Origin of the sequence: Sphingobacterium sp. UBA7038, assembly GCF_002494055.1 — a bacterium.
Taxonomy (GTDB): Bacteria; Bacteroidota; Bacteroidia; order Sphingobacteriales; family Sphingobacteriaceae; genus Sphingobacterium; species Sphingobacterium multivorum.
Genome location: NZ_DLAV01000039.1, coordinates 246,231 through 476,916, shown reverse-complemented (window position 1 = coordinate 476,916; position 230,686 = coordinate 246,231). Strand labels below are relative to the sequence as shown.

The 230,686-nt window shown below is 40.8% G+C and carries 186 protein-coding genes, 2 tRNA genes and 2 pseudogenes (1 of these 190 running past the window's edge); 75 read left to right on the top strand and 115 right to left on the bottom strand.

The features are described from left to right. Positions 1-200, top strand: partial view of a hypothetical protein gene (locus tag B3H30_RS23590; protein WP_070568592.1) — the 3' portion only. Its footprint begins 103 nt before the window's first position; the window shows 200 of its 303 coding nt (coding positions 104-303); the start codon falls outside the window, past its left edge; it ends in the stop codon at positions 198-200. A 318-nt stretch (positions 201-518) separates the two neighbouring features. Here the strand turns inward: B3H30_RS23590 and B3H30_RS23585 are convergent, their stop codons facing one another. Next, positions 519-977, bottom strand: a complete 459-nt coding sequence (locus B3H30_RS23585; protein ID WP_070568595.1) for a hypothetical protein — start codon at positions 975-977, stop codon at positions 519-521. 615 nt (positions 978-1,592) lie between these two features. Between B3H30_RS23585 and B3H30_RS23580 the strand changes: the two genes are divergently transcribed. Beyond that, positions 1,593-1,991: a DEAD/DEAH box helicase family protein gene (locus B3H30_RS23580; protein WP_070568598.1), complete on the top strand. Its 399-nt coding sequence runs from the start codon at positions 1,593-1,595 to the stop codon at positions 1,989-1,991. Positions 1,992-2,085: 94 nt separating this feature from the next. Here the strand turns inward: B3H30_RS23580 and B3H30_RS23575 are convergent, their stop codons facing one another. Continuing rightward, positions 2,086-2,658: a glutathione peroxidase gene (locus tag B3H30_RS23575; protein WP_115049519.1), complete on the bottom strand. Its 573-nt coding sequence runs from the start codon at positions 2,656-2,658 to the stop codon at positions 2,086-2,088. 342 nt (positions 2,659-3,000) lie between these two features. Continuing rightward, the gene (locus B3H30_RS23570) at positions 3,001-4,290 is read right to left on the bottom strand and encodes a glycoside hydrolase family 71/99-like protein (protein ID WP_070568815.1); all 1,290 of its coding nucleotides are present in this window, start codon (positions 4,288-4,290) and stop codon (positions 3,001-3,003) included. A gap of 483 nt (positions 4,291-4,773) precedes the next feature. Between B3H30_RS23570 and B3H30_RS23565 the strand changes: the two genes are divergently transcribed. The 4 genes from B3H30_RS23565 (at position 4,774) to B3H30_RS23550 (ending at position 9,525) form a co-directional block, all read left to right on the top strand. Then, positions 4,774-5,595 (top strand): ATP-binding protein, encoded by an 822-nt coding sequence (locus B3H30_RS23565; RefSeq protein WP_286709496.1) that lies wholly within the window; start codon positions 4,774-4,776, stop codon positions 5,593-5,595. A 24-nt stretch (positions 5,596-5,619) separates the two neighbouring features. After that, positions 5,620-7,362: an ABC transporter ATP-binding protein gene (locus tag B3H30_RS23560; protein ID WP_286709497.1), complete on the top strand. Its 1,743-nt coding sequence runs from the start codon at positions 5,620-5,622 to the stop codon at positions 7,360-7,362. Further along, positions 7,362-9,167 (top strand): ABC transporter ATP-binding protein, encoded by a 1,806-nt coding sequence (locus tag B3H30_RS23555; protein WP_286709498.1) that lies wholly within the window; start codon positions 7,362-7,364, stop codon positions 9,165-9,167. The genes B3H30_RS23560 and B3H30_RS23555 overlap by 1 nt, the downstream gene beginning before the upstream one ends. Positions 9,168-9,363: 196 nt before the next feature. Further along, complete coding sequence (locus tag B3H30_RS23550; RefSeq protein WP_115048126.1) at positions 9,364-9,525, top strand: NAD-dependent epimerase/dehydratase family protein; 162 nt, start codon at positions 9,364-9,366, stop codon at positions 9,523-9,525. A 205-nt stretch (positions 9,526-9,730) separates the two neighbouring features. Here the strand turns inward: B3H30_RS23550 and B3H30_RS23545 are convergent, their stop codons facing one another. The 14 genes from B3H30_RS23545 to B3H30_RS23480 form a co-directional block, all read right to left on the bottom strand. Further along, positions 9,731-10,084 carry a YtxH domain-containing protein gene (locus B3H30_RS23545; protein WP_115048125.1) on the bottom strand — a complete coding sequence of 118 codons (354 nt, stop codon included), beginning with the start codon at positions 10,082-10,084 and terminating at the stop codon, positions 9,731-9,733. Between the two features lie 194 nt (positions 10,085-10,278). Next, positions 10,279-10,794 (bottom strand): hypothetical protein, encoded by a 516-nt coding sequence (locus tag B3H30_RS23540; protein ID WP_286834900.1) that lies wholly within the window; start codon positions 10,792-10,794, stop codon positions 10,279-10,281. A gap of 259 nt (positions 10,795-11,053) precedes the next feature. After that, a complete protein-coding gene (locus tag B3H30_RS23535) occupies positions 11,054-11,920 on the bottom strand; it encodes an AraC family transcriptional regulator (protein WP_232475753.1) in 867 nt (288 codons plus the stop codon). 132 nt (positions 11,921-12,052) lie between these two features. Then, positions 12,053-13,933, bottom strand: a complete 1,881-nt coding sequence (locus B3H30_RS23530) for an MGH1-like glycoside hydrolase domain-containing protein (protein WP_286834899.1) — start codon at positions 13,931-13,933, stop codon at positions 12,053-12,055. Between the two features lie 465 nt (positions 13,934-14,398). Then, entirely contained in the window at positions 14,399-14,662 is a 264-nt protein-coding gene (locus B3H30_RS23525) for a hypothetical protein (RefSeq protein ID WP_286834898.1), read from the bottom strand. A 25-nt stretch (positions 14,663-14,687) separates the two neighbouring features. Next, positions 14,688-14,942, bottom strand: coding sequence for a hypothetical protein (locus B3H30_RS23520; protein ID WP_075992102.1), 255 nt, complete (start codon positions 14,940-14,942; stop codon positions 14,688-14,690). A gap of 17 nt (positions 14,943-14,959) precedes the next feature. Beyond that, a complete protein-coding gene (locus tag B3H30_RS23515; protein WP_286834897.1) occupies positions 14,960-16,384 on the bottom strand; it encodes an efflux transporter outer membrane subunit in 1,425 nt (474 codons plus the stop codon). A gap of 12 nt (positions 16,385-16,396) precedes the next feature. After that, complete coding sequence (locus tag B3H30_RS23510; RefSeq protein ID WP_286834896.1) at positions 16,397-19,537, bottom strand: efflux RND transporter permease subunit; 3,141 nt, start codon at positions 19,535-19,537, stop codon at positions 16,397-16,399. 14 nt (positions 19,538-19,551) lie between these two features. Then, positions 19,552-20,691, bottom strand: a complete 1,140-nt coding sequence (locus B3H30_RS23505) for an efflux RND transporter periplasmic adaptor subunit (RefSeq protein WP_286834895.1) — start codon at positions 20,689-20,691, stop codon at positions 19,552-19,554. Between the two features lie 277 nt (positions 20,692-20,968). Beyond that, positions 20,969-21,880, bottom strand: coding sequence for a helix-turn-helix domain-containing protein (locus tag B3H30_RS23500; protein WP_286834894.1), 912 nt, complete (start codon positions 21,878-21,880; stop codon positions 20,969-20,971). A 602-nt stretch (positions 21,881-22,482) separates the two neighbouring features. After that, complete coding sequence (locus B3H30_RS23495) at positions 22,483-24,423, bottom strand: family 43 glycosylhydrolase (RefSeq protein WP_286834893.1); 1,941 nt, start codon at positions 24,421-24,423, stop codon at positions 22,483-22,485. A 255-nt stretch (positions 24,424-24,678) separates the two neighbouring features. Beyond that, positions 24,679-25,104, bottom strand: coding sequence for a hypothetical protein (locus B3H30_RS23490; RefSeq protein WP_286834892.1), 426 nt, complete (start codon positions 25,102-25,104; stop codon positions 24,679-24,681). A gap of 1 nt (position 25,105) precedes the next feature. Then, positions 25,106-25,450 (bottom strand): GIY-YIG nuclease family protein, encoded by a 345-nt coding sequence (locus tag B3H30_RS23485; RefSeq protein ID WP_075992095.1) that lies wholly within the window; start codon positions 25,448-25,450, stop codon positions 25,106-25,108. Between the two features lie 17 nt (positions 25,451-25,467). Beyond that, positions 25,468-25,884, bottom strand: a complete 417-nt coding sequence (locus B3H30_RS23480) for a MarR family winged helix-turn-helix transcriptional regulator (protein ID WP_088161148.1) — start codon at positions 25,882-25,884, stop codon at positions 25,468-25,470. A gap of 407 nt (positions 25,885-26,291) precedes the next feature. Between B3H30_RS23480 and B3H30_RS23475 the strand changes: the two are divergent. After that, positions 26,292-26,444: pseudogene (locus tag B3H30_RS23475) on the top strand (DUF3667 domain-containing protein); the annotation flags it as partial. 51 nt (positions 26,445-26,495) lie between these two features. Next, the gene (locus tag B3H30_RS23470; protein ID WP_286834891.1) at positions 26,496-26,918 is read left to right on the top strand and encodes a hypothetical protein; all 423 of its coding nucleotides are present in this window, start codon (positions 26,496-26,498) and stop codon (positions 26,916-26,918) included. 90 nt (positions 26,919-27,008) lie between these two features. Here the strand turns inward: B3H30_RS23470 and B3H30_RS23465 are convergent, their stop codons facing one another. From B3H30_RS23465 to B3H30_RS23455, 3 genes are all read right to left on the bottom strand, one after another. Beyond that, positions 27,009-28,475 carry a sigma 54-interacting transcriptional regulator gene (locus tag B3H30_RS23465; protein WP_286834890.1) on the bottom strand — a complete coding sequence of 489 codons (1,467 nt, stop codon included), beginning with the start codon at positions 28,473-28,475 and terminating at the stop codon, positions 27,009-27,011. 6 nt (positions 28,476-28,481) lie between these two features. Continuing rightward, entirely contained in the window at positions 28,482-29,603 is a 1,122-nt protein-coding gene (locus B3H30_RS23460; protein ID WP_286834889.1) for a vWA domain-containing protein, read from the bottom strand. A gap of 274 nt (positions 29,604-29,877) precedes the next feature. Continuing rightward, positions 29,878-31,965, bottom strand: coding sequence for a DUF7594 domain-containing protein (locus B3H30_RS23455; protein ID WP_286834888.1), 2,088 nt, complete (start codon positions 31,963-31,965; stop codon positions 29,878-29,880). A 260-nt stretch (positions 31,966-32,225) separates the two neighbouring features. Between B3H30_RS23455 and B3H30_RS23450 the strand changes: the two genes are divergently transcribed. Then, positions 32,226-32,642, top strand: coding sequence for a DUF1801 domain-containing protein (locus B3H30_RS23450; RefSeq protein WP_145327401.1), 417 nt, complete (start codon positions 32,226-32,228; stop codon positions 32,640-32,642). A gap of 27 nt (positions 32,643-32,669) precedes the next feature. Here the strand turns inward: B3H30_RS23450 and B3H30_RS23445 are convergent, their stop codons facing one another. After that, complete coding sequence (locus tag B3H30_RS23445; RefSeq protein ID WP_286834887.1) at positions 32,670-33,482, bottom strand: class I SAM-dependent methyltransferase; 813 nt, start codon at positions 33,480-33,482, stop codon at positions 32,670-32,672. 216 nt (positions 33,483-33,698) lie between these two features. Between B3H30_RS23445 and B3H30_RS23440 the strand changes: the two genes are divergently transcribed. The 4 genes from B3H30_RS23440 (at position 33,699) to B3H30_RS23425 (ending at position 38,574) form a co-directional block, all read left to right on the top strand. Continuing rightward, positions 33,699-34,523, top strand: coding sequence for a helix-turn-helix domain-containing protein (locus tag B3H30_RS23440; RefSeq protein WP_286834886.1), 825 nt, complete (start codon positions 33,699-33,701; stop codon positions 34,521-34,523). 74 nt (positions 34,524-34,597) lie between these two features. Beyond that, complete coding sequence (locus tag B3H30_RS23435) at positions 34,598-35,902, top strand: serine hydrolase domain-containing protein (protein ID WP_286834885.1); 1,305 nt, start codon at positions 34,598-34,600, stop codon at positions 35,900-35,902. Between the two features lie 129 nt (positions 35,903-36,031). Continuing rightward, positions 36,032-37,333: a hypothetical protein gene (locus tag B3H30_RS23430; protein ID WP_286834884.1), complete on the top strand. Its 1,302-nt coding sequence runs from the start codon at positions 36,032-36,034 to the stop codon at positions 37,331-37,333. 182 nt (positions 37,334-37,515) lie between these two features. Then, positions 37,516-38,574 carry an alpha/beta hydrolase gene (locus B3H30_RS23425; RefSeq protein ID WP_075992083.1) on the top strand — a complete coding sequence of 353 codons (1,059 nt, stop codon included), beginning with the start codon at positions 37,516-37,518 and terminating at the stop codon, positions 38,572-38,574. A 265-nt stretch (positions 38,575-38,839) separates the two neighbouring features. Here the strand turns inward: B3H30_RS23425 and B3H30_RS23420 are convergent, their stop codons facing one another. The 9 genes from B3H30_RS23420 to B3H30_RS23380 form a co-directional block, all read right to left on the bottom strand. Beyond that, positions 38,840-39,340 carry a 4'-phosphopantetheinyl transferase family protein gene (locus B3H30_RS23420; RefSeq protein WP_286834883.1) on the bottom strand — a complete coding sequence of 167 codons (501 nt, stop codon included), beginning with the start codon at positions 39,338-39,340 and terminating at the stop codon, positions 38,840-38,842. Continuing rightward, positions 39,337-39,591, bottom strand: a complete 255-nt coding sequence (locus B3H30_RS23415; protein WP_075992081.1) for an acyl carrier protein — start codon at positions 39,589-39,591, stop codon at positions 39,337-39,339. The genes B3H30_RS23420 and B3H30_RS23415 overlap by 4 nt, the downstream gene beginning before the upstream one ends. 4 nt (positions 39,592-39,595) lie before the next feature. Beyond that, positions 39,596-40,867, bottom strand: coding sequence for a beta-ketoacyl-[acyl-carrier-protein] synthase family protein (locus B3H30_RS23410; RefSeq protein WP_088161137.1), 1,272 nt, complete (start codon positions 40,865-40,867; stop codon positions 39,596-39,598). Then, on the bottom strand, positions 40,864-41,304 hold the full coding sequence (locus B3H30_RS23405) for a 3-hydroxyacyl-ACP dehydratase FabZ family protein (protein WP_232475751.1): 441 nt from the start codon (positions 41,302-41,304) through the stop codon (positions 40,864-40,866). The genes B3H30_RS23410 and B3H30_RS23405 overlap by 4 nt, the downstream gene beginning before the upstream one ends. A 14-nt stretch (positions 41,305-41,318) precedes the next feature. Next, complete coding sequence (locus B3H30_RS23400; protein ID WP_286834882.1) at positions 41,319-42,371, bottom strand: type III polyketide synthase; 1,053 nt, start codon at positions 42,369-42,371, stop codon at positions 41,319-41,321. After that, the gene (locus B3H30_RS23395) at positions 42,368-43,081 is read right to left on the bottom strand and encodes a methyltransferase domain-containing protein (RefSeq protein WP_286834881.1); all 714 of its coding nucleotides are present in this window, start codon (positions 43,079-43,081) and stop codon (positions 42,368-42,370) included. Before B3H30_RS23395 ends, B3H30_RS23400 begins: the two co-directional genes overlap by 4 nt. Then, complete coding sequence (locus B3H30_RS23390) at positions 43,072-44,205, bottom strand: NAD(P)/FAD-dependent oxidoreductase (RefSeq protein ID WP_286834880.1); 1,134 nt, start codon at positions 44,203-44,205, stop codon at positions 43,072-43,074. Before B3H30_RS23390 ends, B3H30_RS23395 begins: the two co-directional genes overlap by 10 nt. A 297-nt stretch (positions 44,206-44,502) precedes the next feature. Beyond that, positions 44,503-46,149, bottom strand: coding sequence for a carboxylesterase/lipase family protein (locus B3H30_RS23385; RefSeq protein ID WP_286834879.1), 1,647 nt, complete (start codon positions 46,147-46,149; stop codon positions 44,503-44,505). 148 nt (positions 46,150-46,297) lie between these two features. Beyond that, complete coding sequence (locus tag B3H30_RS23380) at positions 46,298-46,930, bottom strand: hypothetical protein (protein ID WP_120334616.1); 633 nt, start codon at positions 46,928-46,930, stop codon at positions 46,298-46,300. Positions 46,931-47,143: 213 nt separating this feature from the next. Here B3H30_RS23380 and B3H30_RS23375 point away from each other — a divergent pair, with 213 nt between their 5' ends. From B3H30_RS23375 to B3H30_RS23350, 5 genes and pseudogenes are all read left to right on the top strand, one after another. Further along, positions 47,144-47,464, top strand: coding sequence for an ArsR/SmtB family transcription factor (locus tag B3H30_RS23375; protein ID WP_286834878.1), 321 nt, complete (start codon positions 47,144-47,146; stop codon positions 47,462-47,464). A gap of 1 nt (position 47,465) precedes the next feature. Continuing rightward, positions 47,466-47,930, top strand: a complete 465-nt coding sequence (locus tag B3H30_RS23370; RefSeq protein ID WP_286834877.1) for an SRPBCC family protein — start codon at positions 47,466-47,468, stop codon at positions 47,928-47,930. An 8-nt stretch (positions 47,931-47,938) separates the two neighbouring features. Next, positions 47,939-48,523 carry a YdeI/OmpD-associated family protein gene (locus B3H30_RS23365; RefSeq protein ID WP_286834876.1) on the top strand — a complete coding sequence of 195 codons (585 nt, stop codon included), beginning with the start codon at positions 47,939-47,941 and terminating at the stop codon, positions 48,521-48,523. A 152-nt stretch (positions 48,524-48,675) separates the two neighbouring features. After that, positions 48,676-50,234 (top strand): annotated as a pseudogene (locus B3H30_RS23355) (sulfatase family protein). A gap of 13 nt (positions 50,235-50,247) precedes the next feature. After that, a complete protein-coding gene (locus B3H30_RS23350; RefSeq protein ID WP_286834874.1) occupies positions 50,248-51,711 on the top strand; it encodes a sulfatase family protein in 1,464 nt (487 codons plus the stop codon). Positions 51,712-51,769: 58 nt separating this feature from the next. Here the strand turns inward: B3H30_RS23350 and B3H30_RS23345 are convergent, their stop codons facing one another. The 4 genes from B3H30_RS23345 to B3H30_RS23330 all read right to left on the bottom strand — a co-directional run bounded on the left by B3H30_RS23345 (position 51,770) and on the right by B3H30_RS23330 (position 54,248). Beyond that, entirely contained in the window at positions 51,770-52,519 is a 750-nt protein-coding gene (locus B3H30_RS23345) for an SDR family NAD(P)-dependent oxidoreductase (RefSeq protein WP_075992070.1), read from the bottom strand. A 109-nt stretch (positions 52,520-52,628) separates the two neighbouring features. Then, positions 52,629-53,312, bottom strand: a complete 684-nt coding sequence (locus B3H30_RS23340; RefSeq protein ID WP_286834873.1) for a hypothetical protein — start codon at positions 53,310-53,312, stop codon at positions 52,629-52,631. Positions 53,313-53,419: 107 nt separating this feature from the next. Then, positions 53,420-53,944, bottom strand: coding sequence for a hypothetical protein (locus B3H30_RS23335; protein ID WP_286709504.1), 525 nt, complete (start codon positions 53,942-53,944; stop codon positions 53,420-53,422). A gap of 4 nt (positions 53,945-53,948) precedes the next feature. Then, positions 53,949-54,248 (bottom strand): hypothetical protein, encoded by a 300-nt coding sequence (locus B3H30_RS23330; protein WP_153848806.1) that lies wholly within the window; start codon positions 54,246-54,248, stop codon positions 53,949-53,951. Positions 54,249-54,384: 136 nt separating this feature from the next. Between B3H30_RS23330 and mazG the strand changes: the two genes are divergently transcribed. The 4 genes from mazG to kdsB all read left to right on the top strand — a co-directional run bounded on the left by mazG (position 54,385) and on the right by kdsB (position 57,733). Next, entirely contained in the window at positions 54,385-55,197 is an 813-nt protein-coding gene (mazG, locus tag B3H30_RS23325) for a nucleoside triphosphate pyrophosphohydrolase (protein WP_286834872.1), read from the top strand. 75 nt (positions 55,198-55,272) lie between these two features. Continuing rightward, entirely contained in the window at positions 55,273-56,271 is a 999-nt protein-coding gene (gene trpS / locus B3H30_RS23320) for a tryptophan--tRNA ligase (protein WP_088161124.1), read from the top strand. Between the two features lie 12 nt (positions 56,272-56,283). Beyond that, a complete protein-coding gene (locus B3H30_RS23315; RefSeq protein WP_075992064.1) occupies positions 56,284-56,901 on the top strand; it encodes a deoxynucleoside kinase in 618 nt (205 codons plus the stop codon). An 88-nt stretch (positions 56,902-56,989) separates the two neighbouring features. Then, a complete protein-coding gene (gene kdsB, locus B3H30_RS23310; protein WP_286709506.1) occupies positions 56,990-57,733 on the top strand; it encodes a 3-deoxy-manno-octulosonate cytidylyltransferase in 744 nt (247 codons plus the stop codon). A 6-nt stretch (positions 57,734-57,739) separates the two neighbouring features. Here kdsB and B3H30_RS23305 read toward each other — a convergent pair whose 3' ends face one another. From B3H30_RS23305 to B3H30_RS23295, 3 genes are read right to left on the bottom strand one after another with little or no spacing between them, the layout of a single operon-like run. Next, positions 57,740-58,645: an aldo/keto reductase gene (locus tag B3H30_RS23305; protein ID WP_286709507.1), complete on the bottom strand. Its 906-nt coding sequence runs from the start codon at positions 58,643-58,645 to the stop codon at positions 57,740-57,742. Then, positions 58,632-59,363 (bottom strand): FKBP-type peptidyl-prolyl cis-trans isomerase, encoded by a 732-nt coding sequence (locus tag B3H30_RS23300; RefSeq protein ID WP_286709508.1) that lies wholly within the window; start codon positions 59,361-59,363, stop codon positions 58,632-58,634. Before B3H30_RS23300 ends, B3H30_RS23305 begins: the two co-directional genes overlap by 14 nt. 6 nt (positions 59,364-59,369) lie before the next feature. Further along, entirely contained in the window at positions 59,370-60,356 is a 987-nt protein-coding gene (locus B3H30_RS23295; RefSeq protein ID WP_088161122.1) for a glycosyltransferase family protein, read from the bottom strand. 219 nt (positions 60,357-60,575) lie between these two features. Between B3H30_RS23295 and B3H30_RS23290 the strand changes: the two genes are divergently transcribed. Next, positions 60,576-61,487, top strand: a complete 912-nt coding sequence (locus tag B3H30_RS23290) for a zinc dependent phospholipase C family protein (RefSeq protein WP_286709509.1) — start codon at positions 60,576-60,578, stop codon at positions 61,485-61,487. A 101-nt stretch (positions 61,488-61,588) separates the two neighbouring features. Next, complete coding sequence (locus tag B3H30_RS23285) at positions 61,589-63,475, top strand: TonB-dependent receptor plug domain-containing protein (RefSeq protein WP_286709510.1); 1,887 nt, start codon at positions 61,589-61,591, stop codon at positions 63,473-63,475. Between the two features lie 154 nt (positions 63,476-63,629). Here the strand turns inward: B3H30_RS23285 and B3H30_RS23280 are convergent, their stop codons facing one another. From B3H30_RS23280 to B3H30_RS23270, 3 genes are all read right to left on the bottom strand, one after another. Next, positions 63,630-64,346, bottom strand: a complete 717-nt coding sequence (locus B3H30_RS23280) for a ThuA domain-containing protein (protein ID WP_145327423.1) — start codon at positions 64,344-64,346, stop codon at positions 63,630-63,632. A gap of 121 nt (positions 64,347-64,467) precedes the next feature. Continuing rightward, positions 64,468-65,535, bottom strand: coding sequence for a 3-dehydroquinate synthase (gene aroB, locus B3H30_RS23275; RefSeq protein WP_088161118.1), 1,068 nt, complete (start codon positions 65,533-65,535; stop codon positions 64,468-64,470). 50 nt (positions 65,536-65,585) lie between these two features. Further along, on the bottom strand, positions 65,586-65,792 hold the full coding sequence (locus B3H30_RS23270; protein WP_088161117.1) for an RNA-binding S4 domain-containing protein: 207 nt from the start codon (positions 65,790-65,792) through the stop codon (positions 65,586-65,588). Between the two features lie 95 nt (positions 65,793-65,887). Here B3H30_RS23270 and B3H30_RS23265 point away from each other — a divergent pair, with 95 nt between their 5' ends. The 3 genes from B3H30_RS23265 to xpt all read left to right on the top strand — a co-directional run bounded on the left by B3H30_RS23265 (position 65,888) and on the right by xpt (position 69,754). Continuing rightward, positions 65,888-67,081: a proline dehydrogenase family protein gene (locus B3H30_RS23265; RefSeq protein WP_286834871.1), complete on the top strand. Its 1,194-nt coding sequence runs from the start codon at positions 65,888-65,890 to the stop codon at positions 67,079-67,081. Positions 67,082-67,346: 265 nt separating this feature from the next. Then, on the top strand, positions 67,347-69,125 hold the full coding sequence (locus B3H30_RS23260; protein WP_145327424.1) for an AMP-dependent synthetase/ligase: 1,779 nt from the start codon (positions 67,347-67,349) through the stop codon (positions 69,123-69,125). A gap of 53 nt (positions 69,126-69,178) precedes the next feature. Next, positions 69,179-69,754 carry a xanthine phosphoribosyltransferase gene (xpt, locus tag B3H30_RS23255; RefSeq protein WP_088161115.1) on the top strand — a complete coding sequence of 192 codons (576 nt, stop codon included), beginning with the start codon at positions 69,179-69,181 and terminating at the stop codon, positions 69,752-69,754. A 67-nt stretch (positions 69,755-69,821) separates the two neighbouring features. On the opposite strand, the gene B3H30_RS23250 is transcribed toward xpt, so the two are convergent. After that, on the bottom strand, positions 69,822-70,307 hold the full coding sequence (locus B3H30_RS23250; protein WP_120334634.1) for a hypothetical protein: 486 nt from the start codon (positions 70,305-70,307) through the stop codon (positions 69,822-69,824). A gap of 177 nt (positions 70,308-70,484) precedes the next feature. Between B3H30_RS23250 and mnmE the strand changes: the two genes are divergently transcribed. Together mnmE and B3H30_RS24945 are read left to right on the top strand one after the other, a co-directional pair. Beyond that, the gene (gene mnmE / locus B3H30_RS23245) at positions 70,485-71,864 is read left to right on the top strand and encodes a tRNA uridine-5-carboxymethylaminomethyl(34) synthesis GTPase MnmE (protein ID WP_120334635.1); all 1,380 of its coding nucleotides are present in this window, start codon (positions 70,485-70,487) and stop codon (positions 71,862-71,864) included. Between the two features lie 267 nt (positions 71,865-72,131). Beyond that, entirely contained in the window at positions 72,132-72,638 is a 507-nt protein-coding gene (locus B3H30_RS24945; protein WP_414712772.1) for a type II CAAX prenyl endopeptidase Rce1 family protein, read from the top strand. Here the strand turns inward: B3H30_RS24945 and B3H30_RS23240 are convergent. The 8 genes from B3H30_RS23240 to B3H30_RS23205 form a co-directional block, all read right to left on the bottom strand. After that, positions 72,550-73,305, bottom strand: a complete 756-nt coding sequence (locus B3H30_RS23240) for a copper resistance protein NlpE (RefSeq protein WP_145327425.1) — start codon at positions 73,303-73,305, stop codon at positions 72,550-72,552. The two genes, B3H30_RS24945 and B3H30_RS23240, sit on opposite strands and share 89 nt — an antisense overlap. Before the next feature lie 556 nt (positions 73,306-73,861). Further along, complete coding sequence (locus tag B3H30_RS23235) at positions 73,862-76,306, bottom strand: glycoside hydrolase family 2 TIM barrel-domain containing protein (RefSeq protein WP_158638804.1); 2,445 nt, start codon at positions 76,304-76,306, stop codon at positions 73,862-73,864. A gap of 4 nt (positions 76,307-76,310) precedes the next feature. After that, positions 76,311-77,246, bottom strand: coding sequence for a hypothetical protein (locus B3H30_RS23230; RefSeq protein ID WP_286709514.1), 936 nt, complete (start codon positions 77,244-77,246; stop codon positions 76,311-76,313). Between the two features lie 49 nt (positions 77,247-77,295). Beyond that, on the bottom strand, positions 77,296-78,924 hold the full coding sequence (locus tag B3H30_RS23225) for a RagB/SusD family nutrient uptake outer membrane protein (RefSeq protein WP_145327428.1): 1,629 nt from the start codon (positions 78,922-78,924) through the stop codon (positions 77,296-77,298). A 12-nt stretch (positions 78,925-78,936) separates the two neighbouring features. Beyond that, on the bottom strand, positions 78,937-82,074 hold the full coding sequence (locus B3H30_RS23220; RefSeq protein ID WP_286834870.1) for a SusC/RagA family TonB-linked outer membrane protein: 3,138 nt from the start codon (positions 82,072-82,074) through the stop codon (positions 78,937-78,939). Between the two features lie 27 nt (positions 82,075-82,101). Further along, the gene (locus B3H30_RS23215; protein ID WP_286709516.1) at positions 82,102-84,966 is read right to left on the bottom strand and encodes a TIM-barrel domain-containing protein; all 2,865 of its coding nucleotides are present in this window, start codon (positions 84,964-84,966) and stop codon (positions 82,102-82,104) included. A 182-nt stretch (positions 84,967-85,148) separates the two neighbouring features. Beyond that, positions 85,149-89,159 (bottom strand): hybrid sensor histidine kinase/response regulator transcription factor, encoded by a 4,011-nt coding sequence (locus B3H30_RS23210; protein WP_286709517.1) that lies wholly within the window; start codon positions 89,157-89,159, stop codon positions 85,149-85,151. A gap of 544 nt (positions 89,160-89,703) precedes the next feature. Continuing rightward, the gene (locus B3H30_RS23205; RefSeq protein ID WP_286709518.1) at positions 89,704-90,294 is read right to left on the bottom strand and encodes a YdeI/OmpD-associated family protein; all 591 of its coding nucleotides are present in this window, start codon (positions 90,292-90,294) and stop codon (positions 89,704-89,706) included. 641 nt (positions 90,295-90,935) lie between these two features. Between B3H30_RS23205 and B3H30_RS23200 the strand changes: the two genes are divergently transcribed. Further along, positions 90,936-91,865, top strand: coding sequence for a metallophosphoesterase (locus B3H30_RS23200; RefSeq protein ID WP_286709519.1), 930 nt, complete (start codon positions 90,936-90,938; stop codon positions 91,863-91,865). Positions 91,866-91,975: 110 nt separating this feature from the next. Here B3H30_RS23200 and B3H30_RS23195 read toward each other — a convergent pair whose 3' ends face one another. The 5 genes from B3H30_RS23195 to B3H30_RS23175 form a co-directional block, all read right to left on the bottom strand. Beyond that, positions 91,976-93,745: a RagB/SusD family nutrient uptake outer membrane protein gene (locus tag B3H30_RS23195; RefSeq protein WP_120334650.1), complete on the bottom strand. Its 1,770-nt coding sequence runs from the start codon at positions 93,743-93,745 to the stop codon at positions 91,976-91,978. An 11-nt stretch (positions 93,746-93,756) separates the two neighbouring features. Further along, positions 93,757-97,002 (bottom strand): SusC/RagA family TonB-linked outer membrane protein, encoded by a 3,246-nt coding sequence (locus tag B3H30_RS23190; RefSeq protein WP_286834869.1) that lies wholly within the window; start codon positions 97,000-97,002, stop codon positions 93,757-93,759. A gap of 379 nt (positions 97,003-97,381) precedes the next feature. Then, on the bottom strand, positions 97,382-98,158 hold the full coding sequence (locus B3H30_RS23185) for a phosphatase PAP2 family protein (RefSeq protein ID WP_286709522.1): 777 nt from the start codon (positions 98,156-98,158) through the stop codon (positions 97,382-97,384). Between the two features lie 217 nt (positions 98,159-98,375). Beyond that, positions 98,376-99,647 carry a glucose-1-phosphate adenylyltransferase gene (locus B3H30_RS23180; protein ID WP_145327434.1) on the bottom strand — a complete coding sequence of 424 codons (1,272 nt, stop codon included), beginning with the start codon at positions 99,645-99,647 and terminating at the stop codon, positions 98,376-98,378. A gap of 251 nt (positions 99,648-99,898) precedes the next feature. Further along, a complete protein-coding gene (locus B3H30_RS23175; protein ID WP_075992038.1) occupies positions 99,899-100,357 on the bottom strand; it encodes a hypothetical protein in 459 nt (152 codons plus the stop codon). A 253-nt stretch (positions 100,358-100,610) separates the two neighbouring features. On the opposite strand from B3H30_RS23175, the gene B3H30_RS23170 reads away from it, so the two are divergent. Then, positions 100,611-101,201, top strand: a complete 591-nt coding sequence (locus B3H30_RS23170; protein WP_286709523.1) for a methyltransferase domain-containing protein — start codon at positions 100,611-100,613, stop codon at positions 101,199-101,201. 1 nt (position 101,202) lies between these two features. On the opposite strand, the gene B3H30_RS23165 is transcribed toward B3H30_RS23170, so the two are convergent. Beyond that, positions 101,203-102,735 carry a SulP family inorganic anion transporter gene (locus tag B3H30_RS23165; protein ID WP_286709524.1) on the bottom strand — a complete coding sequence of 511 codons (1,533 nt, stop codon included), beginning with the start codon at positions 102,733-102,735 and terminating at the stop codon, positions 101,203-101,205. 101 nt (positions 102,736-102,836) lie between these two features. Between B3H30_RS23165 and B3H30_RS23160 the strand changes: the two genes are divergently transcribed. Further along, complete coding sequence (locus B3H30_RS23160; protein ID WP_145327438.1) at positions 102,837-104,369, top strand: DUF3943 domain-containing protein; 1,533 nt, start codon at positions 102,837-102,839, stop codon at positions 104,367-104,369. A 41-nt stretch (positions 104,370-104,410) separates the two neighbouring features. Here the strand turns inward: B3H30_RS23160 and B3H30_RS23155 are convergent, their stop codons facing one another. Beyond that, positions 104,411-105,859 carry a L,D-transpeptidase family protein gene (locus B3H30_RS23155; protein WP_145327439.1) on the bottom strand — a complete coding sequence of 483 codons (1,449 nt, stop codon included), beginning with the start codon at positions 105,857-105,859 and terminating at the stop codon, positions 104,411-104,413. A gap of 114 nt (positions 105,860-105,973) precedes the next feature. Next, entirely contained in the window at positions 105,974-106,984 is a 1,011-nt protein-coding gene (gene fbp, locus B3H30_RS23150; RefSeq protein WP_145327440.1) for a class 1 fructose-bisphosphatase, read from the bottom strand. A gap of 269 nt (positions 106,985-107,253) precedes the next feature. Between fbp and B3H30_RS23145 the strand changes: the two genes are divergently transcribed. The 4 genes from B3H30_RS23145 to B3H30_RS23130 all read left to right on the top strand — a co-directional run bounded on the left by B3H30_RS23145 (position 107,254) and on the right by B3H30_RS23130 (position 111,044). Then, a complete protein-coding gene (locus B3H30_RS23145; protein WP_145327441.1) occupies positions 107,254-107,487 on the top strand; it encodes a hypothetical protein in 234 nt (77 codons plus the stop codon). Positions 107,488-107,745: 258 nt separating this feature from the next. Continuing rightward, positions 107,746-110,496 (top strand): heavy metal translocating P-type ATPase, encoded by a 2,751-nt coding sequence (locus B3H30_RS23140; RefSeq protein ID WP_286709525.1) that lies wholly within the window; start codon positions 107,746-107,748, stop codon positions 110,494-110,496. Between the two features lie 55 nt (positions 110,497-110,551). Continuing rightward, a complete protein-coding gene (locus tag B3H30_RS23135) occupies positions 110,552-110,830 on the top strand; it encodes a lipopolysaccharide assembly protein LapA domain-containing protein (RefSeq protein ID WP_145327443.1) in 279 nt (92 codons plus the stop codon). Positions 110,831-110,971: 141 nt separating this feature from the next. Then, positions 110,972-111,044 (top strand) — tRNA-Lys (locus B3H30_RS23130). A gap of 365 nt (positions 111,045-111,409) precedes the next feature. Here the strand turns inward: B3H30_RS23130 and B3H30_RS23125 are convergent. Both B3H30_RS23125 and B3H30_RS23120 read right to left on the bottom strand, forming a co-directional pair. After that, positions 111,410-111,622: a hypothetical protein gene (locus B3H30_RS23125; protein ID WP_145327444.1), complete on the bottom strand. Its 213-nt coding sequence runs from the start codon at positions 111,620-111,622 to the stop codon at positions 111,410-111,412. Further along, entirely contained in the window at positions 111,612-112,451 is an 840-nt protein-coding gene (locus tag B3H30_RS23120; RefSeq protein ID WP_145327445.1) for a class I SAM-dependent methyltransferase, read from the bottom strand. Before B3H30_RS23120 ends, B3H30_RS23125 begins: the two co-directional genes overlap by 11 nt. A gap of 355 nt (positions 112,452-112,806) precedes the next feature. Here B3H30_RS23120 and B3H30_RS23115 point away from each other — a divergent pair, with 355 nt between their 5' ends. The 4 genes from B3H30_RS23115 to B3H30_RS23100 all read left to right on the top strand — a co-directional run bounded on the left by B3H30_RS23115 (position 112,807) and on the right by B3H30_RS23100 (position 116,023). Further along, the gene (locus tag B3H30_RS23115; RefSeq protein ID WP_145327446.1) at positions 112,807-113,583 is read left to right on the top strand and encodes a hypothetical protein; all 777 of its coding nucleotides are present in this window, start codon (positions 112,807-112,809) and stop codon (positions 113,581-113,583) included. A 112-nt stretch (positions 113,584-113,695) separates the two neighbouring features. Beyond that, entirely contained in the window at positions 113,696-114,271 is a 576-nt protein-coding gene (locus tag B3H30_RS23110; protein WP_167512257.1) for a Crp/Fnr family transcriptional regulator, read from the top strand. Between the two features lie 74 nt (positions 114,272-114,345). Then, complete coding sequence (locus tag B3H30_RS23105) at positions 114,346-115,164, top strand: alpha/beta hydrolase (RefSeq protein ID WP_088161086.1); 819 nt, start codon at positions 114,346-114,348, stop codon at positions 115,162-115,164. Next, positions 115,151-116,023, top strand: coding sequence for an EamA family transporter (locus B3H30_RS23100; protein WP_088161085.1), 873 nt, complete (start codon positions 115,151-115,153; stop codon positions 116,021-116,023). The genes B3H30_RS23105 and B3H30_RS23100 overlap by 14 nt, the downstream gene beginning before the upstream one ends. On the opposite strand, the gene B3H30_RS23095 is transcribed toward B3H30_RS23100, so the two are convergent. Continuing rightward, on the bottom strand, positions 116,004-116,429 hold the full coding sequence (locus B3H30_RS23095) for a hypothetical protein (protein ID WP_088161084.1): 426 nt from the start codon (positions 116,427-116,429) through the stop codon (positions 116,004-116,006). The genes B3H30_RS23100 and B3H30_RS23095 overlap by 20 nt on opposite strands. Before the next feature lie 370 nt (positions 116,430-116,799). Here B3H30_RS23095 and B3H30_RS23090 point away from each other — a divergent pair, with 370 nt between their 5' ends. The 7 genes from B3H30_RS23090 (at position 116,800) to B3H30_RS23060 (ending at position 128,385) form a co-directional block, all read left to right on the top strand. Continuing rightward, entirely contained in the window at positions 116,800-117,975 is a 1,176-nt protein-coding gene (locus B3H30_RS23090) for a FecR family protein (RefSeq protein ID WP_145327448.1), read from the top strand. A 223-nt stretch (positions 117,976-118,198) separates the two neighbouring features. Next, positions 118,199-121,588 carry a SusC/RagA family TonB-linked outer membrane protein gene (locus tag B3H30_RS23085; RefSeq protein ID WP_286834868.1) on the top strand — a complete coding sequence of 1,130 codons (3,390 nt, stop codon included), beginning with the start codon at positions 118,199-118,201 and terminating at the stop codon, positions 121,586-121,588. Positions 121,589-121,605: 17 nt separating this feature from the next. Next, on the top strand, positions 121,606-123,261 hold the full coding sequence (locus B3H30_RS23080) for a RagB/SusD family nutrient uptake outer membrane protein (RefSeq protein ID WP_088161081.1): 1,656 nt from the start codon (positions 121,606-121,608) through the stop codon (positions 123,259-123,261). A gap of 55 nt (positions 123,262-123,316) precedes the next feature. Further along, positions 123,317-124,840 (top strand): sulfatase-like hydrolase/transferase, encoded by a 1,524-nt coding sequence (locus B3H30_RS23075; protein WP_088161080.1) that lies wholly within the window; start codon positions 123,317-123,319, stop codon positions 124,838-124,840. Further along, on the top strand, positions 124,837-126,327 hold the full coding sequence (locus tag B3H30_RS23070) for an arylsulfatase (RefSeq protein ID WP_286834867.1): 1,491 nt from the start codon (positions 124,837-124,839) through the stop codon (positions 126,325-126,327). Before B3H30_RS23075 ends, B3H30_RS23070 begins: the two co-directional genes overlap by 4 nt. A gap of 199 nt (positions 126,328-126,526) precedes the next feature. Continuing rightward, positions 126,527-127,120 carry an RNA polymerase sigma factor gene (locus B3H30_RS23065; RefSeq protein WP_145327450.1) on the top strand — a complete coding sequence of 198 codons (594 nt, stop codon included), beginning with the start codon at positions 126,527-126,529 and terminating at the stop codon, positions 127,118-127,120. Between the two features lie 674 nt (positions 127,121-127,794). Further along, the gene (locus tag B3H30_RS23060) at positions 127,795-128,385 is read left to right on the top strand and encodes a riboflavin synthase (protein ID WP_145327451.1); all 591 of its coding nucleotides are present in this window, start codon (positions 127,795-127,797) and stop codon (positions 128,383-128,385) included. 91 nt (positions 128,386-128,476) lie between these two features. Here the strand turns inward: B3H30_RS23060 and B3H30_RS23055 are convergent, their stop codons facing one another. Both B3H30_RS23055 and B3H30_RS23050 read right to left on the bottom strand, forming a co-directional pair. Further along, entirely contained in the window at positions 128,477-130,276 is a 1,800-nt protein-coding gene (locus tag B3H30_RS23055; RefSeq protein WP_075992018.1) for a chloride channel protein, read from the bottom strand. A gap of 6 nt (positions 130,277-130,282) precedes the next feature. Beyond that, complete coding sequence (locus B3H30_RS23050) at positions 130,283-131,221, bottom strand: hydrogen peroxide-inducible genes activator (RefSeq protein ID WP_120334676.1); 939 nt, start codon at positions 131,219-131,221, stop codon at positions 130,283-130,285. 226 nt (positions 131,222-131,447) lie between these two features. Between B3H30_RS23050 and B3H30_RS23045 the strand changes: the two genes are divergently transcribed. Further along, positions 131,448-133,610, top strand: a complete 2,163-nt coding sequence (locus tag B3H30_RS23045) for a S46 family peptidase (protein ID WP_145327452.1) — start codon at positions 131,448-131,450, stop codon at positions 133,608-133,610. Positions 133,611-133,774: 164 nt separating this feature from the next. Here the strand turns inward: B3H30_RS23045 and B3H30_RS23040 are convergent, their stop codons facing one another. Then, entirely contained in the window at positions 133,775-134,953 is a 1,179-nt protein-coding gene (locus B3H30_RS23040) for a MalY/PatB family protein (protein ID WP_145327453.1), read from the bottom strand. A 181-nt stretch (positions 134,954-135,134) separates the two neighbouring features. Between B3H30_RS23040 and B3H30_RS23035 the strand changes: the two genes are divergently transcribed. Continuing rightward, entirely contained in the window at positions 135,135-135,518 is a 384-nt protein-coding gene (locus B3H30_RS23035) for a diacylglycerol kinase (protein WP_145327454.1), read from the top strand. Here B3H30_RS23035 and B3H30_RS23030 read toward each other — a convergent pair. Further along, positions 135,501-135,989: a hypothetical protein gene (locus tag B3H30_RS23030; protein ID WP_145327455.1), complete on the bottom strand. Its 489-nt coding sequence runs from the start codon at positions 135,987-135,989 to the stop codon at positions 135,501-135,503. The genes B3H30_RS23035 and B3H30_RS23030 overlap by 18 nt on opposite strands. A gap of 265 nt (positions 135,990-136,254) precedes the next feature. On the opposite strand from B3H30_RS23030, the gene B3H30_RS23025 reads away from it, so the two are divergent. Next, a complete protein-coding gene (locus tag B3H30_RS23025; protein ID WP_075992013.1) occupies positions 136,255-136,443 on the top strand; it encodes a hypothetical protein in 189 nt (62 codons plus the stop codon). Between the two features lie 155 nt (positions 136,444-136,598). Here B3H30_RS23025 and B3H30_RS23020 read toward each other — a convergent pair whose 3' ends face one another. The 9 genes from B3H30_RS23020 to B3H30_RS22980 all read right to left on the bottom strand — a co-directional run bounded on the left by B3H30_RS23020 (position 136,599) and on the right by B3H30_RS22980 (position 150,036). Further along, positions 136,599-138,332 carry a thiamine pyrophosphate-dependent enzyme gene (locus B3H30_RS23020; RefSeq protein ID WP_120334681.1) on the bottom strand — a complete coding sequence of 578 codons (1,734 nt, stop codon included), beginning with the start codon at positions 138,330-138,332 and terminating at the stop codon, positions 136,599-136,601. 301 nt (positions 138,333-138,633) lie between these two features. After that, on the bottom strand, positions 138,634-140,415 hold the full coding sequence (locus B3H30_RS23015; RefSeq protein WP_208734136.1) for a DUF4091 domain-containing protein: 1,782 nt from the start codon (positions 140,413-140,415) through the stop codon (positions 138,634-138,636). A 129-nt stretch (positions 140,416-140,544) separates the two neighbouring features. After that, on the bottom strand, positions 140,545-141,327 hold the full coding sequence (locus tag B3H30_RS23010) for a zinc-dependent peptidase (protein WP_286834866.1): 783 nt from the start codon (positions 141,325-141,327) through the stop codon (positions 140,545-140,547). A gap of 1 nt (position 141,328) precedes the next feature. Beyond that, positions 141,329-142,099, bottom strand: a complete 771-nt coding sequence (locus tag B3H30_RS23005; RefSeq protein ID WP_286834865.1) for a hypothetical protein — start codon at positions 142,097-142,099, stop codon at positions 141,329-141,331. Positions 142,100-142,254: 155 nt separating this feature from the next. Beyond that, positions 142,255-143,538, bottom strand: coding sequence for a glucose-1-phosphate adenylyltransferase (locus B3H30_RS23000; protein WP_070569746.1), 1,284 nt, complete (start codon positions 143,536-143,538; stop codon positions 142,255-142,257). 6 nt (positions 143,539-143,544) lie between these two features. Continuing rightward, entirely contained in the window at positions 143,545-144,957 is a 1,413-nt protein-coding gene (locus B3H30_RS22995) for a glycogen synthase (protein ID WP_070569744.1), read from the bottom strand. A 35-nt stretch (positions 144,958-144,992) separates the two neighbouring features. Next, entirely contained in the window at positions 144,993-146,951 is a 1,959-nt protein-coding gene (gene glgB / locus B3H30_RS22990; protein ID WP_070569742.1) for a 1,4-alpha-glucan branching protein GlgB, read from the bottom strand. Positions 146,952-146,954: 3 nt separating this feature from the next. Beyond that, entirely contained in the window at positions 146,955-149,414 is a 2,460-nt protein-coding gene (locus tag B3H30_RS22985; RefSeq protein ID WP_070569740.1) for a glycoside hydrolase family 31 protein, read from the bottom strand. 148 nt (positions 149,415-149,562) lie between these two features. Then, positions 149,563-150,036: a Dps family protein gene (locus tag B3H30_RS22980; RefSeq protein ID WP_070569738.1), complete on the bottom strand. Its 474-nt coding sequence runs from the start codon at positions 150,034-150,036 to the stop codon at positions 149,563-149,565. A gap of 336 nt (positions 150,037-150,372) precedes the next feature. Between B3H30_RS22980 and B3H30_RS22975 the strand changes: the two genes are divergently transcribed. Further along, positions 150,373-152,052, top strand: coding sequence for an RluA family pseudouridine synthase (locus B3H30_RS22975; RefSeq protein ID WP_286834864.1), 1,680 nt, complete (start codon positions 150,373-150,375; stop codon positions 152,050-152,052). Positions 152,053-152,428: 376 nt separating this feature from the next. Continuing rightward, positions 152,429-154,951 carry a DUF5686 and carboxypeptidase-like regulatory domain-containing protein gene (locus B3H30_RS22970; RefSeq protein ID WP_139145086.1) on the top strand — a complete coding sequence of 841 codons (2,523 nt, stop codon included), beginning with the start codon at positions 152,429-152,431 and terminating at the stop codon, positions 154,949-154,951. A 395-nt stretch (positions 154,952-155,346) separates the two neighbouring features. On the opposite strand, the gene B3H30_RS22965 is transcribed toward B3H30_RS22970, so the two are convergent. Both B3H30_RS22965 and B3H30_RS22960 read right to left on the bottom strand, forming a co-directional pair. Next, complete coding sequence (locus B3H30_RS22965; RefSeq protein WP_070569731.1) at positions 155,347-157,029, bottom strand: protein-disulfide reductase DsbD family protein; 1,683 nt, start codon at positions 157,027-157,029, stop codon at positions 155,347-155,349. A 99-nt stretch (positions 157,030-157,128) separates the two neighbouring features. Further along, positions 157,129-158,196, bottom strand: a complete 1,068-nt coding sequence (locus tag B3H30_RS22960; RefSeq protein ID WP_070569729.1) for a PLP-dependent cysteine synthase family protein — start codon at positions 158,194-158,196, stop codon at positions 157,129-157,131. Positions 158,197-158,356: 160 nt separating this feature from the next. Here B3H30_RS22960 and B3H30_RS22955 point away from each other — a divergent pair, with 160 nt between their 5' ends. Next, entirely contained in the window at positions 158,357-158,815 is a 459-nt protein-coding gene (locus B3H30_RS22955; protein WP_046675839.1) for an Lrp/AsnC family transcriptional regulator, read from the top strand. Positions 158,816-158,892: 77 nt separating this feature from the next. Here the strand turns inward: B3H30_RS22955 and B3H30_RS22950 are convergent, their stop codons facing one another. The 3 genes from B3H30_RS22950 to yihA all read right to left on the bottom strand — a co-directional run bounded on the left by B3H30_RS22950 (position 158,893) and on the right by yihA (position 162,151). Continuing rightward, the gene (locus B3H30_RS22950) at positions 158,893-160,569 is read right to left on the bottom strand and encodes a PNGase F N-terminal domain-containing protein (protein ID WP_070569727.1); all 1,677 of its coding nucleotides are present in this window, start codon (positions 160,567-160,569) and stop codon (positions 158,893-158,895) included. Between the two features lie 80 nt (positions 160,570-160,649). Beyond that, positions 160,650-161,504: a UbiA-like polyprenyltransferase gene (locus B3H30_RS22945; RefSeq protein WP_070569725.1), complete on the bottom strand. Its 855-nt coding sequence runs from the start codon at positions 161,502-161,504 to the stop codon at positions 160,650-160,652. 17 nt (positions 161,505-161,521) lie between these two features. Then, positions 161,522-162,151, bottom strand: a complete 630-nt coding sequence (gene yihA / locus B3H30_RS22940) for a ribosome biogenesis GTP-binding protein YihA/YsxC (protein ID WP_046676372.1) — start codon at positions 162,149-162,151, stop codon at positions 161,522-161,524. A gap of 413 nt (positions 162,152-162,564) precedes the next feature. Here yihA and B3H30_RS22935 point away from each other — a divergent pair, with 413 nt between their 5' ends. Together B3H30_RS22935 and B3H30_RS22930 are read left to right on the top strand one after the other, a co-directional pair. Further along, positions 162,565-163,500 carry an ABC transporter ATP-binding protein gene (locus B3H30_RS22935; protein ID WP_070569720.1) on the top strand — a complete coding sequence of 312 codons (936 nt, stop codon included), beginning with the start codon at positions 162,565-162,567 and terminating at the stop codon, positions 163,498-163,500. Further along, positions 163,493-164,818: an ABC transporter permease gene (locus B3H30_RS22930; RefSeq protein ID WP_046675835.1), complete on the top strand. Its 1,326-nt coding sequence runs from the start codon at positions 163,493-163,495 to the stop codon at positions 164,816-164,818. The genes B3H30_RS22935 and B3H30_RS22930 overlap by 8 nt, the downstream gene beginning before the upstream one ends. A gap of 164 nt (positions 164,819-164,982) precedes the next feature. On the opposite strand, the gene B3H30_RS22925 is transcribed toward B3H30_RS22930, so the two are convergent. Continuing rightward, a complete protein-coding gene (locus B3H30_RS22925) occupies positions 164,983-165,510 on the bottom strand; it encodes an Mpo1-like protein (RefSeq protein WP_046675834.1) in 528 nt (175 codons plus the stop codon). A 141-nt stretch (positions 165,511-165,651) separates the two neighbouring features. Between B3H30_RS22925 and B3H30_RS22920 the strand changes: the two genes are divergently transcribed. Further along, positions 165,652-166,302: an HAD-IA family hydrolase gene (locus B3H30_RS22920; protein ID WP_286834863.1), complete on the top strand. Its 651-nt coding sequence runs from the start codon at positions 165,652-165,654 to the stop codon at positions 166,300-166,302. A gap of 335 nt (positions 166,303-166,637) precedes the next feature. Here B3H30_RS22920 and rny read toward each other — a convergent pair whose 3' ends face one another. The 5 genes from rny to B3H30_RS22895 form a co-directional block, all read right to left on the bottom strand. Continuing rightward, positions 166,638-168,191 carry a ribonuclease Y gene (rny, locus tag B3H30_RS22915; protein ID WP_070569714.1) on the bottom strand — a complete coding sequence of 518 codons (1,554 nt, stop codon included), beginning with the start codon at positions 168,189-168,191 and terminating at the stop codon, positions 166,638-166,640. A gap of 348 nt (positions 168,192-168,539) precedes the next feature. Further along, positions 168,540-168,830: a cell division protein ZapA gene (locus B3H30_RS22910; protein ID WP_046675831.1), complete on the bottom strand. Its 291-nt coding sequence runs from the start codon at positions 168,828-168,830 to the stop codon at positions 168,540-168,542. Positions 168,831-168,884: 54 nt separating this feature from the next. Continuing rightward, positions 168,885-169,190 (bottom strand): hypothetical protein, encoded by a 306-nt coding sequence (locus B3H30_RS22905; protein WP_046675830.1) that lies wholly within the window; start codon positions 169,188-169,190, stop codon positions 168,885-168,887. Positions 169,191-169,230: 40 nt separating this feature from the next. Continuing rightward, a complete protein-coding gene (gene pheT / locus B3H30_RS22900) occupies positions 169,231-171,627 on the bottom strand; it encodes a phenylalanine--tRNA ligase subunit beta (RefSeq protein WP_070569976.1) in 2,397 nt (798 codons plus the stop codon). A 219-nt stretch (positions 171,628-171,846) separates the two neighbouring features. Beyond that, the gene (locus B3H30_RS22895) at positions 171,847-172,191 is read right to left on the bottom strand and encodes a hypothetical protein (protein ID WP_139145085.1); all 345 of its coding nucleotides are present in this window, start codon (positions 172,189-172,191) and stop codon (positions 171,847-171,849) included. Positions 172,192-172,341: 150 nt separating this feature from the next. Here B3H30_RS22895 and purL point away from each other — a divergent pair, with 150 nt between their 5' ends. Next, positions 172,342-176,073 (top strand): phosphoribosylformylglycinamidine synthase, encoded by a 3,732-nt coding sequence (gene purL / locus B3H30_RS22890; RefSeq protein WP_070569710.1) that lies wholly within the window; start codon positions 172,342-172,344, stop codon positions 176,071-176,073. A gap of 37 nt (positions 176,074-176,110) precedes the next feature. On the opposite strand, the gene B3H30_RS22885 is transcribed toward purL, so the two are convergent. Then, entirely contained in the window at positions 176,111-176,557 is a 447-nt protein-coding gene (locus tag B3H30_RS22885; RefSeq protein ID WP_070569708.1) for a DoxX family protein, read from the bottom strand. Positions 176,558-176,787: 230 nt separating this feature from the next. Beyond that, the gene (locus B3H30_RS22880) at positions 176,788-177,702 is read right to left on the bottom strand and encodes an AEC family transporter (RefSeq protein WP_070569706.1); all 915 of its coding nucleotides are present in this window, start codon (positions 177,700-177,702) and stop codon (positions 176,788-176,790) included. 108 nt (positions 177,703-177,810) lie between these two features. Between B3H30_RS22880 and B3H30_RS22875 the strand changes: the two genes are divergently transcribed. Then, positions 177,811-178,641, top strand: a complete 831-nt coding sequence (locus B3H30_RS22875) for a helix-turn-helix domain-containing protein (RefSeq protein WP_159332891.1) — start codon at positions 177,811-177,813, stop codon at positions 178,639-178,641. Between the two features lie 54 nt (positions 178,642-178,695). On the opposite strand, the gene B3H30_RS22870 is transcribed toward B3H30_RS22875, so the two are convergent. From B3H30_RS22870 to B3H30_RS22815, 12 genes are all read right to left on the bottom strand, one after another. Beyond that, positions 178,696-181,095, bottom strand: coding sequence for a mechanosensitive ion channel family protein (locus B3H30_RS22870; protein ID WP_070569701.1), 2,400 nt, complete (start codon positions 181,093-181,095; stop codon positions 178,696-178,698). Between the two features lie 64 nt (positions 181,096-181,159). Next, entirely contained in the window at positions 181,160-182,563 is a 1,404-nt protein-coding gene (locus B3H30_RS22865; RefSeq protein ID WP_070569699.1) for a radical SAM protein, read from the bottom strand. A gap of 11 nt (positions 182,564-182,574) precedes the next feature. Then, the gene (locus B3H30_RS22860) at positions 182,575-182,814 is read right to left on the bottom strand and encodes a hypothetical protein (RefSeq protein WP_070569697.1); all 240 of its coding nucleotides are present in this window, start codon (positions 182,812-182,814) and stop codon (positions 182,575-182,577) included. Between the two features lie 5 nt (positions 182,815-182,819). Further along, complete coding sequence (locus tag B3H30_RS22855) at positions 182,820-183,578, bottom strand: prolipoprotein diacylglyceryl transferase (protein WP_070569694.1); 759 nt, start codon at positions 183,576-183,578, stop codon at positions 182,820-182,822. A 137-nt stretch (positions 183,579-183,715) separates the two neighbouring features. Beyond that, positions 183,716-184,876 carry a diaminopimelate decarboxylase gene (gene lysA, locus B3H30_RS22850; RefSeq protein WP_070569692.1) on the bottom strand — a complete coding sequence of 387 codons (1,161 nt, stop codon included), beginning with the start codon at positions 184,874-184,876 and terminating at the stop codon, positions 183,716-183,718. A gap of 15 nt (positions 184,877-184,891) precedes the next feature. Continuing rightward, positions 184,892-186,205 (bottom strand): aspartate kinase, encoded by a 1,314-nt coding sequence (locus B3H30_RS22845; RefSeq protein ID WP_046675821.1) that lies wholly within the window; start codon positions 186,203-186,205, stop codon positions 184,892-184,894. Positions 186,206-186,329: 124 nt separating this feature from the next. Beyond that, positions 186,330-187,277 (bottom strand): D-2-hydroxyacid dehydrogenase, encoded by a 948-nt coding sequence (locus tag B3H30_RS22840; protein WP_070569689.1) that lies wholly within the window; start codon positions 187,275-187,277, stop codon positions 186,330-186,332. 144 nt (positions 187,278-187,421) lie between these two features. Continuing rightward, on the bottom strand, positions 187,422-188,492 hold the full coding sequence (gene serC / locus B3H30_RS22835) for a 3-phosphoserine/phosphohydroxythreonine transaminase (RefSeq protein ID WP_070569687.1): 1,071 nt from the start codon (positions 188,490-188,492) through the stop codon (positions 187,422-187,424). Positions 188,493-188,678: 186 nt separating this feature from the next. After that, complete coding sequence (locus B3H30_RS22830; RefSeq protein ID WP_070569685.1) at positions 188,679-188,936, bottom strand: hypothetical protein; 258 nt, start codon at positions 188,934-188,936, stop codon at positions 188,679-188,681. A gap of 55 nt (positions 188,937-188,991) precedes the next feature. After that, entirely contained in the window at positions 188,992-190,254 is a 1,263-nt protein-coding gene (icd, locus tag B3H30_RS22825; RefSeq protein WP_070569683.1) for an NADP-dependent isocitrate dehydrogenase, read from the bottom strand. 25 nt (positions 190,255-190,279) lie between these two features. Further along, entirely contained in the window at positions 190,280-192,403 is a 2,124-nt protein-coding gene (locus B3H30_RS22820) for a cation:proton antiporter (protein WP_070569680.1), read from the bottom strand. 115 nt (positions 192,404-192,518) lie between these two features. Continuing rightward, a complete protein-coding gene (locus B3H30_RS22815; protein ID WP_070569678.1) occupies positions 192,519-193,736 on the bottom strand; it encodes an ABC transporter permease in 1,218 nt (405 codons plus the stop codon). Positions 193,737-193,887: 151 nt separating this feature from the next. On the opposite strand from B3H30_RS22815, the gene fmt reads away from it, so the two are divergent. Beyond that, positions 193,888-194,805, top strand: a complete 918-nt coding sequence (gene fmt, locus B3H30_RS22810; RefSeq protein ID WP_286834862.1) for a methionyl-tRNA formyltransferase — start codon at positions 193,888-193,890, stop codon at positions 194,803-194,805. Here fmt and B3H30_RS22805 read toward each other — a convergent pair. Further along, a complete protein-coding gene (locus tag B3H30_RS22805) occupies positions 194,802-195,023 on the bottom strand; it encodes a helix-turn-helix domain-containing protein (protein WP_046675813.1) in 222 nt (73 codons plus the stop codon). The genes fmt and B3H30_RS22805 overlap by 4 nt on opposite strands. 390 nt (positions 195,024-195,413) lie before the next feature. Between B3H30_RS22805 and B3H30_RS22800 the strand changes: the two genes are divergently transcribed. Beyond that, positions 195,414-196,274 carry a sigma-70 family RNA polymerase sigma factor gene (locus B3H30_RS22800; protein ID WP_028068906.1) on the top strand — a complete coding sequence of 287 codons (861 nt, stop codon included), beginning with the start codon at positions 195,414-195,416 and terminating at the stop codon, positions 196,272-196,274. Between the two features lie 130 nt (positions 196,275-196,404). Here the strand turns inward: B3H30_RS22800 and B3H30_RS22795 are convergent, their stop codons facing one another. Further along, the gene (locus tag B3H30_RS22795; RefSeq protein ID WP_070569674.1) at positions 196,405-199,260 is read right to left on the bottom strand and encodes a M16 family metallopeptidase; all 2,856 of its coding nucleotides are present in this window, start codon (positions 199,258-199,260) and stop codon (positions 196,405-196,407) included. A gap of 244 nt (positions 199,261-199,504) precedes the next feature. Between B3H30_RS22795 and xerD the strand changes: the two genes are divergently transcribed. After that, positions 199,505-200,407, top strand: coding sequence for a site-specific tyrosine recombinase XerD (gene xerD, locus B3H30_RS22790; RefSeq protein WP_070569672.1), 903 nt, complete (start codon positions 199,505-199,507; stop codon positions 200,405-200,407). A gap of 278 nt (positions 200,408-200,685) precedes the next feature. Further along, a tRNA-Arg gene (locus B3H30_RS22785) sits at positions 200,686-200,757 on the top strand. A gap of 45 nt (positions 200,758-200,802) precedes the next feature. On the opposite strand, the gene B3H30_RS22780 is transcribed toward B3H30_RS22785, so the two are convergent. From B3H30_RS22780 to B3H30_RS22770, 3 genes are all read right to left on the bottom strand, one after another. After that, entirely contained in the window at positions 200,803-201,882 is a 1,080-nt protein-coding gene (locus tag B3H30_RS22780; protein WP_070569670.1) for a hypothetical protein, read from the bottom strand. Next, positions 201,869-202,486, bottom strand: coding sequence for a nicotinamide riboside transporter PnuC (gene pnuC / locus B3H30_RS22775; RefSeq protein ID WP_070569668.1), 618 nt, complete (start codon positions 202,484-202,486; stop codon positions 201,869-201,871). Before pnuC ends, B3H30_RS22780 begins: the two co-directional genes overlap by 14 nt. Before the next feature lie 215 nt (positions 202,487-202,701). After that, positions 202,702-204,201, bottom strand: coding sequence for a malate:quinone oxidoreductase (locus B3H30_RS22770; RefSeq protein WP_286834861.1), 1,500 nt, complete (start codon positions 204,199-204,201; stop codon positions 202,702-202,704). 513 nt (positions 204,202-204,714) lie between these two features. On the opposite strand from B3H30_RS22770, the gene fabG reads away from it, so the two are divergent. Continuing rightward, positions 204,715-205,458: a 3-oxoacyl-[acyl-carrier-protein] reductase gene (gene fabG, locus B3H30_RS22765; RefSeq protein WP_046675808.1), complete on the top strand. Its 744-nt coding sequence runs from the start codon at positions 204,715-204,717 to the stop codon at positions 205,456-205,458. 274 nt (positions 205,459-205,732) lie between these two features. Further along, positions 205,733-206,713, top strand: a complete 981-nt coding sequence (locus B3H30_RS22760) for an acyl transferase (protein WP_070569664.1) — start codon at positions 205,733-205,735, stop codon at positions 206,711-206,713. Positions 206,714-206,862: 149 nt separating this feature from the next. Here the strand turns inward: B3H30_RS22760 and ypfJ are convergent, their stop codons facing one another. Then, a complete protein-coding gene (gene ypfJ / locus B3H30_RS22755) occupies positions 206,863-207,732 on the bottom strand; it encodes a KPN_02809 family neutral zinc metallopeptidase (protein WP_070569662.1) in 870 nt (289 codons plus the stop codon). A gap of 279 nt (positions 207,733-208,011) precedes the next feature. On the opposite strand from ypfJ, the gene B3H30_RS22750 reads away from it, so the two are divergent. After that, on the top strand, positions 208,012-208,593 hold the full coding sequence (locus B3H30_RS22750) for a PhnA domain-containing protein (protein ID WP_046675805.1): 582 nt from the start codon (positions 208,012-208,014) through the stop codon (positions 208,591-208,593). A gap of 85 nt (positions 208,594-208,678) precedes the next feature. Here the strand turns inward: B3H30_RS22750 and B3H30_RS22745 are convergent, their stop codons facing one another. Both B3H30_RS22745 and B3H30_RS22740 read right to left on the bottom strand, forming a co-directional pair. Continuing rightward, positions 208,679-209,605 (bottom strand): polysaccharide deacetylase family protein, encoded by a 927-nt coding sequence (locus B3H30_RS22745; RefSeq protein WP_070569659.1) that lies wholly within the window; start codon positions 209,603-209,605, stop codon positions 208,679-208,681. Between the two features lie 268 nt (positions 209,606-209,873). Next, on the bottom strand, positions 209,874-210,437 hold the full coding sequence (locus B3H30_RS22740; protein ID WP_070569657.1) for a hypothetical protein: 564 nt from the start codon (positions 210,435-210,437) through the stop codon (positions 209,874-209,876). A 209-nt stretch (positions 210,438-210,646) separates the two neighbouring features. On the opposite strand from B3H30_RS22740, the gene B3H30_RS22735 reads away from it, so the two are divergent. After that, positions 210,647-211,222 (top strand): NADPH-dependent FMN reductase, encoded by a 576-nt coding sequence (locus B3H30_RS22735; protein WP_070569655.1) that lies wholly within the window; start codon positions 210,647-210,649, stop codon positions 211,220-211,222. A gap of 33 nt (positions 211,223-211,255) precedes the next feature. On the opposite strand, the gene B3H30_RS22730 is transcribed toward B3H30_RS22735, so the two are convergent. Together B3H30_RS22730 and B3H30_RS22725 are read right to left on the bottom strand one after the other, a co-directional pair. Further along, positions 211,256-212,122, bottom strand: coding sequence for an aminotransferase class IV (locus B3H30_RS22730; protein WP_046675801.1), 867 nt, complete (start codon positions 212,120-212,122; stop codon positions 211,256-211,258). Positions 212,123-212,141: 19 nt separating this feature from the next. After that, complete coding sequence (locus tag B3H30_RS22725; protein ID WP_046675800.1) at positions 212,142-213,188, bottom strand: RluA family pseudouridine synthase; 1,047 nt, start codon at positions 213,186-213,188, stop codon at positions 212,142-212,144. Between the two features lie 18 nt (positions 213,189-213,206). Here B3H30_RS22725 and B3H30_RS22720 point away from each other — a divergent pair, with 18 nt between their 5' ends. The 7 genes from B3H30_RS22720 (at position 213,207) to B3H30_RS22690 (ending at position 219,964) form a co-directional block, all read left to right on the top strand. Beyond that, the gene (locus B3H30_RS22720; protein WP_053003927.1) at positions 213,207-214,154 is read left to right on the top strand and encodes a 1-aminocyclopropane-1-carboxylate deaminase/D-cysteine desulfhydrase; all 948 of its coding nucleotides are present in this window, start codon (positions 213,207-213,209) and stop codon (positions 214,152-214,154) included. A 188-nt stretch (positions 214,155-214,342) separates the two neighbouring features. Continuing rightward, on the top strand, positions 214,343-214,906 hold the full coding sequence (locus B3H30_RS22715; RefSeq protein WP_046675799.1) for an NADPH-dependent FMN reductase: 564 nt from the start codon (positions 214,343-214,345) through the stop codon (positions 214,904-214,906). 78 nt (positions 214,907-214,984) lie between these two features. Continuing rightward, entirely contained in the window at positions 214,985-215,563 is a 579-nt protein-coding gene (locus B3H30_RS22710; protein WP_070569652.1) for a DJ-1/PfpI family protein, read from the top strand. A gap of 10 nt (positions 215,564-215,573) precedes the next feature. Beyond that, positions 215,574-215,951, top strand: a complete 378-nt coding sequence (locus B3H30_RS22705; protein ID WP_070569650.1) for a hypothetical protein — start codon at positions 215,574-215,576, stop codon at positions 215,949-215,951. A gap of 245 nt (positions 215,952-216,196) precedes the next feature. Then, complete coding sequence (gene ppk1 / locus B3H30_RS22700) at positions 216,197-218,266, top strand: polyphosphate kinase 1 (protein ID WP_046675796.1); 2,070 nt, start codon at positions 216,197-216,199, stop codon at positions 218,264-218,266. A gap of 124 nt (positions 218,267-218,390) precedes the next feature. Continuing rightward, the gene (locus B3H30_RS22695; protein ID WP_201303506.1) at positions 218,391-219,071 is read left to right on the top strand and encodes a M15 family metallopeptidase; all 681 of its coding nucleotides are present in this window, start codon (positions 218,391-218,393) and stop codon (positions 219,069-219,071) included. A 2-nt stretch (positions 219,072-219,073) separates the two neighbouring features. Continuing rightward, complete coding sequence (locus tag B3H30_RS22690) at positions 219,074-219,964, top strand: helix-turn-helix domain-containing protein (RefSeq protein ID WP_070569648.1); 891 nt, start codon at positions 219,074-219,076, stop codon at positions 219,962-219,964. Here the strand turns inward: B3H30_RS22690 and B3H30_RS22685 are convergent. The 6 genes from B3H30_RS22685 to B3H30_RS22660 form a co-directional block, all read right to left on the bottom strand. Continuing rightward, a complete protein-coding gene (locus B3H30_RS22685; RefSeq protein WP_070569646.1) occupies positions 219,947-220,654 on the bottom strand; it encodes an HAD family hydrolase in 708 nt (235 codons plus the stop codon). The two genes, B3H30_RS22690 and B3H30_RS22685, sit on opposite strands and share 18 nt — an antisense overlap. Position 220,655: 1 nt before the next feature. Beyond that, complete coding sequence (locus tag B3H30_RS22680) at positions 220,656-221,645, bottom strand: lysylphosphatidylglycerol synthase transmembrane domain-containing protein (RefSeq protein ID WP_070569644.1); 990 nt, start codon at positions 221,643-221,645, stop codon at positions 220,656-220,658. Next, positions 221,638-222,588 carry a CDP-alcohol phosphatidyltransferase family protein gene (locus B3H30_RS22675; RefSeq protein ID WP_070569641.1) on the bottom strand — a complete coding sequence of 317 codons (951 nt, stop codon included), beginning with the start codon at positions 222,586-222,588 and terminating at the stop codon, positions 221,638-221,640. The genes B3H30_RS22680 and B3H30_RS22675 overlap by 8 nt, the downstream gene beginning before the upstream one ends. Further along, on the bottom strand, positions 222,569-223,453 hold the full coding sequence (locus B3H30_RS22670) for a hypothetical protein (protein ID WP_231585333.1): 885 nt from the start codon (positions 223,451-223,453) through the stop codon (positions 222,569-222,571). The genes B3H30_RS22675 and B3H30_RS22670 overlap by 20 nt, the downstream gene beginning before the upstream one ends. Positions 223,454-223,466: 13 nt before the next feature. Then, entirely contained in the window at positions 223,467-224,192 is a 726-nt protein-coding gene (locus B3H30_RS22665) for a nucleotidyltransferase family protein (protein ID WP_236560164.1), read from the bottom strand. Positions 224,193-224,359: 167 nt separating this feature from the next. Further along, the gene (locus tag B3H30_RS22660) at positions 224,360-225,688 is read right to left on the bottom strand and encodes an inositol-3-phosphate synthase (protein WP_070569637.1); all 1,329 of its coding nucleotides are present in this window, start codon (positions 225,686-225,688) and stop codon (positions 224,360-224,362) included. Positions 225,689-226,325: 637 nt separating this feature from the next. On the opposite strand from B3H30_RS22660, the gene B3H30_RS22655 reads away from it, so the two are divergent. Beyond that, positions 226,326-228,185: a CocE/NonD family hydrolase gene (locus tag B3H30_RS22655; RefSeq protein ID WP_070569635.1), complete on the top strand. Its 1,860-nt coding sequence runs from the start codon at positions 226,326-226,328 to the stop codon at positions 228,183-228,185. Positions 228,186-228,269: 84 nt separating this feature from the next. On the opposite strand, the gene B3H30_RS22650 is transcribed toward B3H30_RS22655, so the two are convergent. Next, positions 228,270-229,481, bottom strand: coding sequence for a CynX/NimT family MFS transporter (locus B3H30_RS22650; RefSeq protein WP_201303505.1), 1,212 nt, complete (start codon positions 229,479-229,481; stop codon positions 228,270-228,272). 104 nt (positions 229,482-229,585) lie between these two features. Between B3H30_RS22650 and B3H30_RS22645 the strand changes: the two genes are divergently transcribed. After that, complete coding sequence (locus B3H30_RS22645) at positions 229,586-230,380, top strand: AraC family transcriptional regulator (protein WP_070569631.1); 795 nt, start codon at positions 229,586-229,588, stop codon at positions 230,378-230,380. The last annotated feature ends 306 nt before the right edge of the window (positions 230,381-230,686 follow it).

Here is a 230,686-nt window from a genome sequence, read left to right as displayed (position 1 = left end):
GTTTGTGGCTGGTCGCCTGGGCTGTTGGATTCATGTTTGTTGGTTCAGCCTACCTAAATGACTTTTTTAATAACGGAACTAAGGGATTGGGATTTGATCGTCTATTTACGATAGTCTGGTTAGCCGGTTGGACCATTGTCGGTTTATTTGTTATTAAAACCTTATTGTGGTATTTAATTGGCAAAGAAATCATCTTGTAAGACCGTGAGCAGATCAGTATTGCCAGAAAAAATGATATATTCTTCAGGGACAAGGCATTTGATCTACGCGAAGTAAAGCATTTTCATGTTGAGGAAGAACCTCTTGAGTTCATTTTTTTAAGCCGCAGGAATGATTTATCACCGTTTTAAAAATAGAGGTACTATTCGATTTGAATATGGTTTTAAAACAATAAAGTTCGCGAATGATATGGATCAAGCTGAAGCAAATCACATCTTAGAAACATTCAGATCATCGGGTTATCTGAACTCAGCCAATTTTGATTAAAGAACTAGTGCGACCAACGACAACAACGCGATTTATTGCTGAACTTTCGGGTCAGCCTGCTGTTTTTCGATTATTTTCCGGAACAGGATAAATTCTAAGATGGTGCTGGCTAGATAAATAACGGAGAACAGAAGCAGCATTTTTAACGGGTCAAGAACCATATGATATCTATAAAATCCAACCAAAATATAAATGATCAGTAAGATCAGGCAAACAGCCGGTATTCCCGAAAATGTCAAAAACGATAATCCTTTATTACGGCGAATTTTTTCGATATGATTTAGAAAAAATAGTAAGGAACATAAAATCACCGCGAAAAGATAAATTGTTGAAAAACCCAAATTGACAATAATATCCAGAATAACGATGATTGTCTCGAGAAATCCCGTAGCAGCCGTATCCGTCTCTGCGATAACAAGTCGGTACAGTATAAATAGCGCGACACTTATCAATACATTAACCAACCAAAATCTGAATATAATTTTTCCCATATTACTTCGTATTTTACAATTGCTGTTGCTGATTTCTTGGTTTTATGAATAATATAACCGAGATAACGTTTTGTTTATGCATTGACAACTCCTTCAAGTACGCTTACAAAGATATCAAATTATTTTCTGGCACTGATACACGAATATAAAGTCAATCTCGGCGAATAGTAATTATTATGCCATCTAATAAGCCTAACAGCAGACAAAACGGAGCCAAAATCCACCCTGCTTATTTTCAACTTTTAATTAACCACCTGCTGAAATTCAGGGCTTAAAAAGAGCCCATTTTTGGAGGCTATACAGATCAAGCACAGATGAAGCACATGCTAAGCACAGATAAAGCACGGATATAGCACTGTTCGGGTACAAGGGGTTAGTGCCTTGAAAGTGCTTTAAACGCACTATGAAAGTATCTCTATCGTGGATAAAATGGTTGTTTTTTTCCCTCGGCGAGCATATACAATATTTAACTTAAAGAAAACATAGTCTCCATATCGTCGCCTAAATTCGAGGTCAATAGAGGTAATTTCACAAGCCTCTCCAACAAATCGTAATTTCAACTAAATTGGTATATTGCGCTGCAATATGGTGTAAATTTTAAATTATCCGAATCTATTGACTGAGTACCCTAAAGCAATTAAATTCAAATATCCATGGCGTAAATACCAATTACGGGTACTTGAAGAATTACAGGAGCATCTTAAAGATGGTCATTTACATGTGGTGGCACCTCCCGGCTCAGGTAAGACGGTCCTGGGGCTTGAAGTTGCTATACGCATCAATAAACCAACGCTAATTCTCGCACCGACACGTGCAATCCGTAACCAATGGATACAACGGTTTTGTGAACTTTTTCTTCAATCGGATACCGTGCAGTGGGAAGCACATGTAGGGAATTGTGAATTAATTTTTACCCAAACAATTGCTGGTAGAAAATTGATCTTAAAAGCGCGGGTGAAATCATTGGCTGCGCAGCTGGATGAAAAAGTACTGCAGGTAAGCAAGTGGCGGTGAAGAAATAAGTTAAAAAAGAATTTCTCCCATTCTGCAGCCAGCCACTACCGCGGACTTTCAACTGTTTAAAGAAAGTTGAATGAACGCTGTCTAACTAATCGATCAGCGCTACAATTGCTGGATCTTCGGGATCTGTTTTTGGAGGAAAATGCTTGATAAGCCTGCCGTTTTCATCGATCAGATATTTCTGAAAATTCCACAGGACAGCAGAACTTTCTACGCCGTTCAAGCTTCTATTTGTTAACCACTGATAAATAGGCGCTTGCCGCTTTCCTTTAACATCAATCTTTGCTGCCATCGGAAAAGTTACGCCGTAATTCCGTTGACAAAAAGCAGCTATTTCGGCATCTTTACCAGGTTCTTGGTCTAAAAAATCATTTGATGGAAAACCTACAATGACCAACTTATCACTAAATCTTTTATACAAGCGTTCGAGTCCCTCGTACTGTGGTGTAAATCCACATTTAGAAGCGGTGTTTACAACAAGTATCTTTTTACCTTTAAACTGCGCAAAATCGATGGACGAGCCATCCAACCCCTTCACTTTAAAATCATATAGCGTAGCTGACTTCAAGGCCATATCTACTTTAACATTACCATTGGTGAATAAATAATAGGCTACACCTGCTGCGATTACCGCCACGATGAATAAAATTATAAAGAGCATTTTTTTTATTTTTTTTTGAAACATGACAATCTATAGCTACACGAAACCACCCCAACATCGTCTGAATTTAGGTCGATGAATACCCTTGGACCTAGGACCAAGGATGGTACATGACAACCTTGCCGACCAACGCTGTACAAGACAAAACGTATGCTGCGAAGTTTTATAAACGGTAAGCGCAACGTTCATCATAGATTAAAGTTACTAAAGAAAGTCTGAATTGAAAATGAAAAGTGCTTTTCTGATCGGATAATAAAACCCTATAAAAAACCGAATCTTCATAACGAAGATTCGGCCGCACTATTAAACTATATAAACCAATTGTGTTCGTTAAAAGTTGACTTATTGTGGGGAGGTTGGTCTATTTGGGTTCAGCGGTATCTGTCCCTTTAGCATCTTTCCACCGTCCATTGTGATCCGGAGATAGTAATCCGAAGAACAAGCAGTCCCATCTTCATCCATGGATTTAATCCCCAGCCCAACCGGAACATCCTGTTGGGTTGCAGCAGTCTTCGCGATCTGATTGGATTCGTTGTACTCATCAAACATAGACACATACATACTCTTGACACCGAGCGAAGTCAGATTATAGAATTGTCGCCACATAAAATCACCATGTTTTCTTTGCCCCTCCTGCAGTGAGCCCGGCAATACACAGGGCTGATAGTCTATGTTATTTAAATTACAAAACTGTAGATCAGCATTTTGGATATGCTGTGCATAATGATCCACGTCTGCAATGGTTCCGATACGTCCTACCATCCAAGGCGACAACATATCAAATGCTTTGTAAACGTCGATGTAGCCCTGCCTCGAATCTCCCCCTGCTTGTGCCAGCCTCCAATGTGTTGGCGTGCCGCCCACGACATAACAGCCTTGGTCGCGAAACCACTGGATCACATCCAGACAGACGGCCGCCGACCAGGGATGGTTGTTGTCATTAAAACCAAATCCCCAAATACCGACCACAGGCTTGCCATTCTGTTTGGCATAGGCTGGAGACTGAGTATATTGTTTCATTAGATTTAGCCAATCATTTTTTATCTCAGCCTGCATATTAACCCAGGCCGACACATCATACATGATATAAAATTTGACACCGTGTTGCTCGGCGGCAGTTTTAACTTTAGCGGTAATGGCATTGCGAATGGGACCTTCTATCCCTGTGGGATTAAATCGCTGCAATGCCGCCGTGTGGATACCATAATCCTTCATCCATTTAACCTGGACATTGACTGTCCGATCGTCAAATGAAGAAAACAAAGACGCAGGTGAACCATTGCCCAACGCCGGTAAATTGCTGTTGTATTTTTTTTGGTATTCACTATTGTCGGGCCAAGAAGGAATATGGAAATTACCCTGGGACGGCGTCTGTTGCCAGGCCTCGGTCCAGTGCCACCAATGTGTTCCCATGGGAGAATTGTCGCCAGCGCAGGAAAACCAGCCCTGGTATCCCACAGTAATCTGGCCAACAACATCGCCTGTCGCGGAAACTCCATTATTGCCATTTGCCTTTTTGGCCTCCTCTTTCGGGAGCGGTTGCTCCATCATCTTTTCGCTCTTCGAACAGGACGCCAGCAAAGTTGCCAACAAGAAGACCGCACATAATTTTGTTTGCTTTTTAATACTCATAATCAAGTGATTTTTTTTATAAATGGTTGAAACTGGTTTATACATATTGGTTTATTTCAATGCTGGTGCCCATACTGCTTCGCTGTTTTGAAAGGCCAAAAATTTTATTGGGCTTATTCTCGAAATCAAAGTTATGAGGTACCATTAATGAACTATTAACAAGAAATTAATAGCTTCTATAAATGGGTATGAAACGAAAAATTATTTATAAATATATTGGTGGGCCTAAAGCAATTTTGCCGTATATTGAAAAGAAATATTACAGCAATTTATCTATAAAGAAGTATTGATCTAAGCGATCTGATGGGGTTTTCTTTCGAAAAAGAAAACAATACGATCTAAATGCTGTATATTAAAGGAGCTCAATGGTCGGTTTTTTTGACTACAACTATTTATTCTTTAACAGAAGACCAAAAGTTCATTTGAGTAGTCGTTTTTTAACTCGAATAAATTAAACTAATATAAACACCAATCCGATTTTCTATGAAAATTACGTTAACATTAACCCTTATCATGTTTGTACAAGTCCTGTTTGGACAGAAGTCTTTAACGCCTCAATGGCAATCGGACACTACCCTAAGATCTCCAGAGTCCGTTTGGGTAGATGCCAAAAACAAAGTACTCTATGTTTCAAATACGATTGCCTTCGAACCTAACACAACGGCATTCATTAGTAAACTGGATATGGACGGAAAATTTATCAAAAAAGATTGGGTGACAGGATTAAATGCTGTTTTGGGCTTAGGAATCTACAAAAACCGGCTCTATGCAGCGGAAGCATTCGCTAAATCGATTGCCGTCATCGATATAGATAAAGCAAGCATCGTTAAAAGAATTACCATCGATGGTGCTGAGCTGCTCAATGACATTACAGTTGACTCAAAGGGTATTGTTTATGTGAGTGATACGCGACTTGGAAAAGTATATCGCATTGAAAATGACACCCCTATGCTATATGCCGAAAATCTCAAAGGTGCAAACGGACTGCTGGCTTTCGGCAAAGACTTGTATGTGTTATCGGATGGTGCTCTTGTTAAGATAGATCAGGATAAAAATACCACTGTAATATTGAAAGGTATGGAAGGTGGATTGGACGGTGTCGTACAAATTAAACCCAACGAATTTGTAATTTCGGGCTGGCAAGGACTGATCTATCATGTCAAACCTGACGGCTCCAATACGGTATTGCTTGATACACGGGACAAGAAGATAAATGCTGCCGATATCGGTTACGACAAATCTTCGGGTATGCTTTATGTGCCTACCGTTAGGAGTAACAGCGTTCAGGCATACAAACTGGACTAAATGATTTAATGGATATACAAGTAGATGAAGCTTTCCACGTTTACCCCTTATACCAAGTCATTTAGAAAGGCTTTTTTGATTATTCCCTTTTTCGTTGTAATTGATGTGTTTTGCGAAATTGTACAACCTCGTCTAATGTCTATTATTGTCGATGACGGAATCTTGCATAAAGATATCAACTACATTTTGAAAATTGGATTGGCCATGATCGGGTTAGCCATCGTTGCCATCGTTGCCAATTTGTGCAACATCTATTACTCTGCACATGCATCTGTGGGTTTTGCGACGAATCTCCGGACTGCCCTGTTTCGAAAAATACAATCTTTTGCTTTTGCGGATACCGATTATTTCAGTTCGGCGTCGCTTACTACGCGGCTCACCAACGACACCAATATGATGCAGCAAGTCATGATGATGTGCTTGCGTATGCTCCTAAGGGCACCCCTTATGATGGTTTTTGCCATTATCTTTGCGGTTTCTATAAATAAGGATCTGTCGATCGTAATGGCCATTGCGTTGCCTATATTAGCCTTAAGCATTTTCATATTATTACGCAAAGGGCTCCCCTTTTTTATCAAGATGCAGCAGGCGGTCGATCGTGTCAATAGTGTTGTGCAGGAAAATCTACTCAATGTGCGGGTGGTAAAAGCTTTTGTCCGCCAGGATTTTGATAAAAAGAAATTCGACAAAGTCAATTTCGACTTGATGGATGTTGCGACCAAAGCTTCAAGCATCGTTGTCCTTATTATGCCTGTTATGCAATTGGTGATGGGCTTGTCGCTTGTTGCCGTGACCTGGTTTGGCGGACAGAAAGTAATGACCGGAACGCTTGCGCTTGGTGGACTGATGTCCTTTCTAAGTTATATCACGCAGATCCTTATTTCTTTGATGTTGCTCTCATTGACTTTCATGATGATTTCAAGGGCAATCGCTTCGGGTGATAGAATTGAAGAAGTTTTAGAGAAACAGCCTTCCTTATCGGATACGGTGGAAGGTCTCCAAAACAGATACGCTATCACAGCAGGACGGATCGCCTTTCAGCAAGTCACTTTTCGGTACAACAAACAAAGTGAGAAACCCAACCTCGACAACATTAGCTTCGACGTGAAGCCTGCGAGTACCTTAGCTATCATAGGTGGCACAGGTTCCGGAAAGAGCACGTTGGTACAATTAATCCCACGACTGTATGATGTGTCAGAAGGTAGCGTGTTGGTCGATGGCATCGATGTCAGAAATTACCAACTACAGGAACTGCGCAGCGAGATTGCGATTGTCTTGCAGCAAAATCAACTTTTTTCAGGAACTATTTTAGAAAATCTCAAATGGGGAAATGAGCAGGCAACGGATGAGGATATTTATGCTGCTGCCAGGACTGCCTGTGCAGACGATTTTATACGCTCCTTCCCCACCGGATATCACACGCTACTAGGACAAGGGGGCGTCAATGTTTCGGGAGGACAAAAACAACGCATATGTATTGCCAGGGCTTTATTGAAGAAACCTAAAATCTTAATTATGGACGACAGTACAAGTGCTGTGGACATCGACACCGACCGAAAAATACGTGAAGGTTTAAAAAATTATCTGCAGGATACCACACAATTGATTATTGCACAGCGTATTTCAAGCGTCATGCACGCCGACCAGATATTGGTCATGGAAGAAGGCCGCATTGTCGGTTCCGGATCACACGAGATACTTCTGCAAACAAATACCATCTATCAGGAAATTTATCAGTCCCAACACCTGCAAAAAGAAGAAGCCTAATGAGTACCTCAAACAAATCCATCCCCGTGAGTTTACCCGGCCCCGGAAGTTCAAGACGCATTAAAAATGAAAAGCCCCAACAGGGATTTAGGGCTTTATGGCGATTGATGCGCTACCTGTCTTTGCAACGGCTGATGCTTCTGCTGATTTTAATTTCACTTTTGCTGGGAACTGCGGGAACACTAGCGGGCAACTACCTTTTACGGCCTGCAATCAACAATTATGTACTTAAAAAAGATATTGTTGGTCTAGGACATATCGCCCTCGTCATGATCGGAATTTATATCGCTACAGGAATCTTCAACATGTTGCAATACCGGCTGACCATAAAAGTTGCACAGAAAACGATTTCCAACCTCCGAAATGAGCTGTTCGACCGCATGCAGTACCTACCTTTGCAGTTTTACGATACCCATCAACATGGTGATCTGATGAGTCGCTTCACCAATGACATGGATACCGTAAGCGACGTCCTAAATAATAGCATTACACAACTTTTAATCAGCTCAATTACCTTGTTGGGGACACTCGCCCTCATGCTGTATATCAGCCCTATCCTATCTATTATTGCATTGATCATGATCCCCCTTATGTTATATCTGGCGAAACTGATCATCAACAAAAGCAAGCGTTTTTTTGCCGCCAACCAAGCTGCACTCGGCAATGCCAATGGCTATGTAGAGGAAATGATCAGCGGACAAAAAGTGGTGAAGGTCTTCGGGCACGAAAACGCCGCCATCGAACAATTTGAACAGCTTAATCAAGTGCTCCGGGAAAAAGCAACAAAGGCACAGTTTTATTCTGGCATGATGATGCCTTTGATGGCGAATATGAGCACCATTAACTACGCGCTGACTACCATCGCAGGTGGTATTCTAGTGATCACACGTGGATTCGATTTAGGGGGATTAACTGCATTTTTACAGTATGCACGGCAATTTGGACGGCCTGTCAATGAGATTTCCAGTCAATACAATAGCCTACAGGCAGCGTTGGCGGGCGCAGAACGTATTTTTGCCGTTATTGACACGGCTCCTGAAAGTGAAACCGTCGATCCGCAGCCAATGCCGGCACCGGTGCAGGGCCAAGTGACACTATCGCATGTAAATTTTGGTTATGTACCGGAAAAACAGGTTTTATTTGATATCGACATCGACGTAAAACCAGGTCAAAAGATCGCTTTTGTGGGTGAAACTGGTGCTGGCAAGTCGACAATTATCAATTTGCTGCCTCGCTTCTACCCTTTGCTATCCGGGGATATTCTGTTAGATAAGACATCGATTTTTAAGCTGGACCGCAATGAACTGCGTAAAAAACTATCTATTGTATTTCAGGACACCCATTTGTTTACCGATACGGTTATGGAAAACATCCGGTATGGCCGGCTCAGCGCAACAGATGATGAAGTGATAGCGGCAGCGAAGCTTGCCGCAGCGGATAGCTTTATCATGCAATTGCCACAAGGGTATAAAACCGAATTGACCAATGATGGAGCCAATCTGAGTCAGGGACAACGGCAGTTAATTAACATCGCCCGGGCAACTATTGCCAATACGCCAATCTTAATATTGGATGAAGCGACCAGCTCGATCGATACACGAACTGAAATCGCTATTCAGGAAGGTATTGACCGGTTAATGCAAAACAAAACAAGCTTCGTCATTGCCCATAGACTCTCGACCATCAAGAATGCCGACGTCATCTGTCTGATCGAAAAAGGGAGAATCGCCGAGTTCGGTTCGCATACAGAATTGCTAAAGCAAAAAGGTAAATACTATCGTTTGTATATGGGACAGTTCGACTGATCATCCCGAAGCTTTAACACCCTGCTTATTTCGTGAATACTGTATTTATTTCTTGGCAGAAGATCTTTTTTGAAAAGTACGGCGGCTTGCAAAATGCGAGATCATCGATTTTCTGAAAGATGGCTACAACACTCTGACATTTGGATACATCTGCCGTCAACTTTACACAGAACTTTGTCTCAAGAAAAAAAAGATTATGAAAGTATTTATAACTGGAGCTTCGGGCTTCATAGGTTCAGCAGTTGTTCAAGAAATGATCGATGCGGGACATCAAGTATCTGGTTTAGCACGCTCAGAAAAATCAGCAGAAATAATCACCAATTTAGGTGCTCAGGTAATCCGTGGCGATCTTGTTTAAAACAAAAACCAAACTTTCGCCCCTGGAATTTCGAGCGGGCTTTCACTAAGTTAGTGAAAGCTAACCGTGACCATCGAATGGCCGTTGGATTCAGTAAAACGGTCCATCTAGGTATGGACATTATAATTTTAGGGGCGGAGATCAAAAAATAAACAGCAGACCAAGCAATAGCTATTATCCGGTCTGCTGTTTGAAACAACAAAGATTATTTTCCTTTTTGATCTTTAATTGTATCTTTAATCGCTTTAGTTTCTTCGGCGGTCTTTTCACTTATTTGATCTTTATACTTATCAAATTCATTTGAGACCTTATCAGCCACATGGCCTGCTGTTTCGCTAATCGAGGATGACACATGATCATACTCTTCTTTCACTTTATCGGCTACTTCTTCGAATGTGTGTTTTGCCTGTTCATTGAGGTCTCTTGTTTTTTCCTTGATTTTTTTCCGCGTTTTTTTTCCACTATTCGGTGCCACTAATAGACCGACCAATGTACCAACTGCTGCTCCCGCCACCATTGCGAGAAGTAATCCCGTTGAATTATTTTTTCCATTGCACATCTTTAAATTCTTTAGACAATCGTAATTAAGCATATATTTCAAAATGATTATGTTGTTAAACTTCTACAAGACCAAACAAAAAAAGCAAAAGATTAGTTTGTCATATTTTAAATAGTGTACAACTAGATTACAGCATCACATGAATCGAAAAGCGCTAAAGATGATCGTTCGGGAACGGCCCGGATCAAATAGATCTACTGGATTCGATTTTTTAGTTCTGACCCCAATTCAGTGTTAATTTTCTTTTGTTTGAAGTATTGAAAAATGACCGCAATAATAAAAAGCACAAAAAGGAAAAGAAGAGTCTGTCCAATAATTGGATCATTTATATCCGTTGCCAAGGGACGTCCGACTGGAACTCTGGTAAAGATCTCATTAACAGCAGGCACCAGCGACAAGAAAAAACTGAATGACCATAGAAAATTCTCAAAATACCGGGCCTTCGTCCTACTTTTCTTTGTTGCGTGCAGCCAATAGGCCACCGTGACAAGAACCAAGATGAAGAGTGAAAAAACATGCCCGGCATTGAAGCCACCCTGTTTCGAAATTCCTAATGCCGTAAGAGAAGTGATGGCTGTCGCATAAAAATATAACTTCCCCGATAATACTTTAAGATTGATCTTGCCATAGCTGATAAAACCTAATACAGCGCCTAAAAGTGCTGTAAGACCAATAACTGTGTGGAAAACTCCTAAACCTGATAAATTCATTTTTTCTATTTTTAACGTTGATAATTTCAAAAAAATGTTCCTGTAATGTAAGGTCGTTGTCAGGCTTTCACGGCACAATCCATGGAATAACAACCCTTTAATGGAACACTACAAAGTTGCAATAGAATAAGAAAAATGGTTTTTTGATTTGGTTCAAAGATTTGATATTTTAGTTCAAATAACAGGACTACAATCTTATTGGAGAAAACTTGGTCCCCTCGATAAAAATGGAATACCATATACAAATGACCATTGGTTTTTAGTTGCTTTTAAGCTGTCGACGATAATTTGTTGGCGATATGTGGTATTTGTCACTAAAACTCTTTGTAAATGTTGCGAGGTCGTTAAATCCACAGTTAAAGGCAATTTCGGAAACACGCTGATTGGAAACCAAAAGGAGCTCTGCCGCCTTTTCGAGCTTCTTATTTTTGATGTAGCTGGCAGGTGTATCATGATATAATTTGGCAAACTCTCTTTTAAATGAAGAAACACTCAGATTATTCTGTTCCGCAAGCTGCTCAATGGTCAATTGAGAAAAGAGATTGGCTTCAATGATCTGTTTAAACGAATAGGTACTTGAAGAAAAAAGCTGTGATAATATCACCCGTATGACCGACGCGTTTCTCGTTTGGGACAGGAGCAATATAATTTCTTTTAATTTGAGCACCAGTATATCTTCATTGATCAATGAAGGATTTTCAAAATAGAACAGCAAGCCTTCCACATATTTCTGGATCAGGAAATCATTGTCAATTTTTTCTTTTGATTGGTTTGAAATGATATTTTCGGGTTCAAGCAGCAACGAGGGTAACTCTCTATCGTAAACTTTCTTCAAGGTATCTGGATAAAAAGTGACGATTAACAGCTGACAATCTTGCGTTGGATTCACATCTTGGATTCGCTTTCCAGAATTAATACAATTCAGCAATAAGGAATAATGCTTCACAATAGTTAGCTCTTCGTCATTTGCTTGGTATTGCATCTCCCCTTCCAGCACATAGAGGAAGCAAGCCTGTTCCGCTACTGGAAATTCAAATGTAAATGGTGCCTTCAAAGCAATTTTTTGCATCATCGGTCTTCCAAATAGCTCATATTTTTTGTAATCATTTACCATTGTGCCGCTCAATTTCTCAAATTTAACGATTGAGTTCCGTATAATTAAAATGACGGTTGTGCAATAGAGTCTTATTTTCTAAATTTCCGTTAAAATAAATTCATCCAATCGATGTATTTTAAATTGGTTAAACACCTGTTGATATTAGTCTAAATTTACGTCTATTTTGACACCAAGATTCTTGCAGCTTGCCTTTAAAACATGATCTACCCAAATGCATAACATAGACTGTTTTCCTGGTTTGTTTTGATCCCAGTCTTCTTTCCAGACAATGTCGATAGTTTTCCCGTGATAGTCTAAGTTTCCGAGGTAAAAATAATCCATTTTGCCCGCAGGTATCAGTGGCTGAAGTTGAAAGCTGTTGTGATGGGTAGCCTTAAAGCCAATGAGATCTGCTATGATCATGTCAGGATAGGTTGAATGAAAATAATCATTCTGCCCACCAAATTGCTCGCCGTCACTTGGTATATACCATTCACCGATATTTGGGTGGGTATAACCGTGAAGTCGGGTAAGCTTCATAATTTGTTCGTAAAGGGTCTCTTTGTCCTGCGCAGTGATTTGATTCTTATAATTTCTTAAATAGTTGCTGTATGCTTTATAGACGACCGAGTTTTGAAAAGGCCATCCTCTGCCGTTCCAGGCATAAGCCTGCTCATTGTAATAGGGGTGTTGCCTTTCGGCCGTGGTCATTCCTTTGTGGTTATTGAAACCTTTTTCAGAAGTAAACATCGCCCAAGCTACTTCATACTTTTTATTGTCCTCAGGCGGTATCATATTGAAATACCAGGGGGTATAACCAACGGATTCCCGCACCCGCGCTTCGTAATCCCGTACACCATACGCATTGTCACCGGCAGTCAAGGTATTAAAAAAACCATCATCTGAATTCCAAAGTGTCCGGAGAAATTTCTGCTGTATTTCCTGGCTTCTGACCTTATAGTAATCTGCTTTCACCTTATTCGTAATCGAAGGATGTTGTTGCTGTTCCAGTCTATAGAGATTGTACAATGCGTTGGTATTTCCAAAGGAATAACTTCCAACGGATGGGCGCACCAAATAAAAATCAGGATAACCTTTGGTAAAGGCTAATGGAAAGTCCTTCGCTGCAGTCGTATTTGCTGCCTTGTCTGTCGTTCCCCAACCTAAATAGAGATCTCTCCATGTACTATCGGTATAAATAGCATAAGGTCCTTTACTTTCAATTAAGCCAAGTACCGCCGAAAGGCTGAATTCCATACCATCGTACAGATCCAGAATTTTGTACATGCCGTCGGTCTTCGCATTTGGATTTTTTACAGTGAATAGGCTATCCAAAAGGTGCTGATGGGTCTCCATTGCGGGAAGCATCTTTTGCGTCCAGGCCTGATCGGGATGAATTTTTAAAAATGATTCAATACCATCGACCATCCAGCTGGAAAAATGAACACTTTCGGGCCTGCTCAAATGGGTCAAAAAATTACCGTTTTCCCGTTGATTTATTTTGGAAGCTGATCCAAGCATAAAATATTCGGCATAAGATCGAAGGTATTTTGGATCACGAAGCCAACGTACATCGTAAAACTGATGCGCTGTTGGGCAGGTAATCGCTCCACTCAAGGATCCCCAGGCGGGATACCCGAAAAATTCTGTTATAACCCAATATTTCTTTGAATCATGTGGATCGTAATAATCCCGAAGATGCTTGCTGATCATCCACCAACGATAATTATACACGCGACTTAGGGTATCGTTGGAACTCTCAAAATACGGAATGTTATTGACCAAAAATTCTTTGTTGTTGGATTCGTCAAAAGCACCGTCCGATTTTGGCCGGTGCTCGTAAGCATTGAACTCCTTTATATTGTCTGTTAGGTTATTTTTTGCCACTTCCTTTAAACGATCAAGTTCATGGCGATATATCGACTCCTGCTTACCCGAAAAACCTCGATTACTCGAACAGGAAAAAAGAGCACCTAGAACCAAAAAGGCTGTGCTGCTTAAAACAATAGATTTTAGAAAAACGGAGCGATGTTGTCTTTTCATGTGGCTATATGGAATAGAACGAATTTATAGTTGATCTGCTATAACTTAAAAATTAGTATTAACGTCCATCCGAAGGAATCAACAGGAGATTGATCGGCTTTCATCGCAGTAATTTTCTACAGGGCAATTCTTGATGAAGTTAAACACAAGATCTAATCCAAAGCAATAACAAACAAAGGACTAATCAACAGAATTTTTATGACAATTCAGCATGGTGGAACAAATCGGCGTAAAATTGATACAATGTATCATATTGTACCAATTTGAGCTCATACTTTATCGTTCAAAATAGATAACAATACATGTAAATCTGCCCCCCTTAAAAAGTCTTTAGCAGCAATCCAGCCATCAGCTTGATAGTATAAGCAATGAATTGGGTTGGACAAGCATAAAAATGGAGTGCATCTACGCAAAAAAGCCCGACAAGTTGTCGGGCTTTCCATGAAATTAAGGGTAATATTTTGATCAGACGATGATCGGAATATCGACATTTCCGTTGGAAACGTCTGAATTGAGTAGCTGGGTCACGATTCCTTTTTGCACAAGAAGGAGTAGAATCAAATCGCTGACCCTGCCTTTAGTCTTCACGAACAAATAAGTTAAATGATCGTCCAGATAAATCGCAGTAAATAAAATTCCGGGAACCCTTAGGTTCAGGTAATCCAAAACTTCTTTCTTCTTCGTCAGTACCGTATTACTGATCGAAAATGTATGTACAAAATGGCTCATCTTATTTTTTTATTATTCTCTTCAATTAAAAAAACCTAAATTCGATTGAATCCTGTATGTCTGCCCTGCTATGGCAGACATACCGATAAAGTTCATCTAGCCGATCGATGATCATGACTGATTTGTCCATATTTTCAAGTTGAAGTGCCAGATGATCTAAAAAATCCAAATTTGCATCGACGAGCACAAACTCCTGATATTTTCCAATAAACTCATGTCTTATCGTAAGCTCCGGTGGTCTGGTGCTTGGATTTATCAAAATACAAATACTCTTTTTCATCCTATCAAGCGTTCATTTTATAACCAGCCTCCGCCCAAAGAGCGATACAGTATGGCTATGCTATTAAGTTTTTGAGCTTGGACTGTTGCTAGATCAATTTCTGCCTGCAGTCGGTTCGTTTGTGCAATAATCACTTCCAGATAAGTACCTTCATTATATTTATAAAGCAGCAGTGACTTGTCAACAATTTCCCGAGACTGTTTGATAACATCCGCAGCAATTAAACGCTGTTCATCCAATTTTTGAATTTTCACCAATGCGTCGGAAACCTCGGCCACACCCAAGAGTACAGCTTGTTTAAACTGGATTTCAGCCTGTTCTGCCATGATCTTGGATTGTTCATATTTTGTCTTTAGTTGGCGACCATTAAATATTGGCTGCGTAATCGCACCCGCCGCAGTTCCAAAAAGCGCACCAGGAATAGTAAACCAATTACTTGCTTTAAAAGAGTTAAGGCCCCCCTGCGCTGTGATGTTCAATCCCGGATACATGCTCACCCGCGCAAAGTGAACTCCGAGATAACTCTTTCGAAGATCCAGTTCTTTCGAACGCACATCAGGTCTAAAGCTCAACAATGCAGCGGGAATACCCGCAGCAAGCTGATTGGGTACATAAACTTCATCCAAGCCTTTTTCCCTTTCAATGCGCCGCGGATAATTTCCCACAAGTACATTAAGCGCATTTTCCTGTATCGCAATTGCGCCTTCAATATCCGGTATCCGCTTGGATACCTGCTCTTTCACCAAAAACTGCTGCTGTACGGCCAAGGCCGTTGTCATCCCGAGATGCTGTTGTTTCACTAATATCTGCCAAGTACTGTCGGCAAAAGATAAATTTTCCTTCGTTATGGCCAGTTGCTTATCGAGCATGAGGAGATTATAGTAAGCCTGCACAATCTCGGCGACCAGTCTAGTTTTTACCGCATTGGCTGCTTCCTTCGTTTTTAACAGCTCGATAACGGCATCCTGCTTCTGAGCTTTGAGCTTGCCCCAGATATCCAGTTCCCAAGAAATATTGACCGCACTGGTGTAATCGGTCGTATAATGCTGCCCCATAAACTGGGACGCCATCATGCCGTTCATACTATTATTGGATGGTCTATTAATACTGGCATTTACCAAACTGGCATTCACAACCGGCGCATAAACCCATTTCGACTGCTTAAACCCCTCGGAAGCAATAGCAATCTGTTTTATCGCGACTTGAAGATCATTGTTTTTGGCCATACCCAAATCTATTAATTCGACAAGCACGGGATCCTTGAAGAAATCCCTATAAGTCATTTTAGCCACACTGCTATCTGCCGGAACAAAGTTATTGTCAAAAGACTCGGGCAGTGCCAGATCCGTTTTTTTAGCTTGCTGCACCGCACATGAATCAAGCAGAACAATTGACAGCAAGGCAGCAAGGGGCATCAATTTTATTTGTTTCATTGTATACATTCACACTAATTTTTAAAATTCCCATTCTGTGTCGTCTTTCACTTTACCACTCATTTTTTCCTGGAAGAATTGGAAGATAACAAAAAGCAAAGGAGTCAAGAACAAGCCTAAGCAGGTACCAACCAACATGCCGAAGATTGCTGCATAACCAATGGAATGATTCCCCATGGCTGATGGTCCCGTCACAAATATCAAGGGTACAATCCCTGTCATAAAGGCAAGTGAAGTCATCAAGATCGGGCGAAAACGAGCCTTTGCTCCTTCCACCGCCGCTGCCACCAAACTTTTGCCCGCCTGACGTCGTTGTGAGGCGAACTCGACTATCAGGATTCCATTTTTAGCCAACAGACCAATCAGCATCACCATAGCGATCTGCACATAGATATTATTCGCAATTCCTGCAAAGCCTATTCCGAGGAATACGCCCGACAGTCCAACGGGAATAGCTAGCAATACGGCAAATGGGAGGATATAACTTTCATACTGCGCAGATAACAGAAAGTAAACAAAAACGATGCACAGGATAAAAATGATGGTTGACTGTGCGGTAGACGTACTTTCTTCTCGGCTCATTCCTTTATAATCATAGGTATAACCTGGAGGCAGCACCTGTTGACCAACTTCCTTAATGGCTTGCATAGCTTGTCCAGTACTAAATCCGGGAGCCGGCATAACGGTCAGATTTGAAGCGTTAAACAGATTAAAACGCTCCACCACTTCTGGCCCTGTAATGGCCTTTAGCGTCACCACCGTATTGACAGGAACCATCTCTTGGTTGGCATTTTTGACAAAGATGCTATTCAGCGACTTTTCATCCGCACGTGTATCAGGCGTTGCCTGGACAAGCACTCTGTAATACTTCCCAAAGCGATTGAAATCCGAAGCCTGAATACTTCCGTAATAGCCTTGCATCACCTGAAGAACATCGCGTACAGCTAAACCAAGCTGTGCAGCTTTTGCTTCGTCTACCACCACTTCATATTGTGGATAAGAGACATCAAAAGTCGTAAAAGCAACGGCAATCTCCGGTCGCTGCATCAAGGCTCCCATCATGCCGTAGGAGATATTTCCCAAGTTTTGTAAAGACGCATTGGTGCGGTCCTGTAAAACGAGCTCCATGCCACTAGAATTACCGAACCCCTCTACCGTTGGGGTATTCAGCACCAGAAAATTCGCCCGTTTATCTCCCGAAAGCATGCCCTGCAATTGCCCCATGACAGCGCCCAAATCCTTAACTTCTCCCCGTTCTTTTACATCTTTTAACCGAATAAAAAATGTGCCGGCTGCGGAAGACATTGCACCGGAGAATAAGCTCAGACCATTCACCGAAATAACCTCCCGAACAGCGGGATGTGCAACGAGCTTATGTTCTGTATCGGACATCAGTTTGGTCGTACGATCCTTGGATGTACCAGCAGCCAGATTGGCCGTCACGATAATAAAAGACTGGTCTTCATCAGGTATAAAGCCCTTTGGTGTCCGCAAAGAAAACCAGGCAAACAGACCTGCAAAGGCGAGCAATATCCCTAGTCCAATCCATTTTTTCTTAATCAGAAACAGTACTGATTTGCCATAGCGGAAAGTCAGTTTATCGAACCCAGCATTGAAAGCGGTAAAGCAACGCTGTTTAAAGTTCAGTTTCTCCTGGGCATGACCGTCATGGCCCTTAAGCAACAAGGCACACAAAGCTGGACTAAGCGTCAATGCATTCACTGCTGAGATAACAATGGCGATCGCCAGGGTCAATGCGAACTGTTTATAAAATAACCCCGTTGATCCCTCCATAAAGGCGACCGGAATAAACACAGCCGACATCACCAAGGTAATCGATACAATTGCTCCGGAGATTTCTCCCATAGCGGATACCGTAGCCGCCTTGGGCCCCAGCTTGCGGCGTTCCATCTTCGCATGCACAGCCTCGACAACGACAATAGCGTCATCGACCACAATACCAATGGCCAGCACCAAAGCAAACAGTGTCAGAATATTGATGGAGAACCCAAAAATATGCATAAAGAAAAATGTTCCCACAATGGATACCGGAACGGCGATTGCAGGAATCAATGTCGAACGAAAATCCTGTAAAAAAATAAAGACAACGATAAAAACCAGAATAAACGCCTCAATTAGTGTCTTTATCACCTGCTTGATAGACTGATCCAAGGACTCTTTCGTGGCATACGGAATTTTATACTCCATTTTTCCCGGAAAAGATTTTGAAAGTTCTTCCATCCGAATTTGCAAGGCGATCTGAACCTCATTAGCATTTGAACCACTCATCTGAAATATCGCCATGGTGACCGAGGGCTTTGTATTGTAGTTGGACTGTACAGTGTAACTGTAGGCAGCAAATTCAACCCGCGCTAGGTCCTTAAGCCGAAGAACTGAACCATCATGCTGTGCTTTCACAATGATGTTCTCATATTGCTCCGGCTCCGTAAACTTCCCTTTATACCGCATGACATATTCTTTCACCTCGGTAGACTGTTCGCCAAACCGCCCCGGAGCAGCCTCTAAATTTTGCGCCTGTATCGCTGCCGACACATCGTTGGGAGTCAAATTGTAGGCATTTAGTTTATCTGGATTTAACCATATCCGCATCGAGTAGTCTTTGTTTCCATAGACCATGGCATCTCCAACGCCCTTGATACGTTTTAATTCGGGTACAATATTGATTTTAGTATAGTTTTCCAGAAATAGATCGTCCATGCTACCATCCTCGCTGGTCAGCGTTACCATTGCAATCATGCTATTCTGTCTCTTAATGGTCGTTATACCACTTTGTATAACTTCTGCTGGTAGCTGGTTGGTCACCTGAGAAACCCTATTTTGCACATTGATGGCCGCTTGATCCGGATCTGTACCCAATTTAAAAATCACAGTAATGGTCAACGTACCATCATTACTGGCCACAGAGCTTATGTAATCCATATTTTCAACCCCATTGATCGCATTTTCCAATGGTGGCGCCACAGAGCGGCCAATCGTTTCAGCATTTGCACCGGGATAAACAGCTGTTACAGTCACTGTCGGTGGTGCAATGTCAGGAAATTTGGTAATGGGAAGGCTCAGCATTCCCACAACCCCCAAGATAACAAGCAATACGGAGATCACCGTCGCCAATACGGGACGTTTTATAATTTGTTTTAACATGAAAATCGACTAGTTTATTTGTGTTCAATCGGGGACTTTTCAACGACTGGCATTCCTGCCTGTAAACGTTCAAAACCTTGAGCAATGTACCTATCCCCTGCTTTCAGCCCACTGGATAGGATAAAGTTATCGCCGGACTTGCCAGAGACCGCGACAGGCAATTGCACTACTTTTCCGTCTTTGTCTGCCGTATAGACAAAAATTTTGTCTTGATAGGTAACTGTGGAGGCAATTGGTAATAGTGGAACCTGCATGATATTTCGCTCCAAAAGCACTTTGCCGGTATTTCCGCTGCGTAGGATACCCTTCGGATTATCAAATTTAGCCCGTAGGGTTATTGAACCTGTTGATTTATTAAACTGACCTTCTACGGCATCAATTTTCCCTTTCAAATCATAAGGACGACCATCCGATAGCAATAAAGTAACTGGGCTCGTACCCTTTAGCTTTTCTGCGATCGAATTTCCCGGATGCTGATTTTGGAAGGCTACAAAATCATTTTCACTAAGGCTGAAGTAAGCATAAACCTGTTGATTATCCGAAATTACGGTCAGGGCCTGTTGATTTGTTGGGGACAATAAACTGCCTAAACGGTAATTAAACCTCCCCACATAACCACTGACAGGTGCTTTAATCAGCGCAAAGTCAATGTTGATCTGTGCCGATTGAATGGCAGATTCAGCTTGTGCCACTGCAGCTTTGGCTCCAAGATAGGCCGCATTTGCTTCCTGCACTTGCAGTTCAGACACAATTTTATTGCGAACAAGCTCTGTTTTTCGGTCCAGTTCTATTTTGGCCGTTAGTAGACTCGCTGAGGCAGACTGCAAAGAGGCTTTCGCATTGTTTAGCTGTTCACGATATATGCGGTCTTCCACCTTAAAAAGTGGTTGTCCGGCTTTTACATAAGCCCCCTCTTCCATATAAATTTTACTCAGGTAACCAGTCACTTGCGGCCTGATCTCAATATTTGAACGGCCTTCAATGGCACAGGTATATTCATTTTTTACCTGCGCATCGCCAGTTTTAACAGCAGCAAAGTTGACCTCCGCCGGTCCCCCTGTATACCCGCCTTCACCAGTTCGGTTGCTGCAGGACATGAACAGCAGGGGCACAAGAAAGAGTGTCGATGATTTAACAACGAAATTTCGCTTCATAAGTATATTATTGCTTTATTTATTCAGTGTTTACAAAATTACTAAAAATTAAAACTATATAACTTAAAGTTAAGACTCCATTTCTTGTCAAAAAGACAACAATGAAAAAATTAAAGATCCGATCTCGCTAAAAACTCTATGAAAAATCAGCCATTAAAGACAATAAAATGACATTTTTAATTTTTCACAAAATGAAAGTGAGCATTAATAATTAGAAAACAACAAGAAAATAGAAAGGAAACAATAAATCTTATTAGTTAATAATAAGTATACGAATCTAAAACTCTGCACTGACTTTGTAGCAGCTCGGATTTTTGCCCGTCAGTTTTTTAAAGAACTTGCTAAAGGTCGCTTGATCTGCGAATGAAAGTTTCACAGCGACATCTTTAACGCTGAACTTATTATTTTTCAACAATATTTTTGCCTCGATCAGCAATACGTTATTGATAATCTCCTTGGGGCTTTTGGCCAAGGTTGTATTCAGCACCTTGGTTAAATATTTTCTGCTGATCGCCAGCTTATCGGCATAGAACTGTACATCATGATTGTTAACGTAGTGCTGATTGACCAGATTAAAAAAATCTGCTGTAATAGCTTCAAGTCGAGGGGAAATATGACTTTGCTGTTCAAGGTACCTGTTAAAATTCTGCACTTCGTACATCAACAGTGAAAAATGATGCCATATCATATCGTTGGGATAGTCAATCCGGTCACGACAAACATTCAGAAAGCCGAGCTGGCTAATATGGTAGTCGATTCGAAAGAAGATCTTTTCCTGTTTGGATAAGATATAAGAAGGCGTACTGGAGAAACTTTTCAGAATATCGTTGGTTTTATAGTTGAAGCCTGCTTCCTCGATCAATTTCTGGGTAAAATAAATACTTTTCATCTGCATATCCGCTGATATGCTGTGAATAACAAAGGCTTCCATAGGGCCGCAAAATAGAACATCTCCAGCTGAAGCGATGAATTTACGTGAGCCAACACTTAACTCAACAGTCCCCTGCTTGATCAAAATCAGCGCATAATATTCTGAACGATAATAAAAATCTAGGTAAAGCGAAAAATTTGCGGCATCTTCCTCGGCAACTAAGTAATTGTCATTTTTTACAGGAAACAAGGATGTCCCTAATGCATTACTTAACTGCATTAAAGTTACTGTTTTTAGATCGACAAATTTTGTTCCCATAAGATACTTATACCAATAAATTAGAGGTCCGTTTTGATTCGCAATAGACCAAATGACATTCCTACAACGCTATGAATAAAAGAGGAAAGTAGCTGGGCTAAATTAACCAATAGGCAGTTCTTTTTTTGAGTGAAAAAAGAAATATTTCTTTCAGATGACCTTAGGAGCACACTACATCTGCTAATTATTTAGCTGGTATTGGTAAAACCTTTTCTGGATTATCTTGCCTAATATTTCGGACTCGAGGCCGGAATATTAGGTAAGATAATGGTGTTTTTTTTCTCAAAAAACCAAATATTCCCATTTTCACATAAAAAAGTATCTTTTTCATATTCTTTCTACTGCTATTCTAAGTTACATTTGCCTCATAAGTAAACTTGACTCAAAAGAAGTAATTGCTGAAATGAATGGAGATGCCTATCTCATCATTTTAAATTTCTGAATTGATTCGATAAGAATACTGTAAAAAGAATCCTACAATACTACACTGAAAAACATTTTGTGGAACGATGCTGTCGTTCCACATTTTTAATCTATTAAATCGGTCTCCACCCAACCTTCTACGGCAGCAACTTTAGCTTGCTCGCCGTCTTTTTCATACTTTAGTCCCCGGTAGTTCCTTCCGTTGTCATTTCAATTTTATGGATTGTACCGTCTGCACGGTAATTTAGGGTATCTATGCAAATCGAACGGCTAAAACTGCCTCCATCCGGGTTAATCCCCCCATTATGATAAATGAAATACCATTGGTTTTTAAAAGGGACAATTGCTTGATGGTTCGTATTGCTATTGCCTGCTATTTCATTCAGAATCCCTTTATACACATAGGGACCTTCGATCTTATCGGCCATGGCATAAGCGATCTTCTCCGGAAATTCCGTGGCATAACTCAAATAATATTTTCCATTGTGCTTGTGAACCCACGGTGCTTCCGTAAAAGCCAGTCCTTCAAAATTCAATTGCTTTACTTCGCCATCAATCTCAACCATATTTTCCTTGAGCTTTGCGTAGTAGCACTCACGGTTACCCCAGAAAATCCAGGCTTGGCCATCGTCATCAATAAAAACAGCCGGGTCGATACAGGCCCAAGAATGGGAAGAAGCAAAACAGTCTTTATTGGTCAATAACGGTTTCCCCAACGCATCTCTAAAGGGACCTTCGGGTCTATCTGCGACAGCAACACCTATTCCGGACCAATTAGAGCTGATGTACCAGTAATATTTTCCATTACGTTCGGTAACGTGTCCCGCAAATGCATCGCCGCTTTTTGCCCAGGTAAAATTACTTATTCTCAAAGACACTGGATATTCCGTCCAATTTTTTAAATCCGTTGTAGAATAAACAATCCAGTCTTTCATCTTATAGCCTTGCTGACCACCTGCAAAATCATGGCCTGCATACAACCAAAGTGTATCTCCCTTAACCATTGCTGCTGGATCAGCCGTAAAATGATGCTTAATAATCGGATTTCCCTTTGCGGTAAAACGATACCTGTCATCCACATCCTCTGGAGATAGTAATTCACCGGGTACACCACCCCATTTACTATTCAGAAGACGAGACTCTTCCTTGCTAATTGAAATCACACTTCCATGTCGCGGGTTAAAATTTTTACGCAAAGCCTCAGGTTTCGAGGAGAAATTAAAGAGATCATCTGTGCGCTGGAATTCATATCTTCCATTCGCATACAGATCATACATCAAGATATAATCGTCTGTTCCGTTCAGCTTAAAAAGACTCGATCCTTCGACAACAACAGAAGTGTCTGCATAGGCATCGAGATACCGGAAGTCTTCTTTCCATGGTCCTTTTAGGGATTTACTTGTCGCCTGCTGAATCCCATTTTTCACTTCTTTGCCCGCACCATCTTTTGTATTGCCCTTAAAGAAAAAATGGTATAACCCATCTTTATAGACGATGTCGCCATCAATACCGCCAAATTTTGGACTAAACAATAAGGTAGGTTCCCTTTCAAATCCGCTAAAATCTTTATTCGCATAGGCTGCATAAAAATCAAGCTTATCGTTCTCATATGATTTCACCGTAAAATACACAAGGTATTTTTTCGCAACTGGATCATAGATCGTCTGTGGTGCCCATACCCATTTTACGTTTTTAAATTTTTTAGGGTATAATTTAGCCAGATCAACAGTATTGTGTTTCCAATCCGTCAGGTTATCAGATCGCATCAGAATAATGCCAGGATTACTTCCCCAACCATTCTTGGCGGTAAACATATCAGTTGCGACCATATAAAATGACTTTTTGTCCTCTCCCCTAAGGATGTGCGGATCACGAATCCCTCCCGTTTGGGATATATCCGCGGATGACAAAATAGGTTTATTGTTATTTAATGCAACCCAGTTTTGCGCATCCTGACTGACTGCAAAGCGCAATTGCTCTTGTGTATTTTTATCCCCCGAACCCTCAAAATAAGCAAAAAGATAACCCGCCGCCTTATCTGCATTGTATATTTTTTGCGCTATGGCATTGGTAAAACTCATTAATGCAATACTCAATACCCCCATTTGTTTTAGTTTCATGTTTGATCAATTTTTAGGTTTTTCTAAATGTTCATTTGTCAAGCAAACCTTCTTTATTAAAACTTAACCATGGATTATTTAATGCACAAATTCCAAATTATCTTGATCTCGAAGGGATATTCAACACGAATTTAAATTTGCTCAAAAACACTTTTCCACGAAGCTGTAGAAGAATACGATACGAGGCCTACTTTTATTAATGTCAAATATACACTTATTGTTCAAATAGACGGTATTTTTTATGATAAGTATCGTTTAAAACGGGACATTTTCCAAGGGTAAGAGTCTTGAATCCGAGATAGCTGCAATCCGATGCCCTATAATCTTCATATAAGCTTGATTTTGTTCAAATGAAAAAAAATCCGACACACTTTTCTGTTTAATCAGTATACAGATATCCCACTGTTCCTGATCGGGCCCTATCAGAAACCGGTCACCATGCCCAACAAAAAGTAGCTCACCGCCGCTTTCTTCCACAAAAGGCTTGGCTAGCTTTATATAATTCATAAAAGCATCGTATCCCGAAATTTCTTTGATTGGTGCAATCTCCGGAAAATTAGTATAGTCCGCGATTTTCCTCAACTGAATTAAATTGAGGTTTACAATAGGGCCTTGGATATTTTTCAATGCCAGATTCCTTCCTGCTTCATAACCGGGATACAAATACGTCTTTCTTGTCATATCAATAGATACTTGTTGTTTCACTCACTTTACTCTTCAACTCAGTTGCGGCGTGAAGTACGACTTTTTTATAATCAATGATTTTGTCGTTTTCAAATGGAATAATAACTGTATTTTCAAACAGGAAATTTCCCTCACCCAATCGGTTCCAATCCGCCTGCAAGTTTTTGTTGTCAAATTGCCCCATGTTTAACATAAATCTGATTCTGTTAGAAAGAGCCGTTAAATTCATGCTATCAGCGATATGTATTTTATTTTCGGCCCTGTTGTAAATTGTTAAAACTCCCATCAATGGTTTACTTTCCAAGAATTCGGCTTTCAATTGTTTTTTATCTATTTTGTTCATGTGCTTTTAAATTAAAATTATAAATCACCACCCAATGATTTCAATTGCGCAGCAAAAATAAGGAGATCTGTTACGGCCATTCCGTCCAATAGCTTATTGGCGATGTGCTCAGCTGTAACAGTAGCCTCTTTAAAAATTCGATCACCAGCCGCCGTAAGCTTCACATAACTGACCCGGGCATCTCTATCATTGTGCTCTTTTACAACTAGCCCCATCTTTTCCATAGGTGAAATAATCCGTGTAATCCCTGAGGCCGTTAAACCGGTACTTTCAGCCAGATCAATTCGCCGTAACCGGTTCCCGGAAGCCTGACTTAAAATATGTAGGATCATAAAGTCTGTCAGACTTAGTCCATGCAAGCTCAACCCATCAAACTTTTTGGTGATGACAGATTGAACTTTTATAATGTTCAAAATCGTATTTATTGCGGTCATATTATTATTTGCAAAATACTTGATTAGTCAAGTATTTTGCAAATATAATAGTTTTATTTAAATGGTTGAACAAAATAAACAAAAGATTCTGCGAACGGGGTGGTTACACTAAAGCTCATTAATTCTCTTTTCTTCGCAGGAGAAGGAGGTTTGTATAAAACTACACTTAGGTGTAGCATTGATTGACATAATCTATAATATTTTTGGACAAATTCTAATCGATAAGAAGCAAGAGCCAACGATCTACATAACATGATAAGGATAGAATCCTCGAATATTAACAAATTTATTACCTGTAGCATAGTATAAACATGACAAATTGCAAAAACTGTGGGACTGATATAACACTGAATTTCTGTCCGAAATGTGGGCAGCCAGCGGTCCTTAAAAGAATTGATGCGCATTAAATCGTCCACGAAATTGAACATGTCCTTCATTTCGAGCGCGGAATCTTATATACGATTCGTGAACTTATTACCACGCCGGGAAAAAATGTAAAAAAATATATTGCCGAGAACCGAAGCCGCCTGGTAAAACCCATTATTTTTATCATCATCACCTCACTGATATACTCTATAGTAAGCCATTTTTTTCATGTAAACGACAAATATGTGAGTTATTACGAATCCCAGCATTCTACCACGGGTTCGATATACCTCTGGATTCAGGGCCACTATGGTTACGCTAATATCATGATTGGATTGTTTATCGCTTTCTGGGCTAAACTATTTTTTAATAAATACGGTTTTAATCTTTTTGAAATTGTCATCCTGCTGTGTTTTATTTTAGGAATGACGATGTTGATCTATACTATTTTTGCATTAGTAGAAGGTGTAACGCATACAAGCGTTATGGTGCAAGCTAGCATCGTCGCTATGTTATATAGCATCTGGGCTATTGGACAATTTTTCGATCCCTACAAAATACCCAGTTATTTAAAAGCGCTCGCAGTTTATATTTTAGGGTATCTGTCATTTACTGTCGTCGTCGTTATTATTGGCCTATCGATTGACTTAATTTTAATGAAAAGATAGTTATCCACCCTTTTTCCTTGTGAGACCTAATTAAAAACCAGATGGGTAAGTTTGCGCTGTACACTTACCCACCATGTTACTAGTTGCCTGTTACAGATTATTTCTCAGATATCCCTGGAAGTTATCTTGAAACTGAAGGCCAGTCCCCAACCTATATTTACTTAATTTATTGTTGAGCGTAAGTCCCCATAATACAAATTCGGCCAGAAAATGGAGATCTTCGGGCTTCGTTTCCGGCTGGTATTGCTGAATTAAAGCATGTATAGGTTTCACTTGATCCAAAACCTGCTCATACGTTGAATCGTTGAGTTCATCAGATAACTCGATCCCCTCTGATTCTGAAAACCAACGAACAATATCATCGTAGGGATAACGTTCGTTTTCTCTTTCCAGTTTCTCAATTTTTGGAAATAAAATCGGAAAAAGGTTTTTAATCGCGTTTTCTATCAGCTGCAATGCGACGATACCCGCTCCTTCCTGTTCGCCTTCATAAACGAGCTCAACTTTACCCGTTATCGCAGGCACAATACCCATAAAATCACTCAGCCGTACTGCAGTTGCTTGCGCCCCACTTCTGAGCATGCGCAATTCAGCGGTGCTTAATAAGTTCTGAAATGCTGTAATGCTCATACGCGCACTTACGCCACTCTTTTCATCAACATATTCACTATTTCGTGCTTCAAAGCTTATCTGCTCAATCAGTTCCCTAGCCAGCTCAGGAACGTATATCTGCTCCTTCTGGGCCGCTTCCAAGTTCGCCTCCTGCGCTGTAATTGCCTTTGCTATCTCAACCGATGCAGGGTAATGTGTGAGTATCTGCGATCCTATGCGATCTTTCAGTGGCGTCACAATACTTCCTCTATTGGTATAATCCTCCGGATTTGCAGTAAATATAAATTGTACATCTAACGGTAAGCGTAACTTAAAACCACGGATCTGAATATCTCCCTCCTGCAATATATTGAAGAGAGCTACCTGGATTCTAGCTTGAAGATCAGGCAGCTCATTAATGACAAATATAGAACGGTTTGCCCGAGGAATCATACCAAAGTGAATCACGCGATCGTCTGCATAGCTCAGTTTTAAGTTTGCGGCTTTAATGGGATCTACATCACCAATCAAATCAGCGACCGTCACATCTGGCGTAGCCAGTTTCTCCGCAAAACGATCACCTCTACCAAGCCAGCTTATCGGTGTATCATCACCTTTCTCCTGCAGAAGTTCTAGCGCATAACGCGATATGGGGTTAAACGGATCATCATTAATCTCTGAACCTTGAACCACAGGCACATATTCATCCAATAAGTTGACCATGAGCCTAGCTAGACGTGTTTTCGCCTGACCGCGAAGGCCCAAGAAATTAATGTTGTGTTTGGAAAGAATTGCTCTCTCAAGTTCTGGAATAACGGTATCTTCATAACCATATACTCCATTAAACACGGTTTCACCCGCCTTTATTTTTGTAATCAGATTTTGACGCAATTCTTCTTTTATTGTTTTAGGTTTATAACCCGAAGTTTTTAATGCACCAAATGTTGTAATCTTCGTGTAATCCATATATTCTTATCGTATTCTTTTTTTTCGATTTTCTTCGTAATCCTCAAAAATCATTTCACCTAGATCCCCAAGTCCAGTGTAATAAGCCTTCCCTTGGTTTGAAGCTGTAAACTCGTCGACAAATTGCTGTAGATAAGGATCTGAAGCAATCATAAAGGTTGTAATTGGTATTCCCAGCTTTCGGGCTTGCGCAGCCATACTATAGCACTTGCTAGTGATAAAAGGATCCAAACCCATAGGATTTTTATAATAGGTACCGTCTGGCATATTTAAACAGCTCGGTTTTCCATCGGTTATCATAAATATTTGCTTATTCGCATGCCGTTTTCGCCTTAGCAAGTCCATCGCTAGCTTTAAGCCTGCGACCGTATTGGTATGAAATGGTCCAACTTGCAAATAAGGCAAGTCTTTTATCGCGATAGTCCATGCATCGTTTCCGAAAACAATGACGTCAAGTGAGTCTTTCGGATATCGAGTCAAAATAAGTTCTGATAAAGCCATCGCTACTTTTTTTGCAGGAGTGATTCGATCCTCGCCGTATAAAATCATACTGTGGCTGATATCGATCATCAACACTGTACTCATCTGCGACTTAAACTGTGTATCTTCTACGACGAGATCATTTTCTGATAAGGCAAACTCGCCTATCCCATGATTGATCTGTGCGTTTTTCAAGCTCTCTGTCAAAACTATTTTCTCCAAGCCATCTCCGTACTGATAGTTTCTGAAATCGCCCATATTTTCGTCACTCCGTCCCTGGTGATTGGTTTTATGATTGCCTGATTTCCCTTTCCTCATTTTCCCAAAAATCTGGTCCAAGGCATGCTGACGCAAGGCTTTCTCCAGCTTTGAGGTAATATCTACGCCGCCTTCATCACCAAACTCCACTTTTTCTCTGATATAACCTTTATCTTTCAGATCCGCAATGAAATCGTCTATCGTATAGGCTGGAGTCGTCAGTTTGAACTCTTTATCCAATTGCCTAAGCCAGTCAATGGCTTCATCAAAATCACCAGAGGTATGGGTAATCAGTTCTTTGAAAATGTCAAATAATTTATCAAAAGGCGTTTGAAACGGCTCTTCATATTGTTTGAAGAGAAAACCTTTACTTCGTTTCGTGCTTTTCATGCATTCCTTTTATTAGTATGAGGAAGCTATCCAAATAGTGTATCGGATACTTCATAGTATGAATTTACGAAATAATAATTTTTGTGAGCACCGGATGTCCATTTAACTTTAAAAACTGGCTATAGTATGACGCACGAGCGACAACTTTCAATTAGGAATTAGTTTCAGACTTTTACGCTCCCCCAGTCAAAAGCCGCAAAGAATTGGTATTCCTTGCGGCTTTTTAATCCAGTTATTCTAAATACAAGAGAATTACCCCTGAAATAAGTACCCGTTAATAAAGCAGTTCCAACGTTGGCTTATTGGCGGTTGCTTCCCTGCTACTAAAAGACATATCATTTGTAGAAGAAGCCGCAGCTGTATTTAAAAATAGAAAGGATACTTTACGATCAGTACCGGTAAGCAATCTGTTAATGGCCGAAGTGACGTCGACGGTCTGTAAACCTATCCCTGAAACAGAAATCTTACCGACAAGTACAGTATCCATTGGTGCATTGTTCCAATTAATGCTATTTTCCAACCAAGATGTCGTGGAGGTTGTATAAATATTAATAGTCCGTTGTGGTGCTGTATTCACTCCTGCAACATACATTTTTAATTTTGCCGAACTCACTTTAGGTGTAGTAATCATCGCAATATCAAATTTAGCGTATGCTTTACGCGCGTAAGATGTAGCGTCGGATTTGATGACAAGATCAGCTGTAGTTCCATAATTTGTACTCGCATAGGTCCCGTTACGGACATAGGCATCGGCAAGAGAACTTCCGGCATTGGCTACAACAGCATGCTGAAACGCTCCAACGTCTGGATTACCCAATGGCAACGCATTTCCAGCGAAATCCACGCCCCCATTGTTACTTATAAATATACCAGCATTAAGGGCAGCCGAACCGGAACCGACATCATAACCTTTTGCAGCGTCAAGGCCGTTTCCACCAATTGGATTGACAAATACCGGATCTTCATAGAAATTGTTATTCCGCACGGTAGTTCCCCAGTTCAATGACGTAAAAGTACTTGACGGAAATAAACAATTATTGTTAAACTTCAGTCCGTTATCGGCCTGAGTAGACAGACTACTAATGGTCGAGGTTGTGTAAAAAATATTATTTGAAAATGTTGCATAAGGCTTTCCTGAACTCACGCCATTCATGACGTTAAACAGGCTGGCGGTTGGATTTTTGATGTAGAATACATTATTATAAATCTCACGGGAATCGTATGTTGTTTTTTCGATCAAAAAGAGCTTCTTTAACCTTGTTGTACCGATATCGTTGACAGAAACGTTGTAGCGGACTTTAATATTCTTAGACTGGTTCATAAAAAGCATAAATCCGCCGTTATTATCATGCGAATAATTGTATTCGAAGATATCTCCATCGGTTACTGAATTGGTATCATAACCATCGGCATCGAACGCGACTCCATCGTTGGCCCCTCCGCCTGTCATACCGTAAACCTCATTATAAGCCACCAGCGTATTCAAACTGCCAATTGTCCAAATACCCGCATAATTTTCAGAGCCTGTGTTCATACATGCCTTATAGACCGTATTGTGTGTAATTTTACTTCCTCCCGTCACGCCAGACATAACGATACCGTCGCCGTAGATATATTCAATCAAATTGTTATCGATAATAATATCTTTTGATCTTGCTGCCATAGCCCTATCGCCAGTGGTCCTTATCCCTTCAACGGAACAGTTGGCGACATGACAACTTTGTACCAAAGCCCCGTATATTTTACCGTCTAAGATAATCCCGCCAGAGCTTTTGTTATAATTGGTCTGTCCATCGATAGCACCATTGACGTCATGGACATAACAATTTCTAATGGAGACATTGCTGATTGCTGTTCCTGCAGAACTACCTCCAATCACGCGGATTCCCGTGGCAGCATAACTTGTCCCGCTTGGGATTGTATTCGTCAGTTCGAGGTTATTTACTTCAAAATAAGATACTTTATTAAGGTATAGCGCATTTGATCCATTCCTCTTTCCACCGCCGTTGATAATCGGACGAACATCACCGCCATATTTATCTATGATAATGGGAGCTTCAGCCGTTCCCGAATTTTTCATATGCAAAGTGTCATTCCATACGCCACCGCTCTTGAATAAGATACGGTCGCCGGGACCAAAAACCGATGTATTAATTTTGGCCAACGTTCTCCATGCTGTAGTTGTGCTCATTCCTGTGCTATCATCGTTTCCGCTGGGATCTATGTAGTAAGTATTGCCCACACTTGCCAGATTCGCCTTCGCTTTTGTTTTTAGGGATGTCGGAGAATCTAGTTGAACAGACTTTTGGCAGCTCAGTAGCCCAATGACTCCAATAGAAATCACCATCATAAATTTTCTCATAATGTTGTTTTTAGTTTTATAATTTGTTATAATTTTTACAGAAGTATTCTTATTCCGACGAATACGAATTTTATAATTTGATTAATAACATTAAATTATAAATAACTTATCAACCACAAGGGGTAAAATCACAAATAAAGAGGGGTAAAATTTTAAAGACAGGTCAAAATATATCGAAGATAAATTATCGAATCTTTTTCTGCTGGCCTACATCGATATAAAAGAAAATTTAATATTTTTAGCGAACAACTACAGCCTTTATGGACAATAAAAAATTAATGGAAATAGATCAATATATTGATACACTTTCAGACACTGAGCAACAAATAATTCGTCAATTTCGGAAAGCAATATCAGAAAATGACAATACCGTTTCGGAAAGCTTTGGAAAATTCATGTCAAACCCTAATGCAATCAGCTTTAATGAACAAGGTGTATTTAAATACGGGTTAACAGTCTCGAAGAATTATATTTCATTCCATTCCTTGGTCATCTATACTAACCCCGAATTAATGGAAGAACTAAAATTAAAAATACCGAAAGCCAAGTTTCAAAAAGGCTGTATTAATTTCAAAACTTTGGATGAATTTCCCGCCTCAGTATTGGCAGAACATATTCAGGTTTCATCCAAAATAGATTTTAGCCCCATGATAAATCGTTATTTGAAAAAGAAATAAGTACTAGGTCGATTCCCAGAATTTTATTTATTCACTTTTACGCGCAACAATAGCATAGACCATCGGAATCTTATTTCCCAAATGGGCTATTCTGAATTTTTTAGGATCTAGCTCTGTCATGTTTTTAAAAATGGGATAAGGTGAATAGTCAAATTCGTTCAGGTCTTGAATGTTCAGCCCATTATGAAGTAAAGCACCAACGACCTCACTCATACTATGATTCCAAGTGACATAGGACTGCGAAATAGCGGCATCTTTATCGGCATAGGTTCCCTGCTCTGTTTCAACAATTGGAGCAATATTAAAATAGTTATAGCCAATTTTATCAAAATTGTCATCGAACATCCAAACAACTGGATGAAACTCGACAAAAATAAACTTCCCGTTCGGTTTCAAGAAACGTGAAATTATTTTCGCCCATTTATCTAAATCAGGTAACCAAGTAATCGTTCCGTAACTTGTAAAGACTAGATCAAATTGTTCATCAAGATGATTTTCAAGCTCATATAGATCACAACAGATAAACTGCACATCGGCATCCGTATCTTTCGCAATTTCGCAGGCGCTTTCTATAGCCTTGTCAGATAGGTCAACACCAGTAACTTTTGCGCCAAGTCTACTCAAAGAAATTGTATCCTGTCCGAAATGACATTGTAAGTGTAATATTTTTTTCCCACTGATATCACCCAATAATGCTAATTCAATTGAATTTAATGAAGTCTCCCCTTTTAAAAATCCTGTTAGATTGTAAAAATCTGATTTTAAATGCGTATCCGTTCTGTTATTCCACGAGTGTTTGTTTATTGCGATGTAATTCTCTTCCGGGTTCAAATCGTTCATTTTGTTTTTTAATTAAACGGTTAATTAGCTACTAAATTACAATAAAAATTAATTTCTATCGGATTCATCGTTTCCTCAATCTAAAAATAAGTGTTTTAAGAAATAAAGCTTGGTGAAAATTATCATAAAGGTTGTCTATATTTAAATCGATTATCAAATACTTCCAAGTTTAAAAGGATGAGGCAAGAACAACGCCTATTTACATGAAGAAAAGAGATGACGATAAAAATATATAGACCAGAGAGCTTACTCCTAAAAAAATATATTGAATGCTTCTATATACTTGAGAAAACTGACGAAGAAAAAGCGACGGCATATTTTACGTTTCCGAGTATTTACACCATTGTGACGATAAGTGAGCAGACCCAAACGATGGTAAGCCCAAATAAGGTGATTACGAAGCATTTTCCATCCAATTCGATAGAAACAAACCTTGTATGCAATTTTAATGAACCTGTTTTAGTGTGTTACGAGGAGAAAATAAATGAAATTACCACTTACTTCAAACCTCTTGGGATAAATGCCTTTATACCCAATGATTTAAGCGATTATAACAGCGGAACATTTCCCGATTTTAACCCACACCTGGATTATAAAGATGCTATGAGATCCATCCTGTCCATAGATGACCAGGACGAGCGAATCAAGGCATTAGAACACTATTGGATATCAAAATTTTGGCCATTTGAAAATGCGTTGCTCGAAAACATAATTACCGAAATGTTAGATACAAGCAACGTCAATCAATCGATGTCAGAATTTTCGCTAAAAACAAGAAGATCGAGAACAACCATAAATAAGCAATTTGATCAACATATCTGTAAAACCCCCTCCCAATTCAAAAAAATCATCAGATTTCGAGCTGCAATTCAAAGCCACCTCGAAGATAGAAACAAAATAGGTCTGTCTTATAACCTGGATTATTTCGATCAGTCCCACATGATTAGAGATTTTAAAAAATTAACAGGATTTACGCCAAAAGTTTTCTTTTCCAAAATAGCTAATCTCGAACGGAGCCAGATAAAATGGATTTTTATTTAGCAGGTTTACAAAAATACAATCACACTATTTTATTAAACAGTAACATTGCTCCATAATTATTTATGCAATACGTTATGAAGCTTTTAATCCTACTTATGCTTTGTCCAGTTTTTCTTGTGGCCCAAGAAAAAACATCAGCCAAACTTGCAGCCTATATGCAGGCACAAGCTGATGTAAATAATTTTAGTGGAACAGTTCTTGTCATGAAAAATGGCGCTATTTTATTAAAAAAAGCCTACGGTTTGGCAGATTATGAATGGAATATAAAAAACACGTTAGACACTAAATTCCAGTTGGCATCGGTCACAAAACAATTTACCGCAGCCGCTATTTTACAGCTCGTCGACAGTGGGCGGTTATCCCTAAATGATAAACTCAGTAAATTTTTCCCCGATTATCCAAAAGCCGATAGTATCAGCATCCACATGTTGCTGTCACACAGCTCCGGACTTGCTATGGGCTTCAAAGAAATCGCGTTAAGCAGCATAAGTCGCAATTCTGCTTATGCCGCCATCAAGAAAATTCCTTTCGAATTCTCACCGGGAACAAATAGCGCCTATAGTAATATCGGTTATTATTTGTTAGCAAAGATTATTGAAAAAGTCTCCGGTGAGCATTACGCTACTTTTTTAAAGAAAAATATATTTGATAAAGCTGGGATGAATAACACCGGAGTTAGTAACAATGAATCCATCGTGCCGAAAAAAGCAAAAGTATATTATCATAATGACGAAGGTTTTATCCATAACCCCTATATCAACTGGGAGATCAACCTAGGTCACGACGGTATTTATTCAACCGTGGAAGATCTAGCCATTTGGGACCAAGCACTTTATGGAACAACGATTCTATCAGCCACAATGAAGAAAAAAATGTTCACACCATATAACTCCGAAAATTGGGGCTATGGATTCATCATCAATCCATTTTATAATCACGGACATTATTTGATTGCACATGACGGCGGATTCTTTGGGACAATGACTTCTTTTAATCGATTTACTGACGACAAACTCTTTGTCACTGTCCTTTCCAACAACGGCTCCCCCGCCCATATCATCGGGTATGGACTGTCTGCGATTGCGCTGGGTAAAGAAGTAGAGCTTCCCTATAAACATTATCCCACCAAAATAGATACGACGCTGTACGATAACTATGCAGGTGAATATGGGAAAATACATATATTAAAAATTACAGGCAAACTCTACTATAACGATGCGGATACTGAACTCATTCCCGAGTCTAAAACAAAATTTTTCAGGGCAGACGACAACGACAGAACAATCGAGTTTGTTAGAGACAAAACAGGAATTTACAATTCCCTTATTTTAACAAAAGGTGGCGTTAAGGAAGTTTCCCCAAGGACCAATAAAAATTAATGAACCCATATGCATGCTTTTAGCATCAAATGTGTAATCGACTCTTTGAAACCTTAAAGAAAAAAATTAAATTACGCCCTTATCAGTCCAGTGTTAAATAGTATACAAACTATCCTAAATTATAACATCGTGCAACAGACAGATCAAAATCCGGAGAAAGCTAAAAAGAGTCCTTTATTAAAGTCTTTTTTCGGATGCCTAGTGTTTATGGCAGCCTATCTCATCAGTTTTTTTATTTTTGATGCAGGCAACAATGTGAATCTGAATTATATTATTTTTTCGCCGCTTGCATTTATACTGAGCTGGGTATTTTGCTATTTCTATCTGCTGTTAAAAGATACCAGTACTTTGAAATATTATCTACTGGGATGTATGCTGATAGCCGGTACAATTATATATACAAATGGTATTTTTGATATCGATATTAGGATTCAAAACTTCTTTCACTCGTCGACACTCCCGAAAAAATACGGGCAATATCTCGATATCAATAACACCAAAAATAGATTTGGACGACATGAAATCATTCTTTTCAAGGCGAGTAGTAATCCTATTGATCAGTTTTTGACAAAGAACAACGAATTAATCATCCATAGTTTGAGCAAGGCTAAAAACGCTAACGATGCAGAACCAACCATCCATATGTTTTATAAATTGGACAAAAACGGCAAGCAGATCGATCAATATTCTTACACACAGGATGAAGATAAGGATACAGAGATTCTTTTCGAGGGCTATCTGATCAACATAGGAAAACATTACTTTCGCAGCTGGCCATTGAATGGAGATACTACAAAAAAAACAATTGAAGTATTCAACGCAAATCTAAATTGGTCCACAGATAAACAAGACCAAAATCTAAATGATATTAAAAGTAAAGCCACCTATCTGCTGTCAGAGAAAATCTATCATTTCGATCAAAGCAATTCGAAAAGCTATACAAAGCGAACTTATTTTATGGACGATAAATGGTATGTATTCAACGAAAACATATCGGATGATAATAATTTAGACCCACAAAGCTCATCTAAGGGCCGTACCGTAAATGATCTTTTCGGTCACTGGGATAAGAATGAATGGGTAACGAATACTACTCCCCCTAACATTAGATCAGTTTATTACCAGAAAATCAAACGTGTTCGCAATAGACATGACGTCAAAACGGGGAAATATGAAAAAGGAGATCTTTGGCAAGGCTGCCTATTCTCACAGCTTATTGTCGAAAATGACACCTTAAGATTTAAAGACAGCTTATATTTGGACGAAAAATGGCATTGGTCTCAAGTCGATATCAACAATAAAAACATCGGCACACTAACCTTTGAGAATACCGACCAATTTAATGCCTATGGTTTTTATACGAATCCAGCTTTAAATTATCAACTTTTCACCAACCAACGCAACAAACTTTATTTAATCACAAAGAAATGATTTGTAGCTTGGTACCGCTAAATTTCAGCAAACATTAACGGTTCAAAATACAAGCCTACTTTTCGCTATCCAAAATAATGACTATATTACAACAAATCGCTTTTTTGTGAAAATATATCCAATTTAGTAGCCATTGGATCCTAGTTAAAAATTAAATTCAGGAATAGTAGAAAATAAATCATATGAACAAAAGGTATTTTTTCTATATTATCATCGTTATCAGCTTGTTCACTTCGTGTGGCCTTATCCATAATCTTCCCGATTCGGCTACCCCCAATACCGGTGTAGATCCTAACCTATGGTATTCATTTGTGGATCAAAATGGTAATTTCTACCCCGACAATTGGAAGAAAAATTATGGCATTCCTTCCAATAAAGCTGCTCGAGATCCTTATTCGCTTATGAAAATTGCCACCGACAGAGGGGATCGCGAACAATTACTCGCTTTTGAACGCGGTAACATGCTGCGTTTGTCTAAACGTATTGCCCCAAAAAAACGTGTGTTTATTTTAGTCCATGGCTTCAATGCTGATGAAGAATCTGTTGTAAAACAATATAAATATATTTCCGATCATATCGTTACAAACCCTAAAACCGATGAAATCATTCGATTTTATTGGGATGGTCTACGATCTACCTCCCCTTTTCGTTCCGCCAAAAACTGGTTTTCAGCGGCCTCTTTTAGCCAGATGGCCGGTGAATTTGGATTAAGACGTATACTGAACAATATGGCCGATAAGGATGTCTTCATCATATCACATAGTCGTGGAGCATCTGTGGTTATGAGCGCTATTTCAAATCCTGAATACAATAGCTCATTTTCTGCTCAAGCAAAAGACGTTCACAATGTTGATATCGAGCGGGCAAAGCCATTGTTAGAAAACAAAAATAGAATTACCTGCATTATGCTGGCTCCAGCGATAGGACTTTCCGAGTTTCAATATACGGATACGGCGAGTAACACAAAAAAATTTGTGAATCTCAGCTCACAAGTCAAGAAAATACACATCACGATCAACGGAACGGACAAGATGTTGAAGAAGTTTTTTGGATTCTTATCGAACAAACTTAATCCAACTGATCTTGGATACAAAGAGGAAAGTTATAACGCCCTTAAGAAAAATTACAGCATCTTTTCTATGACTGATTTCACAGGAATGTCAAGCCATGATTTTAGTCGTTATATACGAGATCCCAAATTCAAACAGATGCTTCGGGAAGAATCAATCCAAGTGCAATAAGGTGTTTGCTCGTCTGACTAAGTTGATAAGCTATACGTGGTTCTTGGAATTTTTCTTTCAGATCTACCCTAGCTAGCTATCTTATGAATTGAAAAGTAGCTGCTGTCATCAGGCTCTCCTAGTTATGCAATGCAACTAGGAGGCTGCAGGAAAAAACTCAATCGTATAATGCCGCTATTAAAAAAAACATTAAACATATAAATTGGAATAGTACAACTAATGACATATAGTTACATAAAACATAAAGGTTAATGACACTAACTTTTCATGTAATCGCAACTATTCTCTCAAAACGGCCATGGTTACTTACAGAAACGGGTAAGTGTGTGCCGCTATCTTTCAGAATGATGCTTGGTATCCCCTGAGCATCTTTAACAATTTCACCTTTTCCGATTTCTACAATATTGCCTAAATGAACCAATTCGCCAACTGCGATGGTATGTATAAAATCAGGGCAAACAATGGTCTTAGTGTAATACCTCTTCCCTTCACAGATGACTTCTCCCGTTGCGTTGCTAGAAGACCGTTCAATAACTGAACATAGCAACCCTTTAGGTATATATTTCCGAATTCCTGTCTGTCTATTCCATATTTTATAGGCAGCCTCTTTCATGCTCCATAAGAGCCAAACAACAATTTCTGGATCTGGACTGTTCACAATCAACAGTTGTTCATGCTCATTAAATAGCTTTGAAACAAAGCCCCTACGTCTCCAATTACTATCTTTTCTGGACTGAACCAGGTCGATAACGTCATTACCAATCATTTTTCTTGTAACTTGCTTTCGATTATTTCGACTGCAGCTCCGACATTAAGCATACGTTCCATATCGGAATTTTCAATAACGATCCCAAATTGATCTTCGATATCCAGGACAATATCAACCAAATTTGCTGAATTGATTTGTAGATCACGCATAAAATCAGTCTTTTCAGTAAGCTTTCCAAATGCTTCTTCGTTTGTTGTGTAAGGTGCTATAATTGGCTTTAAAGCACCGATCAATTCTTCTCTGTTCATAGGGTTAGTTATCAAATTTTTTAAATATTAAACAGGCATTTACATCCCCAAATCCGAAACTCGCTTTGGCTATAATATGAGGTTTGACATCAACTTGATGTAATGGTACTCTTGATGAATCAATCATTGCTGCAATCTCAGGATGTAAATCAGTACAATTACTGTTTCCAAATACAAATCCATGATATAACTGCAAAACTGTGGCCACGCATTCTATGCTACCTGCCGCACTGAGACAATGCCCAGTCATTCCTTTTAGCGAGTTTATCAATGGAAAATCTTTCCCTGTACGTCCAAGGGCCTCAGTCCAGTTTTCTATTTCAAAAGCATCTTTGGCCGTTGCCGTTAAATGACCGTTTATGGCATCGACATCCCATCCGGAGACACCCGAATTTTTTAGGGCTTCCGCAATGCATCGGCGTACAGCATCAGCATTTGGAGCTGTCATACTGCCCGTTCCCCGTTGCCCTCCAGAATTTACTTGACCGCCCAATAATTCGCCATATATCATGGCCTTGCGTTCTAAGGCACTTTCCAAATCCTCCAATAGCAGGGCTCCAGCTCCACTACCCGGGACGAATCCTGTGGCTGTTGCACTCATTGGGCGAGAACCTTCCGAAGGGCGGTCATTATGTTGCGAACTACAGACACGCAGTGCATCAAAACCACCCCAAATATAAGGTCCACTATCTCCAGTACTACCTGCTAGCATGCGCTTTGCTCTTCCGGACCTAATCCGGTCATATGCCATTAGAATTGCTTCGGTTCCGGTAGCACAGGCAGAGGAATTGGTGGTTACCTGATTTCCGAGCCCTAATTTCCCACCTAAATATGCACTGACACCGCTGTTCATCGTTTGGGCAACGACTGTACTGCCTAGCCTACGTGTTTGCAGCTCATCAATTTTATAAATACTCTCCCGAAACTTATCGATACCTGAGGTGCCTGAACCAAATACTGTTCCGCTATCCCAATCGGGGACCGAATTTAAGGCAATAGGAAAACCTGCATTTGTCCAAGCCTCCATTCCTGCTATGACACCATATAATATGCCTGTACTGTTAAAACCCCTGAGCTCAAGTTCCGTGAAATATTGTCTTTTGAGATCATCCGATACTTGTGGCATTCCAGCAATCTGACAGGAAAATTGCAATTTTTCCAACTGCACATCATGTCTAACACCGGAGACACCCTCTTTTAGCGCCTGTGTAAAGGCCGGTACTCCCACTCCATTGGGTGCAACGACCCCTAATCCAGTAATAACAACTCTCTTCATAGCTCCTCAGTAATCATACCTGCCAATATTCCCTTACAAACCTCCTGGCCAGCTTCATTTTTCATTGTAACTGTACACTTTAACTTTCCAAACCTAAAATATATTTTTTTTGAAATTACCGTAACTTTTTCCTTCGGATACACGGGTTTTAAAAATTGTATTTCAGTAGAAGTCAACGCAATAGAAGAACCCTTTTTCAAGTCTTTATTGAGCAGAAAAATTCCCAAACAAGCTAAACCTATTTGGGCCATCGTTTCGATCAGAATAACTCCTGGAGTGATCGCTTTTTCATTAAAATGTCCTCTATAAAAATCCAAATTTTCATCAAAGGTATAGGTACCTGCAACACCTTCCTCATCGACATGGGTCAACGCATCGACAAATAAAAACGGGGCACTGTAAGGCAATTTCGCTAGTATAGAATTCAGATCCATCATTCAAATTTTGTAGGTTACCACTGTAATAAAACGCGCTGCGCCGAAAATCCAGGACCGAAACTCAGCATCAGCCCTAATTCACCGACCTGAGGACTACGTTTCATAATACGTTCGAGGACATATAACACCGTAGCGCTCGACATATTACCATACTGTGCCAGCACAGCCTTAGTATCCTCAATATCTTTATCAAATTCAGCAAAAATATCTTCGATTGTAGCTATAATCTTTTTTCCACCTGGATGAAAAATCATGTAATCAATATCTTTAATTTTAAGCTGGTTCTTCTTCAAAAATGGATTTATAACAGCGTCAAAATGAGACGCGATCACATTCGGCACTTCAACATCCAGTATCATCTGCATACCGCTGTTTGTCAGCTTAAATCCCATAATATCTTCCGCATCGTAAAAATGGTACATCTCCTGATCGATAATCACCGGACCATTGTCTGACTCGTCGGAGGAAAGCAGACAGCAAGCTGCACCATCACCAAATATTGCGGCACTGACCATATTTGACATGGAGAAATCTTCCAGCTGAAAAGTTGCTGTTGGCGCTTCGACGGCTATGACCGCAGCACGTTTGCCTGGATTAGCCTGAAGAAAATTTTTAGCATAAATAATACCTGAAACACCGGCAACACAGCCCATTTCGGTAACTGGTAACCGCACAATATCCTGTCGGAGTTTCATCTTATTGATGAGATACGCGTCTAGGGAGGGGATCATAATTCCAGTACAACTCACTGTAATGATATAATCCAGAGACTGCGGATCCCATCCCGTCTGTTCAAGGGCCTTACGAAGTGCTTGCTCCCCTAAGACCGTTGCCTCCCGGCAGTACACATTATTTTTTTCTTCAAAAGACGTCGCAGTGAAGACCTCTCTCGGATCCATAATTGCATATCGTCTTTCCACAGCGGAGCCTTCGAAAAGTTTCTTGATCTTCTTAATAAAGCGAGGCTCTTGTCCATGGAGCCAAATATCCAATAGCGGAAGGATATCAACGGTAGCACAAGAGTATCTAGGGAGTTGCTTCGCAACAGTTATTATTTTAACATTCATATATTGGAAATTATCCACTGGTAACGAAAGGCCCATTTCCATTGGATGCTATAATTTTCTAGTTTCAGTTTATTGGAGAATTGTGTAAGTTCCTCTTTTTTAAACCCACGCAGTATAGAAACAAGCCCATCCACTTTTGTCATTCTATTTAACCTAAAAAGAACAGCAATGGTTTGAAAAAGCCGGTAAGCCATTTTACTCCTTTGTAAATCATTAATGACGACCCCCAATTTTGATACGTTGACCAGACTACCTAGCAAACGAAGAATCCCTTCATCGTCAAAATGATGTATGGTAAGCGTGCACAGAACAATGTCATACTTGACATCTTCAAAATTCTCTTCAAAGATATCCGCACACAAATAGGATATATTGGTATAATCTTTCGACAAATCCCCCGCATAATTTATTGTATAGGGGTTGGCATCTATACCGAGCATTGAAAGCTTAATATGATGTCTATTGCCATAATCGCTCAACATGCGAAGCATGTCCCCATTGCCACAACCGATATCCACAATCGTTATTGTTTCATTCTTGCAGCTGGTTGAAAGCAATTTTTTTACACCGTTCAGCGTAATGTTATTTCCGCCTAAAAAACGATTAATCTTTGCTATCCTGTCTAATGTGGTCCGAAGTTCTTCTCCTTCGAGCAGAAAATCGTCCATGATCTCATTCTCCGATGTTCTCTGTTTTGTGTTTATTCCCATTTTATTGACCTTGCATTTCCATGAGTTTGTTTAATAATCCAGCTGAGCATTTTCGGAAAAAATGAGGCAGTCTTCATCAAAACTGCGGTCCCTATTTTATAGCTTAACAGCCGCGACAGAAGTCGACCGAATAAGAGGCGTCTTTTAAACGTTCGATTCCATTGCTTGACATAAGCCTTTTCCAATTGCTTTCGTGAACGAATATGGCCCCGATAATATTCCAGGACAAGCTCAGAAGCTATTTTTGCACTGTGTATCGCCATCGCCATCCCATTTCCGCAGAATGGATGAATAAGACCGGCTGTATCACCAATCATAAGAATATGGTTTTCTACCGTTGATTTCTTATCAAATGAAAATTGACTGATTGTGAGCGGTTTTTCAAAAAGTAGCCTATTGTGCTCAAAAAAATACTTAAGATGTCTGTTTTTAGACAAAACATACTTCTGATAATCACCGATGTTTTTGTATCTCTTGAACGTTTTTACATCGGCCAGATAACATAAATTTATCCGGTCATCTTCGACCTTGGAAATCCCACAATAGCCTCCTTCAAAATGATGCAAGGCAATTAAGTCATTCGGAAAATCGCCAGAATAGTGTGCCTTAACAGCCATCCAAGGAGAGGTTTTCGTTATAAAATCACGGGATAAGAGCTGATCCATATTGCTGCGTTTTCCATACGCGCCCAGTACAATTTTTGATCTTAATACCTGATCTTGAAACGAAACAGTAAATGTATCAGCGCTAAAGGATATACCCGTTACAGTCGCAATAACAATTGTACAGCCATTACTTTTTGCTTGCTGATATAACAGATCATCCAACGCGTAACGACTGATACCAATCCCACCCAAGGGTAACCTGACCCTATTCATCTGTCCATCTTCTGTCGTGAACTCAAGCTCCTGAATATGTGTTGGGCATAGCGATTCAACATCCACTTTCAGCCAATGAAGGTAAGCCAAAATTTCGTTCGAAACATATTCGCCGCAAACCTTATGACGAGGAAAAACATGTTTTTCGATTAACGTTATGTTGAATCCTTGTTTAGACAGATGCAATGCACCTGTAAGTCCAGCCAAACCACCGCCTATAATAATCACATCAGGATTTATTGTCATATATCCAAGTTTGCTCTATATGAGTATCATCTACAAAAAATCAACGCCATAAATCGTACTTCAGTTTCCTAAATTGGTTGCCCCCCACTATTCAATAAACGATTCTTGATAAATCTATCCACTGTCTAAAATCCCCCTATACAGGACAATATCGCCCATACGCTTTCATAAAAAGTCTATCTGATAACAGCCCTTGGCAATAAATAGTTTTTATTTGGCCTTAAAATAAAAAAGCACTTTAATTTACCTGATAGATAAACGACTTAACCACTGCTATAAGTTGAATAAATAAGGCTTTTATCTGGATTTATATTCACGGTCGACAAACAATTTATCCAGAAAAAGATATCTGTTCCGAAATTCTTCGGCAGCTACTTTTACTTTGATATTCAAATTCAGAATATTCATGCGCTTATCTTGTGCTGTTGTTTTCGGCCATGTTGACAGCCCTTTTCCATTTGGATCGCCCGTCTTGATAAAATTAACAAAGTACCGCTGACCAAGTTTTGATACCTTGTAATCATCTTCAGTCCAGGCAAAAACATCATTACTCTGCAGATTTCCCAATAAATATTCAATATCACTTGCATGGAAAGCACCCGGCAGGGGCTCTGGGCTTTTTTCCTTGGCTTCCTGTGCAGATTTCTTGCTAATTCCTCCAGCAAGCCCGGTTTGTGCATCGCGATATGCCGGTTGCATGGGTGGTCGCGGTTTACCGAATATATAAACGAAGACTGGCTGACCGCTATTTCTTCGTTGCAGATCAAGCCATTTCCAGGTACTATAAACGATAAAATTATCGCTACCTAAGGCAGTTGCTGACCGAATGACTTCCGCCTCTGTCTTTCCAGGATAAAGCGTGAGCACTTCGTCAGCCTGAACGCCATATTGTGCTCTTACCAACTTTTCATAATTCTCCGGAGATGGATACAATTTACCCATGTAGGCGGTATATGGGGCTTCCGTAGACGTCCAGCCTGCAAGTAGCGGGACTTTAGACTGTTCCCCTGCCTCAAAAATAGCCAAAGGAGATTTAGGCAGAAAATAGCCGTCAACAATCAAACGGGTCGCAAAGGCCCCTGGCTCGCTGGCTTTATCAAGGAGTTCGGCCGCAGGAATTTTACGCAGTTGATCAAGCCCTTCGGCATTTATGCGCGTTGCAAACGCAGTCCCCTGTTGCTCTTGCTCCGTAATAGAGGCAGTGCCATACCGCAAGTTAAAAACACTTCCGCTCTGACCGATAGCACGTTTAAATAGTCCTTTGGACAACGGACTCGTCATCTGGGCAGAAACCGACATACTCCCTGCCGACTCACCACCGATGGTGACGGCATCGGGATCCCCACCAAATGCAGCAATATTTTTCTTGACCCAAACCAAAGCTGCATGTTGATCCAGCAGTCCATAATTTCCGGAAGCATGTTTCGGAGATTCCTCGGTTAATGCTGGATGCGCAAAAAAGCCAAAGATACCAAGGCGATAGTTGACAGTAACGACAATAAGACCTTCTTTGGCAAAACTTTCACCATCATAGCGGTTTTCCGATCCATCACCAGCATTGAAACCTCCGCCGTAAAAATAAACTAAAACAGGAAGTTTGCCTGAACCAAGATTCTTTGGACGCCATACATTCAGGTAAAGACAGTCTTCACTGATCCCTGGTGACCGAAATCGCATGTCCCCATAGATCGGTTTCTGCATCGGAGAATAACCAAAATGATCTGCTTTACGGATGCCAGACCAATGTTCAGCAGCTTGAGGTTCTTTCCACCTCAGGTCACCTACTGGCGGTTTTGCAAAAGGAATTCCTCGAAAGGACTCTACCCCGCTTGACAAAGTAATTCCTTCTAATATCCCCTCTTCAACCTTTACCTGGGGCATTTGTGCGAAAACAAATGATACAACCAAAAGCTGAACAACAGTAAAAAAAATATTTTTCATCATAACATCCATTTAAAACTCTATGGTTTTTATTCTTACAGTTAAAATACAAAATAAAACTTATACCGTCGTGATATTCTGTTATTTCAGCACTTGCTTGCTTGCTTGCTTGCTTGCTTGCTTGCTTGCTTGCTTGCGGTGATCAACACATTTAGTTGGCCAGCCACAAAAAAAGTAGAATAAGCCATTGCGCAAGAATACATAGCCAAAATGGTTTGCTACTTGGTTCTGTTAAGATTTCGAGTACCTGGATAAACTTCGATCGTACGATCGCATAAAAGCTATCGTTTTTGTCTAAATCGAGGGCATCAAATCTCACTTTATTCAGACCAAAAATGACAATGCGTCGCACCCAAGGGCTCTCGATTTTATTATTTTTCACGTCATTGATCAATTTAAGTTTTGCAAAAGAATAATCAGCGACATTTTGTATTACATCGGGCTGATTCGATTGAAAAATTAATAATACTTTGTCAAATGCCGGAAGAATGAGATCATCCTGCCTTTCTTCTACAACAAGACTTGCAATCTTTGAAAACACATATTTGTTGCTAAAAATAAAAAGTAGTACAGGTAGCAGGATCAGTCCAATCAGCCAAATGAATTTAGCTGCGGCTTGCACAGGACTGACCGTCGAAAAGAAAGCTTCATGACTAGCCTTAAACTGAAAACTGCCAACCACCAAATACAGTAAAGTCGAAACAATAGCCAGCAAATAATATTTGACTAAGGTTTTCGTCCCTAATACGCTTAATTTTTTTAAATACGATAACTGTGTTTTCATTCTGCTATAATTAATTACGCTAATTTAGCATTATTCACCAAACATTGATCCATAGGTTTAATTCCCGATCGCTTTCATTTTAAATTCGCCAGGAAAAAATTTTTATTCGTTGATCCACGTTAGCTCCACCCCCAGCTATTCCGTTACAAATAATTTATAAAAAATTTGCGTAGCCAAATAACTACACTTATATTAGTAGTCAAATAAATCAATATGAACTTAAGACGAGATGTTTTCCAAGCTATAGCAGACCCAACCAGAAGAGCGATCTTACTTCTTCTAGCCTCACAAGCCATGACTGCTGGTGCAATTGCAGCCAATTTCAATACGGCAAGACCGACCGTTTCAAAACATTTGCAAATATTGACGGAATGTGAATTATTAAAGTTTCAACAAAATGGACGCGAGATATATTATCAACTCAACCCATCGAAGATGAAAGAAATTGCGGATTTTATTGAACCTTTCCGTCAAATGTGGGATGACAGATTCAATAAATTGGAAACTATTATGCAAAACTACAAGAACAAATAATATGGAGTCAAAAACTAACGTCCAGGCGGAGGATAATAAACAGGAGATTATCATTACAAGGGAATTCGATTTGCCTGTTGAACTGCTCTTCAAAGCATACGAGGATTCCGAAATTTTCGAACAGTGGATGGGAACTAAAGTCCTGAAATTGGAAAATAAAAAGCATGGCTCCTATGCATTTGAAACTTCGCACAATGGCCAGGTCATGTTCAAAGCAAATGGAACGATACATGAATTCCTCCCCAATCAACGCATCACACGGACTTTTGAAATGGAAAACAGCGCATTTCCTGTGCAGTTGGAATATTTAACATTTGAAAAAATAAGTGCAGAACGCAGCAGGCTTCACATCCATATAATATTTCAGTCGGTCGCATTTCGGAACCAGCTGTTACAGATGCCTTTTGCGCAAGGAATCAATATGGCGCACAACAGATTACAAGAAATTCTTGCTAAACTTACCTAAAGCACTACATGATGAATCTAAAAATTGAACATTTTTTTGAAAATGCGACAAGATGGAATGAAGAATTCAATCTGTTGAGAGAAATTGTCCGTGGCAATAAAACACTGCAAGAGGATTATAAATGGATGCATCCTTGTTATACATTTGAAGGTAAAAATGTCGTATTGATACACGGGTTTAAAGAATACTGTGCGCTGCTATTCCATAAAGGTGCATTATTAAAAGATTCCAAAAATATACTGATCCAGCAAACCGAAAATGTTCAGTCAGCCAGACAGCTTAGATTCACCACTATTGAGCAGATAGAATCATTGCGAGAAGTGATATCGGCTTATATTCAGGAGGCCATCGAAATTGAAAAATCAGGCAAGAAAGTTGACATGCGGAAAGCTGCCGATTACCCTGTACCGGAAGAATTTAAGCGCGCCTTACTTGAAGACCCTTTACTTCAAAAAGCTTTTCAATCACTTACACCAGGTCGACAAAAAGGGTATCTATTCTACTTTAACCAGGCAAAACAGGAGAAAACACGTGTGGCGAGAATCGAAAAATACTATCAGCATATTCTAGATGGAAAAGGTATTGATGACTAACATATTTATTACAGTTTATCCGCTATATATTTGTCTATAAAGAGTAGATTTGTCTACAATCAAATAGACAGAACCAGACCAAGACGAGAGATTATAACTATTATTGCAATCCGATATAGTCAATTCGTCGACTAATATATAGCTGAATCCACATGAATAAAAAATTTGTATTGCTCATCTGCGGCCTATTGCCCATTTTTTCACAAGCACAGAAAAAAAACAACGCAACACAACGCCCCAATATTGTCTTTATCCTGACGGACGATTTCACAGCCCAAGCATGGGGCGTATATGGCGGTATTTTAAAAGATTTTGTCAAAAATCCGAATATTGAAAAATTAGCCAGTCAGGGGGCGGTACTCAATAATACATTCTGTACCAATTCAATTTGCACCCCTAGCGTGCAACCATACTGACAGGACAGTACAGTAATAAAAACCAAGTCTACACACTGGAAGATGCGTTGGATCCCGATAAGGAAAATATCGCCAAGGATCTGCACAATGCGGGCTACCAAACTGCTGTGTTTGGGAAATGGCATCTGAAAAAAAGGCCAAGTGGATTTGACGATTTTAAAGTTCTTCCTGGACATGGTGTTTATCATAACCCGACTTACCTCTCTAAAGACAACTGGAATGATAAGGAAGAGGCTGGTACACCCTACGAAGGCTATGTAGATGATATCACCACAACGATGAGTCTGGACTGGTTAAAATCACGCAACCCCGATAAACCCTTCTTCTTAATGTGTCATTACAAAGCGACGCATGAACCCTTTGATTTTGCCGAGCGATTCAAAGATTACTACAAAGATGTGGAGTTTCCTTATCCCCCGACATTTTTGGATTCAGGAGCAATCACAACTGGACGCTCTTTCGAAGGGCAGCCCTTGGAAGAGCTTGGCCGCCGTTATGAGCAAGCTTCGGTAGGCCCCTTTTGGACATCTTATCCTGAGCTTCCGTTTTCAACAAAAGGAATGGACCCTTTGGAAGCCCGCAAAAAGATCTACCAAAAGTTCCTCAAAGATTATCTGCGTTGCGTCGCTGGAATCGATGATAATCTAGGGAAAATTATGCGCTATCTTACAGCGGCAAATTTGGACGAAAATACCGTTGTGATTCTGGCTTCCGACCAAGGATACTTCTTAGGAGAACACAATTTTATGGATAAACGATTGATGTACGAAGAATCACTGCGCATGCCTTTTGTGATCAGCTACCCCAAAGAAATCAAAGCTGGTAGTCGATTAGATGACATGATTCTAAATATCGATTTCGCTGCACTATTTGCAGATTATGCGGGCATCAAAAAACCTGCCTACATCCAAGGCGAAAGCTTTCGGAATAACCTCAAAGGAAATACATCCAAAGCATGGCGGTCTGCCATGTATTACCGTTACTGGCAACATGCACCAATACGCCCGGCGCATCTTGGAGTCCGTGATGAACGCTACAAACTGATCTACTTCTATGGACAGCCATTAGAAATGACGGGCAGCGACTCTAAAACAACAGCTCCTGCTTGGGAATTCTATGACTTGCAGCAAGATCCCATGGAAACACACAATGCCATTCTAGACAAAAAATATGTCAAAGAAATTGCCCGGTTGAAGAAAAAGTTGACTAAACTTAAAGCTGAAGCGGGCGATGCTGATGCAACAAGACCAGCTTTTCAGCAGGTTCTCAAACAAGAAAACTTAATCGTTAAATAATTAAATGCAAACGATGGATTTGAAGTATATATTTTCTTTTATATCATTCTTATTTACCCTTGGAGCTTCAGCAGCTTCTATTACGGATGAGAATAAACCAGCTCTGCCCCCAAACATCATTATAATTTTAATGGATGATATGGGCTATGCCGACCCAGTCTGCTATGGTGGTGGCCCCTACCAAACGCCAAATATCGATAAACTCGCAGCACAAGGTCTTCGTTTCACCGATTTTTATGCCGCGCAGCCAATCTGTACAGCTTCCCGAAGTGCCCTATTAACTGGCTGCTACCCTACGCGAATTGGCATTAGCGGCGCGATTGACCATAATGCCAAATTTGCACTTAACCCCGATGAACAAACGATCGCCGAACTATTGAAAAGCAAAGGATATAAAACCGGTATGGTCGGAAAATGGCATCTTGGACATAAAGAGCCTTACCTTCCCCTTCGAAATGGCTTTGACGAGTTCTATGGACTTCCCTACTCCAATGATATGTGGGCCTACGATTATGAAGGAAAAAAATGGCAAGATTCAACTTTTTGGCGGGCCCAATACCCCCCACTTCCTTTAGTAGAAGGCAACAAAACAGTTAAAATTATCGATTCTTTTGATGGTCAGGATCAATTGACCACCGATTATACAAACCGAGCGGTCTCTTTTATCAAACGTAATAAAAATAACCCCTTCTTTCTCTATTTAGCCCATGCCATGGTACATGTCCCACTTGGCGTTTCCGAAAAATTTAAAGGCAAAAGCGGTGCCGGTATGTTTGGGGACGTTATGGAAGAAGTAGACTGGTCCGTAGGCGAAGTGATGAAGACGTTGGAACAAAATCATCTGCTCGAAAACACTATTGTTATTTTCACGAGTGACAATGGTCCATGGCTCACGTTTGGAAACCACGCCGGTTCGACAGGAGGGCTCAGAGAGGGTAAAGCAACTATATTTGATGGTGGATTAAAAGTACCTTGCATTATAAGCTGGCCCGGTCATGTTAAACCCGCAACTGTAAGTAACCAGCTTTTGACCAATATGGACTTACTACCAACGATTGTCAATATTACCCAGGCAGTCAAGCCAACAAAGAAAATCGATGGGATTGATTTTACAGAGCTTCTATTGGGTAATACCCAAAGTACTCCACGAGATGAACTCGCTTATTATCATAATAAAAACAATTTGAAAGCAATCCGAAAAGGAAAATGGAAGCTTGTTTTTCCTGCTGAAACCGAAACATACGAAGCATCTGCAACCATAGGCGGCGATCGGTATCCAGGAAAATATGCTACAGTAAAAGTCCCCTTGGCATTATATAATCTTGCAATTGATCCCGGTGAAGATAGAGACCTAAAAGATCAATATCCCGAAATTGTCAAACAACTCCAACAGGTAGCAGATAAATATCGTCGCACGTTGGGTGACGGATTAAATAACATGGAAGGGACTGAAATACGTCCGGCAGCACAATTATAGTGCAAAAAAAGGGATCCAACACGACACATTTGGATCCCTTTTTTCTTAAACTGATCTGTTAAACAGCAGTATAACCACCATCAACTAGGTAATACCCACCGGTCATAAAAGACGATTTATCCGAACTTAGAAAAAGAACCAGCTCAGCGACTTCCTCTGCCTTTCCCAAACGTCCAATGGGGTGTTTACTGATTAACGCATTGATATGCTCTTTATCCAACTTAGCCAATAACGGTGTATCAATATAACCAGGTCCAACCGCATTACAACGAATATTTTTTTGACCATATTCTGCGCCGATGTTCTTTGTCAGTCCCACTACAGCATGTTTGGCTGAAGTATAAGCACTTGACATAGGTGCAGCCACGGTACCATGAATGGAAGCCATATTGACAATAACACCGCCTCCATTCCTCTCCATGGCTTCTATTTGATATTTACATCCATAAAATACGCCATTGAAATTAATATCAATTACTTTTTTCCATCCATCGAGACTGTAATCTCCCGTTAGTGCAGCCTCTCCACCAATACCAGCATTATTGCATGCAATATCAAGCCGGCCAAATGTCTTGACAGCGTAACCAACCAAGGCCTCATTGTCAGCGGGAGATGAGCTATCTGCTTTGAAAAACACAGCTTCTCCTCCTAGAGATTCAATTTGTTTTACGGTTTCATTCCCCGCTTGCTCGTTGATATCCGAGACAACGACTTTTGCACCTTCTTTACCATAAGCCAATGCAACTGCCAGTCCGATCCCCGAACCCGCCCCTGTTACTAAAGCTACTTTATCTGCTAAAATTTTCATATGATATAAATTTTATGATACAGACAATTTACTAAAAGCAATGCGGAATCAAGTCAAAAAGGCCACTTACTTCAATTAAAACGAAACTAAAATGACATTTCTCGGCGGCTTAGTTCTGTAGCTGCGGATATTTTTTATATAATCTATCCAAAAACAAACGCCCCATCAATTGAAGCCTCGCCTGTGTTTCGAACATACCTGAACCTGGAGAAATAATACCATGTGGCATACGCTGAACAGTGCCGTAATAAATAATATCGAGCCCATTTCCATTGACGTCAAGATGCATTTTCTTAGGTTTCAAGCCCATGACAGAGCCCATGCGTGTTACTTTTTCAGAATTAGTAATCTGCGCAGTTCGCGCATCGAGCAAGGTTTCATGATCAAAAAACAAATGATCTCTCACCTCCCCCTCATCAAAAAATACGTAATGCAACTCGTTGTTGCTAAGCACCAGATAAGAAGCGTTATCCCGTTCATTATAACGAGCCTTTACACCTACAGCCGCCCAAGCAACAGTCTTGGCCGCTGTAGCTGCAGCTGAAGCAACTTTGTCGCCAACTGTTGCAATATACGCGCATTGCGTAAAGGCGTCGATCGGAGCGCCGTTCAACTGTTTTCTTAATTCACTAAATTCATCACTTAACAATTCATCCTTTACGCCTGGAGCTAGGGCAATCCCGGATTCACCTTCATACTTTTTGGCCGTCTCCTTTTGCTTTTTCATCATCATAAGAGAAATGAATACGCAAGCCACAACGATAACGGCAAAAATACCAATGTACAACATCATAAAATAAAATTTAGAATGGGTTTATAATTCAATAAAAAGTCCAAAAAGTGAACAACCTATTCAGGTTTCCTCTTTTTGGCACGATCGACAACAAAAATTTTGCCAGACTAAAGAATTTTATCCGGGTAGTGAATATTATTTAAAGCTGTCTGGTGCATATCAACCCAAATATCATTGTTTGACTGCTGTATAAGCCAATTTGGAGAGCTTCGCATGTCGGCATCCTCATCATTATTGTAAATGGATGGAAAATCAGACTCTTTGGCCCTAAGCAAAACAACGATCGTACCAGCCATGAGCAAAGGGATATCACCCAAAACGAGATTATAAAAACCATCTTCAAGCAATCCTGGACTAAAACGCTGTAAACTGTCATAACTACGTTCTAATTTGCCAATCAATTTTTCCAGTTCATGCGGATAATGAACCTCAACATAAGACTCAAACAAAGCCGAGCCTTTATTGTAGAATCCCGCTTTCATGAGGTTTAATGCTTCATTTCTATAAACCTGCAACCATCGATCCGAAGCAAGATCATGGTATTGCGCATCCGCCTCTTTACCATCACGTTTCAAGGCCCAAAGCTTAAGCTGCTCAAGCCGCTCCGTTGTTTCCATTCCATTTTTTTCCATAAGGCTATCGCTCCCGCTCTTTAAGTTCCATTTGTAATAGAATATCCCGCTTCTTACCTTCAATTAAAGACAAATTGCCTGCAACAAAAACACCTTTCTGTCCCGAATTTTTGCTAATACCATACACCGACGATTCATCATCAGGATCTGATGCACCTTCATAGCGAAATAAGTAGTCAATTCTGTACTGATCTGCATGAGCCAACAAATCGTCAAATTCAATATTATAATCTATCGTGTAACCTAAGTTGTTTAACTTTTCCAAGGCAACACTTGCAGAGGAGTATCCATGCATTCTTTCCATAGTTGATTGTTCTAAATCCGATCTAAATTCTAATTTTTATTATAAAACGATTGACAAAAGAGTTTTGTTTTCCGCAATTTGAAATAGTTTATTCGAAATCATATTTCTACTTTTGTGCTACCAAACACGATGAAATATGGCAAATCTAGCAGCACCAGCGTATCAGCATACACCTCAACTAGCTTTTCAACGATTACTCGATGTCTTATATACCTTACGGATTGAATGTCCCTGGGATAAAAAACAGACCATGGAATCCCTTCGACATTTGACCATGGAGGAAATGTATGAATTAACCGACGCCATTTTGGAAAAAGATTATCCAGAAATCAAAAAAGAGCTTGGTGACGTCTTGATGCATCTTGTATTCTATGCCCGCATTGCCGAAGAAGACGGACATTTCAACATCGTAGACGTACTCAATGCAATCTGTGATAAATTGATTACGCGCCATCCCCACATCTACGGCGACACCAGTGCTGATACAGAAGATCAAGTCAAATCCAATTGGGAAACAATCAAGCTCAAAGAAGGCAATACATCTGTTCTTTCCGGCGTGCCGAAAGGCCTACCCGCTTTGGTAAAGGCCTATCGTATCCAAGATAAAGTTCGCGGTGTCGGCTTTGACTGGGAAGATAAGAAACAAGTATGGGAAAAAGTAGAGGAAGAGCTTGCCGAATTTAAAGCAGAATTTAATCTGGAGACAGCACTTCCTATGGATCAGGAAAAAGCAGAAGGGGAATTTGGCGACCTCTTATTCTCCTTAATAAATTATGCACGGCATATTGGTATCAATCCTGAAAATGCTCTAGAACGCACCAACAAAAAATTCATTGAGCGATTTACCTATTTAGAACAAAAAGCCGCTGAAAATAAGCAGCTGCTGCAGGAAATGAGTTTAGAAGAAATGGACGTTTATTGGAATGAAGCTAAAAAATTAAAAAAATAAAGCAATTCCTAAAAAGGGAGTCACCGACCGAATTTAATTCGACTTTGTCAAATTTATGCGTAAATTCGCAGGAATATGGAAACAGTTGTTAGCGGTATCAGAAGTACCGGAAAATTACATTTAGGAAATTACTACGGCGCATTGAGCAATTTTGTGAAAATGCAAAACGAATATAATTGCTTTTTTTTCATTGCGGATTTACATTCACTAACGACCCACCCCACTCCTCATGGACTTCAGGGAACGGTTCGCCAAGTTATTGTTGAATATCTAGCTGCAGGAATAGACCCCGAAAAATCGACTATTTACGTTCAATCAGATGTTCCAGAAGTTGCGGAACTCTATCTATACATGAATATGAATGCCTATCTCGGCGAGCTTGAACGTGCTACAGCATTTAAGGATAAAGTTAGAAGCAATCCCGACAATGTTAACGCAGGTTTATTGACCTATCCGGTCTTGATGGCCTGTGATATATTGATTCACCATGGCACAAAAGTTCCAGTAGGAAAAGATCAGGAACAACATTTGGAGATGACGCGGACTTTTGGCAATCGCTTCAATCGCTTATACAACGTAGATTATTTTAAAGAAGCATTTGCATTCTCCTATTCCGACAAATTGGTGAAAGTTCCCGGACTTGCAGGCCAGGGAAAAATGGGTAAATCCAATGGTGAGGCAGATTGTATTTATCTATCGGATAGTGAAACCGTAATTCGTAAAAAGGTGATGCGTGCTGTATCCGATTCTGGCCCAACTGAGATGAACCAGCCTAAGCCTGAAGCTATCCAAAATCTTTTTGATTTAATGAAGGTCGTATCTACTGCAGATACGTTACAGCATTTTGATGAACTCTATAACAAATGTGAAATTCGTTATGGTGATTTCAAAAAACAATTGGCAGAAGATATGGTACTTGCAACCAACGATGTACGCTCCCGTATTGAGGATATATCAAACGATGATGCATACATTGCTAAAGTTGCAAAAATGGGCGCTGAAAAAGCAAGCGAATCTGCGCACAAGACACTGAAAGAGGTTCGTGAGATTATTGGTATTAAAAGATTTTATTAAGCTAGAAATAATATGCACATCGCTATCGTTGGAAATATAGGTGCCGGCAAAACAACGTTGACCGAAATGTTGGCCAGTCACTTTAAATTTGAACCTCAGTTTGAAGCTGTAGACAACAATCCTTATCTGGAAGATTTTTATTCGGACATGAAACGCTGGGCATTCAATCTTCAGATTTTTTTCCTCAACAGTCGCTTTAGACATATTGTAAAATTGCAGGAAACTGGCATTGATATGATTCAGGATCGTACCATTTATGAAGATGCTTATATCTTTGCCGAAAACTTGTATGATATGGGTTTAATGAGCGCACGTGATTTTGAAAACTATAGTAATATTTTTCAAAGCATTATCCACTATATCAAACCGCCAGATTTATTGATTTACCTCAAAGCCTCTGTCCCTACCCTGGTGAATAATATCCAAAAAAGAGGCCGTGACTATGAATCCGCAATTCGCTTGGATTATCTGTCGAAGCTGAACGATAAATACGATAAATGGATCAATAATTACAAAGAAGGTAAGGTAATGATTCTGGACAAGGACAATCTGGACTTCACCAAAAACCCAGAAGACCTCGGCGATATCATTCAAAAGATCGAAGCCGAATTATTCGGATTGTTCGAATAATCAACGAATTAAAAAGCCTGTAAAATAACGTTATTTTACAGGCTTTTTGATAAATTTCAATTGCCCATCCATTGATAAAAAATAAAAGATGAAATTTTTAGGTATTATCCCTGCTCGATATGCATCGAGCAGATTCCCTGGAAAACCCCTGATCGACATCGAAGGAAAAACGATGATCCAGCGTGTCTACGAACAGGTCAAAAAATCAACAAAATTAAACGAAGTTGTTGTCGCAACCGACGATCAACGGATAGCACAAACTGTACTTTCCTTTGGTGGCAAAGTCGTCATGACAGCAGAGCACCACCAATCGGGAACAGATCGTTGCGCCGAAGTTATAACGGATATAGAAGGTTATGATGTTGCCATCAATATACAGGGTGACGAACCCTTTATTGACCCCGCGCAAATTGATCTTTTAGCACATTGTTTTGAAGATACCACTACGCAGATAGCGACCCTAGTCAAAGAAATTACTGCGGAGGAAGAACTATTCAATGTAAACATCCCTAAAGTTGTCCGAAACAGCAAAGGAGAAGCAATCTACTTTAGTAGGCAGACCATTCCTTTTTTAAGAGGTGTGGAAAAAGACCAATGGTTACAAAAGCAAACATTCTATAAACATATCGGAATATATGCTTACCAGGTAGATACATTAAAAGCCCTGACACAACTTCCCATTTCTATGCTAGAAGAAGCAGAGGCATTGGAACAGCTGCGCTGGATAGAAAACGGTTACACCATTCAAACGGCAATTACAATGCATGAAACTGTCGCGGTGGATACAAAAGAAGACCTCGCTAAAATATTAAGACTATTTTTTAATAAATAGTAAAGCTTACCGGTGTTCGGTATAGTATAACGACCGGACACCTTCCAATAGTACCTGCTTATCCGAATCACTTAATTTGATCATCTGCGCTTTTGCTCTGATCAATTCATCCAATTGCAATTTGGTACTCACACCAACGAGTGCTGTACCAACAGCTGCGTTAGAAAGCACATAAGATAGTGCAACAATCATATTGTCTTTTCCGATACGTTTGGAAAGATTTGCCAAGTTTCTCACGATATGGGCCACCTCTCCCGAACTATACTGAAGAAAAGGTTCAATAGGTTTGTTGATGAGAACACCTTTGGCTAATACACCGCGTACGACGATACTTACACCCCGTTCTTCCAACAAGCCACTGATTTCTTCTTCTGGTCTTCTATCCAATAGACTGTATTGCATCATTACTGAGGCAATGTCAGATTTGGACAAAAATGCCTTGATAACGTTTGGGCGAATTGATGAAAGGCCATAAGCACGGATTTTCCCTTGTTTCTTCAACAACTCAAACGCTTCAACAATCTCCTCTATCGGATCTTCTATTGTACCACCATGTAACTGATAGAGGTCGATGTAATCCGTTTTTAAACGTGACAACGAACCTTCCACAGCCTTGATAATATAGTCCCTCGAAGCCTTCCAATCCCAACCGGATCCATCTGCACGCCAAAGGTTACCAACTTTCGACGCCAAAACAATATGCTTGCGAAAGCTTTGCACACTCTCCCCGACGATCATCTCGTTTAGGCCTTTATCGTAGAGATCAGCGGTATCAAAGAAAGTGATCCCGTTCTCGTAAGCTTTTTGGATAATATCTTTGGATTGTTTGGACTGATTGCCTTTTAGCGACATACAGCCCAAACCTATTTCCGAAACGATTAAGCTTGTATTTCCTAATTTACGTTGTTCCATCTGCACCAATATCAAGCAATTCTACCTCAAACACCAATGTGCTGTTTGCAGGAATTTCACCTGTCGCCCGTTCGCCATACGCTAATCTACTAGGTATAAAAAATTTATATTTTGCCCCTTTGGACATTAACGGGATTCCAATCTGCCAACCCTTGATCACCTGACCCAAGGATAGTTTCAATGGCTCCTTACGGTCGTATGAGCTATCAAATTGCTTTCCATTGAGTAAGGTACCTCTATAATGTACTGTTACCTCATCGTCACTTTTTGGTTTTGGACCTTCCGCCTCATTTAGAACAAGATATTGAATTCCTTCAGCTGTAGATTTCATCCCAACAACCTTTGCATTTTCGGCAAAAAATTTATCTTCTTCAGCACGGCTAGCAGCCTCTTTTTTAGCACGAACGTCCATGATCGCCTGCTGGATAACAGCTCTTCCTTGGCCATCTTCCAATAGCGATTTCTCCCCTTTCAAGACATCCGAAATTGCTTTTGCAATAACATCTGACTTCAAGTAATCGATCTCAATAGATTTTAGTGAATTTCCGATATCGGCACCAAACGCATATGACACAGAATCGGCCTTCGTTTTCAGTTGATTTGTTGTACTTGATTTAGTTGCGACGACCTTCTTCTTCGCCGTCATGTTCGTTTTTTTTTGTTGGGCAAATCCTGTGACTGTTGTCAAGGATAATAGGGCTAATGCAATATACTTCATGTTTGTTTAACGGTGCTTCTGCACGATTTCATTTATAATTTCCTGCGTGATATTAGGGTAATCAACTTCAACCCTAGATTTACTGTTGAGCCAGGCTTCTATCGCCAGCATGTTTTTCTGTTTTAAGCTCGAAATTACAGGCACCCCCATCTCTTCCAATGACGCTGCATTCAAATGCTGCTCATATTGGTTTTTCATCGGGATAACTAACAGTTTCTTTTTCAAATATAACGCTTCTGCCGGTGTTTCAAAACCTGCCCCACATAAAACTCCAGAAGAAGATGCCATACTATCAATAAAAGATTGGTTATTGATCGGTCTTATCGTTACATTTTTCATGTCAAATGCCTTCGAATTATGTTTGCTAAAAACATCCCACTTCACATCCGGAAACTTCATCAAATGCTTTAAAAGATGCGCATCGTCATATGCTGGGAGGTAAACCGTATAATGTCCCTGATCTGTCACGTTCAATTCACGAACAGCATTACGGATAACCGGTTGATAAATATTCTTGGCGTATCGCTTGAAATGGAAACCATAGGAATGGGTAGACGGAGCATAATTTTTCATAATAAATTTGCCCAGCATATCACTATCTTCTGGCTTAGGACTCGATGGATCTAAGGCAGCGATCTGATGGCTCAACCCAATGCAGTCCAAATCTTTTGAATGACAAGCCCAAGCAGAAATCGGTTCAAAATCATTGATCACCAAATCATAGTTTTCTATAGGCAAGCTCTTAATTTCATTCGTAAATTTACGGATCGTCGAACTCATAAATGTTTTCCACAGATCTACTCCGCCGGATTTACCAAAGATAAAACTCAACCCGTGAAAACGGTATTTCACTTCGAAAGGTAATGATAGATCTGCTTGAATTCCACTAACCAAAACATCGACTTCCCCTAACTCTCTCAAACAGGGGACAATATCCATTGCCCGGCTCAGATGTCCATTTCCTGTCCCTTGTACGGCATACAATATCTTCATAACGACTGTATTTTGTGTCGGCAAATTAATCAATTTTAACGAGTATCAATATTATTTTATTGTTTAGTTATGTTAAGAAAATATAAATTAACATCAATAAAAAAAATCGTTAATCCATTTTTAATTTTCCTTTACGTATATTTAATATCAACAATTAATTAATAGCCAGTTTGATACCCCATGAAGTCTCTATTTTATCGAATGCTTTGCATAGTCGCCATGCTAATTTTAACATCGTGGGGATTTTTTGCTCATAAAAAAATTAATCATTATGCCGTCTTTGCGCTCCCCGCTCAGTTGGCTAAGTTCTATAAATCCAATATTGACATTATTACCGAAAAAGCTGTTGATCCAGATAAACGCTGCTTCACAGACAGCGCTGAAGGCCCAAGACATTTTATAGATTTAGAGGACTACCGCAAGGAAAGTACAGTTGACTCCATGCCGATACATTGGTCACAGGCCAAAGAGAAATTTCAAGAAAGGCAATTGTTAAAAAATGGTATTGTGCCCTGGCAAATCAATCTTACCTATCAAAAGCTTGTTAAGGCCTTTCAAGCAAAAGATTATAAACGGATCATCAAACACTCAGCAGAACTCGGCCATTATATTGCTGATGCCCATGTTCCATTGCACACGACTAAAAATTATAATGGACAGCTGACGAATCAACTCGGTATACACGCATTCTGGGAGAGCCGCTTACCGGAAATGTTTTCAGAAAAATACAACCTTCGCGTTGGAAAAGCCAACTATATCAAAGATCCCTTAGCGGAAGCCTGGGGTATCGTCCGTGAAAGCAATCGCCTTGTGGATTCTGTATTGAGCATTGAAGCCCGGCTTAATCGTCAATTTAAGGCATCTCAAAAAAAATCTTTTATTGAGCGAAACAATCAATTGGTATGGACCTATTCCGACAGTTATGCTAGAGCTTATCATGAAGCCATGAACGGTATGGTTGAAAGGAGAATGCAAAAAACCATTTTACGCGTTGCTTCCTATTGGTATTCAGCCTGGCTCGAATCCGGCCAACCCGACTTGACTAACATCGAAAAAATAAAAAGCAGCGACAAGCAAGATCACATCGATATAACGGGGAAAAAGCGTATCGGCCGAGAAGAATGGATGTAAGAAGGTTACAAAATATCATCCGGACTACCAGTATTATTCATGCCGGACTATTTATTTTTTAGTCAGCTAAGCTACTTTTGCAGCGTAAAATCTAGGAAAGCATGTTGAATAAGAATATTACGTTAACAAACCTTGCATTAGTGCTGAGTATTGGAGCTGCGACTGCTCAGATTAAAGACACAACCACTTTGGGCGAAGTCATCATTAATCAAAATCGCTTACAGATCCCTTTTTCAAAACAGAGCAAAAATATCCAAATATTGACGCAGGAAGATATACAGAGACTACCAAATCGATCAATCAACGAGTTGCTTAGCAATATCCCAGGCGTTGATATTCGCCAACGTGGACCATTTGGTTCGCAGGCAGATATAAGTATCGACGGTGGGTCTTTTGAACAGACGGCGATCCTACTCAATGGTGTTAAAATCACTGATCCACAGAGTGCCCATCACAACATGAACCTTCCGGTTCCTCTAGAGGCCATCGAGCGCATCGAAATAATTCGGGGGCCGGCTTCACGGATTTTCGGTATTAATGCACTAACCGGTGCCATTAACATCGTAACAAAGAAAATTGAATCAAATCAAATTAGCGCCCAGGTATATAGTGGTTCTTCATTCAAAGATAATGAGCAGACAAGTGCAGGCAAGTATTATGGTAAAGGTGTTCAGCTTGGCTCACAGTTCTTAACCAAGCAAACAAGCCACGGTTTATATTTTGGTCACGAAGATTCGAATGGACAACGCTATAATACAGCCTCCAACAATAATAAACTCTATTATGACGGTACATATCAACCGAATACAGCCAATATGATAAAAGCCAATGTTGGCTATATCAACAATCAATTTGGAGCCAATGGTTACTATGCTGCGCCGAGTGACAAGGAAGCTTATGAACAGGTTAAGACAGCTTTCGCTTCCCTGCAGTCCAAGCATCAATTAACACAGGCATTTTCCATCAGTCCACGTCTCAGTAATCGCTACAACGAAGATGAATATTGGTATTTAGGCAGAGAAACAACCAAAGGTAGATCCAAACATTACAGCAACGTCTTCGGAGCAGAAATCAATGCTACATTGGAGCAAAGTTATGGTACATTTGGCTTAGGATTAGAAAGTCGATTTGAACGCATCAATAGCACCAGTATTGGCGACCATAACCGGGAGAATTACGGCGGCTACCTTGAATTCAAAACAGAGGCGATCAAAAAACTGATGATCAACTCTGGTGCCTACATCAATTACAACTCAAAATTTGGCTGGCAGGTATTCCCGGGTCTAGATTTGGGATATGATATTACCGAACATTGGAAGATTGTAGTCAACGCAGGTTCTAGCCAGCGGATCCCTTCCTTTACGGATCTTTACACCAATCAGACAGCCAACGTCGGAAACCCCACACTGAGCTCTGAAAATGCCTATCAGATCGAAAGTGGTATAAAATACTTATCCAATCGGATTATTGCTCAAGCGGGCTATTTCCATCGAAGGATAAGCGATTTCATAGACTGGCAAAAAGAGGATGCCACTACAGGAAGCGGAACGATCATTCCCTGGAAACCAATAAATATTGGAAAAAATAAAATTGATGGATTCAATGCTTCATTCCGATATAATATCAATGATCCCAGCGCAACGACACGATACTTTACAACGCTAAGTTATAATTATCTCAACCCAAGCATAACATTAGCAGACGGGATACTATCCAAATATGCTATTGAAAGCTTAAGGCATCAAGTTATTGCCAACTTTACCATAAACCACAAGAACTGGATGTTAACTTCTGCAAACCGCTTTAATGAGCGTATCAGTTACAAATCTTATTTCATCGCTGACGTAAGAGGATCGTACCAACTCCACGACTTAAACATCTTTGTGGATGTTCAGAATATATTTGACAAGAGTTATATAGAAGCTGCCGCCGTTCCAATGCCCGGTCGTTGGTTTAGTATCGGCGCAAAATATAAACTGAACTATTAAACCCGATCAAATGGCAAAATCGGTTCTCTTCCCTTTTCCCATCAATTATAAAAAAGTCCCAAATGGAATGACCATTTGGGACTTTTCATTGTGCTATTGACACATAGAAGCATGTACCATGCCCTAGTTAAGAAAACGCCAACTATAAAATAAGTTACTTTTTCTTGGGAAGAACAGATAAAATTCCCCCAATTAAATGTTTTTGGAACTCGGGTTCGTCATAGGACTCATCGGTATGTCCAAGCCCGGTATAGAAGACTTTCCCTCCGTCGTAGGTCTGGGTCCAGGAGATTGGATGTTGATCCCCCATTTTTCCACCTTGGTAGCTTTTTTCATCCAAATTCATCAACACATGCAATCCGTCCTTCACGTCCTTGAAATTATACCATTCATCTTTGTGCCACCAGATCGGATCGAGGTGCTTGGTGGCCGCATGTTTTCTATCCAGCACATCAATTTTGGCTTTTTGTACGGCAGGATGAGATGCAAAATATGCCCCTACAAGGCCGTTATACCAGGGCCAATCAAACTCCGTATCCGTCGCTGCATGAATACCCACAAACCCTTTTCCTGATTGGATATACCGCACAAAAGCTTCCTGTTGCGCATTATCGAGAATATCGCCAGTTGTACTCAGAAAGATAACAGCGTCATATTTTTTCAATCCCTGATCTGTAAACAGAGCAGCATCCTCCGAATGATCAGATTTTATCTTTTCTTTATCTAGCAACTGTTTAAGTACCTGCGCACCCTTTTCGATGCTTCCGTGTCTAAACCCTTTTGTCTTGCTAAAGATCAATACTTGCCTTTGTGCCTGAACAGCAGCTGATATCCCCAACAGGAGAAACAGAAAAATGAAGATTCTATTCATGATATAAATGGTTATTATGATGATTTAAGTTTAGGTTTACTATTTTCCGCAACGAAATCGCGATAAAAATAGCTGTACAGAAATGCCGCGCATTCTCCCGATACACGGCTTTTCTGTTTTATTATTGTGTGATTAGCTCACGGTAAAAATCAAGACTTTCTATAATATCATCCTCAGAAACGTAGATATCATATTGACAACTGCCAATTTGGTCAAGCAATGCGAAACCGATCTGATTGGACAGGTTTTTCTTATCATTTCGCATCAGATCCAACAAGGCTGTATCAATGGATGAATCAAATGTGTAATCGTTGAAATATTTTCTAAAAGTTTGGATCAAATCGTTTAATTCATCCAAAGGCAAGCCATTCAATTTATGCGATAGATACCCCTCACAAATCATTCCTACTGCAATAGCTTCTCCATGTAATAAAGGTGAAGCATCGTTCAACAAAGAGTATCCCTCAATAGCATGACCAATTGTATGGCCAAAGTTTAAAATTTTACGCAGTCCTTTTTCTTTCGGATCCTCAAGGATAACACGGTTTTTGATCGAAACAGAATGTTTGACCAAAGAATTATCGATTTGATCGATCTCCAATGTTTTCACTCGCTCATAATAAGCCCGATCGAAGATCAGGCCATGTTTGATTACTTCAGCAAAACCTGAGATTAACTGACGTTGATCTAAAGTTTTCAAAAACTGGCTTGAAATAAAAACAGCCTGGGGTTGTGCAAAAGTTCCAATAATATTTTTCACACTTCCCATATCAATACCGGTTTTACCCCCTACTGATGCATCTACCTGGGAAAGTAAAGTCGTCGGAATTTGAATAAAATCCATCCCTCTTTTGAAAGTCGATGCGGCAAATCCTCCCATATCAGTCACCACACCACCGCCAAGATTGATCATCAATGAATGTCTATCAGCTCCGAAATCGAGCATATTATGCCATACACCAATACAGAAATCAATATTTTTATTTTCTTCGCCCGGATCTACTTCTATCACATCATAATTCGCTAAATTGGGTAAAGCTTGCTGAAATAGCGGCAAACAATTATCCAAAGTATTGGTATCCACCAATACGATGATCTTTGAGTAATTGCGCTCAGCTAAAAACGCCTCTAAAGAGGCCAACGTATCATCAAAATATACCTGATAGCCCAAACTTTCTATGACTTCCATTCTATGATTCTTTAAGGTTTAAGTTTTCTATTTACCAATATTGTTTAATATTACACCAATTTTATTTCCATCCCATCAAATTCAACAACATCTCCTGGTCTTAATTTGAGTCTTTTCCGGTAATCAACCTGCCCATTATACTTCACATACCCTTCCGCCACAACCCATTGAGCCATAGCACCATGCTCCACCCAATTTAAAGCTTTAAGTAACTGTATAAGCTGGATATATTCGCCCTCGATTTTAAATTCTTGCATTTCACAAAAATAGTGGTTTCACTGAGGAATACAAGAATTATCATCGTTTTAATGCTTACTAAATTGCTACATTTGCCTTATTGCAAATAAAGATTATGATTGAGAATTCTGAGCCCAAGACATTATCCTTTGATAATACAGAGATTGCTTTTAAAAGTAAAAGCGATAAGGATTTGGAAAGAGCGTATTGGTTATTCAAAATAATAGCGAATAACTTCTTGACAAAAGTAGGTCCGTCAATGACCAACTTTGCCCTGAACATAGGACTGCCTATCCAAGGCATTATCCGTAAAACAATCTTCAAACATTTTTGTGGTGGAGAAACCATCGTGGGTTGCGAAGCAGCAATCAACGAATTGGGAGAGAATGGTGTAGGGACAATATTGGATTATTCCGTTGAAGGAGAAGAAACAGAAAGTGCATTTGACGCCTGCTGCGAAGAGGTATTACGTACCGTAGTTGCGGCCAGTAAAAACAAGTACATTCCATTTTCAGTATTTAAACCAACTGGATTAGGACGTTTTGAGTTATTTGAAAAGGTCAACGCCAAAGAAACTTTAACAGAGGCAGAACAAGGAGAATACCAACGCATGTTGGATCGTACTGACCGTATCTGTAAAGCATGTCATGCCGCCGGTGTAAAAGTTTTAGTGGATGCTGAACATTCATGGATTCAAGATGCGATCGATGATATTGCACGTGAAATGATGGAAAAATACAATATGGAGAAACCAATTGTATATAATACTTATCAATTGTACCGTAGTGATAAGTTGGCATCTTTGAAAGCCGACTTTGAATACGCAAAAGTTAGAGGCTTTCACATGGGTGCTAAGATCGTTCGTGGTGCCTACATGGAGATCGAACGTGCTCGTGCTGCACAAAAAGGTTATTCCGATCCCATCCAGCCAAATAAAGAAGCTTCCGATAGAGATTATAATGAAGCTATTGAATTTATCTTGGACCACCTGGACAACTTTGGGCTAATGGCGGGTACACACAATGAGGACAGTAGCATGTTATTGGCGAAGGAAATTGACAGACGTGGTATCGATAGATCCACCGATCGCATCTTCTTTGCGCAATTATTGGGTATGTCTGACAACCTGAGCTTTAACTTAGCGGCACATGGCTATAATGTTGCTAAATACATGCCTTATGGACCGGTTAAAGCGGTGATGCCATACCTTTTCCGTAGAGCACAAGAAAATACTTCCGTCGCAGGAGCGACAGGTCGGGAGCTCGGGCTTTTGATCAAAGAAAAACAAAGAAGAAAAGCTAGTCGATAACGACTAGCTTTTTTTATAATTGGCGGGCATCAAGTCCATCTACTCAAGGAACTATGCTCAAATGGTCTCCAAGAAACACCCTACTTTTGAAAAGCACAAAAGCACTTTACCTATCACTCGACTCCCCTTCATCCTTTTGAAACAAGCTAATTACAAAATCATTCCATATTCTTGAAACTATTATTTATGTTTGCAAACTTTTCCCTTAAAACAAAGTTCATACTGGAAGGGTGCTCCCCCGGAGCTTAAAAGAATACGATTTGAAATGGAAGAAAAACTTAGATTATTTGATCTTGCACGTCAACAGATGGGCAAATACCCCGATCTTGATATGTTTGCACACAAAGTGGACGGCAAGTGGAATTATATCAAAACAGCAGATTTTCTTGAACAAGTAGACAGCCTCTCCAAAGGGCTGATTGAACTTGGCGTGAAACCCAACGAGAAAGTTGGCCTCATTGCCGGCAGCAGTATGGAATGGCATTTGATTGACTTTGCAATCCAGCAAATTGGTGCAGTGGTGGTGGCCATCTATCCAAATATTACGGATACAGACTATCAATATATCTTTAATGACGCCGAAATCAGGGTTTGCATCGTCAGTAACAAAAGCCTGTACGATCGCCTGATGAATCTAACCGACTCAATCTATACATTGAAGTATATTTTTTGTATCGCAGATCAGGAAGGCACACGTAGCTGGAAAGAACTGAATGATATAGGCTCCAATTGCTCCCTAGAAAAACTAGCAGCACTACGTGACCAGGTTAAACCTGAAGATCTCGCTACCCTGATTTACACATCCGGTACAACGGGCAAACCAAAAGGCGTAATGCTGTCACACAATAATATCTTTTCCAATGTATTGGGCGCAGCAGAAATTACCCCTTGTAAAGCTTATGACCGCGGACTGACCTTCCTCCCTCCTTGTCACGCCTACGAGCGTATGGTTTTATATACCTATATGTATCTTGGCTTTACGATCTATATCGCAGAATCTTTTGACAAGATTGGTGATAATCTGAAGGAAGTAAAACCTCATATCATGACCGTTGTCCCACGTATTCTTGAAAAAGTTTATGAGAAAATCATGAAAACAGGTCATGATCTCAGTGGTTTCAAACGCAAAGTATTTGATTGGGCTGTTTCAGTTGCAGAAGAATATGATCCAAATTCTGAGAAAAGAAGTCTATCCTATAATCTCAAACTAAAGCTTGCCAAGAAACTTGTCCTTAACAAATGGTATGAAGCATTAGGTGGCGAATTACTTACCGTTGCCTCTGGATCAGCCTCTCTTCATAGTAAACTAACACGTGCCTTCTTAGCTGCAGGAATTCCATTATATGAGGGTTACGGCATGACCGAAGCCTCCCCACTCATTTCGGTCAATCATTATATCAAAGGAATACGCATAGGTACTGTTGGCCTTCCTGTCCGTTTTGTTGAAATAAAACTTGCTGAAGACGGAGAAATATTAGTAAAAGGCCCTAATGTCATGATGGGATACTATAAGAACAAGGCCGAAACGGATAAAACGATCATTGATGGATGGCTGCATACCGGAGATATAGGAAAGTGGGAAGATGAAAAATTCTTGAAAATCATTGACCGAAAAAAAGAGATGTTCAAAATTTCGGGCGGGAAGTACGTCATACCACAACCTATCGAAACCAAGCTCGTTGAATCTAAATTTATTGAACAGGCAATGGTTATCGGTGACGGGATGAAGTTTGCTTCTGCCTTTATTGTACCAAACTATGCCCATTTGTTGGATTGGGCCAGAACAGATGCTCCTGAACTTGCAACCATGACAAAGGATGATTTTCTGACTGACCCTGCCATTGTAAAAAAAGTCAATCAGGAGGTACGTCGTGCGAACCAGCACTTTGGTAACTGGGAGCAGATTAAGAAACCAATTATTTTAACAGATGAATTTACTATTGAAAATGGAGAGTTAACACCAACCTTGAAAATGAAACGAAAAGTAATTCTCGAACATCATCAAGAAGAGTTCAATAACCTCTATCAGATGGAGATGGATTAAGGATTAACAAATCAAAATTTTGACATAGCGCGCTATATTTATACGAGTAAAACATGAAATTATTAAAGGATAGAATCCTTCATGACGGTAAAAGTCTTGCAGGAGGCATACTTAAAGTAGACAACTTCATCAATCACCAGATGGACCCCGTATTGATGAAATCTATTGCGGTGGAATTTGTCCGTCGTTTTGCAGACCTCCCGATCAATAAAATCATTACAATTGAAGCAAGCGGAATAGCCCCAGCGATCATGCTTGGCTACCTTTTGGAATTACCGGTTGTATTTGTAAAAAAAGCAAAACCGACCACCATGGCTGATATGTATGTAAGCCAGGTGCATTCATTTACCAAGAACCGAACCTATGACATCTGTGTCAGCAAAGAGTTTCTTACGCCGAGCGACAATGTTCTTTTTATAGACGATTTTTTGGCCAATGGGAATGCCGCTTTTGGTATGCTCGATCTCGTTAAACAATCGGGGGCTTCAGTATTGGGCATGGGATTTATTATTGAAAAATCCTTCCAGGAAGGTGGCAAAAGATTAAGAGAATTGCCCGATTTAAGAATTGAATCGTTAGCGCGGATAAAGTCGCTTGAAGTGAATAAAGTCAGTTTCGAAGAAGAATAGCAAAAAGAAAAGCCTCATCTTCCTAAAGATTGAGGCTTTTTTATTCAAACAACAAGATAAATTCTTTCTAATCCCAACGGTAGTCGTTGTAAAAATCTTCAGGATGTCTGCTAATTGCAACATCTTTTACAATCCGGATATTGGCTGCTCCCAAGTTGACATTCAACATAAAAGAAGGTACGTTTGCTGAAAAATTCCAACGACCATTGCGCATATACACGTAACCTCCTCTGTAAGGATCGTAGAATGTTTTGTAATCTCTAAAGTATACATGGTGTCTACTATCGTAACGATGTGCACTTGCCCAGGCCGGTGCTCCATGACGGTATCCTTTTCGGTATGACTTAGCTACTTCTTTATGATACTTACGGTCTTCTTTTTCGCGTTTTTCTAAATATTTTCGATATTCCTTATCCCTTTTCTCTTCATATTTTCTACGCTCTTTGTCCTGTTTCCATTCACGTTCATGTCCACGATGTTGAGCCGAAGATTGTTGAGGAGCGATTAAAACCAGCCCTCCAATTGCCAACGCGAAGTATATCATCTTTCTCATAACAGTATAATTTAAATTTAAAAATCAATTCCACTCTGCCTGTGTTCCATTCTTTTTTACAAGCGTTTCTATGGGTATGACTTCAATGTTTGAACAAAGGTTTAATCGATCAAGATGAATTTAATTTGTGCTGCAATATATAGAATCCATTACTTCAATTTAACGTATCTTTGTACCATGTCAAATACGGGATATATCACTGAAGATACCATTGTTGCATTAGCGACATCTTCCGGAACAAATGGCGCTATTGCTGTCATACGCGTTTCGGGCCAAAATGCCATAAAAATTACGAACGAAATATTTAAAGGAAAGAACCTACTTCAACAAGCATCACATACCATCCATTTTGGAACCATACGCGATGGCGAAGAGATCATTGACGAAGTATTGGTCTCCTTATTTGTAGCTCCGAACTCCTATACGAGAGAAAATTCGGTGGAAATATCAACGCATAACTCCAAATATATTATCGAGCGCGTTGTAAATTTACTCATCAAAAAAGGAGCACGTGCCGCCCGTCCGGGAGAATTTACCCTACGTGCATTTCTCAATGGCGGAATGGATTTATCCCAAGCAGAAGCAGTTGCCGATTTAATTGCATCTAATTCTGCAGCCTCACATCAAGTGGCGATGCAGCAGATGCGTGGCGGCTTTTCCAATCAGCTTAAATCCCTTCGTGAAGATCTCATTCACTTTGCTTCACTGATTGAATTAGAGCTTGATTTTTCGGAAGAAGATGTGGAATTTGCCAACAGGGATCAGCTAAAAAATCTAATCAATAAAATACAGGTTATTGTTCAAAAATTAGTGCAGTCTTTTGAACAGGGTAACGTCCTAAAAAATGGTGTTCCTGTTGTTATTGCCGGGAAACCTAATGTAGGAAAATCAACCCTATTGAACGCTTTTTTAAACGAAGAACGTGCCATTGTTTCAGATATTGCAGGAACAACGCGCGATACCATTGAAGATGAAATTAATATTCATGGCGTCACGTTCCGATTTATTGACACAGCAGGTATACGTGAGACGGCAGATGTTATTGAAGCAAAAGGTGTTGAGCGTACCCGTGAAAAGATGAAACAGGCGAGATTGATCATTTACCTATTTGACCCTACACAGGACAAAGTCGAGGAAGTACAAGCGCAATTACCTGAAATCGAGCGCCTACAAATTCCATTTGTCACCATTATCAATAAATCAGATTTGCTTTCTGAGGCGCAAAAAGAGGTTTACAATGTCCTTAATCCGCTTTACATTTCAGCGAAAGAACAAATCGGTGTCGAGGAACTGAAAGACGAATTGATCAATCGTGTACATTTAGGAAATTTAAATACCGACGATGTCATGGTCACCAACATCCGTCACGTAGAAGCGCTACAAAAAACAGCAGATTCACTGGAACGCGTAATCTATGGGATTGACAATCCTGTCACTTCTGATTTCCTAGCGATGGATATACGCCAAGCCTTATATCATCTTGGTGAAATCACCGGAAGTGTTTCTACAGACGATTTATTGGATAATATCTTTTCCAAGTTTTGTATCGGAAAGTAAATCTTAATTAACGATAATAAACAATAACCACCATTGATTATAAATCACTTAAAATAAACATTTTAAGTGATTTTTTTCATTATTAATGTTTATCTTTAAAATGTATTACCGCTCAAATAAAACTGAATAGTCCTGGTTTTCTTCAAAATTAAACCCACCTACTTTCCAGCTATACTGTCCATTAGAATTTCTCACAGCTACATGGACTGGACTTGCCGTAGTGCTATGATTATAAAAAACAACTATTGAAGATTCACTTTTTTCGATATTAATTTTTATTACGGTATCGCATACTCTAAAAATCAGGATGCATTAAATAAATTTTGGACATATAATCAACGTAGAATATTCATTTTGTCTGCGATAATCTTTGCAATACTTCACTATAAGCGCTACAATATGACTTTTGAAAACCTATTATTAATCCCATTTTTATTGGCTTTCTATTTTTCAAGGGGTTGGATCCTAGAATATGCTAGAGCTCCATATGGATTTATTTACAGTTGCTTACTGCATATACAATATAACTTCCTTTTATCGGTCAAATATACTTTAAATAACTTCTCTAGTTATAGATTCAATTACAATAATGCATTTAGTGGTTTTTATGTACCTAAAATGGATAAATTAAAGCACGGGAGTGATTTTGACAACCTTACTGGTTACTTACATTTATTCTTACAGACTAATTTAAACGCTCCAAAGGAGACAAAGAGAAAATTCCACTGGAGATCTTTCCATTCCATTCATAGTAGTAGGCTTGCCTCCTTTTGATAATAACCTTCTTGCTCCTAGGCATCCGCTCTTTGTCCACGGGTTGTATAACAGTGATCTCGTAATGGTTGGCCTGGGTATTATTGACTTTAATTTCGATAGCTTTTTCAAAGCCGTACGAATATACACCTAACTTGTAAACGTCCTGTCTCGGAAAATTAAATGTTTTCGTTGAATCAATAACGATTTGTTTTCTTAGTCTGGAAGAAAACATGCAATGTCTATATTGCGGAACATGGACAATATTTCGATAATTTTTCTTTTTGTTAATATATATGGAAAGTAATTCGAAGTAAAACGGAGTTCTACTGCTCATCTCGTTTTTCTCATAAGTTTCCAAATAATAGTTGATCGTTACTGAAATAGAATCGTTATCTTTTTGGACTGACTTTTCCCGTACCGATACCCTGGGTAATCTTTTTTCCAGGTGTGGATTTAAAATTACTGTATCTCCCTTTACTTCCCAATCTCCTCTATTCGTATAGGATTCAAATGTATAGGGGAAAATAGGATCTGCTTCAATAAGCTCAAATGTGCTGTCTAGATTTAGAGTCAGACGGGTCGAATATTCCCCATACGTACCGAAGATCGGTTTAGAAGCTTTTTGAGCAAATACGGAGAATACTAGTGAAAAATAAAGAAGTGCTGACAACAATACTTTGATCATAATCCATTTTTCCTTTGCTTTGTTAGGGATAGAATACAAATATATCACAAAATGTTCACCTAATTTACTCTTTGTTCTTCTTAAACAGGAAAAGTTATTTTTTCACAATACTATAAACCACAACCGGAAGGCACAATACGGTTAATATTACAGAGAACCTTTTGAAGATCAGCAAATCTTTCCGTTTTTTTAATAATTCTTGGTCCGATAGTTCGCTTAATTCTTTTTCTTTCATGCTATTTTTAATTAAGATCCTATGATAAAATACTTAATAATACCTTGTAAGTTTTCTTGTTGTGTCAGCGATACAGGTATCATTTGCTAATAATGGCTTCTGATCAAATATAAATATCTTCACGAACATTTATCAAATTATTTCCTTTTTAGGATATATTGTACTTACCACAGTCTTTTATCGGTAATAATGGAGAAACAACGTCTTTAACAAATTGCCGATAGCACGATACAACAAAAAGACAAGGTCCTACCATGGTAAAACCTTGCTCTTATTAGTGAACAAAAAACATACAGATCCGGCGCAGAACGGGGGCAATAGCTAGTTGGCTTCAAGCTGAATAACCCCCGAAATTAGTCCTTCACCTTTTGCCCTTACCCGTATTTCACCTTTGTTTTTGCTCGTGACAATCGCCAAGGCTTTACCATGAAAAGCATTGCGAGAAGCTGATTGGAAGCTTGTCAGATCCGTCGTATTGCCATTGTCTGTCGCCACAATTTTTGCACCGTCTCCCTTCACCTCAAATTCGATTTTATCGTCTGCATCAGGAACGATCGTACCAAACTCGTCCACGATATAGGCATGCACAAAGGAAAGTTCTTTGTTTGCCGAATTGAAAGTCAGGTTTTCTGAAGACAATTGTATACGATGCGCTTTTGCTGCCGTACGGATCGTTTTACTTAGCAGTTTCTTGCCACCTTGAAACGATATTACTTCAATCTCCCCTGGTTCAAATTCAACGGCCTTAAATACAAGGTCGTACCGGTCTGGGTCTCTGGACTGCTCCCCTATCTTTTTACCGTTCAGATAAAGCTCCACCCGGTCAGCCTGATTAAAATACACGACGATATCTACCCGGTCACCTTGCTTCCAATTCCAATGAGGCAATACATGTAAGATCGGCTTTTCTGTCCATACGCTTTGATACAGATAGTAGACATCTTTCGGAAACCCGGCTAGATCCACAATACCAAAGTACGAACTTCGTGCCGGCCAGGTGTACGGTGTGGGTTCGCCGAGATAATCAAATCCCGTCCATACATACATCCCAGCAATATGGTCATACCTTTCCATCAACCTCAAGCTTGTCTGATGATTTGAACCCCATGGTGTGAATACATTGTCGTAAGCCGATATGTTCCTGTCTTCATTCCCGCCAGAAAAAGGAATATCCCATCGTTCAGGCCACATGCGGCTAGAATCATAAGGAACCAAATCATACGTTCCGCGGCTTTCCAACGCCGAAGTGCTTTCCGTTACGATAAACTTCTTTCCGGGGTGATCCTGTGGGAAGCTTGCCCATTTCTTATGGTTATAGTTGTAGCCAATCAGATCTACCGCCGAACTCATCAGCACCGGATTGGCTTTGGAGAGCTCATTATTGGCAATGGTGGTTGGACGTGTGCCATCTAGACTATCGACGATTGCTGCCAGCGCGATCGGAATCGCTGTACCATCAGCTTTGGAATGCCATTGCTCCTGCGCTTCATTGCCCAGGCACCAAATAAACAGCGACGGATGATTCCGATCCCTTTTGACATGGTCAACAAAGTCCCGCTTGTACCATTCGTCCCAGTATAAATGATAGTCATAAGGGTTTTTATGCCCTTTCCAGACATCGAAAGTTTCACTCATCACGACAAAACCCAAGCTGTCGCAAAGGTCCAAAAACGCTGGAGCCGCAGGGTTGTGTGAGGTGCGTATCCCATTGACCCCCATTGCTTTCATGATGCGGAGCTGACGTAATGCTGCCGACGTATTGAATGCCATGCCCAAAGCGCCGAGATCACTATGTAAACAGACACCCCGGATTTTAAGCTGCCTCCCATTCAGTATAAAGCCCCGTTGCTGATCGAAGCTAAAATTACGTAAGCCAAATTTCGTAAGCTGTTCATCTAAAACCCGACCATCAACAATAAGTTTAATTTTTGCAGTATATTGATAGGGATTTTCAATACCCCATAAGACGGGATTTTCGAGGACTATCTGCTGAGCGATGGAGTACAGACCTGCTTTGACAGCGCTCAACATGGTACGTTCGCTTGCGACAACAGCACCTTGAGCCGAAAGAACCTCTGTCAGTAGCGTAATCTTTTTTGATTCCTCAAGGTTATGCTCAATTTCCAGGGAGAGATCCACGACAGCACGTTTCTCACTGAGCTGCCCAGCTCTTATGAAGGTACTGTTCGTTCCTATGCTGACTGGATTCCGGCTGATTAATTTGACATCCCGATAGATCCCCGACCCCGAATAGAAACGCGAGTTGGGCTGATTCTTATTGTTTACTTTTACTGAAAGCAGGTTGTCTCTACCATCCCAGTATAAATAAGGGGAAAGCTCATATTCAAATCCGATATAACCATTGGGTCTTTTTCCTAAAAAATGCCCATTGATCCAGACTTCACTGTTTTCGTACACACCTTCGAATGCAATAAATATCCGTTGCCCGTACTCAGCCTGAGCCAGCTTAAACGTTTTTTGATACCATCCTACGCCACCATCGAGGTAAGCAGCCCCGCTACCTGCGGGGCTGTTTTCTCTAAATGGCATTTCGATACTCCAGTCATGGGGTAGATCGAGTTTTCGCCAGCCCTCTCCTTTTCGTCCATGGCCATATTGCTGGCTGCTGTCCAGTTTAAACCACCAGCCCCCATTAAAATCAATAACCTTTCTGGACTGTCCCCTTAAGGAGACCGTCGCCCCCAATAACAGGAAGAGCAGGATCATCATTCGGCTATATCCTGTGTGAAATAGTCGCTTCAACATAGGCTTATTTAGTCTTATTGGTATCCGAGGCATTTTCGGTCAAACTCTCCTTGTAGGCCTTGCTGATAAAATTAAAGGTCAGCATAGCTGCTCCGTCGTTCGAAAGCACAGGATCCCGCAATACCGCCAGTTGCATCGTATTCTCGGTCAGCGACATAATACGGACATCGCCCCAGTCGACAACGATCCCATCTTGTGGCTTTCCATGTAAAGGCGAAGCGCCGGTCATACGGATGGTTTTCTTTTCGGTATCGATATTAAAAGTCCCCTTCTGGACTTTCCCCAGCATAGCATGATTCACATTGATGTTTGCACCGCCTTTCAGATCAAAAGTCATACTTCCATAATCACCGGCAGGCATAAGCCAGCTATTGCCTTTCCAATCGGGTTCCCAGCTCCAGCTATCGCTATTTAAAGGCGCGGCTGTTTTATTGATGCTTCCCCACCAGTCACCGGTGCCGTAAAAATACATTGGACCTTTAAAGTAGCGGGAAATACCCTCAGCATCCAGATCGAGGTACCAGGTTTTCTCTTCCCCTGCCCCGCCCGTCAATAAGCTCCAGGTCTCGTCACTGATAAACTCGGCATACATCTGATCGATTTTAAATGTCACAGGCTCGCCATAGACAATACCACCACGCGTCTCGACACCAAATTTAACGGTGTACTCACCGGGAAAAGGCATTTTCAGGGTTAACTTTTTCTCCTGACTCCGTCCTTCTGAATGTTCCCACAATGGGGTGTATTTTGAATCCATCAAGCTGGTTAAATACACAATATTGGGATTGCTGGCGTCATGTTCAACGATAAAGGCCTTTCCCTTCTCCAACTGCGCCGAAGTGACATCAATGTCTCCCAGTGTATAATTCTCGGGAGAACAGGCTCCAAAGAGTACCATCGCCGCAAAAAAGCAGATGGCATATGTGAATATCTTTTTCATGTTTGTCTAGTTATAATTCAACCAATAGTAAGTCCTAGTATACCTGTGTTTAGTTCCATCCAGCATTTTGCTTCAGTACACCATTGGATAAGGTAATCTGCTTGTTAGGTATTTGCATAAATCCTTTCGTTGTCAAAAAACGCTCTTTAGTCACAGTGACCTTCTCCGGTACAGATCCACTGAGCACATCTTCGGTTGTTTCCAGTGTAGCGGCGGCATTATTCAGCCCCTGCCGCAATACATCCCAATAGCGGATACCTTCAAACGCAAATTCAAATTTTCTTTCCTTCAGAATATTGTTTTTTGAAACTGCTAGCGACACAAAATTGGTCTTATACGCTCTTTTCCTTACCTCGTCAAAGTATTTCTGTGCGTTTGCGGAACCAAGTTCTGCCGCCATAAGCAAGACATCAGCATAGCGGATGACAAAGTAATCCTGGTCTTGGGACAGTTGCATATCCTTATCCCCTCCAGTATTGGTGGTGCCGTCCGGCAATGCTGTGGGGGCGTATTTTTTTATGGTGTAACCTGTATACTCACGCTGGTCTTTCAGATCAAATCCCGTGATATTCTCGCCATCGATATCAATAATTGAGGCAGTTTTGCGTGTATCCATGTTGTCAAACTCATTGAAGAACTTTTTGCTTACCGTACATGCCCCCCATCCTTGGCCATAAGGCGACCAATTTTTACCGCGCAAGCCCAGAAAGACGACCCAGCGGTTGCCGTCAACATAACCGTTGTAGTTCGATGTATTGTTGAATTTCTGTGCAAATACAACCTCAGCATTTCCCTTACCGGCATATTTGGAGATATCTAGCGTATTATTGCTTGCATTGGGGATATAACTCGCTGCCGGCCACAGATTTTTAAAATCTGCCACCAGCGCAAACTGGCCGCTGCTGATAACTTCTTCGAGTCCCGCCAGGGCTTCGACCTTGGAGACACCGATATCTTCGCCGCCATAATAGCCTGCATAAAATAGATAAACACGGGCCAGTAGCGCTTTAGCAGCAAATGGAGTTGCCCGACCATCATTGGTTGCCGCAGCTGACTTGGGGTAAGCTGTTGCTGGTATATTGGCAGCCGCAAATTTAAGGTCTGAAACAATCAGTTGATAAATCGCTTTGGGGTCCGACTGTGGAATATTCTCATTGGTCGGGCTCGTTAGCAAAGGGATGTTTTCGAATAGACGGACGAGATCAAAGTACATGGTGGCCCGCAGGAATTTCGTTTCCCCTTCGATACGCGCCCGCGCTGTTGTGTTGCCTGAAAAATCAGTGCCGTCCAATTTTCCCAATAGCGTATTGCAGCGAAAAATTCCCGCATAGTAATCAGACCAGGTACCATCAAAGATATTATTGTCCGATTGGGACTGCGCAATATCAAAACGGTCTATTGCCTGAAATGAGCGACCGTCTGTTGTACCTGTTCCGCCAAAACAATTGTCGGCGGCCACCTCTGCTGTCAGATAGAAAGACTGGCTCCCATTGGAGGTCGTCCGTTGATAACCATCATAGCAGCCGACCAGAGCCATGTCGGCATCGGCTACCGTTTTATAAAAATTGCTTTCCAAAACGCTTGTCATCGGTTCGACATCCAAAAAACTGGATGAACATGATCCTAAGATTAAAGATCCAAATAACATGGAATGATAGATATAGCTCGTTTTTTTCATGATTTCTTGTGTTTAGAATTTAACATTTAGGCCAAATAATACAGTCCTTGGTCTTGGATAGTAACCGAGGTCGATACCCGATACCCAACCATCTGTTCCATAACCAATCTCGGGATCCATCCCATCATATTTGGTGAACGTCAACAGGTTTTGACCTTGTACGTAGAAGCGGATCTGATTAGCATACTTCCATTTGATCAGTTTCGACAGATCATAACCTAAGGTCACATTGCTGATCCGAAGAAAGTCTCCATCCTGAATATAAAGGTCTGAAAACTGCCAATTGACATTAGTTTCCGTAACACGGGGGATCGTACTGGAAGTACCTTCCCCGGTCCATCGGTCTAATATTCGTGTGGTATAGTTTGCTTGTTTATTGGCATGATTGCGGTAAGACTGTACAATTTTGTTTCCAAGGGAACCATAGGCATTCACCGAGAAATCAAATCCTTTATAATCCAGTCCAATATTAAATCCATAGGTAAAATTAGGCATGCCCACGCCCAAATTTGTCTTATCCGAGGCATTGATAATACCATCGTTATTCTGATCTACATATTTCACATCGCCCGGTTTTACATCCGCTTGAAGGATACCTTTTCCGGCTGTTTTCCAGGCGTCGATCTCGGCTTGGTTCTGGAATAGACCGTCTGTTTTATACCCCCAGAAGTAGCCAATGGGCAGGCCGTTTGCGGCGCGGTAAAATTCTTCCGAGTTATCGTATAACATGGCTGTCTGTCCGTGGATAATACCATCTTCTGTTGGTATCTGTCCCACCTTATTTTTGTTATAGGCACCATTTACCCCAATGCGATACTTGACTTCATTGATCTTATCCGCCCAATTTAGTCCCAGTTCCACCCCTGTATTCTTCACGTCACCGCCATTGATAAAAGGGGGCAACGTTCCGGTTGTCGCCAAAACAGGCGCTGTAACCAACCAGTTTTTCGTCTTTTTGACATAAAAGTCGGCAACAACATCCAGACGGCTGTTCGCAAATTTGGCATCAAATCCGATATTGGTCTGTTCGGAAGTTTCCCAGGTCAGATTCGGATTGGATAAGCGGCTCGGATAAGCCCCGGCAATATTATTGTTGCTCGTTCCAAAGACATAATGTGCGCCGGGGTTGGACGATGTAATGCCTGTTGAGGTACTGATTGGTGCCGCATATTGAAAATCAGCGATATCCTGATTGCCCACTTGCCCCCATGAAGCGCGGAGTTTAAAGAAGTTTACAGCCGCTAAATGTTCTTTAAAAAACTCTTCCGAAGAAATTACCCAGCCTGCCGATACCGAAGGGAAATATCCCCAGCGGTTGCTGCGCGAAAATTTAGAGGATCCATCTGCACGCAATGTAGCATTCAACAGGTACTTTTCTTTATAATTGTAGCCTAGCCGTCCAAAGTACGAGACCCTACGGGTGATGTTCTCAGGTTTTCCAGACACCGTACGCGTTTCAACGACGTTTCCTTTTTCATCCAGGTGTGCCTGGCCTGTAGTATTGTCCAGGTAAGCATGTGCAAAATCATTGAACTGCGAAAGCAGATTCCAGTTGGACCCCGAAAGGTAAGTTCCCTGGTAACGTAGCGATTCCATACCGACCATCGCCGAAAAGCGATGATCCGTATTGATATCAAAGTCATAAGAAGCTGTATTTGTCCAGGTCAGCGTATGACCTTTGCTCATGTTCTGCGAGGTTGTTGTATGATCTTGGTTGTAGGTGTAGATGGAGAAGCGGTATAAGGGCGTAAAACTTCTGTATTCTGAAGCATAATAGTTGAATCCCAGCAATGACCGCACCTTTAGGCCTTTGATCGGTTCGATTTCCGCAAAGATATCGGCCAATAATTTTTGGCCATCATTGGCGTTGTTCGAATTGGTCATCATCACCCCATATGGATTGCTGTCCCCATTGTACCAAGGTGAATTGGAAGTATCATTGAAAGGACTTCCGTACAAACCGTTGTCTGAATACACCGGTGACAAGGGCGAAGTGGCAAACGCACCACGCAGCGTATTGCTGTACTGATTGCCGACACTGATGCCTCGATTTTTGATGTAATTAAAGTTGAGGTGCTGACCTATTTTCACAAAGTTATCGAAGAGTTTATGTTCCGAATTCGTCCGGAAACCATAACGCTGATAGTTGGAAACATCTTTACCACCGACAATCCCCTCCTGACCAATATAATTCATCGATAAGGCGTAGGTGGATTTTTCATTGCCGCCGGTCAGGGCAACATTGTAATTGTCCATTTTTGCATTATCCTTGAACATATAATCCATCCAATTGGTATTGGCCAGACCGTCCATGCCGTTAAAATCAATCAGCGCGGCCCCCGAATTCAGCGATTGCTCATTCATGATCAGCTTGTACTGATCTGCATCCAGCAATTTTGCTTTACGCGAAACGTTCTGAATACCCGTATAGCCATCAAACGACAGCACGTTTTTTCCCGCAGCGCCCATTTTGGTGGTGACCAGGATAACCCCATTGGCAGCCTGCGAACCATAGATGGCGGCCGAAGCTGCGTCTTTCAGTACGTCGATAGATTGGATATCGGCCGCATTCAAGACCGAAATATCACCTCCCGGAACGCCGTCGATGACGTACAAGGGGCCCGAATTACCGATTGTTCCCAACCCCCGGACGACGACCTTCATATCTGCTCCCGGCTGACCGGAAGTTGATGTAATGGATACACCCGGTGCTTGTCCCTGAAGCGACTGCAGCGGGTTCAATTGATTGCGCTTCTGCAGTTCTTCACCCTCCACCTTCAAATTGGCTCCTGTATTCAGTTTTTTCTTTTGTACACCGTAGCCAATGACTACCACCTCTTCGAGATCGGAAGCTTGCGGCTGTAGGCGGATCACCATATTGGGACCAGTAATTTTAACTTCCTCCGTTTTGTACCCTACGTAAGTAATGGTCAATACAGTCCCTGTGCTGGCTGCAATAGAAAACTTGCCCGATTCATCGCTGCTCGTTGAAATCTTCTGATTCTTTACGCTGATACTCGCGCCCCCGATCGGCAATCCTGAATCAGCCGAAACAACCGATCCGGTGAAGGATTGTGCCCAGACCAAAGAGGTCACGCTGGTCATGACAACGACGGCCATGCCCCTGCTCAACAATTGTTTGCTTATCATATGTCTTGATTTATAAATTGGTTTTTATTATTTTAATTTGACCTGCAAGGCTTTACCTGCATAGGTTACCACTGTAGATTTTGCTGATGAAACATCCAGTCCGACGGCATTCCTGTCGCTGACAAAAATGATATTGAACTTTCTTTTGGTCAGCATGCCGTCGAAATCTCCCTGACGGCTGGCCAAAGACAGTATCTGTTCAGAATTATCGTAGCTGAAATCAATGCGGCTATATTTCCCTTTTTCATAATTATAATTGCTCCCTTCGTCTTCATAGAGTGAAAACTGACCGTCTGCTCCGGCATAGATATAAATATCCAGCACATCCGGCTTTTTCTCGGCCGTATACTGCATGACAGGTCCAATGGGCACTATTGCTCCGGCTCTGACATAAACAGGGATACGTTCGTATGGTGCTGCAATAAGCAGATCCTGCCCGCCTGCTACCATCTGGCCACTGTATAGATCATACCAGCTGGCTCCTTTTGGAAAGTGTATCTTGCGTGAGGTTGCTCCTTTTTCTGTGACTGGACTGACGAGCAAGGATGGCCCCCAAAGGTATTGGTCGTTGCTGTCGAATCCATCTTTGTCCTGCGGGAAATCCATGGCAAGTCCACGTATCATCGAATAGTCCTCAAAAAAAGTCTTTGCGGCAAGACTGTAATTATAGGCCAGTAATTTATACCGTAGATTGATCGCATAGGTCATGCTTTTATAGGCCGGATGATCCACAGGAGCGATATTATACGGCTCACGGTAGGGATATTGTCCATGCGCCCTGAACAAAGGCAAGAATGCCCCGTATTGGTACCAGCGGCTATTCAGCTCGCGCCACTCCTCCAAGTCTGCCGCATTAGGTTTGTGAAACCTATTTTCAACCAAAAAGCCACCCGCATCCATGGTCCAGTAAGGTGTCCCGGACATCGAGAAATTGATGCCCCCGGCAATCTGATCTTTCATGTCATGCCATCTCGAAGCAATATCGCCGCTCCAGGCCGCCGCAGCATAGCGCTGCTGCCCTGCAAAAAAAGATCGCGTCAGAATAAATACCCGTTTGTTAGGATCTGTTTCACGCTGGCCCTCATAGATACCCTTGGCATTTTGCAAAGGGAACGCATTATAATAGCGAACAGATGACCCTATACTCGGCTGAAAAACCGATTTACGCTCATCCAGATCAATATTGGAGTGAATATCTGGTTCGCTGGCATCCATCCACCAAGCATCGATCCCAATTTTGAACAGGTTGTTGTCCAACAATTTCCAGAACCCATCGCGTGCCGCTTTGTTGAAAGGATCATAAAATGTCGAGGTATAGCCCTTTCCGATCCAGTCTTTTCTGCCATCATAAATATTTCGTGGATAGATCCATTTGTTGGCTTTAAATTCTTGGTATACGGAAGACTCTTCATTGATTTTGGGCCAGGCCGAAATCATGATCTTAAAGTGCTGATCATGCAGCTTCTTCACCATGGCCTGAGGATCTGGGAAACGCTTTACATCAAATTTCTGGCTCCCCCAGTCATTTTCAGCCCAGTAAGACCAATCCTGCACAATATTGTCGATTGGAATCTTACGTTTGCGAAATTCAGCTGCGACCGCTTCAATTTCCGCTTGCGTCTTGTAGCGTTCTCTGCTCTGCCAAAATCCGAAGCTCCAAAGCGGCATAATCGGTGCCTTGCCGGACAAGTGGCGATAACCTGCAATGACCTCATCCATTGATGCGCCCTGAACAAAGTAATAATCTATGGCATCGCCAGCTTCCGAATTAAAGGAAAATACGTTTTTACGCACTTCCGGGATAGGACTCTGCCAGTTTAAGGTAAAATAAGACTCCCCTCCATCTGGTATCCATTCCATGCGGATCTGGTGGGTCTTATCTTTCTGGAGGTCTCTCTCAATCTCAAAGGTACCTGCATTCCAGGATTGCCGCCAGCGGTCGGCGACCAGCTCCCCATCAATCCAGACTTTCATATAACCCGAATATTTAAAATGCAGCACATGTTTGCCTGTGTAGGGCGAAGAGAAACTTCCGGCATAGATGACTTTGCTTTCGGCCAGATTTACGCCTTTTGGAAACTTGTGCTGATCTGTTAGGTAGCCATAGTCAATGATCGATTCCGGTCGGGATAGATAAACCTCTTCGCCCTTGTTCCGATTTACATAGGTTGCTGTGAGCCAGCCCGGTTCACCTTCTTTTGACTGTAGTTTAAAAGCATTTAAGGGCAATAACGGTCTCACGTCGCCCGCTTTTGTGATGGAGTAATTGTGCCATAAAATACCATAGTTATTGGTGGACAGTAAAAAGGGGATTCCGATTTCTGTATTATATTGCAGCAGCGAAACCTGTTTTCCACGGTTATAGTTCATCACCGCATTCTGATGTTGGCCGAGTCCGTAGATCCCTTCTTCAGCATTGACAATAAAGTCTTGGTTAATGTGATAAAATGCATCACCTTGATAACTATTGGCTAAGAAAGAACTTGAATTCCGCTTTGCTTCTTTAAGGATGGATTGCCCCTTAAGATCAAAAAATTCCACGTTACCATTCATCAAGGAAACAACTGCCTGCATATTGGCCGTTTGTACATTTACCGTCGAGTCTGTCGAGCTTACCGCGAGTGATTTTACTTGCCGGCGCACTGAATCGACGATCACTAAGCTTGTTTGTCCCGGTAAGACTGCACCAGCCGGAACAGCTGTGACACGCACAATCTTGTCGGTTACGACATCCAAATAAATATCCTGATCAATGGAGGTCTCCGAATTTTTGAAGCTGACCTTAATACCGGAAGGCATTTTTTCATAATGAGCTTTATTGGCTTGGCTAAATCCCTGCTGCACGATTGCGAAGAGCATCAAACCACTTAAAGCGTACGTTAAGTTGCGCATTTAAATAAGATTTATTGGTTATTATATTCCCTTGGTTATTACACGTCCTTTCCTATTGAAAGAACAGATCAAATATAGAATGCAACCGGTTGTATAAGGGGTATGTTTTGTTAACTTTTAGGGGTTATTTTGTTAACTTATGCGGGAATACTCGCGGGCAACACTATCGATAATTCACTTATTTACAAGCTTTTTCGATAAAAAGACGGCAGGTTACCAAATGCAGATTTAAAATATTTGCTGAATTGTTTCGGATTTCCGAATCCTACTTCATAAGCAATTTCAGCCATCGATAATTTCGAGTTCTGAACCAGATGCATGGCACGCTTGAGCCGAATATGTCGGATGTATTCCATCGGTGAATAGCCTGTGATGGCAAGCACCTTTTTATAAAGCCCTACGCGGGTGAGGTTCATTCTTTTGGCTAGCAGTTCGACAGAAAGCGAAGAGTCACTGAGATCCTGCTCAATTTCCTTTACAAGCACACGGATAAACTGTTCATCAGCAGATTCGATATCGGGCTGCGCCAGATTAACGTTGATCTGTTTTTTATACCGTTTTACTAACGTCTGCTGCTGATGGAGTATCTGCGCCAATTTTGAACGCAGCAGACTGATATTAAAAGGTTTGTTGATATAATCTGTTGCACCGGCCTGTAAGGCCTCCAGTTCGATCTTCTGATTGACTACCGCAGTTACAATCAGCACAGGGATATGGACCAGCTTAGCCTGGGCTTTTATAAAGCGGCAAAAATCCAGTCCGCTCTCTCCAGGCAGGCTGAGATCGGTGATGACAAGATCGACCTGCTGCTTGCTTAGGGTCAATTTTGCATCATTAATACTTTGTACAGCGTAAATTAGGTAGACCGAACTCAGGGTCCGCTCCAAGTAATGAAGGAAGTCAATATCATCTTCCACCAATAAAATAGCGGGTTTATCCTGCTTACTGCTTTCGACGGGATCGGCGCTCGCTATGGCCTTATTTATGGGCAACTGAACATTAAATGTCGTCCAGTGCGCATTGCTGCTCAGCCTGATATTTCCACTCAAGAATTCGACATAGTCTTTGACAATAGAAAGCCCGATGCCTGTACCCTGATTCAGTTTTCCATTTGGCACATCCAGTTGTATGTAACGTTCAAAAACGCGGGCTTGTAAATTTTCGGGAATCGCTATACCCTGATTTTGAACTTCAATACACAGTATCTTTTCTGTTTCTTGTTCAGTGATTTCGGCATTGAATGTCACAATACCGGATACTGGGCTAAATTTGACCGCATTTGACATCAGATTGAAAATAATGCTTTCCAATTTGTTTTTGTCAAACCAGGACAGATATGTGTCTGGAGCGATATTGACCTGCAGCGAGATCTGATTGCTTTGAGCTATCCCGGCAAAGGCATCAAGCTGTTCGCGGATAAATCCCATGAGGTCCCCATATTCTTCGTTCAGTTCAAGTTCACTTTTCTCCAATTTTCTAAAGTCCAGCAGCTGGTTGACCAATTTAAGCAGACGGTCTGCATTCTTCTTGATTAAGTTTAGGTCGGCTTTTTTTTCCGGATGCTGCTCTTCATCCAGCAGCTGCTGTGCTGGAGTTAGAATCAAACTGATCGGAGTCCTGAATTCATGGCTTATATTGGTAAAGAAACGTGTTTTCAACGCATCCAATTCCTTTGCCTGTGCAGCTTGCTCTTGTGCGAGATAGAGTTGATTACGCGTCCTGACACGCAGTTTTGTCAAATAAAAATAAGCCCATAGGACGACTAATATCAAACAGGCATAAAAAAGAAAGGCCATTGTTGAACGCCAAAACGGTGGCTGTATATCGATTGTCAAAAGTAGTACACCATCTGACCAGCTACTTGAATCGATAGCATGCCGAATATACAAGCTGTAGCTGCGCGTGTCCAGATTGGTAAAACTGGCCCGCATGGTTCCCGGTTCAAAATCAAACCATTCATCACTTAGACCAGCAAGCTGATATTGATAGAGTCCATTATGTTGCTGTAGGTAGTCAAAGGTCGAGAACTCCAGCGAAATGGCATTGAGGTTGTACGGAAGCCTCAGTTCCTTAAGATTATTCAGGGCTTGATCGTAAATGACCCGGCCCGAAAATTCTTCACCTACGGCGACCCGCTTATTGAATAAATAGAGATTGGACAAAAGCGGCAAGATCAGTTCACTTTCGCGGCTAATTTTCGCAGGATCAATAAAATTGAACCCCTTTGGCCCACCAAAAACAAGTCTTCCGTCCCGCATTTTTAAAGCAGCGTTTTCATTGAATACATTACCCTGAAGGCCCAATTCCTGCGTAAAATTGCGGATGATAAACTTCTCTGCCTGCCCTGTACCGACAATCGTCGACAGGCCTTTGTTTGTGGAAGCCCAAATATCACCTTGATCATCTATCAAGAGCGCCAGGATTGCATCGTCGCTAAGCCCATCTTGCTGTGTAAGATAGCTTATTTTCGCACCATCGATTACATGCAGTCCCTCTTGTGTCGCTACCCAAATACGACCAGTTTTATCCTCTTTGATATCATAAATTAGATCATTCATGAGTTTCATAGGCGAACTGGATGTATTGATATAAGTAATCTTGTCGTCGGGTGTCAACAATGCCAATCCTGTAGCTGTGCCGATCCAGAGACGTTTTTTTGAATCCTCAAATAAGACAGAGATATAATTGCTGTTGATGGTTTGGCCCTGCCGTGTATATGTTTTCGAAAACTGTTCTGTTTTTTTATCAAACAGGTACAGGCCGGTACTTAGCGTTCCTATCCAAAACCGATGTTGACTATCTTCATAGATCTCCCATACACTATCGTCATTCAATTTCCCGGGGGCCGCGTCACGGTGGAAAACCTTAAAACTTTTGCCGTCAAATCGACACATACCACCTCGATAAGTTCCTATCCACAGCCTGTCTTCCGCATCCAGCAATAAGAAAACAATCACGTTGCTGCTCAAACTATTGGGATCCTGAGGATCATGCAGGTATTGCGTAAAGGTTTTCTGACTGAGATCATAATAGAGCAATCCCCCGCCATTTGTCCCAATCCAGAGATTACCCTTTCGATCCTGTACAAACTTATTGACGTCGTCAAAGGGAAGTGATTTGGGAAGTCCAGGATAGTTCTTGACTAAGGAGAATAATAACAAGTTGGGATGATAATAACTGATGCCGCCTTTGTATGTTCCCGTCCAGATAATCCCTGACTTATCCCGATATAAAGCCGTTATGCTATTGTAAGGTAGGCTCCGTAAATCATATTTATCGTTACCGATGATTTGTACACTTTTTGTTTTTTTATCATAAACATTGATCCCACCATGGTCAGTTCCTAGCCAGAGATGCCCTTTATCATCTTGCACGATATTGCCTACAAAAGGATTGGATAGTTCTTTTTGGAGATGTTGAATTGATCCATCTTTCGGATCAAGCCAGTATACACCGATTGGAATATCCTTTGAGAAGATCCATATCGCCCCGTCCTGATCGGCAAATAGATTATAATTTACCAGCTTATTGCTGATCGGCAATAAGCTAGTTTTGGTACTTCGCAGTGATTTCGTATCAATGTGACCCAGCAGGCCATTTTCGTAGATTACCCAGATCGTCTGCCCTTGCCCAGCTATCACATCGGCTATTCGGTTGTTTTTGGTCAACTGCGGTACAGTACGATAGGTTTTCTTTAGGCTATCGTACAAGATCAGTGAACGATCGCTATACAATAGTGCAAAGGTCTGCCCTTCCAGCGGTCTTATCGTATGTACGTCTTTGACGGGCAACTTTAAGCGGGTCAGTATGGAATCAAGCTGCTGGACGATAATGCCTGAATGCTGATCATACACATTCATCCGGTTGCTGGTACGGATCCATACATTACCTTCTGGTCCCTCAAAGATTGCGGAAATCGAATTTCCACTCAGCCCGGTACGTTTATTGGCGGAATAGCGAAAATTTGTGAATTGCGCTCCATCAAATCGGCTCAGGCCAGATTCGGTACCAAACCATAAGTAATTGTACTTATCCCTGAGTGCGCAATTGACATGATTATGCACCAGGCCCTGGTCAGAAGTTAAGGTTCTAAACGCATACGTATTGACCTGGCTCCAAACTGAAGATTGCCCTAAGAAAAGGAGAAGAAAGAGTTGGAGATACGCGTATAAAAAAGACTTAAGCTGCTGCATTGGTTATCATCTCCCCAATGATACAAAAATTGATCAAATACAGCAAATCAAGTTGCTATTAATATAAGCTTTGACATGGTCTTTTGATCGTTTCATCATTATACAACACGCACTATCACCTCTTATCATATTCCCAATATAAAAATGGCATTGTTGAGACAGCTATTCTTTATCCGCTAACCAAGTTACCACATTGCGATCACGTTCGTAAGTTAAACCGGAATAATACCATTTTTACAGGGGATTAACAGGGTGTTAGCAAGGGTTTACCCCTGTTATACCCCTGTTAACCCCCTGTTATCCCCCTGTTAAACCCCTGCTAATAGTAGAACTGGTATAAATTAATTAATACGTTTTGTAGGAAAAATTGAAAATCAGTTTTACAATGAAGCGCTTCCAAAAGATTGCTATTAAATAAATAGCCATGAAAATAGCACTATTTAAACAGCCCTATTAGGTAATAGAATTTCTAAAACCAGATGTTTAGATCTGACTAAAAATCCTTTATTCACCACTCGAAATAGCAGTTCAAAATACTGGAAACTTACTGAAATTGCTTAGGCCTGTCTTTTTCTGCTGCTCTTGCGGCAATCTCATCAATGCGTTTTTTGCGGGTATTTGGTCTTTTGGCGAGAACAATCCATTGCAACATCATTTTTTTGACGGATTTACTCAATCCAAGAAAATAATCTTTTGAACCAGCGTAATGTTGAAATGCTTCATCCAAATCCTCGGGAATAATTAATTCTTCCACACTGTCCAAAATTGACCAAGAGCCATTTTCTTGCGCTATTTTTATAACCTCATGCCCCGCTGGAGTCATCAGATTCGCATCGATTAGTTTTTTAACTTTTTCTTTGTTAATTTTAGACCAGGTACTATTGGGTTTTCTTCGGCTAAATAACTGCATGAATGAATAGGCATCAATCGGCCTCCGTGTGCTATCAATCCAGCCAAAACACAAAGCTTCATCCACAAGTTCAGTCCAGTTGACCACCGGTAAATTTGATTTTTTAGTATTACAGATCACCCAAATTGATTGTGCTATGTGATGATTGTTCTCAAGCCAAAATCGCCACTCTTCCTTTGTATTCAGGTAAATAGTGATTCTCTCCGCCGAATTCTGTTTGATCATTTATTTAGTTTTTTAGTCCTTACTGGTATGGATAAAATTTGTCTATTGTGAAAATACGTTTTTTTTGAATACTAGTCATCCATGTTTTGCAGAACAACGACCAGCTTGTCCTATTGACAATATCAGCCCGCTGCTCTATTTTCCATTTTCCCTCACTTGCCAAATGATTATTTTGCGTAGGCGCCAAGTCGATAGCGTCGAATAGCGTAAAAAAAACCAGCAACAGCCAATAATGGTAATTGAAGTCAAGCTAATCAGGATTTTCTTTATCATACGTATTTATTTTTGCATTTCGTTTCAAATAATAAGTCCTTAAAAAATTACAATCAACACAGAAGTTAAAACCTTTTATTCGTTAAACACCACAATCGCCAATTTACAGTATTACAATAGCTAAAAAATCGATAGTTTATATGTGTTGGCAATTATTTATAATTCGTTAGTGATCCATCAATTTACACAAACGTTTGTGTATTCAATTTACTTGAATCTCTAATTTATTCTCAGTATACTCGTGATAACATTATAATTAATTACCTAGAACAGTGGTTCAAAAAATAGACTAAACAGACAGCAAAGCAACATTACCGGAATACGGACTAATATATTCTTATAGCAACATATTTTAAAACGCTAAAAAAATGAAACAGATTGGCTTAAAAATCAAACAGGAATGGAAGTTTCTTTCCATATTCGTCATCTGCTCTTTACCCGGCTTATTCAGCATGGCACAATCCAACACACCGGTCCTCCGTATCGGTATCATGGCCGATATGCAATACGCAGACAAAACAGACCACGGTAGCCGTTTCTACCACAATTCATTAATGAAGGTCGATACGGCTGTAGACTTCTTCAATCGCAATAAGGTCGATTTTTCATTGATTCTTGGCGATCTTGTCGACGAAGGTCCAAAAGATCTTCCAGTACTGTTAGAACATCTCTCCCCCTTAAAAAAAACGACTTATTGTCTACTTGGAAACCACGACTATGTTAACGTATCCAAACCGGATCTTTTGCACACTGCTTTTGGGATGCCAGCTAAATACTATGCATTTACAAAAGGAAAATGGCGGTTTGTTTTCTTAAATACGAATGCGCTCAGTGAATATGCCACAACGCCCAATTCAGCAGACCAACGTGAATGGAAAACCCTGGTGGATAGCCTACAGACAAGCGGAAGGAAAAATACGCAACCCTGGAATGGCGGAGTTAACCGTAAACAACTCGAATGGTTACAAAACGAACTTGCCCAAGCGTGGAAAAACAAAGAGCATGTGATCGTATTGACACATCATCCTTTATTGCCAGAAAACGGCTATGAAACACTCAATAACCGGGAGGTTCTTGATATACTATACAAATTCCCCGAAGTTAAGTTGGTACTTTCCGGTCATAATCATAAAGGCAATTATGTAATGGCAAATAATATTCCTTTTGTAACCATGGAGGGTATGATCGAAACAGCTACCAGCAACGCCTATGGACTTTTGGAACTCTATCCGAAAGAAATCAAAATCAAAGGCCAGGGTAGACTCAGTTCAAGAGTTTTTAAATTATCATCCAAATAAGGCTCAATCGGGTGATTAATAAACTCACCATAAATGAGATTTAAATAAAACACCCGCAACGGCTTTAGCTGTTGCGGGTGTTTTTTATTGAATAGGTTTAGACAAAAATACTATTCCATGGTTGGATTAAATGTTCCGCCCCAATCTTTATTCTGCTTGATATTTGGGTTCTTGTCAATGACCGACTGCGCGACGGGAAAGAAATAATAGGTATCGGGTACCAAATTCACTTTGTTTCCTGTACTGGGCACCTGCAAGACGCTATATTTGAACTGATTTTCCTTCAATGTATATGTTTTGGCCAATGCATTGGCATCATCCAGATTCATCTCCGTTCCATTTGAATTTATTGCTATCGCTTCAACTCCATGTTTGGTTGTATTGTTCAGTATATTGAGCTTACGCAACCTTCTTAAATCCCAAAAACGATGTCCCTCAAAACAGAACTCAATATTACGCTCTGCCAAAATGGCTTCACGCATTTGCTCCTTCGTGGTTGCTGTTATGCCATATTTATTATCTGCGCCCGGCTCGATTCCCGCTCTTTTCCTAATTTGCGTAACCAGGTCTAAGGCTGTCGCAAAATCTCCTGTTTCATTTGCCGTCTCAGCATAATTCAATAGAACTTCGGCATAGCGCATCAACACAAAGTCGACATCATACTGAGTTTCCACTTCGGTTTGCTTTAATGACAGTTTGGAATTTTTTAAGATAAAAAACCCGCTATATCGATCCAAATTGGACGATGGAGTTTTTGCCTTCGGGTTAATGCCAAAGTCATCTAAAGCCGGAGCAATACCGACAGAAGTGTATTGTCTTTTGCCGGTCTTGCCGGAAACTTCATAGATTTTGGCATTCCACACAATAGACTTGTCAAAACGCGGATCGCGGTTTTCCCAATAGGATTGTAAAAATTGATCTTCTGTCTTATGGTATTTACCCGCTTGATCGGAATATAACTTTCCATCTTTCATTGGGAAAGCTTTTACAAATTCCCAGGATGGAACGGAACCTGCCGGCCCCCTACTTTCGGATCCCGGACGCACGCCATTATCCCAATTGGCAACTTTATTTGGATAGGTATTAATCACAGCAAAAACAACCTCCGGACCCTTTTCTACCAGCGCAATGTTGGAATAATCTGAAGTCAAACTATAGCCATCCGCCTTAAGCTGATCATAAGCTAATTTATTTGCGGTATTGGCCTCCTGCCAATAGGCATTTCCATAAGGATTGGAAGGGTTAAACTGTGGAGAAGCTTTATATAGCAATACCTTTGCTTTAAAAGCGGCTGCAAAATCACCATCAATTTTCCCATAATCTGCTGTTCCTTTTGCAATTGTTTTTGGCAATTGTGAAATTGCCTGATCCAGATCTTTAACGATCAGCTCAAAACATTCTTTTGTCGAATTGCGGGGCACATTAAGATCATCATTTTTTAGGTCTTGCGGTACAGTAATATAAGGAACACCGCCGTGGATCCTGACCATGTTAAAATACATAAAGGCACGCATAAACAACGCTTGGCCAATCACCGTTTTTTTAAAATCGTCTTTTAATGAAGTACTTTCATTGACTTTCTGTATGGCCGTATTGATTTTCCGGATGGTTGTATAATCCCATGATTTGTAAGAACCATTGTTGACGGTAACCGCATCCAATGGAAAAGCGATGCCGATTAGTTGTTCCGAATTTCCGTCCGCACCAGAATTCCAGTTACCAAATAGTGGATATAAATTGGCAAGATAGCCGTTCACTAGATTTGGATCAGCCCATACCTTGGCTTCATCCAGCGAATTGAGGTCCTCAATGTCCAATACATTTTTACAGGAGGACATGCACAAGGCCAATGCAATTAAAGGATAATATATTTTTTTCATCTTTTTTTCATTTAAAATTTAACATCAAGTCCAAACGTAAAGGTTTTCATGACTGGATAAGAATCATACAGCTTTTGTTCGGGATCATGAAACTCTTTCATTGGCGAAAAAACAAACAAATTGGTCCCATTAAAAAACAGATTGACATCTTTCACACGCAGTTTCTCCGTCATGCTCTTCGGCAATCGATAAGAAACATTAAGGTCACGTAAGCGCAAATAGGCTCCATTTCTTATCCAGAATGACGAAGGGGCTGCACCGGATTCGGCCCATCCAGAGTATCCTGTTGGCCGCGGATATTTGGCGTCGGTATTATCCGGTGTCCAGACATCGGAAGCCCAAATTGGATAATATGGACGGAAGGTATCACCGTGCTGACGCATTCCACCGCCTTCTTGATTACTGATCATGCGATCATAAGCAAGAACTCCCTGAAATAAGGCCGAGACATAAAAGCCCTTCCAGCTCGCATTGAATCCAAACCCATAATTGATGCGCGGAGAATTATTGTCCGACAATAACTGCAAATCGTTATCATCAATTTTCCCATCCGGACCACCTGAGTAATTCGCCCCCTGAATATCTTTATATAAGATCATCCCAGGAAAAGGATCCCTTCCGTAGGTCTTAAATCCTTTTGCTTTCAACGCATCAGCTTCAGCCTGTGTCCTAACCAAACCAAGGGATTCTAAGCCGATAATTCTATTCTCAGGTCGTCCAATTCTGGAGCGAAAATTCTGCGGCTGGCCCGATGCATAAGATGGTTCTTCGTCAATGATGTCCCAACGGTCTTTGGCATACCCCAGATTGGCATTGAGACCATAAGCCACTTCACCAACCTTGTCATTCCAGTTAAAAGAAATCTCGCCGCCTTTATAACTTCTCGCCGCATAGTTTTCAGGAGCAAGTGCACGACCGTAATTGTCAGGGACCTTCAGCGATCTTGGACCAAGAATATTGGTTTCCTTGCGTGAAAACAGATCAAGGCTACCGGTCAGCTTATTATTAACAAATCCAAAATCCAAACCCAAGTTGACACTCTTAGAAGTTGTCCAGGTTAGATTTTGTGTTGGGGTTGCACCATACGCAATACCATTATAATAGCGGTCACCAAACATATAACCGCCCGAGGTTGTATACTTTTCTAAATAACCAAATTGCCCGATTCGATTGGCATTGACATCCAAATCGTTACCCGTTGTACCATAAGAAGCTCTGAACTTCAAATCCGATATCGTATTTTTTATATCCGTAAAGAAGTTTTCGTCCGACACACGCCAGGCTGCTGATACTGAAGGAAAAAATCCCCACCGCTTATCCGTCGGAAATAATGGTGAACCATCGTAACGAAAAGAAAACTCCGCAATATATTTATCCGCATAATTGTAGTTGGCACGCCCGATGATACCACGTCTCGAATCGATCGTTTCATTGGCAGTTGTCGACCTAAAGTTGCGATCTGTAGGATAAATAAACATTTGATCCAGGGCTGTAATTGGATTTTCTGCCCGTGAAGTGACATAAGTCCCTCCTTTTTTGGACTGTTCATAAACCAATGTTCCGTCTACGGAATGTTTACCAAACTTGCGGTTATAGTTTAAAAACCAGTTTACCTGATATTCCCACAATCGTTGTGGGCTATAATCCATGAAAGGCTGGCTCTGACTAAAAGTAAAAATATTAATATTAGCTTCTGATGGCGGAGCTGGTATAAAGCGGTTGTCATTCGGGTTTAAAGAAGTAAAGGTATAGTTCTTTTGAAAACTCATATAACGCTTGCGCATATAGTCTTGAGCAATGTAACTTCCGACAACTTTTGTCGAAAGGCCCTGTACCAATTTATCCAGCTTCAAGTTTAGGGTCATAATAGGATTGACCTGCCGCACTTTACGGTCTATATAGCGATCCCCAATGACCTGATCGATCACATTCCACGCCTGCCAGCTTCCCATAGGCGTCTGTACAGGATAAGCCGTTGGTGTATTGCTCGGTGTTCCGTCTGCATTCAGGTAAAACGGATACATCTTTGGCCAGTTGAATGTAACACGGTAGAAATCGGATACATCAAAATCATCATCGTTCGAAGATGTGCTGAATGGCCAAAAAAAGCGCTTCGAATTAGTCTGGTTGGCTGAAATATTAAAATCCATGCTAAAATCTTCGGTAATCTGTGCGGAAATATTGCTCCTTAGATTAAATTTCTCATGATCCAAAGATTTATAAGATCCATTTTCTTTACGGTAGCTCAGCAAGCTATAATAAGTAATTTTGTCGCCACCCCCATTAACCGATATTGATTGTCGATGTGTAAACGGATTGCGCCAGATAACGTCATTAGCATTGTAATTTTTGTCCTTGAAATAATCAAACTCTTTTTGTCCATTGGGGATAGAAAGACCACGAAATTCGGCGACCCGGTTTTGATAAGTGAGTTCATCTTGCGCAGTCGTTAAATTAGCAAGGAGCTCCTGTGTTGGCGTATTGAAAGTATAATTACTTTGTACATTAAAAACAGGGGCTTGCGCCGTTCCTTTTTTTGTCGTTACCACCACTACGCCATTACCGGCCCGGGTGCCATACACTGCGGCAGTTGCAGCATCTTTTAAGAAGGTCATTTGGTCAACCTCGTTCGCTTCAAGCACATCGAATGCAGCTTTATCGCGAACTACGCCATCAATTACATAAAGTGGCTCGGCAAAACTCCCCCGTATACGCAAGCTCGACGATGCTCCGGCCATCCCCGAAGTATTGGTGACATTGACACCTGCAGCTCTACCGGCGAGTGAATTGGAAAGATTTGAACTGGGGATGTTTTTTAACTGTTCTGCATTGACGGTAGCGACCGAACCAGTAATATTCCCTTTCCGCTGCTTACCATAACCAATGATCACAACTTCTTCAAGTGCTTGATCACTCGAAACCATGACGACATTGACGTTGCCTGTGGAAACGGCCACCTCCTGCTTTGTAAATCCTTGGTAGTTCACGACCAAAACATCACCGCGCCTTGCGCGAATAGAAAAAACACCTTGTTGATTGGAGGACGTTTGAACGGATGTTCCTTTGACGGTGATGGTAGCACCGGCTAATGCCTGACCTTTCTCATCTTTGATTATCCCTGTAACCTGATCTTGATCGACAATAGCATTGATCGGATCCAGATTCAGCGCGTAAGAATCGGGCTGACTAAACAGCAGGCAGAGCCCCAAAAGGCTAATGGGTCTCGCCTTTCCATGAAGAAAAAAATTTCTCATCATAATTACAAATTGGTTTAAAATAATAAAGAACCGTGGGGTTCAACTTTGGTTTATTGACTTTGCATGCTTTTCTTTTTATAAAAAACAGCAAAAGTGGATTAGATTGTCTATTAAATTTAAAAAACAAAATCCTATTAACGAAATTAATATGATTTTTTAATCTAAAATTCACAGAAACGTTACATGCTTAAAACAGGGAATGGAAATGCCGGACACAGCAGTCCCGATCTTCAGGTAGGACACCTAAAAACGGTAGTGAACACAGGGATTTAAAGTGGATTTACATCCCTGTATGAATAATATCTAGGAAATTTTATTTTCAGGCGAGCCAAGTACGATCAATGTAGAGGCTCCGAATGGGACTAAAAAAAATAAGAACCTAAAACTGTAAGCTGGCATTTAGACAAAACTGCCGTCCATTATAGGTTGGTAATACCACATAACTCTTTTTTGAATTCTGCAATCGACTGTCTACCAGCGGTAGCAACCAATAGGCGATTTTAGTACTTAAGATCCCGACCCCAGCTCCCATAGCGATATCCGAGAACCAGTGCTTATCATTGTGCATCCGCAGATAACCGGTACCCGCGGCAACAGCATACCCCGCTATTCCGTACCAAATTGACTCCTGTCTGTATTCCTGCCAAAGTAATTCCGCACCAACAAATGCAGTGGCAGCATGCCCTGAAGGAAAGGAATTGTTCGCTGAACTATCGGGTCGCCAAACAGGTATAGTAGATTTCATAATTCTCACGGTTGAAGTCATGATAATATTGGAAACCGCCGTTGTGAACAGGCGTTGTTTAAGGTTATGTTTCGCAGGTACCCCGACCGCATCCAGCACAAAAACTCCGGCAGTTCCAGCAAAACGTGTGAAATCGTCCAACTTAATTTTTTGATTGTTCCTTCTCGAAACGCCGTCTCTAATGTCTTCATCTATCCCTTTTAAAAAGGGATTCCCTTTGGCAACGGTACCATAGGTGATCAATCCTACAGGAACAGCCAGTTCTTTGTAAGGAATTTTCTTAAAAAAATGAGATCTGCTGCTCGAATCCGAAGGTTGTTCCGACAAGATCTGCGCAAATGAGGTAACCGGCATTACAAAAAGTAAAACCAGTAGCCAATAAAAAACAATCTGTTTCCAGTAATCGATCATTTTAGCCTTAAAAAATTTTATAATGCGCAAAGATAATATTTATAAACTACCTCTTTGACAGTTTTATAAACTACCTCTTTGACAGTATTAATCCATACAGCACGGCAATATTGGGCATCAATCTCCATTTTATCATTAAACAAAGGAAAAGTAACGAAAGTCCGCTGTTTTAGCTTTTAAATAGACGGCGGACTTTCGCTTCAACATATATAAATGATCAAAATCCTATCGTAACACCATTGGCAATGATAGCATCTTTTTTCACAACAACGATGCCGTCACAGATCATATGCGTATCAAAATCGCCATCATTCAAGCCCGGTCCACCAATGATACGAACGTCATCGCCAATACGGCAGTTCTTATCCAAAATAGCATTTTCAATATAACAACGTTTACCCACGCCTACCGGTGGTGGCTTTTGTGTATTTCCCAATTCCAACACTTCTTCCAATTGCTCATAGTAATCTGTTCCCATCATGTAGGTCGATTTAATAACCGTCCCTTCACCAATACGGGAACGTATCCCAATAACAGACCTCTCCAGTTTATCTCCATTTAAAATACATCCATCGGCAATTACCGTATTATTCAAGGTTGTCCCCGAAATTTTCGAAGGTGGAAGCATCCGCGCACGTGTATACACGGTTTCATTAAACAGGTTGAAATCCGGAATGTCATCCGTTAATCCGATATTGGCATCAAAAAAGGATTTGATGGTTCCGATATCGGTCCAATAACCATCAAATTGATAACTTAACACGCGAAGTGCTTCAATGGCATCCGGTATAATTTCCTTGCCAAAATCCATCCCGGGGTTGGCAATTAAAAGGTTGCGCAAGATGTTTTTTGAGAAAACATAAATCCCCATGGATGCCAGATAATGTCTTCCCTGCTTATGCAAAACCTCGGAGACCTCTGAGGTCCAATTTAATACTTCATCCTTATCGGGCTTTTCAACAAAAGCGGTAATCTCATTCGCTTCATTCGCTTTTAAAATACCAAATCCTGTAGCATCCTTACCATTGACTGGTATAGTCGCAATGGTAACATCCCCCCCATTTTCAACATGGAAGTCAATCAGCTTCGAATAATCCATTTGGTATAACTGATCACCAGACAAGACAAGAATGTAGTCGTAATCTACATTCAGGAGATGTTTCTGCGTTCGCCTAACGGCATCAGCCGTACCCTCAAACCAACGATCGCCCTCATTGGTCTGCTCAGCAGCCAAGATGTCAACAAAGCCCTTACTGAAAATGCTGAAATTGTAAGAATTTTTGATGTGTGTGTTCAAAGAGGCTGAATTGAACTGCGTCAGTACGAAGATCTTATTATAGCCAGAATTCAAACAGTTCGAAATCGGAATATCGACCAAACGATATTTTCCAGCTATTGGAACCGCTGGTTTCGACCGTTGCTGTGTCAATGGGAAAAGGCGCGACCCTCGACCTCCTCCCAATACAAGGGAAACTACTTTGTGTATCATACCTCAATCCATTAATTGGTTATAAAATTGTTATCTTCAAGAACAAGGACCTGATCAGGTTTAGTCTCGAGATTCTTTAAATTCAGGTTTAAGAATCCTTATTAAATTAGCAATTTTCCGGATAAGAAGCAAACAACAATTTTAATCAATGATTCTTTTCACAAAAAAGTAATTCTAGAAAAACGAGCAGAAACATGCTTAATTTTAACCGATTAAAAGGCGATGATGACAAGTCCGTGTCTCCCATAGGTTTAATATCCAAATAGACCACTGAATAAAAAAAGGCAGTAGATATAGCCAACAAGTAATAGGTTAACACCTATTTGCGGATATTTCTTTTGGGTAAATAACCATAGGATCTCAATAAAGGCATAAATGGACAACGGTGCTGCAAGACTGACGGTCATAAAATAGAGTAAATATCCAGCCCCCAAAGCATCATTTTGTTGTTTAAGAATCAAATATGGGACAAGAAGTAGCAGAAAGGCGATACAGACTACAGAAAATCGAATAAAAAAATGTCGTTTTAGTTTTCGATCCCCTTTAAGAGGTTTATACATAAACAGTGTTGAGCCCGATATATAGAGTGATAACAACAAATAACCGATATAGTGATGCGCGCTCTCCAAACCATTCCAATCTTGATTAGCGTAGGCAAGACCAACAATTAGAAATAAAACAATAAATAAAACTACTTTAATATAATTCATCTAAAAACATCAGGGGATTATCCCTACTAGAGTAATTGAACGCTATAAATTTTAATATCGTATGGAACACACGTGAATTTCAAGATTTCTCCCGGATGCTACTTCTTGCCAATCGAACTTCGACCACAATAGTGCAAATCAACTCAATAAAATCAACTTACGGAAGGATAACCAAACTAAATTTTCATCCATGGGAAGGCAACCTTGACCTAAAATTTGCGTAAATTGCTAAAGTATATAGAACAAAACAGCTATGAATTCTTCATTATTGGATGGGAACTATTGGGATGAACGTTATAAGAACAAAGCAACAGGCTGGGATATTGGCTATGCCTCTCCTGCTATTATCAATTATGCAGCAGCGTCTATTGCCAAACATGCATCTATTCTAATTCCCGGTTGTGGAAATGCTTATGAAGCAAAGGCTCTACTTGACATGGGGTTCCATCAAATTACCTTACTTGATATCGCTCCGACCCTCGTTGCGAAGGTAAGAAAAGAGTTCGCCAATAGCCCTCAGATCCAAATTGTATGTCAAGATTTCTTCCAGCACCAGGGTCAGTACGACTATATAATTGAGCAAACATTTTTTTGTGCACTGGATCCTTCATTACGTCCCAGCTATGTACAACAAATGCATACTTTGCTCAAGCAGCAGGGTATTCTGATGGGTTTATTGTTCAAACGGGAATTTGCAAAACAGGGACCACCTTTCGGTGGAGATCAAACGGAATATCAACAATTATTCGCTTCGCAATTTGACATTTTACAGCTGACAGATTCAACCAACAGTATTCCCCAAAGACAGGGAAATGAACTCTTTTTTGAGCTGCGCAAAAAATAGTCTACTTGCCCGGCATGACCCGATAGGTTGGATCTTCCATGATATTGACCTTCACAATGCCCGCAGCATTTTTTAACAAAGAGCGACAATCTTCACTGAGGTGCCACAATTCGATTTTTTTCCCTTGTGCAGCGTAGCGTTCGGTAATTTTGTTGAGTGCATCCACGGCGGACATATCCACCACACGACTTTCCTTAAAATCTAAAATCACACGCTCAGGATCTTCCAAAACATCAAATTTATCCAAAAAATTAGCTGTCGAACCAAAGAAAAGAGGTCCATAGATTTCATAATGCTTGATGCCCTCGGCATCCAAATATTTTCTTGCACGAATGCGCTTCGCATTATCCCAGGCAAATACAAGTGCGGATACCACTACACCAATCAGCACCGCAAGTGCCAAATTATGTAAAACCACGGTAATTCCGGCGACAATAATCCCAACGAAAATATCTGATTTGGGAAATTTATTGACAATCCGCAAGCTCACCCATTGGAAGGTTCCAATGGCCACCATCATCATCACACCGACCAGCGCGGCCATGGGTATCTGCTCAATAAAAGGAGCACCTACCAAAATAATCACTAAGATGGTCATCGCTCCTATAAAAGAAGAAAGTCGCGTGCGGGCACCAGCATTTAAATTGACCAGTGTTTGAGCAACCATGGCACAGCCACCCATTCCCCCAAAAAATCCATTGATTGTATTGGCTATCCCCTGCGCCATGGATTCGCGGTTTGCATTTCCCTTACTCGCCGTTATTTCGTCCACCATGTTCAGTGTCAGGAGCGATTCCACCAACCCTACTCCAGCCATCACCAAAGAATACGGAAAAATCAGTTGCAATGTTTCCCAGCTCAGGGGTACATTAGGTAAATGTAGATGGGGTAATGTCCCACTAACAGAGGCAATATCTACTACTTTTTTGGTATCAATACCTAAAAAAGAAACTAGACCAAATACAACTAAAATAGCGACTAAAGAGGCTGGAACAGCCTTCGTTATCCGAGGAAATCCAATCACAATCAACATCGTCAGCAGAGTCAGTCCCCCCATGATGTATAAGGTACTTCCCGACATCCATTCCGCCCCCTGTTCGGTATTCACCTTAAATTGGACTACTTGAGCCATAAAAATGATAATGGCCAGTCCGTTCAAAAAACCGTACATAACGGGCTGCGGAATTAAGCGTACAAATTTCCCCCATTTAAAAAGCCCGACTAAAAATTGCAGGAGCCCCGCCAAGACGACAGCAGCAAACAGGTAATCAATACCGTGACTTGCCGCCAGGGCCATCAATACAACCACTGTTGCGCCAGCACCTCCGGAAACCATCCCTGGTCTACCGCCCAAAATGGAGGTCACCAAACCCATTAAAAATGCTGCATAAAGTCCCGTCAACGGTGGTAGCCCAGCTAAAATTGCAAATGAGAGTGATTCCGGAATCATTGTCATTGCGACCGTTAATCCTGCAAACAACTCATTCTTAAGATTAGTCGATTTTATATTGAATATTTCAAAGGTATTGTTCATTTTTAATTTACTTGAACGGGATAATTGCCGCAAAGGTACTAATCACACAAACACTTTTCCCCAATATTTGTTATTCTTTACAAATTTTATCGCAAAACAGTATGTTCATTTCGATCAAACAACGCATTAACCAACGTTATTATAGTCTCTTAATATGTATCATTTTGTTGCTTGTCCAGCTCGTGAGTATAGGGCCTAGTAAGGCTACATTCCTACCAGCTAGAGACTCCTTAGTTACTTCAGATAGCCTATTTCGAGCGAAACCTATCGAAAAATATCCCATGTACCACGATGAGCAACCACGACTTTGGAACAATCATCTTATCAACGTGAAACAAACAGACAGTCTATTCGATTACCAAAAAAAGAACTTCTTAAGGGCGGGAATTGAGTGGTTTTCCATCCAAGCTATTCCTGCATCGGTTAATTACTTCATTCGAAAAGATCCTGTTTCCCATATTTCCTTTAAAAACTTCTTTAGTCATTTAAAACTGTCAGCCTGGACCTGGGACGACAATCTTTTTGCAACAAATCAAATAGCGCATCCTTATCACGGTCAGTTTTATTTTAATTCGTTCCGATCCAACAACTACAGTTTTCTACAATCGACAGCAGCAACCGTAGCTGGTAGCTATATCTGGGAAACTGCAGGTGAAACAGAACCACCATCCATCAATGATATCATCAACACAAGTTTTGGCGGTACTATTTTAGGTGAAATGACCCATAGACTATCGCATCATATTCTTTCGCGCCCAAGCCTGACCAAAGGACAACGCAATAAAAAAGAACTATTGGCCATGTTGATCAATCCGATAAACGGGCTCAACCGTCTGCTCGACGGGCGCTGGGGAGATAAGGTAAAAGGTGCGGTGGTCGACAGTTCTTTAGTACACACTGAAGTTGAATTGGGGCTAAGACGGTTTGATGCCAAAGAACATGACATCTTGAATAAAGGAAAGAATGACATCTATGCTCGTATCAAACTGATTTACACCAACGATGATCTAGACAAAAAGAAACCCTTTGATGATTTCTTCCTCAACTTGGAACTTGGATCAGATGATAGTTCCATCGTCAATGCGGTCAATGTGTATGCCTCGTTATACGGTAACCGTATTTTATCCAATTTAACAGGACGTCATCGTGGTATCGTGTCTGCGCATTTCGACTTTCTACGCAATGAAGCTTTTTATTACGGATCACAGAGCATCAATTACAATGTTTTTTCAAACTTCAATATTGGTAGCCGTACCAAGCTGACAACCATCCTTGGTGGTGGTCCAGTGGTATTGGCTGCTGTACCTGATCCTTATCTCCATTTTGGTGAAAGTCGCACTTACGATTATGGCCCCGGGGCAGATGTTAGGGCTTCAGCCACATTGAGCACATTAAACCGCTTTAAATTTGGTATAGATTATCGTGGCGGATATTTTGTCACAATCAGTGGCAACAAATCCCACCATTTTCTACACGCGGTATCCACGAGTGCTTCAATGCGTATCTGGAAAAATTTCGGTGTCAACCTTTACTCCGGTTACTTTAGATTGGAAGGTCATTATCAAGACCATAACAATGTCAACAAAGACTATCCTTTTGTCCGGATAGCACTAGCCTACAATTCTGAATACTAGCGATAAAAAAAGGCTTAACTAAATAAGTTAAGCCTTTTTGATTAATTTGTCCAATATTTCTTTAACGCTTCCTTCAAACGCGGATCATAACCATATATATCCGGATACGTAACGATTTTTCCTTCGTCATCCAACCAGGTTGTATAGTAGGTGATATAAACTGGCATCTGCCGTTTCAGTGTTACCCAACGTGATTTTGAGATCGAATCTGTGGTAATTTCTTTTGCAATTTTTTCGGCCTGTTTTTCATTATTGACAAGGTAAGACGCCAAATCAACGGGTTTTTCAACACGCACACAACCATGGCTCACAGCGCGATTGCTCTGCCCAAACATTTGTTTTGCAGGCGTATCGTGCAAATAAATGGAATAGGGGTTCTCAAACAAAAACTTCACATTCCCCAATGAATTATCCGAACCAGGATTTTGTTTAAAACGAAAATTCTCCACAGAATCCGAATTCCAGTTGACCGTTGCAGGGTCCACTTGTTTACCTTTGTAATAGGCTACCATATTACGCGAGGCCAGATAGTTTGGATTATTTCGAACGCTTGACAATAACTCTTTCTTGACAATACTGCTTGGAATATTCCATACAGGATTTACTTGCATGGCATCCAACACCCCCTGCATGACAGGCGTCTCGTGGTTCTCACCTTTTCGCGTATAAGCCGGATTATCAGTTTCACCTACACACACATTCATCAGTTGACTTGTCTTCCCTTCTTCCATAATATGTAACCGTTGTTCAGGTATGTTCACAAATACATATTTCTCCGGAAAAGCATCTCCCATCCAGCGCAATTTTTCCAATACCATTAACACCTGGCTACGTTGTGCACTGTTTAGGTTCCCATTTTCCAATAAATCCTGAAACCTGGTGTAATACTGATTTTTAGGTTGGATATCGGTCAACACAGTTCCAATTTTTACACTATCCAGCATTTGTACAACTTTGCCATAGCTCATACGCTTTTGAGGAACGAAATATCTTCCATAAAGGCGTTTGGGGTTGACCACACCATATTTTATGCTGCTGATATAAGCCACGAGCCCATCAGTACTCAATAAGTCAAGTTTGGCCAATAATGGATAAACTTCAGCAACATCTTTGCTTTTCAGTTTTCGAAGCGAAGATAATGTTTCCTTAATCGCAGCTGTATGGAAATAACTAGCTCGAATACCATGTGCATCACTCCGCTCAAAGTAAGTTAACATGGTGTCTATACTACCATCAAAAAGGTGTTCGGCAATTAAAGTCATCCCTTCAGTAGAATCCGATAATTCCTTCATCCAGCTTGGATTAACCAATTGAGATTTTTCCTTGCCATACACTTCACGGAAGACTTTTACATACGCTGCAGTGTCAAAATCCTTATAGGACTTATTCTCAAACTCTTTCGCCAACACATCACCATAAGTCGGAGGATTATCCTTACAAGAAAAAAATACTACTGAAACAAATGAAATAAAAACTAAAAAACGTAACATATTACAAATCGTGAAAAAGAAATGGCTTCGCAATAATGAAGCCATTTTCTAAGGACAAAGATAAATAATTCTTATTGTCTAAAGAATCTTACCTGTCATTGAATCACTACAGAATCAATCACTGTATTTTTTCAGGAAATCTTCCAGCAATTCCACCATATCGGTATTGCCCAAAAAAGCTGCTGATCGCTGGTGCAAAGTTTTTGGCTCAATATCTAGTATGCGCTGCGATCCATTCGAAGCTTTACCCCCTGCCTGCTCAATGATGAAGGCAATTGGATTGCACTCATACATCAATCTTAGCTTACCATTAGGGTGCGCAGAAGTCGTTGGATAAAGAAAGATACCCCCTTTGAGGAGATTACGGTGAATATCGGCCACCATTGAGCCGATATACCGTGACGCATAAGGACGTTGCGTTGCACTGTCCTCCATTTGGCAATATTTGATATATTGCTTAACGCCGTTTGGAAATTTGGAATAATTTCCTTCGTTAATCGAATAAATTTGACCCGAAGCCGGAATTTTCATATCAGGATGGGATAAACAAAACTCGCCGATCGAAGGATCCAATGTGAATCCGTTTACGCCCTTTCCTGTTGTGTACACCAACATGGTTGAACTACCATAGATTATATAACCTGCAGCGACCTGTTTCGTTCCATGCTGTAAAATATCATTGCTATTACAAGAAACACCCGTATCAGAAATTCGTCGATAAATGGAAAAAATCGTCCCCACAGATACGTTAACATCGATATTGCTTGAGCCATCCAGCGGGTCAATACACACAATATATTTCGCATTTTTGGAAACCCCTGATTGGATATACACTGGATTTTCATGTTCCTCTGAGGCAACTACACAGCATTCTCCCCCACTTTGAAGCGCTTTGATAAACTGCTCATCGGCATAAACATCCAGTTTCTTTTGTCCCTCGCCCTGCACATTGACCTGGCCTGCATCGCCTAAAATATCAACCAATCCCGCTTTATTAACCTCTCTATTTACAATTTTTGCTGCGATTCCAATATCGCGCAGTAGTCTAGAAAGCTCCCCTTTAGCATACGGAAAATCAGCCTGTTTTTCAATGATAAATTGACCTAGTGTAGTTATACCACTCATAATGTTGTTTTATTGGATATTTGTTGCACAAAGCTAAAAAAGTTAAACAAACTTTAGCAAATACATCCTTCTCATATTTAGCATTTTAGCAGACTAAATACGCAATCGATTGCGCTATGTTTTGAAATCTCTTCTTTGCTAAAACGATTATTAGCTATTAAAAAAATAATAAAAGGTTGAAAGCAGTGGATAAATTTCAAATAGCAACGATTAGAAAAAAAACAATAAATGCTAAGTATTTGGTAATTTTGGCTAAATATTCTGATACAATGCAACAACTTATACAACTCATCGAAAAGGAAAAATTAGGAAATCAATTGGCAAAACAGTACACGTTGATTATTGATGATAAACAGGTCGTTCACGGTGCCTTATTTGTAATCAAAACCACAAAAAAAACATTTAAATTGATGATCCCGGCGTCTTTTCACGAAGCAGTTCTGAAAGAACAAGTAACCATCAATACCTTGATCAAACATCCCCAAGTAATGCTACTGGCTTAATCAAAGGGAAATTCCCCTATCCTCATACCTATCCCCAGAGCAAACAAAACATCGCTCGATTGTGTTTATCATAGCGTAATTTCGCTGTTTTTTTTACACCATATTCCGTCTCCCGAAGACTATAAAGCTGGTTCGCCCTAGAAAATGAGAGCAAACCGGAAGCACATATTATCAACGGGAAATTTTACAAGAAAACCCGGTAAAAGTGTAAAAATCACCTCGATATAACGTTTAACTTTAGGCAACAAAGACAACGCTATGCAACACCACTATACACTTTCGGGAATGTCCTGTGATGGATGTAGGTCCACAATCGAACATGCATTGAATGAGCTTCCTGGGGTTCATGCCGAGGTAACTTTAAACCCGCCAAGCATGACAGTAACATCCCAGAAACACATTCCGTTACAGCAATTACAGGAAATAATATCAAAATTAGGCCCTTATCAGCTCAGCGAAATACATAAGCATCAGGATGACGTACAATCCGATCAACACTTTGTAGCACAAGCTTCGGAGAGATATGGCTGCCCCATGCATTGCGAAGGTGAAAAAACGTACAGCCAGCCAGGAAATTGTCCGATCTGTGGTATGCATTTGGTAAAGCTCGATGCAGAAACAGCAATTAAAAATAAGCTGCATACTGAGCATGCAGCAACCTCGCATATCCAACACGAACAGCAACACAATCATTCCGCTCAGTCAAATGCTACGGTACATCGATCACAGACAATATCTACACCTGACAAAGCACATGGTCATACGTCTGCTGATCAATACTATTGTCCGATGCATTGTGAGGGCGACAAATGCTATAACGAACCTGGAAACTGTCCGGTATGCGGCATGAATCTGGAAAAGGTACCCATGTTAAAGACAGACCTTCAATATACCTGTCCTATGCATCCTGAGATTGTACAAGATCATCCTGGAAATTGCCCTATATGCGGTATGGACCTTGTGCCTATAGCCAATGGGAATGATGAGGCCGACGATCACACTTATCGTGATCTACGCATGAAATTATGGGTCTCTATCCTATTTACGGTCCCGATCTTTATACTTTCCATGGGCGAAATGCTTCCCGGTAATCCAATAGGTAAAATCATTTCGCCGAGTTTGTCTGGCTGGGTTCAGCTGGCTTTATCCCTGCCGGTTGTTTTTTATACCTGCTGGTCTTTTTTTCAACGGGGCTGGGTATCTTTCAAAACCTGGCGCCTTAATATGTTTAGCCTGATTGCACTTGGTGCCGGAGCTGCGTTTGTCTATAGTTTGGTTGGCCTATTTTTTCCGCAGGTATTCCCTGCTGAATTAAAAAATCACCATGGCAACATTGCACTTTACTTCGAATCCGTTACCGTCATATTGACTTTGGTATTATTAGGCCAGGTGATGGAGGCCAAAGCACATTCCAAAACCAATTCGGCAATCAAAGAGCTGATCAAGCTGAGCCCTTCCGAAGCTACGCGCGTAGAAAATGGAATAGATAAAAAGATCGGCATAGATCAAATTCAACTCGGAGATATACTCAAAGTAAAACCCGGGGACAAAATCCCCGTTGACGGACAAATTACGGATGGCAACAGTAACATTGATGAATCCATGCTGACGGGTGAACCTATTCCGGTAGAAAAACAAGAAGGAGATCATGTTAGTTCGGGAACAATCAATGGCGACCGCAGTTTCCTCATGAAAGCAGAGCGTATCGGTTCGGACACACTTTTGGCTCAGATCATTCAACTCGTCAATGATGCGAGCAGAAGCAAGGCTCCCATTCAACGATTAACGGATAAAGTATCCGAGATATTTGTTCCGATTGTCATAATCATTGCAATTTTGACATTTCTTACCTGGTGGCTTTGGGTTCCTTCCGCTTCCTTAGCATTCGGCTTTGCCAATGCACTTGCCGTACTTATTGTCGCCTGCCCCTGTGCCTTGGGACTCGCTACACCGATGTCTGTCATGGTGGGTGTCGGCAAAGGGGCCAAACATGGGATCCTGATCAAAGATGCAAGTGCGCTGGAAAAAATGAACCATGTAGATGTGGTTCTAACAGACAAAACAGGTACCATCACCGAAGGAAAACCCACCGTTGATGATATTCAGCCAAACTCTTCCAGCAGCAAAGACGAGATATTATCTTTGGCTGCAGCTTTAAACGCCAATAGCACACATCCATTAGGTCATGCTATTATTGAAAGGGCAAAAAAGGAAAATAGTAAAACGGACCTTGCAGTTTCCGATTTTGAAAATGTTGCCGGGCAAGGAATCACGGGAAATATACCTGGACATAGCATAGCACTGGGCAATCAATTGTTGATGGAGTCTATCGGCATAACAATTCCTCATGATATGAAGCAGATGGCCGAAACTGCTCAATCCCATGGAAAGACGGTATCCTTCCTTGCAAAAGACAGTAGCTTATTGGGGTATTTTAGTATTTCAGATCAAATAAAAGCCTCTTCGAAGCGTGCAATCCAATATCTTATACAGCATAAAGTCGATGTCGTTATGCTGACGGGAGATAATATCCATACGGCAAGGGCTGTGGCGGATCAAGTTGGCATCAAGCATTTCAAAGCCAATGCCTTGCCCAAAGATAAATTGCAGGAAATTCACACGTTACAGCAAAAAGGACATGTGGTGGCTATGGCTGGTGATGGTATCAATGATGCCCCTGCCCTTGCTCAAGCCGATATCGGCATTGCCATGGGCACAGGTACCGATGTTGCCATACAAAGCGCTTCACTCACTTTGCTGAAAGGAGACCTTATCGGAATAGCCAAAGCAAAGGTACTGAGCCAAAAACTGCTCCGTAATATTAAGGAGAACCTGGGTTTTGCTTTCGTCTATAATATACTCGGGATTCCATTGGCTGCCGGACTTCTATATCCTTCTTTCGGAATTCTCCTGTCCCCGATGATTGCTGCCGCTGCGATGAGTTTCAGCTCCGTTTCGGTTATCTTGAATTCTTTACGCTTAAATCGTGCAAAGATCGATATCGATTAAAAACAGATATTCCCTATATTCGCTGTTAGAATAACGACATATAGTTTACAGTAACATGCGTAATATCTTTTTAATCTTGATAACGGTTATCATCACAGTTGTGTGTGTCAAAAATCCGCAATCGGTGCAGCTCAATTTTCTCGGGGAATCACAAGTGGCACTATGGAAGCTATTATTGGCCTTTTTTATTGCAGGAATTGTATTTGTATCCCTATTGAAAATCGAAAAAAAGAAACAGCGGACGTATGAAGAGGAAGAAATAGACGAATCGGAAGAAGAAAACAGCGACAGAAAGTCCCAATTATCGGATGAAGACCGGGAATTTCTGTCCTAAATAAAAAAATAAATCACTAAAAATGAAGCCCTAAACAGCCGTAGCGCAATTTTATCGCACAAATACTTGCGTGGAATAGGGATTAACCCTATCTTTGCATCACTTCAAACAAGGAACGGTAGTTCAAAAACAAAGAAGTAAGATTCCGTAGCTCAGCTGGTAGAGCAATACACTTTTAATGTATGGGTCCTGGGTTCGAATCCCAGCGGGATCACAAAAGAAAAGCTAATCGAAAGATTAGCTTTTCTTGTTTTAAAGCTCTTAGGATTCGAAAGAAGGGTCGGCCGGGTTCGATCCAATGGAGGCTCAGGGCTGTGTTTGGGAAATGAGGGGCTGAGCCAATCCCAGCGGGATCACAAAAGAAAAGCTAATCGAAAGATTAGCTTTTCTTGTTTTAAGACTATTAGGATTCGAAAGAAGGGTCGGCCGGGTTCGATCCAATGGAGGCTCAGGGCTGTGTTTCAAGGATAAAGTGTATAACAGCCTCCATCCGTTGTACGGAACAATCAGTTTCAATTTCCAATTCATTGATTGCCGTTTCTAGTTTAGACAATGTTTCGTTGTAAAATTTAGCTATCATTACCTGCTGTTATTTTTCTTTCTTACCCCTTTCATTAGACTGTAATTACACGCTCTATTTTCTGCATATTCAATTTTATGTTCAGCTAGAAGCTGTACAATTATTTCGTTTGTTTCATCTTCATTAAGTCCTATTTTTTCCCCGAGGTCAATTTCATTAAGTTGACCGTCATTTTCTATTAATGCTCTGTAATATTTTTCTTTATTTTCCATAACTATATTTTTTTTGCACAGCTATCATCATGTGTGGACTAAAGGGTAAAAGATAGCTGTCATTTTCAGTAACTTGCATAAGTTCCATTAATGTTCTTCGTTTTTTGTTATTCAGCATATTGGCAAAGTATTTTTTATCCAACCATGCCATACCCTCAACCGCATAAGTATTTAGATAGATTAAGCCTTGATTTATAAATTCATCTTTTAGCTGTTGTGGCTTATGATAAAATGCTTCTGCTAAAAGCCAAGGGAAATCATCGGGCGGATTGTGCATCCCCCTTATTAATTCTTCTTTGCACATGTCAAAAAATGGCTTTTTGTGAATTAAGCCGTTTAAAAGACCAACCAGCGTTGATGCCGTATAATTGATGGCAAAACCCAAAATAATCCCATCACTCTTTAAAATACGTTTAGCTTCGCAAATGGCTAAATCTCTATCCTCCTTTTTTTGAAGATGATAAAGAGGGCCGTGCAGTATTATTAGGTCTGCATAATTATCTGGAAATTCCAATTTTCGAGCTTCTCCTAAATGTACAGAAAAACTGTTCTTTAATCTATTCGCTCTGTTTTGGGCTATTTGTATATGTTTTGCAACTGGCTCTACTAAATGAACTTGATGTCCTTTTTTAGCAAGCCATTCCGAATACTTTCCCGTACCACCACCAATGTCTATTATTTTTGAAGATGAAGTTGGTATATATTTTTCTACGAGTGATTTAATTCTTTCAAATTCAAATACGCCCATTCCTTTGTCAAGTCGAGTTTCTTCGGATGCTCTATTGTAAAATAGCTCGATATCTCTACTTATTAACTGTTTACTATTCATTTTTAGTCATCGTTTCACCACATTTTGAAATGTTGAATACACCGCAAAAGTGATAATGCAACCGATTTGATAATCGTTTGTTTTGTTTAAGATTAAGAAATAAGTCGATAGGATTATCTGTGCATTAAAAACCAAAAAATTTCAATGCATTAATCACTCTGTTTTAGAGTTGTCTTTCGAGTAAGACCAGATAATATGTTAGATATAGTATAACAGACCACAAAGATAGAAAATTTGGATTAATTTTTAACGTTGAATTGACACTAATATTCCCCGATTAAAAATCACTATTTTCATTGATTTTTTAACAGATCTAATTTGATAGTTTTGTTATGCACATTAAATAGCACAACGGATGAAAAATTTTGTTTTACTACTTTTAACCTTCTTAAGTATACCTACTCATGCCCAAGATAAATTAGCTTTAACGGATTTGGTGTATCCTGATTTAATTCCGACACTCATGCAGAACAGCTTATTTGGCTACTGTGACAAATCACTAAACGTTAAAATAAAGGCACTTTTTGAAAAAGCAGAACTATTCGAAGCTGATTACAATTTCCAACTTTTCCATGTAAATAATCCCGAGATCATTAAATATGGAACAGAAGACTATGCTTGGGTACTATTCAATGGCGAACGCTACCGTATCGATAAAAAGGGAACACGAGTATATAAATACAATGCCGCCGATTTTAAAACAGGTGAAACAACAATTTATCTGTACAAAAATTCAACTGTTTATTATAGCGACAGCATAGATCAAAACACACTCTTTCAACATATCAAAGACAACCAGAGCGGAAAACAAATATTTCCGGAAGAGCAATCCATTCAGGAATTTCGCATAAAAAATAAGGCGTTGATTGAGGAAGGAGTTAAATTGATTTTCCGCCCCAAAAGAAAAGAAATACCTTACGTAGATTTTACCAGTGAGCACACTTTGTTGAAGGGAATAAAAAATAGTGAGACCAATCAAATCATTGTAAAAGCAAAGTATGCAAATATTGAGGAGCTTTATAATAATCCATTACGTGAACAGCAGTATCCGCTGTTTATTGGCTATCGCGGTGACCTCGACAAGGAAATATATGTCGGTCTGAATGGAACCGAGTACTCCATCAAAGACTAGTGTAAAAATCTTTAGTTTCCAAGTTACAATCTGGTAAAGTACAATTGAAGCGATCATTTCACTAACTTTGTTAAATAGATAGATCGGTCATTTACAAAACAGTTACCTATTGATGATAGAAAAACTCCTCTTCGAAATGAATACTTATGCTGCGCTTAGCCCAGCTACGACAGAAATTTTGAAAACTATCTTTCAGGTGAAGCAGTTCAAAAAAAATGAACATATTCTACGTGCTGGAGAATATGCTAAGTACTATTATTTTATATGCAAAGGATTATTAGGTTATTATAAATCAAACGCTGATGGCAATATTATCTACAAAATGTTTTTTGAAGAAAATAGCTTTTGTGCTTCCACCGCCGCCATCATTGAAGAAACACCGAGCACCTTCAACATCATTGCGCTCGAAGATGTGGAGTTAATTCAATATTCAGCCAAGGCTTTCCGTGAGCTTGTCCGCACAAAGCATGATTTGGCGCTCTTTCAGATAGCCTACCTGGAAAAGAATTGGGTGGTCAAAAAAGAACCACTTGAAATCGAGCTCAAGTGGGAATCTGCAAAGGAACGTTATCTTGAACTTCATAAGAATCAGGTGCTTTTCAAACGCCTCAAGCAGCGTCATATCGCCTCCTATCTTGGTGTAACTCCCACGCAATTAAGTCGCATCCGTAAGGAATTAAAAGAATAATTCCATCAACATGTGTATACGTTTTTAAAGATTATACTGTTGAATTTTGCCTTATAGAGACAAAATTTTAAGCTATGAAAACAGTATGCACACTCCTATTTTCTGCCCTTAGCCTACCACTGGCTGCACAAAAAGTCGTTAAGACAAAAATCCATAGTGCCAAAATGGACAAAAACATTGAAACCATTATAATTACGCCCGACATGCAAGACGGGATCAATTATAAAACAGTTTATATTCTCCATGGTTATAGCGGCACCCCCACCCGTACCGTACAAGAAGACATTCCGGACTTAATCCAAAAAGCAAAAACATTTCAGACGATCTATGTACTACCAGATGGAAATTTCAATTCTTGGTACGTAGATAGTCCTATCGATCCACATGCACAATACACCACTTTTATAGGAAATGAACTAGTAAGTTACATCGATCATCACTACCCGACGCAACAAAACCGAAATGCGCGCGGAATACTGGGCTGGAGCATGGGTGGCTACGGAGCATTGCACATCGGCATAGCCTATCCACAAACATTTTCGATCGTCGGAAGTTCATGCGGTGCTCTTGATTTCGACCGCTTCGGACAAGCTTACCTGCAATATCAGGTAGACAAGGTATTGGGCGACTATAAAAATCTGAACGATGTAGACCGCATCTACAGCAACGAAGATAAAATGAAGCACAATAAACAACGCTATATCCTCGATTGTGGAACTGAAGACCTGCAAATGCTGGAAATGAACCGTACATTCCACAAGCATCTGACCGACAAAAATATCGAGCATCTTTACATCGAATCAAAAGGAGGACACGATACTGCTTATTGGAGCAAATCACTATCACAACAGTTGGCTTTATTTCAAAACTACTTTCAACATGAAGGACTATAAATCGACACTCTATGTTGCTGCAGGCGCATGTAGTTATGGACTGCTCGCAACAATTGTGAAATATGCAAACCATTTAGGGATACACACAAGTTTGTTGACCTTTCTGCAGTTTATGTTTGGTTTTCTCTTTTTGTTGTCCTTTAATCTGTTGTCAAAGCGTAATGCAGACGAACATAACACCATCAAATTTTCATCAAAAATTAAACTGATGGTCTGGGGCATTTCCCTTGGTCTAACAACAACACTTTACTATCTTTCCATCCAATATATCCCCGTATCCGCTGGAATTATTTTACTGATGCAATCCATTTGGATAAGTTTGGTTGCAGAAGCAGTCCTGTTGAAAAAGTTTCCGTCAAAAGGCAAGATAACAGGAGTTACTATTGTTTTGCTCGGAACGACCTTAGCAACCAATCTCTTCCAAAACAATAATAATCTTGATTACAAAGGAATAATACTGGGTTTCGGAGCGGGAATAAGTTATGCGTTGGCAATTTATGCTTCAAGCACAGTGGAAAAAGACTTACCGAGTCCAGTACGTAGCCAATTCTTGGTCTTAGGCGGACTGCTGCTCATCGTAGCATTTTGGAACATTGATATTATTCGGTATATGCAACCTAATGCATTGCCCTGGGGATTATTGATTGCCATTTTTGGAACTATTCTTCCCCCCTTACTATTTACAAAAGGAATCCCAAAAACCGGAATAGCGATGGGAAATATTATTTCAAGTCTGGAGATCCCTGTTTCAACCTTATCTGCCATGTTGGTTCTACAGGAAGTTGTTTCAGGGTTCCAATGGTTTGGCATACTCCTGATTTTAATGGCTGTCATTATAATTAATGTTGGTAAGCCGTAGTAGTCAACCAATGATTAAATCTATTATATTGCCATAAGATCAGTCCCCATACTGGAACTATAGTTGCAGCCATGTGGAGCATTTCAAATATATTGGATGCTCCGCCTGCTTGGATCAGAAAGAACGAAAACAATAGGCTAATAGCGGCGGGCAATAAAACAAAGGATAGTGCCCGTGCAAGCCTACTGGTTCTGAATTGCTTATTTAGATTTAGAAAAATAGATATCGTACCAATCGCAATACAGAGTGCCACGAATGAAAGCAACAATTCTGTAAAAAAGGGCATGTAGCAACGTGCTCTTTTTGCAGCCTCATTATTTGCCTGAAGTATGGCTGTAAGGACAAAGGTCGTCAATACACTAAACCCTATAATTCGCAGGAAAATAAAACTTAGCTTCCTTTTCATCAGCACACTATTTTAAAATAAATAAAACCGCGAATAGGCCTGAACTTCTCGCTCCCTCCTATTTTCCTTTAATACATTTCGACCAGTTCCTGCGGAGAGCAGCAATCCCAAAACTGATTTCAACGCCGACCTTTTACAAGTTACAGCTGATAAATCCCTTTAACCATCAAGCTTTAAGTAAAAACAATAATCTTCTTTAAAGATGCGAATTAATCCGTTAAGATAAATGCCAAAGCAATATTGGACGTGGTATTGACGATATTGGTCGGTTGGAGCTTAATATTTGTCGACGTGCTGCACCTAATTATTTTTTTACTTTTTTTACTAAGGTTTATCCTCCCTGTTACGTATCTATCTAAAATTATATACCATGAGATTGACTGATGATATCAAACAACTAATCATAAAGTATATCGGCGACAACTTAACGTCCGATGAAAAGACCGATTTAAAGTTATGGTTGGATGAATCAGCAGAACATCGTGTTTTTTTTGAAGACCTCCTGGATAACCATGATTTGATAAACGACTTGAATCAATGGAGCGAGCTTCAGGCTTCAGATACAATGGATTGGAACGAAAGGTTAAAAGCAAAGACCCTAGAAACTATTCGGACCTCTGCCGTTAAACCATCTCCTATCAGAAATATAAAACACCTGCTTCCCTACGCAGCAGCTTTAATAAGCATAATCTTAGGAGGTTTGATGTATTTCATGGTTAGAAAACAAGTTGCACCGGTCAGTAATCGAATCGTCTTAAATGACGTAGAAGCACAGAGCAACCAGGCAGAAATACGGCTTTCGAACGGCAAAGTGCTCCAGGTATCGAGTCAGAAAGGAGCCTTGGTTTCAGGAGAAAATTTAACCTACGAAGACGGTACTATCCTTCAAAACGCCTCTTTAAAAGGAGATCTGATGGCCACGGTCAACACCCCTGCTGGCACGATGCTGCAACTCCAACTGGAAGATGGATCGGAGATTACGCTCAATGCAAAAACAACACTTAAATACCCGCTTCGTTTTGCAAACAACAAACGTGTTGTTGAAGTGGACGGTGAAGCCTATTTTAAAATTGCAAAAAATAAAAAGGTACCCTTCCATGTTCTTTCCAACGGGCAACAAATTGAAGTCACGGGCACTGAATTCAACGTAAATACCTATTCAAAATCCCAAAGTAGTACAACGCTTATAGAGGGGAGTATCAATCTATCGGCGCAAGGGCAAACGTTACAGCTCAAGCCCAATCAGCAAGCGCTCTTAGCTTCGGGTCAACTATCTAAAAAAGTGGTCGATCCCGCTAATTACATCGCATGGCTCGACAATAAATTCTATTTTAATGAAACGGACCTCCATACTGCTCTACAACTGATCGGCCAATGGTATGACCTGCAAATCATCTACACGCAACCGATAAAAGAAACACTTTTATATGGCGAAATTAAACGCACGAAAAGTCTCGCGGCAGTCCTAAAGATCCTGGAGCGTAGCCATATTAAATTTGACTTGATCCAAGAAAATGGAGTTCGTAAACTCTTTGTTTCAAACTAACCAATTATCCATGAAATAACCCAAAAACAACAATTATGAGAAAACCAACCTAACGAGACCAAACGAGATACTAAAAAAGCCGACCAATGCTACGAACATTAATCGGCCATAATAGCGATCTCCATTTTTGACCGATTTACCCAATCAGTTTAATAATAGATTATATCCCTAATTCAACAAATTTATGAATTTTAATTTTCTTGTTCATAGAAATCGAATTGCTGTGAACATACCCAAGCAATGGAAGACCAAAATGAAGCTTAGTGCCTTTTTTACCCTTGCATGTGTTGTTAAGCTGTCTGCAGCTAGCTACGCACAATCAATTACTATTAACGCCAAAAAAATGTCTTTGGTGCAGGTATTACGTACCATCCAAAAACAGAGTGGCGTCCCCTTTCTGTTGAATGGTAAAGAACTTGCCGACATTAAAATTGAGGCGCAGGTTCGTAATATGCCTTTAGAAAAAGCCATACAGCTTCTCTTAAAAGACCAACCTGTCGATTGGAGTTTTCAGGACAATATGCTTGTCGTAACGAAGTTAAAAACAAATTATCCGACTTATGAGCTTCCAAATAACTACACGTTAGTACAACAAACCCGCACATTCAAAGGAAATGTTCACGATAGCAAAGGAACAATGCTTCAGGGCGCGACGATTATAATAAAAGGTTCGACAAGGGCAACCACGACAGATGAAAGTGGTAACTTTCAGATCGAAGCAAATAATAATGCCGTACTCGTGATTAAAATGATCGGCTACCAAACCAAAGAAATCCCATTATCCAACCAGCTTTACCTGAATATTGAACTTAGCCAACAGGTCGATGCTTTGGAAGAAGTCGTCGTCGTAGGCTACGGTACGACAAAAAAGAAAGAATTAATCGGTTCGGTTTCCCAAGTTGATGGGAAACAACTAGCCAAACGCTCCGTTCCCCAGCTTGCGCAAGCCCTCACAGGTCAAATGCCCGGTGTGACCGTCATACAGCGATCTGGTCAGCCTGGTGCAGCAAACAATACCATACAGATCCGTGGTGTGGGTTCGTTCGGTGCAAGTACCGACGCGCTTATTTTAGTCGACGGTATACCCACCAATTCCTTCAATGATATCGATCCAAATGATGTTGCATCTATCTCGGTACTGAAAGACGCTTCCTCCGCTGCGATATATGGAGCTAGAGCCGCCAACGGTGTTATTCTGGTTACAACAAAAACCGGGGCAACAGGTGGAAAATTAACGGTCAATTACAATGGCTATTACGGTATCCAGAAACCAACAGCGTTCCCCGAATTTGTCAACTCTTGGGAGTACGCTTCCTTGCTCAATGAAACCACAAGTGGCGGCGGAGGCTACACCGCAGAGGAGATCCAAAAATTTAAAGATGGCTCGGATCCCGATAACTACCCAAATAGGAATTACTTGACCAGTTCATTCAAGTCCCAAGCGGCGCAAACAGGCCACAACTTAAATATATCCAATACCACAGATAAAATACAATACACCTTATCTGCGGGCTTTCTCAATCAAAAAGGTATTGTCATCAAAAACAATTTTGACAAATACAATGTCCGCCTCAATCTCATATCAAACCTCAATGACAAGCTCAAATTAACGACGCGGGTAGCAGCAATTCAGACCGAAACAGACGAACCCGCAGCACCGGCAACGCTTGACTTCTCCAGCATGACGGATATCATTTCTCAGGTGATTCGCTATCCCGCCATATACCCGATCCGCCTGAGCAACGGCGACTGGGGCGCAGGGAATAACCTGAAGGGGACACCTGTATCTTTCCTGGAGAGCGAATCTTTCTACAAAGAAAAAGTATCCAATATCTCCGGAAACGCAAGACTCGACTGGAAACCGATTTCAGATCTGACCTTGTCCGCTATTGGGGGCTATACGCAGACGAATGGCCGCACAAAACTTTTTAGAGCATCACAACGGATCAACAATTCCATTACGCTCGGACCTTCTAGCCTCAATCAAACTGCTCCTTATGAAACGTATAAAACGTTTCAGGCCTTAGCAGACTATAATAAAACGATCGGGGAACATTCCCTGAAAATATTGGGCGGTTATTCTTTCGAGAAAGGCTACAGCGAAGGTTTAAGCGCTTACCGCCAGAATTTTCCCAGCAATGATCTTACCGAGTTAAATGTAGGTTCACCAGATGGACAACAAAATACTGGTACAGCTACTGAGTGGGCATTGGAATCGTTATTTGCACGCATACAATATAACTATGCCAAGAAATACCTGGTCGAAGGTGTTGTTCGATACGATGGATCTTCCCGTTTTCCAACCGATAAAAAGTATGCCACTTTTCCTTCAATTGCAGTAGGTTGGCTACTGAGTGAAGAATCGTTTATAAAGGACCACTATAGCTGGATAGACGAATTGAAAATCAAAGGATCTTATGGAGTTCTCGGTAACCAAAATATTGTCAATAATGTCCAACAGCGCGTTGTCTCTAACTACCCATACCAGGATGTTTTAAATCCTGGTTACAATTACCCCTTTGGAAACACTATTTCTCCAGGGGTCGCCCGAACAACAATTGTTGACCCTATGCTACGCTGGGAATCGACCCGAACGGCAGATGCGGGCGTAGAAGTGGCTTTATTTAAAAATTTACTGACCTTCAGCAGTACCTATTATAACCGATATACTTACGATATTTTGGTGAGCCCAGGTTCTAGTGTTTCCAAAATTTTGGGTTTTGAAGTAGGTGTACAAAATTCTGGAAAACTTCGAAATACAGGATGGGAATTTACACTAGGGCATCAAAAAAAATTAAATGATTTTTCTTACAACGTAAATCTGAACTTCTCTACGGTCAAAAATAGGGTCGTCGATTTGGGTGTCGGCAATATCAATCAACCGAATGGCTTAGTGGGAAATGGTTCAACCCTATTTATCGGTTACCCGATTCAAGCCTACTACGGCTACCAGGCCGATGGCTTGTTTATTGATGCAGCCGATATTGCAAGCTATACCAATCAAACCAGCATCAACCCCAAACCGCAACCAGGCGATATCCGCTACAAGGACATCAGTGGCCCCGACGGTGTACCTGATGGAAAAGTAGACGCTACGTACGACCGAACTGTAATTGGATCACGCATCCCCAAATACACCTACGGGATGAATATCGGAATGAACTACAAAGGGTTTGACTTAGGAATACTTCTTCAAGGTGTAAGCGGTGTCAAAGGCTTATTGGACAATTATGCTGGATTTGCGTTGACACAAAACGGCAATATCCAACGCTGGCAAGCTGATGGCAGATGGACTGCAGCCAATCCCGATCGAAATGCCATATACCCAAGAATTGAACAATTGCCGAATACTGGCACACCAAATACCCTGCTATCGGACTACTGGTTACTGGACGCAAGCTATCTGCGGCTCAAGAACATCCAATTGGGTTATACCATTCCTAAGCACATCCTTAACAAATGGAAATTGTCGGGTCTAAGGGTTTACGCAAATGCCGAAAACCTATTCACGAAAAGCAACTATAGAAAAGGATGGGATCCCGAAATCAATTCAAGCGGAGCCTACTACCCTATTATGCGCAATTTTACATTTGGGGTTAACCTTAGTTTTTAACCAATCGATAAAAAACCATGATACACATCTCATATAAACCTATAAAATTGGCCTTATGCATTCTTTTTGCATCAAGCCTGAGTACCAGTTGTAAAAAGCAACTGGAAACCAATCCACTGGATAAATTTGCCAACGAAACCTTTTGGACAAACGAAACGAATGCTCGAGCAGCGCTGACAGGATTATACAAAGCAGAAATACAAATGAACTCCCTCGCCGAATTCAGCCCTACAGATTGGTGGTCCTATAACGGTCTGCTTTACCTGGAGTTTGCTTCGGACAACGCCTACGATAGACGTGGTGATAATTCGGTTTTCAACAAACTATCCGATGGTACATTAACGAGCAATAATAGCAACTTAGACAATTATTGGATGTATACCTACAAGAAAATCGCCCGTGTAAATTATTTTCTTGAAAATATAGATAAAACTCCTATTTCAGCAGATCTACTCGCACGATTTAAAGCAGAAGCCCGGTTTATTCGTGCTTGCCAATATTTCTACCTGTCCCAATACTGGGGTGATGCCCCTTTAGTTACCAAAACTTTAACGCCCAGTGAAGCGAATCAGGTTTCCAAAGCGAAAAAACAGGAATTGGTTACATTTGTCGCGCGTGAATTGCAGGAAGCGGCAAACGACTTACCTAGTTATGGCAAATTGACTACCGCAGAAAGGGGCCGCGCAAGCAAACAGGCAGCCCTCGCTTTCCTTGGACGCATCCAACTGGCAGAAAAATCTTACGCCGACGCTATCAAAAGCTATGAGCAGATCATCAATGCCAATGAAAATAACATAGATCCTAACTATTCAGGATTATTTAATGGAACCAACGAAACGAGCAAAGAGATTATTTTTGCCACGCAGTACTTGGTTGATCTTGCCGGAAACGGTATGTTTCAGCACAATTTTCCGGCAATCGCAGGCGGCTGGCATCTTCACTGTCCGCTCGGTAGTCTTGTAGAAAGCTATGGTTTCACCGATGGAACGGCATTTTCGTACGATGATGCGCGCTATAATGCGCAAGACATCAGCAAAAACCGGGATCCGCGTTTAGCCTTCACCGTGATAACGAATGGTGATCGTTTCAAAAACCTTAAATATACTTCTCACCCCGATTCCACCCTATCTATCGACCAATTGACAACAACAAAACAGGCCACTCGTACGGGCTACGGATTACGCAAGTTCAACGACGAAGGGTTTAGTGGAAACTTACAAAACTCTGGAGCCGACGTTCCTATTGTACGCTACGCCGAAGTTCTCCTGAGTTACCTTGAAGCCAAACTCGAAAATGGAGATCCTATTACCAGCGACTTACTCGACAAAACCATCAACGCTGTCAGAAAAAGAAGCAGCGTTAATATGCCAGCCATTAACGTCCAAAGTAGTACCTCCTTGCGCACGACGTTACGCAACGAAAGACGTGTGGAACTCGCATTGGAAGGACTTCGTTATTGGGATTTACTACGTTGGGGTATCGCAAAGGATGTACTGAAAGGTGACTTTTATGGCGCCCCATTTCCAAATGCGAAAAATCTTCGAATAAAATCCGGTGGAAGTAAAGACCCTTATAGCCGATGGTATGTGACCAGCAAATCCTTCCGGGTTGGCCAAGATGAACATTGGCCGATTCCGCAAAATGAAGTTAATATCAATCCAAATTTAAAATAGTATCTTGGGTATCGTCAATTGTCAAACGATACCCTTTAAACAAAACTTAACGTATATGAAGAAGCCACTATCCCTAACGTTATTACTCTCCTCGAGCCTTTTCGCAGCGCTCCCCACAGTTAGTTTTGCCCAAAAGGCTAGTAAACCAAATGTGATCTATATTTATGCAGACGACCTTGGTTTTGGTGATTTAAGCAGCTATGGTGCCAAACAAATCGAAACCCCCAACCTGGATAAGCTCGCCCAAAGCGGCGTACGATTTACCAATGCTCATAGTACTTCGGCAACTTGTACCCCTTCCCGTTTTGCATTGATGACCGGAACGTATCCCTGGCGTCAGGAAGGTACAGGCATTCTGCCCGGAGATGCCAAACTAATCGTTCCAACAGATAAAATCACCTTACCCAAAGTATTTAAACATGCGGGCTACGCTACCGCCATTGTTGGCAAATGGCATATGGGACTCGGAAATCAGGTCCAAAAAGACTGGAACGCACCCATCAAACCCGGGCCTAATGATGTAGGTTTTGACTATTCATTCATTTTTCCTGCAACAGCAGATCGCGTCCCAACGGTGTTCCTTGAAAATGATCAGGTCGTCGCTGCAGAGGCCAATGATCCAATCCTGGTCGACTATGAAAAGAAAATAGGTAACGACCCCACAGGAAAAGAGCATCCCGAACTGCTCAAAATGCATTCTTCACCTGGCCAGGGACATAATCAAACTATTGTCAACGGTATCGGAAGAATCGGTTACATGAGCGGTGGAACACGTGCAAGATGGGTAGACGAAGAAGTTTCTACAACATTTCTTCACAAGGCCCAGGACTTTATTTCGCAACATCAAAACAAACCCTTCTTTCTCTACTTCTGCTTGACAGAACCACACGTCCCTCGCATGCCAGCAACACAATTTAAAGGTAAAAGCAAACTCGGCTACCGCGGCGATGCAATCCTTCAATTGGATTGGACCGTCGGACAAATTCAACAGCAATTGCAACTTTTGGGACTTGACAAAAACACGATTATAATTTTCAGCAGCGACAACGGCCCCGTTCTCGACGACGGGTATATGGATGGCGCTGTGGCCCAGCAAAATGGCCATTTACCCGCAGGTCCACTACGCGGTGGCAAATATAGCATCTTCGAAGGCGGAACTCGCGTGCCCTTTATCGTAAGCGGCAAGGGCGTTGCACAGGGAAAAGTTTCCAATGCATTGATCAGCCAAATAGACCTCTTGGCAACAAGTGCCCAATTATTGGATGTTCCACTAAAAGCAGATGAAGCAAAAGACAGCGCGCCGCTCTTGAAAACCTTAACCGGTCAAGATAATAAGGGACGTAGCAGTATGGTTCAGCATGCACAGACACTTGCCATCGTAAAGGACGAATGGAAATATATTGCGCCAAGCAAAGGTTCCCCCTACATGAAATTAACCGATACAGAAACAGGAAGTCTTCCGGAAGATCAGTTATACGATCTTAAAAATGATATCGGCGAAAAGAATAATGTGGCTTCAAAATATCCAGAAAAGGTCGCTGAACTCAAGCAATTATTGGAAGGAGAACGTAAAAAATGAAACTAAAAGTTGGACTTTCCCTCATCCTCCTCGGATGGGGGACTCTTTTTGCACAACAAAAGAAAAAGCAGCATAAATTGCCCAATATTATATTTTTTTATGCAGACGATTTAGGTTATGCCGAAACTGAGCCCTATGGACAACGATTGATCAAAACACCAAATATCCAGCAACTGGCACATGAAGGTTTACGCTTTATAAACCACTATACAAGTACTCCAGTATGCGCCCCAGCCCGTTGCATGTTATTAACGGGCAAGCATGGTGGCCAATCTTATATTCGCGGAAATTATGAATTGGGCGGTTTCGCAGATAGTCTCGAGGGTGGCCAGATGCCACTACCTGAAGGAACGTATACCATGGCTCACCTATTTAAAAAAGCCGGTTATCAGACCGCTGCCATTGGAAAGTGGGGACTTGGAATGAATAATTCCACCGGAAGCCCCAATAAACAGGGATTTGACTATTTCTTCGGTTACCTGGACCAAAAACAGGCACACAATTATTACCCAACACATCTTTGGGAAAATGAAACAAAATATCCCCTTCAAAACAAGGAAAAATTTGTCCATTCTCCTTTAGATTCCAGTAAGGCCACGGCGGAGGACTTCAAACAGTTTGACGGTAAGGAATATGCACCTGAACTAATGACTGAGAAAGCACTGGCTTTTATCGACAAAAACCAACGCAAACCTTTTTTCTTATACCTTCCTTATACATTGCCGCACTTATCACTACAAGTTCCACAGGAATATGTAGATAAATATAAGGACCTCTTCCATGACAAACCTTATTACGGACAGGACGGCTATACGGCTACCCCCTATCCAAGAGCAACCTATGCCGGTATGATCACCTATCTGGATGACCAGGTCGGCACGATTATGAAGCATATCAAAGCATTGGGAATAGATGACAATACCATTATTCTATTCTCCAGTGACAACGGAACTGGCTTTAATGGGGGCATAGATTATCGTTTTTTCCGCAGTGTCGATTCACTTCGGGGATTGAAAATGGATGTTTTTGAAGGCGGTATCAAAGTTCCGTTAATTGTCAGGTGGCCCAACCATATCAAAGCGAATTCCGATACAGACTTGATTTCGGCCCAATACGATCTCATGGCTACCTTCGCTCAGCTGGTTCAACAAAGCCCCGGCCACAGCAATGGGCTCTCCCTCCTTCCAACCTGGCTGGGTCAAAAGAACCAACAAAAACATCAATATCTCTATTTCGAATATCCAGAAAAGGGCGGCCAGATCGCCATACGCGAAGGACGCTGGAAGGCAGTCAAGCTCGATCTGAAGAAAAACCCTAAATCAAAATGGCAATTATATGATTTAACAACAGACCCTTGGGAAGAAAAAGATATCGCGGTACAGCACCCACAAATGCTGCTGCATTTCGATGAAATTATCCATAATGAACACCAGCCTGGTCATATACAGGAATGGGAGATTGTAGCGAATAAGATGATTAAAAAATAAATCGATTTCTTTCTTAATTTTTTAATCTTAAAAAACTTGGGTTGTCCGGATTGAATCATGACAACCCAAGTTTTTTATGTAATTTAGTCAAGCAATCCATAGCGGGGCTCGAATGTGAATTTACCTATTGAATGACGTATTGACCACACAGGTGTATAACATATTCCGAAGGCCAACGTAAAACGATCAATAACCAAGTATGCGGCAAATAGAATCATACATCAATACACTTAAAGAAGGTGATGAAATGGCTTTATGCTTTTTTATGGATCATTTTGGTCATTCCTTACGCTATTTTGCCTTTTCTTACCTCCGCAACAAAACCGATGCCGAGGAAATTGTCTCCGATGTTTTTGTTAAACTCTGGAATAATAGACAAAAGGTAGAGCATTATGAAAGCCTTAAAGCCTTTCTTTTTATCGCTACTAAAAATGCCTGTATCGCTATGCAAAGAACTACGCAATTCAAAATACGGAAAGAGGAACTCGATATTCTGCAGCATATGTCGGTTCCAGATGAAGATGTACTCAAGAAGATATTCCGAACAGAACTCACCGAGTTGTTACTTGCTGAAATCAATTTGCTTCCCAAACAACAAGCTCAGATCTGCAAGCTCAGTTTTTTGGAAGGCTTGAATACAGATGAAATTTGCGAAACATTGAACACAACCGCATCAACCATCTATTATGCGAGATCCAAAGCATTGCATGCGTTAAAAGAACGTTTCAAATCGAAAAAATTTGAATATCTCACCATCCTAATGCTGACAGCATGGTATACCTTCAAAAGTTAACTGCTACCACACAGCCCGCATCCTCCTCCCAGAAATTTATAAAAGAAATTAAACAACTCGCTATTAAGCATTTAGGGAAATAACAATCAAAAAAAAATGATCACAAAAAAAAGCTTAGCATTCGGTCGGGCGACCTGCTAAGCTTTTATAAATACCTCTTTGTAAGAGGCAATCAACCTAAACCTAGGACAAAGATAGTGGTTCAAATGATATAAACAAAAATTTTGTTATATTTTTTTTCAACTCCCATAAATTTGTTTTAGCACAGCAATCACAAAAGGAATAGTAAGTGTACAATGTACACTACAATCTTTTTGCATTTTTCAACAGGTTATTTTTTTGGTTGCTTCGCTCAGCTAGTCCCAACCACAGTATTTAACCCTTGCATTATTTATCTTTACAACAGAATAACCGATCATCTCCTGCCTTCGTTTTATCTGTCACTTTTATCTTTACGTACTCAATTGCATCCGTAAATATAGCCTAAAGGTCAATACAGACCACAATTGTTGATTGTCCCTTAACTTTCAAGTCTGCCATTTAACTTAATTTGGTGGTGAAGTCTGATTTCAGATGTAATCACCATGAGCTCTTATCTACCACATTTGTGCGATCTAAACATCGATATTTCATTTAATTATTTAGTAACTTTGGAATCAATCAAAAAAAATATCATGTTTACTGGAATCATAGAAACCCTAGGAAAAATAGAAAATATCGAACAGGAAAAAAGCAATATCCATTTTTACGTAAGTTCTGATATTTCCAATGAACTTAAAATAGACCAGAGTGTAAGTCATAATGGCGTTTGCCTTACCGTTGTGGGATTGAACAATAATCAGCATAAAGTGACGGCAATTGATGAAACCTTGCAGAAGACAAATCTCGCTCAATTAAGGATGGGCGACCTGATCAATCTGGAACGTTGTACTTTGGCAGGAGGAAGATTTGATGGACATATCGTCCAGGGACATGTGGATCAGACTGCGCGTTGTATCCAAAAGAAAGATGAAAATGGTAGTTTTATTTTTACCTTTCAATATGATGTTTCCAAACAAAATATCACCGTAGAAAAAGGATCCATTACCGTAAATGGTATCAGCTTGACCGTAGTAGACTCTAAAGACGATCAGTTTTCAGTTGCTATCATTCCGTATACACTAGAGCATACCAACTTACAACAAGTTGAGGTGGGTAGCACAGTCAACTTGGAGTTTGATATTATCGGAAAATATGTCACAAAGATAATGGCTTTACGCGCTTAAAAAATTTGCCATGCTTCCTCGGGTTTAAAGCCGACCCAAGGGAGCATATCCGAACACACTTCGTTTCGGGTTCTAACAATGTGTACTCGATTTATTCCAAATAATGCCCCTGACGTATCAATAACGCGCGATATTTGTTGAATACACTCGATTTGGAAACAAAGCCCATATACTTATTTTCATCCCCCAAAACTGGAAGTATCCACGTGTCGTCCTTATTCATTTTAGCCATCACAATTTCCATGTTTTCATTGATACCTACCGTATCATTTGGCTTCTGAGCTAACTTTTCGAAAGTCGTATCCCCCCCATCCACTTCACCCAATAATACTGAGAATAGAAACTCGCTATAAAGAAGCCCCATAAATTTGCCTTCGTAATCCACCACCGGAAAGATATTGCGTTTACTATGGATGATGTCGGTTTGTCGACCTTTTGGTGTTTCGTCAGGGCGTAAGATCACAAAATTAGTTTCCAATACATATTTTATCCGCATCATACTTAACACGGATCGATCCTTGTCTTCATAAGAAATCAGATCGCCAGACTCCGCCAATACCTTGGTGTAAATGGAATGCTTTAAAACCGACCGATTAATCAAATAGGAAATGGAACAAACCAGCATCAATGGAACCATCAAAGTATAACCTCCGGTCACTTCTGCAATCAAAAATATGCCCGTCAACGGCGCATGCATAATGCCGCTCAACGCACCGGCCATCCCCGCTACCACAAAATTTGGTACATTTAGCTCGGCAATTCCCGTCAAGTTTACACCATAAGAAAATGCAAAGCCCAACAGACCTCCCATCACTAAACTTGGTCCAAATACCCCACCATTTCCACCGCCATTTAATGTAAATAACGCAGCAAGGGATTTTCCAAATAAGGTCAATATCGTATAGCCCAGGACTACTAATCCCATATCCTTGTAGTCTGAGAACAAGCTGTTCTTAACAATCGAGTTAAACTGACCATTGAGAATCTGCTGAATGGTAATATAGCCCTCACCATACAGCGCTGGGAATACAAAAATCATCAGACCTAAGGCAATACCACTGACCCACACTTTATTATAGGGATTTTTAATCTTAGAAAACCATTTCCCCACACTCCTTGAAACACGTGCAAAGTAAATCGTATAAAGCCCAATCAGCACAGCTAATAGCAAATAAAACAGCAATGCCGAAACTTGCCAATCGGAATTGAATGTACTGAATAAGGGTTCATTATAAAGCACCCGAGAGACAACAGAAGCCAATGCCGATGAGATCAGTAAAGGAATGAACACTGGAATGGAAAATTCGGGAAGCAAGATCTCGATAGCAAAAATCATTCCTGCCAAAGGACTGTTGAAGGCGCCTGAAATTCCTGCTGCTGCACCACAAGCCAATAACATGGTAACTTCCTTATACTGCAGTCCAAAAAAACGGGCGATATTAGAGCCGATAGAAGAACCACCCAAAGCAACAGGAGCTTCCAAACCACAGGACCCGCCAAAGCCAACGGTAATAGCCGAAGTCACCACCTGAGAATAAATATTGCTGGGATCCAATCGGCTGCCTTTCCGACTGATGGCATAAATAATCGGGGTAATCCCGTGCTCCATCTTCTTCCCTTTCAAAAATTTGCGAACAAAAAACACGCTGAGCAAAATCCCTATCAATGGAAAAATCAAGTAAACCGAGTATTTTACTTTCCAATCGATATCATCCTGTATAGTCGTTGCAATAAAATGGGTTAATCTCTTTAGCACAGATGCCATAATACCACCAACAATTCCAACCAAAAATGCGAGTATAATGATAAAGTTCCGGTTAGAAACTTTCTTCATCCGCCATTGATTGATCTGGTCTATTTTTTTAAAAAAACGTCTTTTGAGGTTTCTCATATCGTCCTATTGAAAGCTCAACACTTCCTTTTTCTTTTTTGTTTTGAATTTATCGGGTACTACGGCCAATATTTCTTTTTCTAAGGCCTGAATTGCATGTCTCTTTACATAATTTTGCGTCGTCACCAATGATATCTCCCGTACTGGTTCCGGTGATTTGAAATAACGGATTCTATCCAATTGTTCATCGGAATAATCCCAAATCGACAACTCAGGCAATATCGTGATTCCGTCGTTGATATCTACCATACGTTTTAAAGTCTCTACGCTACCCGTATTATACTCAAATCGCCCTGTAAGATCTTGATTATGTTTATGATGACAAATATTAAGCACCTGCCCGCGCATACAATGTCCCTCATTGAGCAACCAAAGTTTATCATCGGCAATATCATCACCACTCAGTATTTTTTTGGGAAACAGTGGGCTATTGGCTGAAATATAAGCGACAAAATTTTCGTAAAATAAGGGTGATTCCAAAATCCCCGGGTCATTTAAGGGAGTAGATAGCACACCACAGTCCAGAAGTCCGACCTTCAATTCATGCACAATCCGTTCTGTTGTATATTCCCAAATCTGCAATTGAAGCTTCGGATATTTCTCCATAAATGTGGTCAGCACATTCGGAAGTAAATAAGGTGCGATTGTCGGGATAACACCGACCCTTAGTGTACCCTCAATTTCCCCTTTTTTATCCTGTACGATCTCATTGATCTTTCGGCTTTCCGTCAACACCAATCGAGCTTGAAGAATAATTTTCTCGCCGATTTCTGTAGGAACAACAGGCTGACGGCTCCGGTCGAAGATTTTAGCCCCTAAAGACTCTTCAAGTTTTTGTATTTGCATGCTCAACGTAGGTTGCGTGACAAAACATTTTTCTGCAGCTGCAACAAAACTTCGGTAGGTATCAACAGCTATAATATATTCCAGTTGGATTAAGGTCATCTTACTATCTTTAAAGCACAAAATTACGAATCCTGTCGTAAACCAATGTCAAATCCTTTATAATTAAAGTCAACAGGAGCATTTGGCCTGCCGATTATACAATAAATACCTTGCCAAAAAGGTCCAGTATATCCACTATTGTTACATTAGTTCACATAAAAAATCGATTTCATCAAAATGCTTTTCTTAAATTTGGAGATTTACAACAGTTGATAGTTAAAATCCTATGAAGTTTATAAATCGTACGACAATTGCACTAGCTTTATTCTTAACCATGGCAAACAGTCCTTATAGCAAGGCAAATCCCGATGAGGGAATGTTTCCATTGAGCGAATTAAATAGAGCTGGATTGAAGAAAGCTGGGTTAAAGATCAGTGAGAAAGATATCTACAATCCCGGTCAGGTCGGACTGGTAGATGCCCTGGTTCAAGTCAGTGGATGTACAGGGTCGTTTGTCTCAAACCGTGGTTTAATCATTACCAATCACCACTGCGCTTTTTCTGCCGTTCAACTTGCCAGTACAGCAATCAACAATTACCTAAAAAACGGGTTTGTAGCCCAAAATCAAGAACAGGAAATTGAAGCAAAAGGATTAAAAATAAGAATTACCGATTCTTATGAGGATGTTTCTGCTAAAATATTAAATGCTGTCGCCAACATCAACGACCCAGTAGAGCGTATCAATACGATCAAACGTAAACAACAAGAACTGGTTAAACAAGCGGAAAAAGAAGATCCCACGATTAAAGCTGAAGTATCGGAAATGTTTATCGGTAAAAGTTATGTCCTATTCCGTTATAAAACAATCGAAGACGTTCGTTTAGTTTATATTCCACGTCAAAACATCGGCGAATTTGGTGGAGAGACAGATAACTGGGTATGGCCACGCCACACGGGAGATTATTCTTTTCTGAGAGCTTATGTCGGCAAAAACGGAAAATCTGCACCTTATTCTAAAGACAACGTCCCTTACCAGCCAAAAAAACACCTTAAAGTCAATCCAAATGGCGTACGGGAGAATGATTTCACCTTTATCCTTGGTTATCCCGGAAAAACATTCCGACACAGACCAGCACAATATATTCAATATCAACAAGAATATCTTTTGCCTTACGTATCCAACCTGTATGATTTCCAAAATAAACAGATGGAGGAAGCAGGAAAAGACAATACCGATATCGCCTTGTCCTTGGCAACACGCATAAAACGTAATGCGAATGTATTGAAAAACTATCGTGGTAAACTCAAAGGCTTACGAGGAATCGACTTGCTATCGACAAAAAAACAAGAAGACGAAGCACTGGCAGCGTTTATCTTAAGTAAACCCGAACTGAAAAACAAATATGGAAGTCTGCTCACTGATATTGACGCCTATTATCAGCTGAGCGATCAAGATGCCCTGAAAGAACTTTGGATCAATAATATTTACAATAGTACGAGCTTATTGAAAGTAGCCCGCGACCTGAACGTTCTGAAAACCAACTTGGCAAAGGAAAAATCTTCCCAAGCTGCCAAGCAGCTTTTCGATCTGAATATCGAAAAATTAAAAACCGCTGTTAAAGAAACCTACGAAAGCTACAATAAACAGGCTGATCAGCGTATTTTCTCCAGAATGTTGGAAGATGCCATTGCATTCCAAGGTAAAAATCAATTGGCATCCATTCAGAAATTGCAATTTAATACGGCTACTGCACAAGAATTTGCAACAGAGATTATTCAGAACAGTAAACTTGCCGATCAAAATTACATACTGAATACTGTCTTGGCCAATGCCGATGCACTTCAGAAATTTGACGACAAATTATTGGATTTCCAGGGCAAATTGAACAATGATATTGTCCAGTTCGCTGCTGAACAAAAAAGACGTGAAGGGGTACTGAACAAATTAATGGGCGATTATGTTGCCGTCAAGGAAATTTTTCAGGCCAAAAACTTTATTCCTGATGCAAACTCAACCTTACGTCTGACGTATGGGCACATCAAAGGCTACTCTCCTGCTGATGCAACTTATATGAAGCCATTCACCACAATCGAAGGAATCATTCAAAAAGGAAATCTTGGTTTAGCAGAATTTGACTATCCACAAGAAATCAAGACTGCTTACCTCAATAAAAATTTTGGTCCTTATCTTCAAAAAGATCTGGGATCTGTGCCGGTCAATATCTTATATGATATGGATACTACAGGGGGAAATTCAGGATCTCCAATAATGAATGCCAATGGTGAATTAATCGGTGTAAATTTTGACCGTGCTTATGACGCAACAATTAATGATTTCGCTTGGAACGAGAGTTACAGCAGATCCATCGGAGTCGACATTCGTTATGTCCTCTGGGTTGCCGATAAAATTGACAACGCGCATTTCATTCTGAAAGAAATGGGTATTTAATAGGGGCTAAAACAAACCTCAAAAAATCCGCTGCATCGAGAGATACGGCGGATTTTTTTGTTCATTACGCTATTTCCTTTTCGCTCGGCGGCATGATCCTATGAACGAAGAACTCTCCGTAAATCAGAACCTATTCATCTACTAACGCAGCATCTATTCGTATGCTATTTTGCTCCTTGCAGTAAAGAGGAGAAAACAGTCTTCAAACGCAACAAGCCTGTTGTCAAGACTTCCCTTGAACAAGCAATATTGAGGCGAATAAAGGCGTCACTCCCCTTGCCATACATCGCACCGACATTGACCTGTACATGTGCCTCGTCCAATAAGAGCTGTCCCAATTTTCGACTTGAAATCCCCAAAGCCGCGCAATCTACCCATACCAGATAAGTGCCCTCCAAAGGAAGGACATGCAAAGCAGGCAGGTATTCAGCCATAAAGCCTTTCAGATAAACATAATTCGCATGAATGTAGCTTAAAGCTTGATCCAACCATTCCCCACCCGACTCATACGCTGCGATCAGGCCTGTAATAGCAAAGGGACTTATGCTACTTATCTCGTTGGCTAAGAAAGCCTGCTGCACTTTCCTTTTGAGTTCAGGATCGGCCACGAAGACCGTAGCGACCTGGAGTCCTGCCAAATTAAAGGTTTTACTCGGAGCTACACAGGTAATCGAATTCGCCAAAAAGGCTGCACTGATGCTTCCAAAAGGAATATGTGTATGGCCCTCAAATACCAGATCGCAATGAATTTCATCCGAAATGACTAAGACCTGGTGCCGCAAACAGATTTCACCGAGACGTTCAAGCTCAGCTCTAGTCCAAACACGGCCAGCGGGGTTATGTGGGCTACATAAAATAAATAACTTGACTTTCGGATCACTTGCTTTATATTCAAAATCTTCAAAATCAATAGCATACTCACCATTGCGGTAAATCAAGTCATTGGAAACCACCTCGGCTTGATTGCGTTCTATTGAGGAAAAAAAACAATGATATACAGGCTCTTGAACCAAAACCTTGTCACCGGGTGAGGTAAATGCGCCAACCAAAGCCGAAAGCGCCGGTACGACACCGATCACAGGAAGTATCCATTCCGGCTGAAGTACAAATTTATGCCGCTGCGAAGACCAGCTCATAACCGCGCTGTAAAAAGCTGTTGGAATAGTAGCATACCCATATACAGCATGTTGAACCCGCTGCGCAAGCGCATCCACAACAGGTTGTGCTGCTGGAAAGTCCATATCCGCAACCCAGAGTGGAATCAAATCGTCATAATCATGTTGATTCCATTTGACCGAATCGGTACCACGACGAACAATCGTTTTATCAAAATTATAGATCATACAGCAATTTACTCAAAATTAGGCTGCATTTGTAATAAAAGCCCCATAAAGTAAAAAGGATGAACAAGAAAGCGGATCAGATGGATATGGCAAAGGAATAGCTCGGACTAAATACAATAAAAAATCCAGTATGCCTAGATAAGCAGAAAGCGCTATCTTTACAGAAAATAGTAGGACAACTATGGCCAAAAACAACTTTTCATTTCGTGCTAGATTAAAGAGTTTTCACTATGCCTTCAGTGGGCTAAAAACAGCCTGGCAGGAAGAACATAATTTCAGGGTGCATTGTATAGCGGCCATTATTGCCATTATCCTGTCATTTGTGCTTCACATAAGTACCCACGAATGGATTGCTGTACTCTTTTCCATTGGTTTTGTATTTGTCTGTGAATTGTTAAATACCGCATTGGAAAATATAGCCGACTTTATCTGTCCAGAAAAGAATCCAAACATAAAAAAGATTAAAGATGTTGCCGCAGCGGCAGTGATGATCAGCAGCATCACTGCACTATTGATCGGCCTCTTAATTTTTATTCCCAAGCTGATCTCATTGGCCCTTCGCTAAATTTTCTAAGGCAAATTTCTCATCAAAAGCTATCTTTTTAGGATCGGCAAAAGTCATTTTTCCAGCCTTCTCCTCCATCGCACCATAACCTTCCAGTGCACGCTCCTTGGATAGTTTAAATATCACCTGGCGGACCGACTCCTGTCCCTCAGAAGAAAAAGTATAATCGGCAGTTAAAATATCCCCCTTCAAGACACCATCAATATGTCCCTTATTACGATCTTTTTCCTTCCAGGCATAGCTTAGATCACCCTGTACCTTTTCTCCATCAACAGTGATTGATAATGAAATGGTATCGCCATTTTTAAGGTATTGATAGGTACTCTTTCCCGTAAGAAACCTCCCCGTATCCAAAGGTTGAGTACGCTGAACAGTGTCATTGAGTTTCGTGGAAGCATCCTGTTTTTTTTGTTCCTGATGGCAAGCAGCGCAACACAGCAACACTATAAATCCAAAATTTATTATTCTCATCGTGTTTTTTTGTTTGATAGTATAGATAGCAATTCAAAAGAAATTTTGTTTTAAATAACTAACATTTAAAAATTTAAAATTCAAAAAACAAAAAGCAAGCAAATATTGTTTATAAGTTAGACGGCACTCGGCTATTTTAGCACGATATAAGCTATTAAAAATAAACAATTTAGTAACAATAAAATTATTGCTGGCTTATTGTAAAGCTAATTTTTATTAGTAAATTGTACTCTATAAAATTCAGGAATTCTTAACCAATATTAGTATGAAAGATGTAAGCTTTAAGAAATTTGATAGTGGATGTACATCACTCACAAAATTGTCCATTGAAACAGACTTGGCTATTATTGTTAAAGAGCAAGTTACCATTTCTTCCGAATCCAAAGTTGAAAAACTCAGACGCTGTAAAGAAGAATTACTTAAAAGTCTTTGGTTTGTTCAACGTCAATGTTGAGATAACATTTTCCTCCAAATTTCGACTATCCGCTGATCAGCATTTTATGGTCTGACAGCCACACATTCATGTCACTTTTAACACAAAACAAGCCCCTCCGCTGTTATGCTTCGAGGGGCTTTTAATATGTTTAACAATTCGAATATCACAAGTGATTAAAGCGATTTCAAATGTTTATAGTTCGACTTAATGGTATCCCATACTTCTTCGAAATTACCCGACAACATTAATTTTGCCATACTTTCTGTCATCCCTTTCATTTGACTGAAGGATATCTTGGGCGGCATAGCCAATGCATTGGGATTGGTATATATATCGATCAGGACAGGCTCATCCGTCATGCCAAGAGCTTCAGTGATAACAGCATCCACCTCTTGGGGCTGAGTGACCGTAAATGCGCGTATTCCCATCGCTTGCGCGATCATCGCAAAATCTGGATTGACCATATTGGTTTCCTGATCTTTCAGACCTGATACCTGCATTTCTAATTTAACCATACCAAGTGCACGGTTGTTAAAGACGATAATTTTAATCGGTAAGTTATATTGTTTTATTGTTGCGAGATCCCCCAACAACATGGATAGTCCCCCATCACCACAAAAAGCAATAACCTGACGTTCAGGATGTGTCAATGCCGCTCCAATAGCCATTGGCATGGCATTAGCCATAGACCCATGATTAAAAGACCCCAGCATGATACGATCCTTTCGCTGATTGATATAACGTGCTCCCCACACACAGCACATCCCGGTATCAAGTAGAAAAATCGCATCATCACTTGCTTTTTGATCAATGGTATGCGCAACAAATTCAGGCTGTATCGCGCATTCACTGCCCGAATCGTCCACATAAGTCATGAGATCTTCCTTGACCTTTTCATAAGAAGCAAGCTGCTTCTCCAGAAATTTTGTATCCGAACGCGCTTCCACAAAAGGCAATACCGCTTTTAAGGTATGCTCGATATCCCCCACAAGCCCATAGTCTACGATGGATCTGCGACCAAGCTTTTCACCTTCGATATCAATCTGGACAATGGTTTTGTTGGTCGGTATAAAATCTTTATAAGGAAAATCAGTCCCCAAAAGTAAAATGAGATCCGAATGATGCATGCTTTGAAATGCCGACGCCATGCCCAAAAGTCCGGTCATGCCAATTTCATTGGGATTGTCGCGTTGAATATCCAACTTTGCTTTAAATGAATAACCCACCGGCGCATGGATCTTTTGTGATAACGCTACAATTTGCTGCTGTGCTTTCTTGGCTCCCACACCACAGAACAAGGTTATCTTTTCTGCTTGATTGATATATTGGGCTAATCGCCCAATTTCCATCTCAGAAGGTCTAATTTGCGGCTCGGTAAAAAAAACCTTCGTTGAGGTATTCATTTGAACCGCTTCCATTTCTGAGACATCACCAGGCAAACCGATAACCGCCACATCCCGTTTAGAGATAGCCTGTTGTAATGCATTTTGCACCATACGTTGCACCTGCTCTGGCCGAGTGATCATTTGATTGTAGCAAGAACAATCATCAAACAATTTGATTGGATTTGTTTCTTGAAAATAATCGGTTCCAAATTCGTATGTAGCACATGTTGATGCGATCACAAGCATGGGTACCCGTGTCTTGTGTGCTTCATAAACACCATTGATCAGATGCACATGTCCTGGTCCACTGCTTCCCGCACAACAGGCGATCCCGTGCAAATCAGCCTCTGCCGTTGCGGCAAATGCCCCCACTTCCTCATGTCTTACATGTATCCATTGCATCGTTCCATCTGCATGAACAGCTTCGTTGAAAAAATTTAAACTATCGCCCGTTACGGCATAAATACGCTGAATTCCCGCATCCTTTAAAAGACCCACAATCTGGTGTGCTACATTTTTCATACCTATACTATAATTTAAGATTTTGTGACAGCGACCTTATGCAAATTATGTTATCGCCACTTAATAACAACAATAATTTAGCGTAATGGTTTGGGATATTACCTGAACAATACTGTATTACCCAAGCGTATAAAATGATCGCATGTGCAAGGATAGCCTCAACGGGAAGAAAGGATACACTGCGCCGAAAATTTCAGCCAACAATCCGCTGCACTTAAAATAGAAAAAGATTATAATCAACAAAAAAGCTGCTTCAAATTGATGGAAGCAGCTTTTTTAAAATTATAGACTTAATAAATCCTTAGTTGATTTGTCGCGACAATTCATCGACAAAACGCTTTGCATCATTGAGATCTTTATTCCAGTCCGCATAGCGTTTAGCGGTATTCAATTTTGCAATTTTTGCATTTAGCTTCGCTAGGTTAGCTTGATCTTTTGACTTCTCCAACTTTGCTTTAAGAATGCCGACTTTGGTATAATCTTGAATACCTTCCAGCATACGCTCATAACGGATAGAGCTTCTTCCTTGTGGATAAACAATATAAGTGTCTCCCGCTGGCCATGTACGGAACCTTGAATCATGCAGCGGATCTTTGACCCAGGAGTTAAATGCCCAACGCAATGCTCCATCGAAGCCTGCCGCTAGCGCATACCAAGCCATATAGGTGGATTCTGCCGGATCCGAGAACGTGAATTGATTTGGGAATTCGTCCGAACAACAAACATAAAATGTCGTGATATACCCTTTTTTACGTCGCTCAATGAGATCTTTCTGATCAAAAGGATCTCCAGCGGCAACGCTGATATCGGTACTTTTATGATAGCGTTGGTAGCTTTTGTGATTATCTGCAAATGCAACACCAAATTCGGGCGCTACTTTTTCCAATAATGCTATTGCTGGATCCATTTCCTCCCGGCCTCTTTCATCCATCGCAATATTGGTAATCTTTAACCAGCCCTTTGCGGTAATGTGTTTACTAAAATCCTTTAAGAAAGGCGTCCATAGTTCCTCGAATATAGCTGTACCGGGCTTCGCAATAACATTGACCAGTTCATTTTTACTTTCATCGAAATAATGTACCTCGTTATTCCATGGTAAAAGCGAATAGCAGTTGATCTGTTTGTTGACCCCCAGATCCATCATAAAGTTTACCCACCGATCAAAAACAGCATAATCATAGGTCCAGGAACCGTCTTTTGCCTTCTTCCAGGTGATCATATCCGCATAAGGATCATAGGTCTGTACGTTCCAGGCATCCTTATTTAAAGTCGCAGTAATCACTTTTTGCCCTGCAGCTGCAAGTTGTTTCATGGTAGGCTTCAACGCTTCAAAATGCTCATCGCTCCACATTTTTACATTATTGACCCGAGCCACAGCAGAAGGGTGTTGCCATTGATCCAAATGATAAGTCCGCTGGGATGCAGGTGGCAGCACATGATTTTGCACATTGACCGTAAGTTGTAACTGTTCCTTTACCTGACCATTTTGCTTAACCGAAATTGTCGTTTTATATTGTCCAGCAGCAGCTTCTTTGGGAACCTTTACTGTAATCCATACAGGACGGACTTTCTTAGCTTCAAGGTCATAGCTTTTCAGATCATCCAACATATCTGCCGACAGAGAAGCTTTAAAATCTTCTGGTTTCCGATGGCCACAACCACTTGCAAATTCATCAGTCATGACATAACGAACAAAACGTGCTTGTACCGCATCGCTACCGATCACCTTGCCTGTTGTAGACTTTAATTCACTTGCCGATACAGCAACATCTGCTGCGGCAGCACTGGTCCATAACAATACTTGCGCCGATACCTGTTCACCTTTCCAGGCATCCACAGCCGCCGTACGTTGTGTTGCCAGATTTGGATTAACAGATTTGGGATAACGTTTGTCTATCGATACAAACGAAGCATGTAGGCCGGTTTTAACATTCGACCAGTTGGATAAAGTATCCTTTGTGGGATCGGCCATTTCAGTAAATGTTGTCCCTGTAGCAAAACGCTGCTGGGAAAATCCCGGATTACTGCCACAAAATAGCATACAAGCCAGGGCAATAGAAGAATAAATTGTAGTTTTAGGCATAACAGTTATAATTAACAAAACTTTAGCGAAGCGATGATCTTCTTTCCAGCCCAGGAGCAGGGTGCTCGCAGAAAAAAGGCAAACAACTTCTGTTTGCCTTAAAAATACTAAAATTTTATTTATCTATAACTAACTTTGTTCAAAAATTTCAGAAAGTGCTTTATAGAGCTCGGCATGATGGGTCTTGAATTTCGCAGGGTTCTCAAAGAAATATTCAGACGCAACCGCAAAAAACTCAGCTGGATTGGTCATGCCGTATACATCAATATCAGATTTATTTTCTTTTATCTTGGTAATTTCTTCCCGTATCAGATTCATAAAAGGAATGACTGAAGCCTTATCCATCAAATGTGTGGGAATGCCATCCACTGTGCCATCGGTTTTATCGATCAAGTGCACAAATTCGTGTATCGCTGTATTCTGTCCATCGTTTGGATTCTTAAAGCCATACTCCAGTGCCGATTTAGACAATATCATTTGTCCATTCATGGCTCCCTCACCCACCATACCCATAATATTGCGGTCAGCATGGCCTTCAAATTCATAGGCTGTATTGAATTGGGAAGGATAAACCATAATATTGGTCAAATTGGGATAAGTCCATTTCTTAAAGGCAAATATTGGGATAATTGCACTGGCGGCAATCATCATATAATCTTTCAGCTCAACCGCTACGCCCACACCTTCAATTTTGACCGTATCCAAAAATTTTAAACAGCGGGTTTCAAATTCCATTTTATCCGCATCGGACAGATTGCGGTAATAGGCAACTTCTTTTTCCAGAATTTCCTTTCCTTCGTCGCTTAATACACGTTTAATGGCTTTGCTGTTTTTGGCCGTACGATTTAACAGGTAATAAACAACATAAATGGTTACTGGTATAAGCAGTATAATAAATAGTTTTCCTAACATATTAGTTGATCTGTATCCATTTGGGATCCCGAGCCTGCAAATTACGCAAAAAGCCTTTAAAATGTGAGGTTCCGAATAAGATTAAAATCTTTTGCTGTGGGGCGTCAGCAACTAATGATGCCAGGTTCTCTTCCCTTTTTTTCATGACAAATTCTTTATCAAATTTGTTTTTTAATGCTGCTTTTATAGGTTTGCAGGAATAAGGTTCCTGGAGCGGTGTTTTGTAATCACAATCATCCAGGTTGATCGCACCATACAGGTATTCAAACTCGTCAAGCAATTTGTTTTTGGGAATATCCGCATTCACCGCCGTTTCATAATTCACCAGAAAAAAGGAATAATCGGGCTGACTAATGATTCGCTGCCCCAGTTTACGGTACATGGGTGCCCGAAGAACCCGGGAGGTATCGCCCGGTATTTCAATACATTGCTGCAACCCTAGCCGATTGCCTGTAAGCTTTCTAAATTTGCGGTCATACAGATCACGTTGTGCCGCACTATCCACCTGATAAGCGATGCTTTCATAAAAAACAACATAGCCCGAATGTTGAAGAGAATCTACAGCACGCTGGATTTGATCGTAGTACACACGTGTACCCAGATGCCGCATTGGAATATAAACGACTGATCGATCGCCATGGCGAAGCTCGAATTTTCGTGAGGCATCACGCAAGACACCTGTACCTTGAACCATCAATGACGTTTGGCAGCCCAAAAGAACAAACAACACAAAACAAAGGGAGATAATCTGTCTCAATCGCATACTACTCATTATAATATCTATTCTTTGCTAGCAAAGACAATACCATCTGACGTTAATTTGCCGGTATTAGGCAAATTTTGACTTCAGGTAATTACTTTTCAAGATACTTTTATATGAATAACATAAAATGATAACAATATATTATCTCCCTTGTTCTATAAATTTTATAAGCTTGTCAATCCTATTGTTGTTCCATTTGGAATTACAGCATTTTTTTTGATGACAACAATGCCGTCACAAATGGTATAGGTGGGGTGATTGGCGTTCAGCAAATGAGGTCCACCATTGATCCGGACATCGTTGCCGATACGACAATTTTTATCCAAAATAGCATTCTCAATATAACACCGTTCTCCAACACCGACCACAGGTATATTTTTACGCTTTGCTTCCTCCATATCGACGAGATCCTCATAATAATCTGATCCCATCATATAAGTACCGCGCACAACAGATCCTGTACCAATCCGTGAACGAACGCCCACGACGGAACGGTCTATTTTATCAGCTTGGATAATACAGCCATCCGAAATGACCGAATTGATTAATGTTGTACCCGAAATCTTAGAAGGCGGCAACATCCTTGGACGGGTGAAAACCGTATTTTTATCAAACAGATTGAAGGCCGGAATATTATCGGTCAAACCAATGTTGGCTTCATAGAAAGACCCTATGGTACCGATGTCTGTCCAATAGCCCTCAAATTGATAGCTAAGCACCCGACTTGTATCAATGGCATCGGGAATAATTTCTTTACCAAAATCCATTCCGCGATTCTCTTCAAGCATACGTTTCAGGACGCCTTTTGAAAAAACATAAATACCCATAGAGGCCAGAAATTCTCTGCCCTCACCCTTTAAATGATCGCTCACTTCTGAACTCCAGTCTACCAGCTGCTCGCTATTCGGCTTCTCGATAAAAGAGGTGATATGATTCTTTTCATCCGATTTCAGTATACCAAAACCGGTGGCATCTTTGGCGTTTACTGGTATAGTGGCAATGGTCAGGTCGCCTTCGTTTTCGACGTGGAAGTCAACCAGTGCATCAAAATCCATTTGATACAGCTGATCCCCTGATAAAATCAGTACATAGTCATAATCAATACTCGCCAGCTTCCGAAACGATCGTCGCACGGCATCGGCCGTACCCTCGAACCATTTGTCGCCATCGTTGGTCTGTTCAGCAGCCAGAATATCGACAAAGCCCTTGCTAAAAATACTAAAGTTGTAGGTATTCTTAATGTGGGAGTTGAGCGACGAAGAATTGAATTGTGTCAACACAAAAATCTTGTTAAAACCCGAATTAAGACAATTCGAGATGGGAATGTCCACCAAGCGATATTTCCCGGCAATGGGAACTGCTGGCTTAGACCGTTGATCGGTCAATGGATACAGACGTGAGCCCCTTCCTCCGCCCAAGACGATAGCTACTACATTATGACGTGACATATCAAATTACATTAATTGGTTATATAGACTTATATACTTCGCTGCAGATTTATCCCAAGAAAAATCCAACTGCATCATTTTACGTTGATTCTCCTCAAACTGCTTTTTACTATCGTAAAAATTTATAGCCCGAACAATCGCTGCACTAATTTCAGTGATTGTCAGACTATCAAAACCTATACCGTAGCCATCATTTTTCAGATCGATTACCGTATCTTTTAATCCCCCCACCTGATGCACGATCGGCAATGTACCGTACTTCATAGCATAGAGCTGATTAAGTCCACAAGGCTCAACACGGGAAGGCATTAAAAGAAAATCCGCACTGGCATAAAGCCAATGGGCCAGATTTTCATCATAACCAAAGAACACATCAAAATTATCAATTCCATCATCGACGAGTGATTTCACACGTGACTGGATCGCTGGGTCTCCGGCACCCAGTATAAATATACTTAATCTATCGTGATATTTCTCCGTCAAATCCAAAATTATCTCCGGAAGTAAATCCGCTCCTTTTTCTGTTGCAAATCGGCCGATAAAAACAAGCAACGGTCGATCTGGATTGATTTTATACTGCTTCGCCAAAGCCTCCTTATTTTTCAACTTTCCGGAAAAAGCTTGTACAGCATCGTAGTTTTCTAGCAAGGTATAATCAATTTTAGGATCCCAGATTTCCCAGTCAATTCCATTGACAATACCGACAGATTTATTTCGCTCATCATAAAACAGCTGCTGCAAACCATTGGCTTCCACATATAGCTCTTCCAGGTAACCTTCGGAAACCGTTGTGTACGCATCGCAACATTTAATGAGGGCTGCAAGCGGATTAATTAAACCATCCCAGTCCAATAGTCCCCATTTCCAACTATCGAAAGCGGGAAACAGAATAGCTTTACTCCAATGTGTCCAGCCCTGATACTGCCCATTGTGGACGGTGGCCACCGTTTTAACGTCGGCAAGAAAGTTATAGTCATTGCTATACCTCATCAAAAAAGGCATTAAGCCGACATGATGATCATGGCAATGCACAATATCAGGTACTATATTTTTATCCTTAAACCACGCCAAAACAGCATGTTGAAAGGCGATAAACTGCTCGCCATCATCCGGATAACAATATACCTCCTGCCGATCGAGTTTACCTGGAATCTTAATCAGGTAGAGCTCAAATCCAAGTACCTGATGATCTTCCTTATAAACACTGTAGCGCAGCAATTCAGATCCTTGATAAAAAGTACCTTCATGAACTAGGCTAAAAGCATGATCCCTAACAAAAGGACGATCATACCAAGGCATGACAACCGCCGCCTCCCATCCCAGTTTGGTTTGGTATTTGGGCAGCGCGCCCACGACATCCGCGAGACCACCTACTTTGGCCACGGGATAACATTCTACACTCAAGTGAAATACGTTCATTCTTCTTTTACAGCATGAGATTTAATAACAAGATTTTATACAGGGATACGCTCGCCTTGTTTAATGGGATTGACTTCCTTTACCGCTCTCTTCCTTTTCAAAATATATCCGCCAAGCGGAGGTAAATGAACTTGAGCAGACTGTACCTGGTTCATCCAATGCAGGTGTTCACTATGAATGAGCAGCTGATGTATTCCAGAACCGAAATAGGTCAAATCATCCGAATTCAGCAGCACTTCCCATTCACCAGCGTAAGGTAAACCAATACGGAAATGTTCCCGAACAACAGGCGTTAAGTTAAGTACAACAACCGTATCATCCCAGGCGTCAAATCCCTTTCGCCAATAGACGACAACCGAATTTTCACGATCACCAGCATCTATCCATTCAAAGCCCGAAGCGTCAAAAGCCTTCTGGTAAAGACTTGGTTGGCTCCTATAAACCGTATTCAGGTCGGCTACAAATTGCTTCATACCCTGGTGTGGCGCAAATTCCAAAAGATGCCAATCAAGCGATTGGTTTACATTCCACTCCGAAGTCTGCCCAAATTCTCCGCCCATAAACAGCAATTTTGTTCCTGAAAAAGTATACATAAAGAGATACAATGCCCGCAGGTTGGCAAACTTTTGCCATTCATTGCCCGGCATCTTATAAATTAATGAATGCTTTCCGTAGACAACCTCATCATGTGACAGCGGTAGCATAAAATTTTCATGGAAAGCATATACTGTCGCAAAGGTCAGTCGATCATGATGATAGCTGCGATTAATCGGATCCTCTTTAAAATAATCCAATGTGTCATGCATCCAGCCCATCATCCATTTCATTCCAAACCCCAATCCACCAGCATAGGTTGGGCGACTGACACCTGGCCAGGAAGTCGATTCTTCCGCGATGGTCTGCACATGTGGGAAATGTCCGTAGACGGCCTCATTCAGTTCTTTTAAAAATTGTACCGCTTCAAGATTCTCATTTCCACCAAACTCATTGGCAATCCACTCGCCTGCGTTTCGACTATAATCCAAATAGAGCATAGAAGCAACCGCATCGACCCGAAGTCCATCGATATGAAAACGATCCAACCAATAAAATGCATTACTGATCAAAAAAGAACGCACTTCATTACGTCCGTAGTTGAAAATATAGGATTGCCAATCGGGATGAAACCCTTTCCGGGGATCTTCATGCTCGTATAAGCTCGTGCCATCAAAACGATAAAGACCATGTGCGTCACCTGGAAAATGTGACGGAACCCAATCCAGCAACACCCCTATCCCGGCGGCATGCAGCTCCTCAATCAGATACATGAGATCTTGTGCCGATCCGTAGCGTGAACTCGCAGCAAAATAGCCCGTTATCTGGTATCCCCAAGAAGGGTAATAGGGATGTTCCATCAGGGGCATAAATTCTACATGGGTAAAATTCATTTCCTTCACATAGGATACGAGCGCCACAGCGATTTCGCGGTAGTTGAGCAAAGTATCCGGACTTTCGGGATCCCGCGACCAAGATCCTAAATGCACTTCATAGACAGACCATGGTTGATCCAGCCTGTTTTTAACAGCCCTTTCCTGCATCCATTGCTTATCCTGCCACTCGAACCAGGTCGAATGAACAATGGAAGCAGTCTTTGGCGCGATCTCCCACTGAAAAGCAAAGGGGTCTCCTTTTTCAAGTTGTTCGCCAGTATAAGTCTCAATAACATACTTATACGCCTCCCCATTGCCAAGCCCCAGAATAAATCCCTCCCAGATTCCGCTACCATCCCAGCGCACATAGAGCGCGTGACGCGCTTTATCCCAAAAATTGAAGTTGCCGGTTACAAAGACCGATTTTGCATTTGGAGCCCAAACCGCAAAATAAACGCCTTTTTCACCATTGACTTCCAGCTCGTGTGAACCGAACTTTTCGTATAATTTGAAGTGCTTACCCGACTGGAATAAGGCGACATCAAATTCAGAAAATAGACTATGCGGAATTACTTCATTGGTCATGTTTTAACCTTCTATCAATATGTTATCAAATTCTCGTGCGACATTAATCCAATACCGCCCCTTATCATCTACTTGTACTTTTGTTTCAATACCATCGGTCTTCACCTTCTTAGCCTGAAAAGGCAAGCCGATTAACTGTAATTTATATTCCTCATATCGCTCCGTAAAAAGCCCATCTTGCGTCTGTTTAATCGACAGGGATTCTTTGAGCCCCGATACGGTAAAGCATTTTTCAAGATAAATATCCTGCTCATAGGCAAAGGTGTCGCCATGATCCGAATACACATACGAACGGGTTACACCTTCAGCGAAGTAAACATTGAGCTGCAGCTCCTCAATTTTCTTTTCACCAGTATATTGCATCACTGGATATTCGGGGATAACAGATCCCCCACGAATGAAAATCGGCATCTCATCAATCGGTGTAGGAACAGTATGTTCTTTACCGCCCACGTAGGTTTCATGATTGAAATAATAAAACCAAGTACCTTCAGGCAGATAGACAATCTTGCTTTTTTGTCCCGGCTGCAAAACTGGGGATACCAATATTTTATCCCCAAAACAGAATTCCTCCTCACGTTGCCAATTGGTCGGTATATGCTGTTCGACCATGGAAATCGGACGTAATATGGGAAAACCATACTTCGTTTGCTCCCAAAAACAGGTATAGATATACGGCAACAACTTATAACGGAGTTCGATAAATTTCCGATTGATCTTTTCCCAATCCTCCCCAAAACTCCAGGGCTCCCGGTCGCGGGTATCGCCAGCGGAATGCACACGCATAAAAGGCGAGAAAACGCCAAATTGCATCCATCGCGTAAATAACTCACCGTCGGGTTCACCCGTAAACCCACCGATATCCGTTCCACAAAAGGACATGCCCGAAGTCGACAAACGCTGTAACTGCAAGGTTCCCAACTTGAGATGTTCCCAACTCGCCAAATTATCGCCGGTCCAGACCGAAGAATAGCGTTGTGTTCCCGCATAAGCCGCTCGGGTGATGGTAAATGGCCGTTTATTTTTATACAATTTCTTTAAACCATCATAGGTTGCCCGGACCATCTGCATGCCGTAGATATTATGTGCCTTACGATGCGAGCCCCGATGCCCGTCATATTGGTGACGTACATCGTCGGGGAACGTTCCGCGGCCAAATACGGCCGGTTCATTCATATCGTTCCAGAAGCCAGCCACGCCATCTTCCACAAGGCCCTGATATAAGGTGCCCCACCATTGACGAACCTCCGGATTGGTAAAATCAGGAAATTGACAACGTCCCGGCCACACAAATCCTTCCATAAAATAATCATCCCCGCGGCGACAGAAATACCTATTTTCCTTTCCTTCCCTGAACACCCAGTAGTTCTCATCAACCTTGATGCCCGGGTCGATCATCACCACCGTTTTAAAGCCATCATTGGCCAAATCGCTGATCATATTCTTAGGATTGGGAAAATACTGCTTGTTCCAGGTAAAACAGCGGTATCCTTCCATGTAATCGATATCAAGATAAATCGCATCACAGGGGATCTGTCGCTTCCGAAACTCCTCAGCAACCTTCCGGACATTCGCTTCGGGATAATAACTCCAGCGACACTGATGGTAACCAATTGCCCACAGCGGTGGCAGGTAATGCGTACCTGTCAGCGTATGATAGCGACGGATGACGTCGATAATATGTGGACCATGGATGTAGTAGTACTGCAGTTCCCCTCCTTCGGACCAAAAGCTTGTTTTTCCCGGATCTTCCGCGGCGAAATCAAAATACGTTTTAAAGGTATTGTCAAAGAATATACCGTAGGCTTCACCATCTTTTAAACCAATATAAAACGGAATAGTTTTATAAAGTGGATCCTGATCGTAAGCAAAAGCATAAGTATCTGAATTCCAATTTTTAAGTCTTTTACCTCTCAGGTTCAATTTAGTGGCCTTATCCCCCAGTCCATAAAAAGCTTCGTTTTCAAAGGCCACTTTTGTGCTATATACATAATAGCCTCCAAAATCAGGGTTTTCCTCCCAGTGCATCGGCGCCAAATCTGCATTGAACAGTTTACCTGAACGATCAGCAAAAGAAATCAAAAAGTCATTCTTATTGATCTTACAGGAAATAGTATTCGTATGCACCAGATAATGATCTGCCTCTTCCTTGCATTGATGTATACTGACGCGGTGATCTTTCTTGGCCAAGGCATACGAAAAATCCTCCAAAAAAGTCCCTTGTGGAGCCAGCCGTACCCGCACGATCTCATCCGTGACGATCTTAATTTCTACCTTGGCTTTGCCGTCAGAAAAATAATAAGACTTATCGTTTTGATTGTGGGCTACTATCGTTTCAAGGTATTTCTTTTCAATTTTCGGTAAATCCAATACCGGATTATTCACATGATGCATACTCTCCAAAGTACCATCATTTTCCTCCTCATGTAGTGTGGTTTGATTTAGGTTGTCGTCTTCAAGCATAATTGTAATATGTTAAAAAGTTTCTGAAGGCTTAATTCCTCTTTAAGATAGAAAATTAATCCTGCGCTGACAACAAAACACAAAAAAAAATCCCGCCTATTGGGATAGACGGGATTTTTTTCAATACCTGTGGATAAACTTCTACAGCTTACTTAACAAAATGCGCACGAAGCATCCAGGCCATCTTTTCATGCTTTTCCAATAGTCCAACCAAAAAGTCCTCCGTACCATTATCTGAAGTGCCTTCAACCACAGAAATGTCGGCACGAATTGACATCGCTATAGCTTCATGGTCAGCCAACAATTCTTTGTAATAGGACTGACTGTCGGTTTTTTCTGAAGTAGACTCCGTTAAACGAGTCAATTTCAAATATTTATCAAAGGTACCTACCGCATAATGCCCTAAAGTACGTACACGTTCTGCTACTTCATCGATCACTTCAGCTAGTTCATCGTATTGTGATTCCAAAAATAAGTGAGCAGCATGAAAATCCGCACCTTCCACATTCCAATGCGCGTTACGCGTCTTCATGTAGACAATGTGTTCATCTGCCAACAGCACATTTAACAACTTTGCAACTTTTTTCAAGTCCGCATCTTTAATTCCAATTGAAGTTTTCATATTATAATCTTTTGTTAACTATATGTTTTAAATGCTTAGTTAAATTTACCCAAAAATGCGGTAAAAACCAAATAAAAGCCAGTCAAATTCACAACAATTACCTCACCCCACTATACCAAACCAGACTTACATTTCGTATTACTGCAAAGCGTTTGCTAGACTGAAAAAATGAAAAGCGAAGGCTGCACCGACAGTGTTCGTTGTAGAAACAGATAAGACCTAGATTGTACCTTATGAACGAAACATTTTAAACAAAAATCGATCAAGCTATTATTTAAAGCACATAATGTTGTATTTTTGCAGACATCTTTATTTTGAGGGAAAGCTGCGGACAACATGGACAACAATACCTATTTTCACAAATTCAAACAGGATATTTCAGCGATTGAACTTCCAACACGATTTTCCTTCCCATTTTGCTATGAACCGCACCCCCTCGCCGTAACCGCCGCAAAAGAACTTCAATATTACATCGAAACACAAGAGGACTGGACCCACAATTTTGGCCTGGACAGCGCCATGGAGGGCCTCGCTATTGGAAAAATGTTCGGTGTGCTGGTTGTCAGAAACCAACACAATGAGCTTGGCTACCTTGCCGCTGTTTCGGGAAAACTGGCCGGAAGCAACAAACACCGCTATTTTGTACCGCCAATATTCGATATGTTGGAAGAAAACAGTTTTTTTCTAAACGAAGAGGTGCATCTCAATGCACTGAACCGCAAAATAGAAAGGCTTGAAAATAGTGAAGAGCTAGCAGACACGCAGCGTAATCTTGACCGGTTAAAAAATGAATGGGATAAGTCGCTCGATGAGCTAAAATCGAAATTAAGAACCCAAAAGAAGGAACGAAAAGAAACCCGTACAAAACTGAAGGTCAGTTTATCCGATGCGGAATATGAATTATTGATGGAAGACATGCGGAGCCAGAGTTTAAAAGACAAACAACAGCTTCAGCGCTTTCAATATGACATGCATTTGGCTCTGGAAACAGAGAGTAACCATTTACAACAATTGCTATCTACGATTACCGCGCTAAAAGAGGAACGCAAAACACGCTCAGGCAATCTGCAAAAACAGCTTTTCGAACAATATAATTTTCGCAATGCAAAAGGGCAACGCAAGAATGTCGTCGACATATTCCATGAATTTGACACGATAACTCCGCCTGCGGGATCGGGGGAATGCGCTGCGCCAAAACTGCTGCAATATGCATATGAAAACCAGTTAACACCCCTAGCTTTGGCCGAATTTTGGTGGGGCTGCTCCCCTGCATCTGAAATACGCAGGCACAAAAACTACTATCCGGCATGCCGCAAAAAATGTGAACCGATTTTAGGGTATATGCTCCAAGGCTTGGTCGTAGATCCGAATCCCATGCAGCAGGAAACGACCTTGGATATCGCACTTCCTCAAATTTATGAGGATGAAGATATTATCATCATCAACAAACCAGCAGAATTTCTTTCTGTACCAGGAATATATGTCAAGGATTCGGTCTACAACCGTATTCTTCAACGTTATCCAAAAGCAGGCCCGATTATTATCCACCGCCTGGATATGTCGACATCCGGCCTATTGGTTGTTGCCAAAAACAAAGAAGCGCATAAATTTATTCAGGATCAATTTATTCAGCATACCATCAAAAAAACATACATTGCCTTACTTGATGGTATTATCGAAGCTCCATCCGGCTTGATCGACCTCCCTCTTCGCGTCGATCTGGATGATAGACCCCGACAAATGGTCTGCTACACCTATGGCAAGCCAGCGCAGACAAAATGGGTAAAAATTGCGATAGAGAATAATCAAACGAGGGTCAGGTTTTATCCCTTGACTGGCCGAACCCACCAGCTCCGCATGCATGCCGTGCACCCCAATGGGCTAAATACACCTATTGTTGGTGACGATCTCTATGGCAAAAAAGCTAATAGATTACACCTTCATGCCGCTTCAATTACCTTTATACACCCTCGTTTCAAAAAAGAAATGACCTTCGAAATCGAGCCAGATTTTTAATAGCGCTGACTATATCGTTACAAAAGTCAGTAAATAAAGTAGCGGAAAATCATCGCCAAGTCAAAATGTAATGTGAAAATTATTGACCCAAATCAATAATTTAACATAAACAACTCACAAACAAATACTTACGAACAAATGTAATTCAACTACTTTCCTTTATTACATTACAATAAAATTTTAATTATTCTTAATTTTTTGTTTCCTTTGTTCACTGATTTTTTGATTTTAATACCTATAAAGTCAAAAATAAAGTAGAAACAGGAAAACAATTTTGAATTTTCAAGATTATAGCAATATAATGAGAGCTAAAATAGACGCAACAACCTTCATAACTAAACTCTTTTTTTCGATAACGCTCGTACTAACGGTGTCCATGGCTTTTGCCCAAAACAAGACCGTAACCGGTACAGTTAAAGATGCAAAGACCAAGAATCCTATACCCTATGCTACCGTAGCCGTCGTTGGCGCTCCGGCTTCTGCTGGAACCACGACGTCGACCAATGCAAATGGTGAATTTAAACTTGTCTTTCCAACATCGTATGTAAAAATCAGAGCAAGTTACATTGGGTATGACAGCAAAGACGCTTTTGTTACGAATGATGCAACGCAAACAAAAGAAATTCTGATGGATCAACAGGACAACATGCTGGAAGAAGTTGTTGTCAAGGCCACAAAGAAAAAATACAGCAACAAAGATAATCCTGCTGTCGCACTGATCCGAAAAGTCATCGAGAATAAGGAGAAAAATAGACTTTCAGGACAACAATATGCTGAATTTGACCAGTATGAGAAGATGTCTTTAGGACTGAGCAATCTTTCGGAGAAATTCGTCAATAAAAAAATATTCAAAAACTATCAATTTCTTTTTGAAACGGACGACTCCGCTAAAACAGCCAACAAATATGTTTTGCCTGCCTTTATTGAAGAAAAAATGTCCAAGGTATATTACCGTAAAGATCCAAGCAAAACCAAACAGTATATCCTTGGTGACCAACGGGCACAATTTGACCCTAGATTTATTGATAATGATGGTCTGACAGCCTACTTCAATAAACTGTACGAACAAGTTGATATTTACGACAACAACATTTCATTGGTTACCAATCAGTTTTTAAGTCCAATTGCTAATTCCGCTCCTACTTTTTATAAGTATTTTATAACGGATACCATTAAGACTGTTCAACCCTGGTTGGTCGAATTAAGCTTCTTTCCACGCAACAAGGCCGACATGTTATTTAAAGGTCAACTGTATGTGACGTTAGACGGCAATTATGCGGTGCAGGGCGCCAATATGACTGTGGCAGATGATATCAATCTAAACTTTGTACGTGACCTTCAGATACAGCTTAAATTTGAGAAAGACAGCAAAAGTCGCTTCTACCTAAAAACAAGTACCCTGGGTATCGATTTTTCTTTAACGGAAAAAGGCATGGGGATCCGCGGAAGTCGTACAGTTGATTACAACAATTACAAAGTCGGCATTCAGCGTCCTGATAGTACCTATGATGGTCCATCTACGGTCATTGCCTATAATGTAGAAAATAAGAAAGCGATTAAAACATTGTTTGAAACACAACGTCCGCTTGTCCTTGCGCAAAACGAACTGAATATTTATCATAATATTGATACCTTACAAAAGATCCCTTCATTCCGTTCGTTCATGGATATCGCTGCCTTATTGCTGTCAGGATACAAACAGGCCGGCCCAGTTGAGATCGGTCCAGTCAATACATTCTATAGCTTTAATCCCGTAGAAGGTTTCCGTTTACGTGTCGGCGGACGTACAACAGAAGCGCTAAGCAAGCGTTTCTATGCTGAATCGTATGCGGCCTATGGTTTTAAAGATCAGAAATGGAAATACTTTTTCAGCGGTACCTACGCATTTAACAACAAATCGGTCTACTCCTTCCCAATGCACTACATCAGGGCCTCTTATAAAAAGGATACGAAGATTCCTGGACAAAAACTGGAATTTATTCAGGAAGACAACTTCTTGCTGTCTTTCAAACGCGGTGATAATGACCGTTACATTTATGAGACAAATTACGGCTTAGAGTATAAAAAAGAATTTTTAAACCACTTGGCTATTGGCGCGGCATTCAATATCAACAGACAAACACCTGCTGGAAGCCTTACCTACCAGATGGTAGATGCCAACAATGAAAGTAGACTGTTTAATGAATTGAACTCGACAGAAGTATCCGTAAATTTCAGATATGCTCCACATGAAGAGTTCTATCAAGGCAAGATTTACCGGACACCTATATTCAATCAATATCCGATCTTCACGCTCAATTATACTGCTGGAATCAAAGGATTGGCTAAAGGTGAATACAATTATCACAACTTTAATGTTGGTGCATTCAAACGCTTTTATTTTAGTCAATTTGGATTTGCTGACGTAACAGCTGAAGGCAACTATATTGCAGGTAAAGAGATCCCATTCCCTTTCTTGACAATCCATCGTGCCAATCAGACCTATGCTTATCAATTGAACTCGTATAACTTAATGAACTTCCTGGAGTTTGTTAGTGACCACAATGCCTCATTGAACGTGCAGTATTACATGAACGGTTTTCTGTTGAATAAAATTCCTTTGATCAAAAAGCTTAAATTACGTGAAGTATTTAGCTTCAAAGGTGTATATGGCGGACTGCGCAAGGAAAACAATCCTGACGATCCTAACTATGGCTCAAAGGTATTCACTTGGCAGCACAATGCAGAAGGTGTACAGAGTTCTTATACCTTCGGTTCAGAACCTTATATGGAAGCCAGTATCGGTCTATCCAACATTTTTAAAATATTACGCGTGGACTACGTAAAACGTCTAAATTATCTTGATCACGTCGATGCACCAGCTTGGGGTATTCGTGCGCGGGTCAGATTTGACTTCTAATAGTTTCCATAAATTTATAGTATAATTTGAAGCCCTGTTCATATAAATGACGGGGCTTCTTTTTTTGCCCTAGGCTTCCGCAACATAGGCTCCCCCGCCAACGATTTCTGGACGAAATAGCGGGGAAAGCTTCGTACCTGCTTCGTACCTTATTCGGAGATACAACAGATGTTGTACAGATGTTGATCAGATTCCGACCAGCCCCTGACCAGGAATTACCTGGTCAGGGGCTGGTCAATATTTATTGCAAGATTGTCGCCTTCCGAAGCTGGTACGAACACAATACGAGGAAAGCCCCACTGCATCAGGCCTGCAGACACAAAAACCGATGGCTTATGAACAAAAAAATCCCCCTTGCATAGTACAAGGAGGATAAAATTAGCATATGACGATGGTTAGTTTTTATGTTTAAATGCATCCACACCACTTTGTAGGAATGCCTTGTACTCTTCTACATTGTAGTTGGCACCACTCTGGGGCACCAGTTTTTTGCCCGTCGGATCGACAATAACGTACAGCGGCTGCGAATTGCTATCGAATGTAGCCGCTTGAAAATCGCTGTTTTTCTTGCCGATGGTATTGATCTTTTTGCCACTATACTTTGAAACAAATTGTTCGTTTGCAGCCAGCTCGGTTTTATCATCCACAAAAAGTTCGGCCATCACAAATTCTTCTTTTAATAATTTTGCCACAGCTTTGTCCGTCCAGACATTCGCTTCCATTTTACGACAATTGACACAATTCCAGCCCGTAAAATCAATTAAAACAGGCTTGTTTAATTCTTTAGCCGTAGCTAAGGCCTGGTCGTAATCATAATAAGGATCAAATCCCTTAGGCGTGCCTCTGTCATGAAAAATTTCAGCATATTTTTTCACCTTTCCATCTGAATGCGCAACAGCTCCGGCACTTACACCCGAAGAAAGATCAAAATCTTGTGTTGCCGATGGCGGTAAAAAAGCGGAAATTGATTTTAAAGGCGCTCCCCATAAACCTGGCACCATATAGACCACAAAAGAAAAAACAACAATGGCCAAAATAGTTCGAGGAACAGACAGGAATTTCAGCTCACTATCATGGGAGAACTTGATCTTGCCAATCAGGTATAGCCCCATCAACGCAAAAATAGCAATCCATAGCGACAGGAACACCTCTCTATCCAACAAGTTCCAGTGGTAAGCTAGGTCGACATTGGATAAAAATTTCAACGCTAAAGCGAGTTCCAAAAAGCCTAAAACGACTTTTACACTATTCAGCCAACCGCCAGATTTCGGCAAGGATTTAAGCATCGAAGGAAACATCGCGAACAAACCAAAAGGAATGGCCAGGGCAATGGAGAATCCCAGCATCCCAACTGCTGGACCCAATCTCTCGCCTTTCGAAGCTGCCTCAACCAACAGTGTCCCTATAATCGGTCCCGTACAAGAAAATGAAACCAAGGACAAACTGAAGGCCATAAAGAACAACCCCACTAATCCACCTTTATCCGATTTGGCATCCATTTTATTGACAAAGGAGCTTGGCAAGGTAATTTCAAAAGCACCAAAAAAAGATGCCGCAAAGCCCACCAACAACAAAAAGAAAATGAAGTTGAAGATACCGTTGGTGGAAAGTGCATTGAGTGCATCAGACCCGAATGCGATCGTGATAATCATCCCCAGAGCCACATAAATCACAATAATAAATAATCCATATAACAGGGCTTTACTAATACCACTGGCACGACTCCCCGCCTGTTTGGTAAAATAACTCACCGTCAGCGGTAACATCGGAAAAATACAAGGCATCAATAAAGCGGCAAAACCGCCTAAAAGGCCCGCAATAAAGATACTCCACAGCGATTTTTTGCCTTCTGCCCCAGCTTTGTCTACGATTGTCCCAGCTACCGATTTCATCTGGGCGGAATCGGCTTTTACGGTAGCGGTATCTGGAGACTCCTCAAAGGACAGTGAATCGGGACTTATCGTACCATCCGTAAACTCAAGCCCCTCCAACGTGTTTGTTGTATCCGCTTGGGCAAACATTGCCACAGGCGCAACCAACAACAACAAAAGGATTAATAATTTAAAATTGACTTTCATGTTGTGTTATTCTTAGGTATAAATTGGTTTTTGAATAAATGAAACCCGAGGAGCTAGAGACTCCCCGAGTTAACTATAAACATATGAAACTAAATCTTTTTAAGCACCAAATACCGGATTTGCCAATCTGCAGATCGGTTGAAAACCCGAGAAATCAACGTCCGTAGAAAGATACCCTTCTTTTACCGGCTCCTCTTTCACCAAATCGGTACTTAGGTATTTTTTGTTATCATCACAAAGTAAGGTCACCACGACAGCTTCATCGCCCAGCTCCTGCTGTAATTTAATCGCTCCGATTACATTTGCTCCCGAAGAGATTCCAACAGCCAATCCCAATTGGCGCGATAGCTTCTGCGCCATGATAATGGAGTCGCCATCGTTGGCACATACGACCGTATCGAGTTCATCCAAATCCACAATGGCAGGAATAAACTCATCAGATATTCCCTGAATACGGTGTGAACCTACCTTATGCCCTGTAGTTAAGGTTGGACTTTCTGCCGGTTCTAGCGGATGGACGCGGACATTTGGGTTTACCTTTCTTAAGCTTCTACCCACACCCATGACCGTACCACCAGTTCCCACACCAGCAACAAAAGAATCAGCAACTAAGCCCTGTTCCTCCAGTTGCTTTACAATCTCGTAACCGGTGGTTTTCTCATGCGCTTCGGCATTATATTGATTCTCGAATTGGCGTGGAAGAAAAACACCGCCCTTTGCAGCAAGCTCTTCACTTAAACGAATACTTCCTAAAAAACCACCTTCTTCTTTGCTTATCAGCTGTATATCGGCACCCATGCTGCGAATAATATCGGTACGCTCCTTACTCAACCAATTGGGCATAATAATCTTTACCTGATGACCAAGTGCTTTACCGATTGCTGAAAAGGCAATCCCTGTGTTGCCACTTGTGGCTTCAATGACAACATCACTCGGCCGGATCTGACAATTCATATACGCTTTGTATAAAATATAAAGCGCCATCCGATCCTTAATGCTACCAGTCAGATTGTAGTTCTCACATTTCACGAAAATTCGTCCGGGTTTACCTTTGTAAGTATACTGTAGTTCCAACATCGGTGTATTTCCGACCAATCTCCACAGATGTTTGAATCTCTTGTCCAATGCAGGTGACAAACACGCACTTAATAATTCTTGTTCAGCCATTTCTTATAAATGATTATTCTGTTGCAAAATTGACCATCGACAAGATAATATTCAACACATCACTATAATTTCAATAAAAATTAAATTAAAAGATATAAAAACCAATAAATAATTCAGAACAATAGCGTATTTTTACAACCGTACCGAAAATATTCAGATTATGGAATTGGATGAAATAGATGTAAAATTATTACGCCTCCTACAACAAGATGCCTCCATGAGCAATAAAGCGCTATCCTTTGAACTTAACAAATCTATCGCTGCTGTTCACGAACGCGTTAGAAAGCTAAAGCGGTTGGGCTACATCAAAAAAACGGTGGCAATTTTGGACCGCCACAAGATAGGCATTGGGTTAATTTCCTTTTCTCAGGTCTTTCTCAAGGCGCATACTTTTGAAGTGTTGAATGAATTCGAAAAAGAGGTAGCTAAATTTCCCGAGGTGATGGAATGCTACCAAATGGCGGGTTCTTACGACTTTATGTTACGTATCGCAACCAAAGATATGGATGCTTATCATATTTTTCTGCGGCATCGACTGGCCGTACTACCGCAAGTAAATACCGTACAGACCTACTTTGTATTATCGGAGACAAAAAGCGAGACGGCCTACCCCCTTTAATCTTTGTCTTAAAAACCCAAGGAATATTGCTGTCATATGCAATAGCATTATTGCATATGACAGCAATGAAAAACTAATTAATCGAACAACAAGGTTCCTGTCACATTCCAGCTACTAAAACTTGTTCCTTCAGGAGCTCCCTGTGGAATCTGCACCTGCATCGTATGGTCACCTGCTTTTAAATCCCCCAGATCAATGTAGATTGGTGGTGTTACTGTACCCGGGCACCAATTGGAGCGGCTTAGATCGGATGAAGACAGACCTGTGGCAAAATTGCCTGAAGCTGGGTTTGACAAACGGTACGAGCCACAATCATTACGCCACGGCGTGTATTTAAAGCGTAATGAATTGTCTAGGAAAATGCGGTTTTCCTTCGGCACAAACTCATCACCATTGCCCCAGCCTCCATGCCCTGTGGTAATGTAGCGTAATTGCACGTTTTTAGCGTCCTGGTCCAAATGAAACGAAACAGTAAGACCTTTCTCCTTATCAAACATAGATCCATACTCCTGGCCGCCCATTTCCATAACGTTGGTTGTGGTGAATAAAGACATCGTCTTTTTCAGACTACCTTTTGACTCGGCATCGAAACCCGGATGCACCGTCAGCTCCACACTCACCTCATGTCCATTTTTATCATAATTGCCAATGAAGGCGCCTACATAGATTTCCTGCTCGCTCAACAGACCAGCCAGTTCCGTTACGTCCTGACGGTACAGCACCGAATCTTGCCAAACCTTATCCTTTAACTGAAGATAGTTAAACTGCTTAACACCAAAGGGTGTAAAGAAACGCATCAATTCAACAATAGGTTCAAAAGATGCTGTTTTTACAACGCCTTGATAAGCTTTACCATTTCCATTTTCGTACTTAGGCAGGGTACCCATACCATTTTTCATGCCATCCAAAAAGCTCTGCGCTTTGTTGGTCGGGATGATAAAAACTGACCCGGTGCGATCGTAGGCATCACCTTTCGATTGTTCGACCAACTGCACAAATACATTATCGCTAGTCTTTATTTTTGGGATTTTCACCTTTTTTACCAAAACAGTCCCATTGGCAAAACGCAAAACAGAATCCGACTTTACATCATCCGCAAAACGTATACGCTCCTTCCGAAAAATAGGTATTTGGATAAAACGATTTTTCCAGATCAGATCTTTATACGAGAGTTCATCGTACAATTTTTCATTTCCTTTTAGCCGCAGTTGATCCGGTATCGTCTTGACCTTTTCTACTTTGGTGGCAAAAGTCCGTGTATTCCCATTGCGGATTACCTCAAGTACCAAACCAAGATCCTGACCAAGTTCCGTGGGTGCACCTTTTACCCCTAATTTATCGGTATACCAAACTTCTATTTTATTGGAATTGATGCTGGTCTCTACTTTTTTGCAGGGATAGCCCAAGATTGTTTTAGTCTCGTTTGTCGTGTTAAACTTTTGCTTCGAAAGCGCGAGCGAATCTTTGGTTAGAATGATTGATCCATCTTTGAGTTTAGCAATTTTAAGTAAGGCATTGCCTCCGGAACGCTCCACCACAACCCGTTCGTATGGCGGCGCCAACTGTCCCTGCATTTCCTTCGCTGAACTGACAAAAGTCTCCTTTTCATTGGCATAGACGAGGATGGCATTTTGATTGGCAGCTGTATTCCCATTGAAACTTTGGTTATATTGAATGACATAACTCGACAGCTTTTGCGCCTGCGACGACAATGACAAACATAAAATAGAGGTAAAAAGAATACTTTTCTTCATAGCATGTGTATTGGTTTAGATGCAAAAATAAGAAAGGCTTTAGGAATTCCTAAAGCCTTTCTTATTTTATGCTAAAACGTTTATTTGATCAACCAGATATCCAAGAGGTAGAATACCGCAAAAATCACCGAGGCATAACCATTGGTTGTCATAAAGTCACGATTGACCCGACTTAAATTAGTCGATGAAAACAGGGTATGCTGGTAAATCAGCAAGGCTCCGTAAAAGGCCACACCTAAATAATAAATCCAACCTACCAGCATCAAAAATGCTGGTATTAAAATAAATATAAAAGAAAACACGTGCAGACCTTCCGAAACGCGCATGGCTCCCTTCGTTCCCAACCAAACGGGTATAGAATTCAGCTGATTGGCCCGATCAAATGCTTCATCCTGCAACGCGTAAATAATATCGAAGCCGCTCACCCAGGTCAACACTGCGAAGCCATAAAGTACCGGAACAGTCGCAAACTGTCCTGTAATAACCATATATGCACCTATTGGAGCCAATCCTAGCCCTGCTCCCAATACAAGATGGCATAAGGGTGTTATGCGCTTCGTATAGGAGTAAAAAAGCACAACAAAAAGTGCAATGGGCGACAACATAAAGCAAAGAGAATTGATAAAATACGTCGCTGCGATAAAAATAAGGCAATTTACTAACGTAAAAATCAATGCATTTTTAGCAGAAATTTTTCCGGCAGGAATATCACGCATGGCCGTTCGCGGATTAATGGCATCAATATCGCGATCCAAATAACGATTGAATGCCATAGCGGCATTACGGGCCGTTACCATACACACGAGCATCAAAACCAATAATTTCCACGAAAAGGTGTAGTCCGTTGTATGCAATGCCAAAAAGAAACCGATGAAGGCAAATGGTAATGCAAATACACTATGGGCAAATAAAACTAAGGACAAGTATTTTTTCATCTGAACTTAAGATCTAGCTAAAATTGTTCGTTTCCTTCGGGTTCAGGGCGAACAAATCGGCCGTTAACTTCATCGATAGCCTCTAAAATAGGCTCATGCCCCATTTTCTTTTCTGCTGAAGTTAGGAAAATCGGCGGCACCTCTTCAAACCATTGAAGCAATGATTTTTTAAATTTCGCAATATTCACATCGGATTTGACAGTCGATTGCTTGTCTGCCTTGGTAAAAACCAACATAAAGGGTAAACCACATTCGCCCAACCAATAGCAAAAATCCAAGTCTATCTTCTGTGGTTCATGACGGCTATCTACCAATACAAAAACACATTGCAAATTGTCCCGATGGGTAAGATACCTACGGATGAACTTCTCCCATTCCGTGCGACTTGTTTTAGAGGCTTTGGCAAAACCATAACCCGGCAAATCCACCAGATACCAGGTATCGTCGATGATAAAATGATTGATCAACTGAGTCTTACCAGGCTTTTGGGAGGTCTTGGCAAGTCCTTTCTTGTTGGTCATTGCATTGATCAACGATGATTTACCGACATTTGAACGTCCGATAAACGCATACTCCGGCAAATTGGGTGCAGGTAATTTGTCAACTCTCGTGTTACTGCACACGAATTCGGCTTTTTTCACTTCCATGGAACAAAGGTACGTTAAATGAATCCCTTTGACAAGATGTGTACCGCTTCTATTCCATAAAAAAGCTCCGTCTCCTATTTAATTGGCCAGGGACTAAAATGTCCCCAATTATTTTTAACTTTCACTTCAAACGATTCATCAAACAACTGAGCGCATTCCGAAGATGCACTATGCGGTTGGGTATACGTCTTATTAGCCAAATAAAAGAAGTCCTGCATGCCATAAAAAAAATAAATCTTGTAATAAGAAGTCCAGTAGGTAAAATGGAAGCATCACCAAACAAGAAATTTTTCGGAGCTGCTGTAACAATTCAGCTGCTCAAGATACTAATCACATAAATAAACGTCAGTCTTTGGGAAAAAAGGAATATTTCTAACAAACTCAAAGAACGAATTAATTAAACCTTAAAATAGATGTTACTCGAAATCAATCATGTCACCAAAGATTACGCCAATCACCGTGCATTGGACGACGTATCCATTCAAATCCCAAAGGGTAAAATTTTCGGACTATTGGGGCCAAACGGGGCTGGAAAAACGTCCCTGATCCGTATTATTAACCAAATTACCGCGCCCGATTCCGGTGAGATTTTGTTTAATGGCGAAGCGCTGGGTCCACAGCATATTGCACAAATCGGCTATTTACCCGAAGAGCGGGGGCTGTACAAAAAAATGAAAATCGGCGATCAAATGTTGTATTTGGCGCAACTTAAAGGACTTTCCAAGCGAGAAGCCCTAGCACGCATCCAAGATTGGTGCCAGCGCCTGGACATCACATCCTGGTTGGACAAAAAAATTGAAGATCTCAGTAAAGGTATGCAGCAGAAAGTACAATTTGTCGCCACGGTCATCCACCAACCACAATTGATTATCTTGGATGAACCCTTTTCGGGATTTGATCCCGTCAATGCCAATATCATAAAAGAACAGATTCTCCGATTGAATCAAGAGGGGGCGACCATTATATTCTCCACACACCGTATGGAGACTGTGGAAGAGCTTTGCGATAATATCGCCCTCATCAACCGATCCAAGAAAATACTCGATGGTTCCGTACAGGCGATTAAAAAAGAATACCGAAATCAAACCTATCGATTGGAATATACAGCCAATGAAGATAATTTTCTTCTATCCGAAGACAGCCTATTTAAAGTCATCACGTCCACAAAGCACGACAAAACATACAACACTACAATTCAGCTAAATAACAATATTCATATCAATAATGTCTTAATGCGTTTCTTAGCCCAAATACAGCTCAACCAGTTGATCGAAATCGTTCCCTCTATGGCGGATATTTTCATTCAAAAAGTTACACAAGTCTCACCCCTATCTCAAGATCATGCATAAAATACTACTTATCATTCAACGGGAATACCTATCCCGTGTCAAGAAAAAATCTTTTATTGTCATGACTTTTGCCGTGCCATTGTTCTTTTTTGCATTGTATGCAGGCATGTTTTATCTGACAAAAAAGAGCTTTAAAGATTCACACACCGAAGTCTTTATTTTAGATGAACAAGGCGACTTTGCGGGAAAACTGCAAAGCAATAAAAATGTAAGTTATACAATCAGTAAACTGGATCTCCAGGCACAAAAAGCGCAGCTGACCCAAAGTGAAGGAAAACAGTCGATCCTTTATATCCCAAAAGATATTTTAACAAGCCAAAGAGCCGAACTCATTACCAGTGGCAAGACCAGCTTTGTCATACAGGAGATCATTAGCGGACAGCTGGAAGAGATCATCCGTGAAAAGGAATATAAAGCCAAGGGAATTGACCTGCAGATTATCCAGTCCATTAAGCCGAAAGTCAGCATCGATGCAAAAGAAATAACAGCCGACGGCGAAGAAAAGAACAGCAACACGGCCATTGCAATGGGCCTTGGTGTCGCTTTGGCTATCTTAGTCTATCTATCCCTGTTTCTTTATGGTGCCCAGGTAATGCGTGGTATTATCGAAGAAAAGAGCAATCGTATCATCGAAGTTATTATTTCCTCGGTCAAGCCCTTTCAGCTCATGATGGGTAAAATTGTTGGAATCGGTATGGTTGGACTGACCCAATTTGTGATGTGGCTTGTGCTTACCGGGGGCTTATTTATCACAGCAACGCTACTGTTTGTCAATCCGCAGGATATGCAGGAAGTAGCCGCTAGCCAACCTGGAGCGGGTAATATGAGTACCGTATCAAAAGCTATGGCCCAGAATGATTCCGCTTCGATCCTTACGTCGATCCAAAGCTTTAATTTCACGGAGGTCATCATTTTCTTCTTTCTGTTTTTTATTGCCGGATACCTATTGTATAGTGCTATTTTCGCCGCTGCAGGCTCAGCTGTCGACAACGAAACAGAGGCCAATCAGTTTTCCATGCCCATTACCATGCCCTTGCTATTGACCTATATTCTTTCTTTCGGCGTCATTATCAATGATCCCAATGGACCGATTGCAACATGGTTGAGCTTTATTCCATTCACCTCACCGATCGCCATGCTCGTTCGCATACCTTTTGGTGTACCCCTATGGCAGATCCTGACCTCGTTGACCTTGCTCATACTGACCTTTTTATTGGTAACCTGGGTCGCTGCACGTATCTACCGCGTCGGGATTTTGATCTATGGAAAAAAGGCAAATCTCAAAGAAATCATCAAATGGTTCAATTACAAAAGTTAGTTATGTACTGAACTAATTACGCATGGCTGTCGGATATCCCCGATCTATGTCAGCGCTCAACTAAAAGAACGGGGCCAAATTGCAAGCAATTTGGCCCCGTTCTTTTAAGCCCCCGATTAGGATGCGATCAGATGCAATGCGATCAGCTCCTAAGGACAGCTCAATTAATATCTTAATTTCAATTTTTTAAAGACAAAATGCCACAGCCATATCGGTCCGACAAGTAAAAACTGCAGAAACTGTTGTCCTGTGATTTTCTTCTTTTCCTTTCCCTTACCGATAAACAGCGCGACAATAGATAGCAATGCGATTCCCAAACACACCCAGATGACAGCCGGGCCACCGTTCTTCTGTGCGTATTCCAGTTGCACGATAAAGAAACTCATACCCCCGATCGAGAATAATATCGCATAGGACAAGGTTGCAGACAGCTTTAAATAATAATAAATGACAATAGCGATGAAGAAAGAGCCCCAATTCAAAAAGGTATGCCAATTGAGTTTGACCAAGAATTCGAACTGTGGAAATGGAATCATCCAGATGCAGCCCATGATACCAAAAAATAATAATGGTAAAAAGATGGCCTGAATCAGGCGGTTGGTCGGATCCTGAAAATTAGCATCCAGCTCCGCAAAATACTTATCTACGGGACGTAAAGGTTCGACTTCTTGAACTTTCTTCTTTTGTTTCATTCGGCAAATTTAACAAATATTGAGCATGCCTTAGGTCTTAAAAATGATAATATTCCCTATTTTTTGGTCTGCCGTAGGTCATTATCTGCTTTCAGGGCAAACAAACTCGCTTACTCCTATTCTATTCCGTAATATTGCAGCATGAAGTCTTACAAACATATCTTATTCGATCTGGACGGAACCCTGACCGACCCTGCAGAAGGGATTACAAAATGTATTGCCTATGCCTTGGAGTCCAAAGGCATCCATACAGCCGATCTGAATAGCCTCAAACCCTTGATCGGTCCGCCCCTTAAAGATTCTTTCATACATACCTTTGGATTTGGGGAAAGCGAAGCAATTGCCTGTGTAGAAAAATATCGGGAGCGCTTTTCAGCCATAGGACTGTACGAGAACATCCTGTTTGATCCCATACCCGAGCTTTTAACGCTCCTGAAAACAAAAGGGTACAGCATCTATCTGGCGACCTCCAAACCCGAAATATTCGCCCACAAAATATTACAACACTTTGAAATAAATACCTATTTTGATTTTGCGGGTGGAAGCGCTTTGGACGATTCCAGACCGACCAAAACCAGCGTCATCCAATATGTCATGGAAAAGGCCAAACTAACAAATCCACAGGAATGCCTCATGATCGGCGATCGTAAACATGATCTGATTGGCGCAAGGGAAACTGCCATGGATGCTGTTGGCGTACTGTATGGCTATGGTAGCCAAGCCGAACTCGAGCAGGAGTCACCGACCTATCTCATCCAGACAGTGCCTGACCTGATCGAATTTTTCAATTAAAAAATAGGGATCCTAAATTAAAGACAATTTAGGTTGAGTCCATTTAGGTCAACTTGATTCAAGTCTAGTCTATTCAAGTTCAGTCTATTCAAGTCTGGTCTATTCAGATCAATTCCAATACAGTCTATTGACACCAATTCAAGTCCATTCGCCAGGCAAGACACAAGTCAATTCAGGCTAATTCTACTCAGGCCAAGTTTATTGAGAACAGTTCAAGTCAATACCCAAACACCTTGAATAACTGAAATCATCCTGTTGAGCGAAAGCTGTAGAATTCCATAAAAAAAGCTCCAATCATTTTGATTGGAGCTTTTTTTATGATGGATCCTTAGGATCTATTTTGCGTAAGACACCGATCTTGTCTCACGGATAACAGTTACTTTAATTTGCCCTGGATACGTCATTTCCGTTTGGATACGGTTAGAGATATCAGCAGCGAGTATTTCCGACTGCGCATCAGAGACCTTCTCACTCTCCACGATGACACGTAGTTCACGACCAGCTTGTATCGCGAAGGTCTTCTCAACCCCAGGATACGATAAAGCCAAGTCTTCCAGCTCTTTTAAGCGCTTGATATAACTTTCTACAACCTCACGGCGTGCGCCCGGGCGTGCGCCAGAAATCGCATCACAAGCTTGAACAACCGGAGATATTAAAGCCGTCATTTCGATCTCATCATGGTGAGCACCAATTGCGTTACATACATCAGGGTGTTCCTTGTATTTCTCTGCAAGTTGCATACCTAAAATAGCGTGTGGCAACTCTGGATTGTCATCAGGCACTTTACCAATATCGTGAAGTAATCCAGCACGTTTCGCATGTTTAACATTCAGGCCCAGTTCTGCAGCCATTGTCGCAGCAAAATTAGCAACCTCACGCGAGTGCTGTAAAAGATTCTGTCCGTAAGATGAACGGTAACGCATACGCCCTACCATACGAATCAATTCGGGGTGCAAACCATGGATCCCCAAATCGATCGCTGTACGTTCACCGATTTCAACAATTTCATCCTCAATTTGCGTCCGTGTTTTTGCAACAACTTCCTCAATACGTGCCGGGTGGATACGTCCATCGGTTACCAAACGGTGTAAAGCTAAACGTGCGATTTCCCGACGTACAGGATCGAAACCGGATAGGATAATTGCTTCAGGTGTATCATCTACGATGATCTCTACGCCCGTTGCAGCTTCCAATGCACGAATATTACGACCTTCGCGACCAATAATACGACCTTTAATTTCATCATTTTCAATATTGAAAATTGAAACGGTATTTTCGATCGCAGATTCCGTAGCGGTGCGTTGAATCGTCTGTATAACAACCTTTTTCGCCTCTTTAGTCGCTGTCAATTTTGCCTCATCCACAATATCTTTGATTTGAATCATGGCTTGTGAGCGGGCTTCTTCACGCAACGAATCCACCAATTGATTTTTTGCTTCGTCGGCAGTTACGCCAGCGATGCTTTCCAATTGCTTAATCTGTTGCAATTTTAACGCTTCTACTTCCTCGGATTTCTTTTCATTCAGTTCAACCAATTTATCCAATTGCTTTTTCTTGGTATCCACGTCCTGCTTGTCGCGGTTGATGTTTTCCAATTTTTGGTTAATTGACTGCTCTTTTTGTCTTAACGTATTTTCCTTCTGGTTGATGGCATTGTTACGTTGATTGACTTCCTTTTCATGTTCAGATTTTAATTGAAGGAACTTTTCTTTGGCCTCTAACAGGCGTTTCTTTTTAATGTGTTCCCCTTCCTGCTCTGCATCTTTCAGTATGCTATTTACCTTATCCTTGGCTTCCTGTTCTTGCTTTTTAAACAACAAAACCAATAGATAACGACCTATAACAACACCAACAATCAGAGAAATTATGCTATAAATTGCGATGTCCATGTATGTATAATTGTATTATTATGTTTGTTTTTATTAATTATATTCAAATTCCAGTAAAATCATGAATCGTCCTATTCCCCTTCTTTGGTATGCACCAATGTGGCGAGCCTGATAAGCTCATAAGACTTCATGACAAAAAAAAACCGCAATTAAATTTAAACAGGTCTCATGTATTATTAAACTTCGTGATTACATAATTAGGCTTAGATTATGACCCAGATGGCTTTCGCAAAATGGCCTATATCTTTTTGCGCCTGTAATATTGAAGCGTTAAGTTTAAAATAGTGACAACCCGAATTTAATTGCGGCAAATTCGTCGTTTAAGCTCTAAATATAAAGAACGTAAATTTATTTTTTAAAGAAATCCGTCAACAACTGATCAAGTTCCTGTACTGAATTTTCCAAGCCCACTTCGTGGTTTTGGGACTGCCGCTCTGCATTAAGCATACGCGTCGCAAATTGCAATACACACATGGACAACAAATCCTGCTTATCTCTCACAGTATAGTTTTCCTGCAATTCCTTTACTTTTTCATTTATCAATTTCGCAGCATGTCGAATTACTTCTTCTTCCGCGCTCTCCACCCGAAGGGGATAAACACGATCTGCGATATTTATTTTTATGGAAATCTCTCCCATTTCTTTGAGCTTTTTAACGTTGTATTAGTTTGAATCCGATAACACTTCTCCCAACTATTTCAACAAACTAATACATTTGTCTATTTCCCGCACAAAATCGTTAATTTTTTGTTTTGTGTCAAGTATTTTTTCATTAATTGCTTCCTTATCCGTTTCAGAATCTAACGTGCGGGCAACTGCCAACGCTTTGACCTTCTCTTCCAACTGCTTGCTCTTATCGTTGCTCGCATCGAAAGCCACTTTTAAGGATTGTACCTCTAATTTAAGCAAATCATTTTCTTCTTGCAAGACTTCGCACAATTGAATTAAATTTTTCGTTTTCTCAACGATCAGATTCATTTGTGAAGACAATGTTGCCATAGTATAAATTGAATATTACCAATTAATGTTGTATCTCTCGTTAACCACGCACTTCCGCACCTAGTTCCTTCTCAAAATTAACAATTAATTTTTGAACTATCGCATCAATTTGCTTATCCGTAAGTGTTTTTTCTTCATCCTGCAAGATAAAGCTCAGAGCATAAGACTTTTTCCCTTCCGGAATTTTATCACCTTTATACACATCAAACACATTTACCTCCTTCAAAAGCTTGCGTTCGGTCTTTTGAGCAACAAATTGTAGCTTATCGAAGCTCACATTTTCATCGATCAAGAGCGACAAATCTCTGCGCACAGCCGGGAATTTGGAAACTTCTTTGTATTGAATGCTATTCTTACGAATAATTTTCATCAAAACATCCCAGTCAAAATCAGCAAAGAAAACCTGACCTTCAACATCTGCTTTTTTCAAATCTGCGTTCGCGATTGCACCAAAAGAAACTAAACATTTCTGCCCTTTCATATAGTTCAAACCATAGGCGAAATGTGTACTTGTAGCATCTTGTATCTGAATTCCTTCAATTTTCAAGCGTTTGATAAGCGTATCTACAGCCGCTTTAAGGTTATAGAAATTAACCGCGTCTTTTTTGCTGTTCCATTGCTCAGCTTCATTTTTACCTGCCATGGCAAAAGCCAGATGCTGCGTTTCTTTATAGCCTTCACCATCCAGCGCATAAGTTTTACCGAATTCGAAGAACTTCAGGTCAAAGTTTCTTCGTTTTTGGTTATATTCAATCGCACTCAAAACAGAAAAAACCATATTTTGACGCATTGTATCCAAATCCGAGCTCAATGGATTATACAATTTGACCGCCGTTTCGCTATCATCCGCATAATCCAGCTTCGTTAGGGAGTTGGACAGAATTTCACGAAACCCATTGGCGATGAGCAGATCAGCCAATTGATTTAAGACAACTTCCTTATCCGGCTTCTCAACCGTATTTAAAGAGGCCTTAATTTGTGACTTCAACTCGATATTGTTATAACCATAAATCCGCAACACTTCTTCCACAACGTCTACCTCGCGTGTGACATCAACGCGGTATGCAGGCACCAACACATCAAGTCCTGTTTCAGTTTCTGAAGCGACTTCAATGCCAAGAGCGACAATAATGGATTTAATTTCTTCATTTGGGATCGCCTGACCGATCAAACGAACCACATTCGCATAGCTCACGTGAAATGAAAACGGGTTAATCACCACGGGATACTCATCTTTTAGCGTCGATGAAATCGTTCCACCCGCAATTTCCTGAATCAATAACGCTGCGCGCTTCAAGGCTTCAACCGTAATATTCGGATCGGTACCACGTTCGAAACGGAAAGAGGCATCTGTTTTTAAGCCATGTCTTTTGGAGGTCTTCCGTACAGAAACAGCATTGAAATAGGCCGACTCCAAAAATACATTGGTCGTTTCGGCTGATACACCCGAATGTGCTCCACCGAAAACACCCGCAATACACATTGGTTTTTCTGCATCAGCAATCACCAAGTCCTCTGCAGACAAGGTACGCTCCACACCATCCAGCGTAACAAATTTTTCACCCTCAGTCGCCAAACGAACAATGACTTTATTTCCCGCAATTTTATCAGCATCAAAAGCATGCAGTGGCTGACCTAAATCGTGTAGTATATAATTGGTAACATCGACAATATTATTGATCGGACGAACACCGATAACATTTAATTTCTCTTTTAACCAATCGGGAGATTCGCCAACGCGAACACCGGTAATATTGATACCGCTATAACGTGGGCTTGCCTGTGCGTCTGCAACGACCACTGTCGTTCCCTCCGCCTCAGCAGCCTTAAATGCAGAAACATCTGCCTTTAACACGTGTGTACGAAAATGTGCCGCAATATCTCTTGCAACACCTAAATGCGAAGCAGCATCTGCACGGTTTGGTGTTAAGCCAATTTCATAACGGTAATCATCCTGGATATTGAAATGATCTTTCACTAAGGTCCCCACTGCAACGTCAGCTGGTAATTCAACGATGCCGGCATGAGATGTACCCAAACCGATTTCATCTTCTCCACATAACATACCTTCGGAAACTTCACCACGAATTTTAGATTTGGTAATTTTAAAAGGCTCTCCGGTAAGCGGATGGCAAGTAGTACCTACTGTAGCAACAATAACTTTCAATCCTGTACGACAGTTTGGTGCACCACATACAATGTGCAATAACTCCGGTCCACCGACATCAACAGTGGTTACTCTTAATTTATCGGCATTAGGATGCTGTTCACAAGTTTTCACTTCACCAACAACCAAACCGTCCAATCCACCTGGGATACTCTGCACGACGTCCAAAGCTTCTACTTCCAATCCTGTATTTGTTAAGATCAGTGATAGTTCCTCCGGTGTCGAATCTATATTAACGTGTTGTTTTAACCAATTATATGAAATATTCATCTCGAATCTGATTTGATGCACAAACTTAGATAAATTTGAGTTTATATCCAACGTCAATTTGCCGATCATCGCCGGAAGTCCTGAATTTGAAGATAGCTGGCAGCCCCTATCCTCACCGGCTGTATGACAAATTACCATATGATCTAAGGGGTTGTTGGGCTTCGGCGAACAAACCGACTTGCCACAGGGCGTTTTTCTTGCGCTATTGCTTATGCTTTTTCAGGTTTTCCGCATGGACAAGGTGCTTTGGGCTTTAGTCGGCACATCGTTGGCCTTGGTTTGGGGCAGCTTCGGGACATGGCCTGAACATGGTCGGGATTGCTTCGCCTGCTGTTCGGCCGTTGTTCGGCTCCTTGCCGAAGCGGACCCGAATCTTTCCCGAAGCCCAGTCGAAGCCCAGCCGAAGCTGTCTCGAAGCTGTCTCGAAGCTGTCCCGAGCCGTTCCCGAAGCAATCCTGATCCGTTGCCGAATAGCGTACGGACTTGAGCGGATTTAAAGGGAATTAAACGGACTTTAGGCATATACACTCCGCTCTTGAATAAGCAAGCCCGACACAATTTCATAAAAAAAGCCTTATCAAATTGTACCAATTTTTATCCTATTTATGTCCAATCTTAAAGACCTATTTTTTAATCAAAAATCCAGTCATTTCCATAAAAATAATATGTAACTTTGTGCTTTAATTTGAAGAACGTTCAAAACAAACATTTATAATGATTCATTTCTTTGAGAACCCATCGAACACTGTATATGGTGTTCAAAGCGTAAACTCTTTATCACAAGAAGACATTACTAAACTCAACTGGCTATTCGGCAACGCCAAAAAACTAGACGACCAAAACCTTAACCATTACTTTGTAGGACCCCGCGCCGCGATGGTTACTCCCTGGAGTACCAATGCAGTAGAAATCACGCAAAATATGGGAATTGCAGGAATTGTTCGTATAGAAGAATTTCAACCGGTACCAGCGGATTTCAATGACTTCGATCCAATGATTTCCCAAAAGTTCAGTATGTTGACACAGGACATGTATACCGTCAACATTACACCTGAACCGATATTGGAAATTCAAGACATCGAGGCCTACAACAAATCTGAGGGCCTAGCGCTAAATCCAGAAGAAGTAGATTACCTCAATAACCTTTCGACCAAATTGGGTCGTCTGCTTACAGACTCGGAAGTATTCGCTTTTTCACAAGCAAACTCTGAACACTGTAGACACAAGATTTTCAATGGTACCTTTATCATTGATGGCGAAGAGCAACCCACTTCCCTCTTTAAATTAATTAAAAAGACTTCTGAAACCAATCCGAACGAGATTGTTTCTGCTTATAAAGATAACGTTGCCTTTGTCAAAGGTCCACGTGTCACACAATTTGCACCTAAATCGGCCGACAAACCTGACTTTTACGAAGAGAAAGCATTTGATTCGGTTTTATCCGTAAAAGCTGAAACACACAATTTCCCGACTACTGTAGAACCATTTTCGGGTGCTGCAACTGGGTCAGGTGGTGAAATCCGCGACCGTATGGCCGGTGGCCAAGGAGCGATTCCATTGGCGGGTACTGCCGTATACATGACTGCTTATTCGCGATTGGAACAAAATAAATTGGACCTTCAGGCAGGAACAGTTACTGAACCGGCAAAGGAACTCAACAAAACGCGGCCATGGGAAAATGCGATGCAAGAGCGTCAATGGTTGTACCAGACCCCGGTTGACATCCTGATTAAAGCTTCCAATGGTGCTTCTGACTTCGGTAATAAGTTTGGTCAGCCCTTAATTACAGGTTCTGTATTGACCTTCGAACATGAAGAGGATGGCCGTAAACTTGGTTACGACAAAGTCATTATGCAAGCGGGTGGTGTTGGTTATGGAAAACTGGATCAAGCGAAAAAACATACGCCGAAAACTGGCGATAAAGTTGTTATCCTAGGTGGAGAAAATTACCGCATCGGAATGGGTGGCGCTGCTGTATCTTCTGCAGATACAGGGGCATTTGGTTCTGGAATTGAGCTTAATGCCATTCAACGTTCCAATCCCGAAATGCAAAAACGTGCAGCGAATGCTGTTCGTGGCTTAGTAGAGTCTGATCATAACCCTATTGTGTCTATCCACGATCATGGTGCAGGTGGCCACTTAAACTGTTTATCTGAACTTGTTGAAGAGACCGGCGGCTTGATTGACCTGGATGCACTTCCTGTAGGCGATCCTACACTATCCGCAAAAGAAATTATCGGTAATGAATCGCAAGAACGTATGGGACTTGTGATCGCCGAAGATGATATTGACACCTTAAAACGTGTTGCCGATCGCGAACGTGCACCAATGTACACCGTAGGTGATGTCACTGGCGACCACCACTTTATTTTCGAATCAAAAAGTACGGGTGAAAAACCAATGGATTACGCCCTTGAAGATTTCTTTGGCTCATCGCCAAAAACTTTCATGCGCGATAAAACCGTAGTTCGTAACTACGCTGATCTTGCTTATGATGCAGCTAATATTCCAAGCTACTTAAACCAAGTATTACAACTGGAAGCGGTTGCTTCCAAAGATTGGTTAACCAATAAAGTAGACCGTTGTGTTGGTGGCCGTGTTGCCAAACAACAATGTGCGGGTCCATTGCAATTGCCGTTGAATAACGTCGGTGTCATGGCATTGGATTATAAAGGTAAAGAAGGTATTGCGACAACAATAGGTCACTCCCCTGTGGCTGCCTTAGTGGATCCGGCTGCGGCAAGCAGAACGGCTATTGCGGAATCGCTTTCCAACATCGTATTTGCCCCAATCAAAAATGGTCTTGCAGGAATCTCCCTATCGGCCAACTGGATGTGGGCAGCCAATAATGAGGGTGAAGATGCCCGCTTATACCAAGCTGTTAAAGCATGCTCGGATTTTGCCATTGCATTGGGAATCAATATCCCCACGGGAAAAGATTCTTTGTCGATGAAGCAAAAATATCCAAACGGCGAAAACGTCATTGCCCCTGGCACATTGATCATTTCTGCCGCAGGAAACTGTACTGATATCACCAAAGTGGTTGAACCTGTGCTAAACAAAACAGCCGGATCGATCTATTACATCAACTTATCAAAAGATCAGTTCAAATTAGGGGGTTCGTCATTTGCACAAATCATCAATAAATTAGGTACTGAAGTACCGACCATTCAAGATGCTGCTTACTTTAAAACAGCATTCAATACCGTACAGCAATTAATTCACGAAGGACAGATCGAAGCTGGTCACGATGTAGGCTCGGGTGGCTTGATTACAACCTTATTGGAAATGACCTTTGCCGATGTTAATCTTGGTGCCAATTATGACCTTTCGGCATTACATGAATCGGATAGCGTAAAAGCCTTCTTTAATGAGAATATTGCACTTGTCCTTCAAGCGAAAGACGACGCTGCATTTGAAGCGATCGTGAAAGATGCCGGTGTAGACGCGGTTAAAATTGGTCAGGTGATCGAAGGTAATACAGTAACAATTAAAAATCAAGAAGCGGTATTCAGCTTTGATGTAGCAGCAACACGTGATGGATGGTTTACGACATCCTTCCTTTTGGATTCCAAGCAATCTAAAAATGGAACTGCACAACAACGTTTTGATAATTATAAACACCAACCCCTAGCCTTTACTTTCCCAAGTCAATTTGATGGTAAGAAACCAAAAATCGACGGAACTAAAGCACGTCCGAAAGCGGCAATCCTTCGTGAGAAAGGTTCCAACTCCGAACGCGAAATGGCAAATGCCATGTTCTTGGCAGGCTTTGATGTGAAAGATGTTCACATGACCGATTTGATCACTGGTCGTGAGACATTGGAAGACATCCAATTTATCGGTGCCGTCGGAGGCTTCTCGAACTCAGATGTATTGGGTTCGGCAAAAGGTTGGGCCGGTGCTTTCCTTTACAATGAAAAAGCGAAAAAAGCCTTAACCGACTTCTTTGCTCGTCCGGATACACTTTCGGTTGGTATCTGTAATGGATGTCAGTTATTTATGGAACTTGAAATGATCAATCCTGAGCATGAAATCCATGGAAAAATGCTACACAATACTTCAGGGAAACACGAGTCAAACTTTGTGTCTGTAAAAGTTCAGGAAAACAATTCGGTCATGTTATCGACACTAGCGGGAAGTACCTTAGGGGTTTGGATTTCACACGGGGAAGGAAAATTCAACCTTCCGTATGCGGAAGAGCAATACAATATCGTGGCAAAATATGCTTATGAGCAATATCCGCATAACCCAAATGGTTCGGACTATAATACAGCAATGGTCTGCGATAAGACTGGACGCCACTTGGCTACGATGCCACATATTGAGCGTTCGGTGTTCCAATGGCATTGGGCAAATTATCCAAAAGGTCGTCAGGACGAAGTTTCTCCTTGGATTGAAGCATTCGTTAATGCACGTCAATGGATTGACGAGCAAGGCAAATAAAAAAAGAAAAACTCCTTCATGTATGAAGGAGTTTTTTTTAGATATCCCTTTTGTATCCTGGTTTGTTCATCATTTGATCTAGGGAGTATTTTCCAGAGCCCATGACCATAAAAAAGATCAGCAAAAAGAATACGACTATAGAAAGCCACAATTCGGAATTCAAATAACTAAACCCGTGGGTGATATTAACAAAAAATACAGCCCCTACCAATTCCGGAAATAATAGTAATGAGGCTAAACGGGTTTGAAAACCTAAGATAAGGAACAGCCCGCCTACCAAATGGGTAAAAACCACATAGTGAACCGCACCCCATGATGATAAGTGGAAACTACTTTGCTCAATCATGTGTTGAACAACGTCCCTATCATTTACGAAACTTACACCTTTGGCAAAAATAACGATCCCTAAGGCTATTCTTAGGTAATCGATCCATTGTGGGTGATGTGCATCGCCCCAATGCTCAATTTTGTGTATCAGGTTCATAACATACCTCCTTTTTATAGATGGTTATAGCCTAATAACAATTGAACAGTAAAAAAGTTGTTTGTATGAGATGATTCACTATCAAAATGTTACGAAGTGAAGACAGCCCACTCCTACGCAACACTTCTGCTCAAACCAATCGTTGGCAAATGAGGCCTCACGCTGTTTCCAAAATCAATCAATCAATCAATCAATCAATCAATCAATCAATCAATCAATGCAACCATAAATTAGGAGAAAAAAAATCGAATGACAAAATCCCAAAACGCGGTTGTCAGCAGCCCCACAACGATACTAAAACCGATCACCAGATTGACCAATTTGGTATTCAGATGGTATTGCTCGGCAATGATCCCTGAGGTTACCAAGGTTGGCATAGCCGCTTCGAATATACTAATCCGCGCAACAGCGCCCTTTACACCAAGTAGTAAAGCAAATAATAATACCAATGCTGGGGCAAGAATCAATTTATAACTCATCGCTGTACTGATCTGCGAAATCTGTTGTCGCCAGCCATCAAACTTCAACTGTAAACCAATAGAAAATAAGGCCAAGGGTCCAACGGTCGCCACCAGCCTATCAAAAAAAGGCTCGGCAACCGAAAGATCAACCAATTGCGACAGCATTAAGGCTGTTATACAACCGATCAGGGGTGGAAAGCTGACTAACTTTCGAAGCATAAATTTGACATCGATCGCCTCGCCATCTTGGGCATTCGCTCGCAGTGCATTGATAAGTCCAGCTGTAGAAAGTAGAATAAATGTGGTTTGGTCGCAAATAATCGCAATCGGCAACTGGGCTTCGCCAAAATAGGCGATGATCAATGGAAAGCCAATAAAGGACGTATTGCTATAACCAGCGGCCAATTCCAAACTACTGCGCGAACGCTGTTTATAGTTTTTACGCCTACAGTACATTTCCATAAATAACCAACTACCTGCCCAAACGAGGATTGCCGAAAACACCGGAAACAGTAATTGCGATGACCATACAATCTTCGGAATATATTTGAAAGACACCGCTGGAAGGGCAAAATAAAGAATCCAGGTATTGATCCCTTTATGTGCTTCGGAATGAATTAAATTTGTTCGCTTTAACAGCATCCCTGCCGCGATGCAAAATGCAATCATTATAAAATTGACCATGTTTTATTACCATTTTATACGACACAAAGGTGCAATAGTACAGCAGGCAATAACATGTACAAATACATTATTTTTATGTACATTTACGGATATATAATCAGGAGAATAATGCGCAAAAAACAGTTTGAGCCTTTGCGGATCAGTGAATTTATTGAGGATAGCTTTCATTTACCTCCACATGAACAGAATTATTATGAGCTTGTTTATATTCGTTCAGGCAAAGGAACCCATGTGATCAACAGATTTGAACTGAACTATGAACGTGGTGATGTATTCTTAATTAGTCCGGCAGACAAGCATTATTTTAACATTGAAGAAAAGACACATTTTCTGTTTATTTTATTTACAGATACCTACTTCCTGCAGAATAAACGCAATCAAAAGCGCTATGCCTGGATTATGGAGCTGATGAACGACAGGGGATTAAAGGAACGCCAATTGGATATGGACGAGCATTATCGCCTGATTTACACTCATATCCTGGAAGCGGTCCGACTGTATAGTCATACCACAGTCCGCGAGCATTCGGACTGGCTATTTGACCAACTCGTCGCGATCTTTGGGCTCTTCAAAGAAATAGCAGAGACGCAACGTATACCCCAGCAGCATGAACTATATGTTGACCGATCGATTTCGGCTTACATTCATCAGCATATTTTTTCGCCCGAACAACTTCAGGTCAGCCTACTGGCTCAGAAATTCAATATTGCCCCATCCTATTTTGGGACCTACTTTAAGAAGAACTTCGGCAGCAGTTTAAGAGCGTATATCAATACCTACCGGATCGAACTCATCGAGAACAGACTTAAATCCAAAGATTATACCTTGAAACAAATTGCTGCAGAACTCGGATTTACTGACGAGAGCCATCTTTCCCATTTCTACAAACGCGCCCGGGGATTTAGTCCTTTACATTATCGAACTCAGCGGACTAAATAGTAGGCTTTCCAGATAATACACCCTGTATACGCGGAAAAATTGCAATTGAATGGGCTAAATCTTGGGTGGAATGACGCTATAAAACTTCAAGCCCTCAGCTTCAAACTTCTTATACAATACAAGTAAGACATCATTTTTAAAGGCAGAAGCATTGGCAGCAAAATTTACCCAGCCGGAAACACTCAGGTAAATCATCTCAGCACTGATGTCCTGTATACTGATTCCGCTATCTCTATCCTTGATAAAATGGTCACTACTTTCCATAGCGTCTTTGATCCATTGTTTGGCTTGGTCCAAATCTGCTTTCCGATCGATATGGAGAACAAAACTTGTCTTGCTGTATTCTTGGGATAAGGTCCAATTGACAACCCTTCCCGACAGCAAATCACCATTTGGAATAATGACATCTGCACCATCACCTGTTTTTAAAACACTGGCGCGTATACCGATTTCCTTGACGCGCCCTTTTTTGTCGGCAAGCTCAATTTGATCACCAACGCGAAACGGCTTATCAAAAACCAAAATTATGCCCGAGACAAAATTATTGATGATATTCTGCATGCCGAGTCCGATACCAACACTCAATGCGCCAATCACGACCGTAAGTTTGTCCAAACTCATACCCAGGGCCGAGATGGCCATAAAGAAACCGATCAGAATAATGGCCAAGCGAAAGAGCGGAAATAAGGTCATCTTCTGATTATAGACCTGGCTGAGCTGACCGTCTTCACCACCAAGAACGATCAAACTAATATTTTTCTGAAACCAATTGGCCACCAACAGCAGTAAAACCGCTACACCAAGATTTCCTAAGGTAAAAGAGATGCTGCCGATGCTGCGTACTTTTCCGAAGAATGTTTCGCTCAATGCCAATAAACTTTCAATAAACTGTAAGTTATTTGCCAGCACAATGATCGCCAAAAGCACACAGACAATACGCAGAATTTCGGTGATGATAGCCAAGGTGCGCTGCTCGTTGAAACGCATCCAAAAACCGGAAGTCAGCCGATCTTTTTTAAACTGATTGCGGACATCCGCCTTAATCATATCCGAAAAATACTGCAGTGTAAAAGACTGCACCAGCCCCACAGCACAGGCAATACTAAAACTACGTGAATGCTCCACATGCCCGATAATATTCAGTGTAATTGCGGTCACGTTGAGTATAGCAAAAATTACATAAATAAAATTACTGATATAACCCGGACTATCCGCATTCTTTATACGCCGTTTCGTATAACTGACCAATCCTAAAGCAATCAAATTGAAGGCAATACAAACGATACGTAAAAACAGGTCATCGCTTACGATCATATTGACAAATACATCCAGGATATAGAATACAATAAGGATAATGGCAATTTTACGCTGCAATCCACTCATGCGATGCCTGAGCAAAAACATGAAGATTAACATGATGACCAATTGGGAAGCCTGCAAAATGAAACTTGGTGTAAAGAAGTTTACAAAAGGCAACAGTGTCAGGAGAAAAATAATGGTTTTCCCAACGATCGCATCAATCGCAAGTTTATGTTCAGGATCATTTTGCCGAAGGATATAAGACACCCGTACAATCCAGTAGCAATACCCCAATCCCAGTACAATCAACAGGATACGGCTCGCCCAATCTGTCCGATTCACATATTTGTCTATCGACTTATTGTTACTGTAATTACTCCGGATATTATTTAAGATCACATCTTTAGAGATGGCTGCCGTATTGGCTTTCCATATCGAACTTTTAGCGGTCACGGAATCGGCTTTTTTGTTTCCGCTTTTTATTTCGTGAACGGTTTCAATCCGAATCAGATGACGTTGATTTTTAGCTATAAGTTCATCAATCGTCCGATTGATCGCTTCCAGCGAATCTTGTTTTGCAGCTAGTTTAAGCTGCGCATTGTCGAGATATTGATACGCTCTACTGTGATTATTGGCACTGATATCATAGCGGTTGATCAGCGTCTTGATCTGATCTGCTGTCACATTGAGGCTATTGGAATAATTGCTGATACTGCCTTTAATTGACTTCAACTGGCTGATTTCTTCATGGATACTATTTTTTATTAAAGCAATACTATCTTTAGCCGATCCAGCATTCGTTGTCAAGTAGCCATTGGATTTTTCATTCAGCTGCGCGATAAGCTCGGCCATGGAAGCCGTACGAATATTGGATAAAAAGTTTAGATTTACTTTGCGCAGATCATTTCGTAGCTCATTCCGCAGTGAGTCATTTCCAACCCGCGTCGAATCCACATTCGACCGTCTACTTAGGCTGCTATGGCTCGCCGTGCGATCGCCTATCTGATTCTTCCGAACCTGAACGGAGTCCTGTGCAAATCCGTGCAGCTGAAAAGTCAAGAGACTTAAGACAAAAATAAAACGCTTAACAATGCCCAATTTCATACTTCTAATTTTGTTGACTTTCTTTCCTGGCAACAGGTAGTCAAATGCCATGGAAACTACAAATTGCAAAGAAAGGACCAAAGGTTTTTCTCCGACAAAAATAACTTATCTCCTGTTAAAATCGAATAGCATCGGAGAGTTTTAGTTCTTCCAGCCGTTTTATTTTATCATCACGATAAAATAAATTCATCGTCTCAAAAGGAATCAACTTCAAGTCTTTATTGACGATGTGGACACAAGATTTCTTAACAGCACGAACATCAAAATCGTAGGCATCCATAAAATTCATAATGATAATGCGGAAAAGATTGTCGTAATCAAGATCAGGTGCGCACACTTCTGGCAAACAGCAAAGTAACTGGTTTACTTTTGGCTTTACCTTATCCACCGAAATTCCGGTACTAAATATATCCAGCAATTGCATCTGAACACCTTTGTCCTGTTCATAGACAATGGTATTGCGCGATTGGTTATTTAATAAAATAGCCGGATCAATATGCCGGGTCAAGGGTATCCGCTCATCGCCTATCTTCAGGATATAACCCATCGCCAACGCATCAGGATTACAAGGAACAGGAATAATATCATGTGGATCCAATAGGGAATATTGATTCAGAATTTCCTGACGCACCTCGGTCAGTGTCATTTTATGCTGCTGTGCATCGGTCGCATTTCGCCCGGCAATTTCCACCGGTTGAAAAGTTACCCCGCGTACACATCGCTGTTGTAAAGCGTACTCCAAGATTTTACCAATTTCATCATCATTGGTTCCCTTTTCTAAGACCACAACCAATGTTGTACTCAGATTGAGCGCATTTAATTTGTCAATGGCCTTTTTTCGGACATCCGTGAGATCTTTGCCCCGAAACTTTTCGAGCACGGATGGGCGAAAAGAATCAAACTGGAGATAGATTTCAAATTCAGGCGCATAGGTGGCGAGTTGCTCAGCAAAACCAGGATCATTGGCAATTCGGATACCATTCGTATTGAGCATGAGATGCTTAATAGGTTTTGTCTTCGCAATGTCTAAAATCTTAAAAAAATCAGGGTGTATGGTTGGCTCTCCACCGCTGATCTGAACAACATCCGGTTCACCCTCACTTTCGACGATTTTGTCAAACATCTGTTCAATCTCTTCCAGCGAGCGATGTCGTCCGTAGTGGGGCGACGACATGGCGTAACAAGTTGGGCAGGTCAAATTACAACGGTCGGTCACCTCAACAATGGACAGGCAGCTATGCTGCTCGTGATCTACACATAAACCGCAATCGTATGGGCAGCCATAATGTACTTCATTGTCAAATTTCAACGGTGTTTCGGAGGCTTTATTATAATTCCGAATGTTCTTATAATAGTCAACATCCGTCGCAATCAGCGTTTTGAAAAAACCATGATTGGGACAGTTTTTGGTCATAAATACCTGTTCATCCTCGATAATAATCTTGGCACCCACACGCGAAAGGCATGTTGGACATAGGCTAATGGTATAATCGTAGTACGTATAGTTTCTTACTGGCATCGTTCTGATTTCTAGTTCATAAAGGTAAGTCCGCAGGCAAGCCCCCCTGCCAGCATTGCTCCAATTCCGCCCAACAATAATTTAAGCCAGGGATTGACATTAAACTTCGACTCCTTATTACCTGCTTTAATAATCGAGCCGATAATAATAACCAAAAGTGCAATGCCAATCACAATAGCACCTATAGTAAGAAGAAAAAGTCCCAACATCGCGGTACTTTCCGATCCAAATGATCCTTCAAGCAAATACATGATTCCTATTTTTTGATTAAACGTTCATTTTTTAATAAATAAATATAATAAATTATCACCACGATGCAGGTAATTTGTATGGTACTTAGCCCCAAAAGTATAATTGCCCGTGGCTTAATAAAGTCCAAAAGGAAACGAAAACTAAAATAACTAAGCATAAAAAGCTGAAACAACACACCATTTCGATAATTGTATCGTCGTTTAAAAAGTTGGAGCGTTACAAATAAAAGCAGCAAAAATGCGATTTCATACAGCGCAACTGGATGCCGTTTGTAGGCATCGCCCAAGTACATCCCCAATGGAGAGGTAGTGGGAAAACCGTAGGTCTGCTCGAATACACCCGTGTAAAAACATCCTATCCTGCCAATGACAATTGCGGTAATTAAAGGAAAGACCATCCGATCCCCGGTACTTTCTTTTTTACCCATGATCTTTTTCATCCCTTCTACAGCAACCAAACCTCCTGCCAAACCACCGATTATCGTATTATTCACCCAGATGTAGGTCCATTTATGTGTCGCATTGAGCAACTCAGCCGGACGCTCGAGGGACCCGATAATATGCGAGCCGATTAAAGCGCCTAAGCCGGCAGCAATAACAATAAGAAGTGAATTGGTATGCCCTAAACTTTCCTCATCCTTCCACTTGAGCAGTTGGTAATAACGCATCCCTATAAACATCCCCAACCCTTCCATAAAAGGATGTAAGAGAAATGTTTTTCCAAACAAATCTATCGTAACCGGAAATTCAATTAGCACAAGCATAAACAAGTATACGAAAGACGATCAACAAAATGATAAACAAAATTGCTCACCAAGCAGACAGGACGCCAGCATTTAAAAACAAAAAAAGCCAGTCCGAGAAATGGACTGGCTTAAGAATAATTATTTTACGACAGCTATTAAAGCTGATTGCTATACACAAACCGTATTTCCTCACGGAGGTTATAACGCGAAGCCATCACTTCGCCATAGGCGCCTGCAGAACGAATGGCAATTAAGTCGCCACGTTTTGAGACCGGAAGTGGCACTTCCTTACCAAAACAATCTGAAGATTCACAGATCGGTCCAACCACATCATAGTTAATGGATTCTACAGTGTCCACCGCACTGATATTCTCAATTTTATGATAGGCCTGATACAAGGCCGGGCGCATTAATTCAGTCATTCCGGCATCCAATACCAAGAAATTCTTCTTGACACCATTTTTGACATACAAGACACGGCTTACCAAGCTTCCGCATTGCGCAACCAAAGCCCGTCCCAATTCAAAGTGCACTTCTTGCTGTGCTGTACGCTCCAGGAAGCGGTCGAAAATATCAAAATAGGCTTCAAAATCGGGAATTGTATTCCCATCCGGATTTTTATAATCTATCCCCAATCCGCCACCGACATTCAATACACGGATTTGTGTACCGCGTTCTTCAAACCAGTTTTTCCATTCATTGACTTTCACACACAGGCTTTTGAATACGGTCATATCCGTAATCTGTGAACCGACGTGAAAATGAAGACCTACCAATTCAATAGACTCACATTTTTTAAGCACGGCTGCACATTTTTCCAAATCGGCATTGGGCACACCAAATTTGTTTTCATCAAGCCCTGTTGTAATATAATGATGGGTATGTGCATCCACGTTTGGATTGATCCGTAAAGCTACATTCGCTTTTACACCTTTCTTTGAGGCAAGCTCATTGATGACCTCAAGCTCCTGAATGGATTCAACATTAAACGCGAAGATATTTTGATCGAGCGCGTAATTGATTTCCTTATCGGATTTACCAACTCCTGCAAAAGTAACTTTTTTGGAATCAAAGCCACATTCAATGGCTTTCTTCACCTCATTGCCGCTCACACAATCCGCACCAAAGCCGACCGCTTGAATCGCCTTCAATAACTCGTCATTAAAATTGGCCTTTAATGCATAATGAACATGAAATCCCCGTTTGTGCGAAGCAGCATGCGCAGCCTCCAGGGTCTTGTTTAACACATGCAGATCATAATAATAAAACGGCGTTTCTTTCTCTGCAAACTTCGCCGCGATACCTGTATTTATCATATAAAAACCTAATTCTTAAAATAAACGATTGTGCAATGAACGTAATGCTTCAGTTTTATGATCTGAATTCAATAGAATTGACACGTTAAAGTCTGAACCACCATACGAAATCATACGAACTGGAAGGTGTTTTACAGCATCAAGTACGCGAGCGGCATAGCCATGGCTATTCAAACCAAAATCCCCTACAACGCATACAATGGTCTGATCACCATCCACTGTTACTGAACCAAAATCTTCCACTTCTTTGATAATATCCGCCAAATTTGTGGTATCATCAATCGTCAAAGACACCGCCACTTCCGAAGTTGTGATCATATCGATTGGTGTTTTATAACGCTCGAATATTTCAAAGACACGGCGCAGGAAACCGTAGGCAAGTAGCATTCTCGACGAATGGATATGAATTGCTGTGATACCGTCTTTCGCTGCTATAGCACGAATACAACCTTTCTGCGCACCGTCTTTACTGATCAATGTCCCTTTTGCATTGGGTTCCATCGTATTCAACAACCGAACTGGAACGTTATATTTTTGCGCTGGGAACACCGATTGTGGATGTAAGATTTTAGCACCAAAATAAGCCAGCTCCGCTGCTTCATCAAAGCTTAGATGTGCAATCGGTGTGGTTCCTTTGACAACACGGGGATCATTGTTGTGCATCCCGTCGATGTCAGTCCAGATCTGAACTTCCTCGGCACGGATTGCTGCCCCGATCAAGGAAGCCGTATAATCTGAACCTCCACGGCGCAAATTATCAATTTCACCAAAAGAATTACGGCAAATAAAACCTTGCGTGATAAATAGGGTATTTTCTGGACTCTGGGCCAAAATATGGCTTAGCTTTTCGCCAATGTAATCAACCATAGGCTCATTGTCTTCATCAATTTTCATAAAGTCCAGGGCTGGCAAAAGCACGGATTTTACGCCAATTTCATTCAGGTAAAAATGCCATAAAGCGGTAGACATCAATTCGCCTTGTGCTAAAATAACTTTCTCCTCGATGGGTGTAAACAATTCGTTGGCCAAGGTAGAAATCAGGTTAAAATGGTAATCGATCAATTCTTTACCATTTTTATATCCCTGTTCAGTACTGAAAAGTTCTTTAATAAGGTCTTCGTACTTATCCTTATGCTTCTTGACCAACTCTTTAGCTTCGTCCTTCTTACCTGCTGTGTAAGCTTGACCGATTTCAACCAAAGCATTTGTCGTTCCAGCAACTGCGGACAACACGACGATCTGACGTTCAGCAGGGTTTACAATATCCAACAACCCTTTGATACGTGCTGCACTCCCCACGGAAGTACCACCAAATTTTAAAACTTTCATACTGAAGTTACAATTATTAAATTTCTGTGTGCCAATATAGGCAATTCATGAATTTATATTAAAAAAATGCGGCACAAAATCATGAAAGTTTTGTGCCGCATATCTGATATGTTATGCGGAAGAATTACTTCTTCAAGTTTTCGATCAGTAGACCGGCCAATTCTTCGCCGATTCTTTCTTGAGCTTCATTAGTTGCCGCTCCAATATGTGGCGTCAATGAAATTTTCGGATGTTTCAAAATCTCCTCACGTGGAGTAGGTTCGTTGTCGAATACATCTAAACCAGCAAATGCTACCTTGCCCGAATCCAATGCTTTCACCAATTCCAACTCATCAATAACGCCACCTCTAGAAGCATTGACTAAGCCTACACCATCTTTCAATAATGGGAACTCCGCAACTCCAATCGCTGGTTTATCCAAAAATGGAACGTGTAAAGAGATAAAATCTGAAACTTTCAATAGCTCGTCCATCTCCACTTGTTGAATAGGCACGTCAACCTGGATACCACCTGAAAGTGTTATGGTCAACGCTTTTGGCCCTTCGAACAAATCCGTATAAACCACATCCATCCCTAGACCAATGGCGATTTTGGCAACTTCACGACCGATACGGCCAAATCCAACGATACCGATCGTCTTACCACGAAGCTCCGTACCGGCACCATAAGCTTTTTTAAGGGCGCCAAATTTTGTGTTGCCCTCAACTGGCATTTTTCTGTTGGCATCGTATAAGAAGCGGACACCATTCAATAGGTGAGCAAACACCAGCTCAGCAACGGATAGCGAAGATGCCGCCGGGGTATTGACAACAGCGATGCCTTTTGAACGGGCATATTCTACGTCAATATTATCCATGCCTACTCCACCACGGCCGATAACTTTCAAATTAGGGCAGCCATCAATCAGGGCCTGACGCACTTTAGTTGCGCTACGTACCGTGATTGCGTCATAAGCAAGAAGCTTTTTTGGAAGCTCTTCTTGTGGAATATGCGTTGTATCTACACTATGACCGGCATCTTCCAGCATTTTTTTTCCTAGTGGATCGATACCGTCATTCGCTAATATTTTCATCTTTATAATTCGTTTTTAAAGGTAGCAGTACCATTCAACTCATTGGAAGATCCAATCCCGTGAATACGATACGACCTTTATAATTCGTAATCTAACTAATTATTTATTCGTCAACTGTTAAATTTCAGCAACATGCATGCAGCCTTAGGCTGTATGCGTGTCCTCAAATTCTTTCATGGCATCAATCAACGCATTTACGCTGCTCAATGGTAAAGCATTGTAGATTGAAGCTCTAAATCCACCGACAGAACGGTGACCTTTGATGCCAATCAAATTACGTTCTTTCGCCAAAGCCAAAAATTCAGCTTCCAACTCTGGTGTATCCATCACAAAAGTAACATTCATGCGTGAACGGTCTTCTACAGCAGCAGTACCTTTGAATAATGGGTTGCGATCGATTTCATCGTATAAAGCACGTGCTTTGATGATATTCTCTTGTTCCAATACCGAAACACCGCCTTTTGCTTTTAACCAACGAAGGTTTAACATCGAAACAAAAATCGAATATACCGGTGGTGTATTGTACATTGAACCACCGTTGATATGCAATTGATAATCCAACATCGATGGAAGAATACGTCCTGATTTACCTAAGATATCATCTTTAACAATCACGAGTGTAACACCTGCAGGTCCCATATTTTTTTGAGCACCAGCATAAATCAAATCATAGTCAGCAACGTTGATCTCACGTGAAAAAATATCAGAAGACATGTCAACAACCACTGGCAAAGCGGTTTCGGGTTTATCAAAAACCTCCGTACCGTAAATGGTATTGTTGGCTGTATAATGAAAATATGCCGCATCTGTTGGGATGGCATATCCCTTAGGGATATAGGAATAATTTTTATCAATCGACGAAGCTACAACATCTACTGTACCGAATTTTTTAGCTTCTTTTAATGCTTTTGTAGCCCATACACCCGTATCCAAATAAGCAGCCTTACCGCCTTCAGGTAAAAGATTCAACGGCGCCATTGCAAATTGCAAACTTGCCCCTCCTTGAAGGAAAAGAATCGAATATCCCTGAGGTACTGCCAATAACTCGCGTACTAATTGTGTGGCTTCATCTATCACTGCTTCAAACTCTTTGGAACGGTGAGAGATCTCTAAAATTGATAAACCGGTGTTGTTAAAATCAATTACAGCTTCTGAGGCTTGTTGAAATACTTCCTTTGGCAGAATACATGGACCTGCTCCAAAATTATGTTTCATTGATGTTATAGTTTGTTTGATTGCTATTTTTTAACCCTAGCTAAGCAATCCGTTGTTTAAAAACCAAAGGTAAAATAAAATTATATATTTTTCAACTAATCTGTTTTTTTATTGAAAATTTATAAAATTCTAAATGATTTCAATAAAAAGATCGCACAACAAACAGCTAATTCAATGCAAAAAACATCAAATAAGCAACACTTTCCATGCCATATCTACCTGATTATCTTGCAAATACTCCTTAGCCTTGAGCTGAAGATGGGTATTACGAGAAGATTGATCACCAATAAAGGCATTTAGCAATTCGTAAATTTCAGGGAGACTCGTTATATCATCTACCTCCTGTGGCGTGGGTAAACGGTCGACCTGAGCCAACTTCATTTTTTCGTTCTCCGTAAAAACGGTCGATTCCTTTATAAAAAGTGGCAGCTGATTGTAATCCATAAAAAAGCAGAAATTTTATTCAAATTTCTGCTTAATATCTCAGAAAATAAAATTCTTATATTTTTTCAATAATTCGATCTGCAAATTCGCTTGTTTTGACCAAGGTCGCATCATCCATCAAATTGTAAAAATCCACCGTCACAGTCTTAGCCAATATCGTTTCTCCTAAGGCCTTAACAATTGCCGCCGCCGCTTCGGTCCAGCCGAGGTATTCGAATAGCATAACACCGCTTAAAATAACCGATGAAGGATTCATGGTATTGGTATTTGCAAAGCGAGGTGCAGTACCATGGGTGGCTTCAAAGACAGCGTGCCCGGTTTTAAAATTGATATTAGCACCCGGTGCGATCCCTATACCGCCAACCATTGCTGCCAGCGCATCAGAAATATAATCACCGTTCAGATTCAACGTTGCCACAACAGAAAAATCCCGTGGATTCAGCAGGATCTGCTGTAAAAAGTTGTCGGCAATCATGTCTTTAATCAAAATTTTACCGGAATCTAAGGCCACTTTTTGTTCTTGATTGGCAACCTCCACACCCTTTTCTTCTTTCGTTCGCTCCCACTGTCCCCACGTATAGGTTTTGTCGGCAAATTCCGTTTCAGCAACCTCATAACCCCAAATCTTAAAAGCCCCCTCCGTAAATTTCATGATATTTCCTTTGTGAACAATCGTCACGGAAGGCAAGTTGTGATCAATAGCATGTTCTATTGCTGCACGGACTAATCTTTTGGATCCCTCTTCAGAAACCAGTTTGACACCGACGCCTGTCGTGGCCGAGAAATTGTAATCAATATCAAGCTCATCATGCAAGAAATCCTGGAATCTGTTGGCTTCAGCTGTTCCTGCCTGAAACTCTATTCCAGCATAAATATCTTCGGTATTTTCGCGAAAAATCACCATATCCACATACTCGGGATGTTTGACTGGCGAAGGTACACCCTCAAACCATTTTGTCGGGCGTTGACATACATAGAGATCCAAATCCTTACGCAACGCAACATTCAACGAACGGATTCCCCCGCCTACTGGCGTGGTGAGCGGCCCTTTGATTCCAACCAGGTACTCTTTTAATACATTCAGCGTATCTTTTGGTAGCCATTCGCCTGTTTCGTTGAAAGCTTTCTCACCTGCCAACACCTCCTTCCATGTTATTTTCCGTTGTCCGCCGTACGCTTTCTCCACCGCCTGATCAAAAACACGCACTGCCGCATGCCAGAGGTCAGGACCAATGCCGTCGCCGATAATAAAAGGAATTGTTGGAAAATCTGGAACCTGTAAAGTTCCTTCACTTGACATTGTAATCTTATTTGACATAACCTTCAATTTTAACGGACAATAACTATCCCTTATTAAACATATTTCCGATTTCTTTGCTAATTTTTCTAAAGATTGGTGCAGCTTCAACATCTTCATATTCGTCGATGTGCGCATTTTCCACTCTACTAGGAAACACTAAAACAAGATTTTCGTTTGCATAAATACGATCTAATTTCTTTGCTACTCCATCCAGCGAATCCCGATAGGAAACTTCTCCATTTCTAGCCGACACAAAAATAAACATCGCATCCTCCTCCTTAAACGCTTTAAGGCCCTGTAAATTGTCCCAGTTGTCGTAATGTTTGAATGTGACAGGAACAGAATTTTTCAATTCGACGAGATGTTCTTCAATGGCAGCGGCAGAACGTGTATCAACCACAAAAGTGATGGACAGGGATAATTCCTGGGCAAACTTGACCACCTTCTCCAGCCAGTATTCGAAACCAAATTCCGCCTCGCACATCGGTGGTGCAAAAACGACAATCGACTTATTCGAAATAAAAGGTTTTTTAAAATGACATAACATCACATTAGCCGAGGTTCTATTTAAAATACTTTCCGTTTTCTCCCCGACAAACTTATCCATAAAATTGGCCGCACTTGGCCAGCCCAAAACAATACAATTGGCAGAAACCTCTTTTGCCGACCGCGCAACCCCGCTGGCAATGTTTAAATCTATTGTAGCACTTATATTCACATTTGTTTCACTACCCGAAGCATACCTGACCATATTGTCCAGGTTCTTCCGTGCTTTAGACATGTTTAATTGTGCCTGTTCATTATCTTTCACAACGGACACAATATTGACAGGATAGGAACATTTCTTGCTTTTAATATAGGTTGAAAAATCCAAAATCGGCTCCATATTATCCATATTAGCGATAGAAATCAAGATGTTTTCATCTTTTTCCTTTACCACATCAGTATGTTCTTCGTCCTGTTCGCCATCCATAACCACTTTACGTGAGGCATTTCCCGTCACCACCGTGGCGACAATGCAGGTCACCAAAATCAGCAGAATCGTACCATTAAGCACATTCTCATCGATAATGCCGTTCTTATGTCCAACCATAATAACGGCCAGTGTTGCCGCAGCATGTGCACTACTTAAACCAAATATTAGGTTACGTTGACCACGGCTGTATTTAAAAACAATCTGTGTCAGCCAGGCGGCCACATATTTTCCGACGATAGCCACAACGGTCAGTGTTCCGGCAATAATAAGGGCCTGCGGCCCTTTCAAGATCACGCTGACATCGACAATCATGCCCACAGATATCAAGAAGAAAGGAATAAAAATCGCATTACCGATAAACTCGATCCGGTTCATCAAAGCCGAAGAATGTGGAATCAGTTTATTGAGGGCCAGACCGGCCACGAAAGCCCCAATAATCGGCTCAAGGCCGGCAATTTCCGCTAGAAAGGCCGCAAAAAACACAACCGAGAGAACGAAGATATAATTGGACGTCTTCTCACTCCCCAAGCGCTCAAAAAACCATTTCGCGATCCTCGGAATAACACCAAACATGATAAACAGAAAGATAGCAAAGGAAATCGTCAGGGTAATCCAAAATTCATTACCTATATTTCCCTGAGAAACGCCAGTAATTACAGCAAGAATAATCAGCACGGCCGTATCGGTCAGGATTGTTCCACCGATCGTAATCGCAACAGCCTCCATTTTTGAAATACCATAGCTATTGACGATGGGATAAGAAACCAGCGTATGGGTAGCAAACATGCTTGATATCAACAAACTCGGCAAAACACCGTAACCCAATAAAAAGTGACAAACGGGATAGCCAATACTGATCGGCACGATGAATGTCAAGAAGCCAAAGAGCAAGCTCTTATTTTTTGTCTTTTTAAATTCATTCATGTCCAACTCGAGCCCGGCAATAAACATGATATAGAGCAGGCCTATTGTTGAAAAAAGCGTTATGGCCGAGTTTTTTTCCAGCCAATTTAGTCCATGCGGTCCAATAATAACGCCGGATATAATTAATCCTATAATCCCCGGAACCTTAATCGGTCGCAGTACAATCGGTGATAACAGGATAATAAAAAGTACCAGTGAAAATATAAGTACAGGATTTTGTAAAGGTGCTTCGAAGGCGTGGGAAATATGCTCAAAAGTTTTATTCATATGTGCTTGTATACTAGCCGTAAAATATAAATACTTATTTTTCTATACAGCTCGAAAAATAGTTAACAGCACTAAAAATACGATTTTTTAAAGAAAGCGAAGCCTAAAAAGAGCGTTACTTAAAAGAAATGGCTTTAATCGGACTAATTTTGGTAATTAGCATTGACGGAATAAATAAAGAGATCATTCCGATAAACACAACAGCCAAATTGACAAGAATCACATCAGACCATTGAAGTTGAACGGCCACATAGGAGATATAGTAGGTCTTCTCATCCAATTTAAAGAAATGGGTAAAATCCTGAAAAAAGTAAAAACCGAGGCCAATAAGATTACCGATTAACAATCCGAGGCCGATCAGGTACAAGGCACTGTACATGAAGACGCGGCGAATTCCGGCATTGTGATACCCCAACGCCTTTAAAATACCGATCATTGAAGTACGCTCAAGAATGGTGATCAGCAAGGCGGAAATCATATTGATAATAGCCACGACCGTCATCAATATAAAAATGATTTTGGTGTTCATATCCAGCAGTTCCAGCCACTGAAAAATATCGGGAACCTGATCCTTGATATTAATTGCCTGCATATCGATAGGCAACAGATCTTCAACCTTGTTTGTTGTCCGTTCGAGCTGACTAAAATCTTTGATCCGAATCTCATAGCCCCCTACCTCATGATCATCGAGGTTGCTCAGTTTGCGGATGACATTGAGAGACCCGATCACATAGACCTTATCTAATTCTTCAGAGCCTGTATTAAAAATGCCCTTAATGACAAATTTACGTTTGCGTATAGGATCCTGCACGAAATACATAATAAAATCGTCACCGACTTTTAAGAGCAATCGATCTGCGAGATACTTAGAGACTAAAATCTGATTATCGGCATTATCCGATTTAAAGTCTATCATATTCCCTTCCACCAGCATACCTTGAAACGGCTGCTGATTATACAATGAATCGATACCCTTGAGAACCACGCCTTCCACTTCATTGTTGACATTGATGATTCCGGCCTTGGTTGCAAAGGAACTGATGGAATTGACTTGAGGAATTGCCAATATGGACTTGCGGACCTCCGGTGCAAGTGTTATGGGCGAATTTTCGTAAGACTTATTCAGGTCGTAACGTAAAACCAATACATCGGCAAAAAAACTCCGTTGCTTACTGATAATCTCTCCCTTAAATCCGCGCAATACCGCAATAGATATAATAATCGCTGCAATAGCAAGAGCAATGGCACCAATAGTCACCCGAACGATCAATTTTGAGAACGTTCTTTTTCCAGAAAATGCGATCCGATTTGCTAAAAAATAAGGAAAATTCAAGCTTTCAATATATTTATGTAACTTCGCAAAGTTATAAAAATTTGTTATTTACAAAACTGAAATGACAAATTATTAGGTGTTTTTCAGTAGGCTATTCAACGAGGAGGCTCCTGCACTGGTTTAAAGAGTTTTATAAAAATTTTCAAGTATTATGCGTATTATTTTCATGGGTACTCCCGATTTTGCTGTAGCTTCACTTGAAGCACTGATTCAGTCTGGCGAACAAGTTGTCGCTGTGGTTACTGTACCGGATAAACCTGCAGGACGTGGACAAAAAATACATGAATCTGCGGTGAAAATATTTGCTAGACAACATAACATCCCAGTTCTTCAACCCGTGAAACTTCGCGATGAAGCATTTCTGAATGACCTCAAAAGTTTTCAGGCGGACCTACAGGTTGTGGTCGCATTTCGTATGCTACCTGAGATCGTCTGGAATATGCCTAAATTTGGAACAATCAACGTTCACTCCTCACTCCTTCCACAATATCGGGGTGCAGCACCGATAAATCATGCCATCATCAATGGCGAGAAAGAATCGGGCGTAACGACATTTTTACTACAGCACGAAATCGATACGGGAAACATCTTATTGTCGAAAAAAGTTACCATCAAAGAAACAGACAATGCCGGCGATCTCCACGACAACCTTATGGTGGCTGGGGCAGAAACGCTCCTTCAAACCATCCAGCAATTGAAGGCCGGCACTTTGCAGCCTAAACCTCAAGACGTCCTTCTCACCACGGAGCCACTCAAACACGCACCAAAAATCTTCAAAGAAGACTGTAAAATAAACTGGGATCAGCCCACTGCGCAGGTTTATAACTTCATTCGCGGTTTAAGCCCTTATCCAGCGGCATTTACCCTCTTAAATGATAAGGTACTAAAAATCTATCGCACAGAAAAAGAGCTTGCCCATACAGCTACAATACCGGGCACCGTAGAAACTGACAAGAAAAGTTTCTTAAAAATTGCGACACAAGACGGCTATATTGTCATTTCTGACCTTCAACTCGAAGGCAAAAAAAGAATGAATGTAGTCGATTTTTTAAAAGGCTATCGATTTTAACCTTTTTCATCACCACCATCATAATATTGCAGCAGATCACCAGGCTGGCAGTCTAGCGCTTTGCATATCGCTTCAAGAGTATCTAATCGCAATGCCTTCGCCTTTTGATTCTTGATGATTGAAAGATTGGAAAGGGTAATTCCGACGTTGTCACTCAATTGGTTAAGCGACATCTTTTTCTCTTTCATTATTTTATCCAAGTGAATTAAGATTGGCATAATATAATTTTTATTCTTTTAAATTTATTTAATGTCACTAATAAAACAAAAGATCCATCTTTTTGTTTTATCATAAAATTATCATTTTAAAATAAATTTGAGGAATGCATGGTGCATAATAAATCAGCTGCCGACGAGTTAAATTGTTTAGAACAATAAAAAAAATTAAACCTTTTAGCTCTTTAAATATCAAACAGTTGAATATTACAGCAACAGATAAGAGGAAAAAAAAATATTAAAATGGAATAGTTTTTGATGATTAAAAATTGAAACTCAAAAAAGCCTAACTCATTAAATATGAGTGGCTAGATAATCAATTTTCCATTAATAATTCAAAAATTTTTCGTATTTTCGCAAACATTTCTTAGAGAGGAGAATTAATAAAAATTAATGAGACAGCTCAAAATTACACAATCTATCACCAATCGTGAGTCACAGTCTTTGGACAAATACTTACACGAAATTGGTAAAGTAGACTTAATTACAGCAGAAGAAGAAGTAGAATTAGCACAGCGTATCCGCGAAGGCGATCAAGTTGCCTTGGAAAAATTGACTAAAACCAACCTTCGTTTCGTAGTATCAGTAGCAAAACAATATCAAAATCAAGGTTTAACCTTAGGTGATTTAATCAATGAAGGTAACCTGGGCTTAATTAAAGCGGCTAAACGTTTTGACGAAACAAAGGGGTTTAAATTCATTTCTTATGCCGTTTGGTGGATTCGCCAATCTATTCTTCAAGCAATTGCTGAACAATCGCGTATCGTACGTCTGCCATTGAATCAAGTTGGTTCATTGAGCAAAATCAGTAAGGCTTTCTCAAAACTAGAACAAGAATACGAACGGGAACCATCTCCAGAAGAATTGGCGGATATCCTTGAAACCACAGTAGACAAGGTTTCGGATACGCTAAGCAACTCTGGCCGTCACGTATCTATGGATGCTCCCTTTGTTCAAGGTGAAGAAAACACACTTTTGGACGTTTTGGAGAACCATGATCCAGACACAGACAGTTCTTTGATTGATGAATCTCTGTCAGAAGAAATCAAACGATCATTGGCAACATTAACAGAAAGAGAACGTGAAATTATCGTGCTTTTCTTTGGCTTAGGTTCCAATCACCAATTGTCGTTAGAGGAAATCGGAGAAAAATTCAATTTAACACGTGAGCGCGTTCGTCAGATCAAAGATAAAGCTCTTCAACGTTTGAGACACACTTCAAGAAGCAAAATCTTAAAATCCTATTTGGGTTAACAAGAGATACTTATTAGACATTTTGGCAATCCCAATCAGAAATGGTTGGGATTTTTTGTTCCTAATTTTTTAGCCAATAAAAAAGGGTTGCCTACTACGCAGGCAACCCTTCTGTTTTCCAGGACTCCTGTTATTTAGAATCCGGCATCAAAATAAATTCAAAAAGTCGATCTCTTTTCAAATATTTTCCGGCAACATCCTGCACCGACTTCGAAGTTACCTTCTTCAAATTGTCTATTCTACGTGTATATCGTGCAAGATCAAGATCATTCTGATAAGAACTTGATATATAATTCAGCCAATAACCATTTTCACGAAGATTTAACTCATTTTGTCGCTGTTGTTCTGCTAGGAACTTTTCGATATCTCCATTTTCGGGGCCTTTTTCCTGAATCTTTTTTACTTCATCCAAGGCCGAAGTGATTAAAGCATCAGCCTTATCTACTGCCGAACCAAAACCAATGGAAAAAGCATAACGTGCTTTTGGCAGCTTACTGAAACTCGCCCGAGCGCCCACGCCGTAAACTCCACCTTCTTTTTCACGGAGTCTTTCCAACAATTTGATCGTCAACACACTCTCCAAGGCTTCCATATTCACATTTTCAGTTTCATTATAGGTATAGTCCCCATAGTAGGCCAATTGCGTACTTGCCTTCTCCTCTTTGCCTTTATGAACAACTACGCGCTCGCCCTTGCTCGGCTCCAGAATATTTAAATCCTTGTAGCTTTCTCCTCTTTTAAGGGCCGGCAATGAAGCCAGGTAGGTTTCTAAATAAGGCTTGATCTGATTCTCGTCAAATGACCCCACAATTGTAAACACAAAATCCGAAGCATCAGCAAATCGTTCTTTGTAAATTGCCAAAGCACGTTCCCGATCAATTTTATTGATCGTTTCTACCGTTGGGTTTTGCCGGCGGACATTGTTGCCATAAAGCACTTCTTTCACTTTATCCGAGAATACATTATTTGGATTGCTCAACCTATTTTCCAAAGATCCTTTTGCCCGGGTCATGGTACTCTGGAAAATATCCTGATCCAATCGAGGCTCGGTAAAATAACCATAAATCAATTCAAAAGCATTCTTCAAGCCTTCTTTATCTGTACTACCTGAAATACCTTCGTAACGTTCGGAGATATACGGAGAGATGGAGACATCTTTTCCTGAAAGATACTTCGTAAGCTCAACGTTGTTCATTTGTCCAACGCCGCTTGCATCAATTAAAGAAGACGCATTGGAGGCTGAGAAGTAGTCTGCATCACTATAGCCTGATGTTCCACCCGGACTATACGCCATAATCTGTATCTCATCATTTTTAAAGTCCGTAGGCTTTAAGATTACTTTCACACCATTGCTTAAGATCAATTCTTTCGCTTGAACGGCGTCAATACTTTTTGACGATACAACAGTGCCTTTTACGGGCTCTTTTGAAAGCAAGGGAAGATTGGAAACTTTATCTTCATATGCTGTCACGGGACTCTCTTCCACTGCCTTTACCCAGCCCGTCACGGTAGACTCAGCGGGTAAATTGGCCTTATCCTTTTCTGGCCCCATAACTAAAACATCGCGGTTCAGATCGGTATAATATTTTTTCACCAAACCATTCACTTCCGACAGTTTCAAGGTTGGTAACAGCTGTTTTGTCAAACGATAAGCGTTTTCATTACTTAAAGCAGGTTCATCATCAATAAAATAATTGAGATAACGGTTTACATAGCTATCCGACTTCTTTTTATCACGCTCGATAAATGACATCTCGTTACCCTTTTTCATATCGGCGATGGCACGATCCAACTCCGTCTGTGTAAAACCGTATTTTTGAATGCGCTCAAATTCGGTTAACATCGCTTTAAATCCGGATTCCAACTCGCCTGGTTTAGGCACCACCAACAATGAAAAAGTATTAAGGTTAGCAACAAAATCGCTGATACTTCCACCTGCCTGCATAAAAGGAGGGTTCGGTTGTTGCATCAATTCAGAAAAACGCCCCGCGATCATCTGATTGAACACATTCTTCAACAGCTCGTTTCTGTAATCTCCTACCGTGGAAACCTTTTCTTTTTCGCTTTTGATCAAAATCTGTGCAACAGTGTAGGGCAGTTCCGGATCTGAAATAGCCAAGAACTGGTTCTTGTTTAACAGATCGACCCGATATTTTTTACGCTCCAACGCTTTTTTGGGCATTTTCATATCGGAAAACAATACTTTCACCCTTTCTTCCATCTCCTTGGGATCAATATCTCCAACGATGATCAGGGCCTGTAAATCCGGGCGATACCAGTCTTCATGGAATTTGCGTATTTCTGTGTAGGGAAATGTTTTCAGTATCTGTTCAGTTCCGATCGGCAAACGCTTGGAGTAAAGGGAACCATTGAGCAACATCGGAAAGTATTGATCCTGTAAACGCTGCTGTACTCCTCTTCCACCTCGTTTTTCTTCGAGAATAACACCCCGTTCTTTATCAATTTCTTCGCCATCCAACAAAGCGTCCTGAGCCCAATCGCGCATTACCTGCAAACCATTTTTTAAAAGTTCAGGATCGTCAGAAGGAATGGGCAGCTGATAAACGGTCTGGTCAAAGCTGGTATAGGCATTGAGGTCCGATCCAAATCGAACCCCCGCTTTCTGCAGGTAGTTAACCAATTCATTCTTTGGAAAGTGCTTCAGGCCATTGAAGTTCATATGTTCTAAAAAATGGGCCAAACCAAGCTGTTTTTCATTTTCTAGAATAGAGCCGGCCTTCATACCCAAATACATGGTAACACGGCCTTTAGGCTCGCTATTTTTACGAATAAAGTATGTAAATCCATTTTTCAGTTTCCCTGTGATGACTTCATTGTCGAAGGGTAATTTTTGATTCAGCGCCAAACTATCTTGGGATAGAATCGCGCGCGCTTCCGCAGTTAATGTGGTTGGCATTTTTGCTTCTGCTATATAGAACGTAGCCGGTAATAGAAAAGCTAATGCGAGTGGTTTAATGAATTTCATACAAAAAAATGTCTTTTTTCAGTTATTTTTGCTAATTGTTTTATATTAGGGTAAACGGAACAGGAGATCAATTGTCCCGATAAATCGTAAAATACAGATTAATACTTTTTTCATTATCCAAGGAGGAATCGGGACCCGCTATAAGGGAACGTCTCTTTGTATCACTTATAATCTGTAAAAATTCCACTTAAAAATACAGAATAACTTTCGAAAAGAACAACAGTTAATTGTAATTTTGTTGCAAATGGATTTTGAAAACTGGACTGATATAAAAAAAGAATTCGAACAATTCTTAAAGTTCGAAAGAGGCTTAAGCGTTAATTCAATTGATGCTTACTTAAATGACGTATCCAAATTTCAGATCTACTGCGAAGACAATCATTTGGTTTTAAATACTGTAACGAGAAAAAATATACAGGAGTTTTTGGCTTGGTTGCAGGAGTTTAATATTTCACCCTTCACACAATCCAGGCTGATCTCTGGCCTGAAGACTTTCTTTAGCTTTTTGATGATCGAGCATGAATTCGTCCACAATCCGACAGATCTTCTTCAGGCGCCACGCTTGGCACGCAAGCTGCCCAGCGTTTTGAGCATACATGAGATCGATCAATTGATCGCGGCAATCGATCTTTCTTCACCCGAGGGTGAGCGCAATAAAACGATCATCGAAATCTTATACGGATGCGGTCTCCGTGTTTCCGAACTTGTCACACTCAAGATATCGAACCTTTTTTTAGATGTTGAATTTATCAAAGTTGAGGGCAAGGGAAGCAAAGAACGCCTCATTCCAATTGGTCAACACGCCATTAAACACCTCCGTATCTACTTAGAAACGATCAGACCTCATATCAAGATTAAGGCCGGAAATGAAGATATTGTATTCCTCAACAGAAGAGGTGCCGCATTATCCCGGGTCATGATCTTCTTGATCATCAAAGAACTTGCCTTAAAAATCGGTTTACAAAAAACCATCAGCCCACATACCTTTAGGCATAGTTTTGCATCACATTTAGTGGAAGGCGGGGCAGATCTAAGAGCTGTACAAGATATGCTCGGTCATGAAAGCATTACCACGACCGAAATATACACACACATCGATAGGGACTACCTTCATTCCGTTATTACGCAATATCATCCACGGTCGTGATGAATGTCCGATCACCTTTTGCCAGCTCGGCCATCCAAATGAACTATACTGCTTTATTCAGGGGCAATCGTGCTAGCCTCCTCTCATTCCACATTGCCCGCCCGATGCTAAGCATATATGGAAACTATTATAGCATTGACGTAAAAAAATAGAGAATTGACAAAAGCTAAACGCTAAAATACTGACGATAAGATGCCTTAAAAATTGATTGCTAAAAGATATAATTTTATCACAAAGATTGTTTGTAAGATCTAGAAAATAGTATATCTTTGCCAGACGTTCCCGTAGTTCAATGGATAGAATTTCAGATTCCGGTTCTGACGATGTGGGTTCGACCCCCGCCGGGAACACATCCTATTTAACAACAAAGACTATCCTAGGATAGTCTTTGTTGTTTAGAAGCTCTTTTGCAATAACTTGTGTTGCGAAGCCGTAAAAATATTCCGGAAGATGATATTGATTTCATGGTCAATGGCGGCCCCCGAAATTCCGGTGTGTGGATAGAGTCTTATCGTATTTGTTAAGATAGATTCCACAAAATCTCTACTTTGTATCCCTATCTGTTCATAAATCGCTGCATTATCATTTCCATCGTGAAGATTTTCCCAAGAAAGAGCGGCCAAATTCATGATTGCTTCCCTCCGATTAACATAATCTTGCTGAAATTCATCGAGTACCCTAAACGCTTCTTTACTTTCAGTCTTCTCCCATTTGGATTGATTGCTTTTTAACACAAATAGTTTTTCGATTAAATCCAAAAAGCGCTTATACATTCCCGTAAAGTTGGCCAGTAAAGTCAATTCCGCAAAAGGCATAAAGGGATATTGATACAACAGCTCGCGACGTGTACTTTTTGCCGCATCAATCTCAAAAGACTGCCTGCTATCAACGAGAACGTCTTCCAGCGAAAAAGAATGCGAAGCTGTAGCTTCCAATCCAAATGTATCCCAGTCATAGTGAATCAGTACATGATCCCGATCGACAAAAAATGATTTTATCAGCGGTTCACCTTTTTCGTCCAAAACGGGTTTTCCCGCCTCCTGAATTGCGGCATTTAATGTGAAGTGCGTTAAATGTGGCGCTCCGGTAGCATATCTCCAGAAACCACGGAGTCGATAGTGGTCCCCTTCACGCGTAGCAGTACCAGATGCCTGTCCACTACCTCCGAAACAAACCCGATCCGTTTCGAAAATTTGATTTCCTATAAGGGGATCAATAAAACCGACAAACAGATTTGCTCCTGAACATAAGGTTACTGTCCAGGCTAATCCCCCATCCCAATAAGCCAGATCAGCCAATAAACTGAGTCCTTCAGGTACACTTAACCCCAATCCACCTAATGCACGGGGAACCCAAATCTTAAACCACTTCCGACGGTAAATCAGATCCAGTTGTCCATCTGACAACGTTTTCTGCTGAATTCCTTTTGCCTGATTATCTTTCAGTATAGCGATATCTTCGCTATTGAATTGCATATCTTTCTTCACGTATTATTCTCCTCCAATTAAAATACCCACTAAATGCCATAACAAATAAAAATAACGTCAAGCCCGAATAAAGAAACAGCCCTTTATGGATCAGTAAAGGAATTGCCATCAGATTACTGATATTCAACAATATCCAGTTTTCTATCTTCCGCTTTGCCAATAACCACATCCCTGCCCAAGCTGTACAGGAAACTGCAGAATCCCAAAGCGGTACATCAGAATCTGTTAAGTGTACCAATCCGAAATAAAACAACAGAAAACCGACAGCACATATGCCACCTACTATCCACCATTCTTTCGGCTCACAGTGTGTTATGGGCGTAGCTACATCACGACTATATTTCCAATAGATCCAGCCATAGATGCTCATGATCAAGTAATAGAGATGTAGCAATATTTCGGCATATAGTTTCGCATGGAATAATACGTATACAGAAATTAAGATACCAATAATCCCAAAAATGTAATTGATCGATTTATTTTGCCGGGAAAACCAAACTTGTAAAACACCAAAAGATACCCCCAACCATTCCGCAATGGTGGCCTGTTGAATCTGTTTTACAAAAGCTTCGAAAATTGTTTCAGAAGTCATCGCCTTGTTTATTATATCGTGTCATTCATAATAAACCTATGGGAGAGAAACGGCTATTTTTTATTGAAATTAAATCCCTACGCCAGCATTACCTGGATCAGGTATATAAAAGCGATTGTACAAGGAGGTACAATCGCTTTTATTGGGTATAATCTCAGCCGAGAATGACCATGGTCATTCCAAGCACCCCATAAGTATATTTTCTGTCGAATTGATTATTCTATATCAATCAATTTCAACGCTTTGTGCGTACGCGTACGCGTTTCTTTACAAAGTTGCGCATCATCGTTCAATGATTTCCCGTGTGAAGGGATCATTTCACGTAGTTTTTTACGGTATTCATCTGATTTGGCACGTTCAGGGAAACATCTCTTCAACAGGCTGATCATAATAGCCACTGACGTCGAAGCTCCAGGAGACGCTCCTAATAGCGCAGCAATAGAACCATCGGCACTCGAAACGACCTCTGTACCAAATTCTAAAATTCCACCTTTCTTTTCATCTTTCTTGATGACCTGAACACGTTGTCCTGCTTTCTCGATAACCCAATCCTCCAATTTAGCTGTAGGCATAAATTGTTTTAAAGACTCCAGTTTATCTTTTGGTGACTTCATGACTTCAGTAATAAGATACTTCGTCAACGGTAAGTTGTCAAGTCCGGCTGATAACATCGGACGGATATTGGACAATTTGATAGAAGCCGGTAAATCGAAGTAAGACCCCTGTTTTAAGAATTTAGTTGAGAAACCTGCATATGGTCCAAACAATAACGCTTGCTTGCCATCAATATAACGTGTATCTAAGTGCGGTACAGACATTGGAGGCGCACCGACAGAAGCTTTACCATACACCTTCGCATGGTGTGTATTAATGATCTCTTCATTCACACAACGCAGCCATTGGCCTCCCACCGGGAATCCGCCATAGCCTTTCGCTTCGGGTATTCCAGATTTTTCCAACAATAACAACGAGTGCCCACCGGCTCCAATAAATACAAATTTTGCCTTGATTTCTCGCTTTGTTCCTGTCTTTAAATCTTTGACTTCCACTTCCCAGCGACCGTCATCTTCACGTTGGATGTCAATTACTTCGTGGTTTAAGGAAATCGAAATATTTTCTTTATTTTCAAGATTAGCGATCAAATCACGTGTCAACGACCCAAAATTTACATCAGTACCCAGATCCATTTTTGTCGCAGCGATTTTTTCGTCTGCCGCACGTCCTTCCATCATCAATGGAATCCACGATTTCAACAATGCTGTATCTTCGGTATATTCCATCCCTTTGAACAAGTTTTGGGTCGTTAGTGTTTCCCATCTTGTCTTTAGAAATTTAGCGTCTTTTTCACCAAAAACCGCACTCATGTGTGGAATACTACGGATAAAATTTTCAGGTTGGGCAATAATGCCTTTATCAACGAGGTAGGACCAAAATTGCTTAGAGACTTCAAATTGCTCGGCAATTTTCACTGCTTTATCAATCTTGACAGAACCATCTTTCTGTTCGGGGGTATAATTTAACTCGCATAAAGCAGAGTGACCCGTGCCAGCATTATTCCATGCGTCAGAACTTTCAGCAGCCACAACATCCAAACGCTCAAGAATTTCAATATTAACGTCTGGGCTTAATTCATTGATTAGAGTACCCAAAGTAGCACTCATAATACCGGCGCCGATCAGAACAACGTCAACTTCTTTATTTGATTTTTTGCTCATGTTTTTGTGATTGATGCAAATTTAATATAGTTTTTGGTAAACGTCCAAGTCTTTTGTCAAAAAACTGTACTTTTTAGAACCACTTATTCAAAAATACCATTGATTTATTAAAATAATCCTAAGTGAGCAATCGCTTACCGCAAAATTCTAAAAATGTTACCTTAAAACACTCCCCCACTCCAAGATAAACACCGGGTCAGCACACAATGTTTTTCTATTTTAAACCGTTATTTATCGAAAGATTTTGTGTTATAATATAGTTTTAACATTTTTGCAGAACGTCGATAGGCAATAGTGTACACGATGGCTAAAAAATAAGATCATTTATTCGCTCATACTATAGCATCGAGAAAAACACAAACACTGTGGCATAACCAAGATAAACCTAATGGAAGCGAGTTCATGTATCGTGTTGAATTCCAAGATCAGACGGGCTGTGAGCGAAAGAAAGCACGAGGAAAATGGTCATAAATGCCATAGTGTAATTAATTGAAGAACAAATAACTTATACAGATGAAAATACTTGAAGGAAAAATTGCTTTAGTAACAGGAGCATCAAAAGGAATCGGAAGGAAAATTGCAGAAGTCTTTGCACAACATGGTGCTAACGTCGCTTTTACGTATCTTTCTTCTGTCGAAAAAGGACAGGCGTTGGAGCAGGAGCTTCAGGCTTTTGGCACCAAAGTGATTGGTTATCGCTCTGACGCTTCAAAATTTGAAGAAGCAGAACAATTGATCAATGCGATCGTCGCTGATTTTGGCGGATTAGATATTGTTGTAAATAATGCTGGTATCACAAAAGACGGCCTGTTAATGCGTATGACCGAAGAGAATTGGGATGATGTATTAAATGTCAACTTAAAATCTGTCTTTAACGTTACAAAAGCTGCTTCAAAAATTATGATGAAAAACCGTAAAGGTTCATTTATCAATATGTCATCCGTTGTTGGCGTTCAAGGAAATGCTGGTCAGGCAAATTATGCTGCATCAAAAGCTGGTATCATTGGGTTCACAAAATCGGTCGCTAAAGAATTAGGTTCTCGTAATATCCGTGCAAACGTAGTTGCTCCAGGCTTTATACGTACCGAAATGACAGATGTACTGGATCCTAAAGTTGTGGCAGGATGGGAAGCTGGAATTCCATTGAAACGTGCTGGCCAACCAGAAGATGTTGCCAATGCATGTCTTTATTTAGCATCTGACTTATCGGCATACGTAACCGGACAGGTTCTTCCTGTTGATGGTGGTATGTTATAAAAAATAACAGGCTTAGGTCAAGTTTTCTTACCTTGACCTAAGCCTGTTCTCTAGTTATGTTTTACGACGATCCCGATCTATCTACCCCTCTAATCCGGTTATACTGGACAAAGACACTATACTGCTCCTTCTGTTTACAGAATTTTCTGTCTCCACATACCTGTATTATTAATAATACCAAACATCTTCAATAGGCTTCTGATAAGAAGGAATCTATAGATCGCCTTCAATATTTACAAATTTTCGTTAATTTTGTCGATCAAATTTAAATGCTATGGCGAACTGGAAGGATTTTTTTGAAATTAAAACCGAGGATGATTTTAATCAGCATTGTTTAGATACCTACCAATTCCAGAGCCAGCATTGTAAGGTTTATCGTGACTATATCAGCCTCCTCGGCAGAGAAAAAGACCTTATTCAGCACTATACGGATATTCCTTTTATGCCTATTGAATTTTTTAAGACGCAACAGGTTATTGCTGAAGGAATGGAGGCTGAAATCGTATTCTCGAGTTCGGGTACAACGGGTATGGTCACCTCAAAACATTTAGTCGCTGACCTCCGTATTTACGAACGCACTTTCCGTCGTATTTTTGAAGACTTCTATGGGCCACTGAGCCATATTGCCATACTGGCCCTTCTACCCTCATACCTTGAAAGAAGCGGTTCATCTTTAATCTACATGATTGATGATCTCATGAAGCAAAGTGAGCAGCCTGAAAGCAATTATTTTCTCTATAACCACCAAGAGCTTTACGATACACTTGTGGCGCTCAAAAATAAAGGCACAAAAACAATCCTTTTCGGCGTAACGTACGCCCTACTCGACTTCATTGAACAATACGCCTTTGAATTTCCTGAACTGATTATTATGGAAACTGGCGGAATGAAAGGTAAGCGCAAGGAAATGGTCAAACAGGAAATCCATAAACTCCTGGAAGAAGCCTTTTCCGTCCATGGAATCCATTCGGAATATGGCATGACAGAATTACTCTCACAAGGTTATTCTTCAGGTCAGGGAATTTTCCATCTTCCCAAATGGATGAAAATCTTGATTCGCGACACCAATGATCCATTGAGCCTAATTCCCATGAATAAAACTGGTGGTATCAACGTTATCGACCTTGCGAATCGTTACTCGTGTTCATTTATAGCCACGCAGGATTTGGGTAAAGTATATCCAGATGGATCTTTTGAAATATTAGGACGTTTTGACCAAAGTGATATCAGGGGATGTAATTTGTTGGTTCAATAATGATCCAACATGATTCAGCACGGGTTTTGTGATGATCCTTTATATTCCCAAATAAATGAAAGCGTAGGTGGTGAAACACATAGGGCAATTAAATTAAAACACCTGTTCATGATGTGTGAACAGGTGTTTTTTCATTCGAAGTATGATCTTTATTTCAGACTCGGATCTTCAAAGGTGTTGCCCGATCGCATATCCCCCGAATCATATCCCTTTTTAAACCATTCCATACGTTGAGCGGACGTACCATGCGTAAATGATTCAGGAACAGCATAGCCCTGTGCCTCTGTCTGTAATTTATCATCTCCCACTGCTTCGGCAGCTTTCATACCGTCCATAATATCATTATAATCGATTTTTATATCGGTATATTCATTGAGATAATGCGCCCATACTCCAGCATAAAAATCAGCTTGCAGTTCGGTCATCACAGAGATCCGGTTATTTTCGCGTTCACTCATTTGCCCACGGGCCTGATTGGTCTTTGGTAATAAACCCACCAACTGTTGGATATGGTGTCCAACCTCATGGGCAATTACATACGCCATGGCGAACTCTCCCTTCGCCCCGAATTTATCCGACAGTTCTTTACTAAAGCTCAGATCCAGGTAAATCTTTTGATCGCCAGGACAATAAAAAGGTCCGTAAGAGGCCTGTCCCATGCCACAACCATCCGTTTGTGTACCACCATCATAAAAAACAAGGGTAGTAGGCGTATAACTCTTCTGCATCTGCTCTTTAAACAGCTTTGCCCAAACATCCTCTGTACTTTGGAGTACAGTCAAGGAGAATTCGGTTAGCCTTTTTTCTTCAGGATTTAACTCACGTGGCTGCCCGGACTGTTCGGTTTGCGCCCCCATATTTTGAGCCTGCTGTAAGAGTTGACTCGGATCTCCACCCATCAAAAATCCAATGACCAAAACAATAATTCCACCAATTCCTCCTAAAGCAATTTTTCCTCCCCCCGACATTCCTCTGCGGTCTTCAAAATTACCACTTTGTTTACCTCCTTGCCATTTCATAGTATTTCTATATTACAGTTAATAATCTTTTCTAATGTTGGATAAACACAAATTCGGTACCAATGTTCTACATGAAGTAGATTTATTTGAAGAAAAAACTCATGCTACAATTTACATTATAGCTCGCTCATATCATAAATTTACCAGTAAGAAAAGATAGTCATTAGCAAAAACAATGCTTTAAAGGGACAAAAACAGGAGTTATTTCTCTAAGTCGTGATATTCGTCATTGTACATCAAAACAAATTTGGCTAAGTTTGGGCTTTCAAAAAAATTGACATGAAATTAGAAGAACAATTACAAGCGAGAGCTGGCGGAAAATGTGAGCTGACAGGCGAAGATGCCACTTTAATTGCTTATACATTACCACCGGAAATAACATCAAATTTGGACAATACTTTACTGATTTCAGAAACATTGGTCAATCAGCTCAACAAAACGGAGCAATTAAATCCGGACGATTGGAAATTCCTTCCAAATGCAATGTGGTCCGAGAACCCATCGGTACAAATTGTATGCTGGCGTATGTTAAACCGACTAAAAAATGAAGGTTGGGCGTCTGAAGCATTGGATATTCTCTATTTAGACGATGAGACACTAGCTGAAGCTAAGAAAACTGGAGACCATGAAAATGACGGCTATGTTTCATTTCATGAAGATAGCATCGGGCAACGACTATTGGAGGGCGACACTGTTGTTCTGACAAAAACGCTTGATGTGAAAGGCTCCTCTTTAAAAGCGACTTTAGGTACCGTGGTTAAGAATATTCGACTTGTAGCAGACAATATCGAACAAATTGAAGGAAAGATTGAAGGTCAAACCATCGTGATTCTGACCAAATATCTCCGTAAACAAAATTAAAATAGACTTTTCGTCTAAATAATTAAGGCTTAAACTGGGGAACTCCTGTTTAAGCCTTAATTATTTAAATAGATACTAGTTGCCACTATTGCGGATAATTCCGCACAAATTCGAAACGATAGTTTGGATGTTGTTTGAGACTATCGATCAAGTCCGATAATAGCCGCTGCCCTTTTTTCGTTTGGTACATATTGTCATGTGTCAAGAGCACAACATTGTTCTTTGTATAAGACGTACCTTTGCGGAGTAAATTCTTCATTTGGGTATACAATTGATTCACCGATAGGTCCGGTTTCCCTGTAACACCATTAATCTTCCACTCACAATCCCAACCAATTACTTTATAACCATTTTGGTGTAGTAGCTCGGCCGTCGAAGCCCCACTTTTCAAATCAACCTTTTTGCGGTCTCCGATATACCAGATATTTCGTCCCGGCAGCCGCACTATCTTATGTGTTAAGCCCAGCGATTGCTCAGCAAGTTCAAAATCTTCAAAGGCCGTCTGCGCATTCGAATAGAACGTACTGTACTTATTATGTGCATGCCAGTAACTGTGGTTGTAACAATCTACTAATGGATTATTTTTATAACGTTCTGTAAAGCCGTGTAACTTCTTACTCATCTTGTCATGATTACCAATCAGAAAAGCATTGATTTTAATGCCTTTTGCTGTCGCAATGGAATCAAGGTGCTGACTTCCATTTAAGGGTCCATCGTCAAAAGTGAGATAAATGTATCGTGGAGAAACAGTATCAGTCAACAATACCGTTGTATCTTTAGCTCCTTTGTAGTCCACATCTTCTTCCATTTTTGTAATGGTGTCTTTCCGTAGCGAATCTACTTTACTTATTGAATCCTGCACGGCAAGTAAACTATCCTTTTTTGGTGGCATAGAGTCAACAGCCCCCACATTTTGCACCTTATTTGTCCCACTTTGATTGCAGGAGTAAAATCCCAAAATAGATATACTTAACCCTACCCATACAACACCCGAATTAACTACTTTTCTCATTACAAAAATTAACTTACCATCACAATTATTTCACAAATACTCAAAATCATCTAAAATAAGCTGATTTCAGTCCCGTGTTGCGCAAAATTAATATATTTTTCATTAATAAAGCTGTTATGTTATTTAATTTATTGTGCATGGCACTCAAAGCGTCATGATTTCGCATGCCTCCAGCGCTACGAAAGCAGACCAGCTGTTATTTCCGGCCAAAAAAAAGGAACCTATGTTGATATAGATTCCTTTTTTATTCTGTTATTCAGCTACTCAATTAATCCCGATGTCTTCCGCCACGACCGTTACCTCGCCCGTGTCCATGTCCCTGATCATTGCCACGCCCGTGACCACCTTCGCGACCTCGTCCATAACCGCGGTCGTTTCCTCTATCGTATCCCCGACGCTCACCCCATGAATGTTCGCGGCTTACCCGACGCTCGCTTGCAAATGAATATCCACCACCATGATGACTGTCTCGAATGGCGACCTGCCTTCCCCGATAACCGCCATAACGGCTTCTGTAGCGATCGTGATGATGCCAAGGTGTGCGATCGTTGATTACTACTTTATGCACCCGATAAAAATCGTAATGTCTATATCGTCTCGGTAAACTTGCTCTTCTTATCCAGCCGCCGTTATCATAATAAACGTAACATCTCGCGGGTACATCGTAATACATATTGTATTCTGGCATATAATAATAACGCGCGTAATCATAACCCGCTGGCCCCCAACTAGGCTGACTTCCAATATTGACACTGATACTCACTTGCGCCTGTGCGGCTCCCGCCGTAAAAAGGCCTGCAATGATCGCCGCCGCATAAAACAATTTTTTCATAAGTAGCTCCTCCCTTAGTTTGTAATTTCTTCTTTACAATACGACAACAAACAGTATGCAAAAGATTAATGTTCAAATGTTAATTTTTGTTAACGCAACAATAAAAACCTCATTTTGAACAGGTTGAAAATAGTGTAATTCACAAAATACCCCAAACCTTTTTGAAGGATCCGTTGTTCAGATTGATAGGACTTTAATGAATAATTACCATGAGTATATATAACGTAGGCATATTTGTCGGCAGCTTGAGAAAGGAATCTTTCAATAAAAAGATCGCACAGTTTATCCTCGACCAGGAGGAATCGAAATTTAGCTATCGCATGATTGATATCGGCGATCTCCCCTTATATAATCAGGATTTTGACGATGCTGGTAACCCACCGGCTAGCTATACCCGTTTCCGTCAAGAGGTCGCGTCCTTGGATGCTGTGCTTTTTGTTACCGCAGAGTATAACCGTTCGATTCCGGCGGTATTAAAGAATGCGATTGACGTGGGTTCGAGACCCTATGGAAAAAATAAATGGGATGGTAAACCTGGCGCAATAATTTCCTCATCAACGGGAGTTTATGGGGGCTTTGGGGCCAACCATCATTTGCGTCAATCACTTGTCTTCGTCAATATCCCAACGATGCAGCAACCTGAAGCTTATCTGGGCGATATCGGCAGCTGTATCGGTCCAAGTGGAACAGTGGAATTAGCAAAAACCAAAGATTTTCTCCGCAGCTTTAAAACAGCATTTGAGCAATGGGCTGAGCGAATCATTCATACAAAAAGGCAGAATTAAGTTCTGCCCTTTTGTATGAATGATCAAATTAAACTAGTCTTGTTCATCACTGAGGTCATAGTTCCAATGCTGTAATTTTTCCTGTAAGATCCGCGATATCTTATTGAAATAGCGCTTTTGCTTATAGCCCATTACCCATTGTACCCCCTGTACAGCATTGGTACAGAAAATCTCATCTGCCCGTTTCATGATTTCGGGGCTTATCTGTGCTTCCACCACTTCTATACCTTCATCCTGTGCCATGTCCATGACTACCCGACGCATCACCCCTTCAATACATCCTTCGGATAATGCTGGTGTATAAAGCACCTTTTCATAATAGACAAAGATATTTGAAATTAAGGATTCACATAGGTAACCTTCCTGATTTAGAATTAACACATCATCAAAAGCCATTTTCTTTTTATAGATGCCAGCTAACACATAAATCTGCGCATTTAAAGATTTAATCTTTGAAAGATCGCTATAAGGTTTTTTGAATTCATTGTACAGCCCTACAATCAAACCGACCTTCTTATCGCGAAGATTAGGTTCTATGCGCTGCACCTGCAAAACAAAACCAGGTTTATTACTCGTCGGACTATACAATCCGCCACCAGATCTAAATACGATCAACCGGATACGAACCTGCTGTCCCAACATATTGTTTTTACGGATTAATTCTTCGGATCTCGAACGAATAAAAAATGCATCGAAAAGGTTTGCATCATCCAAATGAATCAACTCCATTCCTTTTTGTAAACGCTCGACATGAAAATTTAGAAAGCGGATATCACCATCCTTATACAACATCGTTTCGAACAGTCCGTCCCCATAACGAAAACCTCTATTCTCAATGCTAAATATTTCCTGATCTTCCGGCACTACATTGCCATTGAAATTGATATAGTTTGTTGGCATCTTAATTTTGTTCTAAATTTTAATCATGTTCTATAGCCATTGAATTTGCCGCATATCCGCGCCACTTTTCTAAAGCTAAACGAAAATCTTCCGGATATGGTACCTCAAAATACATATTTTCTTTTGTAGAAGGATGAATAAATCCCAATACTTGAGCATGAAGTGCTTGTCGCGGCAGCAATGAAAAACAGTTATCCACAAACTGCTTGTACTTTGAAAACACGGTACCTTTTAAAATCTTATCGCCACCATACATGGCATCATTAAATAGCGGATGACCAATAGATTGCATATGCGTACGAATTTGATGTGTACGTCCCGTTTCTAATTGACATTCTATTAGGGTAACATAGCCCAGTCGCTCCAAAACTCGGTAATGTGTCACTGACCAACGCCCCTTGTCTTCACTATCATACATCGCCATGATACGTCTGTCTTTTAGATGACGTCCAATATAACCTGTGATTGTTCCGTCCTCTTTTAAATCTCCCCAAACTAATGCAATATATTTACGGGTAATGCTGTGATCGAAAAACTGCTTTGCCAAAAAGGCCATTGATTTTTCATTTTTAGCAATGACCAATAATCCGGAGGTGTCTTTATCGATTCGATGCACTAAACCCGGGCGATCGGAGTTTCCAGGTAGCTGTGGCAGCTGCTGTATATGATACGTTAATGCATTGACCAAGGTTCCTGTATAATTATTATATCCTGGATGCACGACCATTCCCGCCTCCTTATTCACGATCAACACATCGTCATCCTCGTATTTGATATCTAATGGAATGTTTTCAGGATAAACTTCGTTATCCCGTGGCGGATCAGGTAGCACCAATGTAATCACATCATCAGGTCTAACCTTATAGCTCGCCTTGATCTCCTTACCGTTAACCATGACAGAACCAGCTTCAATAGCATGCTGAATTTTGCTCCGCGTAGCATTTTCCACCCTGTTCATCAGATATTTATCAATGCGGAGTAATGCTTGCCCCTTATCCACCTCAATACGTAGATGCTCAAATAATTCCTGTTCTTCCTGATCTTGCGATCCAATTTGTTCTGTCATGCTACAAAAATAAACCAAATGAAACAATTTTCGTTAAATTTGTTTTCATTTAATGTTATGTTGCCGTTCAAAATCCATAGTCCCGAAACTGAATTGTGCCTTCCGGCCTGGGAGAAGAAGCATATTAAAGTAACGCTTAAGCGGGATGACCTCATACATCCGTTTATTTCGGGCAATAAGTGGCGAAAATTAAAATATAATCTGGAAGAAGCAGTGCAGCTAGGGAAAAGCCATCTGGTTACATTTGGCGGGGCATGGAGCAACCATCTTTTGGCTACTGCTTGCGCCGGCGCTACCTTCAAGTTTAAAACAACTGCTTTTGTTAGAGGTGAAGAAGGGGTTAACAACCCTGTTTTAACGATGTGTCGTCTTTTTGGGATGCAGCTTATTTACGTCGACCGCGAATCTTACCGAAATAAAGAAAATTTATACGAGCGTTATTTTGGTCAGGATCCGACGACATTCTATATACATGAAGGCGGTTACGGTATGCTCGGAGCGAAAGGTTGCGCCGAAATCGTTGACGAACTCCAACATGAATATCAGCATATTTTTACAGCCTGTGGTACAGGAACAACATTAGCGGGAATAGGCAATGCTGTCGAAAAACGAGATCTATTTACCCATGTACATGGCGTTCCTGTTTTAAAAAATGGTGGCTTTATTCAAACGGAAGTCGATCAACTTTACCCCAACATCCCCCCGCCTATTTTACACCTTGATTATCATTTTGGTGGTTATGCCAAATCCAACGCCGACTTGCTCGCCTTCGTTCAACATTTTATAGCATCCACAGGAATAATGATTGAACCTACTTATACCGGCAAATTGCTCTATGCCGTGGATGACCTGATCAAAAAGGACTACTTTACCCCCGCCGATCAGGTACTCGTAATACATACCGGCGGACTTACAGGTCTACTTGGCATGTACGAACGTTTTAATTTTCTTGATCTACATCAATAAATAAAGCAGAACACCCCACAGAGACATTTGATTGACATTTATTCAGCAATTATATTGTAAGTTTGACCCGATTTAAAAATAAATCAAATCGAAAACATGCGAAAACCATGATTTTCCAAAGGTAACAGCGAGGCCAGTATGGGGTATTTTTAACCCTATGCAGCACCTCATAAATTAATGATATAAAGATGAAAATATTAGCATTTGCAGGCACAAGCAACAAAAACTCAATCAACAAAACATTTGTCACAAGTACTTCAAAATACTACAAGGAAGCCGACGATACCATCGAATTGCTAGACTTAAACCATTTTGAAATGCCGATCTATTCTTACGACAAAGAAGTCGAGTTGGGCATTCCACAATTAGCGCATGACTTTGCAGCTAAAATGGATGCCGCAGATTTCCTGTTGATTTCTTTGGCCGAACATAATGGATCCTATACCACAGCTTACAAAAATATCGTTGACTGGGTTTCACGGATTCCTAACCGTAAATTATTCAACGGCAAACCTGTTTTCTTATTGGCTACTGCCCCTGGTCCAATGGGAGGTGCCACAGTTTTGAACACTGCTGTCAATCGAATCACTTGGGACGGTGCCGATATATTAGATTCCTTTTCTCTTCCCGAATTCCACAAAAACTTTGAAGAAGGTAAAGGTATTATCGACCCGACTTTAAGAAGTCAATTAGAAGCTAAAGTACGTAAAACAAAACGTGCACTTGCCGAAAAATTATCCGTTCAGGGTTAACAAAAGATTAACAAATAATCATTGTAAAAACCTCTTTTAATATGTAAATTGAAAACCTATTAAAAGAGGTTTTTTGATATGGCAAAAAAAATATTACTACTTGTAGGAGACTTTGTAGAAGACTACGAAGCAATGGTTCCATTTCAAGCAATGGGTTCTATAGGGATAACGGTAGATGCAATTGCTCCAGACCGCAAAAGCGGGGATGTAGTTCCCACAGCAGTACATGATTTCACTGGTGATCAGACCTACAAAGAATTGCGCGGGCATAATTTCGCAATCAATAAAGATTTCGACCAGGTAAATGTTGAAGACTATGACGGTCTATATATTGCTGGCGGACGATCGGCAGAATATATTCGACTCAACAAACGTGTTTTGGAGATTACGAAACACTTCTTTGAGCACAACAAACCTGTGGCGGCAATATGTCATGGTATCCAGGTGTTAACAGCTGCAAAAGTACTCGCAGGTCGTACATTGACAGCCTATGTTGCTGTAGGTCCAGACATTGAATTAGCAGGCGGCACATGGAAAAATATTCCTGCAGATCAAGCGGTCGTAGACGGAAATTTGGTCACCTCTCCTGCTTGGCCAGGACATCAGGCAATTTTAAAAGAGTTTTATAAGTTATTAGGTATTACTATTACAATTTAAGTGTTTTTTAATGAAGAAGAATAAAAGGTTATGGCTTTTGGTCATACCGATTTTAGTGCTGCTGGGTTTTATTTTAAAAGATAGCTTCAATCAGAAAAGTATTGAAGGTTTACCGGGAGGTTTTAAGGAAGTCGCTTTCGTCAGAAATGAACAAAATAAAGGCGGTATCATACGCATCTATGCCGTTACAGTAGGTGACCTGTTGAACGCAGATTATACAGGCTGTCTTGACTTGATGCCTGTCAATGATTACGGAAGCACAACAACGGTGTATTTCTTCGATCGAAGTGCACCTTATCCAACAAGCTTATCAATTGACACACCCCATTTTGACACGACGAAATACAAAGCTATTCAAATTTCCAAAAAGTACGGAAAGAAGAAATAGACGAAATCAAACATAATGACATGTCCCTCAAAGTCTGCTAGACTTTGGGGGATTTTTTTTTGCCACGCTATGCTCTACCTTGTAGCGGTTATTTCTAGGGAAGAAGAATGATGGCAAAAATGCACCTTAAAACGACGCTCGAAATACATCAACAAAAAATAACTTAATAATTCTTTAACACAAAAAAGTTCGATTATCCCCTGCAGAGCTATAGTTTTGCTTTTTAAATTTACGTATATTTAGCTATGGCGAAAAAATTTATTCCTAGAGACGTTAGTTGGTTGAGCTTTAATGGCAGAGTACTTCAGGAAGCTGCGGATGAGACTGTCCCTTTACCCTTAAGAATCAAATTTTTAGGTATATTTTCCAATAACCTCGATGAATTTTTCCGCGTGCGTGTTGCAGGTCTAAAACGGGCTATAGACCTCAAAGATAAAAGTGCCAATCAATCCTTCTATGAAGATCCTCAGCTTATCCTAGAAGAGCTCAATATCCGGGTCATCAAGCAGCAAAAGAAATTTGACAGTACCTGGAATCGTATCCAAAAAGATATGGCCAAACAAAATGTCTATATTAAGACCAGTGAGGAACTCAACCCCGAACAACAGAAGTTTGTGAGTGACTATTATCAGGATGACGTAGAATCGAACGTCATTCCGCTGATATTGGACGATGTGCGGCCTATGCCTTATATTCGGGATAAGAGCCTTTATTTGGGCATTGCTATGGGAAAACAGGAATGGCAGTACGAAACCAAATTTGCACTCATCGAAATCCCGACCAGTCAAAATGGACGCTTCGTCCAGTTGCCATCGCCAAAAGATGAAAAACACATCATACTTTTGGAGGATGTGATCAAGTTTAATCTTCCTCTGATATTCTCCTATTTCGGTTTTGATGTATTCAATGCACATGTATTTAAAGTCACAAAAGACGCCGAATTTGACATTGACAATGACATCAACACGACGCTGGTCGAAAAGATAAGCAAAGGGGTAAAAAACAGAAGAAAAGGTAAACCTACCCGATTTATTTTTGATCAAGAGATGGACCATAAATTGGTAGAATTCCTGATCAAGAAACTTAACCTTTCAAAAAAAGACAGCATCATTCCAGGACAAAAAATACACAACTTCAAACACTTCATGGATTTTCCCAATGTGTTTAAATCCTATAATCAGCCCTTGGAACGGACGTCCTTTCCACACCCCTATTTCAAGAACTACGAACGTGTAACGGATACTGTATTGAAAAAAGATGTGCTGCTCTCCTTCCCCTATCATGAGTTTAGACCGATCATTGATCTACTTCGTGAAGCAGCGATGGATCCAGATGTGAAAACCATCCAGATTACGGCATACCGCTTAGCCTCGAATTCAAAAATTGCAAATGCCCTGATTAACGCGGCCCGCAACGGAAAGGAAGTCACCGTGATGCTTGAACTTCGGGCAAGATTTGATGAAGAAAACAATTTGGACTGGAAAGAGAAACTTGAACTGGAAGGCATCAAGGTATTGACCGGTATCCCAAATAAAAAGGTCCATGCAAAACTATGCGTCATCAAAAAACGTATTGGAATGAAAACGATCCAGTATGGTTTTGTCAGCACAGGAAATATCAATGAAAAAACGGCTAAATTATACGGAGATTACTGCCTATTAACGAGTAATAGGGATGTTATTGCCGATATAAATAAGGTTTTCAATTACCTGAGACGTCCTAAGTCAAATCCGGCTGAAATTATCAAAAATTGCAAAAGTCTGTTGATATGCCCAACGGATATGCGCAGGGAACTTCTACACTACATCGATCAGGAGATTACCGAAGCCAAGGCTGGTCGAAAAGCATATATTATTGTCAAGGTAAACTCACTGAGCGATAAAGAAATGATTAAAAAGCTCTATGATGCCGCAACAGCTGGTGTCAAAATAGACCTTATCATCCGGGGAATCTACTGTGCAACAAATCAAAAAACCTTTAAATTGCAAATGAATGCCATTTCAATCGTCGATGAGTATTTGGAACATGCACGTGTGATGTATTTCTACAACGCTGGCCGAGAGCAGCTATTTATTTCCTCGGCAGATTGGATGACAAGAAACTTGGATCATCGCATCGAAGCAGCGGTCAAAATAACAAGTAAAAAAATCAAGGAAGATTTAAAAGAAATGCTTCAGATCCAGCTCAATGATAATGTCAAGGCCCGTATACTCAACAATTCACTGAGCAATCATTACGTTGAGAATAAAAAGGCGCCATGCCGTTCGCAGATTGAAATATACAATTATCTGAGAAAAAAATTAGCGGATCATTAGTGGGCTGTTGATCAATACGAGCACAAATTGGTCAATAAGCTGAATTCAAGATCATTCTTGTCATTACGAACGAGAATAACGTTTTATATTATATTAATTAAGACACAAGTTGTATCTTCATTCCATGAAATTTAACTTGTGTCTTATATTTGCCTTAAGCCTTTCCACGCTTTCTCTCAGTGCGCAGGAAAAGACCATGCCTTCAGATTTTGTATACGTCAAGGACATTATTCCAACAATAAGTTTAGAAATGCGTTATTTTGGTAGCCACAACTTCACCGGAAGGCCAATTCAAGGTTATGAAAAACCAGTCGCTATTTTAACGAAGCGCGCAGCGCTAGCACTGCAACAGGTCGAGAACCATTTAAATAAAAAAGGTCTTGGCCTGAAAATATTCGATGCCTACCGTCCGCAACGTGCTGTTGACAACTTTAAAACATGGTCCTTAAACACCAATGATACTATCGCAAAAAGGGAATTCTACCCGCTTATCAATAAGAAGAACTTGTTCAATCTAGGCTTTATTGCCTCCAAATCAGGCCACAGCCGTGGCAGTACAGTCGATCTAACGCTCATTAGCTTAAAAGATCATAAGGAGATTGATATGGGTGGACCTTTTGATTTTTTCGGCGCAGTCTCCCATCATCACTATGCGCATCTGACCGTCCAACAGAAAGAAAACCGGAAGATTTTAAAAGAAGCGATGGCTAAATTTGGCTTCAAAGCTTATGATAAGGAATGGTGGCATTACACTTTGCAAGATGAACCCTATCGTAAAACCTATTTTGATTTTATCGTAAAATAAACATGTCTGTAAAGGAAACTCCCATCAAAAACAAGGGTTTTTATGTCTTTCATTTTAAGGGCAACAAATCGAAACCTGTCTTTAGTTCCGAGCAGCAGCAGATTTTAACAAAAGGTGACCTCTATTCGCTCTGTTTAATAAAAAAAGGTGAGACTTCCTTCATGATTAATAATGAACGGGTACAAGTTGCGCAAAATCACCTATTGTTAACCAATCCATCCTCCCGAGTGAATGGCTCTTCGGTCGTCAAATCTTGGGATTGTGAGGTATATTTGATTTTCTTTACGCTGGATTTTAGCTTCAAACTGGATTTTCAAGAAGATTTCTTCGAGGTCACCAAAAAATCTCTTGCCTTAAGTGACAGTTACATCTGGTCGCTATCGAACCAAGATTCGATCAACTTATCTAACTTATTTAAACAGTTTATTCATTACGACCGACAAGACTCTAGCTACCTTTTCAAACATCAGATTATTAAGTCATTAACAGAAATATTATTTTGTGAAATAGCCCGTCTAGGAAGCCAAAATATGCGAAATACACCCGCTATTCCCTCCCGGAAAAGAGAGATTCTGGCCAATTTCCATTTGCTATTAAAAAAGTCGTTTCATAAAGAACACATGGTGCAATTTTATGCGATGGAACTCGGCATCACAGCGAAACATCTATCCGTAATTACCAAGGAACTAACTGGAAAATCAGCAATAGAACTTATTCAGAACGTTTTAGTGGAGGAAGCAAAATCATTACTTTGCCAGGGGCTTCCCATCGGAGAAATTGCAGTGAAATTACATTTCTCGGATCAATCTTTTTTTGGTAAATTCTTTAAGCGAAATGTTGGAATCTCGCCTAAAGAATTTCGTCAGAATCTCTACTTAAACAAAGTCGATTAAATCGAAGATGCTTGTAAATTGCTGGTCTGCAGCTCCAGTATCCTGCAATTTATCCTCGCCCCAAGTCTGCCCTTTCAACCATAAGGTTTGGCAGCCAACCGCTTTGGCAGGTACCATATCTTTACTATAGGAATCACCCACCACCAATACCTCTTGTGCAGGAAGTCCTATTTTAGTTACACCTAAGGCATAAATGGCAGGATCAGGTTTGCGCACACCGACGACAGCCGACTCCACAACTTCCTGAAAATAAGATAGAATCCCAAAATCATCAAGGACCGATTTTAAATTACCATAAAAATTGGAAACCATGACAATCGGATATTTTTCATGGAGTGAATTTAACAGTGGTTTTACCTCTTCAACCGTATTCTTCGCCAATGAATAACCGTCAAAGGCTATTCTATGCGCTAATGATCGGTCTAAGTCGTACCCTGCAGCAATAAGATAATCAAATTGCACATTGAGCTTTGCTTCAAGCACTTCCAAAAAATTAAACTGCGGTTTAATAATAGGTTGTAAAGCCATCTGACGTTCCGCGTAGGTATAGGCCTCCTGAAAAGCGTTCAAATTTACGGGAACCTGATATTTTTCATAACCCGACCAGATAACAGCTCCCCAGTGGCCGCCATTGGTGTCTAAGGTTCCACCATAATCAAAAATAATTCCTTTAATATTAAACTTATCCATGTTATTTCCTTTTTACTAAACTCATCCACCCCAAACCGATCATAATCCACACAATTTCCCTAATTCGTGTCACAACACCCATAAAAATACCGACTTTCGCAGGCAATCCTATACTCATTACGGCCATTGCCAATCCACCTTCCCGGGTTCCCAACTGCATTGGAAAGAAAAAAACAAGATTGGCAAATAGGGAAGATCCTGAGCTAATGATCATAGCATCAATAAAATCAATATTGATATCTAAAGCCAAACCAATAAAATAAATCTCAAAACAGCCTACAACGCGTGCTACAAATTCCCAAAAAAGCGCCGTATAGAAACGATCACGACGATTTTGAAAGAGGTTTTTCACCTGTTGATCGACGTCATTCAAAGTTTCATATTTCGTATCCAGTACATCACCCACTTTCTTGCCTACCAAAGGCAGTTTAGACAAGGCTTTCAATAGTGAAACGGTAATTCCCTTCTTATAAAATTTTGTAAATAGCCAAGTACAGATGATAGCCATTACAAAAATCGCAGCACAGGCCACATTGACCATCGTGCTAGCAGGCACAAACCAAAGAATTAGAAAAACAGAAGCGACCCAAAATAAAATATGCGATAGGATGTGCATGACACCGTATAACAGCACAGATGAACCTGCCTTCGAACCACCGACATAGTTTTTAAGCTCCATAATACGATAAGGCTCCCCTCCTAACGCAACAAATGGTGTTATATAATTGATGGCATACCCCGATATTGTCAATTGTAAGACCTTCCAAAAAGGGACGTTTGTCTGTGGCAATTCCGGTTCCTGAATAATTGCCTTAAATGCCATAGCATTCATCCAGTAGAGTACTGCCCAGCTACCAAGTACAGGCAGAAACCACCAGCCAATATTTTCAAGGTTGTTCCAAATCTCATCAATTCCCATTGCATGAATCATATAGGCCAGTGTACCTATACCGATCAGCATAAAGAGCACTTTATAGATTTTGCTACCCATAGGTTGGATCATTTGTTAATTTATCAACAAAATAGCCACTTACCTTTTCTTGTCGGTTACACATATAGATCAATATCGGATTTAGGACAAACATGTCAAAGAAAAAGTAAATCCAAGGTTGGCCGATAAACAACCAAACAAATAGGAAAATCACCCTTGTATTGAACTGTACAATATTTGTATACTTCATCAATGGTTTATTTTGAGTTCTAAAGTCGACCATTAATTGTTTTGGCAATTCGTCTTTATAGCGACTTTTCACTAGGCGCAGTAGCTTTTGCAGTTTTGGCGAAAGCTTTTCCTGGTTTCGTGTATAGCCCATATAGCCATTTAACACAAATTTGCTGAAAAAATTCTTGCGCCAGGACAAGGCATCGTAGTCAACTTTCAAATCACGTGTATTGTCCAGCTCACTTCCAGCTTTACCTTTAATAAAATACAAATGCACGTTACGATAATAATCAGCCATTGCTGACTGAAGCATATGCGATACACCTGCAAGCACACAAAATACCCATAGCCATTGTGGCCACCCCTCGTTAATACTGCGTAAACAGATCGCAATATGAATAGAAGCAAACCAAAAATCGCCAGCAAAACCATCCAAGATACGACCAAAGCGACTTTTATTGTCCGTCATTCTGGCCAGCTGTCCATCGGCACTATCTAGAGAATTGGCAAAAACCAATAAAAGCATGCCGATCACATTAATCCATAACGCCGGGTAATAGAATAAAATACCCGCCGCAACGCCAAAGAAAATACTAATAATGGTTACAGCGTTGGGTGTAATACCAATTTTTGCACAGACTTGCGCAATGCGATAACCTATAGGTCGATAAAACCAAATATCAATTCGTTCCTCGGTATCATTAGATTTTAAAGATTGTTCGAATGCACTCAAATTATCTTCTTCGATTACATTAACTTGTTCTTTCTGCATTGTGGTTCTTTTCAGTAAATTTATGGTAAACCATTTGAGCAATGGCCTCTGCAGCCTCTGCCCGACAAGGCGCAAAACTTGGCCAGTCATTTAAGTCAATAATATGGAAGTCTCCATTTGCATCAATAATCACGTCGCCGCCGTAGATATGTACATCCAGGACTTCTGCCGCACGATTGGCGACTTCTTTTAGTTTGTCGAGATCAAAAGGAAAGTGTACGACCTCATCATTAATTTGTTCATACAAATCATATTTGTGATGATTGTGTTCATAGGGGTAAAAATAAAAAAAGAAATCCGTTCCCCGCACCGCATAAAATTTTAGTAGGTCTCCGGCAAGATGTTCAGAAATCACCGCCTCTTTAATCCCGCGGAGCGCATATTCATTCAAGATATGTTGCGCTTCTTTCAGACTAGCGGCAAAAGTAACATCTTCTTTATGAATGGCGTGAAAGTCGCCACGTTTGATCCACACACCCTTTCCTTTCAGTTTCTCAAAAATAGATTGAATATCGGCAACCGTAGAGATCACGATACTTTTCGGATAAGGAACTCCACCTTCCAAAAGCTTAAGGGTCATATTTTTCCGAAAGCAATTTTCAATTCCAAATCCAGAATTCAAAACATTGACCCCATTATTTTGAAGAGATTGCAACTTTTTCACTAAAGTCTTTGTTCTCCCCATAGTCAGAATATTATCCTGCTTCACGGATGCTGAAGACAAAAATTCATCCTCGTTACAAAGCTCTACCGAGGCACCTTTTTCAGTCAGTTTTAAAACTACTTCATTGAATATGGCGGCATCATTCCCCACATGGTTGGGTGAAAAGCGATTTTTTCGAGTTACGCCTAAAATAGAAATCATATCGCTCATTTTACTAACTAACCTCCTCACTCAAAAATTGTTCTGCGACAACACGATCTTTTAAATGATCAATATCGACCACCTTTTCAAATACAAATGCTTCTACTTGTAAATCGTTTTCCAATAGAGCACGCTGAAAATTACGCATTCTGGAATTACCTGCTTCGACGGAGCTCAACGCACAGTCCATCGCCGCCTGACGAAAGCAGTAAATTCCCCCAGAAACGTACTTCGTTTTGGCGGTTGCCGTATCCAAAAAAGCTTCCACCCGAAGCTGCGAATTGGTGTTCACATAGAGCGGACTCTCATCGTCAACAAAAGGAGTTACAGCCATAAAAGCATCGGCCTGTTGATGTTGCTGAAATGCTTCTAAATAGGCATGAAATTCATGTGGCCTAAAAACCGTATCTGTTGTGGTCAGACAACAGGACGACCAATCGGGGTTGTTTTTGACAAGCAAGGCAAAACTATGCAATGAACTTGCAGTATCTTCCTCTATAAGCACAATAGGTAATTCAAACGTCGTTTTTTCCAAAAACAATTTCAGCTCCGGAGATTGTTTATTGATAATAACATGAACTCGTTGCGCTCCTTCTTTAACAAACATGCGAATCAATCGTTCAATTAATGGAACTCCATGTAATGGTAGCAAGGGTTTCGGTAAATTGAACCCCTCTTTTCGCAATCGAGAACCTTCTCCCGCTGCTATAATTGCAAATTCCATTTCTTCTAATTGCAAAATAAAATCATTTATAAAAAAGCAAAACCCCCGTCACTATCTCAGCGTTCGTAAGCGCAAAAGTCTACAGAGGGTTATATCACAAATCTTCAATACCGTAAAGATGTTGAAGAAAAAGGGGAAAAACTGTTTTTAGACAATTGTTTCCCCGCTCTTATTAAGTTAGCTTATTGAATACTATCGACTAGCTCCTGGTAATAATCCAGTCCTAAATGTGTGATTAAATCTTCACCCATAATGTGACGCAATGTATTTTGCAATTTCATCAATTGTTTGAAGATATCGTGTTCAGGAGGCAATCCTGGAGCTGTTTGAGGCGACTTCAAGTAGAATGACAACCACTCTTGAATACCCGACATGCCTGCACGTTGCGCCAAGTCAATAAACAAAGCCAAATCCAAGGCAACCGGTGCTGCTAAAATTGAATCGCGGCATAAGAAATTGATTTTAATCTGCATTTTGTAGCCCAACCAACCGAAAATATCGATGTTGTCCCAAGATTCTTTATTATCACCGTGTGGAGGATAATAGTTGATACGTACTTTATGGTAAAGGTCACCGTATAACTCAGGGTTCTTTTTCGCATCTAGAATTTCTTCCAATACCGATAATTTAGACACTTCTTTTGTTTTGAAATTTTCAGGATCATCCAATACTAATCCGTCACGGTTACCTAAGATATTCGTCGAAAACCAACCTTCAACACCCAAAGCTCTCGCTTGAAGACCAGGTGCCACAATTGTTTTCATCAATGTTTGACCTGTTTTAAAATCTTTACCTGCAATTGCTACACCATTTTCATGCGCCAACTCAACAATCGCTGGAACGTCACATGTTAAATTTGGTGCACCATTGACATACGGAGCGCCCTCTTTCAATGCCGCATAACAATAGATCATACTCGGTGGAATACGTTGATCATCATTATCTAACGCTTCCTCTAATTTAGCTAAGGTTGAAAAAGCTTCGTTTGTCTCAATATAACGCTCAGTAGATCCACACCATACCAAGACAATACGGTCTAATCCGTTTTTCTCTTTGAATTCACGAATATCACGTTGTACAGCATCTGCCAATTCACGGCGAGTTTTTTCAGATTTGATGTGCGTTCCGTCCAAATTTTTCACAAAATTACGGTCAAACACAGCTTTCATCGGTTGGATAGCCTCCAATTCAGCCTTAACAGCATCCAATTGACCTTGCTCCAATACCTGTGCTTTTGATGCAGCCTCATATACGTTATCTTCGTATACGTCCCAGCCACCAAAAACAACATCTTCCAGTTTTGCTAAAGGGACGAAATCTTTAATTAATGGATTTCTGTTCTCAGTGCGTTTACCCAGACGGATTCTGCTCAATTGAGAAACAGATCCGATTGGTTTTGAAAAACCTTTGTTTATAGATGCCACACCAGCGATTAATGTTGTAGCCACAGCACCTAATCCCGGAATAAGAATACCCAATTTTCCATTGGCATCTTTCACTTGTTGTCCCATATTAATTCTATATACTTAAATTGTTATTTAATTGATGTATTATGATAAAATAATTCTTAAAATTAGCTTAAAAAAACATATTTCATACCACCCCGCACTTAATTTATAAAATCGTGACAAATAGCGATACGAAGCCTATTCGAAACCTTAAGAAATAATCCGAAAATGAATTATTATTTAGTATTCTACTAGTCCATCTAACTGGAATTTAACGTTTTTAGCTAAAGTTGTTAACCCAAAAAACAATTGTCCTTAATTTTACTCAATATATCAAGATTCGAAAACTAATCCAAATTCAATCCAAAAAAAGTTTTTCTTTCTTAAAAATTGGTCAATTTTTCTTTTTCTATTTCCCATAAATATGACAATAAAATTGGAAAATGGTTTTAGTAGCACTAACTTTAGCCTAAAATCTAAATACAGGCAATGAGTCTATCGTTCAATTTATAAACCAACAGCATTTGACCTGCGCATTGTTATTGGATAAATGCTCTGCCAATCGGTAGCGCGATGACAAATTTAACGGTATCCCCTATAGCCTAAGGTGCATAAGAGTATCCATAACATTGCAACGAACGAAACCAAGTGTAAAGTAGAGTTTTACACCAAAGAATGTACTGAACAAATAATTATCTGAATGAAAAATACAATTTCGTGCCTAACTTTGGCGCTTTTAAGCGCAAGCCAGTTACATGCTCAAACCGCTGCCGACTCGGCTTATGTTAGAGATCATTATGAAAAGACCGAAGTAGCAATCCCCATGCGAGATGGGAAAAAATTATTTACTGCGATCTACAGTCCAAAAGACAAATCGAAGAAATATCCAGTTTTGCTCAATAGAACGCCCTACACGGTTTCTCCTTATGGACAAAACGAATACAAAAAAAGCCTGGGCAACTTTCCGACGATGATGCGTGAAGGCTATATTTTCGTCTACCAAGATGTGCGGGGCAAGTGGATGAGCGAAGGTGAATTTGAAGATGTACGTCCGACCACCTACAGCAAAGACAAAAAAGCCATCGATGAAAGTACAGATACCTATGATGCGCTTGAATGGCTACAGAAAAATCTCAAAAACTATAATGGCAAAGCCGGACTCTATGGGATCTCCTATCCAGGCTTCTATTCTACCGTTGGATTGGTCAAAACGCACCCGAGCTTGAAAGCGGTCTCCCCACAAGCTCCGGTAACAGACTGGTATATCGGCGATGACTTCCACCATAATGGCGTACTGTTTCTTCAGGATGCATTCACCTTCATGTCAACCTTTGGTGTCCCGCGTCCAAAACCCATCACCCCAGATCAATTCAAGAGCAAAATTCAGATTAAAGAAGCCGATAAATACAACTTCTTTTTAGAAGCCGGAACAGCACGGGAACTGAAGGAAAAGTATTTTGGTGACTCCGTACAGTTTTGGAATGACCTGTTTAAACATCCCGACTATGATGATTTTTGGAAGTCGCGTGTGATCACCAATTCTTTACAGGAGGTAAAACCAGCGGTGATGGTCGTCGGTGGTTTCTTTGACGCGGAAGATGCTTATGGAACATTTAAGACCTATCAATCGATTGAGGATAAAAGCAAAAAAAACAACTCGATTTTAGTCGCGGGACCTTGGTATCATGGCGGCTGGGTTCGTGCAGAGGGAAACTATTTAGGTGATATCCAATTTGAGAAAAAAACCAGCGTTACCTATCAGGAACAATTTGAACAGCCTTTTTTCAAATATTATCTAAAAGATGAAGGGAACTTCGCACCATCGGAAGCGAACATTTTTGTCTCTGGAAGCAATGAATGGAAACATTTCGAACAATGGCCACCCAAAAATGTAGAAACAAAAAAACTATACTTCCAACCTCAGGGGAAACTTGGATTTGACAAAGTTCAACGTACAGATTCTTGGGATGAATATGTCACTGACCCCAATAAACCGGTTCCGCACCAGGGTGGGCTAATCCAAAACCGAACGCGAGAGTATATGGTAGATGATCAGCGTTTCGCCGCTAGTCGCCCTGATGTCATGGTTTATCAAACGGAACCGTTGACAGAAGACCTGACTATAGTTGGCCCCATCAAAAATTTCCTTAAGGTTTCTTCAACAGGTACAGATGCAGATTATGTTGTCAAACTGATTGATGTTTACCCGAACGATGCAGCAAGTTATCAAGGAAAAACAATGGCTGGATACCAGATGATGGTACGTGGTGAGATCATGGCCGGGAAATACCGAAATGGTTTTGAAAAAGCGCAGGCCCTGACTCCAGGAATGGTCGAAAAGGTGAATTTTGAAATGCCAGATGTTGCGCATACGTTCAAAAAAGGACATCGCATTATGGTTCAGGTACAAAACTCCTGGTTTCCGCTGGCAGAACGAAATCCACAGGTGTTTTTAGCGCCTTATACAGCTACCAAAGCTGACTTCCGTAAAGCCACACAACGTATTTTTCACGATGTGAACAATGCCACGTACATCGAATTTTCTGTCCTCAAAGATTAACAGTTAAATTTGAATAATAGCGTTTAAGAGCGAATTGAATAAGGCTACATCAGCTAAACAGCTGAGCCTGATGTAGCCTTATCTTTAATCTTCCGCTACATACTTATCTTCCCCGGCCTTCCATCCTGCAAACAATAAAAGTACGATACTGCCCGCTAAAAAATAGAAGGAGTAATTCCAGGTAGCATCTATTTCGTGCAGCTTACCGAATACCGGCGGGCCAAAAGCTGCAATCAGATAACCAACAGACTGGGCCATGCCCGATATTTTAATCGCATTCGCCGTTGACCTCGCCCGCAGGGTAAAGAAAAGAATAGACAAACTGAAAGAAAGTCCATTGGAAAGTCCCAACAATATGGCGGCAACATAAATTCCCTGAAGTTTGTAATGCCAAAATATAAAGATACTTCCAAACATGCCTATCGCAACAGCCGCTGCCATTAGACGCTGATCCTTCATCCGATGTGCCAAAATAGGCCCAATAAACATTATGGGAATCATGGCAATTTGGATCAAAAAAAGCAACCAGCCCGTATCCTCCGCTGGCATACCATAATCGACCAATACTTTAGGTAACCAAGAAATCAAACTGTAGTAAATTAAGGACTGAATACCCATAAATAAGCTGATATACCAAGCTAATCTTGACCTAAAGATATGTCCGATTCCACTTGTCGCCGGTCTATTTTCAGTGATACCCTGTGCTTTCTTTCGGCTTAAAGCATCAAAGGAAACAATGATAAGGGATAACAAGGCTAAAATCACCCAAACCCCCAAGGAACCCTGCCACCCGAGACCAGTCCATTCGCCCAATCGTAAACTAAACCCCGAAGCAAAAGCTGCGGTCAGATTCATTGCTACGGCAAAAATGCCTGTCATCAGTCCAATCTGCTTTGGAAAATTTGTTTTTATATAACCGGGCGTAACGACATTGCCCACACAGATCCCAAGTCCGATTAAAAAAGACCCCACAAACAGCGTTGGCATATTGCCCCAAATCCGAAGCACAATTCCTACACTCAACGCCATTAAACCGAGTAATAAAAAACGGTGCATGCCCAGTTTATGTGAATATCGGCTCACTGCTACAGAACAGCTCGCAAACATAAAAAGAGGTATTGCCGTCAATAGACTGCTTTGAAAACTATTTAATTGCAAATCTTCACTGATTTGCCCCAGTACAGGGCCAACGGCTGTGATTGGCGACCGCAGATTGGTTGAGACTAAAACAACAACCAATATGGGTAACCAGGTCCAAGAGACAGCTGCGGATATTTTTATATTTTCTTTCATCATAAAACCACACTATACATGTAAATTAAGCTATACACGTAATGAATGCTTGCAAAGGTATGTATGGAATTTTAATTAAATTTGCCATTAATTTAATTTAAAACGACATGGATCAGACAAATCATACGTTGATAATTGAAGGCATCCAGAAATCAACCTATGTCTGGTTTGAAGAAAACTGGATACACGACGACGAGTTACACAGTCATCGGAAAGGTCAATTGATTTATGTTGAGCAGGGTTTTCAATACCTTACCGTTGCAGGAAAAATGTACCTACTCCCCCAAAATCACGTTGCTTGGATTCCTTCAGGTGCATTACATAAGACCAACTCCCACTCGGAACGCATTAAGCTTATAGTCCTTTTTTTTGATCCCCCACAATTTGACAGCTCACAAGAGCATTTGTTTTTCAATCAGGTACAGCTATTTTCGGCGCCTAAAGTATTACGGGAAATGATTTTATATACCGAAAAATGGTCAAAATTGAGAGAAGAAAATGAACAGGAAAGAGTTTTCCTCGGTGCTTTACTCCATGAACTCCCCTATTTCTGCTCACAATTACTCCACTTAGAAATTACCCTTCCGCATGAAAGCAGGCTTCAAACGGTCTTAAATCACCTACATGACCATTACACAGAAGCCATCACGTTAGACGAGATTGCCATGCTGTCCAATCTTTCGCTCCGAACTATTGAACGCCTTTTTAAAAAAGAAACCGGAATGACGCTTGCAAAATATCAGCAGCTCCTTCTCATTATCAAGAGTTTGGAGCTTTTGAGCACAAAACAATTCACCATCTCTCAAATTGCGTATAAAGTCGGTTATAAAAGCGTCCAAGCATTTACCAATAGCTTTTATGCGGTGATGAAATATAGACCTTCGCACTTCATGATGGACTAGTTTTGGCGTAGCTACAGGCGGTTTGTAGCTAAGCAGCTACAAAATTTAGGACGTTTAAAAAAAATAGTAACGAATATTTGCACAGGTGTAATATTTACACTATCTTTGTATCATCATAATTTAGGTTTATAATTGGTTATTTAAGGTTTTCATTCTCCCCGTTTGAAAACCTTTTTTTATTTATTTTCACCGTCCCTCAAATCATTTCGCTACTCCGCAAACGTAATAATTTCCCTTTTAGGCCCAAACAAAAGCAGCTGATCGCATGTTCTCAAAAAATAGCGTTCAAATTAATTCTCAAAAAAT

What these genes read in the sequence shown, in the direction of transcription:
- B3H30_RS22820 (WP_070569680.1), bottom strand. Translation starts at nt 192,403, where the DNA reads ATGAATAAAACTTTTGAGCATATTTCCCACGCCTTCGAAGCACCTTTA.
- B3H30_RS23585 (WP_070568595.1), bottom strand. Translation starts at nt 977, where the DNA reads ATGGGAAAAATTATATTCAGATTTTGGTTGGTTAATGTATTGATAAGT.
- mazG (WP_286834872.1), top strand. Translation starts at nt 54,385, where the DNA reads ATGGCAAATCTAGCAGCACCAGCGTATCAGCATACACCTCAACTAGCT.
- B3H30_RS23010 (WP_286834866.1), bottom strand. Translation starts at nt 141,327, where the DNA reads ATGTTAGGAAAACTATTTATTATACTGCTTATACCAGTAACCATTTAT.
- B3H30_RS23575 (WP_115049519.1), bottom strand. Translation starts at nt 2,658, where the DNA reads ATGCTCTTTATAATTTTATTCATCGTGGCGGTAATCGCAGCAGGTGTA.
- B3H30_RS23065 (WP_145327450.1), top strand. Translation starts at nt 126,527, where the DNA reads ATGCGGCAAATAGAATCATACATCAATACACTTAAAGAAGGTGATGAA.
- B3H30_RS22905 (WP_046675830.1), bottom strand. Translation starts at nt 169,190, where the DNA reads ATGGCAACATTGTCTTCACAAATGAATCTGATCGTTGAGAAAACGAAA.
- B3H30_RS23405 (WP_232475751.1), bottom strand. Translation starts at nt 41,304, where the DNA reads ATGATGGATCTGAATTCTATACTAGCGAAATTGCCTTACAGTGCCCCG.
- B3H30_RS22780 (WP_070569670.1), bottom strand. Translation starts at nt 201,882, where the DNA reads ATGCAATTCAATAGCGAAGATATCGCTATACTGAAAGATAATCAGGCA.
- B3H30_RS22975 (WP_286834864.1), top strand. Translation starts at nt 150,373, where the DNA reads ATGGACAACAATACCTATTTTCACAAATTCAAACAGGATATTTCAGCG.
- rny (WP_070569714.1), bottom strand. Translation starts at nt 168,191, where the DNA reads ATGGACATCGCAATTTATAGCATAATTTCTCTGATTGTTGGTGTTGTT.
- B3H30_RS22725 (WP_046675800.1), bottom strand. Translation starts at nt 213,188, where the DNA reads ATGACAGAACAAATTGGATCGCAAGATCAGGAAGAACAGGAATTATTT.
- B3H30_RS22920 (WP_286834863.1), top strand. Translation starts at nt 165,652, where the DNA reads ATGAAGTCTTACAAACATATCTTATTCGATCTGGACGGAACCCTGACC.
- B3H30_RS23175 (WP_075992038.1), bottom strand. Translation starts at nt 100,357, where the DNA reads ATGAATTATATTAAAGTAGTTTTATTTATTGTTTTATTTCTAATTGTT.
- B3H30_RS23510 (WP_286834896.1), bottom strand. Translation starts at nt 19,537, where the DNA reads ATGTTAAAACAAATTATAAAACGTCCCGTATTGGCGACGGTGATCTCC.
- B3H30_RS23015 (WP_208734136.1), bottom strand. Translation starts at nt 140,415, where the DNA reads ATGCCTAAAACTACAATTTATTCTTCTATTGCCCTGGCTTGTATGCTA.
- B3H30_RS23185 (WP_286709522.1), bottom strand. Translation starts at nt 98,158, where the DNA reads ATGATCGATTACTGGAAACAGATTGTTTTTTATTGGCTACTGGTTTTA.
- B3H30_RS23070 (WP_286834867.1), top strand. Translation starts at nt 124,837, where the DNA reads ATGAAACTAAAAGTTGGACTTTCCCTCATCCTCCTCGGATGGGGGACT.
- B3H30_RS23290 (WP_286709509.1), top strand. Translation starts at nt 60,576, where the DNA reads ATGCTAATTTTAACATCGTGGGGATTTTTTGCTCATAAAAAAATTAAT.
- B3H30_RS23250 (WP_120334634.1), bottom strand. Translation starts at nt 70,307, where the DNA reads ATGAGAAAGATGATATACTTCGCGTTGGCAATTGGAGGGCTGGTTTTA.
- B3H30_RS22705 (WP_070569650.1), top strand. Translation starts at nt 215,574, where the DNA reads ATGAAGAAGAATAAAAGGTTATGGCTTTTGGTCATACCGATTTTAGTG.
- mnmE (WP_120334635.1), top strand. Translation starts at nt 70,485, where the DNA reads ATGTCAAATACGGGATATATCACTGAAGATACCATTGTTGCATTAGCG.
- B3H30_RS23440 (WP_286834886.1), top strand. Translation starts at nt 33,699, where the DNA reads ATGACGATAAAAATATATAGACCAGAGAGCTTACTCCTAAAAAAATAT.
- xpt (WP_088161115.1), top strand. Translation starts at nt 69,179, where the DNA reads ATGAAATTATTAAAGGATAGAATCCTTCATGACGGTAAAAGTCTTGCA.
- fabG (WP_046675808.1), top strand. Translation starts at nt 204,715, where the DNA reads ATGAAAATACTTGAAGGAAAAATTGCTTTAGTAACAGGAGCATCAAAA.
- B3H30_RS23350 (WP_286834874.1), top strand. Translation starts at nt 50,248, where the DNA reads ATGGATTTGAAGTATATATTTTCTTTTATATCATTCTTATTTACCCTT.
- B3H30_RS23485 (WP_075992095.1), bottom strand. Translation starts at nt 25,450, where the DNA reads ATGAACAAAATAGATAAAAAACAATTGAAAGCCGAATTCTTGGAAAGT.
- B3H30_RS23165 (WP_286709524.1), bottom strand. Translation starts at nt 102,735, where the DNA reads ATGAACAATACCTTTGAAATATTCAATATAAAATCGACTAATCTTAAG.
- B3H30_RS23555 (WP_286709498.1), top strand. Translation starts at nt 7,362, where the DNA reads ATGAGTACCTCAAACAAATCCATCCCCGTGAGTTTACCCGGCCCCGGA.
- fmt (WP_286834862.1), top strand. Translation starts at nt 193,888, where the DNA reads ATGCGTATTATTTTCATGGGTACTCCCGATTTTGCTGTAGCTTCACTT.
- B3H30_RS22995 (WP_070569744.1), bottom strand. Translation starts at nt 144,957, where the DNA reads ATGAACGTATTTCACTTGAGTGTAGAATGTTATCCCGTGGCCAAAGTA.
- B3H30_RS23315 (WP_075992064.1), top strand. Translation starts at nt 56,284, where the DNA reads ATGCACATCGCTATCGTTGGAAATATAGGTGCCGGCAAAACAACGTTG.
- B3H30_RS23525 (WP_286834898.1), bottom strand. Translation starts at nt 14,662, where the DNA reads ATGAGCCATTTTGTACATACATTTTCGATCAGTAATACGGTACTGACG.
- B3H30_RS23285 (WP_286709510.1), top strand. Translation starts at nt 61,589, where the DNA reads ATGTTGAATAAGAATATTACGTTAACAAACCTTGCATTAGTGCTGAGT.
- B3H30_RS23145 (WP_145327441.1), top strand. Translation starts at nt 107,254, where the DNA reads ATGCAACAACTTATACAACTCATCGAAAAGGAAAAATTAGGAAATCAA.
- pheT (WP_070569976.1), bottom strand. Translation starts at nt 171,627, where the DNA reads ATGAATATTTCATATAATTGGTTAAAACAACACGTTAATATAGATTCG.
- B3H30_RS23180 (WP_145327434.1), bottom strand. Translation starts at nt 99,647, where the DNA reads ATGATACACAAAGTAGTTTCCCTTGTATTGGGAGGAGGTCGAGGGTCG.
- B3H30_RS23125 (WP_145327444.1), bottom strand. Translation starts at nt 111,622, where the DNA reads ATGGAAAATAAAGAAAAATATTACAGAGCATTAATAGAAAATGACGGT.
- B3H30_RS23045 (WP_145327452.1), top strand. Translation starts at nt 131,448, where the DNA reads ATGAAGTTTATAAATCGTACGACAATTGCACTAGCTTTATTCTTAACC.
- B3H30_RS23530 (WP_286834899.1), bottom strand. Translation starts at nt 13,933, where the DNA reads ATGAAAAGACAACATCGCTCCGTTTTTCTAAAATCTATTGTTTTAAGC.
- B3H30_RS23200 (WP_286709519.1), top strand. Translation starts at nt 90,936, where the DNA reads ATGAAACAGATTGGCTTAAAAATCAAACAGGAATGGAAGTTTCTTTCC.
- B3H30_RS23515 (WP_286834897.1), bottom strand. Translation starts at nt 16,384, where the DNA reads ATGTATACAATGAAACAAATAAAATTGATGCCCCTTGCTGCCTTGCTG.
- B3H30_RS23520 (WP_075992102.1), bottom strand. Translation starts at nt 14,942, where the DNA reads ATGAAAAAGAGTATTTGTATTTTGATAAATCCAAGCACCAGACCACCG.
- B3H30_RS23280 (WP_145327423.1), bottom strand. Translation starts at nt 64,346, where the DNA reads ATGAATAGAATCTTCATTTTTCTGTTTCTCCTGTTGGGGATATCAGCT.
- serC (WP_070569687.1), bottom strand. Translation starts at nt 188,492, where the DNA reads ATGAAACATAATTTTGGAGCAGGTCCATGTATTCTGCCAAAGGAAGTA.
- B3H30_RS23075 (WP_088161080.1), top strand. Translation starts at nt 123,317, where the DNA reads ATGAAGAAGCCACTATCCCTAACGTTATTACTCTCCTCGAGCCTTTTC.
- B3H30_RS23390 (WP_286834880.1), bottom strand. Translation starts at nt 44,205, where the DNA reads ATGACAATAAATCCTGATGTGATTATTATAGGCGGTGGTTTGGCTGGA.
- B3H30_RS22675 (WP_070569641.1), bottom strand. Translation starts at nt 222,588, where the DNA reads ATGCAGAAAGAACAAGTTAATGTAATCGAAGAAGATAATTTGAGTGCA.
- B3H30_RS23240 (WP_145327425.1), bottom strand. Translation starts at nt 73,305, where the DNA reads ATGATCAAAGTATTGTTGTCAGCACTTCTTTATTTTTCACTAGTATTC.
- B3H30_RS23105 (WP_088161086.1), top strand. Translation starts at nt 114,346, where the DNA reads ATGAAAACAGTATGCACACTCCTATTTTCTGCCCTTAGCCTACCACTG.
- B3H30_RS22685 (WP_070569646.1), bottom strand. Translation starts at nt 220,654, where the DNA reads ATGGATAAGTTTAATATTAAAGGAATTATTTTTGATTATGGTGGAACC.
- B3H30_RS23270 (WP_088161117.1), bottom strand. Translation starts at nt 65,792, where the DNA reads ATGCAAGAATTTAAAATCGAGGGCGAATATATCCAGCTTATACAGTTA.
- yihA (WP_046676372.1), bottom strand. Translation starts at nt 162,151, where the DNA reads ATGGAAGTGAAAAAAGCCGAATTCGTGTGCAGTAACACGAGAGTTGAC.
- ppk1 (WP_046675796.1), top strand. Translation starts at nt 216,197, where the DNA reads ATGGCGAAAAAATTTATTCCTAGAGACGTTAGTTGGTTGAGCTTTAAT.
- B3H30_RS23160 (WP_145327438.1), top strand. Translation starts at nt 102,837, where the DNA reads ATGTTCATTTCGATCAAACAACGCATTAACCAACGTTATTATAGTCTC.
- B3H30_RS22985 (WP_070569740.1), bottom strand. Translation starts at nt 149,414, where the DNA reads ATGCTTGAAGACGACAACCTAAATCAAACCACACTACATGAGGAGGAA.
- B3H30_RS23305 (WP_286709507.1), bottom strand. Translation starts at nt 58,645, where the DNA reads ATGGAACAACGTAAATTAGGAAATACAAGCTTAATCGTTTCGGAAATA.
- trpS (WP_088161124.1), top strand. Translation starts at nt 55,273, where the DNA reads ATGGAAACAGTTGTTAGCGGTATCAGAAGTACCGGAAAATTACATTTA.
- B3H30_RS23490 (WP_286834892.1), bottom strand. Translation starts at nt 25,104, where the DNA reads ATGACAAGAAAGACGTATTTGTATCCCGGTTATGAAGCAGGAAGGAAT.
- B3H30_RS23225 (WP_145327428.1), bottom strand. Translation starts at nt 78,924, where the DNA reads ATGAAAAAAACGAGCTATATCTATCATTCCATGTTATTTGGATCTTTA.
- B3H30_RS23435 (WP_286834885.1), top strand. Translation starts at nt 34,598, where the DNA reads ATGAAGCTTTTAATCCTACTTATGCTTTGTCCAGTTTTTCTTGTGGCC.
- B3H30_RS22795 (WP_070569674.1), bottom strand. Translation starts at nt 199,260, where the DNA reads ATGAAATTCATTAAACCACTCGCATTAGCTTTTCTATTACCGGCTACG.
- pnuC (WP_070569668.1), bottom strand. Translation starts at nt 202,486, where the DNA reads ATGACTTCTGAAACAATTTTCGAAGCTTTTGTAAAACAGATTCAACAG.
- B3H30_RS23090 (WP_145327448.1), top strand. Translation starts at nt 116,800, where the DNA reads ATGAGATTGACTGATGATATCAAACAACTAATCATAAAGTATATCGGC.
- B3H30_RS22710 (WP_070569652.1), top strand. Translation starts at nt 214,985, where the DNA reads ATGGCAAAAAAAATATTACTACTTGTAGGAGACTTTGTAGAAGACTAC.
- B3H30_RS23545 (WP_115048125.1), bottom strand. Translation starts at nt 10,084, where the DNA reads ATGTGCAATGGAAAAAATAATTCAACGGGATTACTTCTCGCAATGGTG.
- B3H30_RS22845 (WP_046675821.1), bottom strand. Translation starts at nt 186,205, where the DNA reads ATGAAAGTTTTAAAATTTGGTGGTACTTCCGTGGGGAGTGCAGCACGT.
- B3H30_RS22750 (WP_046675805.1), top strand. Translation starts at nt 208,012, where the DNA reads ATGAAATTAGAAGAACAATTACAAGCGAGAGCTGGCGGAAAATGTGAG.
- B3H30_RS23380 (WP_120334616.1), bottom strand. Translation starts at nt 46,930, where the DNA reads ATGAAAACACAGTTATCGTATTTAAAAAAATTAAGCGTATTAGGGACG.
- B3H30_RS23100 (WP_088161085.1), top strand. Translation starts at nt 115,151, where the DNA reads ATGAAGGACTATAAATCGACACTCTATGTTGCTGCAGGCGCATGTAGT.
- B3H30_RS22805 (WP_046675813.1), bottom strand. Translation starts at nt 195,023, where the DNA reads ATGCCAATCTTAATTCACTTGGATAAAATAATGAAAGAGAAAAAGATG.
- B3H30_RS23215 (WP_286709516.1), bottom strand. Translation starts at nt 84,966, where the DNA reads ATGCGCAACTTAACGTACGCTTTAAGTGGTTTGATGCTCTTCGCAATC.
- B3H30_RS22735 (WP_070569655.1), top strand. Translation starts at nt 210,647, where the DNA reads ATGAGTATATATAACGTAGGCATATTTGTCGGCAGCTTGAGAAAGGAA.
- B3H30_RS22670 (WP_231585333.1), bottom strand. Translation starts at nt 223,453, where the DNA reads ATGATTTCTATTTTAGGCGTAACTCGAAAAAATCGCTTTTCACCCAAC.
- B3H30_RS23500 (WP_286834894.1), bottom strand. Translation starts at nt 21,880, where the DNA reads ATGGGAACAAAATTTGTCGATCTAAAAACAGTAACTTTAATGCAGTTA.
- B3H30_RS23040 (WP_145327453.1), bottom strand. Translation starts at nt 134,953, where the DNA reads ATGATCTATAATTTTGATAAAACGATTGTTCGTCGTGGTACCGATTCG.
- B3H30_RS23005 (WP_286834865.1), bottom strand. Translation starts at nt 142,099, where the DNA reads ATGAGTAGTATGCGATTGAGACAGATTATCTCCCTTTGTTTTGTGTTG.
- B3H30_RS23340 (WP_286834873.1), bottom strand. Translation starts at nt 53,312, where the DNA reads ATGATGTTGTACATTGGTATTTTTGCCGTTATCGTTGTGGCTTGCGTA.
- B3H30_RS23170 (WP_286709523.1), top strand. Translation starts at nt 100,611, where the DNA reads ATGAATTCTTCATTATTGGATGGGAACTATTGGGATGAACGTTATAAG.
- B3H30_RS22695 (WP_201303506.1), top strand. Translation starts at nt 218,391, where the DNA reads ATGAAATTTAACTTGTGTCTTATATTTGCCTTAAGCCTTTCCACGCTT.
- B3H30_RS22930 (WP_046675835.1), top strand. Translation starts at nt 163,493, where the DNA reads ATGCATAAAATACTACTTATCATTCAACGGGAATACCTATCCCGTGTC.
- B3H30_RS23000 (WP_070569746.1), bottom strand. Translation starts at nt 143,538, where the DNA reads ATGTCACGTCATAATGTAGTAGCTATCGTCTTGGGCGGAGGAAGGGGC.
- B3H30_RS22870 (WP_070569701.1), bottom strand. Translation starts at nt 181,095, where the DNA reads ATGGCATTTGACTACCTGTTGCCAGGAAAGAAAGTCAACAAAATTAGA.
- B3H30_RS22760 (WP_070569664.1), top strand. Translation starts at nt 205,733, where the DNA reads ATGGCGAACTGGAAGGATTTTTTTGAAATTAAAACCGAGGATGATTTT.
- B3H30_RS23415 (WP_075992081.1), bottom strand. Translation starts at nt 39,591, where the DNA reads ATGAACAGAGAAGAATTGATCGGTGCTTTAAAGCCAATTATAGCACCT.
- B3H30_RS23565 (WP_286709496.1), top strand. Translation starts at nt 4,774, where the DNA reads ATGAAAATTACGTTAACATTAACCCTTATCATGTTTGTACAAGTCCTG.
- B3H30_RS22970 (WP_139145086.1), top strand. Translation starts at nt 152,429, where the DNA reads ATGGCTTTTGCCCAAAACAAGACCGTAACCGGTACAGTTAAAGATGCA.
- glgB (WP_070569742.1), bottom strand. Translation starts at nt 146,951, where the DNA reads ATGACCAATGAAGTAATTCCGCATAGTCTATTTTCTGAATTTGATGTC.
- B3H30_RS23235 (WP_158638804.1), bottom strand. Translation starts at nt 76,306, where the DNA reads ATGTTGAAGCGACTATTTCACACAGGATATAGCCGAATGATGATCCTG.
- B3H30_RS23230 (WP_286709514.1), bottom strand. Translation starts at nt 77,246, where the DNA reads ATGAAAAAGATATTCACATATGCCATCTGCTTTTTTGCGGCGATGGTA.
- B3H30_RS22885 (WP_070569708.1), bottom strand. Translation starts at nt 176,557, where the DNA reads ATGAACCTGATACACAAAATTGAGCATTGGGGCGATGCACATCACCCA.
- B3H30_RS22980 (WP_070569738.1), bottom strand. Translation starts at nt 150,036, where the DNA reads ATGAAAACTTCAATTGGAATTAAAGATGCGGACTTGAAAAAAGTTGCA.
- B3H30_RS22660 (WP_070569637.1), bottom strand. Translation starts at nt 225,688, where the DNA reads ATGGGACAACAAGTGAAAGATGCCAATGGAAAATTGGGTATTCTTATT.
- B3H30_RS22925 (WP_046675834.1), bottom strand. Translation starts at nt 165,510, where the DNA reads ATGAAACAAAAGAAGAAAGTTCAAGAAGTCGAACCTTTACGTCCCGTA.
- B3H30_RS23140 (WP_286709525.1), top strand. Translation starts at nt 107,746, where the DNA reads ATGCAACACCACTATACACTTTCGGGAATGTCCTGTGATGGATGTAGG.
- B3H30_RS22955 (WP_046675839.1), top strand. Translation starts at nt 158,357, where the DNA reads ATGGAATTGGATGAAATAGATGTAAAATTATTACGCCTCCTACAACAA.
- B3H30_RS23210 (WP_286709517.1), bottom strand. Translation starts at nt 89,159, where the DNA reads ATGCAGCAGCTTAAGTCTTTTTTATACGCGTATCTCCAACTCTTTCTT.
- kdsB (WP_286709506.1), top strand. Translation starts at nt 56,990, where the DNA reads ATGAAATTTTTAGGTATTATCCCTGCTCGATATGCATCGAGCAGATTC.
- B3H30_RS23155 (WP_145327439.1), bottom strand. Translation starts at nt 105,859, where the DNA reads ATGTTACGTTTTTTAGTTTTTATTTCATTTGTTTCAGTAGTATTTTTT.
- lysA (WP_070569692.1), bottom strand. Translation starts at nt 184,876, where the DNA reads ATGATAAATACAGGTATCGCGGCGAAGTTTGCAGAGAAAGAAACGCCG.
- B3H30_RS23295 (WP_088161122.1), bottom strand. Translation starts at nt 60,356, where the DNA reads ATGAAGATATTGTATGCCGTACAAGGGACAGGAAATGGACATCTGAGC.
- B3H30_RS22895 (WP_139145085.1), bottom strand. Translation starts at nt 172,191, where the DNA reads ATGAAATTGTGTCGGGCTTGCTTATTCAAGAGCGGAGTGTATATGCCT.
- B3H30_RS22935 (WP_070569720.1), top strand. Translation starts at nt 162,565, where the DNA reads ATGTTACTCGAAATCAATCATGTCACCAAAGATTACGCCAATCACCGT.
- B3H30_RS23460 (WP_286834889.1), bottom strand. Translation starts at nt 29,603, where the DNA reads ATGAAAAGCACGAAACGAAGTAAAGGTTTTCTCTTCAAACAATATGAA.
- B3H30_RS23265 (WP_286834871.1), top strand. Translation starts at nt 65,888, where the DNA reads ATGATTGAGAATTCTGAGCCCAAGACATTATCCTTTGATAATACAGAG.
- B3H30_RS22880 (WP_070569706.1), bottom strand. Translation starts at nt 177,702, where the DNA reads ATGGTCAATTTTATAATGATTGCATTTTGCATCGCGGCAGGGATGCTG.
- aroB (WP_088161118.1), bottom strand. Translation starts at nt 65,535, where the DNA reads ATGGAAGTCATAGAAAGTTTGGGCTATCAGGTATATTTTGATGATACG.
- B3H30_RS23480 (WP_088161148.1), bottom strand. Translation starts at nt 25,884, where the DNA reads ATGACCGCAATAAATACGATTTTGAACATTATAAAAGTTCAATCTGTC.
- B3H30_RS22655 (WP_070569635.1), top strand. Translation starts at nt 226,326, where the DNA reads ATGAAAAATACAATTTCGTGCCTAACTTTGGCGCTTTTAAGCGCAAGC.
- B3H30_RS23020 (WP_120334681.1), bottom strand. Translation starts at nt 138,332, where the DNA reads ATGAAAAATGTAGCACACCAGATTGTGGGTCTTTTAAAGGATGCGGGA.
- B3H30_RS23450 (WP_145327401.1), top strand. Translation starts at nt 32,226, where the DNA reads ATGGACAATAAAAAATTAATGGAAATAGATCAATATATTGATACACTT.
- B3H30_RS22680 (WP_070569644.1), bottom strand. Translation starts at nt 221,645, where the DNA reads ATGGGTAGCAAAATCTATAAAGTGCTCTTTATGCTGATCGGTATAGGT.
- B3H30_RS23220 (WP_286834870.1), bottom strand. Translation starts at nt 82,074, where the DNA reads ATGATAAGCAAACAATTGTTGAGCAGGGGCATGGCCGTCGTTGTCATG.
- B3H30_RS23060 (WP_145327451.1), top strand. Translation starts at nt 127,795, where the DNA reads ATGTTTACTGGAATCATAGAAACCCTAGGAAAAATAGAAAATATCGAA.
- B3H30_RS22875 (WP_159332891.1), top strand. Translation starts at nt 177,811, where the DNA reads ATGCGCAAAAAACAGTTTGAGCCTTTGCGGATCAGTGAATTTATTGAG.
- B3H30_RS23035 (WP_145327454.1), top strand. Translation starts at nt 135,135, where the DNA reads ATGGCCAAAAACAACTTTTCATTTCGTGCTAGATTAAAGAGTTTTCAC.
- B3H30_RS23425 (WP_075992083.1), top strand. Translation starts at nt 37,516, where the DNA reads ATGAACAAAAGGTATTTTTTCTATATTATCATCGTTATCAGCTTGTTC.
- B3H30_RS22720 (WP_053003927.1), top strand. Translation starts at nt 213,207, where the DNA reads ATGAAACAATTTTCGTTAAATTTGTTTTCATTTAATGTTATGTTGCCG.
- B3H30_RS23345 (WP_075992070.1), bottom strand. Translation starts at nt 52,519, where the DNA reads ATGAAAATTTTAGCAGATAAAGTAGCTTTAGTAACAGGGGCGGGTTCG.
- fbp (WP_145327440.1), bottom strand. Translation starts at nt 106,984, where the DNA reads ATGAGTGGTATAACTACACTAGGTCAATTTATCATTGAAAAACAGGCT.
- B3H30_RS22910 (WP_046675831.1), bottom strand. Translation starts at nt 168,830, where the DNA reads ATGGGAGAGATTTCCATAAAAATAAATATCGCAGATCGTGTTTATCCC.
- B3H30_RS23095 (WP_088161084.1), bottom strand. Translation starts at nt 116,429, where the DNA reads ATGAAAAGGAAGCTAAGTTTTATTTTCCTGCGAATTATAGGGTTTAGT.
- B3H30_RS23110 (WP_167512257.1), top strand. Translation starts at nt 113,696, where the DNA reads ATGATAGAAAAACTCCTCTTCGAAATGAATACTTATGCTGCGCTTAGC.
- B3H30_RS23120 (WP_145327445.1), bottom strand. Translation starts at nt 112,451, where the DNA reads ATGAATAGTAAACAGTTAATAAGTAGAGATATCGAGCTATTTTACAAT.
- B3H30_RS22745 (WP_070569659.1), bottom strand. Translation starts at nt 209,605, where the DNA reads ATGAGAAAAGTAGTTAATTCGGGTGTTGTATGGGTAGGGTTAAGTATA.
- B3H30_RS23025 (WP_075992013.1), top strand. Translation starts at nt 136,255, where the DNA reads ATGAAAGATGTAAGCTTTAAGAAATTTGATAGTGGATGTACATCACTC.
- B3H30_RS23055 (WP_075992018.1), bottom strand. Translation starts at nt 130,276, where the DNA reads ATGAGAAACCTCAAAAGACGTTTTTTTAAAAAAATAGACCAGATCAAT.
- B3H30_RS23260 (WP_145327424.1), top strand. Translation starts at nt 67,347, where the DNA reads ATGGAAGAAAAACTTAGATTATTTGATCTTGCACGTCAACAGATGGGC.
- B3H30_RS23300 (WP_286709508.1), bottom strand. Translation starts at nt 59,363, where the DNA reads ATGAAGTATATTGCATTAGCCCTATTATCCTTGACAACAGTCACAGGA.
- B3H30_RS22840 (WP_070569689.1), bottom strand. Translation starts at nt 187,277, where the DNA reads ATGAAAATATTAGCGAATGACGGTATCGATCCACTAGGAAAAAAAATG.
- B3H30_RS22650 (WP_201303505.1), bottom strand. Translation starts at nt 229,481, where the DNA reads ATGATGAAAGAAAATATAAAAATATCCGCAGCTGTCTCTTGGACCTGG.
- B3H30_RS22770 (WP_286834861.1), bottom strand. Translation starts at nt 204,201, where the DNA reads ATGAGCAAAAAATCAAATAAAGAAGTTGACGTTGTTCTGATCGGCGCC.
- B3H30_RS23550 (WP_115048126.1), top strand. Translation starts at nt 9,364, where the DNA reads ATGAAAGTATTTATAACTGGAGCTTCGGGCTTCATAGGTTCAGCAGTT.
- B3H30_RS23540 (WP_286834900.1), bottom strand. Translation starts at nt 10,794, where the DNA reads ATGAATTTATCAGGTTTAGGAGTTTTCCACACAGTTATTGGTCTTACA.
- B3H30_RS23420 (WP_286834883.1), bottom strand. Translation starts at nt 39,340, where the DNA reads ATGATTGGTAATGACGTTATCGACCTGGTTCAGTCCAGAAAAGATAGT.
- B3H30_RS23080 (WP_088161081.1), top strand. Translation starts at nt 121,606, where the DNA reads ATGATACACATCTCATATAAACCTATAAAATTGGCCTTATGCATTCTT.
- B3H30_RS23115 (WP_145327446.1), top strand. Translation starts at nt 112,807, where the DNA reads ATGAAAAATTTTGTTTTACTACTTTTAACCTTCTTAAGTATACCTACT.
- B3H30_RS23560 (WP_286709497.1), top strand. Translation starts at nt 5,620, where the DNA reads ATGAAGCTTTCCACGTTTACCCCTTATACCAAGTCATTTAGAAAGGCT.
- icd (WP_070569683.1), bottom strand. Translation starts at nt 190,254, where the DNA reads ATGTCAAATAAGATTACAATGTCAAGTGAAGGAACTTTACAGGTTCCA.
- B3H30_RS23050 (WP_120334676.1), bottom strand. Translation starts at nt 131,221, where the DNA reads ATGACCTTAATCCAACTGGAATATATTATAGCTGTTGATACCTACCGA.
- B3H30_RS23505 (WP_286834895.1), bottom strand. Translation starts at nt 20,691, where the DNA reads ATGAAGCGAAATTTCGTTGTTAAATCATCGACACTCTTTCTTGTGCCC.
- B3H30_RS23400 (WP_286834882.1), bottom strand. Translation starts at nt 42,371, where the DNA reads ATGAATGTTAAAATAATAACTGTTGCGAAGCAACTCCCTAGATACTCT.
- B3H30_RS23445 (WP_286834887.1), bottom strand. Translation starts at nt 33,482, where the DNA reads ATGAACGATTTGAACCCGGAAGAGAATTACATCGCAATAAACAAACAC.
- B3H30_RS22740 (WP_070569657.1), bottom strand. Translation starts at nt 210,437, where the DNA reads ATGAAAAAATTGTTTTATGCGGCGGCGATCATTGCAGGCCTTTTTACG.
- B3H30_RS23455 (WP_286834888.1), bottom strand. Translation starts at nt 31,965, where the DNA reads ATGAGAAAATTTATGATGGTGATTTCTATTGGAGTCATTGGGCTACTG.
- B3H30_RS22960 (WP_070569729.1), bottom strand. Translation starts at nt 158,196, where the DNA reads ATGGCTGAACAAGAATTATTAAGTGCGTGTTTGTCACCTGCATTGGAC.
- B3H30_RS22860 (WP_070569697.1), bottom strand. Translation starts at nt 182,814, where the DNA reads ATGTATTTGCTTGAAGGATCATTTGGATCGGAAAGTACCGCGATGTTG.
- B3H30_RS22950 (WP_070569727.1), bottom strand. Translation starts at nt 160,569, where the DNA reads ATGAAGAAAAGTATTCTTTTTACCTCTATTTTATGTTTGTCATTGTCG.
- B3H30_RS23495 (WP_286834893.1), bottom strand. Translation starts at nt 24,423, where the DNA reads ATGAAACTAAAACAAATGGGGGTATTGAGTATTGCATTAATGAGTTTT.
- B3H30_RS23410 (WP_088161137.1), bottom strand. Translation starts at nt 40,867, where the DNA reads ATGAAGAGAGTTGTTATTACTGGATTAGGGGTCGTTGCACCCAATGGA.
- B3H30_RS23335 (WP_286709504.1), bottom strand. Translation starts at nt 53,944, where the DNA reads ATGGAAAAAAATGGAATGGAAACAACGGAGCGGCTTGAGCAGCTTAAG.
- B3H30_RS22855 (WP_070569694.1), bottom strand. Translation starts at nt 183,578, where the DNA reads ATGCTTGTGCTAATTGAATTTCCGGTTACGATAGATTTGTTTGGAAAA.
- B3H30_RS22865 (WP_070569699.1), bottom strand. Translation starts at nt 182,563, where the DNA reads ATGCCAGTAAGAAACTATACGTACTACGATTATACCATTAGCCTATGT.
- B3H30_RS23395 (WP_286834881.1), bottom strand. Translation starts at nt 43,081, where the DNA reads ATGGGAATAAACACAAAACAGAGAACATCGGAGAATGAGATCATGGAC.
- B3H30_RS23370 (WP_286834877.1), top strand. Translation starts at nt 47,466, where the DNA reads ATGGAGTCAAAAACTAACGTCCAGGCGGAGGATAATAAACAGGAGATT.
- B3H30_RS23570 (WP_070568815.1), bottom strand. Translation starts at nt 4,290, where the DNA reads ATGAGTATTAAAAAGCAAACAAAATTATGTGCGGTCTTCTTGTTGGCA.
- B3H30_RS22800 (WP_028068906.1), top strand. Translation starts at nt 195,414, where the DNA reads ATGAGACAGCTCAAAATTACACAATCTATCACCAATCGTGAGTCACAG.
- B3H30_RS23205 (WP_286709518.1), bottom strand. Translation starts at nt 90,294, where the DNA reads ATGATCAAACAGAATTCGGCGGAGAGAATCACTATTTACCTGAATACA.
- B3H30_RS23135 (WP_145327443.1), top strand. Translation starts at nt 110,552, where the DNA reads ATGCGTAATATCTTTTTAATCTTGATAACGGTTATCATCACAGTTGTG.
- B3H30_RS23385 (WP_286834879.1), bottom strand. Translation starts at nt 46,149, where the DNA reads ATGATGAAAAATATTTTTTTTACTGTTGTTCAGCTTTTGGTTGTATCA.
- B3H30_RS22830 (WP_070569685.1), bottom strand. Translation starts at nt 188,936, where the DNA reads ATGGATTACAATCAGCTGCCACTTTTTATAAAGGAATCGACCGTTTTT.
- B3H30_RS22645 (WP_070569631.1), top strand. Translation starts at nt 229,586, where the DNA reads ATGGATCAGACAAATCATACGTTGATAATTGAAGGCATCCAGAAATCA.
- B3H30_RS22730 (WP_046675801.1), bottom strand. Translation starts at nt 212,122, where the DNA reads ATGCCAACAAACTATATCAATTTCAATGGCAATGTAGTGCCGGAAGAT.
- B3H30_RS23365 (WP_286834876.1), top strand. Translation starts at nt 47,939, where the DNA reads ATGATGAATCTAAAAATTGAACATTTTTTTGAAAATGCGACAAGATGG.
- B3H30_RS23465 (WP_286834890.1), bottom strand. Translation starts at nt 28,475, where the DNA reads ATGGATTACACGAAGATTACAACATTTGGTGCATTAAAAACTTCGGGT.
- B3H30_RS23190 (WP_286834869.1), bottom strand. Translation starts at nt 97,002, where the DNA reads ATGATGAGAAATTTTTTTCTTCATGGAAAGGCGAGACCCATTAGCCTT.
- B3H30_RS22945 (WP_070569725.1), bottom strand. Translation starts at nt 161,504, where the DNA reads ATGAAAAAATACTTGTCCTTAGTTTTATTTGCCCATAGTGTATTTGCA.
- B3H30_RS23195 (WP_120334650.1), bottom strand. Translation starts at nt 93,745, where the DNA reads ATGAAAAAAATATATTATCCTTTAATTGCATTGGCCTTGTGCATGTCC.
- B3H30_RS23330 (WP_153848806.1), bottom strand. Translation starts at nt 54,248, where the DNA reads ATGGAAAGAATGCATGGATACTCCTCTGCAAGTGTTGCCTTGGAAAAG.
- B3H30_RS22690 (WP_070569648.1), top strand. Translation starts at nt 219,074, where the DNA reads ATGTCTGTAAAGGAAACTCCCATCAAAAACAAGGGTTTTTATGTCTTT.
- purL (WP_070569710.1), top strand. Translation starts at nt 172,342, where the DNA reads ATGATTCATTTCTTTGAGAACCCATCGAACACTGTATATGGTGTTCAA.
- B3H30_RS22965 (WP_070569731.1), bottom strand. Translation starts at nt 157,029, where the DNA reads ATGAAAGTCAATTTTAAATTATTAATCCTTTTGTTGTTGTTGGTTGCG.
- B3H30_RS23030 (WP_145327455.1), bottom strand. Translation starts at nt 135,989, where the DNA reads ATGAGAATAATAAATTTTGGATTTATAGTGTTGCTGTGTTGCGCTGCT.
- B3H30_RS23375 (WP_286834878.1), top strand. Translation starts at nt 47,144, where the DNA reads ATGAACTTAAGACGAGATGTTTTCCAAGCTATAGCAGACCCAACCAGA.
- xerD (WP_070569672.1), top strand. Translation starts at nt 199,505, where the DNA reads ATGGATTTTGAAAACTGGACTGATATAAAAAAAGAATTCGAACAATTC.
- ypfJ (WP_070569662.1), bottom strand. Translation starts at nt 207,732, where the DNA reads ATGAAATGGCAAGGAGGTAAACAAAGTGGTAATTTTGAAGACCGCAGA.
- B3H30_RS22715 (WP_046675799.1), top strand. Translation starts at nt 214,343, where the DNA reads ATGAAAATATTAGCATTTGCAGGCACAAGCAACAAAAACTCAATCAAC.